Raw genomic sequence first — 230686 nt, forward strand, 5'->3', positions numbered from 1 at the left:
GTCCCGATCGAGCAGGCCCGGCCGGGTGACCTCTACTTCTTCGCCCACGCCGGACAGCCCATCCACCACGTCGGCATCGTCACCGGACCCGGACGCATCCTGCATTCGCCCTCCACCGGTGCGGACGTCGTCGAGGAGGACATGCCCGCCGAGCGCCTGGAGACGCTCACCCAGGTCGGCCGCATCAATCAGCTGCAATGACGCGTGACGCTGTGTGTCGCGCGAGCGCCACGTGATGGAACGCCGACGCGGCGCGGGGCCTGTCCCCGCGCCGCTGCTGGTGCTGGGCGGCATCGTCTCGGTCCAGTTCGGTGGCGCACTGGCGGCGACACTGCTGCCGCTTGTCGGCGTGCCCGGGTCGGTCGCCCTGCGGCTGGCACTCGCCGCCGTCGTCGTGCTCGCCTGGACGCGGCCCTCGCTACGCGGCCGCACCCGCGCGGACTGGCGGGCCGTCGCGTCATACGCGCTCGCGCTCGGCGCCATGAACTGGTGCTTCTACGGGTCGCTGCAACGCCTGCCCATCGGCGTGGCCGTCACCATCGAGTTCATCGGGCCGCTCGTGTTGTCGGCGGTGCTGTCCCGGCACACCCGCGATGCGGCCGCGGTTGCGCTCGCCGGTATCGGCGTGGTGCTCGTCTCGGGCGCTGTCAGCACTCCCCTGCACGACCTGGACGGGGTGGGCATTCTGCTGGCGCTCGCCGCCGGAGCCTGTTGGGCGGGCTACATCGTCACCTCGCGACGGACCGGTCAGCACTTCGCCGGACTGGACGGTTTGGCGATAGCGATGGCGCTGGCTGCCGTGGTGGTGTTGCCGTTCGGTGTTCTCGAGGCCGGAGCCGACCTGATCGGTCCGGAGGCGTTGCTGAAGGGCATCGGGATCGCGGTGCTGTCATCGGTGCTGCCCTACTCCCTGGAGATGATCGCGCTGCGGCGTCTCGCCCCCAACGTCTTCGGGATCCTGCTCTCGCTCGAGCCCGCTGTCGCGGCGCTCGCCGGCCTGCTCGTCCTGGGCCAGCACCTGTCCGCAGTCAAGTTGCTCGGCATGGTCCTCGTGGTGAGCGCGAGTGCTCTCGTGCTCGGCACCCAACACGGCAACTCCGCCGAACCACCGCCGCAGGATGTATGACCTACCATCGGCAAGATGGGAGCGAGCTACACGGTCGATGTCATTCCCGGGGACGGAATCGGTCAGGAGGTCACACCCGCCGCAACGGCCTGCATCGACGTGCTGGCCGAACGTCTCGGGTTCAACATCCAATGGCGTGAACGCGATTGGGGCTCGGACCACTACCGCGCGACCGGTCGGATGCTGCCCGTCGACGGGCTGGAGCAGATGGCCGACGCGGACGCCATACTGCTCGGTGCGGTCGGCGACGTCGACATCCCGGACGACGTCACACTCTGGGGTCTGTTGATCCCGATCCGGCGCGAGTTCGACCAGTACATCAACCTGCGCCCCAGCCGCACGCTGCCCGGCGTGCCCTCCCCGCTGGCCGGCGACAAGAAGCTCGACGTGGTGGTCGTCCGGGAGAATGTCGAGGGTGAGTACTCCGAGATCGGTGGCCGCTTCCGTCGGGGCCAACCGGACGAATTGGCCTTGCAGGAAGCGATTTTCACCCGCAAGGGCGTCTCGCGCGTGACGCGCTTCGCGGCCGAGTTGGCGACGGAGCGCAGCGGCCGTCTGGTGTCGGCGACCAAGTCGAACGGCATCATCCACACCATGCCGTTCTGGGACGAGGTGGCGCGCGAAACGGTCGCGGCCTTCCCGGCGGTCACCCTCGAGAAGGTCCTAGTGGACGCGCTGGCAGCCCGCGTCGTGCTCGCGCCGGACAGCCTGGACGTCATCGTCGCGTCCAACCTGTTCGGCGACATCCTCTCGGATCTGGCTGCGGCCGTTGCAGGTTCGCTGGGTGTCGCCCCGAGCGCGAACCTGAACCCCGAGCGCGAGCACCCCTCACTCTTCGAGCCCGTCCACGGCAGCGCTCCCGACATCGCCGGCAAGGGTCTGGCCAATCCCGTCGCCGCCATCTGGGCGGGCGGGATGATGCTGCGTCACCTCGGCGAGCCCGAGGCGGCCGATGCGATCGAGACGGCGTTCGGCGCGGTGCTCGCCAACGGCACCCGCACACGTGACCTGGGTGGCTCGGCGAGCACGACGGAGTTCACCGACGCCGTGCTCGCCGAGCTCAAGCGAGTCGAGTAGGGCGAGGCACGAGCCCGTATCGAGACCAAGCGACCGAGCACTTGATCTCGATACGCTCGTCCCTCGCTACTCGATCAACTCAGTCGCGCGGGCGGCCGCCCCGGGTCCCGAACTCCTTTGACACGTCACGGATTCCGGACACGTTATGTATGCCGCTCCGGTCCTTGCGTTCCTCTTCCGGCGGATCCTCACCGGGTATCCCGCGGCCACGGATGGAGTGACCTGCAGTCTCCGGCACCTTCACCAGGCCGATCATGCCGATGACCATCGCGAGCATCATGTAGAACGCCGGCATGTAGCGGTTGCCGGTCCAGTCGACCAATCCGTCGTTGACCAATGACGCCGTGCCGCCGAATGCGGCGGTGGAGATGTTGTAGCTGATCGCCATACCCGCGTAACGCACGTGTGCCGGGAACATCGCCGGGAACGTCGCGGACACGGTGCCCAACTGAGGCAGGAAGACGAGTCCGAGGATGGTGAATCCGACGATCGCCCAGCCGATCCCCTGCCCCATCAGCCAGAAGCACGGCACAGACAGGACGAAAATCGCGATCAGCGAGAACCACCACATCGGCTTGCGGCCGATCCGGTCGGAGTTCGCTCCGGCGATCCAGATCAGCACCGTCATGATCAGCTGCCCGATGAGCAGGATCACGTCCGACTGGGTTGCCGAGATGCCGAGTCCGTCCGGCTTGTCGCTGGACATGTACGTCGGCATGTAGGTCAGCAGGGTGTAGTCGGCGATGTTGAGCGCGACCACCAACAGGAAGAGCCGCAGGATCGGCTGCCAGTAGTCCCTGAACAGGTCCTTCAGCGCACTGGTCGCCGCCTCCTCGGCTTCGTCGTTCTCCTGCAGCTCGCGGAAGACCGGGGTGTCCTCCATCTTGGTCCGCAGGTAGAGACCGACCAGGCCGAGCGGCAGACCGATCAGGAACGGAACGCGCCAGCCCCAGGTGTCCATCTGATGCTGGTCGAGCGAGGCCCGCAGGATCAGCGTGACCGCCAGACCGCCACTGAAGCCGAGCAGCGTGCCGCACTCCAGGAAGGACCCCCAGAAGCCGCGTCGTTTGTCCGGCGCGTACTCGGCCATGAAGGTGGCGGCGCCGCCGTACTCACCGCCGGTGGAGAAGCCCTGCACGATGCGCAGCAGGACCAGCAGCACCGGCGCCCAGAAGCCGATCGAGTCGTAGCTGGGTATGACGCCGACCAGGAACGTGCCGGCTGCCATCAGGATGATGGTCATCGCCATCACCTTGTTGCGACCGAGCCGATCGCCGATCGGACCCCAGACGATGCCGCCCAGCGGACGGAGGACGAACGACACCGCGTAGACCAGCAGCGTTGCCGCTGTCCCGGCGTGCGGGAAGAAGTTGCTGGTGATCTCGGCGGTCAGATAGGCGTAGACGCCGTAGTCGTACCACTCCGTCGCGTTGCCGATCATCGACGCGCCGACTGCGCGTCGCAGCGTCGGCTCGTCCACTTCTTGGCCGGAACCACCGGCCTCATCGTGCGTGGTCGTATCCACTGGCATGGGTGCTCCTCCTGCTGGATCGTGCACTTTCAGTCAGTTGTCACGACGTCCGTTCACCGGATGCCGGCAGGGCGTCAGCGTGCGGTGCCCTGCAGAACCAATCCGACCGACTCTGCCCACAACGCCGAGGCTTCGTCAATTTGGGACTCGCTCACGACGAGCGCCGGGATGAAGCGCACCACCTCGCCCCACGGCCCACATGTCAGCAGTAGCAAGCCCTGTCGAGCCGCCTCCTGCTGGACCGCGGCGGCCGTTGCGCCGTCCGGATTGCCGTCCGCATCGCGGAACTCGTTCCCGATCATCAGTCCGAGTCCGCGGACGTCGTGGATCGCGTCATACTTGCCGGCCGTTGTTCGCAGCGCGTCGAGGAGTTGCGCCCCGCGCTCGGCCGAGTTCTCCACCAACCCCTCCTCCTGTATGACGTCGAGCGTCGCGATGGCCGCGGCGCAAGCGACGGCGTTGGCGCCATACGTTCCACCCTGCGAACCGGGCCAGACCTGCTCCATCAATGCGGCGGGTGCCGCGATGCCGGAGAGCGGGAAACCGGAGCCGATGCCCTTGGCCGTCACCAGGATGTCCGGCGTGATCCCGAAGTGCTCCTGTGCCCAGAACTTCCCGGTGCGACCCCACCCGGTCTGCACCTCGTCGAGGATGAGCAGGATCCCGTGCCTGTCGGCGCGCTCGCGCAGGCCCGCGAAGAACTCGGTGTTGCCCGGGACGTAACCGCCCTCCCCGAGCACCGGCTCGACCAGGAATGCGGCGGTCTCGTTCGGCTGTGACAGCGTCTGCAGTGCGTGATCGAGCTCCTTGAGCGCGAATTCCGTTGCCTGCTCTAGGTTCCAGCCGTAGTAGGTCGGGTTCGGGAAGGGTGCGACGTGCACGCCCGACATCAACGGCGAGAAGCCGGCGCTGTATCTCGTGTGGGACGTCGTCAGCGAGGCGGTCGCGACGGTCCGGCCGTGGAAGCCGCCGTGGAAGACCATGATGTTCGGCCGCCCGGTCGCCTGCCGGGCCAGCCGCAGCGCGGCCTCGACCGCCTCCGAACCCGAGTTGGCGAAGAACATCCGGTCGAGCCCGGTCGGCAGCACCTCGCCGAGTCGTTCGGTCAGCGTCAGCAACGGTTGGTGCATGACCGTCGTGTACTGCGCGTGGATCAGTTTCCCGACCTGCTCCTGTGCCGCGGCGACGACCTTCGGGTGACAGTGCCCGGTGCTGGTCACGCCGATTCCCGCGGTGAAGTCCAGGTACCGCCGACCCGACTCGTCATACAGATGCACACCTTCGCCGTGCGTCGCGATGACCGGTGTCGCCTGCTTGAGTGCTGCGGAGAGCTGAGCCATGAGGCCTCCTTCGGGTAGCCGTTTTGCTAGATTGTCGACAATCAGACTAACGCGATGGGAGTGCAGGGATGAGCAACGAGAACGTCGTATCCACCGCCGCCGCACGGGTGCTGGACGCGGTCCCGACCGATCTGCTGATCGACGGGAAGTGGTCTCCCGCGACGGAGGATGCGACGTTCGCGGTGTTCGACCCGGCGACCGGCGACGAGTTGACCCACGTCGCCGACGCCTCCCCCGCCGACGGGCAGCGCGCTCTCGACGCCGCCGTTGCCGCGCAGCGCGACTTCGCCGACACCTCGCCCCGCGAGCGCTCCGACATGCTGCTGAAGGCCTACGACCTGCTCATCGAGCGGATCGAGGACCTCGCCCTGCTGATGACGCTGGAGATGGGCAAGCCGCTGGCCGAGTCCCGCGGCGAGATCACCTATGCCGCCGAATTCTTCCGCCACTTCGCCGGCGAGGCGTTGCGGATCGACGGTGGTTATCAGACGGCGCCGGCGGGTGGCGCGCGCTTCCTGGTGACCAAGCAGCCGGTCGGTCCGTGCCTGCTGATCACGCCCTGGAACTTCCCGATGGCGATGGGCACGCGCAAGATCGGCCCGGCCATCGCGGCGGGGTGCACCAGTGTCATCAAGCCGGCCGCCCAGACGCCGCTGTCGATGCTGGCGCTCGGACAGATCCTGCTCGAGGCGGGCGTCCCCGCCGGAGTAGTCAACATCGTCACCTGCACCCGGGCCGGCGAGGTGATGGAACCACTGATCACGTCGGGCAAGGCACGCAAGCTGTCCTTCACCGGGTCGACCGCCGTCGGGAAGGTGCTGCTCGCGCAATGCGCCGACAACGTGCTGCGGACATCGATGGAGCTCGGCGGCAACGCGCCGTTCCTGGTCTTCGAGGACGCCGACCTCGACGAGGCGGTCACCGGTGCCATGGCGGCGAAGATGCGGAACATGGGCGAGGCGTGCACCGCCGCCAACCGGATCTACGTCCACCGCAGCGTCGCCGAGGATTTCGCGAAGCGGCTCGCGGCGACCATGGGCGATCTGCGGGTCGGTCCCGGGATCGCGGACGGCACGCAGGTGGGGCCGCTCATCGACGACGCCGGCCGGTCGAAGGTCGTCGAGCTCGTGGCGGACGCGACCGCCCGGGGCGCACGTGTCCTCACCGGTGGCGAGACACCCGACGGGGCCGGATTCTTCTATCCCCCAACGGTTCTGCTCGACGTCCCGGGCGACGCCCGGATGGCGAAGGAGGAGATCTTCGGCCCGGTCGCGTCGATCATCCCGTTCGACGACGAGGAGGAAGTGATCGCCGCCGCGAACGACACGCCCTACGGCCTGGTGTCCTACGTGTTCACCAACGACCTGCGGCGCGCGCTGCGCGTGGCGGAGCGGATCGAGTCGGGGATGGTCGGGCTCAACCAGGGTGTCGTGTCCAACCCGGCGGCACCGTTCGGTGGCATCAAGGAGTCCGGCCTCGGCCGGGAGGGCGGCAGCACCGGCATCGACGAGTTCCTCGAGGTGAAGTACATCGGGATCAGCATCTGACGCGGGTGCCCGGGCTCACTCCGGGATCAGCCGCTGGACCGCGTCGGCCATGTGCAGTTGCAGCAGTCGATCGGTAGCGACCGGGTCCCGGTCGAGGAACGACTGGGCGATGGCCCGGTGCTCGGCGACGCGGGTGTCGGCACCCTCGTAGGTCGGGTCGAGTGCGTGGATGCCCATCCGGGTCTCGGTCAGCAGGGTGCGATGCATCCGCGCCAGGCGCGGGCTGCCGGACAGCCGAACGAGCACGTCGTGGAACGCGATGTCGGCCTCTCCGACGCCGCTGCGGTCGTCCGCCTCCGCCGTCGCACTCATGGCATCGGTGATCTGCAGCAGTTCGGCACCGGCGGCCTCCGGCTCGCCGAGGTGGATCTGCTCGGCCGCGGCCCGCTCGACGGCGGAGCGGGCGACATACATGTCACGCACCCGATCCGGGGTCATCTCGATGACGAAGAGCCCACGGTTGCGGATCGACAGCAGCAAGCCCTCCTGGGTGAGTCGCTGTAGGCCCTCGCGCAACGGGCCGCGGCTGACGCCGAGCTGCTTGGCGAGTTCGGCCTCGCCGAGCTGTGCTCCCGGCGCGAGGTCGCCGCGTTCGAGCGCACCGCGGACACTGTCGGCGATCATCGCCGCGGTGGATTTCCGCATCACCGGTTCGAGGGGACGGCGTTCCGTCCCGGCGCTCGTCATACCGTCTCGTCTCCTTGCCTGGCCGAGAGCAGATTAGTCCCTGGTACGGCGAGCAGTCGTGCCGCGACCCGCACATAGGTCCGCGCCGCCGTCAGCAGCTCGGCGATCGACACCGATTCGTCCGGCCGGTGCGCCTGTTCGTTGACCGAGCCGGGGCCGAGCACCACTGTCGGCACACCGAAGTCGCGGCTGACGTATCCGCCGTCGCAGGCGGCGGTCCACCCGCCCGGCGGCAGTCCCGGGCCACCCGAATCGGCGAGGGCGCGATCGACCGCCTCCGCGAAGCCACCCGTCGCCGGCGTCTCGAAACCGGGCATGCTCATCGGCAGGTCCACCTCGACGCGCAGGTCGTCGCGATCCAGGCGGAGTGCGTCGATCCGGTCCTCGACCGCGGCACGGACAGCGACGGGATCCTCGCCCGGCAACAATCGCCGATCGGCCTGCACCCGACAGACGGCCGGCACGATGGCCGTGCCCTGTCCACCGGTGACGATGCCGACGCTCCAGGTGGCCGGCCCGACGAGCGGGTGCGGCTCCGCCGCGAGTTCGTCGTTCCAGCTGCGCAGCGACTCGATGACCCGCGCGGCCCCGTAGATCGCGTTGCGCCCGTCCGAGGGACGGCCGGCGTGCGCGGCCCGCCCGTGCACCGTGATGTCCAGGTAGCAGTCGCCGCGCGCGGCGACGATCGTCTGCAGGTCGGTCGGCTCGGCCGTGATGCAGCCCAGGTATGCCGGCGGCTCATCCGCCATGAACCGCCGGATCCCGACGCCGCCCTCCTCCTCGTCCACCGTGGCGGCCAGTTCGATCCGGCCGATGAGCGGCATGCCGGTCGCGGCCGCCGCGCGTTGCACGGCATCCATCGCGACCACGCTCGCAGCCAGACCGCCGAGCATGTCACTGGCACCGCGGCCGAAGATCCGTCCGTCGCGCACGACGCCTCCGAACGGTTCGACCGTCCAGCCGTCCCCCACCGGGACCACGTCGGTGTGCCCGAGCAGCAACAGCCGGGGGCCGTCACCGCCGGTCGTGGTGGCGGTGACGTTGTCGCGTCTCTCGGCCGCCGACGTCGTGTGCACCGTGAGGTCGCGAGCGCGGCACGCTGCAACCAGCGCATTGACCCGGGCAGCCTCCTCGCCCGGCGGATTCTCACCCGGTTGCCGCACGAACTCCTGGGTCAGCGCCACCACGTCCGCTTCCGTGATGAACTGCAGCGCCGCGGCCTCGAGCTGCGAAACCCGTTGTGCTGTGGCCGATTCGGTCATGAGCCAGACCCCATCCGGTCGACCGCTCGCGCCAACCGTGCGACACCTTCCCGGATCCGCTCCGGCGTGGACGACGCGAAGCACAGGCGCAGCGCGTTCGGGAAGAACTTGCTCGGGGAGAACGCGTTGCCGGGAATGAACGCGACGCCCTCGGCGAGCGCGACCTCGAAGAGTGCCTCGGTGTCGACCGTTCGGTCGAACGTGACCCACAGGAAGAACCCGCCCTCCGGGTCCGTCCAGCGCGCCCGGTCGCCGAAGTGCTCCGCGAGTGCGTTCTGCATGGCCAGCTTGCGGTCGCGGTATGCGGCCCGCTGCGTGGTCAGGTGCTCGCGCAGGTGACCGCCCTCCAGGAATCCTGCGACGACGCGTTGCAACGGCAGATTGGTGCACGTGTCCATCGCCTGCTTGGCGTTGATCAGCAGGTGCTGGAGCGACGGGTCGGCGTCGACCCAGCCGACGCGCAGGCCCGGCCCGATGACCTTGGAGAAGGTCCGGACCGAGAAGACCAACGGATCCCCGTCGGCCAGCTCGCGCAACGACGGCACGTCGTCACCCGCGAACCGCAGCCGGCCGTACGGGTCGTCATCGATGAGCACACTCCCCCAGCGTCGGGTCAGTTCGATCAGTCGCTGGCGCCGTTCGACCGACATCGAGGCTCCCGACGGGTTCTGGAAGGTCGGGATGGCGTAGATCGCCTTCGGTGCGTGGCCGGCGCGCTCGACCATCTCCTCCAACCGGTCCACCTGCATGCCGTCGTCATCGACCGGGACCTCGAGCAGTTGCGCCTGGTAGGACATCGCGGTCGCCGAACCGTTGGTGTATGTCGGTGACTCGACCACGACGAGATCACCCGGGTCGACGAAGAGCTTGAAGGCCAGATCGAGTCCCTGCATGCCGCCTGCCGTGATCAGCAGCCGATCGGACGTCGTCCGGTCGGTCGTGCCGTCGAGCTCGGCGAGCAGCGCGTCGCGCAGTCGTGGATCGCCCTCGCTCGCGCCATAGTCGTAGGCGTCCGGCCGGCCCAGCTCCGCCTGCGCCAGCTCGCCCAGCACCTGCGACGGGACCGCCTCGGGCGCCGGGCTGCCCATCGCGAAGCGCACGATGTCGTGCTGTTGTCTCGCGAGCAGCGACGTGCTCGAGTCGATCACCGACCCCACCAGGTCGGTCGTCCGGGACGCCAGAGGCAGTCGGGTCTGCAGTCGGATCCGATCCGTCATACTCACTCCTTCGCTGTCAGTCCACGCGGCACATCGGTCAGCAGGTCCGGACCGTTCGGTCCGATCAGCATCGACTCCGAGGTCTCATAACCCCAGCCGTCCATCCACATGCCGAGGATGACGTGGAACGCCATGTCCTCCTGGATCACGGTCTCGTCCTCCGGGCGGACGCTCATGGTGCGCTCGCCCCAGTCCGGCGGGTAGCCGATGCCGATCGAGTAGCCGATGCGCGACTCCTTGGTCAAGCCGTACTTGCCGATGGTCTGGGCGAATTCGCGATGGACGTCGCAGGTGCGGTTGCCCGGTCGCATCTTCTCCAGCAGCGCCGCCATACCCTCGTTGGTCGCGTCCGCGCACGCCACGAGCTTCTGCGGCGCCTTGCCGAGGACGACGGTGCGCGCCAGTGGTGCGTGGTAGCGGTGGAACACGCCGGCCAGCTCGATGGTCGTCGCCTCGCCCTTCTGCAGCGGCAGGTCGCTCCAGGTCAGGTGCGGTGTCCCGGCGGTCTCACCGGTCGGCAGCATCGGGACGATCGCCGGGTAGTCGCCGCCGAGCTTGTGCGCGCCGAGTGCCTGCGCGTGCTGAATCTCCGCGACGACGTCACACTGCCGCCGCCCGGGCTCCAGCTCCTGCAACGCCGTCTCCATCACCCGTTGCGCGATCTTGCCTGCGGTGTGGAGCTTTTCGCGCTCCAGCGGTGACTTGCGCACGCGCACCCAGTTGACCAGTTCGTTGCTGTCCACCAGCCACGAGCAGCGCAGTCCGGCCTGGATGGCGAGGTAGCTGCGCACCGAGAAGAAGTGCGCGTCGAGCTCGGCCGCGACATAGGCGCCGACCTCGTCGACGAGCACGCCGACCTCCAGCGCCCGCTCGACCACCCAGTCGAACGGATGCGCATCCGGTCGGTTGACGAGGTAGTCGGGGTACCCGTGGATGCGATCGATCGGGAGGAACGCCGTGTAGTGCGCACCCGCCGCGTCCATCGTCCGGGTGAACAGATGGCAGTCCCCTTCGACCGGGACGATCAGGCACTGCGGCATGTAGAAGGACCACGCGTTGTAGCCCGTCAGGTAGTAGATGTTGGCGGGGTCCGCGACGATCAGCGAACTGATCGAACGTTCCGCCATACGCTCCTGAACGGCGACGAGCCGTGTCAGGTATTCCTGCTCCGGGAACGGCCGGGAGCGCAGGCCACCGAGGGTGGCGTCAGGGGGAGTCTGGGTCACGTGATCATGGTGCATCCAGAAATGATTGTTGACAATCAGACACGGCCACCTTTTTAGTGGCGTGGTGACACCCACTCCTCCCGGACATCCCCCTGTCATCGCCGTCCTCGTCGCGGACCCCGCACAACGCCCGAGCGGATTGACATCGCTCGAGTCCCGCGCGACCTTCAGGTACACCGACGCCGCCGGTCTCGGCGATGCGGTCCGCGGCGCCGATGCGCTGTTGCTCTGGGACTTCTTCTCCTCCGCGCTCGAAGGCGTATGGCGGCACTGCGACCGGCTGCGTTGGATCCATGTCGCTGCCGCCGGCGTGGACAAGCTGCTCTTCCCCGAGCTGCGAGCGTCGGACGTGGTGGTGACCAATGCCCGGGGGACGTTCGATCGGCCGATCGCGGAGTTCGTGCTGGCCTCGGTGCTGGCGCACCTGAAGTTGTTCCGCGAGGGCCACGATCTCCAGCGCGAGCACGTCTGGCGGCACCGCGAGACCCTGCCGCTGCGCGGTCGCAGCGCGCTGGTCGTGGGAGCCGGAAACATCGGTCGGGAGATCGCCCGCCTGCTACGCGCGGTCGACGTCGAGGTCACCGGCGCCGGACGGTCGGCGCGTACCGGTGATCCGGACTTCGGGACCGTCATCGCCAGTTCGGACCTGGCCACCGCGGTGGGCGCGTTTGACATCGTGGTCAACGTGACGCCGTTGACCGAGAGCACGCGAAACCTGTTCGACCGCAAGGTGTTTGCGGCGATGAAGCCCTCGGCATACTTCGTGAACGTCGGGCGCGGAGCAAGTGTGGTCGAGGCGGACCTGCTGGCCGCGTTGCGATCGGATGAGCTGGCCGGTGCAGCTCTCGATGTGTTCGAGACGGAACCGCTGCCGGCCGACTCCCCGTTGTGGGACGAACCGACGCTGACCATCTCGCCGCACCTGTCCGGCGACTCGGCCGGTTGGCTCGACACACTCGCCGCGCAGTTCGTCGAGCTCGCGCGGCTCTGGCTGGACGGCGAGCCGTTGCCCCATCCCGTCGACAAGCAGCTGGGCTTCGTCCGCAGTGCCGGAGGCTGAGGCGATGGCCACCGAACCGCTACCGGGCATCGACGACATTCGTGCCGCTGCGGAACGCATCCGGCCGCACGTCCGGCATACGACGACCGCACGCAGCGCGCACCTCAGCGGCCTGACCGGCGGCGACGTCCATCTGAAGCTGGAGATCGAGCAGCCCACCGGAAGCTTCAAGGTGCGCGGCGCGTGCAACGCGATCCTGGCGGCCGCGGAGCGCGGCGACCTTCCCGGCGTGACGACGGCGTCGACCGGCAATCACGCGCGCGCCGTCGCCTACATGGGCACCCGCTTCGGCGTTCCGGTGAGCGCGTTCGTCGCGTCATCGCTGCCCGCCTATCGGGTTCGCGCACTCGAGGAACTCGGTGCGGCGGTCGATCGGACCAGTCACGACCAGGGGGCCGCGATCGATGCCGCGCGGCGAGAGGCGACCGAGCGCGAATATGCGTTCGTCCCACCGTTCGACCACCCCGACGTCATCAGTGGCCAAGGCACCATCGGGTTGGAGTTGTATGACGACCTCGCCGACCTCGACGCGGTCGTCGTGCCAGTGTCCGGCGGCGGACTGATCAGCGGAATAGGCCTGGCGATCAAAGCGATTCGACCTGAGGCTCTGGTCATCGGTGTGTGCGCCGACCGCGCCGACGCCATGCTCCGATCACTCGACGCGGGTCACCCGGTCCCGGTGCCGGAAGTCGAGACTCTCGCGACATCGTTGCTCGGCGACCTGAGTGCCGACAACCGCTACACGTTCCGGATCGCGCGTCGGGTCGTGGACGAGATCAGCTCGGTCGGTGAGGAGCAGTTGCGGCAGGCGGTCGACATACTTGCGGCCGAGGACGGCCTGCTCGTCGAAGGTGCTGCTGCTGCGTCGGTCGCATACGTCCGCGCGACGGCCGAGCGCTGGCGCGGCAAGCGGATCGTCGCCCTGGTCACCGGCAACGCGGTCGACCCCGGAGCCGCCCAAGCGTGTAACTGACGACAGTCGCCAGGCACCCGGTCCGTGGACTCGTCGGTCGGCGGTGCGTCAGCTCCGCCGGACGAGTGCGCCGCGACGCTCGGCACGGCGCTCGAACCAGACGGTCATCAGCGGCGGGATGCTGCTGAACAGGCCGAGCACCGTCTCCTTCGGCGACCACTTGTGCGCCATCGACACGGCGATCAGGCTGACGACGTAGAGCAGGAAGATCGTGCCGTGGATCGGTCCGAAGATCCGCACCCCGAGATCGCCGGTCTGCAGGATCCACTTGAAGAACATGCCGATCAGCAGGCCGATCCAGGAGACCGCCTCGGCGAACGCTGCGATCTTGAAGGCCAGGGCGGGCTTGCTGGTGGTGACGCTCGCGGCGGCGGCGTTCTCGTCGAGAGTGGTGACCATGGCGCACATGCTACGTGACGTAGTAGATGCTCCCGGCCACCGCGTCGGTCCGGCTCGGGCGTGCTACTTGGTCGCGGCCTGCATCTGCCGCAGCTCCTTCTTCAGGTCGCCCAGCTCGTCCCGCAGCCGTGCCGCGAGCTCGAAGTGCAGGTCCGACGCCGCCTGGTGCATCTGCTCGGTCAGCTCCTGAATCAGGCCGGCCAGGTCGGACGCCGGCAGTCCGGAGATGCGGGCCGCACCGGCCACCTCGGCGTCGGCCGCGACCGCACCGCGCAGGCCGCGTTTCCCGCGACCGTCGGTCTTGCCACGCGACTGTGCCCGACCGCTGCCCATCAGCGAGTCGGTGTCGGCGTCCTCGCGCTGCAGCATGTCGGTGATGTCGGCGATCTTCTTGCGCAACGGAGTCGGGTCGATGCCGGCCTCCTTGTTGTAGGCGATCTGCTTCTCCCGGCGACGGCCGGTCTCGTCGATCGCCTCCTGCATGGAGGGCGTGATCTTGTCGGCATACATGTGCACCTGACCGGACACGTTGCGCGCCGCGCGCCCGATGGTCTGGATCAACGACCTGGCCGACCGCAGGAAGCCCTCCTTGTCGGCGTCCAGGATGCTCACCAAGGACACCTCGGGCAGGTCGAGCCCCTCCCGCAGCAGGTTGATGCCGACCAGCACGTCGAACTCGCCGAGCCGCAGCTCGCGCAGCAGCTCGACACGGCGCAACGTGTCGACCTCGGAGTGCAGGTATCGGACCCGAACACCCTTCTCCAGCAGGTAGTCCGTCAGGTCCTCGGCCATCTTCTTGGTCAGCGTCGTGACCAGCACGCGCTCGTCGCGCTCGGTGCGCTGGTTGATCTCGTGCAGCAGGTCGTCGATCTGCCCCTTGGTCGGCTTCAGCACGATCTCCGGGTCGACCAACCCGGTCGGGCGGATGACCTGCTCGACGTAGTCGCCGCCGGCCTTGGCCAGCTCGTAGTCGCCGGGTGTCGCCGACAGGTAGACCGTCTGACCGATCCGCTCGAGGAACTCCTCCCACTTCAGCGGCCGGTTGTCCATCGCGCTGGGCAGCCGGAAGCCGTGGTCGACGAGCATCCGCTTGCGGGACATGTCGCCTTCGTACATCGCACCGATCTGCGGCACCGTCTGGTGTGACTCGTCGATGACCAGCAGGAAGTCTTCGGGGAAGTAGTCGAGCAGACAGTTGGGTGCGCTGCCCGGGCCGCGACCGTCGATGTGCCGCGAGTAGTTCTCGATCCCCGAGCACGAACCGACCTGCCGCATCATCTCGATGTCGTAGGTGGTGCGCATCCGCAACCGCTGCGCCTCGAGCAGCTTGTTCTGCTTCTCCAGCGTCGTCAGGCGATCCTCGAGCTCGGTCTCGATGGAGGAGATCGCGCGCTCCATGCGCTCCGGCCCGGCGACGTAGTGCGACGCCGGGAAGACGTACATCTCCTGCTCCTCGCGCACGATCTCACCGGTGAGCGGGTGCAGCGTGTAGATGCGCTCGATCTCGTCACCGAAGAACTCGATGCGGATCGCCAGCTCCTCGTAGACCGGGATGATCTCCACCGTGTCGCCGCGCACCCGGAAGGTGCCACGGGTGAACGCCAGGTCATTGCGGGTGTATTGCATCTGCACGAACTTGCGCAGCAGGTCGTCGCGGTCGATCTGCTCCCCGACCTTGAGCGACTGCATCCGGTCGACATACTCCTGCGGCGTGCCGAGGCCGTAGATGCACGAGACCGAGGCGACCACGACGACGTCACGCCGGGTGAGCAGCGAGTTGGTGGCGCTGTGCCGCAGCCGCTCCACCTCGTCGTTGATCGACGAGTCCTTCTCGATGTAGGTGTCGGTCTGCGGGATGTAGGCCTCGGGCTGGTAGTAGTCGTAGTAGGAGACGAAGTACTCGACCGCGTTGTTGGGCAGCAGCTCCCGGAACTCGTTGGCCAACTGCGCGGCCAGCGTCTTGTTGGGCGCCATCACCAACGTGGGCCGCTGCACCTGCTCGATGAGCCACGCGGTCGTCGCGGACTTGCCGGTGCCGGTGGCACCGAGCAGCACGGTGTCCTGGTCCCCCGCCTGCACCCGACGCGCCAGGTCGGCGATCGCCGTCGGCTGGTCACCGCTCGGGGAGTATTCGGAGATGACCTCGAACGGCGCGACGCGGCGCTGCAGGTCAGTCGTGGGACGCATAGTAGAACCGTAAACGCCGGCACCGACAGGTGTTGTTCCCCGACCCGTCATCATGGTCGGTATGACGACCGGCTCGACGCGCGAAGTACTGCTGCGGCTGGGCAGCGCCCTGCTCGCCGGCGGCGCTCCGGTGCCGGATGTCGAACGCCAGGTCACCCTGCTCGGCCGGCGCATGGGTGCGCCCGGCGTGCGGGTGGCCGCGACGCCGACGGGCATCTTCGCGGGTCTCGGCGTCGACGACGCGGTTGGCTTCGAGCCCGTCACCGGATCCCTGCGGCTGGAGCAGGTCACTCGGGTGCAGCACGTCTACGAGCAACTGATGTCCGGCACCATCGGCGACGCCGACGCGCTCCACGAGCTCGACGACATCGAGGTGATGCCGTCGTCCCGTCCGGTCTGGCTCAGCGATCTGGCGCTCATTCCGATCGGCACCGGCATCTGCGCGATCCTGCAACCGACGTGGCGGGACCTCGTCACGGCTGCGGCGAGCTCGCTGGTGGTCATGGTGCTGATGATCGCGAGCCGCCGGTTCGCGCTGGTCCGCACCCTGTTGCCGCTGCTGGCCTCCTTCGGGGTCGCCGTTCTGGTGCTGCTCGTCGCGCAGCACTGGCCGCTGGAGGGGACGCTGCGGACCATGGTCGCGTCGTTCGCGGTGCTGTTGCCCGGGTCGGTCATCGTCACCGGTATGTCGGAGATCGCCTCCGGGGCGGCGGTCGCCGGCAGCTCCCGGCTGGTCTCCGGAGTGATGCAGCTCGTGCTCTTCGCGGTCGGGCTGTTCTCGGCCGTGTCCGTGACCGGCGTGCAACTCGACGCGCTGACCAATGTGCGTGCGCAGGACCTGGGTCCGCTGGCGCCATACATCGGCGTGCTGGTGATCGGCTGCGGCATCGTCATCAACGTCGCCGCGTCACGGGCCGCCATACCGTGGATCCTGTTGGTGCTCGCGCTGACCTTCGCGACCCAGTCCGCCGTCCAGGCACTGTCCGGCCTGGTGCTCGGTGCACTCGCCGGCGCGACCGTCGCCGGGCTGGCAGCCGCCGTCGTGCACCGCCTGTCCGGCCGGCCACTGCGGCTCGTCGTCTTCCTGCCGGCGTTCTGGCTGCTGGTCCCGGGCAGTCTCGGTCTGCTCAGCACGACCGAGATCGCCACCGGGTACGGCGGGCTCGATGCCGTCACCGTCGCGATCGGCGCAGTGGTGGCCGTGGCGGCGGGAACCCTCATCGGCAGCGCCGCCGGCCGCGCGATCGACCGCTATCTCGATCCGGCGGAGTCCCCGGACATCGAGACGATGGACCTCACCGACGTCGATCGGATGTGACCGGAACCCGCCCACTAGCGTGGCCGGCATGACACGACGCATCCTCATCACCGGTGGCGGCACCGGCATCGGCAAGGCCATCGCGCACCGCATGCTCGTCGAGGAGCCCGAACTGATCCTCGTCGGGCGCCGCCCCGAGGTGCTGGCAGCGGCCGCCGACGAACTGCGGGCGGTCGACGAACTCGCCCGCGTAACCACCCACAGCTGCGACCTCACCGATGTGACGGCCGTCCGTTCGCTCGCCGCAGAGGTCGCATCCGGCGGCAACGTGGACGTACTCGTGACCAACGCGGGCGGCAATTACGGCGTCGGCGGCGGTGACGACCTCGACGACGTCGCCGCCTCGTGGCGGGCCGACTTCGACGGAAACGTCCTGTCCACCGTGCTGCTCGCGCACGCCCTGCTGCCACACCTCTCGCGTCCTGGCGGACGCATCGTCGCCATGAGTTCGATTGCAGCGCTCCGCGGATCCGGCTCGTATGGCGCAGCCAAGGCCGCCGTCAACACGTGGGCCCTGGACCTGGCGGGTTCCGTTGCGGCAGAGGGCATCACGGTCAACGCGGTCGCGCCCGGCTTCGTCCCCGACACCGAGTTCTGGGCGGAACGTCTCGCCGCGAATCCCGACCTCGCCGCCGCCCGAACGTCCGGCATACCCGCGGGCCGGCCAGGCACGCCGCATGAGGTCGCCGAGGCCGTTGCCTATCTGGCCTCTCCGGATGCGGGCTGGACCACCGGCCAGATCCTCCAGGTCAACGGCGGAACTCTCCTCGGCCGCGGCTGAGCCGGTGTGGTGGAGCTAGCTCCACCACACCGGGAGGGTTGGCACCATTGGGAATTCGTGCGGCCAGCCCGAGTGTGGAGGCATGAACCCATCACCCGTCACTTCACCCGCCCGGACCGCAGCACCCGTTGCCTCGTCCGAACGCAGCCTGGCCCCGGACCTCGCACGTGGTTTCATGTTGCTGTTCATCGCCCTTGCGAATGCAGGCAATTGGGCCTTCGCAGGTAGTCCAGGCCTCGATCCGCATCCCACCGGCTGGTTCGCCAAGGCGTGGAACTTCCTCGACCTGCTGCTCATCGACGCTCGCGCCTATCCCGTCTTCGCCGTCATGTTCGGCTACGGACTGGTGCAACTCACCCGCCGGCAGCGCAGCCGCGGGACCGACGCCCGCCGAGTCCTCGTCCGTCGCAACGCCGCATTGATCGTGCTGGGCGCCGTCCACGGCACCTTGCTCTACTTCGGCGATTTCCTCGGCGCCTACGGGATCGTCGGGCTGGTCGCGACGTTCCTGCTGGTCCGGCGGACCGAGCGATTCCATCGGATCGTGTTGGCACTCTGGGGTATTCAGCTGGTCAGCGTCGGCTGGTTCGCCGTCCGCGCGCTCACTGGCGACGGCGGATCCGCAGGCTTCGTGAACACGCCGACGGACTCACTCTCCGCGTCGTCGTACGCCTCGTCGCTGGCGCATCGGCTCACCGAGTGGCCGGCGCACACCCTGCAGGTGCTCCCGTTCATCGTCATCGTCTGGCTCGGCATCTGGGCGGCCAACAAGGGGATCCTGGAGCATCCGGAGCGACACGTGAAGCTGTTGCGCCGCACCGCGATCGGCGGCCTCTCGCTCGCTGTAGCGGCCGGACTCCCCTATGCCCTTGCCGGCGCCGGTGCCATCCATGCCTCGGCGGACACCATCGATCGGTTCGCCGCGCTGTCGAACATCGCCGGCGAGTATGCCGGTCCGGGGTATGTCGCGCTCTTCGGCCTGCTCGCCATCCGGCTGCGTCGTTCCCAACCGGTCACCGGCGCCATCGCGGCGCTCGGTCAACGGTCCTTGTCCGGTTACCTGTTCCAATCGGTCTGCTGGATGGCGCTCTTCGCACCCTTCACCCTCGACTGGGGACACTCCGATGCACACGCGGTCATCGCGGCGGTCGCCGTCTGGAGCGTGTCGGTCGTCGCCGCGGCGCTGATGCAGCGGCGAGGCTACGCCGGGCCGGCCGAGCGGCCGTTACGGAGGTTCGTCTACGGCAGCAAGTAGCCGCCGGGTGGTGTCGGGTCGTCGCGCAGCAGGACGCACGTCGCGGAAGGGGCGTCGTCCTGCTCGCGCGAGGAGCCTGCCGGCCCCGACCAACTCGTCGGTCGTCCGTTCGTAGGCCAGCCGCTTGTGAACACCGTGGAGTTGCCACGACTCCGCCATCCTCGCGGCGAGCGATTTCACCTCCGCACGAACCCCAAGTCATCCGCCCTCCCAGCCGAAATCGGTTCCAGCCGAGGGTGTTTCGTCATCGACGAGTTGTCGCTGGATCGCTGCACCACCACCGTCCGAGCATCTCATTCCGATCCTCGCTATGCACCGCGTCACGTCCATCGTCGCCGGATCGGCAGAACGTGCTACCGTCGCGATCGTCCTTCGCGGGAGTCCGGGGTACCGGGCTGAGAGGGGGCTGACACCGCCCCGACCGTCACCAGACTTGATCCGGATCATGCCGGCGCAAGGAGAAGCCATGAGTGCAATTCAGCTGCTGTCCCTTCGGACTCGATACGTCCTTCGGTGACCCGCGTCGCCGTCCTCGGCGGCGGCATCGTGGGCCTCAGCATCGCCTGGTCATTGGTCGGGCGGGGCGTGCAGGTCGTCATCGTCGATGCCGAACTGCCCGGATGCAGCTCCACTGTCGCAGCCGGAATGATCTCGGCGGCCGCCGAGCTCGACCACGGCGAGCCCGACCTGTGGGAGCTGACGTCCCGGTCGCAACGCCGATGGCCGGAGTTCGCTGCTCACCTGGAACGATGCGGCGGCGGCTCCCTCCAGTTGCGCCGAACCGGCACCCTGCTCGCTGCCATGGACCAGGACGAGGAAGCTCGCTTGGAACGCCGACTGAGCTTGCTGGCGGAGGTCGGTGTGACGGCGGACCTGATCGATCGCACAGAGTTGCGGCGTCGGGAGCCCGGCCTCGCCAGCACGGTCCGTAGCGCCGCCTGGCTGCCGAACGATCTTTGCGTTGAACGCAATCGGGCACTGACAGCTCTACGAACCGCCATTCGACGGGCCGGCGCCGAGTTCGTCCAGGGCACCGGCCGCCTGCGGGTCGCCGAGGGACATGTCGTCGGGGTGGACGTTGCCGAACGAGTCGTGACCGCAGATCACGTCGTGCTCTGCGCAGGTTGGCGAAGTGGAGCCTCCGCCGTGCCGGGCGTGCTCCCTGCCGAACTCAGTGGCCCGGACGGTGTCCGGCCGGTGAAGGGCGAACTGATCGATCTCGAGGTCGCTGTCCCGGCTGTGCGTGCGATGATCCGCACTCGCGTCGACCGGGTGCCGGTCTACCTCGTACCCCACGACGATCACCACATCACGGTCGGGGCGACCTCCGAGCAGGTCGGCGCCGACACCACCCCGACGGTGCGCGCCGCCCACGACCTACTGATGGCCGCGACCACCGTCGTGCCCGAATTGCGCGACGCCGCGATCGTCGCGCACCGGGTGGGCCTCCGCCCGGCGACGGCGGACAACCGTCCTGTACTGGGCAGTTCGCCGGTACCGGGACTGACTGTTGCGACCGGGCACTACCGGCACGGCTTCCTGCTCGCGCCACTGACCGCCGAAATCGTCGGCGACCACGTTGTCAACGCACTCTCCCAAGGAGATCTCTCATGACCCAGGCATACCTGTTGAACGGTGAATCCCGACCGTGGCGGGCGGGCATCACGATCCGGCAGACACTCACCATCGAGGGCATGGAGGGGACATGGTTCGCCGTCGCTCTCAACGGTGCGGTGGTACCCGCCTCGCAGTGGGCTGTGACGGCGGTTCCGCTCGAGAGCGAACTCGAGATCATCCAGCCATGCCAAGGAGGCTGAGATGTCAGCCACCACATGGGAACTCGGCGGTCGAGAACTGACCAGCCGACTACTTCTCGGATCCGGGGGTATCTCGACGGCAAAGATTTTCGCCGAGTGCATCGAGGTCACCGGGACACAGGTGGTGACCGTTTCGATGCGCCGGTCCGGCGCCGCGGTCGTCAGCGGACTGTTGCCGACCATCCAGGCCTCCGGCGTGCACGTGCTTCCCAACACCGCCGGGTGTCACACCGCGCGGGAAGCGGTCCTGACGGCCCAGCTGGCCCGCGAGGCACTCCAGACCGACTGGGTCAAGCTCGAGGTGATCGCCGACGACCGCACACTGCTACCCGACTGCGTCGAACTGCTGAACGCGGCAGAACAACTGATCAGGGACGGCTTCCGCGTCCTGCCGTACACGACGGACGATCTTGTCGTCGCCCGCCGCCTCGCCGACCTGGGGTGCTCCGCAGTGATGCCCCTCGGTTCACCGATCGGCAGCGGCCTCGGCATCCGCAACCAGCACGCCATCGAACTCATCTGCGGCGAGGTCGACGTCCCGGTCGTGCTGGACGCAGGCATCGGGACCGCCTCCGACGCAACGCTCGCCATGGAGCTGGGTTGCTCCGCTGTGCTGCTGGCCACTGCCGTGACTCGGGCCGAGCAGCCCGCCCTCATGGCTGCTGCCATGCGAGACGCTGTTGCTGCAGGACGCGCTGCGCGGTGCGCGGGGCGGATCCCGAAAAGCACTCTGGCCCGGGCCTCTTCACCTGCAACCGGGATGGTTGGCCAATGACTGCAGTGCCACGGCTGCTGCTGATCACCGACCGCACGCAGACTGCCGGCCGACCGTTGGAGGCGATCGTCGCAGCGTGTGTCGCAGCCGGGATATCGCATGTGCTGCTGCGGGAGCGCGACCTCTCATCGACCGCGTATGACGACCTGCTGGACCGCATCCGCGCATGCGTCGACGGAAACACCGTGGTCCTCACCCGCGCCCCTCGGTCGGACAGCGTCGGCTGCCACCTTTCGCGAGACGCGCCCTGGCCTGCCAGCAGCAGGGACCTCACCGGCCGATCGGTGCACACCTCGGACGAAGTCCGCCGAGCCCACGCGGAAGGGGCCGATTTCGCGATCGTCGGCCCGTACGCAGCCACGTCCTCCAAACCGGGTTACGGCCCACTACTCGGCAGCCGTGGGATACGGATCCTGGCAGCACACGCCGGCAGCCTCCCGCTGCTGGCGGTCGGCGGGATCCGACCGACCGACCTCGCCCGGCTGGCTGCCGCCGGCGCCTCCGGCGCAGCCGTCATGGGCGCCCTCATGCGCGCCCCCGACCCACACTCACTCGCGCGTGAATACCTCTCCGCAGCAACCCATTTCGAGACATCAGTCAAGGAGCAGCAATGACCCAGGCGCCAGGACGTCGCAAGATCTACCAGGACCTCGGAGCCGACATCCGTGTTCCCTTCACCGAGGTGACTCTCAGCCCCACTCCGAGCACCGGCGAGCCCAACGCGCCGTTCCGGCTGTACGACACCTCCGGCCCCGGGAGCGATCCGCACCACGGGCTGCCGGCGCTACGCGCCGACTGGATCAACGATCGCGGCGACACCGTTCCGTACCAGGCACGGATCCGATCACTCGCCGACGACGGACGATCGGCGCTCCGCCGCGGAGAGTCCTCGCAGGAGTGGCTGGGGGTACGCCGTGAACCGCTCCGGGCCACGGCCGGACGCGCCGTGACCCAACTGCACTACGCACGAGCCGGACAGGTCACCGCTGAGATGCGTTTCGTCGCTGAGCGAGAAGGCTGTGATGTCGAGTTGGTGCGCAGCGAAGTTGCTGCGGGCCGCGCGATCATCCCGGCGAACGTGAACCATCCGGAGAGCGAACCGATGATCATCGGGCGCAGCTTCCTGGTGAAGGTGAACGCCAACATCGGCAACTCCGCCGTCACGAGCTCGATCGACGAGGAAGTCGAGAAGCTCAGCTGGGCCACCCGATGGGGCGCCGACACGGTGATGGACCTGTCGACCGGCGACGACATACACACGACCCGCGAGTGGATCCTGCGCAACTCCCCGGTGCCGATCGGCACGGTCCCGATCTATCAGGCGCTGGAGAAGGTCGACGGTCGCGCGGAAGCCCTCACCTGGGAGATCTTCCGCGACACGGTGATCGAGCAGTGTGAGCAAGGCGTCGACTACATGACCATCCATGCCGGTGTCCTGTTGCGCTACGTCCCGCTGACGGCCGAACGCATCACCGGCATCGTCTCCCGGGGTGGCTCGATCATGGCGGGCTGGTGCCTGGCCGGGCACCGGGAGAACTTCCTCTACACACACTTCGACGACCTCTGCGACATCTTCGCGCAGTACGACGTGGCCTTCAGCCTGGGTGACGGTCTCCGGCCGGGCTGCACCGCCGACGCCAACGACGACGCGCAGCTCAGCGAGTTGCGCACCCTCGCCGAGTTGACTGAACGGGCGTGGGAGCACGACGTCCAGGTCATGGTCGAGGGTCCGGGCCACGTCCCGCTGCATCTGGTCGCCGAAAACGTCCGGCTGCAACAGGATTGGTGCCACGGGGCGCCGTTCTACACCCTTGGTCCGCTCACCACCGACATCGCGCCCGGCTACGACCACATCACTTCTGCGATCGGGGCCGCAACCATCGGGGCCCACGGCACCGCGATGCTCTGCTACGTCACACCGAAGGTACACCTCGGGCTGCCGAATCGCGATGATGTGAAGACCGGGGTCATCACCTACAAGCTCGCCGCCCACGCCGCGGACATCGCCAAGGGACACCCGAACGCGCGGGACTGGGATGATGCCTTGTCCAAGGCACGGTTCGAGTTCCGCTGGGTCGACCAGTTCAACCTCTCCCTCGACCCGGACACCGCACGAGACTTCCACGACGAGTCGCTCCCGGCCGACGCGGCGAAGACCTCGCACTTCTGCTCGATGTGCGGCCCGAAGTTCTGCTCCATGCGCATCAGTCAGGACATCCGCGATCAGCAGGCGGCGCGCGCCGGGATGGAGCAGATGTCGCGCACCTTCGTCGAGCTGGGCTCATCGGTGTATGTCGAGCCGGCAACCCGCGGCTGAGGTCCTGTCAGGGAACGCGGTGCGTCCACTCCGATGTGCCGAACTTCTCGTCCACCAGCCGACTCGCCTCAGCGAGCTCGGCTTCGGTGTATGACGACAGGGCGCTGCGGTAGCGGGCGAGGAAGGAGTTCGTGAAGGTTTCCAGGATCTGCTCGCGCGGCAGACCCGTCTGCGAACGCATCGGATCGACCCGCTTGTTGGCGCTCTTGGTGCCCTTGTCCGACATCTTCTCCCGACCGATGCGCAACACCTCGAGCATCTTGTCGGCGTCGATGTCGTAAGCCATGGTCACGTGGTGCAGCACCGCACCGTCGGCGAAGCGTTTCTGCGCGGCACCGGCGATCTTGCCCTTGTCCGAGGCGATGTCGTTGAGCGGCACGTAGTGAGCGTTGATGCCGACCTCGGCCAAGGCACCCATGACCCATTCGTCGAGGAACGCGTAGGACCGCTCGAAGCTCAGTCCCTCCACCATCGACGCCGGCACCACCAGCGAGTAGGTGATGCAGTTGCCGGGCTCCATGAACATCGCACCGCCGCCGGAAACCCTTCGTACGACGTCGATCCCGTGCTTCGCCGCACCGTCGGCATCGATCTCGTTGCGGTAGCTCTGGAACGAGCCGATCACGACCAGCGGCGAATCCCAGTCCCAGAAACGCAGCGTCGGTGGCCGGGTGCCCGCCGCCACCTCGTGCGCGATCACCTCGTCGAGAGCGACGTGCTCGACGGGCGGCAGCACCGTCGCGGGTATGACGTCGAACGTGTGATCGTCCCACCCGGTCGCCTTGCCCAGCGCCCGCCGCACGGCCACCCCGACCGCATCGGGACCGAAGCCGATGAGACTCACCTGCGGATCCAGCGCACCGTTGATCGCCGCTGCCAGTTGATCGACGGACGCGTCGGCCGGCATACCCGTCAGTGCGGCGTCGATGTCCTCCAGCGCCTCGTCGGGTTCGAGGAAGAAGTCTCCGGAGACGGAAACCCTTGCCAATCGGCCCGATTCGACGTCGACGTCGACCGCGACGAGCTTGCCACCGGGGACCTTGTATTCACCGCGCATGTCTCCACAGTAGAACCCGCTCAGGACGACCCGAGCTCGGCCGCCACCCGGTCACTCGACCGGAGCGCGACTCCCCCGGTGACCGCGAAGGCCAGCAGGATCAGCAGGACGGCACAGCCGAGCATGACACCCCACGCAGGATGTGTCGCAACGGCGAAACTCTGGCGCATCGACCCGTCCAATCGCCCGTAGGCGATCGCCGGGAGGACGGCGACCCCGAGCGACCCACCGACCTGCCGACTCGTGGACGCGATCGCGGCCGCGACGCCGGCCTGCGCCCGAGGCATACCGGACACGGCGGCGTTGGTGATCGGGGCATTGAGCATCCCGAACCCGATCCCGAAGAACAGGTACGCGACGCCGAGGTAGACCAAACTGGTGTCGTTCGCCAGCGCCATCAGGAGTATGGCGCTGAGGCCGATCCCGACGCCCGCGATCGTCATCGGGAGGCGTGCTCCGCGATCCCCCACGACGCGGCCCGACACCGGCGCGAAGACCGCGACCGACAGTGCCATCGGCAGGGTCATCAGCCCGGCCTGCAAGGCGGACAGGCCCCGAACCTCCTGCAGATACAGCGTGTTCAGGAAGAGGAAGCCGGCCATGGCACAGAATCCGACGATAGCCGCGAGCACCGCCCCACTGAACGGGATGCTCCGGAAGAAGCGCGGATCCAGCAACGGTTCCTCCCGCCGCAGCTCCCACCCGACGAGCAGCACCGTCGCGATCGCCGCCGCAGCGAAGCAGCCGAGTACGGCGGCCGACGACCAGCCCAGGGACTCCCCCTCGATGATCGCGTAGGTCACGGTGCCCAGCATCACCACGACGAGCAATTGCGCGACCGGATCCGGCCTGCGCACCTGCGCCGCCCGCGACTCGGGCACGAACAGACCGGCCAGCACGACTGCCGTCGCGACGACCGGAACGTTCAACCAGAAGATGGCCTGCCACCCGATGCCCTCGACGAGGGCGCCGCCGACGACCGGGCCGAGCGCCATGCTCAGGCCGATGACGCCGCCCCACATGCCGATGGCCTGGGCACGCTCTCGCGGATCGCGAAAAGTGTTGGTGATGATGGACATTGCCACCGGATTGAGCATCGAGCCACCGATCGCCTGCAGCACTCGTGCACCGATCAGGACGCCCGGCGCCGGTGCCAGCGAGCAGCAGATCGAGCCGATCCCGAAGGCCACCAGGCCGACCTGGAAGACGCGCTTGCGCCCGAGCCGGTCACCCATCGAGCCGGACAGCATGAGCAGACTTGCCAGCACCAGCGTGTAGGCGTCGACGACCCACTGCAACTGCGAACCGCTCGCGCCCAGGTCCCGGCTGATCGACGGGAGCGCAAGATTGACCCCGGTGGCGTCGATCCCGACGATGAACAGGCTCATGCAGCAGATCGCCAGCACGCCGAGTCGTCGCCCGCGGGTCAGCACGACCTCTCCCGATTCACGCATGGTCACTGGCCGCGCGCATCTTGTCGATCAACCGGCTCAACTCGCGTCGCTCGGCCGCCGTCAGCGACGCCATGGGCGCCGGAACCACGTCGGTGGCGGATCGCATGCCGTCCAGCACCTCTCGACCGCCGTCGGTGATGTCGACCAGCTTGCGACGGCCGTCCGCCGGGTCGGGGGTGCGGCTCACGTAGCCGCGCGACATGAGGTCGGCGATGATGCCCGACACCGCAGGTGCGTCGACGCCCATCAGTTCGGCGATCTCACCTTGCGACCGCGGGCCGTCCTCCACCCGGCGCAGGACCCGATATCCGCTCCACGGCATACCGTCGGTCCGGTCGTGGAGGAGATCCCGGGACAACCACTTGTGATCCATCACCAGGGCGTGCAGGTTCAGCCACACAGCCACCGGTGTCGTTTTAGTTGTCGTCATACAACTATTGTATGACGACAATGGTTGTTTTTCAACAACTAATTGCGAGACTGCCAGATCCGCGCCGTCACCCACGCACCGAACACCGCGATCGCGACCGGCAACCACAGTGACGGCGGCGCCTGGGAGACCTCGAGCATGAACGCGCCGGCCATGATCGGTGCGCCCTGAGTGCTCGCCAGCATCGCGGCAGCGCCGACCATCGCGCAGACGACCATCGTCACGTCCCCGCCGTGCGTGTGACCGAGCCCGACCGCCACCAGCGCGCCCAGGGACCCACCGGTCGCCATCGACGGGGTGATGAGACCACCGACGAGTCCCCCACGCAGGCACAGGGCGGTCACCAGCGGCTTGGCCACCAGCAGCGCCACGAGCACCCCGGCCGACAGGCCGGATCGCCCGATCAGCGCCTCCAGCACGCTCTTGCCGTTCCCGGTCACGCCGGGCAGTGCCATCGACACCGCACCCACGACCGCCATCGCGCCCACGATGTGCCACGGCAGCGCCGTCGTCGGCTGCTGCGGACTGCCGCGGCGGGCCAGATCCATCAGCAGGTTGAACCCGCGCCCGACAACGGCGCAGACCGGCCCGGCCACCACCGCCCAGAGCCAGACGCCGGACGCGGTGCCGTGTGCCCCGAGCTCATAGATGGCGCTGCGTCCAACGACCGGCCAGGCGACGACCACGGCGATGCAGGACATCAGCCCGGTGCTGGCGAGGGCGACGTAATCGACTGTCACCAGGACGATTTCGGCGGTGAACAGGATGCCGGCGACCGGCGCGTTGTAGACCGCGGCCAGGCCGGCGCCCGCGGCCGCGCCGAGCAGTACGCGCCGATGCTGCTGGTCCAGCCCGAGCCGATCCCCGACGACTTCACCGAACGCCGCAGCCAGCTGGCGGGGCGCACCCTCCCGCCCCAAGGACGCACCCGCGCCGACCGCGACGATCTGGGTCACCGCATCCAGCGCGGTCGACCGGAACGGCAGGCGGGCGCCCGGGTCCGTGAGTGCGGACCGCACCCCGACGAGCGTCGTCCGTAGGCGCAGCTGCCACCAGGCGACACCGATCACCGCGCCGGCCAGCGTCATACCGACCACGCGGCGGGCCGGGGACGCGGCCCGAACGTCCTCGGCGAAGGAGCTCCCCGCGTCAGCGAACACCACGTGCTGCGCGGCGTGCAGCAGCACGGTCAGCCCCGCACCGCCGAGACCGGCGAGGATGCCGACGACGACGATCGCCAGCACGAACCGCCCGGTCACCCGGATCGGGCTGTGCAGGCTCAGGGCCGCTTCCCGTCGTGTCGTTCGCGCCAGGCGCGTGCCCGCAGCAGCGCCGCCGCGATCCACGGCTCCTTCGCCTCCGGGTAGTCGCCACGCGTCTGCTCACTGGTGCCCGGGTGCAATGCGGCGAGCCGACGTTTCTCGGTCTCGTAGGCACGAGCCTCCTGGGGATTCGCCCGCAGCCAGTCGCGGAACAACAGAGCGACGTCGGCACCCGGCCCGCCCGCCCGACGTATGTGCAGGTGGTAGGTCACGCACGGATCCGCACCATTGAAGTAGTACTTCGCCCAGTCCCGCTCGTCGGGCGCCCATGGCTGCACGCCGTCCTGCCGTGGCCGCCCGTCGACGAATCCGGCGGCGGCCAGCGCGCGGCGAAAGACTGCCGAGGACGCCGGCTCGAGGTCGTCGAGCCGGAGTTGCAGGTCGATCACGTCCTTGGCGGCCAGACCCGGCACACTCGTCGAGCCGATGTGATCGACACCCACGACCCGGTCACCGAGGCCCGCTGCGTTCAGCTGCCGGGACAGTCGGGCCATCGACCGCGCCGCCACATCGGACCACGACGGGTCGGCGTCGCCGATCGACACCGCTACCGGCCGACGCACGCCGCGGTCGGCCAGCAGGTTGCTGTTGTATGGCGAAAGGCGTTCCCGCCACAGGGTTTCCACCTGATCCAGGAGGCCCTGCCGGGTGCCGTTGTTGTCCAGCAGCACGTCCGCCACGGCATACCGCTGCGCGTCGGTGGCCTGTGCTGCGGTGCGCGCCCGCGCGGCGTCCTGGGTCATACCGCGGTCCCGCACGAGCCGCTCGATCCGGGTCTCCTCGGCGGCGTCGACGATCAGCGTCAGGTGATAGTCGGGGGCCAGATCGCCTTCGACCAACAGGGGCATGTCGTGGACGACGATCGCGTCCGCAGGTGCAGCGGCGTGCCGCTGCGCGGTCAGCGCGCGGATCCGCGGGTGGGTGATGGCCTCCAGGTCACGACGGGCGTCCGCGTCGGCGAAGACGATGGCACCCAGCGCCGGCCGATTCAGCGAACCGTCCGGCAGCAGCACGTCACCACCGAAACGCGTTGCCACCTCCGCCAACCCGTCGCTTCCCGGCTCGACCACCTCGCGGGCCAGTGCGTCGGCATCGATGACCAGCGCACCCAACGCTGCCAGCCGCTCCGAAACGGTCGACTTGCCGGAGCCGATGCCACCGCTGAGTCCGAGATAGAGCACGGCCGAGACTCTAGTTCACGGCGCTGCGGATCCCGTGAGGCCGAGCAGGTGCGCGCGCAATGCGGCGCGGGACCGCCGGACGGACATCCGCGGTTCCAGCGTGCCGTGCAGCGCCAATCCGTCGATCAGTGCCTGCAGCCGGTCGGTCTCGGTCGGTATGTCGAGCGGGCCTACGGCGAGCTCGGCCAACACGAGCACACAGGACTCCATCAGGCCGCGCAGCTGCCGTTGCGTCTCCCGCCATACAGCGGTGAGTTGCGGGTCGGTGCGAGCCGCGATCGCCAGCGCCATCCACATCTCCGACTCGGCCCGACGGGTGGCGTCCAACGGCAGCACCTCCTCGAGCAGCCTGGCCACTCCGTCGACATCGGTCGCCCGCCGGCCTGCGGCGTCGATGCGCGCGCCGGCTCGCTCGGCCAGGCTGGCCATGGCGTGGCCGAGCAGCTCCTGCTGCGTCCCGAAGTAGTGCCGGATGGCGCCGGTCGACCAGCTCGCCTCGGCCGCGACCGCTCGCACCGAAACGCCTGCATAGCCGTCGCGATGCACCACGCGGATCACGGCATCCACGATCTCCGCCCGACGCGCAGCGTGATCGACGACTTTCGGCATGTCGTCTTTTTATCACACAGTCGTGTTACTTTGGATATATCACGATCGTGTGAATTAAGGGGATCTCTGTCGTGCTGATCGGTGTCATCGTCGCGTGTGAAATCGGCTTCTGGTTGTTCCTGCTGGCCGGCCTCGTCTGCCGCTACTTGCTGAAGCGACAACGGCTTTCCACTGTGTTGCTCGCTCTGGCGCCGGCCGTGGACCTCGTCCTCCTCGTCACGTCCGTGCTCGATCTGCGCAGCGGCGGCGCGGCGACCGCGGCGCACGGACTCGCCGCGATCTACATCGGCGTCTCCGTCGGCTTCGGGCATCGCATGCTCCGCTGGGCGGACACCCGTTTCGCCCATCGGTTCGCGGGCGGCCCGCCCCCAACGCCGAAGCCGAAGTACGGCGCACCGCGTGCGGCATACGAACGCTCGGGCTGGTACGCCCACCTTCGGGCATGGTTGGTCGGCTGCGCCCTGTTGGGCCTGGCGATCGTCAGCATCGATGACGCGTCCCGCACCGAGGCCCTGCTGAACACCATGCAGCTGTGGACGCTCGTTCTCGCCCTCGACGCCGTCATCTCGTTCAGCTACACGGTGTTCCCGAAGAAGGCGCCGACCGCTCGCGCCTGACCCGACGTACCGAACCCGACCCTGGGGAGACTCCGGTACACCTGCCGACACATATCGAGAGCCCCTAGAACCAAACGGTTCCAGGGGCTCTCGGTTGCTTCGGCTACCGCCGAGCGTCAGTCACACCGTCAGTTGCCGGTGAGCTTCTCGCGCAGTGCAGCCAGGGCCTCGTCGGAGGCCAAGGTGCCCTCGGCCGGAGCGGCGGCCGGCGATGCGGACGCAGCCGGTGCGGCACTCTCGGACGCGCTCGATTCCGAGGAGTAGGAGGTCGAACCCGCGGTGGCAGCGGTGGCAGCGGCCTCCGCGTCCTCCTTGCGGGCGCGCTCGATCTGCTCCTGGTGCGCCTCGTAGCGGGAGTGCGCCTCGGCGTACTGCTTCTCCCACTTCTCGCGCTGGGTCTCGTAGCCCTCGAGCCACTCGCCCGACTCCGGGTCGAAGCCCTCGGGGTACTTGTAGTTGCCCTGCTCGTCGTACTCCGCGGCCATGCCGTACAGCGTCGGGTCGAACTCGGTCGCGGCGGCGGCCTCGTCGTTGGCCTGCTTGAGGCTCAGCGAGATGCGGCGACGCTCGAGGTCGATGTCGATGACCTTGACGAAGATCTCCTGGCCGACCTGGACGACCTGCTCCGGCAGCTCCACGTGGCGCTCGGCCAGCTCGGAGATGTGGACCAGACCCTCGATGCCGTCCTCGACGCGGACGAACGCACCGAACGGCACCAGCTTGGTGACCTTGCCCGGCACGACCTGGCCGATGGCGTGGGTGCGGGCGAAGTGCTGCCACGGGTCTTCCTGGGTCGCCTTCAGCGACAGCGAGACACGCTCGCGGTCCATGTCGACGTCCAGCACCTCGACGGTGACCTCGTCGCCGACCTCGACGACCTCGGACGGGTGGTCGATGTGCTTCCAGGACAACTCGGAGACGTGCACCAGACCGTCGACGCCACCGAGGTCGACGAACGCACCGAAGTTGACGATGCTGCTGACCACACCGGAGCGGACCTGGCCCTTCTGCAGCTCCTTGAGGAAGGTCGTGCGGACCTCCGACTGGGTCTGCTCGAGCCAGGCGCGACGCGACAGGACCACGTTGTTGCGGTTCTTGTCGAGCTCGATGATCTTGGCCTCTATCTCCTTGCCGACGTACGGCTGGAGGTCGCGGACCCGGCGCATCTCGACCAGCGACGCCGGGAGGAAGCCGCGCAGGCCGATGTCCAGGATCAGGCCGCCCTTGACGACCTCGATGACGGTGCCGGTGACGACGCCGTCGTCTTCCTTGATCTGCTCGATGGTGCCCCAGGCGCGCTCGTACTGGGCGCGCTTCTTGGACAGGATGAGACGACCTTCCTTGTCCTCCTTCTGGAGAACGAGGGCTTCGACCTCATCGCCGACCGCCACGACCTCATTGGGGTCGACGTCGTGCTTGATGGACAGCTCACGCGAGGGGATGACGCCCTCGGTCTTGTAGCCAATGTCGAGCAGGACCTCGTCCCGGTCGACCTTGACGATGACACCGTCGACGATGTCGCCGTCATTGAAGTGCTTGATCGTCGCGTCGATGGCGGCGAGCAGCTCCTCCTCGGACCCGATGTCGTTGATCGCGATCGGGGAGGTGGTGGTGGCAGTCATGTAGTAGGAAACCTTCGGGTGGACAGTAGCGATGGACAGTTGCGACAAACATTGTGTTGGAATGGCGTCGAGCCATCGGCCGGAGCCGGCGACCCGGGCGCCACGCCCGGGGAACTCGTCGTCGAATCCGTCGTCGCCGACGGCACGAGCAAAGAACCCCTGACACGCACATGCGTGCGCGTACTAATCCTATCGGCCCGTCCACAGCTGGGTCAAAAGGGAGTGGAGTCGACCCGATGAGCAGCTCCATGGACACCTTCGGCGTCGGGCGCCGCGAGGCAGGCAGCGCGGAGACGCGGTCCGCGAATCGCACCTGGTGGGACGACGAGGCGGTCGCCTACTACGCCGAGCACGGTGACTTTCTGCGCGACGACGAACTCGTCTGGGGCCCGGAAGGTCTCACCGAGGCCGAGCTGGGTCTGCTCGGACCGTTGAACGGACGCGACGTCCTGGAGATCGGTGCCGGCGCGGCGCAGGGTGGTCGGTATGCCGCGGCGCAGGGCGCCCGGGTCGTGTCGACGGACCTGTCCGGCGGGATGCTGCGGCAGGCCGCCGCGATCGATGCCCGCGCCGGCACCACCCTGCCGCTCGCCCAGTGCGACGCGACCGCACTCCCCTTCGCACCGGCGTGCTTCGACGTCGTCTTCACGGCATACGGTGCCGTGCCGTTCGTCGCCGACAGTGCGGCCCTCATGCGGGAGGCTGCCCGGGTGCTCCGCCCCGGCGGTCGCTTCGTCTTCTCCACCACCCATCCGGTCCGGTGGGCGTTCCCGGACGCGCCGGGGCCCGAGGGTCTGGTGGCCGATCGGTCCTACTTCGACCGCACGCCGTATGTCGAGGAGGACGAGGACGGCGCTGCGACCTACGTCGAACACCACCGGACGCTCGGCGACCGGATCCGGGAACTCGCGGCGTCCGGACTCCGGCTGGTCGACCTCGTCGAGCCGGAATGGCCGGACCGCAACACCCAGGTCTGGGGCGGCTGGTCGCCGACCAGGGGTCGGCTGCTGCCCGGCACCGCGATCTTCGTCGCAGACAAGAACGACTGACGGTCCCCGGATCGAGCGGCGGTGTCGTAGCACCGTCGTCGACCCGGGGACCGCCAGTCGAGGAGGTCGGCCGGTAGCCGGTCAGTCGTTCTTCAGGTGTTGCGGCGCGTCCGTCGCCGTCGAGTCGTCGTCGCCGAGCAAGCCGGCCACGCCGCCCTGGGTCTCGTCGTTGTCGTCGTACTCGTACTCGTCGTCGTCCTCATAGGCGTCGTCACCGTCGTTGGTGCGGCGACCCAGCAGCACGGCCATCGCCGCACCACCGATGAGCAGCAGCACACCCAGGATCCCGAGGATCCACGGCGCGATCTTCAGGGCCTTGAGCTGCGAGGCCTTGCCCTTGTACTCATCGACGTTGGACTTGACCGTGGCGTTGTCGAACACCGAGGTGGTCTGCAGCACCTGCACCGACTTGTTGGTCTTCGGGTCGGTCAGCCACTGCTTCTGCGCCTCGCTGACCTTGATGAAGGCACCGGTCTGCGGCTCCACCCAGATGGTGCGGTCGTTGGCGTAGTCGTACTTCGCCTTGACGCCGGGGCTGCTCTTGGCGCCGCCGAAGAGGAAGCCGGGGGTGTCCTTGGTCGGCTCGGTCGTCAGCGTCTGCCGCGGCACGGTGCCTTCGTACCGGTAGACCTCGAGCCCGTCGATCTTGTCGGTGCCGGCGTACTTCATGTTCATGGTCTTCTCGACCGAGGAGTCCCAGTAGGGGTAGGTCGTCTTCTTGGCACCGAACGGAAACTTGACGGTGTAGCCCTTGTGCTCGACGGCCTTGCCGTTCTCCTCGTCACCGTCCCAGGTGATGACCTTGCCGGTGTGCCGGTCGACGGCGAACTTCTCGGTGAAGCCCTGCTGCGCGGTCTTGGTCTGCGGGATCGAGGAGTACTGCCACTTGCTGAAGATCGCGGAGTTGTGACCGAACTTCTTGCTCTCGTCCTTCTGTGCCACGGCACCGATGGTCGTCGTCAGCGTGGTGTGGTGGAACTTCAGGGTGCCTGCGTCGAATATGTAGGCGTTCTTGTCCACAGCGACCTGCTTGGTGTTCTGGTCTGCCGGAATGACGGCCAACCTGTCAAAGGCATAGAACTTCAGCAGGAGCGCCATGGTCACGAAGAACGCGCCAAATCCGATGACGATCGCGGATTTCCGCACTGGTCTGACCTCCGGTTGTGAGCTGGAACTTACCGGACAGTAGCAGCAACGGTGCGAGTTGTGTCACACCCGGGATGCCTTGTCTCGAATCAATTCCGCCACGACCACCTGCAGAGACGTCCCTGCACCCTCGAGGCGTACTGCGGTAACGCCGGCGGCCGCCGCAGCAACCACATCGCCGGGCTGGTCGCCGACCATGACACAGCGTTCCCTCCTCGCCCACGGAGCACGGCGCAGGGCCTCGCGGACCAGACCACCCCGAGGCTTGCGACAGTCGCACGTGTCCCGCTGGTGAGGGCACACCTGGATGGCGTCCAGGTGCGCGCCTGCGGCGGCCAGTTGCTCCACCAACGACTGCTGCACCCGGAGCAACTGCGGTCGGGTCAGCTCGCCGGTCGCCATACCGCGTTGGTTGGTGACCAGCACGACCGCGCACCCCGCCTGGTTGGCCGTCGCAACCGCTGCGGCGGCGCCCGGCAACAGCACCAGATCGGCGGGGTCGGACACATAGCCCGGCCGGTGCACGTTCAACGTGCCGTCCCGGTCCAGCAGCATCAGGTCGTATGGCGCCTGTTCCGACCCGGCCGGCCGGACGATCGGCGCACGGCACTCGCCGAGCAGCTCGGCATCGCTGAGCGTCACTGGCACACGATCACTGACAGACGACGTCGACCGCTTCGCACCACACGTGTGTCCAGAGCATGTGCGCCTCCTGGATCCGCGGGGTCTCCTCCGACGGCACGACCAGCACGTGGTCGGCCCGACCGGTCAGGCCGCGCCCGTGTTCGCCGGTCAGCACGATGGTCAACATGCGCTGCTCGCGGGCCACGTCGAGCGCCCGCAGGATGTTGCTGCTCGCACCGCTGGTGCTCATCGCCAGGAACACGTCACCGGGGCGGCCGAGGGCGGCGATGCCGCGCGCGAACGTCTCGTCATACGCGTAGTCGTTGGCGACGGCGGTGATCGAGCTGAGCGACTCGGCGAGATTGACCGCGGGCAGCGGCGCGCGGTCCAGGATGCACTTGCCGATGAACTCGGCGGCGACGTGGCTGGCGATCGCCGCGGAGCCGCCGTTGCCGGCGACGAGCAGGGTGCCGCCCTCGACGAGCGCGTCCAGCAACGCGGTGCCCGCGGCATCGACCTGGGCGACGAGCTCCGGTTCGGCGAGCGATCGGGAGAGATCGGCCCACGCGGCGAGCCCCTTCTGCTGGCGTTCGACGACGGCCGGGCCGCGGCGTTCGGGCGCGACGTCGTGCAGCGCGTGTCCGGTCGGCATCAGTGTTGTCCTCTCCAGGTGGTGACGCCCTGCTGGCTGAAGGTGATCTCGGAGATCGTCAGCCCCAGTGCGAGAAGTTCCTGCGCCACGATGTGACGTCGCTCGAATTCGCAGACGAAGACCAGGTGCCCACCGCCGCCGGCGCCGGTGACCTTGCCGCCGAGCGCTCCCGCGTTGAGGGCGGTCGTGACGGCCTGGTCGATGAGCGGGGTCGAGATGCGGTCGGACATCTTCCGCTTTTGCGACCACGCCTCGCCGAGCAACCGGCCGAACGCGTCGACCTCGCCGCGCACCAACGCCACCTTCATCCGCTCGGCCAGCGCTTTCTGCGCCCGCAGACCCTCGAGCGCCTCGGCGTTGCCGGTCTCGTAGCGCGAGCGCTGGTCCTCGATGATGTGGTCGCTCACCCGGGTGTTACCGGTGAACGCCAGGAGCATGTTGTGCTCGAGCTCGTGCACCGTGTCGTCCCGCACCCGCAACGGGTTGACGATGACCTCGTCGGCCCGGAACTCGATGTAGTTGAAGCCGCCGAACGCGGCGGCGTACTGATCCTGGGATCCGCCGGGGATGCCCAGGTCCTCGCGTTCGAGCCGGTAGGCCAGCTCGGCCACGTCGTACGGCGTGAGGTCGAGACCGCAGTGCTGCGCGACCAGCCCGATCACCGAGACCATCACTGCGCTGGACGAACCGAGGCCCGAGCCGGGCGGCGCCTGGGTGTGCAGGAAGAGGTCGAAGCCGCCGGACGGCCGCGCACCCTCGATGCCGCGGATCCGGTCGATGGCAGCCTTGGGCAGATCGAGCTTGCCGTCGTACTCGACCGGCTCGTCGATGTTGAAGCCGATCGAGGTGCCGTAGTCGAGCGACCGGACGGTGACCTGACCGTCGGTGCGCGGGCGCAGCGTGCTGAACGCGAACGAGGAGGTCGTTGCCGAGAGAACGGCGCCGCCCTCGCGCTCCGGGAACGGCGTCACGTCGGTGCCGCCGCCGGCGAACGAGATCCGCAGTGGCGCCCTGGCCCGCAGCACGGGTCGCGAGTGGTCGATCGCATTCTCGCCGGGCAGCATGTCGTCACGTGCTGTCATCGGTGGGTCTAGCCTCCGTCAGGGATCTCGGACGCGGGGTGTGCGCATCCGGCAATGTACTGCACAGTAACCATCGACAGACGGAAGTGGGAGGCAGCGTGACGCGATATCGGCTGATCGACGGTCTGCGCGGTCTGGCCGCCCTCCTCGTGCTGCTGTCACACGTGGGTTTCTGGACCGGCGCGGACGACCTCGACGTGTCCGGTGGGCTGCTGGCGCGGGGCGACAGCGGGGTCGCGGTGTTCTTCGCGATCAGCGCCTTCCTGCTGCTGCGTCCGTGGGTCGCGGCCGGGTCGGGAGCTGCGGCGCCGCAGTCCGTCGGTGGGTATGCCGTGCGGCGTGCTGCGCGGATCGTCCCGGCATACCTGATCGCGCTGGTGGCGGTGCTGCTCGTCGCCGGGACGGCCGGCGCGGTCGGCAGTTCCGACGGCATCGGCGGGATCGGCAAGGTCGTGGCGCATCTGTTGCTGGTGCAGGGGTATGCCGACACCTCCTATCAGTCGTTCAGTCAGACCTGGAGCCTGACGACCGAGGTGACGTTCTACCTGTTGGTGCCGGTCATCGGCACGTGGCTCGGCCGGTCGCTCCAGCGGTCGAGCCGCGCGGTGTATGCCGTGCTGGCCGGCGTCGGGGTGGCCGGGGTCGTCATACAGGCGCTGGTGACGGTGTGGACCCAGCACAGCCCGACGACGCATGCGGGGGTCCTCGGCACCAGCGTGTTGGGGCACGCGGCCTGGTTCGCCGTCGGCGCCGCTGCTGCCGTCGCGGTCGAGACGGGCGCGCTGGACCGGCTGCGCGAGATCAGTGTCGGCACCTGGCTGGGCGCTGCCGCGGTGGTCTACCTGGTGACGTCGAGCGGTATCGCGGGACCGCGTGATCTGCACGTACCGACGGTCGGCCAGGCGGTGTGCAAGGAGGCGCTCTACGCGCTGCTCGCCGGGTTGCTCCTGCTCGCTGCCGTCCGCGGGCCGTCGGATGCCCGGTGGGCCGCGGTGGCGCAGTCCTCGGTAAACCGCCGGCTCGGTGACATCTCCTACGGAGTGTTCCTGTGGCACGTACTGGTGCTGCAGGTGATCTACCTGGCGTCGGGCTGGACGTTGTTCACCGGACCGTTCACCGCGGTGCTCTTCGCGGTGCTGGTCTTCGCCGTCATGGCCGCGGCGGCGTCGGCGGCGTTGGTGGAGCAGCCGGTGCTGCGGTGGGTGCACCGGAGAACACGAACCCCGCGCGTGCCAGCGCGCTCAGCGTGACGGTGCCGAGCAACTGACCCGCGATCGCTCCGAACGACTGCGCGTCGACCACCCCGAAGAAGGCGAGCGCGACCGCTGCGGCGAGCAGCGTGCCGCCGGCCAGGTGCCGCAACCATCGCACCGGTATGGCGGCCGCGACCAACCCGGCGAGCACACCGGCAGGTCCGGCGGCCAGGAAGCCGACGAGGACTGCGGCCACGGCACCCAACGCCGGTCGCGTGCCCCACCAAGCTGGTCGAGTAGGACGAGCCCGCAAGGGCGAGTCCGTATCGAGACCGAGTACCTCAGTAGCGGAGTCTCGATACGCGATTCCTCCGCTTCGCTCCCCCATCGCTACTCGACCAGCTTGTCCGCGGCGGCAGACGTATGCCGCGACGAGGAACGTGAGCAGCAGGGCGAGTGCGACCAGTCCGCCGCCGAGCAGCCCGAGCCGCTGCGGTGTGGTGGCTGCGAAGCGCATGGTGACCGTCGTGGCGCGGCTGTCGGACAGCCGGAAACCCTGTCGCCAGCCGTCGACCTTGACCGGCTGCAGCGACCTCCCGGCACTATCGGTCGCGCGCCAGCCGGAGTTGAATCCCTCGCTCAGCGCCACCACGCCCGGCGCTCCCGAGCCGACCCGCACGACCTGCTCACCGGAGTCGTCGCTGACGGACGTGACCTTCCGGTCGGCACCTGCCGGTGACGGCGTCTTGCCGAAGGTCGCGAGTTCCGGTGTCAGACCGGCCTTTCCGGCGATGGAGATGATGGTGGACAGCGCTTTCGACTCCCCACGTCTCGATACACCTCCTCCGCTGCGCTCCCCCGGCACTCGACCCGCGGTGCTGCACGTGATGGCCTTCACCAATGCACCCTTGGCGACCTGCCCGGCGTCCTTGAGTCGCAACGGGATTCGCGTCGTCGCTCCGTCTGGGAAACGCACCGTCACGACGCCGGCCGCGCCACACCCGGCGGAGACCGCACGACCGGACGCGCGCAGCCACACGGTCGCCGACGTCGGGGCGGCGCCGGTCAGGTGGACCTGCCGAGTGACGGCGGGCCCGTCCTCGGGCAGCCGCTGCAGCAGCAGCGACTGCGATCCGAAGTCGACGGTCTGCGGCACGTCGATCACCGAGCCCAGGGCCGTGCCCGGGATCGTCATACCGACGACGCCGAGTACCGGGTCGACGGAGTCGCCGGCCGCCTGCAACCGCACCTCGACGGCGCCTGCCTTCGTCGCAGGGATCGGGACGGTGATCTCGTTGCGGCCGTGCACAGCGACCGACACCTGCTTGTCCCCGACCCTTACCTGCAGCGTCTCGGGCAGCGTCGCGTGCTGAGCACGATCGGCCAGCTGCAGCCGGACCGCATGGACCGTGCGGCCGGGAAGTTCTCCCCGCAGCCACGCCGTGCGCTCGTGGTCGCCGGTCAGCCACGCGGTCGACGGGTCGTCGTCGAACGCCGCTGCAGGCCCGTCGTGGACGCCGAGATAGTCCTTGGCGAACGGGTCGGCAGCCGAGGACGAGACCTCCACCCGCCGCCAGCCGATCCATTCCCGCGCGGGCTGGGTCGCCGGATCATCAGCGGGCAGAAGGTCTTTCGCGCCGGTATGAGTGGGCGTACGGTCATCACGGGTCAGCACCGGACTGTAGGCGAACGCCGTCGGCACGCCGTTGTTGTAGGACCGCCACGGCATGCTGTCGGTCACCACGTCGGCGCGTTTCGAAGCCGAGTCGTCCAGCTGCATCCACTGGCTCGCGGACAGTTGTCCCGTCGCGTAGAGCGCGAACATCGTCTCCGGTCCCCCGGCGACCGTGATCGGTTTCGCGCCGTAGACGGTCGTGCCCGATGTCGTCGAAGCCGGCACCGCCGTCACGTCATACACGGTGAGCGCGGAGCGGCCGGCGCCGTAGGTCGCCGCAACCCGGAAACCGGGCGAACGGGCCAGGGTGCGCTGAACCTGTTGCCACGGCTGCGCTTTCACCGATGCGGCCAGGTCACGACGCAGCACCACCCGGTGAATGCCGAGCCGTGCGAGCCCCGCCGCCAGACTCGGCTGGGGCTCCCCCGACGCCGCGAGCTGATCGGCCGCGTCCAGGATGCGCGTCGACGCCGGTATGCCGAGCGGCGCCGCAGCACGGGTCACCACGGGCGATGTCGCGAGCGCCGAGAGCGGCTCGTCGGTCGTGCTCCCCCACGTGTATGTCGAGGTCCGCGAATTCGGCAGCAGCATCGTCGATCCGCCGGATTTCGTTGCTGCCCGGTCGATCTCGTGCGCGACCTGCGTCCACTGCGTCGGTATGGCGCCATACGAGTCCGAGGCGCCGACCCGCCCCTGCCAGATCGGCGTCGCGGCGACCGCGACGGCCAGCGCCAGCACAGCGGGCACGAAACGATCACGCGACAGCCGGGACACGCTCACCCGCTGCAGCACCGAGGTGAAGCCGATGACCAGCGGCAGCCGGAGCACCGGGTCGGCCTTGTGGATGTTGCGCAATGGGGCGAGTGACCCGTCCAGCAGCTCACGGACCTGCTCACTGATCGGGCTGCCGACGGTGCCGCCGTGGCCGACCACCATGAAGAGCGTGGCGCCGACCGCGCACAGCAACGTCCAGCGCGCCAGATGCCCGCGCTGCCGGAGCAGCCCCCAACACCCGACGGCGGCGACCAGACCGGTCGCCAGGATCGCGGTCAGCGACTGGGCGAGCACCCAACCGCCTTGCCACACAGGGTGACTCGCGCTGTCCAGGATGTAGGCGATCCAATCGTCGGCACCGCGCAGCACATTCGGGACCGACGTCACCGCCGTGGTGATGGACGCCGTCTCGATGTAGTCCAGGAACGGGTACGCGTAGCGGCCCATCACCAGCAGCGGCAGCAACCACCACAACGCCCCCAGCAGGACGGCCACCAGCCACGGGACCAGCCGGCGACGTCCCACCGGGTGTGTGATCAGGAACGCGAAGGGCAGTGCGAGCACGATTCCCGATGCGGTCGCGTTCACCCCGCCGAGCGCCGCCGTCAGCACGCCCGCGAGCGCGAGGGCGCGGATCAGCTCCGCCCGGCGCAGCTCGCGCCGAATCAGCGGCAGCACTGCGAGGACCAGCCACGGCGCGAGGGCCATCGGCCAGGCCTCGATCGAGATGACCGGCAACACGGTGAGCATCCGAGGTGCGAGGGCGTATGCCGCGCCGCCGACCAGCGCCGGCAGCGGGCCGCCCACGCCGAGCCGGCGCAGCAGCTGTTGCGCGCCGAGGAAGGAGACGACCAGCAGCAGCGTCCACCAGACGCGCTGCGTCGCCCAGGCGGGAATGGCCAGGGACCGGCATACCCCGAAGACCGGACCCATCGGGAACAGGTAGCCGTATGCCTGGTTCTGCAGCTCGCCGAGACCGGCGTGGTTGTTCCACGCGTCCAGCGACCGCCCCAGGTAGCGCCACGGCGTCAGGGTGAGATCGACCTTGGTGTCCGGCTGGGTGCGGCCGGGCGACACGAGCCACGGCAACACCGCCAGCGCGACCAGCAGCAATCCCAGCTGAGCGCGTTCCAGCGCACGAGGGCCGATCGGTCGGGGTCGTTCGGTCATCGCCGGCGCAGGATCAGCAACAGGTTCCAGGTGAGGATCTCGCGCACGCCCGGCACTCGCAGCAGGACACGGGCCGCATCCGGCAGGTAGCGCGGGCGCGCCGCGAGCACCTCCACCTCGGGATGCTGCTCGGCCCACTGCAAGCCCTGCTTCACGCTGACCCTGAACAGGGTCCGGTCCACGGTGTTCTTCGGCGCGTGCCCGTTCTTGCGCGTGTAGCGACGGACGGCGCGTTCACCACCGAGCCAGTGCCACGGCGACGTCTCGTGACCGCCCCATGGGGACAGCCAGTTGGTGTACGACAGGTAGACCAGTCCGCCCGGCCGTACGACGCGGACCATCTCGTCGGCGGCGAGTTCCGGCTCGCGCACGTGCTCCCAGAGGTTGCTGCTGAAGACCACGTCGACGCTCGCGTCGGCGAACGGCAACGCCTCCGCCGAGGCGACCACGCCGCCGTCGTGCACCGAGGACACCGTCGGGTCGTGGTCGATCGGAACATAGGTCGCTCCGGCGGCGCGGAACTCGTGAGCGAATTCCGCGGGTCCGGCACCGACGTCGAGCACCCGGGCGCCGTGCAGGTCGATCATCTCGGCGAGCATCTCGCACGAGTCCCGGGCCAACGTCCCGTAGAAGACCTCGGGCTGGGTCTGTTCCACCAGGAAGGCGCGGAACAGCCGTGCCGAACGCCCGATGCCGCGGTCCATCAGCGGGCCTTCCGCGCGGTCAGATGCAGTGTCGGGCGCAACGTCGGGCGGGCCGCCCGCGCCGCGAGCACCAACGGCGCGGTCGCCAGCCCGGCGACCAGGACCGACCGCTGCGCGAGGACACCGTCCGGTCGCGGCCGCGGCCGGAAGCGTCGGGTCAGGCTCGCAACGTCGGTGACCAGGCTGTCCAGGGCAGGTCGAGTCACGCGCACATCGGTCAACCCTACGGAGGTCGCTGCGCGGCACAGGCTTTCGGCGCTGAAGAACCGTACGTGCGTGGGGTCCTCGAGCATCCACCAGGCCCGGCCGTAGGCGCGCACGCCGTCGCTGTCACCGGCCGGCGTGAGGAACTGCACGGCGCCGCCCGGTGCGAGCAGGTTCGCCGCGTGCTGCAGCGTGCGCATCGGGTCCAGCACGTGCTCGAGCACGTGGATGCCATAGACCAACTCGACCTGGTCGCCGGTCGAGGTCAGTTCCTCGATGGGAGCGGCGTGCAGGTGGCCGCGTTCGCGCACCAACGGATCGACCGCCACTTCTAGCTGGTCCGGATCCGTGCCGGCGACGGTGGCGCCGTCGTCCAGGAACCGCCGCAGCAGTGCGCCGGATCCGTAGCCGATCTCGAAGACCGAGCTCGGCGTCCCCTCACGGGTGAGCAACCGGTGCGTGAGAGCGAGTCGCCACGCGTCGAGCGTGGGCTCCCCGCCATACGCATGATCACGGTGGTCCGCAGGAGCGTCGGCGAGGTCGCGCGTCAGGTGCCCGCAGTCGTCGCAGCGGTGCAGTGCGTCGCCGCCGCGCAAGCGCAGGCGTCGCATCCGGCCCTCGCAGATCTCGCACACCGCACGTGCCACCTCGCCGGACACACCAAACCTCCAGTTACCAACGGGTAGCATTCCGCGTTACTCTACCGGTGCCGGATCGAATGTGTCCGGCGCCACATCACGACCGACCACCTGGAGTGCACGTGAGAGCTCGTTCCGACGAGGCTGGCCCGCCGATGCGGGTGCTCTACCTCTCGTGGCGCGATCGCGACAATCCGGAGGCCGGCGGTGCGGAGACGTTCACCGAGCGCACCGCCGAGGTCCTGACCGAGCTGGGTCATCGGGTCACCATCTTCACCAGCCGCTTCCCCGGCGCCGAGCGCACCACCCGGCACGGTGACGTCGACGTCGTCCGCCAGGGCGGCCGGTTCACCTGTTACCTCGCCGGCCTGCTGTATGCCGCACGCCACCGCGACGACTTCGACATCGTCATCGACGTCCAGAACGGCGTCCCGTTCTGGGCGCCGCTGCTCGCCCGCCGCCCGGTCGTCAACGTGATGCACCACGTGCACCGCGACCAGTGGCATGTCATCTTCGGCCCGAAGCTGGCCCGGCTCGGCTGGTTCCTGGAGTCGAAGGTCGCACCGCGCGTCTATCGCAAGAGCCGCTATGTGACGGTGTCGCAGGCCAGTCGGGATGACCTGATGCAGTTGGGCATCGAGCGCGACCGCATCGACGTCGTCTACTCGGGCAACGACCGGCCCGCGCAACTGGAGCACGGCCCGATGCACCCGCAGCACCGGACGCCGGTACTGACCGTGCTCGGCCGGCTGGTCCCGCACAAGCAGGTCGAGACCGCGATCGACATCCTCGCGGACCTGGCGTCGGTGCACCCCGACCTGCGCCTAGACATCATCGGCGCCGGGTACTGGCACGAGGAACTCGTGCGACACGCGACCGCGCGCGGAGTCCTCGACCGGGTCGACTTCCACGGTTTCGTCGACGACGCCACCAAGCACCGGCTGCTCGGCCGGTCCTGGCTGATGCTGATGCCGTCGCACAAGGAGGGCTGGGGTCTGACGATCGTCGAGGCCGGTCTGCACGAGACGCCGGCACTGGCCTTCGCGCACGCCGGCGGCCCGACCGAGTCGATCCTGCACGGTGAGACCGGTCTGCTCGCGCACACTCCGGAGGAGATGCGTGAGCAGGTCGCGGTCCTGCTGCAGGACGACGAGCTGCGCACCACCTTCGGCCAGGCGGCCCGCCGGCACGCATTGAGCTTCGACTGGCAGAGCAGTGGCAAGGCGCTGGAGCTGACGCTGCAGTCGGTGCTGGGTCACGCACCCCGGCCCGAACAACCGACCGCCCGCGCGCCCCGACTCCGGTCGGTGCACGAGATCCTCGCGGCACGCCGCCATACGACAGCAAACGACGCGGTCGAGGCCGAGGACGAGCCGATCGCCGCCAACTTCTGAGCTGCCCGACACTGCACATGGTGAAAGGGCGGTCATCCTCGGTGAGGATGACCGCCCTTTCGGCGTGTCAGGTGTCGACTGGTCGAGCTACTGGTTGTAGCTGATCGTCGAGGAGAACTTCTGCGGCTGGGTCACAGAACCCTGCTGCGCGATCAGGCCGAAGATCGCAACGGTTGCGAGAACTGCACCGGCGACGACTCCACCCACGTTGTAGAGCAGCTTCTTGTTCGTGTCGGTCATGCTTCCCTCTCGTTGAACTCGGTCACACCCATGTTACCCATGAGTCAGTGAATGTGTGCAATGTCTCGCCGTCGATCTGCCAGGGAATTTCCGGCGACCGCCAGGACGGCGAGCCCGGCGAGGACCCAGCCGGTGTAGCGGACGGGCCCCGTGTGGTTCGGTGTGTCGCTCTGCGCCCGCACTCCTGCGGTGCCGAGGTCGTACAGCCGCAGGTCACCGGCGGACGCGATCGGGGTGCGGTCGGTGATGGCGCGGATGTCGCCGGCGGGCGGCTGGTCGGTCTGGACGAGGGCGTAGCGCACGCCACCGCTGCGCAGGGCCGGCAGCAGACCTGACCCGGACCGCACCGCCGTGGTGACGCGATGTGCCCCCGGGCTCTCCCCCGGCACGACGACGCCACCGGCAAGGGGCAGATCGTCGTTCACCAGCGCGTCGCGATCGACCAGCCGCTGCCACGGGTCGAGCACCACGACGTCGTGGTCGAAGGAGTACTGCCGGTAGAGCGCCCAGGGGAAGACCGCGACACCGCCGGGCGGCAATGCGTCGATGCGTTGCGCCATACCCGTGTATGACGAGGGGTAGTCCACCGCGCGCCACTGACCGCCGGCGCCCCAGGCCAGTCCGGTGAGCGTCACGACCGGCCAGCAGGCGACGACCGCGGCGATCGCGAGGGCCGCCGCGTGTTCGGCGCCGGCCGTCACACCGGCGGCACGCACCCGCTCCACGAGCCGACCGGCGAGCACCGCGACGAGCAGTACCCACAACCCGACGAACTTCTGCGCGTCCCGCAGCAGCCCACCACCCGGCAGGTCGGTGATCACGGCGATCATCAGCTGCTGTCCGCCGGGGACCGCACTGGCGGCCGCCAGCACGAGTCCGACGAGCCCCGCGACAGTGAGGCCGGACAGCGCCGGTCCCTGTCGCCATACCCGTTCCCGTATGCCGTGCACGACGGCGACGATCACGACGATCAGGGCGAGGCCCGAGACGACCGGGGAATCGCGCTCGGAGAACCAGACGCCCTCGTTCCAGATGCCGCCACCGGTCACCAGCGAACCCACCACGCCCCACGGGGTGTCGGCCCTGGTCATGAACGCCTCCACGCCGACCCGAGCAGTCGACTGTGAGGGTGCCAGGAACAGGTAGGCGAACCACCAGGTCGCGTTGGCGAGCACGAAAATCGCCAAAGCCCAACCGAATTCGCCGAAGCGCCGCCGAACCGACGGCGCGGTCTCCGACGGCATCGCCAGCACTGCGAGGACGGCGATCAGGCCCAGCACGGCCCCCGTGGATCCGGTCGCGGCACTGAGCAGCAACCAGACGCCGAGTCGGGTGCGGCTGCGTGGCGCGCCCTCGCGCAGGGCGGCCGCTGCGGTCACCAGGAACGGCACACAGGCGTAGCCGAGCAGGTAGCCCCAGTGCCCGATCGCCAGCCGCTCCGCGACATACGGGTTCCACGCGGCGACCAATGCGGCGGCGGCAGCCCCCAGCCGGCTGCGCATCAACGACCCGACGCCCGCACCCACGAGGACGAAAACCGCCAGCAACAAGGCCTTCTCGACCACCCAGCCCGGGACGACGTGTGACAGGAGGGCCGCCAGAAAGTCGTTCGGTACGGCGCGCGGCACCGAACCGTCCACGCCGAGCGTCCGGTCGCTCAGCGCGAGTCGCGGCACGAACACCAGGTCGTAGTGCAACAGGTAGCCCGGCGCCAGCGACGGGCCGAGCGCGACGAGGCCGCACAGCAGGCCGACGATCGTCCCGACGCTGCGACGCCCGGACCGCCCGGCCTGACCGACCCGCTCAAGCATCAGCTTCCCTGTGCCTCGATGTCGGCGAATGCCGCTCCCATTCGGGCGCATTGGGTGACCAGGTCGTGGTCCGCGACCATGCGCGCGCGGTTCGCGGCACCGATCCGGACCCGCCGGTCGCGGTCAGTCAACTGGGTCACCAGCGCGTCGGCGATCGCCTCGACGTCGTCGTCGACCAGATCGTTCGGCGGCAACACCGCTTCGTCGTTCGTGCCGCACCGGGTCGTCACCACGGGTATGCCGCACGCCTGGGCCTCCAGGTAGGCCAACCCGAGCTGCTCGGTCCACTTCCAGGTCGGCCGAGGCGCCGTGCAGAAGACGGCCGCGTTCGCGAGCAGTTCGGCGACACCGTGGGCGTCGAGTTGCCCGGCCAGTTCGACTCCGCTGCCCGGGTCGGCGGCGGCCTGCTCCACGAGGCCGCGCAGGGGTCCGTTGCCGGCCACCAGCAGACGGGCCTCCGGCACCGTGGCGCGCACCAGCCGCATCGCATCGAGCACGCGATCGATGCCCTTGTTCGGAGCCAGCGGCGAGCAGAAGACGACGACCGGATCGTGGGTCGGTTCAGGGGCCGGCGTGAAGACCGTGGTGTCGACGCCGGGCTTCACCACGCGGATCTTGTGATCCTCGAAACCGTTGTCCAACATATGGTTTCGTGCTGCATCGATCGTGCAGAGGTAGAGGTCCGCGTCGCGTGCCGAGTCGAACGCCTGCTTGTACGGCGGGATCTTGTAGAGCGGCTGGTTCGGCAGGTTCTCCCAGGTGACCACCGCCTGGCGCACCTTGCTGCCACGCCGCCACTTGCTCGCCTGCCCCGTCACCAGCGAGCACAGCTCCAGCGTGGTCACCCAGTCGTATGCCGTGGGGTCCTGCTCCCCCAGGCCGTTCACCCAGGCCAGCGCGCCGGCCTCGACGAACCGCTTGACCGGGCGTCGGTAGGTGCTCGGCACCCAGGTGATGTCACCGACCGGTTCCTGGGCGGCCAACGCCGTCACGTCGGTGCCCGGCATCCGGCTCATCCAGTAGAGCTCGCGCCGCGGACGCTGATCGGGCAGCGAGACCCACAGCATCCGGCGGCGGTCGGCGCCGGTCACGATCCGACCCGCGCGCGATCCCGCCGTCCCCGGCGGGCCCCTGCGGCATACCCGACGAGCTCCAGGCTGCGCAGGACCACCATGCCGGCGGCGTGCATCGGATCCCGGCTGAGCCGCCGCCAGTTGACGGCATACGACTTGAGCACCGCGCGTCCCTGGGCACCGACGGCACCGTCGTGCCGGCCGGCGAAGGCAGGGATGCTGCGTCCGTAGTAGTACCGCTTGCGGAGCACGTCGGGCACGGTCAGCCTGCCCTCGTCGTGGTCCACGACGATCGGGGCGAGCTCGATCCCGCGACCCTCGGCGTGCATCCGCAGCCGCAGGTCGGCGTCCTCCGGGCCGGACATCCCCAGGTGGAAGCCACCCTCGCCCAGCAGGTAGTCACGCTGCACCAACCGCGGGTTGTGCAGCCACGGCTGGTTGAGATAGCACTCGCGTTCCAGCGCGCGGCACGCCGTCCAGAACCCTTCGCCGATCGTGCGCTCGGGCAGGGCGACGCCGGTCGCGCCAGTCCTGGTCGCGGTCCGCACGGCCAGCTCGATGCTGCGCGGCGGCAGCATCATGTCGCTGTCCAGCCAGAGCACCCACTGCCCCTCGGCGTGGGCGATGCCGAGGTTGCGCTGTGCCGACCGCTCCGGGCCGCCCGTCACCGCAACATCGGCGAGTTCGGTTGCTATGTCGAGTGTTTCGTCGGTGCTGTGGTTGTCGACCACGATCAGTTCGACACGCGGGTAGGTCTGGTCGCGCACCGACTGCAGGCAGGCCCGGATGGTGCGCTCGTTGTTGCGGGTCGGCACCACCACGGACACCAAGGGGTGTTCGGTCATCACCGGTCATCCTCTTCTTCACGGCCGCCGTCACGCAGCACTCCCACCAATCCGATGACCAGTCCCGCACCGGCCAGCCAGTGCGGCCACATGCTGCGCGCCACACCGTCGGCGCTCAGTGTGCCGCGTGCGTCGCCGAGCACCAGCAGGTAGACGGCCATCGCGAGGATCATCAGTGCGGCACCGGCCACCTGCAACCACCAGTCCGGAGTATGACGGCGCCAGCGCAGCAGACCCACCACCGCGGCACCGGCGACGAGCCCGGCCCAGCCGACGAAGAACGCGGCGACCAGGACGAGGCCGATCTCGAGAGTCCGCCGGGAGAACCGCAGCGGTGCGAAACCGGTGACCGGCTTCGTCCGGCGGCGCTCCGCCCGGTGCAGGCTGCGCTCCCGGCTGTCGGTCTCCGGCGCGAGGAGGTGCGAGCTCTCGCCGCCGCCGTCCTTGGCGTCGTCCCCGTTGTCCTCCCTGTTGTCCTCGACGCTCGGGTCGTCGGAGTCCTCGTCGTCCTCGTCGTCCTCGTCGTCCTCGGCACGCCGCAGCCGATCGGTTCGCAGCTTTCCGAAGAACGCGAACACGGCGAGCGCCACGGCCAGCAGGACGACGACGATGCTCACGCCCAGGGCGATGTCGGACCGGAGCTGGGGCCGGTAGGTGATGTCGACGGTGTACTTGCCCGCCTTCGGCAGCGTCCACCCGGCGGAGTAGCCGTCCAGGGTCTCCGGTGCGCCCAGGTCCTTGCCGTTGACGGTGGCGTGCCAGCCGGCGTCGACGCTCTGGCCGAGCACGACCGCCGTGGGACCGTCGGTCGTGACGTGCACCTGCTTGTGGGTGCTGGTGTTCTTCGACAACCAGGTCTTGGGCGTGGTGTCCTGGGCCGCGGTCGACACTGCTGCTGCCGCATCGTGCTGGGTGTCGGTCAGGTGCAGGTCGTCCAGGACGAATCCGTCGGCCGGTTCGATCCGATGGCTGCCGCCGTTCAGCTGGACATCGCCGCAGGACACCCAGGTGCTGCCCTGGGTGGTCGAACCCTGCAGCGAGTCGGTCGGCCGCATCCGGAGCGGAGCGCCGTCGACGGTCGCGACGGTGGTGCAGCGGGGGTCGGTGCCGTCGGCGTCCTTGATCGGGCCGAGGCCGTCGAGTTTGCTGACCTGTGCACCGGTGTCGATCGTGGTGAAGCGGGGCGGCACCTCACTCTCGGTGCCGTCGATCGAGTCGATGGTCATCCGAACGTCCTTGCCCTGCAACGGTTTCCCGTTCACAGGGGGTATGGCGATCCGGGTGGTGCCCTGCTTGCGCAGGACCTGTGACGCGACCGGTTCACCGTCCACGCTGATCGTCACCCGGTGGGCGTAGGCGTTGTTGGTGCGGCCCTTGCTGCCGGCCTGTTGGGTGACCGAGACGGAACTGATCGAGCGCCGCGGACCGGACATCTGCCACCAGGCGCCCTTCAGCTTGCCGCCCGGCTGCCAGGCCGTGTCGGTGTCGCCGTCGGCGGCCAGGGATGCACGGGTGCCGGCGAGTCCGAAGTAGAAACCGGACGAGGTCGCCGTGGCCTTCGAGGACAGTCCGGCGGTCCGGTCGTAGACGTCCTCGAAGGACGTGGTGACCCGCACCGCGGCCGTCCCGGTGAACGTCCGGGCGTCCGGCAGGCTGACCACCCGGCGCAGCCCGGTCTCGGAGTCGTCGCCGGCTTCCGACGTGCCCTGCTGACGCGTCAGCAGGACGTCCAGCGGGGTGCGGTCGAACTGTGCCCGTTGCGCCGCGCTGAGCTTCTTGTATGCCGCGTCGAAGGTGAGTGGGGTGCGCGCGGTGCGGATCGCCGGCGTGCCCAGACCCTGGATGTCCCGGATCCCGACCAGGTTGTAGCCCTTGCCGCGGGTGGAGTCCACCGTGATCGTGATCGTCCGCGCCGACACGTTGCCCATCGGGAACTCGGCGTAGCCGCTGGACGGCACCCGTCGGGTGACCGTCTTGCCGCCGGCGCGCACGGTGATCTTGTCCAGGTGCACGCTGCCGATCTGCGACTGCGCGATCCGCAGCGTGCCGACGTCGGTCTTCTGCGGTTCGGTGATCGTCAGCCGGTTGCCGGCGGCACGGTTGAAGTCGCCGAAGAGCCAGGCCGTGGACGGATCGCCGTCGACCGCGTTCTCGGGCACGGCATACGGCAGGTCGAAGAAGGCGCCGCCCTGCGCGGTGGCGGTCACGTGCGCCCCGGAGCGCTGCAGCACGGTCTGGTCGTCCGGGTTGGCGCCGAGGGTCCGGCTCACGCCGAGCGGCTGGTCGGCCGCCAGCAGCGGGCCCTGGTTGTTCGCCAGCCGGTTCGGGATGGCGTCGCGCCGCTGGTTGGTGTCGGTCAGCACCAGGGCGTGATCGCCGCCGAGGTTGTCGGCCAGCTGTTGGGTGGACAGGTCCTGTGCGTAGCGGAAGCTCGGGTTGTCGCGCAGCAGTCCGGCGCTGACCATCGACGGCACCGACCAGCCGTCACCGGCGACGACGAGCGAGCTGTCGGTCGGTTCGACCCGGACACTGTTCCCGGCGCCCTTCACGGCGTACTGCTGCAACGGCGGCAACTGCCGTTCGACCGCCGAGTCGTCGGTGGTGGCGCCCGCGACATACTCCCCCGGGTAGCCGTAATTGGCGACGCCGTACAGCCCTTTGTCCGCATCGGCGATCGACGAGACCTGGGCCGGGCGGACACCGCCCGCGTCCTCCCAGTTGATGTCGTGGCGCATCAGCACCGTGTTGGCACCCAGGTAACGCGCGTAGGTCGAGAGGGTGCCGGCCGGCACCACGCCGTTCTCCAGCGTGGAGTCGAGCGAGGCCAGGAAGTTGCCGCCCGGTGCCGAGGCGTTCGGGCTGGTCTCGGGCAGGATCACCTGCCGGCTGAAGAGCGAGTTCGCCACGTCGTCCGGGCGGTCCACGGTCCAGCGGTATGCCGGGCGCGTCTGACCGGGCAGGAAGAGCACCGCCGAGTCCGCGTCGCCCTTGTCGATCGCGGACGCCGCATGCTTCCAGTACGACGGGATGTCCATCGGCGAGGTGTAGAGCCGGTTCGTCAGTGCGGGCAAGGTCCACGACACCAGCAGCAGGAAGACCGACACGGCGGCGAGCGGCGCCAGTCCGTCGCGGCGCATCAGCTTCGGCAGCACCTTGGCCGCGGCCACGCCCAGCGCGATCGCGAAGGCGAGCGCGAGCAGTGCACCGACCTTGTTGGTGGTCCGGAACGCCGCCATACCGGGCAGGTCGACGAACCAGTGGAAAACGATCCCGAACGGCGACGACGGGTGCCCGGCGGCGGGGAACATCCCGACCATGAGGACGGCCGCGATCGCCGCGGTCGCACCGACGACGACACGGGCCGCGCCGTGCAGCCAGCGCATCGCCAGCAGCGCCAACGCCGGCCACAGCATGGTCAGCACCATGACCGTCGGACTCGTGAGGAACACCGCGTCCTGCGGCACCCACGCGCCGTGGTTGTCCTGGCCGTAGAGCGACCACAGCCCCATCCCGCGCAGCACCTCGGGGTAGGAACCGACCTTCGCGATACCGGTCAGCGATTCCGACTCGTCGACGATCTGGCTGCCTGTCGTGACGGCACTGAATCCCGGCACCAGCCAGTAGATGGAGACACCGACCACGAACGCGGCGCACTTGCCCGTCGCACCGAGGATCGCCGACCAGCGCAGCCGCCATACCCGTCGGGCGACCCAGACGATCGGCAGCAGCGCGAGCAACTGGAAGATCGGCACGATGGCGACGTTCATCCCGCTCATGGCGAAGAAGAGCAGTCCGAAGACCGCCGGCCAGACGAGCCCTTGCGCCTGTCTCCTCGCGGCCCGCGCCCAGCGCACGCTCGCACGCTCGCGTTGCGCTGCGCCCGCGCCGGTCGTCGACACGCGGTCCCCGTCCGGCTCGTCCGCGACCGGTGCCGGATTCCAGAGTGCATTGATGAAGGCGAGCAGCGACCAGGGCAGCAACGCCATCGGCAGCGCGATCGCCAGTGTGCTGCCGGCCTGGATCGTGTAGGGGTTGGCCAGGATCAGCACGCCGGCCGCGAGCCCCGCCCATTGACCGGCGAGGGGCACCAGCCGACGGCTGAGCCGCGCGGTGCCCCATGCCGTGGCCAGCCACATCGCGAAATGCAGGACCTTGAAGGTCCACTCCGGGGAGAGCCCGATGCCCCGCAGGGCGCCGGTGACCAGCAGCACGGGCACCAGGCCGACGTTGAAGTTGGGCGAGCCGAGGTAGGGCGTGTCGGTCCAGGCCGAGAGGTACTGCCGGATCATCCGGCCCGGCGCGAGATACACCTCGGGCTTGATGTCGGTGTAGAAGTGCCCGGGGCCGTTCAGCGTCACGATCGCTGCCAGCAGGAGGGTCAGTCCGAAGACGGTGAGCCGATAGCCCGTCATCAGTCGGCGCACGTGGTCGGCTCCCAGGGTCGTGGTCGGCGGTCCGTCGCAGGCCCGGGGGTCGCTGCGCGGGGAAACCAAATACTAACTCGCGGGTAACCTCTGTGGTCGTGACCACATCCAACGGACGTCGTGCGCCCTCGTCGAGGACCGCGATGGGTGCGTTGCTCGGCGTCGCGATGGGTATGGCGAACGCGCTCGGTTATCTCGTCGTGATGCTGCTTTCGCGACCGCTCGGTCCCGGTGAATTCGGTGGCTACACAGCGCTTTCCACGTATGGCGTGCTGCTCGCCATACCCGCCGGGGTGTTCCAGGTCGTCGTCGCACGACGGCTGTCCGGGGACGATCCGCACGGCCCGACGAGCGCCGTCCGGCCGGCCCTGCTGATCGGGCTGGGTTGCTTCGTGGTCACGGCGGCGCTCTCCCCCGCGCTCGAGCACTGGTTCCACCTGCCGTCGTTCTGGGCCGCGGTGCTGCTCGGCGGGATGCTCGTGCCGATGATGGTCACCGGTTGTTTCCAGGGGATCCTGCTCGGCCGGGGCCGACTGCGAGCGCTCTCCCTGCTCTATCTGGCGAACGCCCTGACCCGGGTCGTCGCGGCCGCCGTGTGCGCGTTGCTGTCGGCCGACGTCACCGGTGTCTTCGCCGCGATGCTGACCGCCGGCGCCCTCACCGCCCTGTATGGCGCGTGGTTGTGCCGTGTCGACCTGGCCGCTCTCCCCCGGACCGCGCGGCTGGCCGGAGAACTGATCCGGTCCAACAGCACGCTGGCGGCATACGTCGCGTTGACCAATGTCGATATGTTGCTGGCCCGCCACTACCTGACCGCGCACGAGTCGGGCGGTTATGCGCTGGCGTCGACGTTCGCGCGCGCCATGTGTTGGGGCACCCAGTTCGTCGCGCTGATCATCGTGCCGCGCATGCAGGGCGCCCGCCCGACGCGGACCCTGCTGCGGGCGAGTGGCGTGGTCGCGGCGATCGGCGTGGTCGGTTTCGCGGTCGTCGCGATCTCACCGCGCGGCTGGATCACCGTCGCGGGCGGTCCCGACTACGGCGAGTTCGGTGGCCTGGCGTTGCTGTGCGTGGTGCTCGGCGTCGCCTGGGCGCTCGCGCAGGTCTGGTTGTTCTCCGAGATGGGCAGTGACACGAGCTGGCTCGGCGCGTTGACCTGGGCGACCATCGTGGCCGAGGTCGTGGCGATCGCCGCGGCCTGGCACGACTCCCCGACCCAGATCGTGTGGGTCTGCCTCATCGGCGCACTCGTCGTCGCGCTGTCCGGCCTGCTGCGCGTCGTGCTCCGGCATCAGGCGACGGCCATTGCGGACGAGTCAGTGATCGTCGCTGCCGATAGCCCGCGAGCGTGAGAGCACCAGCCCGGCCAGCTTCTTGACCGGTCCGGGGAAGCGGTCGGCCGCGCCCCATGCCACCTTGTTGACCCGGTCCTGCACCGTCGTCTGGTAGCGGCGCAGTTGCTCGTCGGTCCGGGACAGTCCACGACGGCGGCCCGGCACCCGGCGGAAGACCAGTGCGTGCAGCCCGTTGGCCCAGCGCGGGTCATCCGCGTGCTGGGCGTCCCAGGTGGCGCTGATCTCCCACCCCGGGCGCCGTTTGAGGAAGAGCTGGTGGGCGCGTTGCACCACCGGCCAGCTGGCGTCGTCGATCAGGACCAGAGCTTCGTCGGCCAGCAGCGGCTCGACCACGGCGAGTGCCAGGTAGTGCGAGAGCAGCGTGTGCTCGCCGTCGTAGAAGTAGACGCCGACCGGGCGGTCGATCACCCCGTTCTGCGCCATCAGGGTGAACGCGTCACCCTCAAGCAGCCGTATGTCGGCTCCACCGCCGAAGCGCTGCAGGTTCTCCTCGAGCTCGGCGCGGGCTTCCTGCCCCGCCATACCGAACTCCAGGAAGTTCTCCATCGCGTAGAACGTCTTGCCCGCGTTGTCCTGCACGGCGGCGACCAGGGACCGGCCCTTGAAGGTGCCGACCTCGAGGTATGCCTCGCCCTCGGGCAATGCAGCGGCCGCCAGGTTGAGCACCGCGAGTTCGTTGGCGCCGGTGTAGCCGGCCACCTCATCAGTCATCGCCTTCCACCGCGGGTCGAGCGGATCGCTCGACTGCGGGTCGCCGGCGAAGGCGTCGGTGATCGCGTCGAACACACGGGATGTCTGCATGGGCGCAGAGACTATCCGGACCTAAAGCTGGTCGAGTAGCAGCGGGGGGAGCGAAGTGGAGGACGCTGCGTATCGAGACCTACTCACCGGTCACTTCATCCGGGCCTGCACGCACGGGCTGCGAGCAGTGCACAGACCCTGGCGCAGGCCAGCAGGTCGGCGACCTCGACGGACTCGTCGACCGCGTGCGCTTCCTCGATCCGACCGGGGCCGTACTGCAGGGTCGGGACGCCGGCGGCGGCATACAGGCGCAGATCCGAGCCGTATGGCGCACCGACGACCCCCGGAGCACTCCCCCGCACGTCCTCGATCGCACCGACGACCCGACCGAGCAACGGATCCCCCTCCGGCAGTCGACCCGACGCGAAGACACCGCCTGGCCAGGTCACCCGCACCGAGTGGTCGCGCAGCCACGGGTCCTGCTCCCCCACTCGCGCCACGGCGTCCTCGAAGGCGCGCCGGGCGTCGTGCACGGACTCGCCGGGGCGAACGCCATACCGGCCTTCTGCGACCAGCAGATCGGGCACCGTGCTGGCCCAGTCGCCGGCGCGGACGACTCCGATCGACAGCGGCCAGGGCAGCGCGAGGTGCGCGAATTCGGTTGGTACTTGTGTGTTTCGGTTCTTCTCCAGGGCGCGTAGCGCGTCGTGTACGACGGCCAGCTTGTCCACGGCGCTCACCCCGGCCAGCCGTTGCGAGCCGTGCGCGGCCCGGCCCGGCACCTCCAGCCGGAAGGTGAGCGACCCGGCGTTGGCGGGTATGACGGTCTCCGCCGTCGGCTCGGTGATGATGCAGGCATCGGCCTCGTGCCCACGGCGCAACGCCGCGAAGGCACCCAGACCGCCGTCCTCCTCGCCGCTCACGCAATGGACGGCGAGCGGCCGGGTCCGGTGGATGCCGGAGCGGCGGACCGCATCGACGGCGGCGAGCATCGCGACGACGCCCGATTTCATGTCACTGGCCCCGCGGCCGTGAGCGCGGCCATCGCGGACCCGCAGTACGAACGGATCCCCGCCCGGCCACCCGTCGAGGTCACCGGGCGGTACGACGTCGGTGTGTCCGCAGAACGCGAGCGCCGGTGTGTCCGTTGCCGATCCGTCCGACGGCGGGAGCACCCCGACGACGCCGACCGCTCCGCTGCGCTCGACCTCCGCGCCCGGGAAGTCAGGGTCGGACATCAGGTCGGGTAGATCGATCTCCCACTCGTCCACTTCGAGCCCGACGGCCCGGAGCCTCTCGGCGCACCACCGTTGCGCCGCTACCTCCCCGGCACTGCCCCCGACCGACGGTATGGCGACCAGCTCGGCAAGGTCGGCCAGCAGGGCGTCCTCGTCCACCAGGTCGAGCACGCGTCGCTCGTCGGTCGTCAGTTCACCCATCCCGCAAGGTTCTCACCACCTGCAACGTGACTACTGCGAGATGGAGTTGACCGGCACGTTCGGTCCGAACCGCTTGCGCAGCTCAGGGGTGAAGTGGCTCCACCACTGCGTCGCCCCGGCCTTGGCGAAGTGCACTCCGTCCGGACGCATCGTGACCCCGTCCACCTGCGGCTGATACTTCCCGTTCGGACACAGGTAGCTGCGCATGTCGAGGACCGTCGTCCTGGGATGTGTCCGTGCCACCTCGGCCAGCACGTCGTTGACGGCGTCCTGCCGCCATACTTCGTTCTGTGTCGCGGCCGCGGCGGCGTCCTCGTTCGGATCCACACCCGGCAGCGCACCCATGCCACTCGCGCCCTGCCGGTCATAGCAGGGGATGTTCGCGATCGTCACCGGGTAGCGACCGCGCTGGCCGGCGACATCCGCCGCTTCGCCGTACGCCTTGAGCAGCGCCGCCCGCCACGGCGCCGTGCCGACTCGGAGCACCGTCCCCCCGACCCGGCGATCGAAGAGCTCAGCGGAGCCGGACACCACGATCGACAACCGCGGCTTGGTCTCCTTCACCAGCGCCGCCCACCGTCGCTGCCACCCTGCGCACTGCGTCGCCGGCGTCGTCTGGAACTTCTCCACCTGCAACTGCTGGGGTATGGCGACACCACAGCCCAACTGGGTGCTCGACCCGACGCTGAGCGAGGACAAGTCGCCAGCCGGGTAGTACTTCCAGAGTGTGAAGGCCACCGAGTCGCCGAAGACGTCCACCCGGTCCTGCCCGGGTCGCATCGGACCGGTGACGGTGGTGATGCTGCCCGGGAGCGCGGTGCCGAAGATCGGGTCCTTGGCGTTCGCAGTCGAGGCGAACGCGCACGTGACGCCGAGTGCCAGGGCGACCCCGGCGGCCACGACGCCGCCGTGCGGCATCAGCCGGCGCAGGGCGCCCTGTCGGATCGGCCGCTCGACGAATTGGTCGAATGCGAACGCCACCACGAAGACGACGAGCATCCGGACCGCGACCAACGCCAGCCCGTCCAGGTGCGTTCGCTGCTCATCGAGGATCAGGAAGAGCGGCCAGTGCCAGATGTAGAGGCCGTAGATGCGCTTGCCCACAGCGGCCAGCGGCCACCAGCTGAGGGCACGCGACAGCCGGCTGTCCCGGCACGTGGCGAGGTGCCAGCACAACCCGACGGCGGCGAGGCCGGAGAGCAGGAACCCGCCGCGGAAGATCCACTCGGTCTGGGCGTCGACCAGCAGCGGGACTGCGAAGAGCCAGATGAGCCCCAGGACACCGGCGACTGTCGACCACGTCGAGGAGCGCATCGGTATGCCGAGCAGCACCGTCGACTGGCGGCGGCGCCGTCCCCGGCGTGCCTGCTGCTCCAGCAGCACCGCCAGCGCGCATCCGACGAGCAGCGCCTGGGCGCGGCTGAAGGTGTTGTAGTAGACGCTCGAGGGGTCACCGGACGGGTGGTAGAGCGTCGCCATCCACGCGGCCGACGAAACAGCCAGCACTGCCAGCACCGTGGGAAGACCACGTAGCCGGCCCCGTCGCCAGGTGAGCCAGCCGAGCAGCACCAACGGCCAGACGACGTAGAACTGTTCCTCGATCGACAGCGACCAGGTGTGCAGTAGTGGCGAGACCGTCGAACCGCCCTGGAAATAGGACTGCTTGTCGTCGATGAAGTGCCAGTTGGACCAGAAGGTCAGTGCCGACACCATGTCGATCCGGAACCGCCCGAGCGTCGTCGGATCGGCGAGGAACTTGGCGTATGCCGCTGCGAGTATGACGACACCGGTCATCGCGGGTAGCAGTCGGCGGGCGCGACCGCACCAGAACGCGAGCAGCGGGACCGTCCCCCAGCGGCCCACCTGGCGCAGCAGGAGCGACGTGATCAGGTAGCCGCTGACCGCGAAGAACATGTCGATCGCGAGGAACGACCCGGTCAACACCGACCAGCCCGCGTGGTAGAGCAGCACGATGAGCACACCAATGCCGCGGAAGCCGTCGATCGACGCCAGGTACTGACCGCCCGCTCGCGACGGGGCCGCGCGACGTGCGGCGGGTAGGTTCACGACCTCTCCCCCACCAGCCGTAGCGCCTCCGGCGCCAGCCATTTCCAGACGACCTTGGCACCCCACGGCGAGAAGTGGACGCCGTCGGCATACAGGCTGTTGCCGCCGGGCCTCTTCGGAGTGTCACCGGACCCGCACACCGCACCGTGCAGGTCGATCACCGGAGCCCCGTGCGCAGTCGCCCACCCGCGGACCAACGCGTTCAACTGCGCCGGGTGGGCGAAGGCGTGCAGCGTCTCGGGTGCACTCTCCCGCATCGTCTTCAGGAACACTCCGGCCGCGGTCTTCGGGTCATAGCACGGCATGGTCACCATCGCGACCCTGGCGCCGGCGCGCTTCGCGCCGGCCGCCACGACATCCAGCTGATGCCGCACGGCCTGGTCGTAGACGTGATCACCCAGGGTGCGCTTCTTGCCGTCGATCACATGCGTCAGCTGCAGCAGTCGGGACGGCATGATCAGCAGCAGCTTGGTCCCGGTACCCTCCAGTTGCTTCGGCCACTCCTTCTTGAACGCAACACAATCCGGCCGCAGAGACTCCGGGTCGTTGTTGCCCGGATTCAGGTAGGGCGTCGTCAGTAGATCGCAGCCCGAGCTCGCGCCGTTGATGACCTTCAGATTCTTGTAGTCGCTCGCCGGGAAGTCCTTCGTCAGCCGGTCCGGTACCGAATCGCCGAACAGCGCAATCGTTTCGGGGGTCTCCGGCGCCCTGTATGTCGGCTGTCGTGGCACCAGGTTCGGCGCCGGCGCCGCTACCGGCGGCCCCTCGGCGGCAGCCGCCGGGTTGCCGTGCAGGCCGAAGGCTCCGACGACGAGGGCCACCGCGACGGCCACTGCCACAGTGCGGGCCCTCAACGCACCGCCGAGCAGCGCCCGCCAGCCGTGATCGTGGATCGGTCTCTCGAGCCGTTGGTAGGACAGGGTGGCAATACCGATCGTCAGCATGAAGCCTGCGACCACCCGCTGCCAGACGGGCGCTCCGGGCAGCGCCTGGCCGAGCCAGAGTCCGATCGGCCAGTGCCACAGGTAGGCGCCGTACGAGATCCGGCCGAGCGCCGCCAACGGCCGCACCGCCAGCACGCGTTGCAGAGGTCCCGTCCGGTCGTCGGCCGCTGCCCACACCCAGGCCGTGGCCGCCAGCGACAGCACGAACATGCCGCCGTTCGCCATCAGCGTCGTCTGCGGATCCGCCACCACGAACCCGACCAACGTGATTGCCAACGCGCCACTGCCGAGGAGCTGAACCTGCTTCACGGAGAACGAATTCGGCCGGGGGCGGGCACCGAACCGAGCCGTCCAGACACCGAGCGCGGCACCCAGCAGTAGCGACTGCGCCCGGGTGTCCGTGCCGTAGTACAGATGCGAACGGGCGTGGTCGGTCCCGACGCCGACGACAGCCATCCAGACCGCGGACAACGTCGCCAGTCCGAGCAGCGCCGAGATCACCGCCCGACGGGTGCGCAGCATTGCCATGAGCGCGAGCACCAGAAGCGGCACGACGAGGTAGAACTGCTCCTCCACGGACAGCGACCAGGTGTGCTGCAGCACGGACGGCTCGGCGAAATGAACGAAGTACTGGTCGCTCTGGGAGATCAGCCGCCAGTTCATGAAGTAGCCCATGGTGGCCAGCACGTCCCACCGCAGTGAGGCCCGCTGGGCGGACGACGCGAACGCGAGGCCATAGATCACGACCGCCATCAGGAGGAGGGCGAGCGCCGGGAACAGTCGTCGCGCACGACGCGCATAGAACGCGACGAACCGGATCCGGCCCGTTCGGGCTCGCTCCTGGACGAGCATCCGGACGATGAGGAACCCGGACAGCACGAAAAACACGTTCAGTGTGAGCCAGGCACCGGAGAGCTGAGTGACGCCGAAGTGGAAGAGCAGCAAAAAGATCACGAGGACACCGCGAATGCCGTCCAGTGCTCCGACTCGGCGGTCCGCTGACGAGCCCGTCACCTATGCGCCCTCGGTGTGCCCGGCACCCAGTGGGCGACCTGCGGCAACAACCACTTCCAGAACGCCTGCGCCCCCGCCTTGGTGTAGTGCACGCCGTCGTCGCGCATCTGCACGCCGTGCACCTTCTCGGTGAATTTGCCCGACGGGCAGACCAATTCACCCGGGTTGACGAGGTGGACGGTCTTCGGGTGCTTCGCCGCGAACGACTGCAGGATCTTGTTCACCGCGGCCGCGCGCTTCGGGTCGTTGCGGTCGGTCGCCATGTTGACACCGCCGACCAGGTATTTGGGCTGGCCCAGGCACGGCACCGTCGGTATGACGATGGGGCCGTGCGGACCCGCCTTGTCCATGGTCTGCAGGCCGAGCTCCAGCCGGGACTGCAGGTAGCTGGAGTAGGCGGCGGAGCCGACCTTGAGCGTCTTGCCGTCGACGTAGTGGTCGAAGACCTCCCACGGGCCGAGCGTCCACACGATCACCTTCGGCTTCGTGCTGCCGACGCCGTCGGCCCAGTGCTGGAAGATGTCCGAGCACTCCGACTCGGTGGGCTGGCGCTTGCCGTCGATCACGATGCTCTGCTCGGCGGTGCCGCACCCAAAGTCCACCGCTGCGGTGGGGTTGATGCCCGGGAACGCCTGCTTCGGGAAGTTGTAGCCCAGCGAGAAGCCGACGGAGTCGCCGATGATCAGCAACGGGTAGCCGCCGGAGCCACCGGAAACAGTCACTCCTTCACCGGCACGCGCCACCGGTGCGAGCCGAATCCCGTTGACGGACACTGCGATCGCGATGGCAGTGGCGGCGACCGCGGCCACCGGCACGAGCGTGCTGACCTTGTGGCCGAGCTTGCGCAGCGCACCCTTGCGGATGGGATTCTCGATCAAGTAGTAGGACGCACTCGCGATGGCGAACGTCAGCCCGAACCGCAGGATCTGCAGCGGTATGCCGGACAGGTGCACGCGGTCCGGGGTGAGCACCACGAACAGCGGGTAATGCCAGAGATACAGCCCGTAGGACAGCATCCCGATCCAGGCCAGCGGCCGCCAGGACAGCAGCCGAGCGACCGAGCTGCCCGGCAGCAGTTCCACCGAGGCGATCAGCACCGCGAACATCGTGTCGAAGACGAGGTAGCCGCCGTAGAAGACCCACCCACTCGCCGGTATCCAGAAGAACCAGTAGCCCGTCAGTGCGACGACCACCCAGCCGACGCCTATCACCCAGGGCCGGTTGCGCTCGGCCCAGGCGACCATCCGTCGGCGGTCGAGCATCGACATACCGACCGCCAGCACGGCGCCGACCAGGATGTCCTGCATCCGGCTGTCGGTGCCGTAGTAGACGCGCGACGGGTCGCTGCCCGGGACGTAGACCTTCGCCATCACCAGCGCCGACAGGACAGCCAGACCGATCATCACCGCGAGGATCTTGCCGCGGCCCCGCCTGCCGAAGGCTCGGAACAGGACGATCATCAGGATCGGGAACAGCAGGTAGTACTGCTCCTCGATGCCGAGGGTCCAGGCGTGCTTGAACGGCGTCTCCGCGGTGGTCCCGAACTGGTCGAAGTAGGACTGTCCGGTGAGGATCATCCGCCAGTTGGCGACGTAGAAGAGCGTCGCCAGACCGTCGCCCCTGATGGTGCTGGGAGTGTCGTCGCCGAGGATGCGCGGCCAGGCCAGGGAGACCACGACCAGCATGAGCAACAACGCGGGCAGCAGCCGGCGTGCACGGCGGGCGTAGAAGCCGACGAGGTCGATCGATCCCCACTTGTCCAGCTCCTTCAGCAGCAACCCGGTGATCAGGTAGCCGGAGACGATGAAGAAGACATTGACCGACCAGTACCCGCCGGTCACCCATTCATAGGGGACGTGGTAGAGCATGATCGTGAGCACCGACACGGCACGCATGCCATCCAGCGCCGGGCGGTAGCCACCGCCGGTGGGTCGTGGGCTCATCAAGTCGCAGAGGTTCTCGGGGGCAGGACGCGCGCAAGCATACTTCGCCGAGATCCAGGTCACACTCGGGGCTACTGATCGGTAAGTTCTCCGTCGAGCACGATGTCGCTCGCGACGGTGCCGGCCGGCACCGTCACGCCTTCGGCCACGACGCACCGCGCCAGCTCCGCGCCGGCGCCCACCCGAGCGCGAGGCAACAACACCACCTCGTCCAGCTCGGCCGCCTCGACCACGACACCGGACTGGACGCTGCAACCACCGGTCAGCCGCGCGGCCGGGTCGACGGACGCGTCCGCAGCGACCCAGGCGTCCGGATCGGCGCTCAGAGCGCCCGGGAGCGCACCGGTCACCGCATCCACACTCGCCATCCGGTATGACGAGGGGCTGCCCACGTCCCGGAAGTATCCGTCGCCGCGCCACGCGCGAACCTCCGTGCCGGAGCCGATCAGCGCGGGCAGCAGGTCCCGCTCCCAGGACGACCGGCCGACGGGCAGCGCACGCAGCAGGCCCGCCGCGACGACGTAGGTGCCGGCGTTCGCCAGGCCGGGACCGGACCCGGACTTCTCGACGAACTCGCGCACCCGCCCGTCCTCGTCGCAGGTCACCTTCCCGTATGCCGAGACGTCCGGCACCGGACGCACGTGCAAGCACGCACCGGCCGATCCCGCCGACTGCAGGTGCGCTGTCAGGTCATGGCTGGACAACAGGTCGCCGTTGAGCACGACCACGCGGTCGACGCCGGGCAGCAGGTCGATCGCCGCACGCAGCGCGCCGCCGGTGCCGAGTGGTTCGGTCTCGACGCAGTACACCAGGCGCAGACCCCAACGCGATCCGTCGCCCAGCGTCGTCGCGAACCGGTCGGCAAGGTACCCGGTCGACACCACGACGTCGCGCACCCCGGCCGCCGCCAGCCGACGCAACTGATAACCGACCAGCGGCTCCGGACCCAGTGGCAGCAACGGTTTCGGGCAGTCGTCCGTGAGCGGTCGCATGCGACTGCCCGCTCCCCCGGCCAACACGATCCCGCCGACATCCACGACCGCATTATGTCCGAACCGACGTGCCATGCTCGTGTCCAAGATCAACGACGCGGGTAACCTGCGGCCAACGCTTCCCGCGACCCCGAGCGATTCCGCAACCCCGAGGTGACCCATGCCGGCGACCGTCCTGCGACGGCTGCGGTATGCCGCACGCCACCCGGCAACCTGGCTGGTGCTGATCGCGCTCATCCCGATCGGCGTCGCTTACGTGCGCGCCGTCTCTCACGGCTGGGCGCCCGAGGGCGACGACGCGGTGATCGCCGACCGGATGCGCGCGGTCTTCAGCGGCCGGCCGCCGGTTATGGGCCAGCGTTCGACAAGCATCCTGACCGAGGGCGCCAACGTCCCGACCCATCACCTCGGCCCGCTGGAGTACTACTTCGCGGCACCGATCGCGGGGCTGCTCGGCTTCTCCGGCGCCGGCATCCTGCTGTCCGTCGCCATCGGAAACGCAATAGCCGCAGGCGGATCCATCATCGTGGCGTTCCGGATGCGGGCGCTGCGGACCGCCATACCGACGACGCTCGCGGTGTTGCTGCTGGAGTGGGCACTCGGTCCGGAGCAACTCGTCCGACCGCTCAACGTCTACGTCGCCACGCTGCCGATGCTCCTGGTGCTGGTCTGCGGCTGGGCGCTGGTGGACGGCGATCTGTCCGTGCTGTGGCTCTATGCGGTCGCCGCGTCGTTCGTGGCCCAGTCGAACCTGGCGTTCGTGCCGTTCGTCGTCGGTCTCACCGTGGCCCTCGCCGCGCTGGCGCTCTGGCGGCGCCTCCGACATGTGCGCATGTCGCGGCATGACGTCGACTGGCTGCGCCGGCGGTGGGTGGTCGCCGCCGTCGTCACGTTCGTCGTCTGGCTGCCGTCCCTGCTGGAGCTGGTGATCTACCAGCCGAACAACCTGCAGCAGCTGATCACGTACCGCAGCCGGTCGTCCGGCACCGGCGCGTCCTGGCCGCACGCCGTCGCCTACACGCTCGACCGGCTCTCACCGGTCGGCTTCGGCCGGTTCCACAACACGTATCGTCCGGACGAGCACGGCATCGCGGTGGTTGCGGGTGCGGTCGGGGCGATGCTGCTGGCGCTCGGTGCCTTCGCGGGATCTCGGCGGCCGCGCACGGCCGGCAGCTTCGCGTGCGGGCTGGCGCTGATCGCCATACCCATCGAGGCATGGGGCCTGACCTACATGGCGGGCTTCACGGTCGGCTACTGGTTGCTGCCGACACTGGTGATCGCCGTCTTCGGTGTCGCCGCCCTGGCCGTGCGTGTCACGGAGTTGGTGCCGCGGGACCGGCTCGTTGCGCAGGCGGCTCGGGTGCCCGCGGTATGGCGCACCGCGGTCGGCGTCGTCGTGGCCGTCGCCCTTGCAGTGGTCGCCGCCAGCACCGCGGCCGCTCCCGCCTGGGCCGGCGAGGAGGCCGCTCGACACGCCAGCTCGGTGGTGACGTCATACCTCGGGAAGCACGCGCAACCCTCGGCGCCGGTGGCGGTCCAGGGCAGCGGCATTCGCTCCCTCAGCATCGACTCGGCGATCGGGTTCCAACTCGGCCGCGCTGGGTACGACGCCTATTACATGCTCGGTTGGCCCGAGCCCGAGGACACCGACCCGTGGCACGTCGACCACGCACCGGCGACGCACATCTCGGTGCTGATCGCGGAGCGCGCACCGGGCGGCAAGTGGTCGCGCGCGCGGCCATCCGGCTCGGCGACGCTCGATCTGGGCCGCGCCGGGTCCACCGAATTGCGTGCCTGGGTGGAGATTCCCTCCGTCATGGCCCGGTGACCCCCGCCGAGACCTGACCGGTGGGTAACATTCGGCTCATGCCCGAAGACCTCGAGACCCGCACGGTGATGACTCCTCGCACCGGCACCAAGATCTGCATCCTCATCGGCCTCGCGTTCATCGTCGCGGCCGTCTACTTCTACTTCGTTCCCGCAACGGGCGTCCGCACCGACAGCGGCTCGGTCTTCGGATGCGGCACCGCCGCGAGTCCGGCGAGCAGCACGTTCGCCAAGGGCACCTGCTACCGGGTGACCGACGTCGAGAAGTACCGCGCCATCGCCTGCGCCGCCATCGGCCTGCTGACGATCGTGCTCGGCGCCGTGATGTTCGGTGTGGATCGTCGCACCGAGTCGCGTCCGGCACGGCACACCGGCGGTTACCCCGATGACCGTCCGCGCTCCGGTGACCGTCGTGGCTGGGACGACGAGCCGCGCGGCCGGTACGCCGACGACCGCGACCCCCGGGATCGGGACGATCGGGATCGGGACGACCGGGATCGGGACGACCGGGAGGACCGGGATCGTGACGATCGCGGACGTGCCGACGGTGCGCAGCAGCAGAACCCCGAACTGCTCCTCGGCGGCCCGCGCGACGACCGGGACGCCGACGACCGGGATGAGCGGCGTTTCGACGCACGGTTGCGTGATCTCGACGAGAACCCCGCGTCCCGCCGCGAACGCCGACGCCCGCGCAGCGACTGGGACGACTGACCTCCGCGCCAGCACGTCAGGTCCGCACCAACTCACTACTGTCGTCGGTTACTCACCGGAATCCGCTGATTTCGGCGAGTAACCGACGACAGTTTCGTGTTGTCGGCGCGAGTTGCTCGCGCCGAACGGATCAGTGCGCTGCCGCGTGCCAGGAGTTGCCGACCCCGATGCTCACGTCGAGCGGCACATCGAGCTCGACGGCATTGCCCATCTCGCGGCGCACGATCTGCTCGACCCGGTCCTGCTCGCCGGGCGCGATCTCGATCACCAGCTCGTCGTGAACCTGCAGCAGCATGCGGGACTTCACGACGGCCGCGGCCAATGCGTCGCGCACGTGCAGCATGGCCAGCTTCATCACGTCGGCGGCCGAACCCTGGATGGGGGCGTTGAGCGCCATCCGTTCCGCGGCCTGCCGGCGCTGCCGGTTGTCGGAGGTGAGGTCCGGCAGGTAGCGCCGGCGGCCGAGCATCGTCTCGGTGTAACCGGTCTTGCGCGCGACGTCGACGATCTCCCGCAGGTAGTCGCGCACTCCCCCGAATCGGGTGAAGTACTCCTCCATCAACGTCGTCGCCTCGGCGGCGCTGATCGCCAATTGCTTCGACAGTCCGTATGCCGACAATCCGTAGGCCAGGCCGTAGGACATCGCCTTGACCTTCGCCCGCATCTCGGCCGTGACGTCCTCCGGCGGCACGGCGAACACCCGCGAGCCGACGAAGCGGTGCAGGTCCTCACCGCTGCGGAACGCCTCGATCAGGCCCTCGTCACCGGACAGGTGCGCCATGATCCGCATCTCGATCTGGCTGTAGTCGGCCGACATCAGCGACTCGAACCCGTCACCGACGACGAACGCCTCGCGGATCCGGCGGCCCGCCTCGGTGCGGATCGGGATGTTCTGCAGGTTGGGGTCGGTCGACGAGAGCCGGCCGGTCGCCGCGATGGTCTGCTGGTAGGTCGTGTGGATGCGACCGTCGTCCGCGATCGACTTGGTCAGGCCTTCGACGGTGACCCGCAGGCGTGCCGAATCCCGGTGGCGCAGCAGGGCTTCCAGGAACGGGTGCTCGGTCTTGGCGTAGAGATCGGTCAGCGCATCGGCGTCCGTGGTGTAGCCGGTCTTGGTCTTCTTCGTCTTGGGCATCCCGAGCTTGTCGAAGAGCAGCACCTGCAGCTGCTTGGGCGAGCCCAGGTTGATCCGCTCCCCGTGGGCCGCCTCGTAGGCGTCCTCGGCGGCGCGCTCGAGGGCGTCGGCGTAGTCGCTCTCCAGCCGGTCGAGCAGCTCCGGGTCGACATGGATGCCGACGCGTTCCATCTGCGCCAACAGGTCGACCAGCGGCAGCTCCATCGTGGCCAGCAGCTCGGTGCCACCGGTCTCGGCAACCTGCTCGTCGAGAGCAACGGACAGGTCGAGCACCGCTCGCGCCTGGACCATCGCCTCCTCACCCTGATGGTCGTGTCCGTCGAGGTCGAGCATGCCCTGCGCCGGGTTGTCCTGCTCCGGCCGCAGTTCGCGGCGCAGGAAGCGCAGCACCAGATCGGCCAGGTCGTAGGCCCGTTGGTCGGGGCGCACGAGGTATGCCGCGAGCGCGGTGTCGCTCACCAGGCCGGCCAGTGGCAGGCCCGCGGCATACAACGCCTGCAGCGGACCCTTGGCGTCGTGCAGCACCTTCGGTCGGTCGGCATCGGCCAGCCAGTCGCGCACGGCCTGCTCCGCGTCCGGCGGCAGCTCCGCCACGTCGAAGTATGCCGCCCGCCCGGCGTCCTCGTCGCCCACGGCCACCGCAAGCGCCCGCACGTCGCCGGTGCCGCGTGCCCAGTCCCCCACGACGTGCACGCCGGCCCGATCCGTCGAGTTGAGGTTGGCACCGACCCAGGCAGCGACCTCGTCGGGCGCGAGCACCGAACCCTCGACCTCGACTGCACCCTCAGCCTCGTCGCCGGCTGCGTCCAGGGTCGCGAAGAGCCGCTCGCGCAGCACCCGGAACTCCAGGCCGTCGAAGACCTGGTGCACCTGGTCGCGGTCCCATACCTGGCGCTCCAACTCCTCGGGCGTCACACCGATCGCGACGTCACGCACCAGCTGGTTGAGCCGCCGGTTGCGCAGCACGCCGTCGAGGTGCTCGCGCAGCGAGTCACCGACCTTGCCCTTGATCTCGCCGACGTGGTCGACGATGCCGGGCAGGTCGCCATACAGCCCGATCCACTTGGCGGCGGTCTTCGCGCCGACGCCGGGCACACCCGGCAGGTTGTCGGACTTCTCGCCCACCAGCGCCGCGAGGTCCGGATAGCGCTCCGGCGACACGAGATAACGCTCCTCGACCTTCGCCGGCGTCATCCGCCACAGGTCGGAGACACCCTTGGCCGGGTAGAGGACGGTGACCTTGTCGGTGACCAGCTGCATCGCGTCGCGGTCCCCGGACACGATCAGCACCTCGTCGAAACCGTCGGCCTCCGCCTGCGTCGACAGGGTCGCGATCAGGTCGTCGGCCTCCCAGCCGGCCATCTCGATGTAGCGGATCTTCAGCGCGTCGAGGATCTCGTGGACCAGCGACACCTGCCCCTTGAACTCGTCCGGCGTTTTGGCCCGACCCGCTTTGTACTCGGCGTACTCCTCCGCGCGGAAGGTCTGCCGGGAGACGTCGAAGCAGACACCGACGTGGGTCGGCTCCTCGTCCCGCAGGACGTTGATCAGCATCGAGGTGAAGCCGTAGACGGCGTTGGTGGGCTGGCCGGTGGTCGTCGAGAAGTTCTCGACGGGCAGCGCGTAGAACGCGCGGTAGGCGAGCGAGTGACCGTCGAGGAGAAGGAGGCGTTTCACACGTGGCAGCCTATTCGTCATGACCGACAACACGACGCAGTCCCCCACCCCTGCCGCGGACGCAGAACTCGTCAAGCTCTTCAACGACATGAACGCCGGAACCCTCGGCGAGAAGATGGGCATCCAGTTCGTCGAGGCGAGCCCGCAGCGCATCGTCGCGACCATGCCGGTCGAGGGCAACAACCAGCCCTACGGCCTGCTGCACGGCGGTGCGAGCGTGGTGCTCGCCGAAACCCTGGGTTCGGTCGGCGCCGCGCTGCACGCGGGCGAGGGACGCATCGCGGTCGGCCTCGACATCAACGCCACGCACCACCGGGGCGCCCGGTCGGGTCTGGTCACCGGGACCGCCACACCGCTGTCGCTGGGGCGGACGCTGGCGTCGTACGAGGTCGTCATCACCGACGATCAGGGCAACCGGCTGTGCACCAGCCGGATCACCTGCCTGCTGCGCGACTCGGCGCCGAAGGCGAGTTAGTCGACCAGCGTCGACGACTGCGCGAGTGCGGGCTCGCAGTTGCGGGCCCGCGCACGCGCGCGCAACGACCGACGCAGCCGGACCGCGTCACTCACGGCCGGCAGCCCGTGCCCGGCAAGGCGCCGGCGCAGCGCCGTGGGCGTGGTGCTGCGCTCGGTCACGACGGAGGCGAAGCCGAGCCGCGCGAAGAAGCGGTTGGCGTCCCGGCTGCTCGACGGCACGCACGACACGATCTCGGGGGCATCGATGCTCTCGGCGTATGACGCCACGACCTTCAGCAGCGCACCGGCAACGCCCCGCTGACGCCGGCCGGGCTTGACCCAGAGCACGTCCACCCAGACCGCAGGGGTGTCCAGCAGCGCGGACATCGGACCCGACATGACGATGGTGTAACCAACGGGGTCGCCGTCGATCGCAGCCAGGTAGACGCGCACGTCCGGGCGGGCGCACGCTCGGGTCAACCGCCCCTCGCGCAGGGCACGGTCGATCTGATCGTCGCTGTGCCCTTCGGCGTTCTTCGCCTGGCGCCACAAGGAGACGAGCTCCTGCTCGTCCCCTGACGTCATACGCGTGACCTGCACCGCTGACCTTGCCACTGTTGAACCTCCGACGGATGACCCCGAGCCACACGTGCAACTCCGCAGAGTACGCCCCTTGCCGGACCGTGCGGTGGCCGGCCGGGGAAACTTCTACCCGGAAGTAGGTCAGGCGCCCAAGTAGGCCGCGCGCACCGCGTCGTCGGAGGCCAGCTCGGCACCGGAACCCTCGCGCGTGATGTGGCCGGTCTCCAGGATGTACGCCCGGTTCGCCAGCTTCAGGGCCTGGTTGGCGTTCTGCTCGACGAGCAGCACCGTGGTGCCCTGCGCGTTGACCTCCTTGATGATCCGGAAGATCTGCCGGATGAACTGCGGTGCCAGCCCCATCGACGGTTCGTCGAGCAGCAGCAGTTTCGGGTGCGCCATCAACGCGCGACCGATCGCAAGCATCTGCTGCTCGCCGCCGGACATCGTTCCGCCGGACTGCTTCTGGCGCTCCTTCAACCGGGGAAAGAGGTCGAAGACCCGGTCGTAGTCGTCGGCCATGCTCGACTTGTCCTTGCGGGCGTAGGCACCCATGTCGAGGTTCTCCATGACCGTCATCGCCGGGAAGATCCCGCGGCCTTCGGGGGTCAGCGAGATCCCCTTGACCACCCGCAGGTGCGCCCTCGTCCGCGAGATGTCGTCGCCGTCGAAGGTGATCGAACCGTGCGACAGGCCGAGTAGGCCGGCCACCGCACGCATCGTCGTCGTCTTGCCGGCGCCGTTCGCGCCGATCAACGAGACGATCTCACCCTCGTCGACCTTGATCGACATGTCGTGGATCGCCTGGATGCGCCCGTAGTGAACGCTCACGTCGTTCAGCTCAAGCAACGCCATCGTCGTCGTCCTCCACGCCCAGGTATGCCGCGATCACAGCAGGGTCCTGCTGGATCTTCTTCGGTATGTCGTCTGCGATCTTGCGGCCGAACTCCAGCACCACGATCCGGTCGGTGACGCCCATGACCAGCTTCATGTCGTGCTCGATGAGCAGCACCGTGTATCCGTCGCCCCGGATCTGCCGGATGAGCTCCATGAGCCCTTCCTTCTCGGCCGGGTTGAAGCCGGCGGCCGGCTCGTCCAGGCAGAGCAACTTCGGATCGGTGGCGAGCGCACGGGCGATCTCCAGCCGCCGCTGGTAGCCGTACGGCAGGCTCCGCGACGGCGACTGCGCCTGCTCGGCGATGCCGACGAACTCCAGCAGCGCCATGCCACGATCGATCGACTCGCGTTCCTCGCGCAGGTGTCTGCGACTGCGGAAGATCGCTCCGGGCACGCTGGTCCCGTGTCGGGCGTCGAGTCCGACAACGACGTTCTCCAGTGCGGTCATCTCGCCGAACAGCCGGATGTTCTGGAAGGTCCGGGCGACGCCCGAACGCGTGATCGCGTGCTTCTTCTTGCCGACCAGCGACTCGCCCTCCATCAGGACGGTGCCGGCAGAAGGCTTGTAGACACCGGTCATCGCGTTGAAGCAGGTCGTCTTGCCGGCGCCATTCGGGCCGATCAGGCCGAGGATCTCCCCTCGCTTGATGTCGAAGGTGACGTGATCAAGCGCGGTCAGACCGCCGAATTGCACTGTCAGGTCGTTGATCTCGACCAACGGTTCGCCGACCGACACCGCGATGTCGCGGTCCGGGGCGACCAGCTCGGCGATCTCCTCATCGGACACCGGCTGGTTGACGTCACTCCCCTCGGGCACTGCCGCGCCGAGGTTCTCGGGGCCGGTCACTGGTCCTCCTCCTTGTGCAGGCTGATCGACGTCGCGCCGGTCGCCGCGGTGCTCGGGGTGCTCGTCGGAGCGTCACCGACCCACTCCCGCAGGCGTCGGATGGCCGCAAGCAGGTGGTTGCGCGCCGCCAGCAGACCCTGCGGCCGGAAGATCATCAGCACCACCAGCGCGATACCGAAGATGAGGTACTTGTAGTCCGCGATGCCCACGAACCGGTCCGGGATGTAGGAGACGATCGCACCGCCGAGCACCGCGCCGAACTTGTTGCCGGAGCCGCCGAGGACGACCGCCGCCAGGAACAACATCGAGGTCGCCACGTCGAACTTCTGGTTGTTGACGAAGCCGACCTGCCCGGCGAAGAGCGCCCCGGAGAGGCCGCCGATCGCGGCGCCGATGGCGAAGGCCCACAGCTTGTACTTGAAGGTCGGGACACCCATGGTCTCGGCGGCGTCCTCGTCCTCGCGGATCGCGATCCAGGCCCGGCCGACCCGGGAACGTTCCAGATTGCCGAGCAGCAGCATCACGATGACGATGATGACGACGGTCATCATGTACCAGGCGGTGCCGTTCTCGAAGATCGGCTTGCCGTTGTGCGTGCCGGGCGGCATACCGACGTCCTGGAAGCCGGTGTTGCCGTTCAACGCCGGCACGATATTGGCCAGCAACCGGATGATCTCGCCGAAGCCCAGGGTCACGATGGCCAGATAGTCACCGCGCAATCGCAGCGTGGGTACGCCGAGCAGGATGCCGAACACCGCCGTGACCACCATGGCCAGCGGCAGGGTGAACAGGTACGGGATGTGCACGTAGCTGCTGTCCGGGCTGGTCCACAACGCGGCCACGTAACAGCCGATCGCGAAGAAGCCGACATACCCGAGGTCCAGCAGCCCGGCCTGACCGACCACGACGTTCAGCCCGAGCGCCGCCAGCGCGAACCGCGCCATGTTGAAGCAGGCGATCGAGAAATCGGTGTCCGGGGTGCTGATGATCGGCGGGTTCAGCACCGGCAGGAACAGCACGACGACCAGCAGGATCGCCAGCACACACCACTGTTGCCACCGCTGCAGGCCGTTCCACCAGCCGCGCACGCCGTCGAACATTCCGGCCTTGCGCGCACCCTCGGTGGCCTGACTGTCGTCTTCCTTCTGCTCTGCTCGCACGCTTCCGAGCGGGTCTTTTCCCATGGCCATCGTCACGCACGCACCTTCGCCAGGTTGGAGCCGAGCACACCCTCGGGCCGGACCATCAGGACCAGCAGCAGCACGATGAAGCAGACGACATCGTTCCATTGCGCGTCGCCGAGGAGGTACTGGCCGTAGTTGCCGATCAGGCCGAGCAGCAGGCCGCCGAGCAACGCCCCGCGGATGTTGCCGATGCCACCGAGCACAGCCGCCGCGAACGCCTTGATGCCGAGCACGAAACCGCCGTTGTAGAGCGCACCGGACGGCACCTGCATGATGTAGAACAGGCCCGCCGCACCGGCGAGCAGACCGCCGATCGCGAAGGTCAGCAGGATGATTCGCTCGGTGCTGACACCCATCAGGGTCGCGGTGTCGGGATCCTGCGCCACCGCGCGGATACCGCGCCCGGCGCGTGTCCTGCGGACGAACTGGTCGACCGCGAGCATCATCACCAGCGCCGCGACGACGATGACGATCTGCTGCAGGAAGATGATCGTGTCGCCGAACTGGAAGATGGGCTTCACCGGCAACATGCGCACCGAGGGTTCGGCGACCGACCCGCGCCACAGGAAGATCAGGTACTGGATCGCGAACGACATACCGATCGCGGTGATCAGGAACGCCAGCCTGGGTGCCCCACGGGCACGCAACGGTTTGTACGCGATCCGCTCGACCAGGACGGCGACGACCGCCGACGTCAGAGCTCCCGCGACCAGCGCGACCAGCAGGTCACCGATCAGCGGGATCGTGCCCAGGTTCGGGGCGTTGCCGTTGAAACCCATGCCGGTGAGCGTGAAGACCACGGCATACGCACCCGAGATGAACACCTCGGAGTGGGCGAAGTTGATGAGATTCAGCACGCCGTAGACGAGGGTGTAGCCGACCGCAACGAGCGCGTAGATGCTCCCGTAGGTCAGGCCGTCACGCGTCGCGGGCAGAAAGTTCGAGAAGAGCGCGTTGAAGTCGAAGCTGATCCAGCTTCCACCCGCCGCGTCGGCCGCAAGTTCGTGCAGCATCGGGGAATCCTTCGGTCCTGTGAGTCCGGCAGTTGTCCGGCGCCCTCGAAGCGCCTCTCGACACAGCGCGACGGTTCGCCCTTCATGTGTGCGAACCGTCGCGCCGTGCGGTGCTTCCTGTCAGCCCTTGCTGATGATGCCGACCGACTTGATGTCGGAACCGTCGGCCTTGTAGCCGTAGACCGGCAGCGAGGACAACTCTCCGATGGAGTTCCACTTGTAGTGCTTGGACAGCCCGTCCGCGTCGTACGACTTGATGAAGCTCTCCATCGCCGGTCGCGTCGTCTTGCCCTTGTCGATGGCGGTCAACATGATCGTCGCGGCGTCATACCCCTCGACCGAGTAGGTTCCGGGTGCGGCCCCGTTGCTGACCTTCTTGTATGCCGAGGCGAAGCTCGGGATCAGGTCACCGGGGATGCAGGGGCAGGTGAAGTAGGCGTTCTTGGCCGCGTCGCCGGCCTGCTTGATGAACTCCGGGTCCTTCACACCGTCCGGGCCGATGAACACGCCCTTGTAGCCGCCGTCCACCAGCTGCTGGTCCAGGGGCGCTCCCTCGGCGTAGTAGCCGGCGTAGAACACCGCGTCGGCCTTGGAGTTGAGGACCTTCTGGACCGTGGCGGAGAAGTCCTTCTGCTTGGTGATGACCTTGTCGGTCCCGGCCAGCTTGCTGCCGAGACCCTTCTTCGCGGTCGCCGCCAGGCCGATGCCGTAGGTCGAGTCGTCCTGGATGACGAAGGTCTTCTTCGCACCGAGCTTGTCGGCCAGCTTGGAGACGGCCGGACCCTGGACGTTGTCGTTGCCCAGGCCACGGAAGAAGGTCTTCCAACCGTTCTTGGCCAGTGCCGGGTCGGTCGCCGACGGCGTGATGTGGGCCAGGCCGGCCTGCTCGAAGATCTTGCCGGTCGCCTTGGACTCACCCGAGAACGGCAGGCCCACGACACCGACGATGTTCTTCTCCGAGACGGCCTTGGTCGCCGGGCCGGTCGCCTTCGTCGGGTCACCCTCGGTGTCGAACTTGCTGAACTTGACCTGGCAGTCCGGGTTGGCCTTGTTGTGCTCGTTGATGGCCAACTGCACACCGTTGTAGATGTTGATGCCGAGCTGGGCGTTGTCGCCGGTCATCGCGCCGACATAACCGATGGTGGTGCCGGCCGCACACTTCGCCTTGCCGTCACCGGCCGGCTTGACCGCATCGGACGGGACATCGATCTTGTCCTGAACGGGCAGGTTCTTGATCTCACTGTCGCCGGAGCCCCCGGTTGCACCGTTGGAGCCCCCGCCACCGCCCGAGCTGCTGTTGGCACAACCGGCAACGGCCATCACTGCCACGATCGCGGGAATGGCGATTTTCTTCGTCGCACGCACGAAGGTTCCTCCTTGACGGGACCGCGCCCGCAGGATGCGCCGCGCGTGACATGAGACCTTAGGTCGGATCCGCTGCCACGGCACCATAATTCGCGCGATTACTTGTTAATTTCTGGTTACGGAGAGGCGCTCCGCGATCAGCCCTCGGATGCGCCGCCGTCGGTCGCACCGGCGATCACCGCGTCGGCCACCTCGCGCATGCCGAGCCGACGGTCCATCGCGGTCTTCTGGATCCACCGGAACGCCTCGGCCTCACCCAGCCCGAGCTGGGTCATCAGGATGCCCTTGGCCCGATCCATCCGCTTGCGGGTCTCGAGCCGGGCGCCGAGATCGGCAACCTCGCCCTCGAGTGCCTTGCGTTCGGCCCACCGGGAGCGGGCGACGGTGATGGCCGGCTCCAGGTCGTCGATGGTGAACGGCTTCAGGACGTAGGCCATGACTCCGGCGTCCGAGGCACGCTCGACGAGTTCCTTGTCGGAGAAGGCGGTCAGCATCACCACGGGCGCGACGCCGTCACGGCCGATCTCGTCGGCCGCGCTGATGCCGTCCAGGACCGGCATCTTGACGTCCATCACCACCAGGTCCGGCGACAGTTCACGCGTCCGGTCCACCGCCTGCCGGCCGTCGCCGACCTCGGCCACCACGTCATAGCCGGCCTCGCGCAGCATCTCCGCCAGGTCGAGTCGGATGATCGCCTCGTCCTCGGCGACCAGCACCCGCACGCCGCCGCTGTCTTCGTTCGTCACGCGCCTTAGCTAAGCACGTGGCGGTCTGCCGATTACCCGGCGGTATCCGCGCAGGGTCAGCCGCGCAGGTGTGCCACGCCGGACCAGCCCGGGTCCGACTCGACACTCACCTTCACCGCGCCGTCCGGCCACCCGGTGACGGCGGCCTTGATCTGGTCGGCCGCCGGGGTGGCGCCATCGGCATACACGTGCACCAGGCAGAGACCGCCGCTGCATTCGTGCGCGACGATCCGGCCCTGCTCCTCCAGCCGATCCGTGACGTGGTTCTTCAGCCGTTCGAGCTCGGCGAGCGTCTGCTCGCTCGGCAGTCCGTCGTCCTCGCGTTCGCTGTAGGGGACGGCGACGACGATGTGCTGGTCGAGTTGCGGCGCCGACGCGGCAGCGAGCGGCACCTGCGCTCCCGCGGTCACCGGGCCACGAGGACCGGTGCCCTGCAACGAGATCCATTGCGGGTTGCCGTTGGCGTCGGTGAATTCCTCCCGCAGGTCACGAACCACGGCGCGCAACCCGGTCAGGCCGAACCCGTCCAACGGTGGTGTGGTGATCGGCTGCAGTTCGCCGATCCAGGTCTCGGTCATCTCCTCGCCGAGTGCGGTGTCCAGCGCGATGAAACAGACACCGAGTCGCTGGTCCTGCGAGACCTCGGACAACTGCGGGTGGTAGACGGTCACGTCGATGCGACTGCCGGAGCGACGTACGCCGACCTGCACCTCGCCCAGGTCGAACTCGTGGCCCTCGAACTTCAGCACCCGACCGCCGATGGTCGTCGCCGGCTGCCTGCTGTCGGCGTAGGCCCAGACGAACTCCGTAGGTGGTGCGGCGGCCAGCCAGCGGCGAGCGACGGACCGCAACTCGGGGTCGCCGTCCGCGGTGACCACCAGCAGGTGTGCCGACTCCGTGCCGGGTGCGATCTCCCACGCGAGGCCGTCGTCGATCGCGTGCACCCGAGGATCGAGCAGCGGAGCCGTTCCCGTCTCCGGGTCCGCCATCGCGACCTCGCCGGAGCCGCCCTCGGACCACCACGTCCAGAACGCCTCGATCGCGTCACCCGTGGTGTCGCGCCGCTTCCCGAAAAGTGCCATGCGGACCATCAAACAACACCGGAGCCCGGCGGTCACAGGGAGGCGCTGCGTGACAGCGGATCACTCAGTGCTCGGGCGGGTGGAGGTGCGTCGCGACGTTCGTCCGGAGTTCCTCGGGCGGCATGTCCGACGTCGCCGCCAGCTGCAGCTTCTCGAACAGCAGGTAGGCGAACGCCCCGATCGGCACCAGGATCAACACGGCGAGCGCCCATTGCCATTTGCGGATCAGCAGCGGGCGCTCCGTGCGCGCGATGTCGACCAGGCAGTAGCCGATGAGCAGCACCCCGAGGACGATCAACGGCAATGCCATGGCCAGCGATACGTCGTACATGTCCAGCCCCCTCCGCTCCGACCGGCGCTTTCAGTATGCACCGGTCCGGGCCCGCCGCTCATGCGTTCGGCGTCGACTCGTCTCCGCGATAGCGGGCCAGTGCCACCTCTCGCTCGGCGGCGTGGTCGACGATTCGTTCGGGATAGCCGTCCCGGTAGCCGTCGGTATGCCGCCACGGCTCGTGCACGGCGGCACCCGCCAGGTGCCGCAGCTCCGGGACCCATCGTCGGACGTAGTCGCCGTCCGGATCGAATTTCTTGCCCTGCGTGATCGGGTTGAACACCCGGAAGTAGGGCGACGCGTCCGTGCCGGTCCCGGCGACCCACTGCCACCCGTGGTTGTTGGACGCGATGTCGCCGTCGATCAGGTGGTCGAGGAAGAAGCGCGCACCGACCGGCCACCAGACGTGCAGGTCCTTGGTCAGGAAGCTGGCGGTGACCATCCGCACCCGGTTGTGCATCCAACCGGTCGCGACAAGCTGCCGCATGCCGGCGTCGACGAACGGATAGCCGGTGCGGCCCTGTTGCCATGCGTCGACCTCTGGGCCGGGGTCGTCATACGGCATGTGGTCCAGCGCGTCGGTGAGGTCATGCCAGGCGCTGCGCGGTGCCCGCCACAGCACGTCCCCGTAGAAGTCGCGCCAGGCGAGTTCGGAGATGAAGATGTCCCGGCCGGAGCCGCGGCGCGGAGCGAGGTCGGCCAACAGGGTTCGGGGATGGATGGCGCCGACCTTCAGATACGGACTCAGCCCACTCGTCCCGCGGTGGTCGGCACGGTCCCGATCGGCGTCGTAATCACCGAGCGCCTCGTCGAGGAAGTCGCGCCAGCGGTCGAGGGCGGCCGACTCCCCCGCCTCCGGCAGATCGATCAGGCCCGGTGCCTCCCGCGCCGCTCGTAACGCGGCAAGCGCGTCCGCGTCGGAATCGACTGCACGCCAGGAGGTTTCGACCGCGCCGGCCGGCGCCGGCGCACCGTGATCGGACCACGCCCGGCGGAACGCGGTGAAGACCTTGAAGCCGGTGCCCGCCTGCGTCGTCAGCGTCCCCGGTCCGATCGCGTATGGCGTGCCGGTCTCGACCCAGTCGATTCCGTTGTCCCGCAACACTTTTGCTATGCCGTCGTCCCGACGGCGACCGAACGGAGTCGTCTCCCGGGAGACATGCACGGAGGTAACAGCGAGACGCCGCACGGTTGCCGGAATGACCTCGCGCGGGTCGCCATACAGCACGGCGAGCTTGCCGTCGTAGGAGTCGACGGCTGCTTGCACGGACGCGGCCAGCCAGGCACGGCGCACGTCACCGGCGGATCCCCAGAGCGCGGGGTCGAGCACGAAGACGACGGCGACATCGTCACGAGTAGCGTCCGCCGCGGCCAGCAGAGCGGGTAGATCGCCCCGGCGCAGGTCGCGACGCAACCACAGGAGACTGGTCATTCAGTGAGTGAACCAGACAAGGGGTCGGTCCGATGGGTGCCGGAGGCGGGATTTGAACCCGCACGCCCTTTCGAGCAAAGCATTTTGAGTGCTCCGTGTCTGCCGTTCCACCACTCCGGCGAGAGTGCTGGCACAGCATACGGGAGGCACTGTGCACGACTCCAATCGGTCGTGCGAGGAGTCGAACTCAGTGATAGGCGGGAGCCACCTTGTTCTGGGCGTCGCCCATGCGGTGCACCCGCAGTGCGTTGGTCGAGCCGGGGATCCCGGGCGGCGAACCGGCGACGATGATCACCAGATCGCCCTCCTGTGCCCGGCCGGAGCTGAGCAGCAGCTCGTCGACCTGCATGGCCATCTGGTCGGTGTGCTTGACCTGCGGCACCAGGAAGGTCTCGACACCCCACACCATCGCCAGCTGCGACCGGGTCGACTGCTCGGGGGTGAAGGCCAGCATCGGGCGCGGGCTGCGGATCCGCGCCATCCGCTTCGCCGAGTCACCGGACTCGGTGAACGTCACGAGATATCGGACGTCGAGCAGATCGCCGACCTCGGCCGCGGCCGCGGTGACCGCGCCGCCCTTGGTGTGCGGGCGGGTGCCGAGCGGGGGCACCCGGTCCAGACCGTGTTCCTCGGTGCTGTCGATGATGCGCGCCATCGTCCGGACGGCTTCGATCGGCCACGCACCGACACTCGTCTCACCGGAGAGCATGATCGCGTCCGCTCCGTCGAGCACCGCGTTGGCGCAGTCGCTGGCCTCCGCACGGGTCGGGCGGGAGTTCTCGATCATCGACTCGAGCACCTGCGTCGCCACGATGACCGGCTTCGCATTGCGCCGGCAGATCTCGATCGCACGCTTCTGGACCAGCGGCACTTCCTCGAGCGGCAGCTCGACGCCGAGGTCGCCGCGAGCGACCATCACACCGTCGAACGCGTCGATGATGGCCGCGAGATTGTCGACCGCCTGCGGCTTCTCGACCTTCGCGATGACCGGGACCCGGCGCCCCTCCTCGTCCATGATCTCGTGCGCGCGACGGATGTCGCTCGCGTCGCGGACGAAGGACAGCGCCACGACGTCGGCGCCCAACTTGAGCGCCCAGCGCAGGTCGGCCTCGTCCTTCTCGGAGAGTGCCGGGACGCTCACGGCGACACCCGGCAGGTTGATGCCCTTGTGGTCGGAGACCTGGCCGCCCTCGACGACCTCGGCGTGCACATCGGTCGAGGTGACCTCCCGAGCGCGCAGGCAGACCTTGCCGTCGTCGATCAGCAGCACATCGCCGGCGTTCACATCGCCGGGCAAACCCTTGTACGTGGTCGAAACTCGGCTCTGATCACCGTCGATGTCGTCGACCGTGATTGTGAAAGGGTCCCCCGGCTTGAGGGCGATCGGGCCGTTGCCGAACGTGCCGGTGCGGATCTTCGGACCCTGCAGATCACACATCACGCACACCGCCCGCCCGGCGTCGTTCGACGCAGCGCGGATCGCGGCATAGACCTGCTCGTGATCGGCGTAGGCACCGTGCGAGAGGTTCAGCCGCGCGACGTCCATCCCGGCGTCGACCAACTCGCGCACCTTGTCCGGTGCTGCAGTGGCGGGTCCGAGGGTGCACACAATCTTGGCTCGACGCATGCCTCAACCCTAGTGAGCCGGAGGCCCGGCCAACGCATGGTGGTGCAGACCGTCCGCCATACGAGTGAGTAACTTGTGGCACCGGGACGAAGAACCGACGACGGTCGTCACGTCATCGCCCGAAAACCGTTCTCCGGGAGCACAATTCACGACTGTCGGCACTTACTCGCCCGATATGGGAGAAACGGGCGAGTAAGTGCCGACAGTATCGAGTTGCAGGCGCGGTTCAGACCGCCAGTGGGCGGTCCGTCGGCGCGATCGGCGCGGGCAGATCGGAATGTCCGCCGGACAGGAAGGCGTCCACGCCGTGCGCCGCGGCGCGTCCCTCGGCGATGGCCCAGACGATCAGGGACTGACCGCGACCGGCGTCACCGGCGACGAAGACGCCGGGCACCGACGACATGAAGTTCTCGTCCCGGCGCACGTTGGACCGCTCGTCGAGTTCCACGCCGAGATCATCGACCAGGCTCTCGGTCAACGGGCCGAGGAAGCCCATCGCGAGCAGCACCAGGTCGGCGTCGATCTCCCGCTCGGTGCCTTCGACCTCTTCGAATCCCTTGTCACCGGAACGAACTTCGACCACCCGCAACGCTCGGACCTTGCCGGTGCCGTCGTCGATCGCCTGCTTCGTGCTCATCGCATAGACACGCTCGCCGCCTTCCTCGTGCGCGCTCGCGATCCGGAAGATCATCGGGTATGTCGGCCACGGGTGCGCCGCGGAACGCTCCTCGCCCGGTCGCGGCATGATCTCCAGCGACGTCACCGACGCGGCGCCCTGCCGCAGCGAGGTGCCGATGCAGTCCGCGCCGGTGTCACCGCCGCCGATCACCACGACGTGCTTGCCCTCTGCCGTCACCTGGTCCGCGACGTGCTCGCCGAGCGCGACCCGGTTGGCCGGCGGCAGGAAGTCCATCGCCTGCACGAAGCCATCGAGCTGGCGGCCTTCGACCGGCAGGTCCCGCGGGACCGTTGAGCCGATCGAGACGACCACGGCGTCATACCGGGAACGCAGCTGTGCCCAGGTGATGCCCTTGCCGATCTCGGTGTTGCACCGGAAGCGGGTGCCCTCGGCGATCATCTGGTCGATGCGCCGGTCCACGACGGACTTCTCCATCTTGAACTCGGGGATCCCGTAACGCAGCAATCCGCCTGGTTTGTCGGCGCGTTCGAAGACGGCGACGGTGTGTCCGGCGCGGGTCAGCTGCTGCGCGGCCGCCAGGCCCGCGGGGCCGGAACCGACGACGGCGACCGTGCGACCGGTCAGCCGCTCCGGCGGCTGGGGCGCCACCGAGCCGTCGGCGAACGCCTGCTCGATGGTGGTCACCTCGATCTGCTTGATGGTGACCGCGGGCTGGCTGATGCCGAGGACGCACGCCGTCTCGCAGGGAGCCGGGCACAGTCGGCCGGTGAACTCCGGGAAGTTGTTGGTCGCGTGCAACCGGTCGATCGCATCCGACCAATCCCCGCGCCAGGCAAGGGTGTTCCACTCCGGAATGAGGTTGCCCAGCGGACAGCCCTGGTGACAGAACGGTATGCCGCAGTCCATGCAACGGCTCGCCTGCTGTTGCAGGTCACCGCGCTGCTGCTCTTCGTAGACCTCTTTCCAGTCCTTGATCCGCACCGGGACCGGACGACGCTCCGGGAGACTGCGCTCCCGCACCTTCAGAAAGCCGCGTGGGTCAGCCACGGGACACCTCCATGATTCGTGCCCAGACGACATCGCCGTCCGGATCGAGTCCTTCCTCGGTTGCCTTCGCACGCACGTCGAGCACCTGCTGGTAGGCGCGGGGCAGCACCAGCGAGAAGCGCTCGGCGCTGACCGGCCACTGTGCCAAAAGCTTTCCGGCGACAGCAGATTCGGTCCACTCGTGGTGCTTCTCCAGCAACTCGTGCACTGCAGCGAGGTCCTCCTCGCGCAACGAGCTCACATCGACCAACTCACGGTTGACCAGTTCCTCGTCGAGGTCGAGCACGTAGCCGACGCCACCCGACATACCGGCGCCCAGGTTGCGGCCGGTCGGTCCGAGGATCAGCACCGTGCCGCCGGTCATGTACTCCAGTCCGTGGTCGCCGACGCCCTCGACGACCGCGGTCGCGCCCGAGTTGCGCACGCAGAACCGCTCCCCCACGACACCGCGCAGGAAGATCTCGCCGGACGTTGCGCCATACCCGATGACGTTGCCGGCGACGACGTTCTGCTCGGCCACGAGCGACGCGTCACGCAACGGACGCACGAGCACGCGGCCGCCCGAAATGCCCTTGCCGACATAGTCGTTCGCCTCACCGAAGAGCCGCAGCGTGATGCCGGACGGCAGGAACGCGCCGAGCGACTGCCCGGCCGAACCGGTGAGCGTGACATCGATCGTCTGGTCCGGCAGCCCCTCCGGGTAGCGCTTGGTGACCTCGTGACCGAGCATCGTGCCGACCGTGCGGTTGACGTTGGCCACCGGCAGGTCGAGACGCACCGGCTCCTTCTCTTCCAGGGCGTCCCGGCTCATCGTGATCAACTGCTGGTCGAGCGCCTTGGCCAGCCCGTGGTCCTGCGGCACGACGTGCCGCAACGGGGTGCCCTCGGGCAGTTCGACTTCGGTCAGGATCGGCGACAGGTCGAGGCCGGCTGCCTTCCAGTGATCGACGGCGCGCTCGGTGTCCAGCAGCCCGACCTGGCCGACGGCTTCATCAAGAGTGCGGAAACCCAACTGTGCCAACAGTTCTCGGACCTCTTCGGCGATGTACTCGAAGAAGGTCTCCACGAATTCGGGCTTGCCCGAGTAGCGGGAGCGCAGTTCCGGGTTCTGGGTCGCGATGCCGACCGGACAGGTGTCGAGGTGGCAGACACGCATCATGATGCAGCCACTGACGACCAGCGGCGCACTGGCGAAGCAGTACTCCTCGGCGCCGAGCAGCGCGGCGATGACCACGTCGCGGCCGGTCTTCAGCTGGCCGTCGGTCTGCACCACGATGCGGTCGCGCAGTCCGTTCAGCAGCAGGGTCTGCTGGGTCTCGGCGAGACCCAACTCCCACGGCCCGCCCGCGTGCTTCAACGACGTCAACGGAGCCGCACCGGTGCCACCGTCGTGACCGGACACCAGCACCACGTCCGCATGCGCCTTCGAGACACCCGCGGCCACCGTGCCGACGCCGACCTCGGAGACCAGCTTGACGTGGATGCGCGCCGACGGGTTGGCGTTCTTCAGATCGTGGATCAGCTGCGCCAGGTCCTCGATCGAGTAGATGTCGTGGTGCGGCGGCGGAGAGATCAGGCCGACGCCTGGCGTCGAATGCCGGGTCGAGGCCACCCAAGGGTAGACCTTGTGCCCGGGCAGTTGGCCGCCCTCCCCCGGCTTGGCGCCCTGCGCCATCTTGATCTGGATGTCGTCGGCACCGGTCAGGTAGACCGAGGTGACGCCGAACCGACCGGATGCCACCTGCTTGATCGACGAGCGGCGCTCCGGGTCGAGCAGCCGATCCAGGTCCTCACCGCCCTCGCCGGTGTTGGACCGGCCGCCGAGGCGGTTCATCGCAATGGCCAGGGTCTCGTGCGCCTCCTTGCTGATCGAGCCGTAGCTCATCGCACCGGTCGAGAAGCGCTTCACGATCTCGCTGACCGGCTCGACCTCCTCGATCGGGATGCTCGGCCGAGTTCCCTTGAAGGAGAACAGTCCTCGCAGGGTCATCAGTCGCTTGGACTGGTCGTCGACCCGCTGGGTGTACTGCTTGAAGATGTCGTAGCGCCGTGACCGGGTCGAGTGCTGCAGTCGGAAGACGGTCTCCGGGTCGAACAGGTGCGGCTCACCCTCGCGACGCCACTGGTATTCGCCGCCGGTGTCCAGCGTCCGGTGCGACTGGTGCAGGCCGTTCTTCGGGTATGCCGTCTGGTGCCGTTGCGCGATCTCCTCCGCGATCTCCTCCAGCCCGATGCCACCGATGCGGGACACGGTGCCGGTGAAGTATTCGTCGATCAGCTCCTGCGACAGACCCAGTGCCTCGAACACCTGAGCACCGCGGTATGACGCGACGGTGGAGATGCCCATCTTGGACATGACCTTCAGCACGCCCTTGCCGAGCGCGTAGATGAGGTTCTTGACGGCCTGCTCCGGAGTGACACCGGTGATGGCGCCGCGACGGACCAGGTCCTCCACGGATTCCATTGCCAGGTAAGGGTTCACGGCGGCTGCGCCATACCCGATCAGCAGGGCGACGTGGTGCACCTCGCGCACGTCGCCGGCCTCGACCAACAGACCGACCTGGGTGCGGGTCTTCTCCCGGACCAGGTGGTGATGGACTGCGGCGGTGAGCAACAGCGACGGGATCGGCGCGAACGCCGCAGTGCTCTCCCGGTCGGACAGCACGACGAAACGGTGTCCGTCCGCGATCGCCTGCGACACCTCGGCGCAGATGCCCTTCAGCCGGGCGCGCAGCGCGCTCGGGCCACCGGCGACACGGTAGGTGCCGCGGATGACGTAGGTCTGATAGCCGGGGAAGTCACCGTCGTTGTTGAGGTTGACCAGCTTCGCCAGCTCGTCGTTGTCGATGACCGGGAAGTCCAGCTCGACCTGCCGCGCGTGCTGCGGCCCGACCTCGAGAGCGTTGTGCTCCGGGCCCATCAGCGTGCCCAGCGAGGTGACCAGCACCTCGCGGATCGCGTCCAGCGGCGGGTTGGTGACCTGCGCGAAGAGTTGGCTGAAGTAGTCGAACAACAACCGCGGGCGGTCCGAGAGGACGGCGACGGGCGTGTCGGTGCCCATCGAGCCGAGCGCCTCGGCGGCCGCCTCGGCCATCGGGGTCAGCAGGAGACGCAGCTCCTCGTGGGTGTAGCCGAAGGTCTGCTGGCGACGGACGACCGATGCGGGCGTGTGCCAGACGTGCTCGCGCTCGGGACGCTCGGACAGCTTGATGATGCCGGCGTGCAACCAGTCCTCGTAGGGGTGCTCGGCCGCGAGATCGCGCTTGATCTCGTCGTCACTGATCAGGCGGCCCTGCGCGGTGTCGACCAGGAACATCCGACCCGGCTGCAGGCGACCCTTGCGGACGACGTGTGCCGGGTCCAGGTCGAGGACGCCCGCCTCCGACGCGAGCACCACGAGCCCGTCGTCCGTCACGGCATACCGACCCGGGCGCAGCCCGTTGCGGTCCAGCACCGCACCGACCAGGGTGCCGTCGGTGAACGCGACGCAGGCCGGTCCGTCCCAGGGCTCCATGATCGCCGAGTGGTACTCGTAGAACGCCCGGCGGGCGGGGTCCATCGTCTCGTGATTCTCCCATGCCTCGGGGATCATCATCAGCACGGCATGCGGCAGGCTGCGACCGCCGAGATGCAACAGCTCCAGGACCTCGTCGAAGCTCGCGGAGTCCGAGCTCGAGTCGGTGCAGATCGGGAAGAGCCGGTCGATGTCACCACCGAAAACGTCACTGTGCAAAGTGGATTCGCGAGCGCGCATCCAGTTGCGGTTGCCGCGGACGGTGTTGATCTCACCGTTGTGCGCGATCATCCGATAGGGGTGCGACAGCGGCCACGACGGGAAGGTGTTGGTCGAGAAACGCGAGTGCACCAGCGCGAGCTCGGTGGTGAAGCGGCGATCCGACAGGTCCGGGTAGAAGGGCTCCAGCTGGCCGGTGGTCAACATGCCCTTGTAGACGATCGTGCGGCAGGACAGCGACGGGAAGTAGACGTCACGCTCGGCCTCGATCCGCTTGCGGAGTGCGTAGGCCCTGCGGTCCAGGTCGATGCCGGACAGTTCGCCCTCGGCGGCAGCCACGAACGCCTGCCGGAAGACCGGCATCACGGCCTGCGCCGACTCGCCGACCAGTGTCGGGTCGGTCGGCACATCGCGCCAGCCGACCACGCGCAGGCCCTCGTCGGCCGCGATCTGCGCGAACCGCTCACCGATGTACCACTGTTGATCGGGGTCGCGCGGCAGGAACGCGATGCCCACGGCATACGTGCCCTTGGCCGGCAGATCGAAGTCGCAGACTGCTCGGAAGAACTCGTCCGGGAGCTGCGTGAGGATGCCGGCTCCGTCACCGACCGCCGGGTCGGCGCCGGTCGCACCGCGGTGTTCGAGATTGCGGAGTGCGGTCAGCGCGTGGTCGACGATGTCGTGCCCGGCCGTACCGCGCATCGTGGCGACCATGGCCACTCCACACGCATCGTGCTCGCGCGCCGGGTCGTAGAGACCCTGCGCTGCGGGAACCGCGGAAAAACTACTCTGCGCCGTCAACGAAACTCACCGTCCAGTCGTCGTGAACGACGCCGAACGCGCGTCGTTCAATGGGATAACCGAACCTTGCGAGGACGACGCTGGCCTCGAAGGCCCGCACAGACTACCGCCCCGACCGGACTGCCCACAACGTGGACCGGTCGTCTCAGTAATTGAGACGATATGTCAGGGGCGCAACTCGCCGATCCGCGTCCGCACCCGACCGGCCGCATGTCGTGCTCTCCGCAGCGCGGCGCGGGCGATCACCGGGGATGCCTCCCGCCATCCGTCGGCGCGGCCGAGTTCGCGAATCCGGGACCATCGTGATCGGGTCGGGTCGACCAGGTGCAGGCTCAGCTTGCGGCGCCCGGTGGTCGCGAAGGCGACGACCGTCCGGTCCTCGAGTTGCGGGCCCGTGGCCGGCAGTCTCACTCCCCCGTCCGCCGGCAGCCGGATCTCCGACCACCAGCCCAGTCCGTTGAGCCGCACGCGCAGGTCGAGCACCGTGTCGACAGGTCGGCTCCGGAACGCCGCTCCCGGGTCGATCAGGACCTCGGACGAGACACCCAACCGGTCGTCCGTCAGGGGCTCACCATGGCCCGATGCGAACTGTACGTCCGAGGTCGACCGGTCGGTCAGCAGGGTGTGCAGACGAATGCCGGCCACCAGGTCCGAGACGTCGACCGGATCCAGCCGCAGGCCGGGCACCCGGGGCGTGATGTCCCAGAACGCGCCGTGGTCGGTGCGGATGACCGTGATCGGATCGCCATCGGCATACACGAAATGCGAGCTGATCGAGAGGGCGAGCCGGCCGTCGTCCGTCCACGACAGCTGCTCCAGCCGAGGCTGCTGGGTGATGCCGCGTTCCGCGGCGGCCAGGCGTCGGATGTCCTCCAGCGAACCGGTCATCAGCAACTGTGCGCGCGCACGCGATCCGGCGCCGAGATACGGGAGCAGGCGCTCGTCGAATCCGAATCGCACACTCACCCGGCGCAGTTCGGCCACCAACCGCTCCTGGTAGTCCTCCGCATGCTCCAGCAGGAATCCGCCGCGCAGTCGCGCGAGCATCTTCGTCTGGTACCAGTGACTGTAGAGCTTGTCGCGGAACGCACCCGGCTCGGTGTTGGCCTCGACCACGGCCAGGACACGCTCGACCGACTCGTAATAGACGACCGGGTCGACCTCGCTGAAGCTGGCGTTCTCCCCGCTCCCCTGACGACGCATCCAGTAGTAGCAGGGCTGCTGTGCGAAGACCGAGATCCGCTGCGCTGCGAAGTAGCAGGACATCATGAAGAAGTGGTCCTCGAGTCGCACCCGCCCCTCGGGGAACCGGATGCCGTGCTCGTGGACCAGCGCCGTACGCACCAACTTGTGCGGGGTCAGCAGCAGCAGGATCGGGTCCCGGCCGAGGGTGGCGTCGGGGATGTCGCGCCGGAACAGGGCGCGAGACACGGAACGGCCGGGGCCGACACCGATCTCCTTCGGTATGACGACATCGCTGTCGTGCGCCCGGGCGAAGTCGTACATCGCGCGCAGCGCATCGGGCGTGAACTTGTCGTCGTTGTCGGCGAAGAAGAGGTACTCACCGCGCGCCGCGTCGATGCCGAGGTTCCGCGGCCGGCCGGGCCATCCCGAGTTCGGGGTGTTGTGCAACACGCTGACGTTGCGCCGATCCTCCGCCCACTCCCGCAACCGCTCCCGCGTTCCGTCCGTCGAGTCGTCGTCGGCGAAGATCACCTCGAACTCCGCGGCCGGCAACGTCTGCGCGTCGATCGACGCCAACAGCTCGTCGATGTCGGGTCCCGGGTTGTAGACCGCCACCACGACCGAAACCTTCAGCATCTGGTCGTTCTCTGCGTGCGCCGCCCCTGAAGTCACCGTTTCTACGCTACGGCGGTTTCGTGTAGACAGCGTGTACGCGGACCGCATCGATCGGCACCGGCCCGCCGCGCCCCGGGCCGGACAGCGCGGCGCTGTAGAGTCTGCGGACCCTTTGCCCGACGAACGACGAGGTGTAGACCCCAGCAATGAAGAACATTCGGTCGAGAGTCCGGAACGGCATACGCACACGGGTGATCGGCCCCGCACGCACGAGGAGCCGACAGGTCCTCAGCGAATCGCCCTCGCAGACCACTCCAGCGCCGGCACCGTCGCCCGCCAAGAAGGGCGGCAAACCGTCGAACAACCCCTGGATCGGCCTGCGCGAGCACGGTCTGCGGATCCAGCCGGGCCTCGGCTTCTTCGGCGCCGGCCCCGGGCACATCAAGGTGCGCTTCGAACCGCCGGCGCAGCTGAACAACACGACCATGCACGTCTACCGCAATATCGCCATCGGGCGGTACAGCTTCCTGCGCGGCGGCCGGTTCCGGTACATCGACACGATCGGGCGCTACACCAGCATCGGTCCGGACGTCACGATCGGAGAGGGCGAGCACCCGGTGACCTGGCTGACCAGCTCGCCCGCGGTGCACGACGCCAAGCGGTACCGCTACTACCCGCCGGAGGCCGACTCCGGGCCACGCACCATCAAGCGGACGCCCGAGAACATCGACCCGAGGACGATGGAGAACGCCAGCATCGGCAACGACGTCTGGATCGGCGCCAACGTCCTGATCCGACGCGGCGTCTCCATCGGTGACGGAGCGATCGTCGCTGCGGGCGCCTTCGTCAACAAGGACGTTGCGCCCTACACGATCGTCGGCGGTCTCCCGGCGAAGGTGATCGGCAAGCGTTTCAGCGACGAGATCATCGAACGCCTGCTGGCGCTGAAGTGGTGGGAGTTCGACGTCAGCGACCTGTCCGGCGTCGCCTTCGACGACATCGAGCAGGCCATCGAGCAGATCACCGAGCGCGAGCGCGCCGGTGAGATCTCCCGCGTCCCCGTCACGTATGACGAGGTCGTGATCAGCCGGAAGGGCTACCGCTCACTCGTCGTCGACCCGCTGAACGCCGAGCGCGCTCGCACTCGGCTCGAGCGGCTCAAGCAGGCGGAGTAGCCCGCTCACTGCCGTGGCCGTCGGACACCCGTTCCGGCGGCCACGTCGCGTGCGGCGGCCAGGGGGCGTGCGCCTCATGGGCGGCGGCCTTCAGGAAGCCCTCCTCGTACGTCGCATCGGGGAAGTCGCCCAGGTAGTAGGTGCGCTTCTCCCGGCGGACGGTGCCCATCGGGTCGTCCGTCGCCGCAGCCGCGAGCGCTGTGCGGACCTGCTCCGGTGAACCGTCGACGACATACGTTGCGGACGCGAGGGGGAACTCCAGCGCGAACTCCGCCGGGTCCTGGTCGGGATTGACCAGCAGGATCGGCTTCTCCGAGTAGAGGTAGTCGGCCACCACGCTCGACACGTCGGCGATCATCAGGTCGGACGCGTTGAAGCACTCCTCCATCGTCATGTCGCTGCCTGCAGCAGGCCCGAAGACGTGCTCACGGCCGGTCGCCCGGGAGTCGGCGGCGAGCAACTCGCAGGCCTCGGCGGCGATACGCGCGAACTCGGGGTCCCGGTTGGTGTACGGGTGTGCCCGGAAGATGACCCGGCAGCCGAGGTCGAGCGCCTCGGCGAGGATCCCGAGCGCGCGCGGGATCGAGCTGTGCGCCGCGTCCTCGTGGAACCCCTTCCAGGTCGGTGCGTACAGCACCGTGCAGTCGGTGAGGTCGAGTGTGTCGGTCGTCCGTCGGTCGATGCCGACCACCTGCGGCCGCCCGACGATCTCGAACTTCTCGTCCGGGATGAACACACCGTGCGCGGCATACCGATCGATACCGGCCTGGCCGGCGACGAACACCTTGTCGAACATCGCGGTGACCGGGCTGTAGCTGGGCGCCTTGTCGCTGTCGCCGTGCAGCAACTGGATGTGGGTCAGTTCCCCGTACCGCACGAAGTGCGAGTTGCGGGCCGCGTTGTTCACGTAGAAGGCCGCACGGAGGCTCTCGGTCCGGGCCCGTTCGACCGACCCCATCGTCGGGCAGTGCAGGACCGGGACGTCCCCGCAGACGCTGACGGCCTGGCCGTAGCTGCGCCGATCACGGACCATCACGAAGAACGGCACACCGACGCGCTGCAGGTGCGGGATCCACATCGCCAGCTGCAACTGCGAGTTGCGCGGCGCGTCCCAGTAGAGGACGAAGGACGGGTTCAGGTCGTGCAGCACGGACGGCAGCAGTGCCTGCGCGCGCCGCGACGCGTTGCGTCGCAAGTACGCATCGCCGGCGATGGCAGCGGCGGACGCTGCGGCGATCAGTGATCCCAGCAGCCACCACAGGCCGTTCAGGTGGAAGTACCCGGCGCACATCAGCGCGAGCGGTAGCAGGAGCATCAGTCGGGCGTAGAGCCGCACCAGTTGCGGCTTCTTCTCCCGGAGGTGAAGTGCGTCGAACCCGGACGCTCGGGTACCGGTGTAGCCGTAGGCCCGGCGTACCAGCTGTTCGCTGCGCACCAGGAGCACCAGCAGCGCGATCGCGGTCCAGGCCGCCCACACGACACCGACGGTGTGGTCGATGATCAGTCCGGCGGGGGCCAACGCGAGCAGAACCCGCGCGATCAGGTGGTGCCCGAGGTTGCGGCCGCCCCACATCTTCCGGCACAGCCAGGTGCACCCCAGGTATGCCACCAGCCAGATGACGACACCGACGTCCGTCGCGCCGGACAGCAGCACGAGGGTTCCGGCGAGCGCCACGAGGACGACCGCCAGGGTGCGAGCTTCACGCTTGAGCAAGAGCACTCCGATTCGAGGTATGCCGACCGGTTCGGAGACCGTCGGCGCTGAAAAAGCCGATCCGCATGTTACCGAGGCGTTCGCCTCTCACTCACCCGGCGGCCGTGCGGACGCCACGTTGTGAGGGATCTCACCGGCTAGGACGACGAACCCGGCCCACACGACGACGCCCGCCCGGAGCCACCGAAGTGACCGCGGGCGGGCGTGTCGGATGCGCGGACGACGTCAGAGACGAACGACGAGGTTCTCGCTGTCGACGTACCGGCCCACCGGGCTGGTGAGCATGCGGATCGCGTCGGCGACGTCCTCCGGCTGCATGATCGTGGTGGGGTCCTCGTCCGGCGCCAGCTTGCGCCGCAGGGCGGTCGCGCAACGACCGGGCGAGATGGTGATGACCCGGGTGCCGTAGATCGCCAGCTCCTCCTTGAGGACCTGGCTCATCGCGATGAGTGCGGCCTTCGAGCTCGAGTAGGTCAGCCAGCCCGAGCGGCCGGTGATGCCGGCGGTCGAGGCGACGTTGACGATGTACTCGAAGGTGTTGCCGAGGTGCAGCAGGTGCTGCACGATCAGGAACGGCGCGTAGAGGTTGACACCGATGGTGCGCTCGAAGTCGGCGAAGTCGATCTCGTGGATCGGGTCGGGCGCGGTGTAACCGGCGTTGTTGACCAGGAACTCGATGTTGCCGTGCTTCTCGATGATCTGCGGCATGAGCGCGGCGATCGCGTCACGGTCGCTCAGGTCGATCTCGTAGCAGAAGACCTTCTTGTCGAACGGGTTGTCCGCCAGCAGTTCCTTCTCGGCCTCGGCGAAGTCGTCCGATTTGCGCGCCAGCAGCACGTAGTTGGTGACGTCGTTGTCCTCGCGGAAGAAGCGCTCCGCGGTCGCCAGTCCGATGCCCTTGGAGGCACCGCTGATCAGAATCGTCTTACTCATCCTCGTCATCACCCGCCAACAGGTAGCCCGCCAGTCGCACGTCCGTCTTGGTCGTGATCTTGAAGTTCCGGTCGTTGCCCGGGATGTAGTAGACGTCGGCGCCGGCAACCGCGCAGAGGGTCGCGTCCTCGGTGAAGACGACGTTCTCCTTCTGGGCGTAGGCGTGCCCCTCCTGCAGGGTCGTCTTGCGGAACTTCTGCGGCAACTGCACGTTGCGCAACCGCGCGCGCTCCAGGGAGCCGGTGACCCGCTGGGTGTCGGGGTCCACCGGTGCCACGGTGAACGGGATCTCCAGCATGAAGCTGACGTTGTCCTTCTCGGCCGCGATGAGCGCCTCGAAGTCGGCCTTGGTGGCCAGCGGGCGGGCGGTCTCGTGCAGGATCACGTGCTCGTTGCCGGCGTGCTCCAGCATCGCCGCGACGGATGCGTGACGGGTGTCGCCCGCCTCGACATACGTGATCGGGGTCTTGATGGCGTAGTCGGCGACCAGCTTGCGCATGGTGTCCTCCCAGCCCGGGGGGAAGTTCAGGATGATCTGGTCGATCTCGGGGATGTCATCAACGGCGATCAATGGGTAGATCATGGCCGGGACGTGGTTGACCCGGATGAGCTGCTTGGGCTGACCCGCAGCAACTCGCGTACCTACACCACCGTTCAGCAGAGCGAGGGTATACATGCCGTGCACCTTAACCTTTCGTTAAGTTCTGGTTCAGTCGTGGGTTCTGTCGTGCTTCGGTAGTCGTTCATCGAGCGATCGACGACGGGCCGTGTATCGCGTCGGCCGCAGCGTCGACGAAGGCGCCCACCTCGTCGGGGTGGTCACCCAGGTAATAGGTCCGGAGTTCCGAACGTGTTGCGGCAAGGGGGTCCTCGTCCAGCATCGTGCGCAACTGGTCGCTCATGGCGCCCGCCACGTCCAGCACGTATGCCGCACGTAGCACCGGGTATTCGGCCCGGTCCACCGGCTGCCCGGCCCCGGTTGTGCCGAGGTCGGCGACCGCGAACGGCTTGCCGGAGTGCAGGTAGTCGGACGCGACGCTGGACACGTCGGTCACCAGGGCGTCGGACGCGTTGAACGACTCCGCGATCGGACCCTGCAGCATCCCGCCACTGGTCACGTGCGGCACCTCGGGCGTCGATGCGGCGGACAGCAGATCGTCGATCCGCGCGATCATCGCGGCCGACAGCTTCTCCTTGAAGGACAGCGGATGCGGCCGGAACATCACGCGCACCCCGAGGTCCAACAAGTCCCGGACGATCGCCTCGCCATACACGAGGGAGCTGAACGACATGTCCTGCACACCGCCGCGCCAGGTGGGCGCGTAGAGCACGGTGCGGCGGCCCGGGAGCGGGTCCGTGTTGTGATCCAGCACGCCGGCGACCTGCGGGCGACCGACGAGCCGGAACTTCTCCGCCGGGACGAGCACGCCGTGGCGGCTGAACCGGTCCACGCCGGCCTGCCCCGCGACGAAGATCTGATCGAACATCCCGATCATCGGGTGATAGCTGGACGGCTTGTCGGAGTCGCCGTGGTTCAGGTGCACGTGGGTGCGATCCAGATAGCGCACGCCGTCGACGCACTGGGCGTGCGTGTTGACGTAGAAAACGGCCCGAACGCTCGGCACCATGACGTCGTCCATGCTGCCCAGCCGCTGGCACGCGATGACCGGCCGGTCGGTGAGGGCGGCGGCCCGCGGGAGCATCTTCGGGTCGCGTGCGAGCACGGCGTAGGGCGCATTCAACTGCTCGAGGTAGGGCAGCCACATGCGCACCTGGTAGTCACCGGTGACCGGCCCGCTGAAATAGATGTAGAACGCGGGCGCGTAGTCGACGAGTGCGTTGGTGACGGTGCGATTGACCGTCTTGGCCCGCCGCGCACGCACCGCCGCCCGCAACTGCAGCGCGCTGCGGCCGAGCACGGCCAGCACGAGGAGCAGGAAGATCGAGTCGGTCCAGTCCGGCAGGTCGACCACCGCCTGCACGAGCAGCAGGCACGCGAACAGCACAATGCCGACCTGTACGACGGAGCCCATCGGGCCGAGGGTCTGCGGCCGGCGATCGTCGGGCAGCCCGGGCAACTGGGCAACGCGTACGCGCGGCACCAGTCTGCTGTCCAACGGCTCACCGATGAGTGCCGTACACACCATCAACGCCGCCGCAGCGGCCAACCACGGCGTGTTGTCCTCGCGTACCGAGGGGACGAAGGTGGCGATCAGTCCGACGAGCGCCATCAGCCGCAGGGCGGGGCCGGGCCGCAGCCGGCCGACCACGACGAGGCCGGCGGTCAGCACCAGGGCGAGGACGGCGACGATCGGGTCCGGGAACTCCAGGGCACTGCAGACCAGCAGGATCGCGGTCAGCAGCGTCAGGCCGACAACTGCCAGCAGGGACTGGCCGAGTCGGCGGATCGTGGTCAACGCGTCGCCTTCACACGCGGGGACGCCATGATCGCGACGAAGTGGCCGAGGACGACGAGCCAGACGACCGGCGCCAGCACCCAGACGGCAACGCGGAAGACGTCGACACCGTCGCCGGTGACCAGACCGATCACCGACAGCACGAGCGCCACGATGCTGAGTTCGACGGAGTGGAAGATGCGGTGGAACGGCAGGAAGCGCGCGGCAGCCCGCAGGATGCCGATCAGTCCGTGTGGTGTCACGGCCTTGGCCTCCGCGGTGTCCGGCAGCCGTTCGATGTTGCTGAACGCCCGGGCCACGTGCACCAGGTCGTTCAATGCCTTGTTCAGCATGATGCCGCACATCAGCACGGCGCCGAGGAAGGCGTATTTCCAGGTGTCCGTCGCGTCGGTCCGACCGCCGAAGATGCCGGCCGCGCGCAGACCGAACGCCAGCCCGACGAAGCTCTCCGTCGTGTAGTGCGCGACACGGTCGAGGAAGACGCCGGCCGGGCTGAAGCGCTGGCGCCAACGAGCGAGTTCGCCGTCCACGCAGTCGAGGTACATCTGCAATTGGGCGAAGATCACCGCGAGGATGGCACCGCCGATGCCCGGCACGAGCAGCGACAATCCGATGCACCAGCCGGACAGGATCATCAGGCCGGTGACGCCGTTGGGTGTCATCCGGGTCGGCGCCAGTTGCCTGGTCAGGTACAGCGAGCCGTGCCGGAGGTACTCCCCCGACCAGTGCTCGGCGTTCTGCCGGCCACGCACGGACGCCGGCTGCGAGCGCTCGCGCAGCTCTTCGATGGTTGGTTTGTTGGATGCCATGTCAGATCCTCAGATGACCGGCCAGCGGCCGTTGCGGGCCATGCGGACGACGGCCGACCACGGCAGTTTGCGATGCGGCTCACCGGGCGCCCAGGGTTCGGACGTCCAGCCCTCGCGCCAGCCGGCGAACCAGGGCCGCAGGCTCTCGCGGACGTGGCGGGAACGCACCAGTTGCACGGCGGTCCACGAGCCGACATACCCCCAACTCACCGGCCAGGGCAGGTTGCGCCGCGCGAGCCAGACCCGGTTGCGGGCGTTCTTGGTGAAGTAGTCGTCGTGCCGGCGCGGGTCGATGACCGGGTGCCCGGCGCGCAGGTGCCCCAGGTAGACGGTCCGGCTGCCTGCGGCCCAGACCCGCCACGCGAGTTCGATGCCCTCGTGCGCGTAGAAGAAGGGCGCCGGCCAGCCGAGGGTCTGCTCGAAGACCTCACGGCGGATCGCGACGGCCATCTCGACGACGGAGAAGACGTTCGACGAGCGGTACGGGCTGCCCTTGCGCAGTCGCGGGATCCACCGGGTCGGCAGGTCACCCACTGCCGGGTCCTCGATCCGCGGCTGGATCATGCCGATCGTCGGGTCGGCGCGGAACTCGGCCGCGCACTTGGCGAGGAAGTCGTCGTCGAGCAGCCAGGCGTCGTCGTCCAGGAAGAAGAGAAGATCACCGGTGACCTGGTCGACGCCGGCGTTCCGGCCGGCGGGTATGCCGACGTTCTCGGGCAGCCGGAGGGACTTGACCCGGTCCGGAAGATCGACCGGGTCCCATCCGTTGCCGACCACGACAATGTCCAGTCGGACGCCGGTCTGGCGCAGCAGCGAATCGAGACCACGGCGCAACTCCGAGGGGCGGGTGCCCTGCGTGAGCACCACGACCGCGAAGGCGGGGGTGTCGGCGTCCGGATGCACCGGCTCGACGGCGAGTTCGATCGTCATACTCCTTCGCTTCACCCGGGGATCCGGGTGCGTTCATCCCCCCGTTGCGCCGATGATCCTATGTCACTCGGGCTGGGCGACGTCCTCGGAGTCGACCGCCGGCTCTGCCTCCGGTTCGGCATCGGGGATCGGCTCGCGCTCTCCGTCGGGGTGCCGGCGGGAGCAGATGATCAGGCCGATCAGTCCGCCGATGAAGACCAGGATGCAGACCCACACGTTGACGCGCTGGCCGAGGATGCGGTTGGCGGGGTCGTCGCGCATCCACTCCATCCAGATCCGGCCGACCGGGTAGAGCATCACGTAGAGCCAGAACGACTTTCCGCGGCCGAGTCGGTAGCGCCGGTCCAGCCACACGATGACCAGCGCGATGACCAGCAGGAACAGCGACTCGTAGAGGAACGTCGGCTGGTAGTAGCCCGCGACGATCGGGTGCCCGGCGGCGTCCTTCAGCGCGTGCCCGGCGCTCTCGTCCCACTCGTAGACCTTCAGCCGCCAGGGCAGGTCGGTGCTGCGGCCGTGGAGTTCATTGTTGAAGTAGTTGCCCCATCGGCCGATCGCCTGCGCCAGCACCACGCCCGGCGCGGCCGAGTCGGCGAAGTCGAGGAAGCGGATGTGATGGCGTCGACAGCCGATGTAGGCGCCGAGCGCACCGAGCGCGATGGCGCCCCAGATGCCGAGGCCACCGTGCCAGATCGCGAACGCGTCCCACGGGTTGCCGTGCTTGCCGAAGTAGGGCTGCGGCGAGGTGATGACGTTGTAGAGACGCCCACCGATGATGCCGAACGGGACCGCCCACCAGGCGACGGTGAGCGCGTCCTCGCGGTGGTAGCCGCGGTCCGCCATCCGGCGACCGGCGACCCAGACCGCGAGGACGATGCCGCTGAGGATGCACAGTGCGTACATCCGGATCGGGAACGGACCCAGCCAGAAGACCCCGACCGTCGGGCTCGGGAAGTATGACGCCTCAGTGATCACCGCGCACGGACCCCGTCGGCCAGGGCTGTCGCCGTGCGGGCGAGCTGCGCGAGCCCGTCCTGCGGATCGTCGGCGTCGACCAGCGTGCTGACCAGTGCGGATCCAACGATGACGCCGTCCGCGAAGCCGGCGACCTCGCGGGCCTGGTCGGCGGTGGAGACGCCGAGCCCGACGCACACCGGGATGTCGCTGACCTCGCGCACCCGCTCGACCAGCACGGCGGCCTCACCGCTGACGGCCGATCGTGCACCGGTGACACCCATCAGGGCTGCGGCGTAGACGAACCCGCGGGATGCGGCGGTTGTCATCGCGAGCCGCTCGGGAGTGGAGCTGGGTGCCACCAGGAAGATGCGGTCCAGACCGTGCGCTTCACTGGCGGCGATCCAGTCGCCGGCCTCATCGGGCACGAGGTCCGGGGTGATGAGTCCGGAGGCACCGGATGCGGCCAGGTTGCGCGCGAACGCGTCCACGCCGTAGCGCAGCACGGGGTTCCAGTAGGTCATCACGACGCAGGCACCGCCGGCGGCGGTGACGGCCTCGGCGGCACGGAACACGTCACGCACGTGGACGCCGGCAGCGAGCGCGCCGGTCGCCGCGGTCTGGATGACCGGACCGTCCATCAATGGGTCGGTGTAGGGCAGACCGATCTCGACGATGTCGACGCCGGAGCGCACCATCGTCACCATCGCCTCGATGGAGGTGTCCACGTCGGGGTAGCCGACCGGCAGATAACCGACGAACGCGGACCGCCCCTCGGCCTTTGCCGCGGCGAGCGCCGCCGACACGCGGCTGGTGTTTTGCGTGGTGGTCATGATCGGGCGTCCCCCTCGTCCAGCAGGCCGAACCACTGGGCCGCGGTGTGCACGTCCTTGTCGCCGCGACCGGAGAGGTTGACCAGCAGCAGCGCGTCCTTGCCCAGCTCGCGACCGAGTTTCATCGCGCCGGCGAGCGCGTGGGCACTCTCGATGGCCGGCAGGATGCCTTCCGAGCGCGACAGCGCACGGAAGGCATCCATCGCCTCCGTGTCGGTGATCGGGAAGTACTCAGCGCGACCGGCGTCACGCAGGAAGGAGTGCTCAGGGCCGACGCTCGGGTAGTCCAAACCCGCTGAGACCGAATGGGATTCGATGGTCTGCCCCTCGTCGTCCTGCAGCACGTAGGTGAACGCACCGTGCAGCACGCCGGGCGTCGCCTCGCCGCTGAACCGCGAGGCGTGTCGGCCCGACGTGGGTCCGTCGCCGCCGCCCTCCAGGCCGATGAGCCGCACGTCCGGGTCGTCGATGAAGCGGTGGAAGATGCCCATCGCGTTGGACCCGCCACCGACACACGCGAGCACCGCGTCGGGCAGTCGGCCGAACTCGTCGAGCATCTGGCCGCGGGCCTCGACACCGATGACGCGGTGGAAGTCGCGGACCATCTCCGGGAACGGGTAGGGGCCGGTGACGGTCCCGAGCACGTAGTGGGTGTGCGCCACGTTGGCGACCCAGTCACGGAACGCCTCGTTGACAGCGTCCTTGAGGGTGCGCGAGCCGTGATCGACCGGCACGACCTCGGCGCCGAGCAACTGCATCCGCGCGACGTTCAGTGCCTGCCGCTCGGTGTCGACGCGACCCATGTAAACGGTGCAGTCGAGTCCCATCAGCGCGGCCGCCGTCGCGGTCGCGACGCCGTGCTGGCCCGCTCCCGTCTCGGCGATGACCCGGGTCTTGCCCATCCGCTTGGTCAGCAACGCCTGGCCCAGCACGTTGTTGATCTTGTGTGATCCGGTGTGGTTCAGATCCTCCCGCTTGAGGACGACCTGCGCGCCGCCGCAGTACTCGTCACCGAAGCGACGGACCGGCGTGATGATGCTCGGGCGGCCGGTGTAGCTGCGCTGCAACTCGGTGAGCTGCCCGAGGAACGCCGGGTCGGCCATCGCCTTGGTGCGGTGCTCGTCGAGCTCCTCGAGCGCGGCGACCAGTGCTTCGGGCACATAGCGCCCGCCATACGCACCGAACCGTCCGAGGGGTGGAGTGGTTTCAGTCATCGGGATCCTTCGATCATGGTGCGGACTGCGGCGCGCGGGTCTCCCCCGGTGACCAGCGCCTCGCCGACGAGTACGGCGTCCGCACCGGCAGCCACGTAATCCGCGACGTCCTGCGGGCCACGGATGCCGGACTCGGCGATCCGGACGCGGTCGGCCGGGACGCGTGGCGCGAGCCGGGCGAAGACGTCCCGGTCGACGTCGAGAGTCTTCAGGTTGCGCGCGTTGACGCCGATCAGCTGGGCGTCGATCGCGAGCGCCCGGTCGATCTCCGCCTCGTCGTGGGTCTCGACCAGTGGCGTCATACCGAGCTCGGCGGCGTGCTGGAAGAGGTCACCCAACTGGGTGTCGTCCAGGGCGGCCACGATGAGCAGAATGATGTCCGCGCCGTGCGCGCGCGCCTCGTCGACCTGGTAGTGGTCGACCATGAAGTCCTTGCGCAGCAACGGGATTCGCACCGCGGCCCGCACGGCGTCGAGATCGGCCAGCGAGCCGCCGAAGCGGCGCTGCTCGGTGAGCACCGAGATGGCGGTCGCGCCGCCCTGTTCGTATGCCGCGGCCAGCTCCGCCGGATCCGGTATGTCGGCAAGGTCACCCTTGCTCGGGCTGCGCCGCTTCACCTCGGAGATGACCTTCACCGGCCCCTCGGCGCGGAAGGCCGCCAGCGCGTCGATGGCCGGCACGGCCGCACTCGCTCGGGCAGCGATGTCGTGCGCCGAGGTGTGGCGCCTCCGGTCCTCGAGGTCCTCGCGAACCCCGAGGATGATGTCGTCGAGGACCGTAACCACCTAGGACGCCTGCTGCGACTCGAGCTGGGCGCGCTCCTCCGCCGTCAGCGGCGGGGCGACGAGCGCGTGGTGGTTGCCGAAGCCCATCTTCGCGAGGGTCTTGCCGACCAGAACACCGACCACGGCCAGTGCGCCGCCGAGGTAGTAGAACGGGTGCAGGCCCCACGCGACGCCGATCGCCACGGACACCGAGGCGAGCAGCAGGAAGCAGACGGTGGTCCACGCCGCGACGCTGTGTCCGTGGTCCTCGTGGAATTCTTCGGCCATCTGGCGTTGCTCCTTCGTGGGCGGTCTGTCCGGTGCGTCGTCCGTGGTCGTGACGACAGGTCAACGTGCGCGCACGTCGATCAGTCCGACGTACGCCGCTCGTTGATTGTGTCAGACCCTGCTGGACGGTCCGTCGGGTCCTCGCCGTCGGTCAGCATGTCCCAGTCCGAACGCTTGGCGGCCTTGGACGTGGTGGGGGCGTCATACCGGCTGGACAGGCCGGACAGGTTGTGGGCGCCGAGGATCGCGAGGACGCCGGTCAGCACCAGCAGGACCGCACCCAGCAGTGCGACCCAGGGCCAGATCGTCAGATCCGCGGCGACGGTGCGATCCCCCGTGTGGCCGGTCATGGTCGTCGCGACATCGGCCAGGATCTTGACCGGGTCACGGACGACGACGATCACCGCGACGATCGCGACGACACCGGCGATCAGCGTCAGCACCGCCGCAATCCAGCGGGCGATGCGGCCGGTCGTGATCGTCGCGAGGACCGCCGCCGCGCCGACCAGGGCCGCGGCCAGCAGTGCGGGTGCCGCCTTGCTGCCGGACGCGGTGGTGTGCGCACCCTGCAGCACCGCGTCGGTCACCGAACCGCTCACCCAGGTGCGGGTGTTGGCGGCGATCATCAGCAGGACAGCGACCGCACCGACCAGCAGGATCGACCGTTTCCCGATCATCCGATGGCTCGCATTCCCGACGCGACCGCCACCGCGCGCAACGCGGCGGCCGCCTTGGTCCGGGTCTCCTGGTATTCGGACTCCGGCACCGAGTCGGCGACGATGCCGGCACCGGCCTGCACGTAGGCGATGTTGTTCTGCAGGACCGCCGTGCGGATGGCGATGGCCATGTCGAGGTCGCCGGCGAAGTCGCAATAGCCGACGACCCCGCCATACACACCGCGGCGGACGCCCTCGAGTCGCTCGATGATCTGCATCGCGCGCGGCTTCGGCGCACCGCTGAGCGTGCCCGCCGGGAAGGTCGCCACGAGCGCGTCGTACGCCGTCCGGTCGGCGCTCAACTCCCCGACCACTGTCGACTCCAGATGCATGATGTGGCTGTAGCGCCGGATCTGCATGAACTCGACCGTGTCGACCGTGCCCGCGTCACAGACCTTCTGCAGGTCGTTGCGGGAGAGGTCGACGAGCATGAGGTGCTCGGCGCGTTCCTTGGGATCGGCGAACAGTTCGTCGGCCAGGTCCTCGTCCTGTTCGGGACTCTTGCCACGCGGTCGCGATCCGGCGATCGGGCGGGTGATGACCCGCTGTCCTGTCACCTTCACCAGCGCCTCCGGGCTGGAGCCCACGACGTCGTATGTCGAACCGTCGGGATGCGGCAGCCGCAGGAGGTACATGTACGGGCTCGGGTTGCCGACCCGCAACGCACGATAGACATCCAGTGCATCAGCGCCGCACGGCACCGAGAACCGTTGTGACACAACGATTTGGAAGGCTTCGCCGGAACGGATGTCTTCCTTCGCCTGCTCCACCATGTCGTGGTACTGCTCACGGGTGTGCGTGCTGGTCGGCTCCAGGGCGACCGGCTCCGGGACCGACACCGTGCTCGGTGCATCCACGGCCAGCGCCTCCTGCATGGCGTCCAACCGGTCGACCGCACCGGACCAGGCCTGCTCGGCGCGCTCGTCGGTGTTGTCGTGGTTGATCGCATTGGCGATCAACAGCACGCTGCCGTCGGCGTGGTCGAGCACCGCCAGGTCGGTCGCGAGCACCATCCCGATCTCGGGGGTGTGCAACTCGTCCGTGCCGGTGTCGGGCAGTCGCTCCCAGTGCCGGACGGCGTCATACGTGACGGCGCCGACGAGTCCGCCGGTCAGCGGAGGCAGTCCGGGAATGCGCGGTGTGGCCAGAACCTGCAGGGTGTCGCGCAGTACGTCGGTCGGGGTGCCGTCGGTCGGAACACCCACCGGCGGCGTGCCGAGCCACAGAGCACGGCCGTCCTGTTCGGTGAGCGTTGCGCGGCTGTCGGCCCCGATGATCGAGTAGCGCGACCACACTCCCCCGTGCTCGGCCGACTCGAGCAGGAACGTCCCGGGACGATCACCCGCGAGCTTCCGGTAGATGCCCAGCGGTGTCTCGCCATCGGCGAGCAGCCTGCGCACGACGGGTATGACGCGCCGGCCGTCGGCCGCGAGTTGCAGGAACTGCGGCAGGCTCGGCCAGGTCACACCCCAGTCGAGCTCCGCGTGGGGGCTGTCCACGGTGGAGCTGGTCGTTGATTCGGCGCTCATGCGATCACCGCGCCCAGGTCGGTGAAGAAGCAGGACCGTTCACCGGTGTGGCACGCCGGCCCGATCTGGTCGACACGGACCAGCAAGGTGTCCCCGTCGCAATCGAGCGCAACCGATTTCACGTGCTGCTCGTGCCCGGAGGTGTCGCCCTTGCGCCAGTACTCGCCACGGCTGCGGGACCAGAACGTCACCCGACCCGAGGTCAGGGTGCGGTGCAGCGCCTCGTCGTCCATCCAGCCGACCATCAACACCTCTCCGGTGTCGTGTTGCTGGATCACAGCGGGGACGAGCCCTGCCTGGTCGTGCTTCAGCAGGGCGGCGATGTCGGGGTCGAGAGCGGAGGAACTCACGGTTGCATTCTGCCGCACCGGCTTTCCGCCTCCGTCACGGCCGCACGCCGTCGAGTCATGTCGGATGGGGCCGTATGCCGTGAGGGCGGTCGTTGTGCGACATGATCGCTGCATGCCGAAATTCGCCCAGTCCGAACGTGCTGCCCTGTGCGACGTGTTCCTCGACGTCGGCCCGGACGCGCCCACGCTCTGCGGAGACTGGACCACACGGGACCTCGCCGCCCATCTGGTCGTCCGGGAGGGCAGGCCCGACGCCGCCGCCGGAATGTTCCTGCCGTTGCTGGCCGGACGACTCGAGTCCATTCAGCGCAAGGTCGCCGAGACGCCCTGGGAGAAACTCGTCGACAAGGTCCGCTCCGGGCCACCGCGGGTCAGCCCCTTCGGCATACCGGGCGTGGACGAGAAGGCGAACCTGTCGGAGTTCTTCATCCACCACGAGGACGTCCTGCGCGCCGGCGATCACCCGGACGCGCGACGTGACGTGTCGGCCGAGGAGCAGGCCGAGCTGTGGAAGATCCTGCCGCGGATCGGCCGCATGACGTTGCGGGGCAGCCGGGTCGGCGTCGTCGCGGACTGCCCGAGTCACGGTCGCCGCAGTCTTCGCGGCCCTCGGGACGATCACGGCAACGTCGTCCTGACCGGGGCACCCGGCGAGGTGCTGCTGTACATCTTCGGTCGTGGCCCCGTCGCCGACGTCGAACTCGACGGCTCGGACGCCGACGTCGCCGCCTTCAGCGCGACGTCGCTCGGCTTCTAGTCAGCCCGAGGGCGGCCTGAGGGACGAGCGGACGTCTCGAGGTCCCGTACCGATCGGCTCATCACCAGTTCCCAGCGCCCGTCGCGGCCGGGTTCCTGATCACCGGTGAGCGCGAATCCGTTGCGTTCGTACGCCCGTATGCCGCGCGCGTTGTCCTGCATCACCAACAGGGAGACCCTGTTCCCGCCGTGGTCACGGACCACCTGCGTGCACGCATCCAGCAGCGCGTCCACGGCTCCCGTGCCACGGGCGTCGGGACGCAGCCACATCCCCATCACGCACCAGCCGGCCTCGAACTCGTAGACACCGGCCGTCCCGACGTCGGTGCCATCCCGCTCGGCGAGGAACGTCGCCGGGCGTTCGGCACGTCGGCGCCACTCTGCTTCGTCGAAGGCCAGTTCGCGAGCATGGGACGACCCGAACATCTCGGGCGACTCCCGTAGTGCAGCAAGTCGGGTATGGCGCAGGCGCTCCCACATATCGGGCACAACGCGGATGACCAGGGTCCGGTCCTCCATCAGCGGACCTCGTGACCGGCGTCGCGCAGCGCGTCCTTCACCTCGCCGATGGTCAGTTCCCCGAAGTGGAACACCGAGGCGGCGAGCACGGCATCGGCGCCGGCTTCGACGGCCTGCACGAAGTGCTCCACGCGACCCGCTCCCCCGCTCGCGATGATCGGGACGTCGACCTCGGCACGAACGGCGCGGATCAACTCGAGGTCGAAGCCCTCCTTGGTGCCGTCGGCGTCCATCGAGTTGAGCAGGATCTCGCCGACGCCCAAAGTTGCTGCCCGAGAACACCATTCGAGTGCATCGAGATCGGTGGACTTCAGCCCACCGTGCGTGGTGACCTCGAAGTTGCCGTGTTGCGAGCGGCGTACATCGGCCGACAGCACCAGCACCTGGGAGCCGAAGCGCTCGGCGATCTCGGCGATGACCTCCGGGCGGGCGATCGCTCCGGTATTGATGCCGACCTTGTCCGCGCCCGCCCGCAGGAGACGGTCGACGTCGTCGACGCTTCGCACCCCACCTCCGACGGTCAGCGGGATGAACACCTGCTCCGCAGTCCGACCGACCACGTCGTAGGTCGTGTCACGCCCGGCCGAACTCGCGGTGACGTCGAGGAAGGTCAGTTCGTCGGCGCCCTGGCCGTCATACCGTTCGGCGAGCTCGACCGGATCGCCGGCATCCCGCAGGTTCTCGAAGTTGACGCCCTTGACCACCCGCCCGGCATCGACGTCCAGGCAGGGAATGACACGCACGGCAACCGTCATGGCACGCAAGGGTAGCCGGGCCGGAACGGCCGCCCCGCGCGGCTCGAACGAGCAGTTCGGCGCCGCAACCGAATGACACAAGTGCAACTCGTCTCACATGGCAAGACTCATTTTCGGGCAGTTGATTTGACATCGAGAGATTTTCACCTGTCCACGGAAAATCGCGGAAAATGCGCTCTCCCAACGTGTTTCGATCCTTCCCCGCTGAGACGATCTTGCCTTGACTTCGCTCGACGAACCCATAGCGTCGACGCCAGTCATGCCGATACCAAGCGAAGTACCGACCCGACCACTTTCCGCCAAGCAGCACACCATGCACTCTGCGCGAGCGCATGCGACCCGGGCACGCGAGACGCACCAACTCGTGATCCGGGAACCGCGCCCGTCCGATGGTGCGCACATGTGGACCGTCGCCAAGGACGGCGGTGAGCTCGACCTGAACTCGTCGTACGCCTACCTGATGATGGCGCGCGACTTCTCGACCACCTGCCGAGTTGCTTTGTGCGACAACGAAGTAGTGGGTTACGTCCTCGGCTATTGCCCGCCGGACCGACCGACCCACCTGTTCGTGTGGCAGGTGGCCGTGCGCGACGACCAGCGCGGTCGAGGCGTCGCGGCCCACATGCTCGAGCACCTGATCACGACCAGCGACATCGACGCGCTCGAGGCCACCGTCGAGGAGACCAACAGCGCTTCGCGTGCGCTCTTCTCCAGCATCGCCCGCAAGCACGGCGCCGAACTGACCTGGTCCGAGGGCATCCCCGCGGAGCACTTCCCCGACGGTCACGCCGGAGAGCCCGCTCTACTCATCCGCCCGCTGCGCTGACCCACTGCGCAGCACAGGTAATCGCATGTCCACATTGCCGATTCGACCGAAGGAATCACCATGACCGTGACAGCCGACCCGACCACGCTCGAATCCGGTGTCCGGAGCTACTCCCGCACCTGGCCGGCAACCTTCCAGCGTGCCACGGGCAGCTTCCTCTACACGCCGGACGACGAGCCCTACCTCGACTTCTTCACCGGTGCCGGGGTCATGAGCTACGGGCACAATAACCCGATCCTGAAGGACGCGCTGCTGCGCTACCTCAGCGAGGACAACATCGTGCACTCGCTGGACATGCTGACCCCCGCCCGGGAGGAGTTCCTCAGCACCTTCACCGAGCAGATCCTGCGTCCGCGCGGCCTGGACCACACGGTCATGTTCCCCGGGCCCGGTGGCGCGAACTCCGTCGAGGCTGCGCTGAAACTCGCCCGCAAGGTCACCGGCCGAGAGTCGATCATCAACTTCACCAACGCTTTCCACGGTATGACGCTCGGGGCGCTCGCGGTCACGGGCAACTCGATGAAGCGCGGCGGTGCCGGCATACCGCTGGTGCACGCCACACCCATGCCGTATGACGACTACTTCGACGGCGACGTGCCGGACTTCGTCTACTTCGAGCGGATGCTGTCCGACAGCGGATCCGGCCTCAACAAGCCCGCAGCCGTGATCGTCGAGACGGTGCAGGGCGAGGGTGGCGTCAACGCCGCGCGCCTGGAGTGGCTGCGTCAGCTGTCCGAGGTCTGCCAGCGGCACGACATCCTGTTGATCGTCGACGACATCCAGGTGGGCTGCGGCCGCACCGGCGGCTTCTTCAGCTTCGAGGAGGCCGGCATCGTGCCGGACATCATCTGCCTGTCCAAGGCGATCAGTGGTTACGGCCTGCCGCTCGCGCTGACCCTCATCCGCCCCGAGCTGGACGTGTGGGAGCCCGGCGAGCACAACGGCACGTTCCGTGGTTTCGCGCCCGCCTTCGTGACCGCGACCGAGACCATCCGCACCTACTGGTCGGACGACACCCTCGAGCAGTCCACCGTCACCAAGGGCGCGTTCGTCGAGGCGACGCTCAACAGCATGGTCGCCAAGCGTCCCGAGGGTGAGCTCACCGCCAAGGGTCGCGGCCTCATCCGCGGGTTGGAGTTCGCCGACCCGGAGAAGGCGGCCCGGACCTGCCGGAACGCGTTCGACGCCGGACTGCTCGTGGAGACCTCCGGCCCGCGCGACGAGGTCATCAAGCTGCTGCCGCCGCTCACCATCAGCGAGGACGAACTCAGCAACGGCCTGACCATGCTGCGCAATGCAACGGAAGCAGCCTTGGACGACTGAACCGCCAATTCCGCACTCCCGCCAACTGATTCGAGAGGAACTCTTCATGCTCGTCCGTACACTCGACGACGTCACCGACACCGACGACGACATCAAGACCGAGAACTGGCGCAGCAAGCGCATCATCCTGGCGCGCGAGGGTCTCGGCTTCTCCGTTCACGAGACCACGCTGTATGCCGGCACGGTGAACGACTTCTGGTACGCCAACCACATCGAAGCCGTCTTCATCGTGGACGGCGAGGGCGAGGTCGTGAACAAGGCGACCGGCGAGCGCCACGAGTTGCGTCCGGGTTCGATCTACGTGTTGAACGACCACGACAAGCACCAGGTGTTGCCACGGACCGAGATGCGCACCGTGTGTGTCTTCAACCCGCCCGTGACCGGCCGTGAGGTGCACGACGAGAACGGCGTCTATCCCCTGGTTCTCGAGGACGCCTGACCGGCCCGAACCCGACAGCACCCTGCGCGTTTCGTGCAGGGTGCTGTCGTCTCTCCTGGTTCCAATGCACCGCCGTCATTCGGCATACAGGTCCTGCGTGGTCGGGCGTGCGTAGATGTCGTGGACCTGCTGACGCGGCTGCCCCTTGCGCCACAGGGCCAGGGCGATGTCGGCCGGTGCCGGCGCACCGTCCGGCTCCCAGGTGGCCGGATCCCACACCGACGCCCGCCGAAATGCCTTCGGGCAGTGGAAGAACACCTCTTCGACCTCCACGACGAGGGCGAGCGCGGGTCGGTGACCACGGACCCGCATGTCGTCCATGAACGGCGCATCCCGGACGAGGGTCGCCCTCCCGTTGAGGCGCATGGTGTCCGGCCGACCGGGCACGACGCAGATCATTCCGACGTGCGGGTTCTGCAGGACGTTGCGATAGCCGTCCATCCGACGGTTGCCGGGACGTTCGGGTATGGCGACGGTGTGCCTGTCGAGCACCTGCACGAGGCCCGCCGGATCGCCCTTCGGGGACACGTCGCACCGGCCGTCGGCGGACGCGGTGCCGAGCAGCACCAACGTCGTCGCAGCCAACCAGGCGATGTGCGGGTCGTGGAGTTCGGTGAGGACCTTGTCCCGCACCATCGGGATCGGCGTGCCGAACTCGTCCAGCTCTGCGGCTGTGGTCACGATCTGCGCGTCGGCTCGCCACCCGCGAGCGCGCGCAGTACTGCTCGACGCATCAGTCATCCTGGTCCCCTTCCGATGTGGGCTATCGACGCGGCGGAACCACGGGGATCAGTGGCCCCAGGTGCTGCAGCTTCGCCGGGTTCAGGATCGAGCGGACCGTCTGGATGCGACCGCCGGCGATGTCCACCGCCCAGACGTTCAGCAATCTGCCGTCCGCGTCGCGCATCAGCGCGCCCGGCTGGCCGTTGACGAGGACGCGCTCGGCGTGCAGTTCGTGGGTGACGTACGCCTTGCTCACCGCCGACAGCACTTGCAGCACGCGCTCCCGACCGTGGAACGGTCGTGGCCACGACGGACCTTCGCCGCCGTCCCCGCTGAGGACGACGTCCTCCGTGAGCAGGTCGATCAACGGCGCGAGATCACCGTTCTCCAGGGCGTGGAAGAAACGGTCGGCGAGTTGCTTGTTGGCGTCGTGATCGACGTCGAATCGCGGTCTGCGGGCGTCGATCTGCAGCCGGGCACGGCGCAGCAGCTGCCGACAGGACGCCTCGGACCTGTGCAGGATGCGGGCGATCTCCGGGTAGTCGAAGACGAACACCTCACGCAGCACGAAGACCGCGCGCTCGGCCGGTGTCAGGCTCTCCAGCAGGACCAGGAACGCCATCGAGAACGCGTCGGCCATCTCCACCCGCTCGAAGTCGGCCGACGGCGAGTCCCCGACGATCGGATCGGGCAGCCAGGTCCCGACGGACACCTCGCGCTGCACGCGCGCCGACCGGAGGTGGTCGATGCTCAGCCGCGTCACGGTGGAGGACAGATAGGCCTTGACCGATCGGATCTGCACGCCACGATCGCCGGCCGTGCGCAGGCGTAGGTAGGCGTCGGAGACGATGTCCTCCGAATCGGCGACGCTCCCGGTCATGTGATAGGCGATCGAGAACAGCAACCCACGTAGCTGCATGAACTCGGACTGGTCGGCTCCCGTCATATCGGACGGCTCCTCTCCTCACCGATCAAGACGGATCGGCAGCGTGATCTGTGACAATCGGCCGCCGCTGGGTTCGTCACACGCGACGACGTCGATCCGTCTGGAGAGACATGGACTCAACAGCGATGAACATTCTGCTCTGGACGATCACCGTCGTGGTGTCGGTGATCTTCGCAGCTTCCGGCGTCATGAAATCGACGCTGTCGCGCGACCGACTGCTCGCCTCGGGACAGACCGGGATCGGTCCCTTCCCGATGCCTCTTGTCCGAGCCGTCGCCGTCTGTGAACTCGCGGCGGTCGTCGGACTGATCGTGCCGTGGCTCACCGACGTCGCGCGGTTCCTGACTCCGATCGCGGCCCTCGGGCTGGTGGCAGTCATGTATGGCGCGGCGGTCTCGCACGCCTCGCTGCGCGAACCCAAGCAGACCGCTGTCGTGCTCGGGATCCTCTGCACGTGCGCGTTCCTGGCTGCCGCCCGGTTCGCACAGTTGTAGGCCGTGTCGACACCGCGTCCGTCCGATCGCGCGCCGGGGGCTAGGTTGCCTGCGTGGGAGATCGACCCTCGCCAGCACAGGTGCGGCGCGTCGCCGCGGCGGCGCGCGCCGTCGACCACGTCCCGGTCGTCATCGCGATCGACGGCCGCAGCGGGTCCGGCAAGACCAGCCTCGCGGAGGCACTGGCCGGCGAACTGTCGGACGCGACGGTCGTCCACCTAGACGACATGTATCCCGGCTGGGACGGTCTGGCAGCGACACCACCGTTGCTCGTTGCACAGGTTCTGGAGCCGACCCGCCGCGGGGAGGCCGCCGCGTTCCGCCGATTCGACTGGGAACACGGCACATTCGCCGACTCCATCGCCATACCGCGCACCCGTTTCCTGGTCGTCGAAGGTGCCGGCAGCAGCGTCGGTATGGCGCGCCGGTATGCCGACGTACGCGTCTGGCTGGAGGCCGACACCGCGGTACGCAAGCAACGCGGGCTGGAACGCGACGGCGAGGCCTACGCGCCGCACTGGCAGCGCTGGGCCGACCAGGAGGACGCCGTCTTCGACGCCGACCGGACCCGGGAGCACGCGCACCTCGTGCTGCGCACCGACACGCCGTCGTAGGCGGCTAGTCCGTCGTGCCGCGCCGGTTGTTGGCCTCGACGAGTGCGGCCAGCCGTCGTGCCTCGGCGGTCGCGAACTCACCGTCCGAGCGCTGGACGGCCATCACTGCCAACGTCTCGGTGTCGCTCAACTCCAGCACCAGCCACGGCGCTCCCCCGCCGAACTGCACGTTGACGATCTCGGCCCACTCGATGTCGCGGGACACGATGAGGTTCTGGACGTGCAGCCCGGCCGGGCTGGGCGTCGCCCGCACCAATGCGTAGCGCAGCAGGAAGCCCGCGACGGCGACACCGAAGACGATCATCGCCACGGAGTCCGGGGTGTTCCACCCGGTGACCCCGCCCTGCGGGATCGTGAACGCCACGATCGCGAAGACCACGACGACGGCAATTGCCATGCTGATGCTGACGATTCGCGACCGTCGCGGACGGAAGGTCGCGTATGCCGCCGCGGACTGTTCGGTCATCTGCGCAGTCACAATCGGCAAGCCGCGATCTCGGTGACCAGGATGGCGCGGGCGCCGATCTCGTAGAGCCCGTCCATCACGGCGTTGGTCGCGGTGCGCGGCACCATCGACCGCACGGCGACATACCCCTCGCGATGCAACGGCGACACGGTCGGCGACTCGAGCCCGGGCGTCAGCGCGCACGCCTGCTCCACCAGCTCCACGCGGATGTCGTAATCCATCATCACGTAGCGGCTCGCGGTCAGCACGCCCTGCAACCGCCGCAGCAGCACGTCAACCGACGGGTTGCTCTCCATGCGGTCCTCGGGCCGGATCAGCACGGCCTCGCTCTGCAGGATCGGGTCACCGAAGACCTCCAGCCCCGCGTTGCGCAACGTCGTGCCGGTCTCGACGACATCGGCGATGACGTCGGCCACCCCGAGCGTGACAGCGGTCTCGACCGCGCCGTCCAGACGAACCACGGACGCGTCGATCCCGTTGTCGGCCAAGTCTTTCCGGACAAGCCCGGGGAAACTCGTCGCGATCCGCTTGCCCTGCAGGTCGGCCACCGAGGTCGCCTGTCCCGGGCGTGCCGCGTAACGGAACGTCGAGGCGCCGAAGCCCAGCTGCATGACCTCCACGGCGGGTGCCTCGGAGTCCAGCAGCAGGTCGCGGCCGGTGATGCCGACCTCGAGGTGACCGCGGCCGACATACACGGCGATGTCCCGCGGACGCAGGTAGAACAGCTCGATGCGCTGCTCGGCGTCGACGACGACGAGCTCCTTGGACTCACGGCGCACGCGGTAGCCGGCCTCGCGCATGAGCCGGGCGCTCTCCTCGGCGAGGGCGCCCTTGTTGGGCATGGCGACGCGCAATGTCTCAGAGGTGGGCATAGACGTCCTCCAGCGAGATGTCCTGGGCGAGCATCAGCACCTGCACGTGGTAGAGCAGCTGGCTGATCTCCTCGGCGGCGCGCTCCACTCCCTCGTGCTCCGCAGCCATCCAGACCTCCGCAGCCTCCTCGACGATCTTCTTGCCGATGAAATGCACGCCGGCATCGAGTTCGCGCACGGTGCCGGAGTCGGCAGGCCGGTCCTTGGCTTTGGCAGTGAGCTCAGCATGCAGCTGCTCGAACGTCTTCACATCGGCCAAGGCTAATTGCACGAGTACGCGCCGTGTGCACCCGGATCACTCTCTGAACGGTATGCCGGACCGGGTCACCGGAACCTCGGCTCGTCCGCTGGCCGCCAGCAGGTCGCGCACCGACTGCTCGGCGGCCCCGCCATGGGCCGACGGCGACACGGTGACCGCACGGATCGGCAGCGGGCACGATCGTGCGCTGAGCAGTGCCTGCGGGTCGTCGCCGGGACCGGTCAGCCGCAGGTACGGCGCGAGGCCGTACCTGCTGGCGCGGTACTCGACGACGTTGCGCAAGGCGTGCATCGTCCGACCTCGATCACCCTGCAACCACAGCACGTAGGAGGCACGGACCTCGTCCTCGTCGACGAATCCGGGATGCTTGATCAGCAGCAGCACGTCCTCGAGGTCACCGAACATGCGCTCCAGGTCGTCGCGTCGGTCCGGCGGCAGCAGCTGCCGCAGGTTGTCGACGTCGCCCGGCCCGGTGACGTCACCGGCGGCCTGCCGCAGCTGCTCGACGGTGTCGGCGCGGTCGTCCAGCACGTGATCGATGAGGCTCAGCTGGGACGGTCGGTCGTAGTGCACCGCGCGCCACGGCTTGCGCCGCAGCCGGCCGCCCGCACCGAGAGCAGCACCGCCGTCCGCCGGCTCACCGAGCACGCGCAGTGGCTGCGCCGGATCCAGTCCGATCGCGTAGGACTCACCGGCACCGCCGTAGTTGCGCCACATCGCCAGGGAGTCCGACGAGCTGGAGGCACTGAGCACGAAGAAGAGCGCCCCGACTCCGTCTCGTTCGGGGCGGGTGCCCTGCTTGTTGTCCTCGCGCAGCAGCGCCCCGAGACGTCCGTAGATGCTGTCGGGCTCCCGCCGGGCGCGTTCCTGCATCCGTTCCTCGGCCAGCTGCTGGCCGAGCTGCACCTCGCCCCTGTCGTTGAGGAACTCCGAGGACGTCGCCCACACCGTGTCGGTACGCAGGATCGACAGTAGGCCGGCCGCGTCCGTGTAGTGCCAGACGAGATCACTCGTCGAGTGCTGCGGCTGGTCGTCCACTCCGCGATCGTATGCCGATCAGGGGACGACACGTCTCAGTGAGAGGCCGTCGTCGACGCGTGCAGCAGGTGCGCGCCCGAGCCGGTGGCCGGCGCGACGACGCCGAGGAACCGCTCGATCCAGTCGGCGGTCGTCAGATCCTCGGCGACGCCGAAACCGCGCTCGCTCAGCATGTCCGCAATCTCCTGCGGGCGGTATGACGACAGCCACGGCTCACCGATCGCGGCAACCCGCGCAGCGCTGGTGGCGCGCGACCGGGCAGCTCGTCCCGACAACCGGTCGGTCGGCTCCGGGTAGTCGAAGACCAGGTCGACCCCGGTGCGCGCCAGACCCGCCAGGTCGGCCACGGTCCGCTCGATCGCCGGACGGGTCAGGTAGACGAGCACCCCGAGCCACACCACCACGACGGGAGACTCCGGGTCGAGGCCGGCAGCGTGCAGCGCGTCGCGGGAGGACTGTGTCTCGAAATCGACACCGACATACGTGACGGGGACGGTGGGTGCGATGCCCTCACGGTGCAGGTGATCGCGCTTCCAGGATCCGGTGTCCGGGTGATCTACCTCGAAAACCCTTGCCACCTGCGACGATTCGACACCATCGCGATAGGCGGTCGTATCCAGTCCGGCGCCGAGCACCACCACCTGGACCGGCCCGCCGTGCCGCTCCGCGGCTGCGGCGACGACCTCGCGCGCGAACTGGTGCCGTGCCGCGATGAAGAACCGCATGCCTCGCCGTTCCGGATGTTCCACGACGTCGTCGGCAATGCGCTGCACGTCCCAGCCGGTCATCGGGATCGCCATCGGGTCGTCGAAAACGCTTGCGCCCTCGACGATCTGGTGAGCTGCGCGATGCATCGCCGCCGACCACGCGGTGCGGCTCGGTTCCCCCTGGATCACCTGGGCAGGCTAATCACTCTTGCTGGATGCGTCGCTCAGTTTTCTTAGCGCCACGGCCGTGGCCACGGCAGCCGTCGACCGAGGAACGGACGTGAGGTGGCCGAGGAGCGAGGCACGAAACGTGAGGTGGCCGAGGAGCGAGGCACGAAACGTGAGGTGGCCGAGGAGCGAGGAACGAGCGTCTCGAGGCCGAACCAGGATCGTGGCCTTTACTAACCAATTCCCCGAAATATGTTCGATGCAGCACTAGTCGTTGTCAGTCCCCTCCGGTAAACTGCATGTAGGCGAAAACGCAATCAGGGGAAGGGGATTCACGCTATGAGCATTGATCATGTGGTGGTCCCTGGCGTCCGGGTGGAGCCGGGTCGTGGACCGGAAGCGCTGGCGATCTTGCAATCCGCCGTGCGGGTGTTGGACGAAGTGCCCGAGGCGGTGCATCAGCTCGGTGACGAGCAGGAGAGCGCGTTGCTGACCGTGTTGCTGGCGTTGCAGGGGCGGTCCGCGCAGGTCGCCACCCTCGTGACGGCCGATGCGGTCGATCGCGGCACGGTGGACACGTCGTACGCGGCGACGACGGCACAGTGGATGTCGCAGCACACAACGCAGACACCTGTGGAGCCGAAGACCGTGCGGGCGATGGCGGCCGTGGCCGATGCGTGCCAGCACCGCAAGAACCTGGTCATCACCCAGGCATTACGAGACGGCGCGTGTTCGATCGAGTCCGCCCGGACCGCACTCACGCAGGCGGACAAGGTCGCACCCGTCATCCCGACGGCGGACCGGAGTGAGGTGCTGGGGTGGTTCCTGCAACTCGACCCCGCCCTCGGCACCGACGGCCTGACCAAGCTCACCCGGCAGATCATCGACCGCTTCGACCCGGACCAACACTCGACGGACGACGAGAAGCTCGAACGCACCGAAACCCTGTCCTGGTCCACCACCCCGACCGGCATGACCCGGCTCGTTGCCGAGCTGTCGCCAGTGAACGCAGCGATCCTCAGGGAAGCGATCACCGCGAAGTCCGCACCGCGTCCGGCGAAACCCACTGACCCGACAGACAAGCCCTCCGGTCCTGGAAAAGGTGGCCGAGGAGCGAGGGACGAGCGTCTCGGGGCCCCGGGCGTCCTCGTCGATGGCTCGGTACGTGATGAACGTTCACCCGGCAAACGCAGGGTCGACGCACTCATGGACCTGGTCGGTGCCGGCGCCCGGGTCGCGGCCGGGGACAGTGTCCAAGCGGGTGCCGCAACGGTGCTGCTCACCATGGGACTCGAGTCTTTGCTGAACGGCCACGGAGCGACCACCACGACCGGTGACATGGTCGATGCGGGTGCCGCCCGCCGGTTCGCCTGCACCGCGGACCTGATCCCTGTCGTCCTCGGCGGACCGAGCCAACCACTGGATGTCGGGCGTCGAGAACGCCTTGCCACCAAAGCCATCCGAGCCGCGACCATCCTGCGCGACCAAGGCTGTTCCTTCCCCGGCTGTGACCGGCCGCCCGGTTTCTGCGAAGTCCACCACATCCGCCCTTGGTGGGCGGGCGGCGAAACCTCCCTTGCCAATTCCGCACTCCTGTGCGGGCGACATCACCAGGCCGTCCACCGACAGGGCTTCACCGCAGATGTACGACCCGACGGCCTCAGCTGGGACCTCACACCCGGCCGGATGCCCGGCCACCAACTCGCGGCCGGCTGATCCCCCGCCGGACAAACATCCCCGGTCTGCAACCAGATCCGACCACGCCGTGAATCGCCTTGCCCCGTAAGAGGATCGGCCATCGGGACGGAGCGTGGCGTCGACCTCCTGGCGGGAGAAATCGGCGTGCAACGGCACCGGAAGTCTGCAACAGTTCAAAAATGACCGATGGAACCTTCACAGGTGCTGGGGCCGTCCAGATCGGATCTTTCGTGCAGACCGACGTGGCCCGCCTGACCGAGAGTTTCGCGCGGCACGGGTGGCACAAGCCGGTTGAGACCTTTGAGAGCTACCTCGATGAGCAACGACGCGGTGTGCGCGCGTGTTACGTCGCAGAGGTCGAAGATGCGGTAGCCGGCTATTGCACGCTGCTGTGGGAGTCTCCGTATCAGCCCTTCAAGGCCGCCGGCATCCCGGAGGTCGCAGACCTAAACGTTTTGCCGCCCTTCCGTGGCCACGGTGTTGGCAGCGCGCTACTCGACACCGTCGAGAGTGCTGCCGGCGAGCGAAGTGCAGTCGTCGGGCTAGGCGTTGGCCTCTATGCCGACTACGGCGCAGCTCAGCGACTGTACGTACGCCGGGGCTATCTGCCTGATGGGCGCGGTGTCATGTACGACTACCGCGCTGTCGAGCCCTGTCGATCCATCCCGATCGATGACAATGCCACTCTGATGATGGCGCGTGCGCTGGAGGTTTGACCGTCGTCGCGGACGTTTCACCGCTCGTGCTCTGTGTATCGATCGGCGATCCGCTTATGGAAGGTCAAACGGGACTCCCGTCGCCTGACGCTGGGTGCGCGTAATCTGAGCCGGTACGTAGCCAGTCGATGCCTAGAGTGGACCGCGTGTATGAGGGTGAGCAGCCGCTCACTGGCGGTAATGCGACTCCCGGTTGGGCCGTCCGTCACGGCGACACCGTTCGCAAACCATGGCGTGCGAATACCGACCTGGTCCGTGGATACATGAGCGTGTTGGCTGACCGTGGAGTGCCGGTGCCTCGACACTTTGGCCGTGATGACCGTGGCCGGCAGGTGATCGCGTTCATTCCCGGCGCGCTTGCTCACGATCAGGGCCCGTTGAATGAAGACCAACTCATCGCCGTCGGACAGCTCATTCGCCGCTTGCACGACGTCAGCGAGTCCGTGCCGGTTGTCGGTGGTGACTGGGACGTATTGATCCCATCTCCGGAACCAGCGGACTTGTTGTGTCACAACGACCTAGCGCCCTGGAACCTCGTGCTGCACGACGGCAGCATGACGTTCATCGACTGGGACGGTGCCGGTCCGAGTACCCGCGAATGGGACTTGGCTTACGCCGCACAGTCGTTCGCTGGCATCGATCCATCCACGCCACCCGAGATCGCTGGCCGTCGGCTGCGTTGTGTCCTTGACGGATACGCGCCCAGCAAGCAGCTCCGACGTGAACTTCCCGTCGTCATCGTCCAGCGAACAAAGGCGATGCACGAGTTGCTTCGAACTTCTGCCCGGGCCGGGCGACAGCCTTGGGCGGCCATGTTTGCCTCCGGCCATGGCGCGTACTGGTCTGCGGCCACTGACTACGCCGCCGAGCACATCTCGGCGTGGTGCGAGGCAAGCAGGGGCGAATAGCTGAACGTGCCTGATCAGCCTGCGTCGACCGACACACGTTTCGGGCGCTGCATGACCGGCGGGATGCGGCTGTATCTATCGTCCTTCGGGTGAGGGGGGCACGTTGGCGTGCGTGCGTGAGGTCATGATGGTCTCTCTCGCGATCTCAGATCAGTTCCAGCACCGGACCATCATGTACGGCCCGGTAGATCCTGTTGCGGATCACGTTGGCCTCCTCCGAGGTGAGGGTGCGGTCGATGGGCCGCAACACGATCCGCAACAGGAGATTGACCTGGCCATGGTGTGTGCCGAGCCGGGAGCGTGCCGCCTCCGGCAGTTCCTCGTGGGGTGTGCGGCTGAGCACTTCGAGGGACTCGATGACGTCGGCGTCGCCGCCGAGGGCGATGCGGATGCGGTCGCCGAGCGTCTCTTCGTCCTCTTCCGCATCTAGGACTACCGAGATGTCGCGTCGGGTTGCGGGCAATGGTGAGACGTGTTGCCACGGGTCCAGGGTGAGCATCTGGCTGGCGATGCGCGGGTCCTCTGCTCGCAGGTAGCGGATGTCTGGGATGCCCTTGCGCAGCATCAGTGCGCGCTCGAGTCCCATGCCGAGAGCGAGTCCTGACCAACGCTCGGGGTCGAGGCCGGACGTGCGGAGCACCTCGGGGTGGATGCGGCCGCACTCGGCCAACTCGAGCCACTCGCCTTCGTGAAGCACGTCGATCTGCCTGCCGCCCACCGTGTAAGGGTGTGTGACATCGATCGTCTTCCACTGCGCACCAGGGAGCACCGCCTCGACCAAACGGCCGATCATCATGACCACGTCCTCGTCTGCGGTGTCCGGGGTGCTGCGGATACGCCACAGGTCCACCTGGTGTGGCTCGCCCACATGGCTGCGATCGACGGCGTCACGCCGGTAGACGAGGCCCGGGGCGACGATCAATTCATCGACCTCGACTCGCCCGGCGTAGTCGTCGAGGACACGCGGGAGCTCGGCGCTCGTGTGGCTGCGCAACATCACCGTGGGGCTGATGTAGCGGGTGTACCTGCGGGCTCGGGTGACATCGCCAGGGTCATAACCGAGGCGGTCGTAGTTCTCTCGCACAGGGACAACCGGCGAGTTGCGCACGTAGCGGGCGATGCAGCCCCATTCGGACTGCAGCGAACCCACGACGGAACCGAGGAGAGTCTGGATGGCGTGCTCGCCCTGTGCGGGATCGGTGAGATCACGCAGCTTCAGCGCGTGGCAGAGCTGGTCAGAAGTTAGATAGTCGGCATGCGACATGAGAAGGTCTCCGAATCGATTGCAGGCGGGTGAAAGAGGAGAAACTTCCCCCGGCCGTACCTGCGGAGACCTACTGCGCTATGACTGCACGTCAACGGCCCCGCGGCCATAACCCGGCCGGGGGTCCTGAAATCGCTGCGACATACGCACGCCACCACTGTACCTACGAAGCGTCCCGCCAACCACAGGCGTCAACAACCTTCTGGCCAGCGACATCGTCGGTCGCCTGCCACAGGCTCACGCAAAGCCCAGCCGGGTAGTGTCGCGCGCCGCGAACGTGTGGTCACGTGCGTGCACGTGCTCCTTATAGTGCTCGTCGCGGCGGGGGATAAATCACAGCTCCGGACGACCGGCTGCTGCGTCACCTGGCATCGTGCGTTGGCATGCTTTGGCGCGATGTCCGGTCGCTGAAGGACCGCACCTGCAACGCGCCGAGGTGAACAGGCGATCTCGCTCAACGATCCTCCGATGAGACTCCTCGCCAGGCGTGCTTCCACACCGTCCGGCGCGGCTGCGTTCGACACCACTCGGGGATCGCGTGATGTCGGTGGGCCCTGGTTGGGTCAACGAATGATCGTCTGCCTGATGGGTCCGTCGGCGTCGGGGAAATCGACCTTGGCCAAGTTCTTGGAAGAACAGCAGCCTGAGCGGTTCGCACGGGTGCCCGTGGACTACTTCTTCGTGCCACGAGCCGACCATCAGACACCGGCCGAATATTTCAGTTCGCCGATCGCTTACGACTGGCCGGCAGTAGACCGTGCTCTCCATGCCGGTATCGGCGAACGCCGGAGTACGCCTGACTGCGACTTTGAGCGGTTCGTGTGGCGATCGGAGGTCGGTGGCCTTCCGATCAGCCAAGCACCGGTGTACCTGTTGGATGGGATGCGTCCGCACCCACGGTGTGACTTCCTGGTGATGTTCGACCTCGACGGCCGTGAACAACATCGTCGCCTGGTCGAGCGGGATGCCCGCTGGGGAACAACCGTTGCTGATCGGAACGCAAACCTTTCTGCAACGTTCGACGCGGGATGCGCCGAGATGTCGAAGCCACCAGATCTGCACCTAGTGGCCACCGACAACATCGAGCAGAACGCAGTCCGCGTCAGCGACGCGCTCACATCTTGCAAAGGCATCTGACCGACGCGCGTCTACGGTGCCGGTCCAGTTGTCGCCGTGCCGATGGTTCGGGCAATAGCGTTGGCACCATGTCCCGATCGCAGTTGCTTCTGATCGGTGGCCGGTCTGGCGTGGGCAAGACCACCGTCGCCGCCGAGGTTCACCGCCAACTCTCTGAGCAGGGTGTGCACCATGCGTGGATCGAAGGCGACAACCTCGACATGGCGTTCCCGGTGCCGTGGAAGCAGGGGTACCGCTTGGCGGAGGACAATCTGGCAGCCATGTGGGCCAACTACAAAGCCCGCGGCTACCGGCGGTTGATCTACGTCAACACGGCCAGCGTGGCCGCACCGGTGATTCACGAACTGACCACGGCGATGGGCGACGACCCGACGGTGACGGGCGTGCTGTTGACATCCAGCGACACGGTCGCCGAGCAGAGACTCGCCCAGCGTGAGATTGGCGGCGGACTTGCGTACGCCGTAGGACGAAGTCGAGAGGCCGCTGTCGGTCTGGAGGCGGATGCACCCGCTGAAGTCGTCCGGATCAGCACCGATGAACCGACGGTGCCTGCTGTCGCGGCCGAGATCATCCAGTTGACTGGTTGGGACGTGAAATGACGCGACACCAGACCAGCTCAGCGTGGCAACTGCCGACCGGGCGTCGCAGCCGCCCGTTGGAAGATTGCTGATCGGCGCTCTGGTGCTACAGCGGTGGATGTCTCAGTGGCTGAACGAGGATGAGTGTCGGTCCTGACCAGTCAAGGTCGTGGTGCTCTTCAAGAGGGACGAACCCTGTACTGCGGTAGAACGCGCGCGTTGCTTCGTACGCTGTGTCTTCGAACGATGGCCCAACTGTGTGAACCGAAAGCAGCCGGCAAGCGTCGTCGGTCAAGTCCTTGATCGCTCGTTCGATCAAGGACCTCCCAACACCTTGACCTCTGTACTCTCTTGCGACTGCGATGAGATGAACCTCGGCTGACTCGGGAAAATGTCGCGAGATGAGAGCTACGCCGACTGTGCGATCACCGTCTCGTGCGACGAGGCTTCGAAACTCAGGCGATTCCGTGTCCCGCACGTAGCCGGTGATCGCCTCCGGAATGCCGAACCACTCGGGCAACCCTTCCAGGATCGTCCTCGTTGCCTGCGGGTCGCGCGCGTCGAGCAGCTCAATGGGCATGTCCGCATGCTCGCAGGATGCAGGGCATGGGCGAAAATGGTTTTCCATCACCGAAGCGGTGGTCCTTCGCCGCGTCCCGTCTGACGATCACGTACCGGGCGGCCGAGGTCATCCTTGGCCTTGATCGAAGATGCGCCATGGTTGCGATCTGTCGTGTCGGACGAGTTCGAAGGACCACGGCTGGTCACGTTCACTGGCGTGGAAGCCTTCGAAATTGTTCAGGGTGGCGGTCGTGTCGACTTCGACGGTCTGGCCCCATGCCGCCAGTTCGGAGTTGGACTGATCTGCGGCCGCCCGGCGGCCGGACACCACCGGCTGGACGCGGTCGATGGTCAGCCGCCGCATGTTCGGAGCGTGCAGGCTCGTCCAGTGTGCTCCGAATCCGTGGCCGTCGCCCAGTTCCATGTGCCCGCACGCACCGAAGTCGCGATCGTTCATCGCCCGCACGTAGGTCTGCACGACCTGCGCCGGTGGTGTGCGGGCCGTGGGCAGAGCGACATGCGCGGGTGGCCTTCCCCACAACCAGAACCCGCCGATCGGCACGACGACCAGCAGAACGATCCCCAGCGCAACCACCCGGGACCATCGCATGCACCAAGTATCACCGGATCCCACACACTACACAGGGCCTAATCGGACACGAGCCCCGGATATCGATGGTGTACGAGGTCGATTACGGATTGTTTCGGCGGCCACGGAGAGAACTGACCAGGCCGAGATTCCAGAGTGAGGCATATAGAACACCGACGACACAGATTACCTCGAACATCATCAGAACCCACCGGTGCCCAATCCCTGCTCTGAGTGCCAGGATTGCGCAGCCAAAGGCTCCGACGAGCAAGAACCACCCGGCAAACCCGTTGCGCTTGCCACCGCCCTCGACTTCACCACCCACCGCAATGATGTTGCCACACGAAATGCCGTTCGTGAGCCGTCCACGCCAAGCGGCGTTGGCTTGCCGCAAAGCTCTGCCGGTCATTGTCGCGATCGTCGTCGTGACCGCCGATCGAACGTCTATCGGGAAGGCGTCCGGGATGTTGCAGCACGTAGCGCTCAGTCCTGCTTGTTGTTCCACCCGCGAGACCGGTCGACTCGCGAGCCCCCGAACGGCAGTCGCCGGTTAGTAGGGAGGCGATGATGCGACAATCAAGCGATGAGCGACGGCACCGCGAGCATCGTTGACGGCACCGCTCCGCCGTATTACGCCGCCATCCTCACGACCGTCCTCTCGGAGGCTCCCGCGGACCTTGTCGGATACGACGAAGCATCTGACCGCATGCTCCAGATCGCGCGAGACATGGACGGCTTCCTCGGTCTCGAGTTCGCACGCACGGACGCCACCGGCATCGCCGTTTCCTACTGGCGAGACTTGAACTGCCTGTGGGCCTGGCGGAATGACGCAGAGCACCTGGGAGTACAACTACTCGGACAGCAGCGCTTCTACCGGGCCTACCGTGCCCGCATTTGCCGGGTAGAACGCGAATACGACTGGCACCGCGGCGACCCCACCGGGCAGACACCGGATTCCCCATGTCGGGACGCTGCCCGGTAGACGATCGTCAATCGGGGCGACGCGGTGATTGGCAGACCCGGGAAGTGCTGTGTGATCGCGCGGTATCGACGTCCGGTAAGGCCTAGACTGAGCTATGCAGTCCGATTGGGAGCGTGAGGGTATGACTGGCCGCGCCGTTTGGTCGGCCGAGGCCTTGGCGGTCGCCGCCGCGGCCGGCGTGCTCGCCGCGATGATGCTGCTGAGTGCGTTACTCGTGCACTGGACGCCCGGTTTGGCATGGCTGGTTCGCCCAGTGTTCGCGGTGATCGCTGTCATTGGGGCTGTGAGGATCTACGCGGTAGTGAAGAAGAAGCGTGGATTCGCGGCGCACGGCGTTGGAACGCAGCTGACGAAACCTAGCGCGGGCAAGCAATAGGCAGTCCCAGCCGGACGCCGACGGACACCATGTCTTATCCACGTCAACGTTGAGCAGATAACACTGCCCACAGCACCCCGCTCCGACTCCCACGTTGAGCACCACGCTTACTCCGAGCAGTGTCTCGTTCGCCGATCCTTCAACGCGCAGCCTCTAACGCAGGGGTCGCCGTCCAAGGTCGGCGCGAATGAGCGCCTTCACCGGTTTGACCAGATCCTCGTCAACGTCCTCGATATCCCAACCGGCCTCCGGATTGATCAGTTTGACCATCGACTCGACGTCACCGGTTTGAAAGACGACCTCGCAGCGGTCACAGAACACAAAGAAGTCAGAAAGACTGTAGTTCTCGCCCCATGCCTCGTGCCAGACCTTGTCCTGATCCAGCATGTGGACCCACGCAACAGCATCAGAGTCGCAGAAACCGCAACGCTGACCCGCACCGGTAGAGGGCGCGTTCGCCCAGGTCTCGCCAGCCCAGCGGATTGGCTCGTCAGCGTTTTCGATACGGACCGACCGCACTCTCCTATTGGACATCCTGTTGTCCCCTCCCACGCGTGCACTCCATCCTTAGGTCATCGTAAGAGGTACAGCCTCAGCGGCGCGGCCGTTCTGAAAGAGGATCGTCACGCGGTGCTGCCACATCGGGACCCCGAGTGAAGCGATCAGAACTCAGCTTGGACGTCCGCGAAGCCCCGAACTTCCTCCTGCAAATCACGAGCAACGCGTCCTCCGTGTCGTTTCCACCGTTTCTGGTTTTCGTGCGTGTCCCAGCCGTCGAACGGGTCGAAGTGCGTCTCCCAGAACCCTTGCCAAGCGGCCAACGTGGCGGCTAACTGTGCCGACAGCCCGTACGTCTCCGGCGTGGTCGTATACCCAACGTCCCAGGTCGGGGTCGAGTCCTCCCAAAGCGGGTAGTCACGGCCGTAGTCAGGGAAGAGCCGGATCGTGCGCCGCGCTGATGCAACCTGCTTCATCCTCCGACTGTAGGCCGACAGCGGTGCGACCCGCCCAGGTGAAATCGGTGTCCCATTGGACGTTCCACGACTGGTGAACCAAAGGGACAAGGCGCTGCTTCGCGCCGATGTCGTGATGAACGTCCCGTAGAACCTGTCCGGCTTGGCGTCCCGGGACGCGGACGTCATCCGAAGACCAGGGCTCGCCGTTTCGTGCTGGGCCGGCGAACGGGGTGCCGAGCAACGACAGCGGCTCACCGGTCAGCCGTGCACTATCACCCGGCGCCTCGCCTACTTACTGGGTCGCCAGCGTCACGGCCGTGGCGACGGCAGCGGTCGATGCTTCGAAACCCTTGTCCTCGCTGGAGCCAACGAGACCTGCCCGGTCGAGTGCCTGCTGGTCGTTGTCACAGGTCAGCACGCCGAAGCCGACTGGGGTGCCGGTGCGCACCGAGACGTCCGTCAGACCGTGCGTCGCCGCGGTGCAGACATAGTCGAAATGCGGTGTGCCACCACGGATCACGACACCAAGCGCGACCAGCGCGTCATACGACGGGGCGAGCCGGGAGCAGGCGACCGGCAACTCGAACGTGCCCGGCACGCGCACCTCGGCCACGTCCGTGACCCCACATGCGGCGAGCCCGCGCCGGGCGCCGTCCAGCAGCCCGTCCATGACCTGCGTGTGCCACGAGGCCGCCACGATCGCGACCCGCAGGCCGCTGCCGTCGACGACCACACTCTCCGGTGCTCCGTGTCCACTCATGCGAGCCTCCTCAGGCTGGTCGAGTAGAACGAGGCGCTAGCCGAGGCCGTATCGAGACCACGCCGCTTCATGCGCTTTCTCCCAACCGGTGGCCGAGGCGGACGCGCTTCGTTTCCAGGTAGCGGCTGTTGTTGACTGTCCGATCGGTGATCAGCGGCACGGTCTCGATGGTGATACCCGAATCGCGCAACTGGGTCTCCTTCTCGGGGTTGTTGGTCAACAGGCGCATCGACGTGATGCCCAGGTCGCGCAGGATCGCGCCGGCGGCGCCGAACTCACGGTCGTCAATCGGCAGGCCAAGGGCCGTCTGGGCATCGACGGTGTCCAGCCCGCCGTCCTGCAACGCATAGGCCCGCAGCTTGTCCAGCAGACCGACACCGCGGCCCTCGTGCCCGCGCAGGTAGACGATGACGCCGCCCTCGGCCGCGACCCGACGCATCGACTCGGCCAATTGCGGGCCGCAGTCGCACCGGGTCGAACCGAAGGTGTCGCCGGTGAGGCATTCGGAATGCACTCGTACCAGCGGGGATTCAGCCGGTATGCCGCGAGGCGAGACAAGCGCGACGTGGTCCGCTCCGGTGAGCAGGTCGGCATACCCGACGATCTCGAACGTCCCCGACGCCGTCGGCAGCGTGGTGCGTGCACGCTGCTCGACACGATCGTGCAGTCGGCGCCAGGCGATCAGGTCCGCGATGGTCACCACGAGCAGCCCCTCGCGCCGCGCGAACTCCTCGGCGTCGGCCAACCGCATCATCGAGCCGTCGTCGTGGACGATCTCGACGATGGCGCCGACCGGCTCGCAGCCGGCCAGCCGGGCCAGATCGACGGCCGCCTCGGTGTGTCCGGCACGCTCCAGCACACCCCGCTCACGGGCACGCAGCGGGAAGACGTGGCCCGGGCGGGTGAACGCTTCCTGGTCGGCCGAGGGATCGGCCAGCAGGGCGATCGTGCGGGCGCGTTCGGCGGCGCTGATCCCGGTCGTCAGGCCGGCGGCGTCCACGGAGACGGTGTATGCCGTGCCCTTCGGATCCTGGTTGTGCCGCGCCATCGGCGGCAGCGCGAGGCGATCGGCGACGGTGTCCGGCATCGGTGTGCAGATGACACCCGAACCGTGCCGGATGGCCCAGCCGATCCAGTGTTCGTCGGCGTGCTGGGCGGCCATGACGAGGTCGACCTCGTTCTCCCGGTCGGCGTCGTCGGCGACGAGCACCGGTCGGCCGGCGGCGATCTCGGACAGTGCGGCGTCGATGGTGCTGATCATGACGACACCAACTCCTCTGCGGGTTGTGCTGGGCGGCCCGACCTACGGGTCACCCGCAGCCAGACGATGAATCCCCAGATGACGAAGGCCGCGTAGATCGCGTACAGCGCCGCCGAGGGGTAGTACTCGAAGTGGATCAACTCCGGCACGCCGACCAGGTCGACGGCGATCCAGGCCAGCCAGAACTCGTTGAGGCCGCGCGCCATGGCGAAGGTGGCCACGATGGATCCGACGAAGATCCAGGCGTCGGCCCAGAAGTACCAGCTGGGCGGAGTCCAGCCGACGCCGATCTGGCGGGTGATCCACTGGACGAAAACGACTGCAACGACCCAGAACCCGAGCAGTGCGACCCGTTCGGTGTTGCTCGCCCAGCGTGGCTGGACGGCTGGGGCGCCGGCGCGCTTGCCGGAGCGGTTGCGTTGCCAGACCCACCAGCCGTAGATCGAGGTGAGGATGAAGAACACCTGCCGACCGGCCTGCCCGAACATCACCTGCCCACCGTGTGCGGTGAAGCCGAGTGCGAAGAAGACCGTGAAGAGCAACGCGTTGCCGATGATGCCGATCGGCCAGGCCCACACCTTGCGACGCATCCCGCCGATCGCGGATGCCAGACCGAAGAGGTTGCCGACGATCTCGCGCCAGGTGATGCCGTGGCCGCCGATGGTGATCGACGCGTCGTAGATCCGCTCGAAGAAGTTCACTTGGCTTCCGCCTCTCCCGTGGAGCGCACGGCGACCATGCGCTCGACATACTTGGCCAGCACATCCACCTCGAGGTTGACCGGCTCGCCGGCCCGCCGAGCACCGAGGGTGGTGAGCGCGAGGGTGGTGGGGATCAGGCACACCGAGAATTCGTCGGTCCCCACGGATGCGACGGTCAGCGAAACCCCGTCCAGCGCAACGGATCCCTTCTCCGCGACGTACGGCGCGAGGGTCTCGGGCAGGGAGAACGTCACCTCGGTCCAGTGCTCGTGCTCCGCCCGCCGCAGCAGCTGTATGACGCCGTCCACGTGCCCCTGCACGATGTGACCGTCGAGCCGCCCGTCGGCCCGGACCGCCCGCTCGAGGTTGACCGGACTCCCGGGCTGCAGCGCACCGAGGCTGCTGCGTTCCAGGGTCTCGGCCATCACGTCCACGGTGAATCCGGTCGCTGAGTGCTCGACGACGGTGAGACACACGCCGTTGACCGCGATCGACGCACCGTGCTGCGCGTCGGCCACGACCTCCTTCGCCGAGATCGACAGGGTCGCTGAATCCCCTTGTCGGACAAACTCTTGCGCGTGGCCGAGCTCTTCGATGATGCCGGTGAACACGTCACTTCCTCCGATAGATGAGTCTGACGTCGTCCGCGAGACGCGTAACGTCGTGCAAGGTCCAGGTGGTGGCGTCGGCCAGCGTGGTCACGCCGAGTGGTCCGACCGCGGCGCTGCCCGCACCGAGGAACAGCGGTGCGACATACGCGACGATCTCGTCGACCAGGCCGGCCGCGCAGAACGCGGCTCCGAGCAGGGGTCCGCCCTCCAGCAGCACCGACCGGATACCCCGGCCGTGCAGCTCCTTCGTCACCGCGGTCAGGTCATGAGTGCGCAACTGCAGGGTCGGTGCCGCGCCGTCGAGCAGTCGTGCGCCCGCCGGCAGGTCGCGCTCACCGACGACCACCCGCACCGGCTGAGTCCCGACGACGGCGCCGTCCGGGGTCCGGGCGGTCAGGTGCGGGTCGTCGGCCAGCGCGGTGCCGGTGCCGACGACGGTCGCACCGACCCGGCGGCGCAGCTCGTGCACGTCGGCGCGGGACAACTCGTTGCTGATCCACTGACTGGTGCCGTCGGCGGCGGCCGACCGACCGTCGACGGTCATCGCGAACTTCCAGATCACCCACGGTTTTTCGTGGGTCACCGCGTAGGTCCAGTGCTGGTTGAGTGCAGCCGCCTCGTCGGCCAGGAGACCGCCGTGGACCTCGACACCCCGGCTCCGCAGCACCTCCGCACCACCGCGGGCCAGCGGATTCGGGTCACTCTGGCCGAAGACCACCCGGGTCACGCCAGCCGCGATGAGGGCTTCGGCACACGGTCCGGTACGGCCGGTGTGCGCGCACGGCTCGAGCGTGACGTAGGCCGTCGCGCCGCGAGCCCGATCGCCGGCATCGGCCAGCGCGCCGACTTCCGCGTGCGGGGTGCCCGCACCGGCGTGCCAGCCGCGACCGACAATCTCGCCGTCCTTCACCAGGACGCACCCGACGCGGGGATTCGGATCGACGAGCGGACCGCGGGCGGCCAACTCGAGGGCAGCGCGCATCGGCTGCTCGAATGCTGGGGTGTCCTGCACTCGCCACTCCTTCCCGGTCCGGTCTCACCGGCTCCGGGGGTGACGAGCGGTCGCGCGAAACGTCCGCAGATGCGGGCGAATGCGTCGCCGCAGGGTGCGCCAATGGCGCAGCCCTCGTGCTGCCTCCCATCCGGACTTTAACCGTCGGTCCTGGAGTTCCACCAGGTCAACCGATCGTCATGGACGACCGGGTCGCGGACTATCACCGCCGGCTCGGAATTTCACCGACCCCGGAGCACGTTCGTTCTCGATTATGGCACAGGCCTCAACACGCACCTATCCGGCGACCGTTGCCGGTTGTGCACGCGCCCCGTTCGCTCAGCCGTGCACGCAGGACGTCGCGAGCTCGCGCAACTCCTTGATGGCCGCCGCCGCGTCGTCGGCGCCGTACACCGCTGAGCCTGCAACGAATACGTCCGCTCCTGCTTCGGCGCACTGCTCGATCGTCGACGACGAGACACCACCGTCGACCTGGATCCGGATCTCTCCCCCGCGCCGCTTGATCGCCTCCCGCACCTCGCGCACCTTCGGCATCTGGTCGGCCATGAAGCTCTGCCCGCCGAAGCCGGGTTCGACGGTCATCACCAGCACCATGTCGACCACCTCGAGCAGTTCCTCGTAGGGCGCGAACGCGGTGCCGGGCTTCAGCGCCATACAGGCTCGGGCGCCGGCGGCGTGCAGGTCCTTGGCGAGAGCCCGGGGGTCCCGCACGGCCTCGATGTGGAAGGTGACGCTGTCGGCGCCCGCTTCCGCGTAGGCAGGAGCCCAGCGGTCGGGGTCGTCGATCATCAGGTGGCAGTCCAACGGGATCGGCGTCACGCGTTGCAACGCCTCGACCACCGGCAGGCCCAGCGTCAGATTGGGGACGAAGTGGTAGTCCATGACATCGACATGGGCCGAGTCGGCGGTCGCGATGCGTTGCAGGTCGCGCTCGAGATTGGCGAAATCCGCCGACAGGATGCTCGGTGCGATCTGCACGCTTCCTCCACGTTCTTGACGTACGAAATTCATTGCGGTTGTTCAGCTCTCGTCCTTGGCCGTCTTGCGCAGCAAAGCGAAGAACATCGCGTCCGTGCCGTGCACGTGCGGCCAGAGCTGCACCATCGGCCGGTCGCCGAGCTGCTCGATCTGGGCACCCGCCGCATCACGGAAGAGCGGGCGCGCGTCCTCGACGGTGACGTCGTCGCGTCCGCTGGTCACCGCGTGGACGACGGCCGTCGTCTCGGCCACATGCGGGCTGCAGGTCACGTACGCAACGACACCGCCGGTGACTGTCGCATCGAGCGCGGAGTTCAACAGCTCGGCCTGTATGGCGGTCAGGTCCGTCACGTCACCGGGTGTGCGACGCCACCGGGCTTCCGGCCGGCGGCGCAGCGCGCCCAGCCCGGTGCACGGTGCATCGACGAGCACCCGCTCGAACGTCTCGGGCTCGTCGGCACCCAGCTCCCGGCCGTCCCCGGTGCCGATCATCACCTCGATCCCGGCGTCCAACGCGGCGCGCAGCGTCCGGCGGACGAGCTCCGTGCGGTGCTCGCTGATCTCGTTGACGAAGAGGGTGACATCCGACTGCTCAGCCGAAAGCGCAGCAAGCAGAGCGGCTTTCCCGCCCGGGCCGGCGCACAGGTCGAGCCAGTCGCGCGGGCCGTCGACCTGCCCCGGTGCGTTCGCCAAGGCCAGCGCGACCAACTGGGAGCCTTCGTCCTGCACGGCGGCCCGCGTCTCGCGCACGGCAGCAATGTCGGCCGGGTCACCGCTGGTCAGGGTGGCCCCGACCGGTGACAACGTCGCCGGCTCCGCACCCGCGTCGACCAGTTCCTGCACGGTCGCGAGTCCGGGGCGTGCCACCAGCGACACGGCGGGCGCCGCGTTGTCGGCCTCCAGCAGCGCGACGAGGGCGGTGTCCAGCTCGGCGTCGTCGGTGATCCCGTCCGAGCGCAGTGCACCGCGCAGCGCGCGCACGATCCATTCCGGGTGCGAGTGCTCCACGGCCAGCGCATCCTCGCGCGGCCGGCCGGCGGTCACCTCCCGGATCCATTCCTCGCGGCTGCGTTCGGTGATCCGGCGCAGCACCGCGTTGACGAATCCCGAGGCGCCCGTGCCGTTCATCTCACGGGCCAGCGCAACGGTCTCCGAGGCCGCCGCGTGCGAGGGCACCCGCATGCCGAGGATCTGATGCGCGCCGAGGCGGAGGGTGTCCAGTACCGGCGGCTCGATCTGCCCGACCGGTCGTCCGGCGGCAAACTCGATGATGGCGTCATACAGACCGCGCATCCGGATGGCGCCATAGGTCAGCTCAGTGGCGAAGGCCGCGTCCCGACCGTGCAGGTCGGCGGCCCGCAGTGCCTTGGGCAGCTCGAGGTTGGCGTAGGCGCCGTCCGCGACGGCGCGGCTGACCTGCCAGGCCACCTTGCGCACCGGGTCGCCGCCGCGACGCCGGTCCGCCGGCCGGGTGGCGGTCTGGTTCTTCCCGCCCACGCGACGGGATGCCGGTCGCTGACGCCCGCGGTCGTCGCGGAAGCCGCCGCTCTGGTGCCCGTCACTCATGTCAGTGTTTCTCCTTCTGCGACGCGTACGCCGCGAGCCCAGTCTGCCGCCGCCATGGCCTTCTTGCCATGCGGCTGCACGGTGTCCAACCGCACCGGCGTGGTGCCGGTGCCGACATACACGGCGCGCTTGGTCGCGACGAGTTCACCGGCGGCCGGGCGTATGTCGTCCGGGACGTCCTGGTCCAGCGTGAGAACCTTCAGCCGGGCATCTCGGAACGTGGTCCACGCGCCCGGTGCCGGCGTGCAGGCGCGCACGCGCCGGCCGATCGCGAATGCCGGCTCCTGCCAAGGGATCTCACCGTCCTCGACGCTGATCTTGGGTGCCATCGACACGCCCTCGTTCGGTTGCGGGACCGGCGTGATCGAGCCGTCGGCGAGCCCGTCGAGAGCGGCCACCAGCAGACCCGCGCCCGCCTCGGCGAGCCGACCGAGAAGATCGCCGCTGGTGTCGGTGCGGCGGATCGTCTCGGTCATCGTGCCCAGCACCGGCCCGGTGTCCATGCCCTCCTCGAGCAGGAAGGCGGTCGCGCCGGTGACCTCGTCACCGTGCAGGATCGCGTGTTGCACCGGCGCAGCCCCTCGCCAGGCCGGCAGCAGCGAGAAGTGCAGGTTGACCCAGCCGTGGCGGGGAACATCGAGCACGGACCGCGGCACCAGGGATCCGTAGGCGACGACCGGGCAGACGTCGGGCTCGAGGGCAGCGAGCTCCTCGGCGAAGCCGGGCTCCTTGGCCGAGCGCGGCTTCAGGACAGGTACGCCGAGCTCCTCGCCCAGCAGGGCGACCGGCGACGGCCGCAGCGACCGACCGCGTCCGGCCCGAGCGTCCGGGCGGGTGACGACACCGACGACCTCATGGGCCGACGCGGCGATCGCGCGCAGGCTCGGCAACGCCACCTCTGGCGTGCCGGCGAAAACCACTCGCATCTCAGGCTCCGTAGGTCGGGTTGGCGTGCGGGCTGTCGCGTATGACGGGGCCGGGCAGGCCGGCCCATTCGGCGTTCCGGATCTCCTTCAGCGCCAGCATGCGCTGCTCCTTGTCGAGCCGGTCGATGAACAGGATCCCGTCCAGGTGGTCGGTTTCATGCTGGATGCAGCGAGCCAGCAGATCGCTGCCCTCCAGAGTGACCGGCTCGCCATACATGTCGAAGCCGCGCGCCACTACCGACAGCGACCGCGGTGTCGGCCAGGAGAACTCCGGGATCGACAGGCAGCCCTCCTCGTCGACCTCGATCTCCCCGGACAGGTCGAGATCCGGGTTGACCAGGTGTCCGAGCTCACCGCCGACGTAGTAGGTGAAGACCCGTAAGCCCACACCCAACTGGGGTGCGGCCAGGCCCGCGCCGGGCGCGTTCATCATCGTGTCGGTCAGGTCCTGCACCAACGTGCGCAGTTCCTTGTCGAAGGTGGTGACCGGCGCCGCCGGTGTTCGCAGGACGGGGTCGCCGTACAAGCGGATCGGAGTGATCGACATACCGCTGCCCTATCGCTGCACCGGCAGGCCGCGCACCAGCAGGTCGGCGCGCAGTTCCTCCGGTGTCGTGAAGGCGATGGCGTCCATGCCGGCCTCGGTGGCGGCCTGCACGTTGGCGAGCTTGTCGTCGATGAAGATGCAGTCGTCGAGGCTGCCCAGGTGGCGGATCCGGTCCTCGAGCTCCTCGAAGATCTCCGGGTCGGGCTTGGCGACGCCCTCCTCGCCGGACACGACGATGTCCTCGAAGAGGTCGAGGAAATCGAAGGTCTCGACCGCGACCGGGAAGGTCTCGGCGGACCAGTTGGTCAGCGCGATCAGCGGGATCTCGGCGGCGTGCAACTGTTTGAGAATCTCCACCGTTCCGTCGATGGCGCCACACATCGACTTCGCGAAATGCTCACGGTAGGAACGGATTTCGTCCGCCAGATGCGGGTATGCCGCAGTGGCCTCCTGCTCGCCGTCGGCGAACGTGCGGCCGGCGTCCTGCTGGTGGTTCCAGGCGCCGAAGTCGAACTCGCCGCTGGTGAGGAACGCGCGGGCACGCTCGTCGCCGACGCCGGCGGCGATCGCCGGATGCGGGTCCCACTCGATGAGCACATTGCCCAGATCGAAGACGACCGCATCGACCGGTGACGGGTTGAGGTCGGGTTCGCCGGAGGTCGTGCCGGTGGTCGCGGTCTGCTGCTGGGTCACCACGCAGAGACTAGCGGCGCCGAGGCCCGCGCCGATTCGTGGGGTGATCAGAGGAGGGCGCCGCTCGGGTCGACCCGGACGGTGACGGTGCCGGGCAGCTTGCGCGCGCTGCGGACGCCCCGTGCCGCGGCGACGGCGCGGGCCACGGCACGCGCGTGCGGCCGTGCCGACCGCAGCAACATGCTGGTGCCGTCGGTGCCGCCCGGAACCGGCATCGGGCCGATGCGCTCGAGCGGCACCGCGTCGTCGAGCAACTGCCGGACGGAGCTGCTGAACGCGTCCAGGTCCGTCACCTCGCCGGTCAACTGCACCATCCAGGAAGCGGGCGGCAGATCCAGCTCCCGACGTGCGGCGAACTCCCGCTCGGCGAAGGTGTCCGGCGCCCAGCGCACGAGCGCCTCGACCGGCGGCAGTGTCACCCCCGACGACACGCCACAGATGACGACCGCACCACCCCGTGACGCCGGACGCGTCAAGGCTGCGGCGGCCGTCCAGCGACGGAACGTCTCCTCCCCGGCGTCCAACGCGGCACGGTCGAGCAACGCCCAGCCGTCGAGCAGCAGCGTTGCGGCATACCCGTCGGCCGCCACCGGTTCGGCTCCCGGCGTCGCGATGACCAACTGCGGCTCGGCACCCACCAAGCCGACGATCTCGCCGGCACCGGACCGCAGCACGGTCGCGCCGGGGAACGCACGACCCAACTCCTCCGCGGTCCGGCGCGCGCCGACCACGGCCGCGTGCAGCCGGGTGCCGTAGCACTCCGGGCAGCGCCAGGGTTCGGCGGCGCGACCGCACCACCGGCATACGGCCGGCGAGGTGGGCGCAGGCAGGCCCATCGGGCCGTGGCAGTGCTCGCAGCGGGCGACCTCCCGGCACTGTCCGCAGCGCAGCGTCGGCAGATAGCCGCGCCGAGGCACCTGGACGAGGACCGGGCCGTCCGCCAACGCCGCACGCGCGGTCGACCAGGCGACGGGCGGCAGATGCGCATGCGCAGCCGCACCCGCGCGCTCCACCTCGCGCTCGTCGCCGGCGACGATCACGCGCGGCACCGAGCCCGGCGCGGTGCGCGCCTGAACCGGCCGGACGACACCGTCCTCCAGCCAGCGCTGCACCGGCACCGACCGGGCGAAGCCGCCGAGCAACAGCGCTGCCCTCTCACGAATCGCTCGCAGGCGCAACACTTCTCGCGTCTGCGGGTATGGCGAGCGCGGCTCCGCGAGCAGGTCGTCGCCGTCGTCCCAGCAGGCGAGCAGGCCGAGGTCCCGGACCGGCGCCCAGGCGGCCGCCCGCGTGCCGATCACGCACCGGACGTGTCCGCGCAGGACCTTCAGCCACGCCGTGTAGCGAGCCTGCGGTCCCTGTTCGGCGGTGAGGCGCACATGGTGCCCCTCCCCCAGTTCCGCGGTCAGCGCGGCGTCGAGCCGATCGAGGTCGCGATGATCCGGGACCACCACCAGCGCACCGCGGCCACCGTGCAGCGTGGCCCGGACGGCCTGAGCCAACGCGGCCGGCCAGTCGGCCGCCGGGTCCACGGTCGGTGCGGCGAGCCAGGACGCCGCCGGGTCGTCGCCGTCGGAGACACGACGGAGGAACGCCTCCCCGGCGGGATACCGCTGCCACGCGGTGGCGGCCGGCGGTTCCGGCTTCTCGAAGTCAGGGGTCGGCTTGGCGTCGAGTGCCTTCTCGGCGGCCGCGTGCCGGGGCGGCACCGCGAGGCGCAGCACGTCGGCCAGCGGTCCGGCGTAGTGATCGGCGACCGCACGGCACGCATCGACCACCGCCGGGGTCAGGACCGGCTCTGGGCTGACGACCCGGCGCAGCGGCGCCAGCTTGCCGGTGTGCTCGGCCTCGGCGACGCGAGCGACGACGAATCCGGAGACGTCCTTGCCGGCGAACCGTGCCTTGATCCGGACACCCGGTTGCGCGTCCGCGGCGAGCTTCTCCGGGACGGTGTATTCGAACGGCCGGTCGAGGTGGGCCAGCCCGACATCGAGCACCACTCGTGCCACCGGCAATGCAACGGTGGATTTCTCCGGCTCGGCCTGCACCCGCTCCTTCGTCACTCGTGGCGCGGCGGCGTGCAACAGGTGCAACTGTTCCGGCGTCGCCGGGCGGGGCGCGCTGTCGTCGGTTTCGGGTGCGTCCGCCGACGGTTCGGTGGGCCGGTCGGACGAACGCATGCCCTTGTTATACGCGATCGCCCGGACAGCGCGGTCGCCCTACCTACGACATACGAAAGCGGCCGGCCATGAAATGAGTTCATGACCGGCCGCCGACGTGTAATCAGAAGGGTCGAATCAACCAATCGCGCGCTTGAGGTCCTCGACCTTGTCGGTGCGCTCCCAGGTGAAGGCGTTCTCGACGCCGTCGGCCTTGGTGCGGCCGAAGTGGCCGTAGGCCGCGGTCGGCTGGTAGATCGGTCGCAGCAGGTCGAGCTCCTCGACGATCGCGGCGGGCCGCAGGTCGAACACGGTGCTGATGGCCTGCTGGATCTTGTCCAGCGGCTTCTTCTCGGTGCCGAAGGTCTCGACGTACAGACCGACCGGCTGCGCCTTGCCGATGGCGTAGGCGACCTGCACCTCGCAGCGCTCCGCGAGTCCGGCCGCGACGACGTTCTTGGCCACCCAGCGCATGGCGTATGCCGCCGAGCGGTCGACCTTCGACGGGTCCTTGCCGGAGAAGGCGCCGCCGCCGTGGCGGGCCATGCCGCCGTAGGTGTCGACGATGATCTTGCGGCCGGTCAGTCCGGCGTCGCCCATCGGGCCACCGATGACGAACTTGCCGGTCGGGTTGATCAGCTTGCGGTAGGAAGAGGTGTCCAGCGTGTTCCCGGTGGCGGCGAGCTCCTCCAGGACCGGCTTGATCACGTGCGTGTCGATGTCCGGCTCGAGCATCCCCTCGAGCGAGATGTTGTCGGCGTGCTGCGTCGACAGGACGACGGTGTCCAGGCTCACGGCCTTCTCACCGTCATACGCGATGGTGACCTGGGTCTTGCCGTCCGGGCGCAGGTAGGCCAGCTCGCCGCTCTTGCGGACGCTGGTCAGTCGCTCGGAGAGCCGGTGTGCCAGGAAGATCGGCAGCGGCATCAGCTCGGCGGTGTCGGAGCACGCGTAGCCGAACATCAGGCCCTGGTCGCCGGCGCCCTGGCTGTCCTTGGCGTCGGTGCCGCCCTCGGCACGGTGCTCGTGCGCGGTGTCGACGCCCTGGGCGATGTCCTGGGACTGCTCACCGATGGAGATCGAGACGCCGCAGGAGGTGCCGTCGAAACCCTTGAGCGAGGAGTCGTAGCCGATGTTCTTGATGGTGTCCCGGACCAGCTTCGCGATCGGGACATAACTGTTCGTCGTCACCTCACCCGCTACGTGCACGAGTCCGGTGGTCACCATCGTCTCGACGGCGACCCGAGACTTCGGGTCGTCCGCGAGCATGGCGTCCAGGATCGCGTCACTGATCTGGTCGCAGATCTTGTCCGGGTGTCCCTCGGTAACCGATTCCGAGGTGAAGAGACGGGCCACAGGTTGCTCCTTATTGGTGTGCAGCGGCTGCTGGCTGGCCCGACCGTTCGGCGGGCCATCCGGAGTCTAAACGGTGTCCAGGTGTTCTTGGACGGCATCCCACACAGCGTGTGCGAGCGTGACCTTGTCGGCCGGCCCGACCTGGGTCTCTGCCGGAATGTCACCGCCGTCGCGCGTCAGGATGTGTATGACGGCCTCGTCCTGGCCGAACGTGACGCCCGGCCCGACCTCGTTGACGACCTGGATGTCGCTGCCCTTGCGGGCGAACTTCGCGCGGGCGAGGTCCATGACGGAGCTGCCTGCGTCACCGGTCTCCGCCGCGAAGCTGACGATGACCGGCCGCGGTGACTCGCCGCGTTCGGCGACCAGCCCCTTGACGATGTCGGGATTCTCGACCAACTGCAGCACCAGATCATCGCCGCCGCCGGTCTTCTTGATCTTGTGATCGGTGTAGGTCGCCGCCCGGTAGTCCGCGGGGGCCGCGGCCATCACGATGGCGTCGGCGTCCTGGCCGGCCTTCATGACGGCTTGCTGCAACTCCAGCGTGGTCTCGACAGGGACCAGGTCCACTCCGGGGGGCACCGGCAGCGCGGCGTTGGCGCTGACCAGGGTGACCTCGGCGCCGCGCTCGGCCGCCACCGCGGCGAGGGCGTAACCCTGCTTGCCGCTGGACCGGTTGCCGATGAAGCGCACCGGGTCGATGGGTTCGTGGGTGCCGCCGGCGGAGACCACCACGCGGCGACCGGCGAGCGGGCCTGCGGTCGCGGCCCGGTCACCCGGCACGAGATCGAGGGCGTATGCCGCGATCTCCTCGGGCTCGCGCAACCGGCCCGGGCCGGTGTCGGCACCGGTGAGTCGACCCGAGTCGGGCTCCATGACGTGTATGCCGCGCTCCCGCAGTGTTGCCACGTTCGCGACGGTCGCGGGGTGCTGCCACATCTCGGTGTGCATGGCCGGGGCCATGACGATCGGGCAGCGTGCGGTCAGCAGGGTGTTGGTGAGCAGATCGTCGGCCAGCCCGTGGGCGGCCTTCGCCAGCAGGTCCGTGGTCGCCGGCGCGACGACGACGAGCTCGGCGGACTTGCCGATCCGCACGTGCGGGACGTCCTCGACATGCGTCCAGACGTCATCGGCGACCGATTTGCCGGACAGCGCCGCCCAGGTCGGAGCGCCGACGAACCGCAGCGCGGCGGCCGTCGGGATCACGGTGACGTCGTGACCTGCTTCGGTGAACCGGCGCAGCAGCAGGCACGCCTTGTAGGCGGCGATGCCCCCGCTGACGCCGAGCACGATGCGCATGGAGGGTTCTTAGGCCTCGACCTTTTCGATGGACAGCAGGCCCTCGTTGATCTCGCGCAGCGACACCGACAGCGGCTTGTCGTTGACCTGGCTCTCGACCAGCGGGCCGACATACTCCAGCAGGCCCTCGGACAGCTGCGAGTAGTAGGCGTTGATCTGCCGCGCACGCTTGGCCGAGTAGATGACCAGCGCGTACTTGGAGTCGGCGACCTTCAGCAGGTCGTCGATCGGCGGGTTGGTGATGCCCTCGGGGGCAGCCTTGGTGCCAGACACGAAGAAAATCTCACTTCTTGTTGGTGGGTGTTTCTGAGGTGTTACCGGGTTGCGCACGGGCGCCATCAGGACGTGGCGCAGATGTGCTGCTGCATCAAGTGTACGAGTTCTTCGGCGGCCCGCTGCACATCGTCGTTCACGATGGTGGTGTCGAACTCCGGTTTCGCGGCGAGTTCGCGCCGCGCGGTCGCCAGCCGGACCTCCCGCTCAGCCTCCCCCTCGGTGCCCCGGCCGACCAGCCGGCGGACGAGCTCGTCCCAGCTGGGTGGCTCCAGGAAGACGAAGTAGGCCTCGGGCAACTGCTCCCGCACCTGGCGCGCGCCCTGCAGGTCGATCTCCAGCAGCGGCAGCTTGCCCTCCTGCGCGGCCCGGGTGACCGGCCCGCGCGGGGTGCCGTAACTGGCGCGCCCGTGCACGACCGCGTGCTCGAGGAACTCGCCCTCGGCCACCATCGCGTCGAAACGCTCCTGGCTGATGAAGTGGTAGTGCTTGCCGTCGATCTCCCCCGGACGCGGGGCACGGGTGGTCGCCGACACCGACAACCAGACCTCCGGGTAGTGCTCTCGAATGTATGCCGACACCGTGCCCTTGCCCACCGCGGTCGGCCCGGCGAGCACGACCAGCGGGGCGCAGTTCTTCGAGCGGCCGTCCGCAGCGTCGGACGTCACGAGTCCCCCGCCTGCTCGAAATGCTGCAGCAGTCGGTGCACCTGGTTGGCACCCAGCCCGCGGACCCGTCGGGTCTCGGCGATGCCGATGTCGGTCATGATCTGCCGGGCGCGCACGCGGCCGACCCCGGGCAGCGACTCCAGCAGCGCGGACACCTTCATCTTGCCGATGACCTCGTTGTCCTTGCCCGCCTCGATGACCTCGCGGAGCGAACCCTGCGCGTACTTCAGCCGGTTCTTCACCTCCGCGCGTTCTCGCCGCGCGGCCGCAGCCTTGGCGAGTGCCTCAGCGCGCTGCTCCGGCGTCAATTGCGGTAGGGCCACGTGTCTTACTCCTGGCGTGTTCAGTGATGAAGAAGTCTCTGCGACGTGCGGAACCCTGATCTACCGCACCCAGCGAACCTAGCGACTCCGCGCGCGGTTCGGCAACGAGGGGTCGCCTCCTCGATCCGATCGTCGGGACCGTATGTCGACGGCGCTGCCCGCCATACGCTGGACCGATGAGCACCGAGACGATCGACACGCGTCCCACCGGCCGGCTCAAGCAGAAGTGGCACGCCCTGAGCCCGACCCAGCAGAGGCTGCTGGTGGTCGCTGCCGCACTCGACACCGCTGCCAAGACTGCGGCGCTCGTCGACCTCTCGCGGCGCCCCGCCGACGGAGTCCGCGGCCCGAAATGGTTGTGGGCCGGCGCACTTCCGCTGGTCAACTCGGCCGGGGTGCTGCCCGCGGCATACTTCCTGTTCGCGCGTCGCTGACTGCGGTGGCCGAGTCGCGCGCCGGGGCACACCTGGTCGGTCGCATCCGCGCCGACCTCACGAACGCGAGCGATCCGGCGCGGGCGCCCGGCATGCAGGCGTACATGAAATCGACGTTGCCGTTCTTCGGCGTGCCGGTGCCGCAGGTGCGCAGGATCACCCGGTCCGTCGCACGAGCTGAACCCGACCTGGACCTCGATGCTCTGGTCGGTGCCGCGCGGGATCTGTTCGACACGGCGACGCACCGCGAGGAGCGGTATGCCGCCCTTGCCCTGCTCGCATTGCCCCGCGCTCGCGGGAGACTCGAACTCGTTCCGTTGCACGAGCACTTCGCCACCACAGGCGCCTGGTGGGACATCGTCGACGAGACGGCGCACCGCATCGCGGACCTGCACGACGAGCACCCTCGCCATACGGCCGAGGTCGTCCGCCGCTGGAGCCGACATGACGACCTGTGGCTGCGACGACTAGCGATCATCAGTCAGCTCGGCCGGCGGGACCGGGTCGACCCGACACTGCTCGCCGACGTCATCGAACCGAACCTCACCGACCGGGACTTCTTCATTCGCAAGGCGATCGGCTGGGCGCTGCGCGATTACGCGCGCACCCGGCCGGACTGGGTGCGGGCGTTCGTCTCCGACCATGACCAGCTCAGCCCGCTGTCCCGCCGCGAGGCCCTGAAGCACCTGTCCGGCTGAGCGTCATACCTGTTGCAGGTTCGCCGCTTCCTGCTGCACCGTGCGTACTGCGGAACGCAGCGCCTCGACGTCGGGCCCCGCGCTCAGGACCGCACGTGACGTCGACGGCAGCACCAGCGGCGACGCAGCGCCGAACCCGCGGCCGATGTCGCCGATGGTCGCACCCTGGGCGCCGAAGCCGGGGGCAAGCAGCGGTGCCCGTGACTCGGCGAGTCGTTCGGCGAGGCCGAGGTCGGCGATGTCCTTGCCGACGGTCGCACCGACGACCATGCCGACGTCACCGAACGTCCCGGCGGCAGCGACAGCGTTCGCGTCGGCGACGTCGTCGATGATCGTGCCGGAGACGGTCTCCTGCTCCCAGACCGCGTGCTGGACCTCGACGCCCTCCGGGTTGGAGGTCATGGCGAGCACGAACACGCCGCGTCCGGCGCGTCGGGCCAGATCGAATGCGGGTGTGAGAGAACCGAATCCGAGGAACGGGCTCACGGTGATCGCGTCCGCACGCAACGGTGAGTCATCACTGAGGTAGGCCTGCGCGTAGGCCGCCATCGTCGACCCGATGTCACCGCGCTTCACGTCGAGCAGGCTCAGCGTCCCTGTCTCCCTCAGTCCGGCGAGCACGTCCTCGAGGACCTCGACACCGGCCGCCCCGAACCGCTCGAAGAACGCACTCTGCGGCTTCACCAGCGAGACGGATCCCCCGAACGCCTCCACCGCGATCTCGGCGAACTCGCGCAGCCCACGCACGGACGTGGGCAGTCCCCACTCCTCCAGCAACGAGTCGTGCGGATCGATGCCGACACAGATCGGCCCGTGCCGATCGACGGCTTCACCCAGTCGAATGCCGAACGGATCCAACTCTGTTCGTTCCTGTCGCTCTCCCACCAGGTCTCCTTCCGGTCAGCCGCGACCGCGGCCGTAGAGGTCGAGCTCTCGTGCATGTGTCTGCAACGGCTTCACCCGGAACGGCCCGGCGAGCTGTGCCTCGATGCCCTGGACAGCCGCAGCCAGTTGTTGGACTGTCGTGATGATCGGCCGGTCCATGCTCGTGGTCGCCGCACGGATGGCGTATCCGTCGGCGCGGGCGCCCTGTCCGGACGGGGTGTTGACCACCATCGCCACGTCCCCCGCCTCGATCCGGTCGACGATCGTGGGTTCGCCGTTCACGCCGGGTCCCTCACTGTGCTTGCGCACCACGTCGGCCTGAATTCCGTTGCGTCGCAACACATCCGCCGTACCCGCGGTGGCCAGGATGCCGAAGCCGAGGTCGGCGAGTCGCTTGACCGGGAAGATCATCGCCCGCTTGTCGCGGTTGGCCACCGAGACGAAGATCGATCCTTCCCGCGGGAGACCGGTCACCGAGCCGAGTTGGCTCTTGGCGAATGCCGAGCCGAAGTCGTCGTCGAAGCCCATGACCTCGCCCGTCGAGCGCATCTCCGGGCCGAGCAGGCTGTCGACGACCTCGCCCTCCTTGGTGCGGAACCGCTTGAACGGCAACACCGCCTCCTTGACCGCGACCGACGACTCGGCGGGCAACATGCCGCCGTCGCCCACGGGCGGCAGCAGTCCGTCCTCACGCAACTGCTGGATCGACTCCCCCAGCATCACCCGGGCCGCCGCCTTGGCCAACGGGACACCGGTCGCCTTGGCGACGAACGGCACCGTCCGGCTCGCCCGCGGGTTGGCCTCGAGTACGTAGAGCGTGTCGTGCGCCAGGGCGTACTGCACGTTGATCAGCCCGCGCACGCCGACACCCTCGGCCAACGCCCGGGTGGACGCGCGGACGCGCTCGATCTCCTCGGCTCCCAATGTCACCGGCGGCAGCGCACAGGCGGAGTCACCGGAGTGGATCCCGGCTTCCTCGATGTGCTCCATGATGCCGCCGAGATACATGTCGGTGCCGTCGAACACCGCGTCGACGTCGATCTCGATCGCGTCGTCCAGGAAGCGGTCGACCAGCACCGGGTGGTCGCTCGAGGCATGGGTGGCGCGGGTGACGTAGTCGTTCAGGGTGGCGTCGTCGTACACGATCTCCATGCCGCGGCCGCCCAGCACGTAGGACGGACGGACCAGCACCGGATAGCCGATCTCGTGTGCGACGGCGAGTGCCTCGTCGACGCTGTATGCCGTGCCGTGCTTCGGCGAGGGCAGGTCCGCCTCCGCCAGCACACGGCCGAACGCGCCACGGTCCTCGGCCAGGTCGATCGCCTCGGGCGAGGTGCCGACGATCGGCACACCCGCATCCTTGAGCGCCTGCGCAAGACCCAGCGGCGTCTGACCACCGAGCTGCACGATGACGCCGGCGACCGGACCGGCTTGCTGCTCGGCGTGCACGACCTCGAGGACGTCCTCCAGTGTCAGCGGCTCGAAGTAGAGCCTGCTGGACGTGTCGTAGTCGGTCGACACCGTCTCCGGGTTGCAGTTGACCATGACCGTGTCGAATCCCTTGTCCTGCAAGGCGAACGACGCGTGGACGCACGAGTAGTCGAACTCGACACCCTGGCCGATCCGGTTCGGGCCGGAGCCGAGGATGAGCACCGCGGGCCGTTCCCGCGGCAGCACTTCGGACTCCTGGTCGTAGCTGGAGTAGTAGTACGGCGTCTGCGCGGCGAACTCCGCAGCGCAGGTGTCGACGGTCTTGTAGACCGGTCGCACACCGAGCGCATAGCGCAGCCCGCGCACGACTGCCTCGGGCATCTCGGCCAGCTGGGCGATCTGCTGGTCCGAGAACCCGTGTCGCTTCGCGAGCTTCAACAGCTCGGGGGTCAGCTGGTCCGCGTCGGCGAGAACGCCGGCCATGGTGTTGATCAGCTGGATCTGGTCGAGGAACCAGGGGTCGATCTTGGTGATGTCGAAGACCTCCTCGACGCTCAGCCCGGCACGAAGCGCCTGCTGCACCAACACGATTCGACCGTCGGTCGGGGTCGCGGCCTGCTCCAGCAGGGCCAGCCCCATCTCACGACTCGGTGCATTGTCCGGGTCCCAGTGGAACACCGAGCCGCTGCGCTCCAAGGAGCGCAGCGCCTTCTGCAGTGCCTCGGTGAAGTTGCGACCGATGGCCATCGCCTCACCCACCGACTTCATGGTCGTCGTGAGAGTCGGGTCCGCCGCCGGGAACTTCTCGAAGGCGAAGCGCGGCACCTTGACCACGACATAGTCGAGCGTCGGCTCGAAGCTGGCCGGCGTCTCCCGAGTGATGTCGTTGGGCACCTCGTCGAGGGTGTAACCGATCGCCATCTTCGCGGCGATCTTCGCGATCGGGAATCCCGTTGCCTTGGAGGCCAATGCGGACGACCGGGACACACGCGGGTTCATCTCGATGACGATGATGCGGCCCGTCTCCGGATCGATCGCGAACTGGATGTTGCAGCCGCCGGTCTCGACCCCGACCTCACGGATGACCGCGATGCCGATGTCGCGCATCTTCTGGTACTCACGGTCCGTGAGCGTCAGCGCGGGAGCCACCGTGATCGAGTCACCGGTGTGCACACCGACCGGGTCGACGTTCTCGATCGAGCAGACGACCACGACGTTGTCGGCGTGGTCGCGCATGACCTCCAGCTCGTACTCCTTCCAGCCCAGGATCGACTCCTCGAGGAGCACCTCGGTGGTCGGGCTGGCGTGCAGTCCGGCGCCGGCGATCCGCCGCAGATCCCGCTCGTCATACGCGAAGCCGGAGCCGAGTCCGCCCATGGTGAACGACGGGCGCACGACCATCGGGTAGCCGAGTTCGCTTGCGGCAGAGATGCATTCGTCCATGGTGTGGCAGATGATCGACTTGGCCGACTCTGCACCACAGCGCTCGACGACGCCCTTGAACCGCTCGCGGTCCTCGCCCAGCTGGATGGCCTCGACACTCGCGCCGATCAGCGGGCAGTTGTACTTCTCGAGCACACCTGCGTCGTGCAACGCGATCGCCGTGTTGAGTGCCGTCTGACCGCCCAGTGTCGCCAGCACGGCGTCCGGGCGTTCCTTGGCGATGATCGTCTCGACGACCTCGGGGGTGATCGGCTCGACGTAGGTCGCGTCCGCGAACTCCGGGTCGGTCATGATCGTCGCCGGGTTCGAGTTGACCAGCACGACGCGCAGGCCCTCTTCGCGCAGCACCCGGCACGCCTGGGTACCCGAGTAGTCGAACTCGCACGCCTGGCCGATGACGATCGGGCCGGACCCGATGACCAGCACGCTCTTGATGTCGTCCCGCTTCGGCATCAGTTGTTCTCCTTCTTCATGCTGGTCGAGTAGGGCGAGCCGGTATCGAGACCACGTTTCGGATCGGTCGCACCCGGTCTCGATACACCTCCCCCGCTGCGCTCCTCCGGCACTCGACCAGCATGCTCCAGCAACTCCGTGAATCGGTCGAAGAGGTATGCCGCATCGTGTGGACCGGCCGCCGCCTCGGGGTGGTATTGGACCGAGAAGGCAGGAATGTCAAGGCATTCCAGGCCTTCGACGACATCGTCGTTCAGGCAGATGTGCGAGACACGCACCCGACCGAACTGCTCGCCTGCCGGCGCCTGCACCGGCTCACCACCGCGCGGCGCGTCGACCGCGAATCCGTGGTTGTGCGCGGTCACCTCGACCTTGCCAGTGGTGCGGTCGAGCACCGGCTGGTTGATGCCACGGTGGCCGTACTTCAGCTTGTAGGTGCCGAATCCGAGTGCGCGGCCGAGCAACTGGTTGCCGAAGCAGATCCCGAAGAACGGGATCTCGGCCGCCAGCACCTGCTGCAGGACCTCGACCTGTGGTGCGGTCGCCGGGTCACCCGGGCCGTTGGAGAAGAACACGCCGTCCGGCTGCACCGCCCGGATCTGCTCGAAGGTGCTGTCTGCGGGCAGCACGTGCACCTCGATGCCACGTTCGGCGAGCAGTTGCGGCGTCATCGCCTTGATGCCGAGGTCAAGGGCAGCAACGGTGAAGCGCCGCTCCCCTTGCGCCGGAACGACATACGGCTCGTCGGTGCTGACCTCGGAGGCCAACTCGGCGCCGGCCATCTGCGGTTGCTCGCGCACCCGCTGGGTCAGTGCCTCGACGGAGTCGGCGGCCCCGGAGAAGATGCCGACCCGCATGGCACCCGCCTCGCGCAGGTGCCGCGTGAGCGCCCGGGTGTCGATGTCGCAGATGCCGACGACACCCTGCTCGGCGAGCTCGTCCTCCAGCGTGCGCTGCGAACGCCAGTTGGACGGTCGCGGGGAGGGGTCGCGCACCACATAGCCGCTCACCCAGATGCGCCGGGACTCCGGATCCTCATCGTTCACACCGGTGTTGCCGATGTGCGGTGCGGTCATCACCACCACCTGCCGGTGGTAGCTGGGGTCGGTCAGCGTCTCCTGGTAGCCGGTCATCCCGGTCGAGAACACCGCTTCGCCGAAGGTCTCACCGATGGCGCCGTACGCCTGGCCGGTGAAGACGGTGCCGTCCTCGAGGACGAGGGTGGCGCGGCCGCGGCCGGTCAACGGGTCGGTGTGAGTTGTCGGGGTCGTCATGCGGATACCTCCTGGTCGAGCAGGGTCGGTCGACCACGCAGCAGCGTGGACTGCACCCGGCCGGTGAGTGTCATGGCGTGCCATGGGTTGTTCCGCGAGAGCGAGCGCGAGGCGGCGCGGTCGACCTCGACCGTTGCCGTCGGGTCGATCAGCGTGAGGTTGGCGGGCTCACCCACGGCGAGCGGACGTCCGTGATCGGTGAGTCCGGCGATGCGCGCCGGAGTGATCGACATCGCAGCCGCGACCTGCTTCCAGCTCATCAGCCCGGTCTGCACCATCGTCGTGTTGACGACCTGGACGGCCTGCTCCAGACCGAGCATGCCGAACGCCGCCTCGGCGAACGCGTGCTCCTTGTCATGCCGGGCGTGCGGCGCATGGTCGGTCGCGACGGCATCGATCGTCCCGTCCGCCAAGGCTTTTCGCAGTTCTGCGATGTCCTCGGCAGGTCGCAACGGCGGGTTGACCTTGTAGGTCGGGTCGTAGCCGGACAGCAACTCGGTCTCCAGCATCAGGTGGTGCGGCGTGACCTCCGCGGTGACCGCGATGCCCTGTGACTTCGCCCAGCGCAACACCTCGACCGAGCCCGCGGTGGAGACGTGGGCAATGTGCACCCGGGAGCCGGTATGCCGGGCCAGCATCACGTCACGGGCGACGATGACCTCTTCGGCAACCCCGGGCCAGCCGGGCAGACCGAGCCGGCCGGACAGCTCGCCCTCGTGGCAGCACGCGCCCGCGTCGGCCAGCCGGGGTTCCTGAGCGTGCTGGGACACGACGCCACCGAAGGTCTTCACGTATTCCAACGCGCGGCGCATCAGTCGCGCGTCGTGCACGCACTTGCCGTCGTCGGAGAAGACCCGCACCGCCGCGCGGCTGCGCGCCATGAGACCCAGCTCGGCGAGTTCCTCACCGGCCAGTCCCTTCGACACGGCCCCGACCGGCTGCACGTCGACCAGCCCGCAGGCGCGGCCGAGCTCGAGCACCCGCTCCGCCGCTTCGGCGGTGTCCGTCACGGGGTTGGTGTTGGCCATCGCGAGCACGGCGGTGAATCCACCGGCGGCCGCGGCGGCCGAACCGGTGGCGACCGTCTCGGCGTCCTCCCGGCCCGGCTCGCGCAGGTGCGTGTGCAGGTCGACGAGTCCGGGCAGGGCGACCAGCCCGTCCGCGTCGATCACCGTGGCGTCGCCCGCGGAGATCGTGCCGACCTCGGCGATCACGCCGTTCTCGACCAGCACGTCCTGCCGCCCGGTGCCGAGCAGGTCGGCGCCCTTGACGAGGTAGCTCTTCAGATCGTTGTCACTCATGCTTGTTCCGCCCCTCCGAGCAGGTGGTAGAGCACGCTCATCCGCACCGCGACACCGGCCGACACCTGGTCGAGGATGAGCGAGCGGGCCTCGTCCGCCGCGTCGGCGGTGATCTCCAGCCCGCGGTTCATCGGCCCCGGGTGGCAGATCACCGCGTGTTCGGGCAGCGCGCGCAGCCGGTCGCGGGTCAGGCCGTAGCCGACCGTGTATTCGCGTGGCGTCGGGAAGAAGCCTCCCGTCATACGCTCCTTCTGAACGCGCAGCATCATCGCGGCGTCCAGTTTCGGGAGGACCTCGTCGAAGTCGTAGCTGTACGAAAAACCTTCCGCCGCAGCCCAGTTCGCGATACCGCTGGGCATCAGCGTCGGCGGCGCAACCAGGGTGACCTCGGCGCCGAGAGTGCGCAGCAGGATCAGGTTGCTGCGCACGACCCGCGAGTGGGTGAGGTCGCCGATAATGCCGATCCGCTTGCCCGCGAGATCGCCGAGACGGGCCTGCATCGTGTAGGCGTCGAGCAGCGCCTGCGTGGGGTGCTCGTGCGTGCCGTCGCCTGCGTTGATGACCGCGGCGTCCACCCAGTCGGTCACCTGCAGTGGTGCACCGCTCGCGTGGTGGCGTATGACGAGAGCGTCCACGCCCATGGCGGCGACGGTCATCGCGGTGTCGCGCAACGACTCGCCCTTGCTCACCGACGAACCCTTCGCCGACACGTTGATGACATCGGCGGACAGCCACTTGCCGGCGATCTCGAAGGACGACCGGGTCCGGGTGGAGTCCTCGAAGAAGAGGTTGACGACCGTGCGGCCGCGCAGCACCGGCAGCTTCTTGACCTCGCGCCGCTGCACGTCATGCATCTGTGCGGCAGTGGTCAGGATCTGCTGGGCGTCGTCGCAGCTGAGGTCCGCCGCGGACAGCAGGTGCTTCATGATGCTCCCCCGTCGGATGTCGCGATGCGAACTTCCTCGACACCGTCCGGGTCGGCCAGTCGCACCCTGACCCGCTCGGACCGGGCGGTGGGGAGGTTCTTGCCGACGTGATCGGCGCGGATCGGCAGCTCGCGGTGGCCCCGGTCGACCAGGACCGCCAGGCGCACGGCGCGCGGTCGGCCGAGGTCGCCCAGGGCGTCGAGTGCGGCGCGGACCGTGCGGCCGGAGTAGAGCACGTCGTCGACGAGGACGACGATCTTTCCGTCGACCCCACCCTCGGGCACGGAGGTCGCGCCGACCGCACGGGTCGGCTGGGTGCGCAGGTCGTCGCGGTACATCGTCGTGTCGAGCGACCCGACGGGCACGTCGGCACCCTCGATCTCGCGCAGCAACGCGACGATCCGGTGTGCCAGTGCCTCGCCGCGGGTCGGGATGCCGAGGACCACCAGATCCTGCACGCCCTTGTTGTGCTCGACGATCTCGTGCGCGATGCGGCGCAGCGCGCGGGCGATGTCGGAAGAATTGAGAACGGTGCGGCCCGGGGCGGAAGCCTCGTCGGGTCCGGGTACAGCAAAGTCAGGACGCTCCATGCGTCGTAGACCTCCTTCGCCGCCTCACGGGACGGAATCGTTAAAGGATGTCGAACGCCGACAAGACTACCGCTGCCGCCGGTGTGGCCCGCACCACGTCCACCTGCCGGTCACGACAGGAGCGAGAGCGCGCCATACAGCAGCGGCTGGTGCAGCACGTAGATCGCGAGCGTATGACGACCCGACGTCGCCAACCAGGACAGTGGTCCCGGCGCGGGTGTCCAAGCCTGCAATCTCGCTACTGTCGTCACTTCCTCGCCGGCAGCCAGGACCCAGCGCATCACGCCGATCCCCAGGAAGGTCAACGCGATCCACGGCAGGACGGGCTGCCAGTCCAGCGACGGCCGGCTGCCGTCCGCGAGACCGGTCCACGAGATCCAGGGTGATCGGCCGGTCAGGTGCACCAGCCACGGCAGCACCAGCGCGATGATCGCGAGCGACCACGGGACCCACCGCGGCGCGCGCACCGTGGGCACGGCGATCACCGACACCAGCGCGATCGCGTGCAGGATGCCGAAGGTGACGACTTCACGGGGTTGGTAGATGGCACTGAACGCGGTGATGACGAGTGCCAGGGCGACGAGTTGCACCTCGCGTCGGCAGAAGGACCGCCACCGGATCCCCCGCCGGTGCGCGAGCACGAGGGAGACGCCGACGAGGAACAGGAAGGATCCGGCGATGACGTGCGCGATGACCTTTCCCGACGGGTGCGCGCTGATCCGCCAGGAGATGAACCCGAGATCGCCCAGGTCCCAGGTGAGGTGGAACGCGACGACCGCCACGATGGCGAGGCCGCGCGCCAGGTCGACGACCGCCCACCGTGTGCTGTGCACGGTCGGGGCGGTCGTCACCAACCCAGTGCGGGGAAGTTCGGTCGTCACGCGACTACGACCCGCCGAGCACCGGATCGGCTCCGTCAGACGAGTGACTGCTTGACGGCGGCGATCTTGTCGAGCAGGCCGTTGACGAACTTCGGCGAGCTGTCGGTCGACAGTTCCTGCGCCAGCTTCACGGCCTCGGAGATCACGACCGGGCTGTCGACACCGTCGGCCCAGACCAGCTCCCAGGTCGCCGCCCGCAGCAACGAGCGGTCGACCGCGGGCATCCGCTCCGGCGGCCAGTCGCTCGTGCTGTAGGTCTGCAGGGCGTCGTTGATCGCGGCCCAGTGATCGACGACACCACGCACGATCTGCACTGTGTAGTCCGGCAGCGGCGTCTGTGTGGTGGGCACGTCGACCCGCTGGTCGACGAGCTCGCGCGCGTTGATCCCGCGCTGCTCGGCCTCGAAGAGCAGGTCGAGCGCCTTCTTGCGTGCCTTGCTGCGGGAGCCGCGGCGGGCGGGTGTGTCGCGGGGGGTTTCCGGCATCGTCAGCTGACGCGGCCCAGGTAGGACCCGTCGCGGGTGTCGACCTTGACCTTGGTGCCCTGCTCGAGGAACAGCGGCACCTGGATCTCGGCACCGGTCTCCAGCGTGGCGGGCTTGGTGCCGCCGGACGAGCGGTCGCCCTGCAGGCCCGGCTCGGTGTGGGTGATCTCGAGGACGACCGAGGCCGGGAGCTCGACATACAGGACCGAACCGTCGTGCTGCGCGACGATGGCTTCCTGGTTCTCCAGCAAGTAGTCGGCGGCCTTGCCCACGGTGGCGGCCGAGATCGGCAGCTGGTCGTAAGTCTTGGTGTCCATGAAGATGTAGTCGGTGCCGTCGTTGTAGAGGTACTGCATGTCGGAACGGTCGACGCTGGCGGTCTCCACCTTGACACCCGCGTTGAAGGTCTTGTCGACGGTCTTGCCGGACAGGACGTTCTTCAGCTTGGTGCGCACGAAGGCCGGGCCCTTGCCGGGCTTCACGTGCTGGAACTCGACCACGGACCACAGCTGGTTGTCGATCTTGAGGACCAGACCGTTCTTCAGGTCGTTGGTGGATGCCACGTTTCGCTCTTCTCTTTCGGATCGACGGACGCCTTCGGCGCTCGAACTACGTATGACGCGCCGCGCCACGGGCTACCTGCATCAGGGCGTGCGGCAGCCGCGTCAGGCGGCGGGAGGACACAAGTCTAGCGGTTCGTCGGTCGCCGCTGGATCACCCGTCCGCCAGCGCGGCCTCGAACGCGGCCAGTGCGTCGACCGAGAAGAGCGCGAAGACGACCTCCTGTACGGCCGCGGTGCTCGTCCGGACCGTGTGTACGGCGATCCGCGCCGCGTCGTCCATCGGCCAGCCGAAGATGCCGGCGGAGACGGCCGGGAACGCCACCGTTCGGGCACCGAGCTCGTCCGCGACCCGCAGCGAGTTGCGATAGCAGTCGGCCAGCAGCGTCGACCGGTCCTCCCGCGTGGTGAAGACGGGCCCGACCGTGTGGATCACCCAGGTAGCGGGCAGTTTCCCGGCGGTCGAGGCCACCGCCTGCCCGGTCGGCATGCCGTTCGGGTAGCGCGACGCCCGCAACTCCCGGCATTCCCGCAGGATCTCCGGTCCGCCCGCACCGTGGATCGCGCCGTCCACGCCCCCGCCACCCAGAAGCGACGAATTTGCAGCATTGACAACGGCATCCACCGCCAATGTGGTGATGTCGGCACGGACCGCGCTCAGCTGCATGTCCCGAACTGTACGCCGGCACCGTCCGAGACCGACCCGCTCGGGCGAATGCTCCGGCATACTCCCTGAACGTGAGCAATGACACCCGGTCCGGCAGCCGTCCCGTCCGACGGGACCTGGGCCTGGATGCCGCCCGCGGCGTCGCGATCGTCGCCATGGTCATCGCCCACGCGCACCCCTGGTTCGTCGCGCCCGGTCCGGTGAACCGGTTGCTCGGCGAGATCAACGACCTGGCCTCACCGCTCTTCGCGCTGGTCATGGGCGTCTCGGCCGGGCTGGTCGCCCGCAGGGTGCTGTCCCGGAGTCAGCCGCGGTGGCCGACGGCCGCACACTTCGCGGTGCGAGCCGTGCTGCTGATCGTGCTGGGCGAGCTGCTGCTGCAGTTCCACGTCTGGATCGCGCTCGTGCTGCAACCGCTCGGCCTGACCGCGCTGATCGGGGCCCTCCTGATGTTCCTGCGGCCCCGCCTGCTCGCTGCTCTCGCTGCCGCAACCTGGCTGCTGCAGTTGCTCAACACCCAGCCGGGCGGCACCGACACGGCGTCCTGGCACGACCCCGGTGCCTGGCTGCACCTCTACGTACTCAGCGACCCGCATTACCGGGTCACCGCCCTGCTGCCGCTCTTCCTGCTCGGCGTCGTCCTCGGTCGGGTCGGCCACACCAGACCGTCCACGCTGCGCGCCACCGCGGCTATCGGTGCAGTGGGAATGGCCGGCTGGGTTGCCGGGAAGGCACTGCACCTGTCGACCGAACCCGGGCGATGGATCGACAACACCCACGATCTGGCACTCAGCACGCTCGTGTTCGCGGGGGTGTGTGCCGTCGTCGGGTCGGCGCACGGATGGCGCCGGGCCGCACACATCGTGCTGCGCCCGGTCGCCGCGATCGGCACGGTCGCGCTGTCGGCATACGCCCTGCAGTTCGTGATGCTGCGGCTGCTCGTGCAGCACCCGCCGCCGGGAATGTCGATCGGCTGGAGGCCGGCGGCCGTGTTCGTGATCGGCTGTCTGGCCATCAGCTGGCTGTGGGCCAGGTTCGTCGGTAAGGGTCCGTTGGAGTGGTTGACGGCCGAACTCAGCGGGCGGTCGCTTGTCCGGCGACGGGCCGCCGCCACGGGTATGGCGGGTCAGGAATCCTGACGCACCGCGTCGAACGTCTCGCGCAGCAGGCTCTCCTCCGGCCCGACGAGCCGCGTCGGCGCACCCACTGCGGTCAGGGCCACGAACCGCAACGTCGAGCCACGAGTCTTCTTGTCGCGTCCCATCGCGGCACGCAGCGCAGTCCAGCGCTGGTCGACGTCGCCGGTGACGGGGTATGACGTGGGCAATCCCAACGCCTGCAACACTTCTCGGTGCCGCCGGACGAGTGCGTCGTCCATCAGTCCGGACCGTCGGGCCAGCTCCGCGGCATAGACCATGCCGACCGCGACGGCGTCGCCGTGCCGCCAGCTGAACCCGGACACCTGCTCGATGGCGTGCGCGAAGGTGTGGCCGTAGTTCAGGATCTCCCGCAGGCCCGCCTCACGCAGGTCCGACGCGACCACGTCGGCCTTCACCTGGACGGCGCGTGCGACGAGCTCCGGCAGGACGACACCGTCGACGTCGGTCGCCGCCTCCGGGTCCGCCGCGAGCCGCAGAATCTGCGAGTCGGAGATGAACCCGCACTTGACGACCTCGGCCAGGCCGGCGACCACGTCGGCGTGCGGCAGCGTCCGCAGCAGCTCCAGGTCACAGACGACGGCGGCCGGCGGATGGAAGGAACCGACCAGGTTCTTCCCCTCGGGAATGTTGATGCCGGTCTTGCCGCCCACCGCCGCGTCGACCATGCCGAGCACCGTCGACGGCACCTGCACCACCGGGACACCGCGCAGCCAGGTCGCGGCCACGAAACCGCCGAGGTCGGTCGTAGCTCCCCCGCCGAGGGCGATCACGGCATCGGTGCGGGTGAATCCCGCCTCCGCCAACACCGACCAGAGCCGGGCGGCGACGTCGACCGTCTTGGCCGCTTCCGCGTCCGGCAACTCCACACTGGTGGGCCGCATCCCGTGCTCGCGGGCCTGCTCGGCGAGGCGCGTGGCGGCATCCGTCAGCACCGGAGCGTGGACGATCAGCACCCGCTGGGCACCGTCCGGAACACGCGACACGACCTCCGCGAGCACCCCGCGCCCGATGACTACGTCGTAGTCGTCGCCGACGCGAATGACCTTGGTATCACTCATGATCCGCGTACGCTCGCAACCACGTCAGCTGCCACGTCGGCCGCGCTCCGCCCACCGGTCTCGACCACCCAGGTGGCCAGCCGCTCGTAGGTCGGTCGGCGGTCCGCCATCATCCGGGTCCAGGTCGCGCGAGGGTTGACCGCGAGGAGCGGTCGTGCCCCGGACAGCCCGATCCGGCCGGCGGCGTCCGAGATCGTGACATCGAGAAAGGCGACCGGCAGGGTGTCCAGCAGCTCCGCGGTCTCCGGCGTCATCGGTGCGCCGCCGCCGACCGCGACGACGCCGCCGGCGGCCACGGCGCGGGCGACCGCGTCGGTCTCCAGCGCCCGGAAGAGCGCTTCCCCCTGCTCGACGAAGATGTCCGAGATCGAGGTCTGCTGCTCGGTCTCCACGAGCTCGTCCGTGTCGGTGAAACCGACGGCCAACTGCTCGGCGACCAGGCGTCCCACGGTTGTCTTGCCCGCTCCGGGCGGGCCGATCAGGACAACCGCTGGGCCGGTCACTTGAGAAACTCCGGGATCGATGCGAGGTAGGCCTCGTGGTTGCGCGCCACCTCGGCCACGCTGTCACCGCCGAACTTCTCGGAGACGGCCTGAGCCAACACGAGAGCGACCATCGCTTCCGCGACGACACCCGCTGCCGGCACGGCGCACACATCGGATCGCTGATGTATGGCGGTGGCTTCCTCCCCGGTCGCGACATCCACGGTCTTCAACGCCCGTGGCACGGTGGAGATCGGTTTCATCGCGGCGCGCACACGCAGCACCTCGCCGGTCGACATACCGCCCTCGGTGCCACCGGCCCGGTTCGTCTCCCGGCGGATCCGGCCGTCCTCGCGCACGATCTCGTCGTGCGCTGCGGACCCGCGCCGCGCGGCGGTCCGGAAACCGTCGCCGACCTCGACCCCCTTGATCGCCTGGATGCCCATCAACGCCCCCGCCAGCTGTGCGTCGAGCCGGCGATCGCCGTGCACGTGCGACCCGAGACCCGGCGGCACGCCATACGCCAGCACCTCGACGACGCCGCCGAGTGTGTCGCCGTCCTTCTTCGCCGCGTCGATGACAGCGACCATCCGCGCCGAGCCGTCGGCGTCCAGACTGCGCACCGGGTCCGCGTCCAGCGCTGCCACGTCGTCCGGTCCGGGCAGCGGGGCGTCGTCGGAGACCTCTTCCCCGCCGATGGCGACCGTGTGCGACACCAGCCGGATGCCGAACGCCTGCTCCAGGTAGGCGGCGGCGACCCGGCCGAGTGCGACCCGGGCAGCTGTCTCGCGGGCGGAGGCACGCTCGAGCACCGGACGGGCCTCGTCGAAGCCGTACTTCTGCATGCCGACGAGGTCGGCGTGGCCGGGTCGTGGCCGGGTCAGCGGCCGGTTGCGCGCGAGTTCGCCGGACGCGCCGACGTCGGCTGCTGCCGCGAGCGCCTCCGGGTCGACCGGCTCCGGGTTCATCACGGCCTGCCACTTGGGCCACTCGGTGTTCTCGATGGTGATCGCGATCGGGGATCCGAGGGTGCTGCCGTGGCGCACTCCACCGGTGAACGAGACCTTGTCCTGCTCGAACTTCATCCGCGCACCCCGCCCGTGACCGAGCCGGCGTCGGGCCAGCGCGTCCGCGAGGTCACCGGCGCTGATGCCGATACCGGCGGGAAGGCCGTCGATCACGGCGGTGAGCTCAGGCCCGTGGGATTCGCCTGCAGTCAACCAACGAAGCATGTCGTGATCTTTTCATGCGACACGGCCGGGCCGTCCCGCGCCACCGCATGCCGAGAATCCGCTCTCCTCGGGACCCAGCGAACGACTGCCTACTGTCGTTGGTTGCTCGCCCGAACTCGCTGATATCGGCGAGTAGCCGACGACAGTATCGACCTACTCGCCCAGCGCGGCCGCGCGACCGGCGCGTTGCATCACCGCCAGCGGAGCCGGACTGCCGGTCATCAACTCGAACTGTGCGGCGCCCTGGTGGATCAGCATCTCGATGCCCGGCACGATCCGGGCACCGTATGCCGCGGCAGTCGCCGCGAGCACGGTCGGCCAGCCGGCATACACGACGTCGAGCAGCACCCGGTCCGCGCCGGCGGCGTCGGCGCCGACGCCCACCTCGGCCATCGTTTCCGCGAGCGAGTCGGCGGCACCCGCCGGAATGGTGCTGACCGTCACGGGTGCCTCCAGCACCGCCGCGGCACCCTCGGTCTCGTCCAGGACGGTCACCCGGAAGCCGTGGTCACGAGCCTGCGCCAGCGTCGAGGCACGCACGTTCTTGCGCACCACGAAGACGACCTCGGGAACGTCGAGGTCGGCCAGCGCGGCCAGGGCCGATCGGGCGGTGGCGCCGGAACCGACCACCACCGCGCGCGGGACGGCACCGGCGACGACACCCGTGCCGCGCAGCGCTTCGCGGACGCCGATGACATCGGTGTTCTCGCCGTGCCAGCCGCGGCCGACGCGGATCAACGTGTTGACGGCGCCGGTCCGCAACGCCACGTCGCTCGCGGTGTCGGCGATCAGCAACGCCTCCTCCTTGAGCGGCATCGTCAGCGACAGGCCGCGCCAGGTAGGACCGAGACCGGCGATCAGGTCACGCAGCGACGCCGCATCGCACTCCCGGACGTCGTACGACCAGTCCGCCATACCGCGCGCCTCGTATGCCGCCCGGTGCAGCACCGGGGACATCGAGTGCGCGATGGGCTTGCCGAGCACCGCCGCCCGGTGTCGGGTCAGCACTTGCCGGGATGCTGCTTGCACCATGTGTGGAACACCTGCTCGTTCTTCTGCTGCTCCGGGTAGGTGTCGGCGAAGAGTGTCTTGCCGGTCTGCGGATCGACGGTGACGAAGTAGAGCCAGCCGCCGTTGGCCGGGTGCAGCGCCGCCTTGATCGCGGCCAACCCCGGGTTGTTGATCGGTGTCGGCGGCAACCCGGTGTTGAGGTAGGAGTTGTACGGCCCCTTCTTGGCCCGTTCCTCGTCCGTCGTGGTGATGGTGCCGCGCTTCTTCTCCGCGTAGTGGATCGTCGAGTCCAGCTGCAACGGCATGCCCTGCGACACGCGGTTCTTCAGCACGCGCGCGACCTTCGGCCCGTCCGCGGGCAGCCGGGACTCGGCCTCCACCAGCGACGCCTCGACCATCACCTCGTGCAGCTGACCGTCCGGGATCTGCAGCGGCGCCACCTTCTTGCGCCATTCCGCGACCATGCTGCGCAACTGCTGCAGGGCCGTGTCGCCCTTGCCGAAGTTGTATGTCGACGGGAACAGGTATCCCTCCAAGTGCCCGTCCGCGGCAGGCGGCAGGCCGAGGGATCCGGCGGTGACCTTCTGGTAGTCGGCCACCGGCACCCCGGTCGCCTTCGACAGCACGCTGAAGATCTGCGACGCCCACAGTCCCTCGGGGATAGTGATGCCGGTGCTCGCGAAACTCTTGGGGTCCAGCATCATCGCCAGTGCCGCGTCCGCGCTCATCTTCTGGCGCAGCGTGTAACGCCCCGGCTGGATCGAGCCGAAGTGGTTGCTCGCACCGGCGGCTGTGAGGAACGCACCGGTGGACTTGACCACGCCCGCCTTCAGCAGGCTCTGGGCGATGGCGGTGCCGGAGTCACCCTCCTTGACCACGATGGTCGCGGTGCCGGTGCCCTTGCCGGCGTAGTCGGGATCGCTCTGGCTCATGCCGGGCAGGCTGATCCGCCCGACCTTGCTGACCGCGTAGCCCGCCCCGCCGAGCACCAGGACCATGACCAGCATGAGCAACAGACAGGAACGCCCGGCCTTGCGGCGTCGGTGCCGCTGCAACTCCTCGTACGACGTGTGACTGCCGTGCCGCCCGTCGTCCTCGCTCTGCCAGTCGTGGAAGCCGGTCCATTCGCCCTGTTCCGGTGCAGCGGTGTCGGGACGCACCGAGGCGGCGACGAACTCCCGGGTCTCGTCGTCGTCCGCGTGGCCGGTGCGCGGTGCCGCGGCCGGGGTGCGTGGTGTCGAGGGTGCCGTGCGCCGGCCTCGGCCCGTTCCGGCAGAACGCGGTTCGGCCCCGGCGGAACGCGATGTGGCGGACGCCGCAGCCGCAGCCCGGCGCGCCCGGTCGCGTGCTTCGCGACGAGTGCGCGGGGCGGACTCGTCCGTGGAGGACCGGTCTGGAGGAGTGCTCATACGTTCGGCCGCGCCTGCACCGTCACCTGGGGGTCTCGGACCCTCGGTTCGGTCGGCACTCGGCATCACCTTTCCGTGTCAGCCCTGGACCCGTGACGTGGCTTGCGTCCCCCAACGATCACACCGGCAGGTTGTCCGGAAACACGCTCCGCGTCAAGCGCGGCTTGCAGGATCAGCACAGCTGCCTGTTGATCGACGACGTCGCGACGCTCCCGCTCGGTCAACCCGCTCGCGCGCATCGCCCGGTGTGCGTCGACCGTCGTCATACGCTCGTCGACCAGCCGGACCACGAGCTGCGGGGCGCGGCGGCGCAGTGCGTTCGCCCAGCCGCGGGCCGCCTCGGCCGCCGCGCGCTCGGTGCCGTCGAGGGACAACGGCAGGCCGACGATCACCTCGAGTGCGTCGCGTTCGCCGGCCAGGTCGGCGAGCTCCTGTATGTCGGACTCGTCCCCCGCGCGCCGCAGCGTGCCGTGCGGCGTCGCGAGGACGCCGTCCGGGTCGCACACGGCGACGCCGACGCGGACACTGCCCACGTCGACGCCGATCCGTATGCCGGGCCTCACTGGACCCCGGTGAGAGTTCGCAGCTGGCTCTCGACCGCTTCGAGAGCCGCGCCGACCGCGGACGCGTCGGTGCCGCCGCCCTGTGCGAGGTCCGGCTTGCCGCCGCCTCCGCCACCGAGGACGCCCGCTGCGGTACGCACCAGGTCGCCGGCCTTGATGCCACGATCCCGCGCACGTGCGTTGGTCGCGACGACGATCAGTGGCCGGCCCTTGGCCGAGCCCGTCACGGCGACCACGCTCGGCGTCTCGTCGCCGAGCCGGCCGCGCAGGCCGGTGACCAGCGAGCGCACCTCGTCGGCACCGAGCTCGCCGCCGTCGTGGGTGAGCACGCGCACTCCCCCGATGTCACTCGCACCGGCGAGCAGCTCACCCGCCTGCGCCTGCAGCTGCTGCTGACGCAGGGTCGCGATCTCCCGCTCCGCCGACTTGACCCGAGTGAGCAGTTCCTCGACACGCTCCCGCAGTTCGCCGGGCTGTGCCTTCACCAGGCGACCGAGCTCGGCGACGATGGCGCGCTCCTTGGCGAGGTACCGCAGAGCGTCCATCCCGACGAACGCCTCGACCCGACGCACGCCGGACCCGACCGACGACTCACCGGTGAGGGTCAGCGCACCGACCTGGGACGAGTGCGCCACGTGCGTGCCACCACAGAGTTCACGCGACCAGGGGCCGCCGATCTCGATGACCCGCACCTGCTCGTCATACGTCTCACCGAAGAGCGCCAGGGCGCCCCACTCGCGGGCCTCGGGCAGCGTCATGTACTGCGAGGAGACGGGCAGGTCTTGCCGGACGGCGAGGTTCGCGACCTCCTCGATCTCCGAACGGGTCTCCGCCGACAGCGCGGAGTTCCAGGCGAAGTCGAGCCGCAGGTAGCCGGGCTTGTTGTACGACCCGCTCTGCAACGCCGACGGGCCGAGCACCTGCCGCAACGCCGCGTGCACGACGTGCGTTCCGGAGTGCGCCTGGCACGCCGAGATGCGCCAGTCCGGATCGACCTGGGCCTCGACCTGCTCGCCGACCTTCACTTCACCGGATGCGACTTCGACGGTGTGCACCACCAGTCCCTTGACCGGTCGCTGGACGTCGAGCACCCGCAGCTGGCCGTTCGGCGTGCTGATGATTCCTTCGTCCGCGATCTGTCCACCGGACTCGGCGTAGAACGTCGTGCGGTCGAGCACGACCTGGCCGGTCGCACCCTGCTCGAGGCCTTCGACGCGCTGACCGTCAGAGACCAGGCCGACGACCTTGCCCTCGGTCGAAAGTGCTTGGTACGCCTGCCAATCGGTCGCGCCGAGCTCGCGGAGTTCTTTCCAGATCGCGGTGTCGGCGTGCCCGGACTTCTTGGACTTGGCGTCTGCCTTGGCCCGCTCACGCTGCTGTGTCATCAGCCGCCGGAAACCGTCGCGGTCCACCTCGACGCCCTGCTCCGCTGCCATCTCCAGCGTCAGGTCGATCGGGAAACCGTAGGTGTCGTGCAGCGCGAAAGCCTCCGAACCGGGCAGCGTCGGCGTGCTGCTGCCACCGAGCGCCGCGGACGACTGCTTGGCCTTGGTCACCGCGGTGTCCAGGATCGTGGTGCCCTGATCGAGGGTGCGGCGGAACGCATCTTCCTCGCCATACGCGATCTGGCTGATCCGGCCGAAGTCGGCCGCCAGCTCCGGGTATGACGCCTTCATCCGGTCCAGGCTGACCGGCAGCAGCTCCGGCAACGTCTTGTCGCGGTAGCCGAGCAGTCGCATGGCGCGGACGGCACGTCGCAACATCCGGCGCAGCACGTAGCCGCGACCCTCATTGCCCGGGGTGACACCGTCACCGATGAGCATCAGCGAGGACCGCACGTGGTCGGCGACGACCCGCAGGTGCACGTCGTCCGGGTGGCTCGAGGTCGCCGAGTGACCGGAGTGCGCGCCGTAGACCTTGCCGGTCATCTCGGCCGCCTTGGCCAGCACCGGGAACACCTCGTCGATCTCGTAGAGGTTGTCCTTGCCCTGCAGCACGGTGGCGATGCGCTCCAGGCCCATGCCGGTGTCGATGTTGCGGGTCGGCAGCGGCCCGACGACGTCGAAGTCGGCCTTGCTGCGCACCGCGGACAGCTCCGACTGCATGAAGACCAGGTTCCAGATCTCCATGAAGCGGTCCTCGTCGACCGCCGGGCCGCCGTCCGCGCCGTACTCCGGCCCGCGGTCGATGAAGATCTCCGAGCTCGGGCCGCCCGGACCCGGAACGCCCATGTGCCAGTAGTTGTCGTTCTCGTCCCGCCGGGTGATCCGCTCGGCGGGTATGCCGATCTGCTCGTGCCAGATCGCGAAGGCCTCGTCATCGTCCTGGAAGACGGTCGGCCACAGCTTCTCCGGATCCAGCCCGTAACCGCCGTCGGCCTGCGCCGACGTCAGCAGATTCCAGGCGAACTCGATGGCGCCTTCCTTGAAGTAGTCGCCGAAGCTGAAGTTGCCGTTCATCTGGAAGAACGTGCCGTGGCGGGAGGTCTTGCCGACCTCCTCGATGTCACCCGTGCGCACGCACTTCTGCACGCTCGTGGCGCGCTGCCACGGCGGTGTCTGCTGGCCCAGCATGTAGGGCTTCATCGGGACCATGCCGGCGTTCACGAACAGCAGGTTGGGGTCGTCGTAGATCAGTGGTGCGGACGGGACCACGGTGTGGCCGTTGCGTTCGAAGTAGTCCAGCCAGCGGCGGCGGATCTCTGCGGTTTCCATCATCAATTCCTTTGCTTCGCGCGCCGAGGTGGTCGAGTAGCCCACTCAAGCCGGTCGAGTGGGGCCGGCCGCCAGGCGAGCCCGTGTCGAGACCAGGAGCTCTCGGCGCGATGCTTTGTCAGTTCAAGGGTCGGAGGCGGGGCGCTACCGGCCCTCGATAGCTCGCGCGTCGTCGGCCAAGCGTTCGCCGGGCAACGTCAGGTGGGTGTCCATCGCCAGCACCTCGCGCAGCTGCGTCTCGCGCGCGCCCATGCCCTGGCGTACGTCGTCGCGGAATCGGGCGACCTGCTCGCGCGTGCCGCGGCGGCTCACCAGCGCAACCCCGGTGGCGGCCAGCGCAGCGGGCACCAGCCACTTCACGACCGACCACCGACCTTGTTCAGCGGCTTCGTGCGCCGCGAGTCGACCGCCGAGCGCACCCCGTAGGAGAATGCCGCGATCTTGATCAGCGGCCGCCCGACCGTCGCCGTGGCGACGGACGTCAGCGCGCTGACATTGGTCGACATGGTCGCGACGTTCGACGAGATCGTGTCGAGTCTGGCGAGCTGCTGACCGGTCGCGGCGACCGTGTCGGTGACCTCGCGCAGCAGCGGCACGGTCTCGTCGGTGATCTCGCGCACGCCCGCGCGTGTCTCGTCCAGCACCTTGCCCGCCTTGCCCACGACGGACCCCATGCGCAGCACAAGGACGACGAACGCCAACGCGGCGATCATCCCGGCCAGGTCCCCGAGGGACACACTCATGACAGATCTCGTTCCATGGTTGCCGCCCAGCCTAGCGAAACCGGCGGTATGACGACGCCGGGCCCATGACACCTCGCGGTGTCATGGGCCCGGCGATCACGGCACAGGGTCGTCAGGAGGCGTCGGCCTCGGCGACGAGGTCGGTCTTCACCTCCGGGAAGTGGCACGCGATCGTGTGCTCCGGCTTGTCTGCTGCCGGCTCCAGCGGCGGCTCCTCGGCAGCACAGATCTCCTGCGCCTTCCAGCAGCGCGTGCGGAAACGGCACCCGCTCGGCGGATCGATCGGGCTCGGCACGTCACCGATCAGTCGAATCCGCTCATTGGGTACCGCACCACGCACGACGTTCAGGTCGGGCGCGGCGGACAGCAGCGCCTGCGTGTACGGGTGCTGCGGCTTCTCGTAGATGTCCTCGCGGTCGCCGACCTCGACCATCTTGCCGAGGTACATCACCGCGATCCGGTCACAGAAGTGCCGCACGATGCCGAGGTCGTGGGCGATGAACACGAACGCGATGCCCAGGTCACGCCGCAGCTGGCTCATGAGGTTCATCACCTGCGCCTGGATGGAGACATCCAGTGCAGAGACCGGCTCGTCGGCCACGACGACCTTCGGCTCCACCGCCAGCGCGCGGGCGATACCGATGCGCTGCCGCTGTCCACCGGAGAACTCGTTCGGGTAGCGGTTGACGTGCTCCGGGTTCAGACCGACGGTCTCCAGGAGTTCCTGCACCCGCGCCTTGATCTTGTTCTTCGGCACCAGTCCGTGGATCTCCAGCGGCGCACCGATGATCTTCATGACGGTGAATCGTGGGTTCAGCGATCCGTAGGGGTCCTGGAAGATCATCTGGATGTCGCGCCGCATCGGACGCAGGTCCTTCTCCTTCAGGTGCGCGATCTCGCGACCCTGGAAGTCGATGGAGCCGCTGGTCGGGTCCAACAGCCGGGTGACCAGGCGTCCGGTCGTGGTCTTGCCACAGCCGGACTCGCCGACCAGGCCGAGGGTCTCCCCCTTGGCCAGGTCGAAGCTCACGCCGTCGACCGCCCGCGTCTGCAGCGTCTTCGGGAAGAGCCCGGAGTACTCCTTGACCGGGAAGTGCTTGACGAGGTCCTTGACGGTCAGCAGCACCTCACGGTCCCGCTTCGATTCGTGCACGATCGTCTCGGCCGGTTGCGCGTCGCCATCTGTCTTGCGGATGTCGACGGAGCCTGCGCCCTCTGCGGCGTCAGTGGTGTTGTCAGTCATCGATCACTCCAGCGTGGGGGCGACTTCGTCGGCGAAGATCGCGGCAGGGTCGGCCAAGTGGCAACGGGCGAGTCGTCCAGGCTCACCCGGCACTTCGAGGAACTCCGGCATCTCGGTCGCGCACCGGTTGTCCGGAACACGGTCCGAGTAGGGGCAGCGCGGTCGGAAGGAGCAGCCGTCGGGCAGGTTCAGCAGGCTCGGCGGGTTGCCGGGGATCGGCCGCAGGTCCGAGCCGACGTCCGCCGTCAGCGACGGCACCGAGCTCAGCAGGCCCCAGGTGTAGGGCATCCGCGGGTTGGCCAGGATCTCCTGCGCCGTGCCGTGCTCGACGCTGCGGCCGGCATACATCACGAGGACGTGGTCGGCGACCTCCGCAACAACGGCCAGGTCGTGGGTGATCATGATGATCGCCGAACCGAACTCACGCTGCAGGTCGTTCATCAGATCCAGGATCTGGGCCTGCACGGTCACGTCCAGCGCCGTCGTCGGCTCGTCCGCGATGAGCAGCTTCGGGTCGTTGACCAGGCCGAGCGCGATCATCGCGCGCTGGCGCATACCACCGGAGAACTCGAACGGGTACTGCTTGGCGCGCCGGTCCGGGTTGGGCACACCCACCCGGTCCAGCATCTCGACGGCCCGCTTCGCGGCGACCGACTTGGACACCTTGTGGTGCGCGAGGTACGCCTCGGCGATCTGCGCCCCGACCTTCTTGAACGGGTGCAGAGAGGACTGCGGGTCCTGGAAGATCATCGCCACGGTCTCGCTGCGCAGCTTGCGGAACTCCGCCTGCGACGCTCCCACGAGCTCCTGACCGTCCAGCTTGATCGAGCCGCTGATGCGGCTGCGCTTCGGGTCGTGCAGACCCATGACGGCCATCGAGGAGACGCTCTTGCCGGAGCCGGACTCGCCGACGATCGCCAGGGTCTGGCCGGCTTTCACTTCGTAGGAGACGCCGTTGACCGCGCTGATCAGGCCTTCCTCGGTCGGGAACTGCACCTTCAGGTCCTCGACGGTGAGGACGACGGGTGCGTTCGGGTCCAGGGGTGGGCGGCGCTGCGTGCCCGGCTCGCCTGCGGCCGGTGAGGTTGTTGTCTGGGTCATGTCAGCTTCACTGTCGGGTCGACGGCAACGTACAAGAGGTCGACGAGGAGGTTTCCGAGCACGATGAACGTCGCGGCCACCAGCACCGTGCCGGCGATCACCGGGAGGTCGTTGGTGTTGATCGCGTCGAGCGACAGTCGACCGATCCCCCGGACATTGAACACCTGCTCGGTGAAGATCGAACCGGACAACTGGACGGCGACATCCACACCGATCAACGTCAGGTATGGCGCGACGGTCGCGCGCAGCGCATGTCGCCAGACGACCCGTCGCTCGGAGATTCCCTTGGACCTCGCGGTACGCACGAAGTCGCTGGACAGTGTGTTGATCATGAACGCTCGGACGTACCGCACGTAGGTCATCGCGGCGAACAGACCGAAGATCACCCAGATCGCGATGAATCCCTTGAACCACGTCCCCGGGCTCTCGGTCAGCGGGGTGTAACCGGTGGCCGGCAACACCTTCCAGGTGAAGATGAGATAGAGGTTGAGGAGCAACGCGATCGCGTAGTAGGGCATGGCGCTGATGACCTGCGAGACGCCCACCAGGATCCGGTCCAGGGTCGAGCCGCGGTTGCGGCCGCAGACCACGCCGAGCAACAGTCCCAGCGGCACGTAGACCAGCAATCCGCCGAAGACGATGGCGAAGGTCACCGGCATGACCTGTTTGACCTGGTCGGTCACGGACTGGCTCTGCACGTAGGACCAACCCAGGCACGGGGCCGAGCAGTGCCCGGTCACTTCGCCGTCATTGGTGATGTCGCGCCCGGCGACCAATCCCTTGACGTACGTGCCGAACTGGTTGACAACCGGCTTGTCCAACCCGAGACCGTGGTTGATGTCCTGCACCTTCTGAGTGGTGCACTTGGTCCCGCAGATCTGGTACGCGACGCCGTCCTTGGCCGGCCCGGTGAAGAACAGGCCGAAGGTCAGCACGATTGTCGCGAACAGCACCGAGATTGCGAGCAGCAACCGCCGGGCGATGTAGACGATCACGTAGAGGCTCCTAGAAAGATGGTGACCCGTTGGTGACCGGAGCGGTGGAAGCGATGCTCCCCACTCCGGTCACCAACGGATGTGACGACCTGCGTCAGTTCTTGACCCAGAGCTGGGCCAGGCTCGGCATGCTGATGATCGGGTTCAACTCGACGTTGCCGACGTTCTTACCGAACGTCGCGGTGTTCATCGAGTAGTAGTCCGGCAGACCGGGCAGGTACTTCGTCATGATCTCCTGGTCCAGCTTCGCCCACTCGGGCGCCGCCTTCGTCGGGTCCATGGCACCGATCTTGTCCATCTTGGCGTTGACCGTCGCGTCCTTCAACTGACCCACGGTCGTGCCATCGGCAATGCCCTCGCCGCTGAACAGCACCGGGTAGACCGAGTCACCGGTCGGCCAGTCGTAGCACCAGCCCGGCGTACCGTTGCTCATGTTGACCGGCGCGTTCGGGTCGGCGATCTTCTTGGTGCGCTCCGCCTTGGGAACCGGGATGTCCTTGACCTTGAAGCCGGCCTTCTCCAGACCGGCCTTCTTGGCGGTGTTCGCCGCGACGGCCTGCGGGTCGTCACCGGTGTAGTAGTAGGACAACTGGAAGCCCAGCTTGTTGGCCTTCTTCAGGATGGCCTTGGCCTTGGCCGGGTCACCCGCACCCTGACCGGTGGCGTAGGGCAGCGGGGTGTACTTCTTGTAACCCTGCAGGCTCGGCGCCGCGTAGGTGGTGGCCGGCTGGTAGTTCAGCTTGGACAGGCCACCGGCCTTGCGGATCTGGTCGAACGGGTAGGCGTAACCAACCGCCTTACGGACCTCGAGCGGGATCTTGTTGACGTTGAGGTTGATGTAGTACTCACACGACGACGGGCCGATCGCGAACTGGTTCTTCTGTGCACCGGTCACCTTCGACGCCAGCGAGGAGTCGATCGGGCCGATGTTGACGGTGTTCGAGCCGGCACCACTGTTGGCCAGGACGCGCTGCTGCGACGCCAGGTCGGTGACGGCCAGGTTGATCTGCACCTTGTCCGGGTAGGCGTTGCGCACCGGGTCGCTGTTCGCGTCCCAGTTGGTGTTGCGCGACAGCACCAGCTTGGAGCCGATGTTGTAGGTGTCGACCTTGTACGGACCGGTGGACAGCGGGTGCTTCTGGTAGTCGGTCTTGGTGTCCTTGGCCTTCGGGACCGGGGTGAACTCCGGGAACGAGGCGAAGTAGTTGAACGACGGGACCTTCTTGGTCAGGTGGAAGACCAGCGTGTCGGTGCCCTTGGTGGTGACGCCACCGAACTTGGCGTTCGGCTGCTTGTAGGGACCCTTGTAGGTCTTGCCGTCGACGAGGTACTGGCGCTGGTAGTCGGTGCCGTTGAGCGCGACGCTCTCCTTGGCGAAGGAGCGTTCCATGCCGTAGACGAAGTCCTGGATCTTGACCGGGGAACCGTCGGAGTACTTCAGGCCCGGCTTGATCTTGAACGTCCAGGTCAGGCCGTCGGCCGAGGGGGTGCCGACGTTGGTCGCCATGTCCGGCACCAGGACCGGCTTGCCCTTGACGATCTTGTACTGCGTCAGGGTGCGGTACAGGTACTGCGACGCGAACGCGTTCGAGTCGACGTAGTAGATGCCGGCCGGGTCCATGGTGGGCGGGTTCGACGAGTCGTCGATGTAGATCGTGCCGCCCTTCTTGGCACCCTTGACCGCCGGAGCGGGACCCTTCAGGTTCGGGTTCGTCGCCGCGACGGCGGCGTCGGTCTGCTGGGCCGCGGCGGTGTTGTCGCCGCCGCTGCCGGAGCCGCTGCCATTGCCCGACGGGCCGCCGCTGCTGCACGCAGCCAACGAGACCGCGGTGACTCCCGCAGCCGACAGCGCGACCAATTTAGTCCAGCGCATTTGTGTTTCTCCCTTTGTGTAACTTCCCGGCACAGCCCGGGAAGAGTCTGTGTTGTGTTCTGTTGCCGAGGAACAGGCGTCAGCGGCGCGTGTTCGGGTTGAAGGCGTCGGAGACGGCGTCGCCGAGCAGGCTCAGACAGAGCACGAGGATGAGCAGACCGACCAACGGCACGAGCATCGGCAACGGGAAGGCCTGCATCTGCTGCTGCCCCTGCGAGATGTCCAGACCCCAGTCCGCCGTCGGCAGGCTGATGCCGACACCGAGGTAGGACAGACCGGCTTCCGCGCCGATCCACGCGGGCAGTGCGGTGGTGAACGCCACCAGGATCACGCTGGTCAGGTTGGGCAGCATCTCCTTGAACAGGATGCGTTTGGTCGGGGAACCGAGGGACCGTGCGGCCTGCACGAACTCCCGTTCCCGCAGCGCCAGAACTTCACCGCGGATCAGGCGGCACAGGCCGGCCCAACCGAAGGCGATCAGCGCGATGAAGAGCGCGACGATGCGGATCTTCTGTGCTTCACCGGAGGTGGGTTCCCCGCCGGGCACGATGTACGAGGTCATGATCGGCACGAGCGCGATCGCGAAGAGCAGGAACGGCAGCGACAGGGTGAAGTCGACGAACCAGCCGATGACCCGGTCGATCCAGCCACCGAAGAAACCGGCCGCGAGGCCGAGCACCACGCCGATGATGGTCGTGACGATCGTGACGATCAGTGCGATGAGGAACGACGGCCGGATGCCGTAGACGAACCGTGCGAACACGTCGTACCCGGTGTTGGAGGTGACGCCGAACCAGTGCGAGCTGTTCGAGTAGAACGTGGGGAGGTTGTCGTCACCGATGAGGTCGTAGTGGGCGGCAGTCGGCGACTGGCCCTCGATCCCGGCGATCAACGGGGCGAAGATGCCCATCAACAGGAAGAGGGCGATGACGATCGCACATCCGACGGCCACCCGGTCCTTGCGCAACCGCGCGAACGCGATCTGCGCCGGAGACTTGCTCTGCTGCCCCCCACCGCTGTGGTCGGTCTTGCCCAGGACTGCGGTCGTGCCGTCGGTCCCGTGGACTTGACCGACCTCCGTCAGCGTCTCATTGACGCCGCCTGGCCCAGCGGTCATCGATCCTCCATAGAGTTCTTGGATGCCGGCAAGCGAGATCTCTACCGACTCTTTCAGTGGTCACCCGCCGTGCCCCCGCCCGCTGTGACGCGTTAACGATGCCACAGCAAGCGGAAGCCACAACCGAGTCGGACTGAAGGTCACCCAATCGTTACATTGGGTGACCTGGATCTCAGTTGACCCAGACCTGCGCGAAGTCCGGCAGTCCCTTGTTCGCGTCGTTGACGATGTTGTGGACCTTGTTGCCGAAGACATAGCTGCTCTTCGAGTAGGACAACGGGATCCCCATGACCTGCGCGGTCATCTGCTTGTCGAGCTTGAGCCATTCCGGTGCGGCTGCGGTCGGATCCATCGAACTGATACGGGTCAACTCCTTGTCGACCGCGGGGTCCCGCAGGTTGGCGGCCGAACGGCCGTCCTTCGCGGTTGTCGAGCTGAACAGCTGCGGGTAGATGGAGTCACCCGACGGCCAGTCGTAGCACCACGAACTGATGCCCTGGCCGACGTTCTGCGACGCCTTCGGGTCGTTGATCTTGCTGGAGATCTCTTCCTGACTGACCGGGACGTCCTTGACCTTGAACCCGGCCTCCTGCATCCCGGTCTTCAGCGCGGTGTTCGCAGCGACATCCTGGCCCTTGCCGCCGACGTAGTACCAGGACAGCTCGAAGCCCAGTTTGTTGGCCTTCTTCAGCATGGCCTTGGCCTTGGCGGGGTCACCGCTGCCCTGACCGGTGAGACCGTTCACCGGCGGGTACTGCTTGATGCCGGGCACCTGCGGCGGCGCGTACGTCGTCGCCGGGTCGAAGGTCAGGTTGCTTTCGCCGCCCGCTTTGCGGGTCTGCTCGTACGGGTAGGCCACCGCGATCGCCTTGCGCACGGCAAGCGGAATCTTCGTGGAGTCGAGAGGCAGGTAGGACTCGCACGGCGACTGACCGAACAGCACCTGCTTCGACTGCGACTTGGCCTTGGTCTCCAGACCCGCGTCAAGACCGGAGATGTCCAACGTCGACGCGCCGTCACCCGAGTTCGCGAAGATTCGCTGTTGCTCGGTGGGGGCGGTGACGCCCAGCTTGACGTCGACGGTGTTCGGGTACTGATGCCGGATCGGGTCGGACTTGGCGTCCCACTGCGGGTTCTTCTCCAGCACGATCTCGGTGCCCTTGGTGAACTTCTTCACCTGGTACGGGCCGGTGGCGAGCGGGTTCTGCTCGTAGGTCGCCTTCTTCTCCGCCGACTGAGGCACCGGCGAGGCCGCCGGGAACGCCAGGTAATAGGGCAGCGTCGGCCACTTGCGCGTCAGGTGGAACACGACGGTGTCGTCGCCCTGGGCGGTGACGCCCTTGAAGTCCGTGCTCGCATCCTTGAACGGACCTTGGTACTTGTCACCGCCGACGAGGTAGGTCTGCAGGTACGGGACCGGGCCCTGGCCGCCGAGGGTGGGGTCGAAGGACCGCTTGATCGCGTAGACGAAGTCGGCCGCCTTCACCGTCTCGCCGTTGCTGTACTTCATCCCGGGTTTGATCTTGAAGGTCCACGTCTTGCCGTCGGCCGACTCCTTGCCGAGGTCGGCACCAAGGTCGGGCACCAAGGTCGAAACGCCGTCCTTGTTGATCTGGTAGCCGGTCAGGCCACGCGTCACCAAGCCGGACAGGATGCCCATCGAGAACTCGTAGTAGGCACCGGCCGGGTCCCACGTCGGCGGAGCACCGGAGTCCGTGATCGTCAGCGTCCCGCCCGTCTTGGCGCCGGCCACTGCCGGCGCCGGGCCCTTGACCGAGGCGTCCATGGCGGAAGACTTCACCTTGGCCCTGGGTGTCGACGACCCCTTGGCCGAGGTGTTCGAGTTGCTGGGCCCACTGCTGCTGCACGCGGCCAGTGGCATGGCCATCAGTACGACGGCGGCAGCGATCTTGCTCGACCTACGCATTGTTTACTCCGATTCGGTGAAGCGACGGGACGATCCCCTCACGCTGTCACGAAACCTATTGTGGCGTGTGGTGTTTACAGCCGTGAAACGAGATCGTTACTTGTTTACCACCGCGCACCGGCGCCCGGGCCGATTTCAGTCCGGCACGTCCAGCCCTCGGATCACCGAACGCAAGGATCGCCACCGCGGACCGAGGTTCTGCTCCCACCCACGATCGGTCGGCTGGTAGTAGTCGGCCTCGACCAGGTCGTCCGGAAGGAACTGCTGCGGGCCGACCCCGCCGGGCTCGTCGTGCGTGTAGCGATAGCCGTCACCGTGCCCCAGGGCCGCCGCTCCCGCGTAGCTCGAACCACGCAGATGCGGCGGGACCGCTCCCCCGTGCCCGGCACGCACGTCCTCGATCGCCGCGTTGATGCCGCGGTATGCCGCGTTCGACTTCGGCGCGAGGGCGTTGTGCACCACGGCCTGACCCAGGATGATGCGTGCCTCCGGCATACCGATCTGTGCGACCGCGTGCATCGCTGCGACGGCCGTCTGCAGAGCCGTCGGGTCCGCCATACCGACGTCCTCACTGGCGCTGATGACGATGCGGCGCGCGATGAACCGCGGGTCCTCCCCCGCTTCGAGCATGCGCGCGAGGTAGTGCAGCGCCGCATCGACGTCACTCCCCCGCATCGACTTGATCAGCGCGCTGGCGACGTCGTAGTGCTGGTCACCGGCGCGGTCGTAGCGAACCGCGGCGGTGGCCATCGCCTGCTCGACGTGCGGCAGCTCGATGGGAACCGGATGCGTGCCCGCGCCGGCAGCGTCCTGCGCGACACCTGCCGCCGCCTCGAGCGCCGTCAGCGATCGCCGGGCGTCGCCTCCCGCCATCCGCACCAGGTGCGCGCGTGCGTCGTCGGACAGCTCGAAATCGCCTGCCAGTCCTCGCGATTCGACCACGGCGTCATCGAGCAGCCCGGCAATGTCCTGATCATCGAGCGACTCCAGGCGGACCAGCATCGACCGCGACAGCAACGGTGCGATCACGCTGAAACTCGGGTTCTCGGTGGTCGCCGCGACCAGCACCACCAGGCGGTTCTCGACGCCCGGGAGCAGTGCGTCCTGCTGGGCCTTGCTGAACCGGTGGATCTCGTCCAGGAAGAGCACGGTCTGCCGCCCGTAGAGACTTCGCTCGCGTGTTGCCTGCTCCATGACGGCCCGCACGTCCTTGACACCGGCGTTGATCGCGGACAGCTCGACGAACCGACGATCGGAGGCGTTGGCGACCAGGTGCGCGAGCGTGGTCTTACCGGTGCCGGGCGGTCCCCACAGGATCGCCGACACCGGTCCGGCGGCACCCTTGGCACCCTCGATGAGCCGGCGCAGCGGGCTCCCTTGCTTCAGTGCGTCACGTTGCCCCCGGACCTCGTCCACGGAGCGGGGTCGCATCCGCACCGCCAGCGGTGCCGTCGTCGCATCGCCCGGCTCGCGATCGTCGGTGGCGCTGAAGAGATCATCGGACACGCGTGCAACGCTAGCCCGCGTGTCGGACACGATGACCCGCTACCTCCCCGGCAGCGAACTGCACGAGCTGTTCCCCGACGACCCGTTCCTGCGGTGGGATCTCGCTCGGCCGCACCTCAGCAACATCTGGACGTATGGCGATGCCGTTGCCTTCCAACGACATTCGCACTCCCGGCACATACACGGTGTCTCGCTGCTCGGCGGCGACGACGTGCCGCAGCTGCTCGACGCGGTGCTCGCGGACCTGCCGCCGGAGATCAACGGACTGGCCGTGGAGCGACGCTTCCTCCCCGTCCTGCATGACCGGCTCGGCATACGCCTGGGCGCCGGAGGCGACTGGGACTGGATGTGGACCGAGCAGGCTCCGCCGCCGGTCCCTGCCGAGGACGTCCTCGTCGAGTTGGACGACACGTCGGATGCGGCCGACATCCACGCACTCAACGAGATCGGCAACCCGGCCGCCGAGTCGGAGCCCGGCACCGGGCGCACCACCCTCTGGCTCGGCATACGCGAAACCGGCGCACTCGTCGCGGCCGGCGCCATACATCTGACCCCGGGCGGTGCACCGCACCTGGCCGGCATCGTGGTCGATCCGCGGATGCGCGGTCGCGGCCTCGGCGTCGCCGTGACCGCGGGACTGACCCGTCGGGCGATCGCCGAGCACGGTGTCTGCACGCTCGGCATGTATGCCGACAACGATCGCGCACGGGCCATCTACGCGGGACTCGGTTTCCGGGTCGCCCGAGCCTGGGCAAGTCGGCGGCTGCTCCCGGACGATACCGACCGGAGGGCTCGGTCATGATGGCCGTATGAGCGAACTCGAGGACGCGCTACAACTCCAGCAGTCCGGATCCGGCTGGGCAGGGCAGCTCAGCGACGACTGGGCGATCGGCGAGGCCGTCAACGGCGGGCTGTTGATGACGCTCGCGACGACAGCGACCGCGCGCTCGAGCGCCGCGGCCGGAGGGCATCAAGACCCACTGACTTTCTCGGGTGTGTTCCTGTCGCCCGGCACCGCGGGACCGGTGCAGCTCGAGCCGCAGATCCTGCGTTCCGGCCGGTCGATGACCACGGCGCAGGTAGTCGTCTCACAGCAGGTCGACGGTCGGAGTGCCGAGCGGTTCCGGGCGCTGGTCACGCTGGGCGACCTGAAGAAGTATGCCGACCCGGTGCTGAAAACCGTTGCACCACCGGACATTCCGCCGCCGGAGGAGTGTGTCGCAGCGAGCGACGCGCCACCGTCTGCGCTCACCAAGTCCGGTTTCCTCAAGCGCTTCGATGCCCGTATGGATCCGAACACCATCGGTTGGGCCGTCGGCGAACCGAGTGGCCAGGGTGAGATGCGCGGTTGGCTCCGGCTGGCCGACGGTGCGCCGATCGACGCAGCCGCGCTACTGCTCGCACTCGACGCGTTCCCACCCGTGTCGTTCGACCTCGGCTCGATCGGCTGGGTGCCGACGGTGGAGTTCACCGGTTTCGTGCGCGGCGTACCCGCACCGGGTTGGCTACAGGTCCGGTTGCACACCGCACACGTCGCGGGTGGCCTGCTGGACGAAGCGTGCGATATCTGGGATTCGACCGGCACGCTCGTCGCCCACTCGAGGCAGCTCGCGTCCGCGCGATTCCCCGCAAACACCGACTGACGCTGCAAATGCCGAGTGACGCAGTTGCAACTGCGTCACTCGGCATTGAGTGCGTCACTCGGTGGGAGCGTTCTTCGCTTCCTTCTTCTCCGGCTTGGCGTCGACGCCGGCCTCCTTGCGCTGCGCAGCGGTGATCGGCGCGGGCGCTGCGGTCAGCGGGTCGTAGCCGCCGCCGGACTTCGGGAACGCGATGACCTCACGGATCGAGTCGGTCCCTGCCAGCAGGGCGCAGATCCGGTCCCATCCGAAGGCGATGCCGCCGTGCGGCGGTGCGCCGAAGGCGAAGGCGTCGAGCAGGAAGCCGAACTTCTCCTGCGCCTCCTCCTCGGACAGCCCCATCACCTTGAACACCCGCTCCTGAATGTCCTTGCGGTGAATACGGATCGAGCCGCCGCCGATCTCGTTGCCGTTGCAGACCATGTCGTAGGCGTAGGCGAGCGCCGAGCCCGGGTCGGTGTCGAACGTGTCGACATACTCCTTCTTCGGCATGGTGAACGCGTGGTGCACCGCGGTCCACGCACCCGCACCGACGGCGACGTCACCGGAGGCGACCGCGTCCGCGGCCGGCTCGAACAGCGGAGCGTCCAGCACCCAGAGGAACGACCACTTCGACTCGTCGATCAACTCGCACCGGCGGCCGATCTCCAGGCGTGCAGCACCCAGCAGAGCACGCGACGACTTGGTGTCACCCGCGGCGAAGAAGATGCAGTCACCCGGCTTCGCGCCGACATGCGCTGGCAATGCAGCGATCTCGGCCTCGGTGAGGTTCTTGGCGACCGGACCGGTGAGCGTGCCGTCCTCCTGGACCAGGATGTACGCCAGGCCCTTCGCGCCACGCTGCTTGGCCCACTCCTGCCATGCGTCGAGCTGGCGACGCGGCTGCGATGCACCACCGGGCATGACGACCGCGCCGACATACTCCTGCTGGAAGACGCGGAACGTCGTGTCCTTGAAAAGGTCCGCGCACTCGGCGATCTCGAGGTCGAAACGCAGGTCGGGCTTGTCCGAACCGTAGCGTCGCATGGCCTCGGCATACGTCATCTGCGGGAACGGCGTCGGGATGTCGACCCCGATGACCTTCCACAGCGCCTTGGCGATCGACTCGCCGAGCTCGATGATGTCGGCCTGCTCGACGAAGCTCATCTCGATGTCGAGCTGGGTGAACTCCGGCTGCCGGTCGGCGCGGAAGTCCTCGTCCCGGTAGCAGCGCGCGATCTGGTAGTAGCGCTCCATGCCGGCGACCATGAGCAGTTGCTTGAACAGCTGCGGGCTCTGCGGCAGGGCGTACCAGCTGCCCGGTGCCAGGCGAGCCGGCACCAGGAAGTCGCGGGCACCCTCCGGGGTCGAACGCGTGAGCGTCGGCGTCTCGATCTCGACGAAGTCGCGCTCGGCCAGCACGGTGCGCGCGGCGGCGTTGACCTTGGACCGCAGGCGGATCGCACCGCCCTGCTCCGGGCGGCGCAGGTCGAGGTAACGGTGCTTCAGCCGGGCTTCCTCGCCGACGTTGATCCGCTCGTCGATCTGGAACGGCAGGGGCGCGGACTCGCTGAGGACCTCGATCGTGTCGGCGACGACGTCGATCTCACCGGTCGGCAGCTCGCTGTTGACGTCCTTGGCGTCGCGCGGCTGCACGGTGCCGGTGACGGTGACGCAGTATTCGTTGCGCAGGCCGTGGGCGGCGCCGGTCAGCACCTCGTCGCGGGCGACGACCTGGACGACACCGCTGGCGTCGCGCAGGTCGAGGAAGGCCACGCCGCCGTGGTCGCGTCGTCGCGCGACCCACCCGGCAAGGGTGATGGTCCGGCCTGCGTCGGCAGCACGCAGCGTGCCGGCGTCATGGGTTCGAAGCATGATTGCGGTTCCTTTCGGGTTGGTTCCCGTCAAGGTCGCGTGATCGGCCACCTTGTCGAGAAGGCAGCCCTGGAGGTGTGGGCGGGGGCCAGATCGCGGTGCCACCACACCTTCGCCGAGGAGACCTCGGCCTCTCGTCGGTGTCGCCGAACGCGCGTCCCCCGGCCGGCGCCCGGTGTATGGCGACAGCTGCCGCGTCATACACCCCGAACGCCCGGTGGGTCGTCACTCCACCACCACGGGCACGCAGCAGTCTACGGTGCCGAGTGCCGTTCGCCGAAACGCATTTGGCCGGTTCCGGTCGACCCGCCGGCCGAGGTCGTTCCTCGCACCTAAGCTGGAGTCCATGCCCACCCGTGATCATCCCGGCTTCCTGCTGGCGACGGGTGCGACGGCCTTGGTCTACGAACTCGATGATCAGCGGGTGCTGCGTCGTTACCGGGACTCGAATCAGCCCGCCGACAGGCCGGCTGCAGCGACCGAAATCGCATGGGGCGCAGGCGTTCCGACGCCGCGCGTGCTCTCCGTCGACGGTCCGGACCTGGTGCTCGAACGTGTCGACGGTCCAACCATGCTCGCCGAGATGACCGCCGGGCGACTGACCATGGAGGCGGCGATGCGGATGCTCGCCGACCTGCACCGCGTCACCCACGCGGTGCGACGCCCGGACGGCGCATCGCCGCTGGCCGACCGGCCGGGTGGCGATCGGCTACTCCATCTCGATCTGCACCCCAACAACGTGCTGATGGCGGCGAGTGGCCCCGTGCTCATCGACTGGGAGAACTCCTGCTGGGGACCGCCGGGGCTGGACATCGCGGTGACCGCGGTCATCCTCGCCTGCTACGCGCTGGCCTACCAGGCCGAGGACGACTCCTTGGATGCGACGGACCTGCTCGACGCGTTCCTCCGCACGGCCGAGCCGCTGACCCACCTCGCGGACGCGGTGGAGTTCCGGCGGGAGCGCACCGACTTCATGCCGGCCGCCGAGGCCGAGCAACTCGACAACGCAGCCGGACTGGTGCGATACCTCGCCGATCAGCCGCGTCAGTAGTCGTCGTCGAGCGCACGTTCGTCGATGATCACTTCGGCTTCGCGGCCGTACTCGGTGACGATGTCCAGCAGGTCCATCACCACGGTGCACAACTTCTCGCCGGTGAGCTCCTGCATGTCGCGGATGGTCGCCACCTGTTGGCCGGCGAGGAGTGACCTCAGTTGCCGACCGTCGGCCGGCGTCGTCCCGTAGTCGTCGCGAACGACTGTGAGCACACGACGAAAGTCGGCCATGGCCAACGGTGTCCACGTCGTCGTCGTGTCGCGAAGAATCTCGGCGGCATCGATCCACAACCCGTCACCCGATTCGAAGACGTCCAGCACCGACTGGAGCGCGTGCAGGTGAGCAGCCAGCGCCAGCGGTGAGGCGGCGCCGTCGTCGTCATACGGCAGACGCCCGGCCCTGCGGACGTAGCCCAACGCCTTGTCCGTCTGTCCGATGTCGAGTGCGGCGACAGCCTTGCGCAACAGGTTCTTCGCGGCGGCATTCATGGCGACGCGGCCCTGCGCTGCAGCGCCGCCCTGGCCGGCACCGCCCTTCGGGATGCCGAACGCGTCGGTCACGGCGCTTCTTCGTCGAGATAGAACCACCGGCCGCCGCGCTTGGCGAACCGGCTGCGCTCGTGCTGCTGCCCCATTTGCCAACTGTCTCCGTCCCCGCCGCCGTATGACGCGACGAACTCCACGACGCCCGTGTCATCGTCGGGGCCGCCATCGCGAACATCGAGGATCTGCAGGCCTTTCCATGTCGTCGATGTGTCGAGCGTCACCTGCTCCGGACGGGTCCGCGGATGCCAGGTGCGCCACAGGTGCTCACGATTGCCGTAGAAGTACGCGGTGTACCGCGACCGCATCAGCTGCTCGGCGGTGTCGGCCAGCCGCTCGGTGGCGAGAAGTGGTCCGCAGCAGTCGTCATACGCCGCTCCGGAACCGCACGGGCAGAGGTCTTCGGTGCTCACCGTCCACACGGTAGACCGCCCGACCACGACCGCGCTGGTGCCCTTAGGCTGTTGAGCCGTGTCGAAAGTGTTGAACTCCATCCCCGTCGGCGAGCGCGTCGGCATCGCCTTCTCCGGTGGCCTGGACACCTCGGTGGCAGTCGCCTGGATGCGCGACAAGGGCGCCGTCCCATGCACCTACACCGCGGACCTCGGCCAGTATGACGAGCCGGACATCGACTCGGTGCCCGGTCGTGCCGGCCAGTACGGCGCCGAGCTGTCGCGCCTGGTCGATTGCAAGCGCCAACTGGTCGAGGAGGGCCTGGCCGCGATCGCGTGCGGCGCCTTCCACATCCGATCCGGTGGCCGTGTCTACTTCAACACCACCCCGCTGGGCCGCGCCGTCACCGGCACGCTGCTCGTGCGCGCGATGCAGGAGGACAACGTCTCGATCTGGGGCGACGGGTCCACCTACAAGGGCAACGACATCGAGCGCTTCTACCGCTACGGCCTGCTGGCCAACCCGGACCTGCGTATCTACAAGCCCTGGCTGGACGCACAGTTCGTCGACGAGCTCGGCGGCCGGCACGAGATGTCCGAGTGGCTGAAGGCCAAGGAACTCCCCTACCGGGACTCCACCGAGAAGGCCTACTCGACCGACGCCAACATCCTCGGCGCCACGCATGAGGCCAAGACGCTCGAGCATCTCGACACTTCCCTGGAGATCGTCGAGCCGATCATGGGTGTCCGCTTCTGGGACCCCGAAGTCACGATCGAAACCGAAGACGTGACAGTGCGATTCGAGCGCGGTCGGCCGGTCTCGATCAACGGCCGGACGTCCGACGATGTGGTCGACCTGTTCAAGCTGGCCAACGAGATCGGCGGCCGGCACGGCCTGGGTATGTCGGACCAGATCGAGAACCGCATCATCGAGGCGAAGTCCCGCGGCATCTACGAAGCCCCGGGTCTGGCGTTGCTCTTCGCGGCATACGAACGACTGGTCAACGCGATCCACAACGAGGACACCGTCGCGCAGTACCACAACGAGGGTCGCCGGCTGGGTCGCCTTCTCTACGAAGGCCGTTGGTTCGATCCGCAGTCGTTGATGATCCGCGAGGGCCTGCTGCGCTGGGTCGCCTCGGCGGTCACCGGCGAGGTCGTGCTGCGGCTGCGTCGCGGCGAGGACTACTCGATCGTCGACACGCGCGGCGACTCGTTCAGCTACCACCCCGACAAGCTGTCGATGGAGCGCACCGAGGACGCCGCGTTCGGTCCGACCGACCGCATCGGCCAGTTGACGATGCGCAACCTGGACATCGCGGACACCCGCTCCAAGCTCGAGCTGTATGCCGGTCTGGGCGCACTCCCGGAACGCGACACCGAACTCGTCGGCGAACTGAAACCTGGTGGCGCTGCTGCCATTTCAGCGAATCCGTCGGTGGAGTCCGATGAGGACGACGCACTCGACCGCGCTGCCATCGACTTCGGCGTCGACTGAGTTTGTCCACCGAGCCTGGGGTCACGGACACCGCCCTCATCATCGAGGGCGGTGCCATGCGTGGCGCACATTCCGCCGGGCTGGTCGTCGCCCTGATCGAGGCCGGCATCCGACTGCCCTGGGTGGCCGGTATCTCAGCCGGCGCAACCAACGCGTCCAACTACGTCACCCGGGACGTATGGCGCGCGCACGCCTCGTTCACGACGTTCGCGCAGGAGCCGGAGTTCGGCGGGTGGCGGACCTTCGTCCGTCGCAAGGGAATCTTCAACTCCCAGTTCATCTACCAGGAGTCCGGGCTGCCGGACAACGTGCTGCCGTTCGACTGGCAGGCGTATGTCGAGTCGCCGACCGAGTGGAAGATCGGCGCATTCGACGCGACGACGGGACAGACCGTCTACTGGGGTCGGGACGACATGAAGACGCTGCCCGATCTGCTGGTCCGGGTGCAGGCATCGGCGTCCATGCCGGTGCTGATGCCGCCGGTCAAGCTCGACGGTCATCTGTATGTCGACGGCGCGCTGGGCACGTCGGGTGGCATTGCGCTGGACGCGGCACAGGCTGACGGCTACGAGAAGTTTCTCGTCATACTCACCCAGCAGCGGTCGTACGTGAAGCAGCCGGAAGGCAAGGACTGGTTCTTCAAGACGTACTACCGCCGTCACCCCGCGGTCGCGGAGGCCATGCGCACCCGCTACGAGCGCTACAACAGCACGCGCGAGGAGCTGTTCGAGCTCGAAAAGGCTGGGAAGGCATACGTTTTCGCACCCCAGGTCGATCCGGTCAGCAACGGTGAGCGGCGACTGCCGATCCTCGAGGCCATGTATCGCGAAGGCTACGACCAGGCGCAGCGCGAGCTGCCCGCCATCCGGGAGTTCCTGGGGCCGGCCTGACGGGCACGAGAATCCGGTCGGATCAGACGACCGCGACGAGCCGATCGAGGGCTTCGTCCAGGGCGTCCGTGGCGCCGCAGAAACTGAGCCGCACGAAGTGATTCCCGCGGACCGGGTCGAAGTCGATACCCGGAGCGATGGCGACTCCGGTGCGCTCCAACACTTCGGCGCACCAGCGCGTGCTGTCATCGGTCAGGTGCGAGACGTCGCAGTAGGCGTAGAACGCACCGTCCGGCGGTGCGAACGAGTCGATCCCGAGCTCGGGAAGGCGGCGTAGCAGCAGGTCACGGTTCACGGCATACCGCTCGACGTGCCGGGTAAGCTCCGCAGTCGCCTCGGGCGAGAACGCAGCAACCGCAGCATGTTGCGACACCGCCGGCGCGCAGATGGCGAGGTTCGTCTGCAGCACGTCGACCGGACGCCGCAACGTGTCGGGCAGCAGGTTCCAGCCCACTCGCCATCCCGTCATCGACCAGAACTTGCTCATCGAACCGAGCACGACGGCATCCCGGCTGAAGTGACGCGCGGTCTGCGCGGGCCGACCGTACGCGATGCCGTGGTAGATCTCGTCGGAGATCAGCAACACGCCGTGTTCGTCGCACCAGTGGGCGATCGCGGCCAGTTCGTCCGGTTCGATGATCGTGCCCGTGGGGTTCGCCGGGCTGGCGACGATCACGCCGTCCAGCGGCGCGACGGCGTGCGCACCCTCCAAGTGGTCGACGGTGAGCTGGAACCTGGTGTTCGGGCCGCAGTCCATCTCGACCGGCTGGATCCCCAACGCCTGCAGACCGTTTCGGTATGCCGGATAGCCAGGTCTGGCCATCGCGACACGGCTGCCCGGATCGAACGCCGCGAGCAGCACGGTGCTGAAGCCACCCGACGACCCGGTGCTGACCAGGACTTCGTCCGGCGACACCTGCACGTCGTACGCCGTGCGGTAGTGCGTCGCGATCGCCTCTCGCAGCTGCGGGATCCCGTCGCCCTCGGTATAGCCCAGGCTCTCCGTCTCCAACACGGCATGCACTGCGTCGAGCGCGGCCCGCGGCGCCGGCGTCGAAGGCTGGCCGACACACAGCAGGATCATGTCCCCGTGGGTACGTTGCCGCGCTGCAGCTGCGCGGACCACCTCCATCACATGGAAGGGTTCGACAGCGCTCCGCTGCGACGGTTGCCTCGTCATCGGTAGGCCGGGTGCTCCGGCCACGGCGCATCAGCCGGTCGCAATGTTTGCCAATTGCGCTGGCGTGCAACGGAAGCAGCGAGTATGGCGGAGACCGCCACACCGTTGTGCACTCTGCCGCTCAGCGCCGCGTCGACGGCCTCGTCCAGCGCCACCCACCCGGTGGGCATGTTGTGCTCCTCGCCCTCACGGACGAAACCCTCGGCAACGGCGGGGTGCACATCACGTGCGAGGAACACCCGCAGGTTCTCCGACAGCGCTCCGGGCGAGGTGAAGATGTCGACGAGCACGTGCCAGGTCCCGGCGTCCAGGTCCGCTTCCTCGCGCAGCTCGCGCGAGGCGGCGTCCCGCGGGTCCTCCCCCGGTTTGTCGAGCAGCCCGGCCGGGACCTCCCAGTCGAACGTGCCGACCGGGTGGCGGTACTGCTGGATCATCAGCACCTCTTCGGCACCCGGCACACCGCGCAACGGCACCACCGCGACTGCGCCCGTATGACGCACGAAATCCCGCGTCACATGGCCGCCCGCACCGAGTTGAACATCCTCGGTGACGACGTCCCAGACGCGGCCGCGGTAGACGACGGTGGACGCCGTCACCGATTGCGGATCGAGTCGATCCGCGATCGGCGTCGGAAGGCGGTCGTGCCCTGCGCTCATCGGCATCCTCTCGCGAACGCTACTGCGCCACAGTGGATTCGGCGGCCTTCGGTCGTTCGACCTCGACCAATCGGCTCGCACGCTGCTGGTCGATCGCAGCACCGACCAGTCCGGCGAAGAGCGGATGCGCGCGGTTGGGCCGGGACAGGAACTCCGGGTGCGCCTGCGTCGACACGTAGTAGGGATGCGTCTCGCGGGGCAGCTCGACGAACTCGACGAGCTGACCGTCGGGCGACAATCCGCTGAACGACAGACCGGCCTTCTCCAACTGCGAACGGTAGGAGTTGTTGACCTCGTAGCGGTGCCGGTGGCGTTCGGACACCTCGGTCGCGCCATACGCCTCGGCGATGACGCTGTCCTTGGCGAGCTTCGCCGGGTAGGCACCCAGCCGCATGGTGCCGCCGAGATCGCCGGCGCCCTCGACGAACGCCTTCTGCTCCTCCATCGTCGCGATGACCGGCGCGGTCGTCTGCGGGTCGAACTCGCTGGACGATGCACCGTCGATCCCTGCGACGTTGCGCGCGTATTCGATGACCATGCACTGCAGGCCGAGGCAGATCCCGAGCGTCGGCACCTGGTTCTCGCGAGCCCAACGCAGCGCACCGAGCTTGCCCTCGATGCCTCGCACACCGAAACCACCGGGCACCAGGATCGCGTCGACGCCACCCAATGCCTTGGCAGCTCCTGCCTGCGTGGTGCAGTCGTCGCTCGGCACCCAGCGGATGACGACCTTGGCGTCGTGATGGAAGCCACCGGAGCGCATCGCCTCGGTGACCGAGAGGTAGGCGTCGGGGAGGTCGATGTACTTGCCGACCAAGGCGATCTCGACCTTGTGCTCCGGCTCGTGGACCCGCTCGAGCAGGCGGTCCCAGTCGTGCCAGTCGACATCGCGGAACGGCAGCCCCAGTCGGCGGACGACATACGCGTCGATGCCCTCCGCGTGCAGCACCTTGGGTATGTCGTAGATGCTCGGCGCATCGACACAGGCCGCGACGGCTTCCTGGTCGACGTCGCACATCCGCGCGATCTTGTCCTTGATCCCGTCCGGCAGGTTGCGGTCGGCCCGCAGCACCAGCGCGTCCGGCTGGATGCCGACCTGTCGCAACGCGGCGACCGAGTGCTGGGTGGGCTTGGTCTTCAGTTCACCACTGGGGGCGAGGTAGGGCACCAGCGACACGTGCAGGAAGAAGACGTTGTCACGGCCGACGTCCTGACGAACCTGTCGGGCGGCCTCGAGGAACGGCAACGACTCGATGTCGCCGACCGTGCCACCGATCTCGGTGATGATGATGTCGACGTCGGACGCCGCCTGGGCGCGCATCTGCGCCTTGATCTCGTTGGTGATGTGCGGGATGACCTGCACCGTGTCCCCGAGGTATTCGCCCCGGCGCTCCTTGGCGATGACCTCGCTGTAGACCTTGCCCGTCGTGACGTTGGCGTCACCGGCGAGGTTGACGTCCAGGAACCGCTCGTAGTGCCCGATGTCGAGGTCGGTCTCGGCGCCGTCCTCGGTGACGAAGACCTCGCCGTGCTGGAACGGGTTCATGGTGCCTGGATCGACGTTGATGTACGGATCCAGCTTCTGCATCGTCACCCGCAGACCGCGAGCACGGAGTAGATGTCCGAGGCTTGAGGCCGTGAGCCCCTTGCCGAGCGAAGAGGCAACGCCTCCGGTCACGAAGATATGTTTCGTCTGCTCCACCACGGGCTCTCAGTCTACGTTACGAATTCGGCCTGTCGAACCACCTGGGCCCGCGTTCGCCAAGAGACTCTCACACAGCAGCGAAAATGCAACGCACCCAAGGGTTTTCGGGCGATTGCCCGGCAGTGTCCGGCGTGTTGGCGGGTCATCCCGGCGGAGTGGCTCGCTCAGCGCTGGTCGCGGGCGCCGTCGAGCAGTTCCTGTGCGTGCTCACGGGCTGCGGCACTGTCACTGACACCGCCGAGCATCCGCGCCAGCTCGGCCAGCCGGTCGTCGCCCTCGACAACGCTCACCCCGCTGGCGGTGATGTGCCCGTCACTGGACTTGTGGACCACCAGCTGCCGATCGGCGTATGCCGCCACCTGCGCCAGGTGGGTGACCACGATGACCTGAGCATGCTGAGCGAGCTGAGCCAGTCGGGCGCCGATGTCGAGCGCCGCGGACCCGCCCACCCCGGCATCGACCTCGTCGAAGACGAAGGTCGGCACGCTGCCGGTCGCCGTGACCACCTCGAGGGCGAGCATGACGCGCGAGAGCTCACCACCGGATGCCGCCTTGGCGACGCTGCGGGGCGCCGCTCCGGCGTTGGCCGCGAGCAGGATCTCGACGTCGTCGATGCCGTGCGGTCCGTGATGTGCCGGATCGCTGGTCACCTCGACGGTCAGCTTCGCCGAGCCCATCGCCAAGTGCGCCAGCTCTGTGGTCACGGCCTTCTGCAGCTTGCCGGCCGCGCTGGTCCGAGCCTTGCTGAGCTTCTGCGCCGCGGCATCGAGATTCGGCTCCAGCTCGGCCAGCCGGCCGCGCAGTTCCTCGATGCGGTCGTCGGACCCGGCCAGCTCCGCGGCCTCGGCCGCCGCACCCTTGCTCCACACCAGGACGTCGTCGATGCTCTCGCCATACTTGCGCAGCAGCGCGGTCAGTTCGGCCCGTCGCTGTTGCACCTGCTCCAGTCGTGCCGGGTCGACCTCCAGATCGGCGAGGTATGACGCGAGGTCGGCAGCGATGTCCGCCGCCAGCACACCGAGCTCCCGCATCCGGCCCTCGAGCGCAGCGAGCTCGGTGTCGTGCGCCACGAGACCACTCAGCGAATGCCGTGCGCGCGCCACCAGATCGATGACGTGCGGCACGTCATCGTTCGACTCGTCGCCGGCCAATAGGTCATGGGCCGCCCCGGCGCCCTCGCGCAATCCGTCGGCGTGCGTCAGCCGCTCGGACTCCGTCTCCAGCTCGACGTCCTCGCCGGGCACCGGCTCGACGCGCTCGATGTCCTCCAGCGCCGCGGTGAGCAGATCGAGCCGTTGTGCGCGCTCCCGGGCGCGGTCGGTCAGCTCGGCGAGTTCGGCACGGGTGTCCTGCCACTCCTGGTGCAACCGGCGGTATGCCGCGAGCGCCGACGCGACCGGCTTGCCACCGAAATCGTCGAGCATGACCCGGTGCTGCTCCGGGCGCTGCAGCCGCCACTGATCGGCCTGACCGTGCACGGCCACGAGCAACTCCCCCAGCTCGCCGAGCACGCCGACCGGTGCGCTGCGGCCGCCGATGTGTGCGCGGGACCGGCCTTGTCCCGAGACGGTGCGGGCAAGGATCAGCTCACCGTCCGCTTCGGCACCGGCCTCTTGCGCGCGCACGACGGCCGGATGCTCGGGGCCGAGTTCGACGATGCCTTCGACGAACGCCTTGTCCGCGCCGCCGCGCACCAGACCCGCATCGCTGCGTCCACCGAGCAACAGGCCCAACCCCTGCACGACCATCGTCTTGCCCGCGCCGGTCTCACCCGTGACGACATTCAGCCCGGGCGACAGGTCGAGCAGGGCGTCATCGATGACGCCGAGCCCCTGGATCCGCAATTCGCGCAGCACGTTCGGCAGCCTAACCGCAACCAGGGACGGCGCCGGCCCGACCGGCGGTCACTGCCGCGTTCGTGGGCCGGTCCCGCGCCAGCCGGAGACCGACAGGTCGAACTTGGCGACGAGCCGGTCGGTGAACGGGCCGGTGCCCAACCGCGCGAGTCGCACCGGCCGATCGCTGCGGCGCACCTCGATCCGCGCGCCCTGCGGCACGTCGAACGACCGGCGCCCGTCACACCACAGCACGGCCTGGGCGTCGGTCGTGTCACGCAGGTCGATCGCGATGTGCACGTCGTGGCTGAGCACGAGCGGCCGTGCGAAGAGCGCGTGCGCGGAGATCGGCACGACAAGTGTCGCCGGCACGCCGGGCCAGACGATCGGGCCGCCGGCCGAGAACGCGTAGGCCGTCGAACCGGTCGGCGTCGCCATCACGACGCCATCGCACCCCCAGGTGGAGAGCGGTCGCCCGTCGATCGCCAGGGTCACCTCGAGCATGCGCTCCCGCGCCGCCTTCTCGACGGACGCCTCGTTGAGCGCCCAGTTGGTCCACAGCGACCGGCCCGCGAGCGAGGCCTCGACCTCAAGCGTTTCGCGCTCCTCGACGGTCCAGTCGCGGTCGACGATCTTGCGGACGGTGTGTTGTATGTCGTCGCGCTCGGCTTCGGCGAGGAAGCCGACGTGGCCGAGGTTGATGCCGAGCAACGGGACACCACTCTCGCGAACGATCTCCGCGCCGCGCAGGATCGTGCCGTCGCCGCCGAGGACCACGGCGATCTCCGCACCGTCCTGGTGCGGTTCGTCGTATCCGGTCACGCCCTGCTCACCGAGTACGCCGAACGCCCGCAGCTCGTCGGTCTGGCCGATGACCTCGATGTCGTTGGCGGTCAGTCCGTGCACCAGCTCCGCGGCCACGTCGAGTGCTTCGGGCCGCCCGGGGTGCCCGACCAGTAGGACACGACGCGTCATACCTGCGTGTCCTTCAACTCGTCGGCCAGCAGTTGCTCCAGCGCCGTCTGCACATCCACCTCAGTCATCCTGCCCTCCTGCGTATGACGTGCCCACAGCAGGTACTCCCGGTTTCCGGTGCCACCGGCGATCGGGCTGGTCGCCAGCCCGTGCGGGTACAGCCCGACCCGCGGTACCAACTCCAGCACGTCGCGCAGCACCCGGTGTCGTTCCCTGGGCGAGGACACGACACCGGTCCTGGCCAGTCTTTCCCTACCGACCTCGAACTGTGGTTTCACCAGGGTGATCAGGTTGCCGTCGGCGGAGGTGAGGGCGGCCAGCCGGTCGAGGACCAGCCGCAGCGAGATGAAGCTGAGATCGGCGACGACGATGTCGGCGGGTCCGCCGACATCGTCGGGTCGGGTGTCCCGCACGTTGATCCCGGAGCGCTCGATGACCCGCGCATCGCTGCGAACGGGCTCAGCCAGCTGACCGTGTCCGACATCGAGCGCGACGACCTCACGTGCCCCGTGCTCCAGCAGCACCTGGGTGAAGCCGCCGGTCGAGGCACCCACATCGATGCAGCGCGTGCCCTCCACAGGCACAGCGAACTTTTCGAGGGCACCGATCAGCTTGTATGCCGCGCGGCCGACCCACTGCTGCACGTCGCCGGCCACCGCCACTTCGGCAGGATCGACCGGGGCGGCCGGTTTGGTCACGGGACGGCCGGCCGCGGTCACCTGGCCGGCCTGGATGAGTTCGCGGGCCACGGCGCGCGAACGCGCCAGGCCGCGTTCGACCAGGGCTGCGTCGGCTCGCACGAATCAGCCCGACAGGTCCGACAGGCGCTGCTGCAGCTGGCGGTGCACGGAGGTGACGTCGGCGAGATGCGCGTCGAGCAGGCCAGGGTCGGGCAGGTCGATGCCGGATCCTGTGTCGTCGTCCTCGTCCTCGGGTGCCTCACCGGCCGCGCCGGCCGGTGTGTCGCCGGCCGGCGAAGCGCTCCCGACCTGCTGCTGCTCGGCAGCGCGGTGGTGCTCCTCCGGGTCTGGCAGTTGGGCGATCGCGCGGTCCACCCGCGGGTCACCTGTACTCGCGAACCGTGCGGAAGCCGCTTGATCGCCAGGCTCACCGGCTTCCTCATCAGCAGCCTCGTCCTGCACAGGTTCGTCACGCGCAGGTTCGGTCGCGCCGTGCGACGCGGCATTCGGCGCAGCTGGTCGCGCGAACATCTGCGGAGAGGGAGCCGCCGTCATCGGCGTGGGAGGTTTCGGGGTCTGCTCCGCGTCGTCACTCACACCGGTCATTATTGCGCGCGTGGTGCGGACTTCTTGGTCGCGGCCGCGCCGGCTCGCTTGGCAGCCTTCTTCGCGCCGGTACTCCTGGCCACCGACTTCGCAGCACCCGACTTCGCAGCACCCGACTTCGCAGCACCCGACTTCGCAGCACCCGACTTCGCAGCACCCGACTTCGCAGCACCCGACTTCGCGCCAGCAGGCCTGGCACCGGACCGCTTCGTGCCTGCGGGTTTCGCGGGCGCTTTCGCCGCCCTGGCGCCCGGGGCCTTGGCCACGGCCTTCTTCGCGGGCGTCGTCTTCTTCGCTGCGGCCTTCTTGGCCGCGCTTTTCTTGGCCGCGCTCTTCGTGGCCGCGCTCTTCGTGGTCGCCGTCTTCGTGGTCGCCGTCTTCGTGGCACCGGCCGCGGTTGCCTTCACCGCTGACCGGCTCACGCGTGGTCGGGGCAGAGAGGACGCGTCTGCGCCGCTCGACAGCGCCGCGGTCGCTCCGGCACGCAACGCCGCCACCTCGGCCTCCAGCGTCTCGATCTTGCGCTGTGCGGCCTCCAGGTCGCTCCCCCGGGCCAACCCGAGGACGACCAGGCGACGATCCAACTCGGTGCGGACCAGGTCGGTGATCATTGCCTGGTTGGCGGTCGCCGCCTCGAGCAGTTCCTCCGCGAGCTGGCCGGCTCGCGCCGAGGTCTCACCGACGCCGGGCAACTCCAACAACGTGCCCGCCGCCTCGAGCGCTTTCGCGCGTGTCACCTCGCCGGCACCGGTCAGCAACTGCAAGGCAGTACGCACACTGTTGATCGCCATGTCGCCGTCTCCTCTGGAATCGGGTCATCCAAACCACCGGGTGCGGTGGGCGACGTGATCCACACGCCTCCCGGCAGGCTACTGCTGCTCAGGCAGTGCGGCTACGGCCTCCGACTCGGTGAGCAGTCGCTGATCGAGCGCCTGCCACAACAGCGGAAGGGCCAGGCGTAGCTTGCCGATCCACGGAAGTTCCGGCCTGTCGGACCCGCTGGCGTCGTAGGCCACCCGTGCCGAATCCCCCTGCCCGACAAGCGTTCCGGTCCACTCGGCCGCCGTCCACCGCCCGTCCCCGGCACGCACCGGTTCGACATAGTGCTCATGCAGCACGCGCAGGTCCGCACCGATGAATCGTGGTCGCATCCCGCGTGGCGCCCGGACGAGGTCGGCCGGACCGTGCACGCCGGTGAGCACGTGGAGCGCATCCATACCGGCAGCATGCGCACCCGCGGTGTCGGTCTCCAGCCGATCGCCGATGCCCAGTGTCGAGTCGGGTCCGGTGCCGAGCGCCTCGGCCGCCAGCTCATAGAGCATCGGACCGGGTTTGCCCACCACGACCGGTTCGACGCCGACGGCTGCCCGAACCGCTGCGACCAGCGAGCCGTTGCCGGGAGCCACGCCCCGGTCGGTCGGCAGTGTCAGGTCGTCGTTCGTCGCCACCCAGAGTGCACCGCCCTGGATCGCATAGGCCGCCTCGCCGAGCTCGGCTGCTGTCACGTCGGCGCCATATCCCTGCAGGACGGCCGACACCGATGCCGTCGTGGCCGCCTCGGCGGCGAACACCGAGCGCAGCCCCACCGCGTCCAGGGCGTCGACCACGCCCGGCCCGCCGACCGCCAACACAGGAGCACCATCAGGTAGCTGAGCGGCGAGATGACAAGCACCGGCCATGGAACTGGTCAGCACATCCTCGTCGTCCAGCTCGACACCGAAACCACGCAACGATGTCGCGACCACCGCGGGCGGGCGGGACGCGTTGTTGGTGGCAAAGACGATGCGCGAGCCGTTGGCCCGGGCACCGCCGAGTTCTTCCACGGCAAACGGCACCGGCTGAGCTCCGCGGTAGACGACACCGTCCAAGTCGCAGACGAGACCTGGATATACGTCAGCCAACGTGGGTCGGGCGCCGGTCGGTCGGTCCGGACCACCGCGCGGCTTGTCCTGCTCGCCGGTCGGTCGGCCCTGTGCTCCTGATGTCTGGTCCACAGAACCATCTTGCCCGCGCCGCCGCCCCGTGCTTCGACCGGCACTGCTCAGGCTGCTCGCTTGATCACCCGCAACGTGCCGACCTCCACTTCGTAACGGCTGGCCACCCCGGCCGGGCCGCGCCAGAAACGGCGACGCAGCGCCCCGGACACGTCGACCACCTCGACCCCGGTGCAGGACAGGGCTCGGCGTCGTGACTCCGGTGTCCAACACGCGATGTCGATCGTGTCGACGGTCGGCGACCGGTTTTCACCGCCGGCGACCTTCGGGCGCCTCGGCGCTGCCGGTCGGTCGATCACAACCCGAAGTTGCACGACCTCGGCTCCGCTCGGGAGGTGTTTGACGACCGGCGGTGCGCTCAGCCGACCCACCAGGTGGACTTCGTTGACGGGACCGGTGGCCTGGTCAGCACGCTTGGTCGCACCGGCCGATGCGGTAGTTCCGGATCGTTCTGGCTTCGTGGTCCGAGTTGGCATCGCTTCTCCTTCGTGAATGCGAACGTTTGTTCCCATTCAGGATGCGACACATCCGCTACGTGCTCCGACTCGATCCGCTCAACTGTGCACGGAGGACGTTGGTCCCCCGGGATGTGGACGACCGTCAGGTTCGGTCGGACTCACCGGCACCGGTGTTCTCACTGCCGTCGCTGAAACTCAGCGCACCAGTGACATCGGTGGGGTTGTCGGCCTCGTCGGAGCCGCCGTCGGTCAGCGTGGGAGACGAAGCGGCCGACGTCGACGTCTCGTCGTCGACCTGATCTGCGGCCGGCGCGCTCTGCCGATCGGCCTCAACCGACATCTCATGGTCATCAGCGGACTCGCCCTCATCAAGCGCGTCGATGAAGACCAAGCCGTCCAGATCGTCGACGCGCTCGGCGGCGTCGGTCTGTCCCTCGACATCGGCGTCGATCGCCTTCGCGAACCAGCCACGAGCTTCGTCGGTGGCCCCGCCGGCCAGCAACGCCTCGGCGTACGCGTAGAACAGCCGAGCTGCCCATGGCTGTTTCGAGGCCCGTTCCAGCGCCGGGATGCGCAGCACCATCTGCGCAGCCTCCGGCTGCTTCAGATCGCGCCGAACGCCGGAGACGACGATCGCCAACTCGATGTTGTCCGCCTCGCCCAACGACCGAGCCTCAGGCGACGCCGCAAGGTCGAGTGCGCGTTCGTACCGGCCGAGGCCACGCTCGCAGTCAACCAGGTACGGCAACAGATGGTTGGAGCCGGAAAGCCGCTTGGCAGTGCGGAATTCGCGTATTGCGTCATTGAACTCGCCGCGCCGGTAATGCACCAGACCCAGCGCCTCGCGCACGGCCGCGACCCGACCCGCACGCCGTGCGGCGTGCTCAGCGTGCGCCAGTGCAAGATCGGAATCCTCCTCGAGCAACGTCGCCGCCGCCACCAGGTGCTTGGCGACTCCTTGAGCGTTCTCCTTGGTCAGCGTGCGCATCTCTCGCCAGACAGACCGATCGAGTTCCTTGCCGGTGATGTCCTCGGGCAGCGGTGGTTCGACCCGGGTGTCCCGGGTGGACCGCTGCGAGGGTGAAGTCCGATCCCAGGATCGCGGTCCGCGCTGCTCGCGGTCCCGCCCCTGCGCCTGCGCCTGGTCATTGCGCTGGTCACTTCGGCGATCGTCGCGGCGACCACTGCCACCGCGCCGGTCGTCACGTCCACCACCGCGCGTGTCGGCGGGCCGACCGCGTCCACACTCAGCGAAGGCCCCGCCGGACCGCCCGTCACTGCGCCGATCCTCGCGAGGTCCGCGACCGTACGCCGGTCGATCATCGCCCCGGCCGGATCCGGTACGCGCCTGCCGCCCGTCGTCGCGGCCACGCGACTCGAACGGTCGTCCGCCGTCACGTCGGGGACGATCCGTTCGCCCTCCATCACGACGCTTCTCGGCATCCGGGCGGCGTCCGGCCGAACGCCGCTCGCCCGAAGTCCGATCAGCCGAGCGCTGGAACCTGTCCTCACGACCGCGCGAATCGCCCCGGTCCCCACCCTTGGACCCGGAGTCCGGGTGTGCGCGTTCACGCTCGGATCGTTCCTCCGACGCCGGTGCCGGCAGATCCGAACTGCGACCTGTCTGGGCGGACGACGGCTGGCCGGCTGCACGCGACCAACGGCCCGAACGGTGGCTGCCGCCATCCTTCTTCGGCGCAGTCTCATCGTCATTCGTCACCGCAACGCACCAACTCTCCAAGATTCCGAGCGCGCCGCATGTCGTCGACCTCATCGCCGCGCAAAACTCACCGTACGCCGCCCGGGCAACGATCTGCACGCGACGGACCTCGAACGTGACAAAGGGCCGGCCACAAACACTTTCAAGTGCTCGTGACCGACCCTCTGTATGAATGATTGTTCGGCGGTGTCCTACTCTCCCACACCCTACCGAGTGCAGTACCATCGGCGCTGAAGGGCTTAGCTTCCGGGTTCGGGATGTTACCGGGCGTTTCCCACTTCGCTATAACCGCCGTAACCCTGTGAAACAAGGTCACACATATTCACTTCACAAACCCACCAACCAGAGGCTGGGGGTTGTGCTGTCACTGTGTGGGTGTTGTTTCAGAATCGTATAGTGGACGCGTATCCTTGCAAGTCTAAGAATAAGTTGTGAGGTAAGTTATCGGCTTATTAGTACCGGTCAGCTCCACACATTACTGTGCTTCCACATCCGGCCTATCAACCCAGTAGTCTAGCTGGGAGCCTCACCAGGTTAAAACCTGTTGGAAACCTCATCTTGAAGCGTGCTTCCCGCTTAGATGCTTTCAGCGGTTATCACTTCCGAACGTAGCTAATCAGCGGTGCACTTGGCAGTACAACTGACACACCAGTGGTTCGTCCATCCCGGTCCTCTCGTACTAGGGACAGGTCTTCTCAAGTTTCCTACGCGCGCAGCGGATAGGGACCGAACTGTCTCACGACGTTCTAAACCCAGCTCGCGTACCGCTTTAATGGGCGAACAGCCCAACCCTTGGGACCTACTCCAGCCCCAGGATGCGACGAGCCGACATCGAGGTGCCAAACCATGCCGTCGATATGAGCTCTTGGGCAAGATCAGCCTGTTATCCCCGGGGTACCTTTTATCCGTTGAGCGACGGCGCTTCCACAAGCCACCGTCGGGTCACTAGTCCCGACTTTCGTCTCTGCTCGACATGTCTGTCTCACAGTCAAGCTCCCTTGTGCACTTACACTCGAAACCTGATTACCAACCAGGCTGAGGGAACCTTTGGGCGCCTCCGTTACCCTTTGGGAGGCAACCGCCCCAGTTAAACTACCCACCAGGCACTGTCCCTGAACCAGATCATGGTCCGAAGTTAGGAGCCCAGAACGACCAGAGTGGTATTTCAACAATGACTCCACACACGCTGGCGCGTGCGCTTCACAGTCTCCCACCTATCCTACACAAGCCGCACCGAACACCAATACCAAGCTGTAGTAAAGGTCCCGGGGTCTTTCCGTCCTGCTGCGCGTAACGAGCATCTTTACTCGTAATGCAATTTCGCCGAGTTCATGGTTGAGACAGTGGAGAAGTCGTTACGCCATTCGTGCAGGTCGGAACTTACCCGACAAGGAATTTCGCTACCTTAGGATGGTTATAGTTACCACCGCCGTTTACTGGCGCTTAAGTTCTCAGCTTCACACCCGAAAGTGTTAACCGGTCCCCTTAACGTTCCAGCACCGGGCAGGCGTCAGTCCGTATACATCGAATTACTTCTTCGCACGGACCTGTGTTTTTAGTAAACAGTCGCTTCTCCCTGGTCTCTGCGGCCCCCACCCCTAGAGAGCAAGTCTCTTCAGGGCAGTGGGCCCCCCTTCTCCCGAAGTTACGGGGGCATTTTGCCGAATTCCTTAACCATGATTCACTCGATCGCCTTAGTATTCTCTACCTAACCACCTGAGTCGGTTTGGGGTACGGGCGGCTCAGACCTCGCTAGAAGTTTTTCTCGGCAGCATAGGATCACCCTACTTCCCACATTACGTGGTCACCATCACGCCTCAGCCTCATGACCAGCGGATTTACCTACCAGTCGGCTCGCACGCTTGGACGGGGACAACCATCGCCCCGCGGAGGCTACCTTCCTGCGTCACTCCATCGCTTACCTACTACAAGATCGGGTCCCACGCTCCCCACACACGCATCACCCCGAAGGGATCAGTCACGGCGGTTCGGGTGGTTAGCATCCCTTGATTCGATATGGGCGGTCTTTCGCCGGTTCCGGAATATCAACCGGATGTCCATCGACTACGCCTGTCGGCCTCGCCTTAGGTCCCGACTTACCCAGGGAAGATTAGCTTGACCCTGGAACCCTTGGTTATTCGGCGGACGGGTTTCTCACCCGTCATTCGCTACTCATGCCTGCATTCTCACTCGTGTCACCTCCACCCCTGGTTCACACCGGGACTTCACTGGTGACACGACGCTCCCCTACCCAATCACACCCCTGAACAACACCCCGAAAGGTGAAGCTAGGAAAATGTGCGATTGCCACAGCTTCGGTGGTGTGCTTGAGCCCCGCTACATTGTCGGCGCGGAATCACTTGACCAGTGAGCTATTACGCACTCTTTAAAGGGTGGCTGCTTCTAAGCCAACCTCCTGGTTGTCACAGCAACTCCACATCCTTTTCCACTTAGCACACGCTTAGGGACCTTAGCTGGTGATCTGGGCTGTTTCCCTCTCGACTACGAAGCTTATCCCCCGCAGTCTCACTGCCACGCTTACACTTACCGGCATTCGGAGTTTGGCTGACGTCAGTAACCTGGTGAGGCCCATCAGCCATCCAGTAGCTCTACCTCCGGCAAGAAACACGCAACGCTGCACCTAAATGCATTTCGGGGAGAACCAGCTATCACGGAGTTTGATTGGCCTTTCACCCCTACCCACAGCTCATCCCCTCCATTTTCAACTGAAGTGGGTTCGGTCCTCCACGACGTCTTACCGTCGCTTCAACCTGGCCATGGGTAGATCACTCCGCTTCGGGTCTAGACCCAGCGACTCAAACGCCCTCTTCGGACTCGCTTTCGCTACGGCTTCCCCACACGGGTTAACCTCGCCACCGAGCACTAACTCGCAGGCTCATTCTTCAAAAGGCACGCCATCACCAGCCCACGGGCCGGCCCTGACGGATTGTAAGCGCATGGTTTCAGGTACTATTTCACTCCCCTCCCGGGGTACTTTTCACCTTTCCCTCACGGTACTAGTCCGCTATCGGTCATCAGGGAATATTTAGGCTTACCAGGTGGTCCTGGCAGATTCACACGAGATTCCTCGAGCCCCGTGCTACTTGGGAATAACATCAAACGCCGTGTTACGCATTTCGCCTACGGGACTCCCACCCTCTACGGTTCAGCACTCACCACTGATTCGACTACACGCACACCATCACGCCACCGCACTGTCAGACACGGTAACGACACCATCCCACAACCCCATGACTGCAACCCCTGACAGGTATCACACAACCATGGTTTAGCCTGATCCGCTTTCGCTCGCCACTACTCACGGAATCACTGTTGTTTTCTCTTCCTGTGGGTACTGAGATGTTTCACTTCCCCACGTTCCCTCCACGTACCCTATGTATTCAGATACGGGTCACACCACATAACTGGTGCGGGGTTCCCCCATTCGGAAACCCTCGGATCACAGCCCGTTTATCGGCTCCCCGAGGCTTATCGCAGATTACTACGTCCTTCATCGGTTCCTGATGCCAAGGCATCCACCATGCGCTCTTAAAAACTTACACAAAAACCAGTAAAATTCTTAAAAACTACAAAGATGCTCGCGTCCACTATACAATTCTCAAACAACACACCAACACCACCACCAAACAATCCAATCGGATCACCCGGTGACGGGCAGCACCAAGAAAACACCACCCCACCCAACCCCGTAAGGCCGGCCAGGCAGTCGTTTCCTCAAAACCCAACAACGTGCCGACACCCCACACACCCACACCGAACCAACATTTCCACAACACCACCAACCCCCCACAAGGGAAACCAGTGAACTGTTCGTACTCCGCCGGCCCAACACGAAATGTGTCAAGCATTCTGATTGATGATTCCACCCATGAGCCACCCCACTACACATTCGGCAATGAAAGGTGTTAATGCTCCTTAGAAAGGAGGTGATCCAGCCGCACCTTCCGGTACGGCTACCTTGTTACGACTTAGTCCCAATCGCCAATCCCACCTTCGACGGCTCCCCCCACAAGGGTTGGGCCACCGGCTTCGGGTGTTACCGACTTTCGTGACTTGACGGGCGGTGTGTACAAGGCCCGGGAACGTATTCACCGCAGCGTTGCTGATCTGCGATTACTAGCGACTCCAACTTCATGGGGTCGAGTTGCAGACCCCAATCCGAACTGAGACCAGTTTTAAGGGATTCGCTCCACCTCACGGTATCGCAACCCTCTGTACCAGCCATTGTAGCATGCGTGAAGCCCAAGACATAAGGGGCATGATGATTTGACGTCATCCCCACCTTCCTCCGAGTTGACCCCGGCAGTCTCCCATGAGTCCCCACCATTACGTGCTGGCAACATGGAACGAGGGTTGCGCTCGTTGCGGGACTTAACCCAACATCTCACGACACGAGCTGACGACAACCATGCACCACCTGTACACCAGCCCGAAGGCTGCACCATCTCTGGCACATTCCGGTGTATGTCAAGCCTTGGTAAGGTTCTTCGCGTTGCATCGAATTAATCCGCATGCTCCGCCGCTTGTGCGGGCCCCCGTCAATTCCTTTGAGTTTTAGCCTTGCGGCCGTACTCCCCAGGCGGGGAACTTAATGCGTTAGCTACGGCACGGACCTCGTGGAATGAGGCCCACACCTAGTTCCCAACGTTTACGGCATGGACTACCAGGGTATCTAATCCTGTTTGCTCCCCATGCTTTCGCTTCTCAGCGTCAGTAGTGGCCCAGAGACCTGCCTTCGCCATCGGTGTTCCTCCTGATATCTGCGCATTTCACCGCTACACCAGGAATTCCAGTCTCCCCTACCACACTCTAGTCTGCCCGTACCCACCGCAGACCCAGGGTTAAGCCCTGGGCTTTCACGGCAGACGCGACAAACCGCCTACAAGCTCTTTACGCCCAATAATTCCGGACAACGCTCGCACCCTACGTATTACCGCGGCTGCTGGCACGTAGTTAGCCGGTGCTTCTTCTGCAGGTACCGTCACAAAAGCTTCGTCCCTGCTGAAAGGAGTTTACGACCCGAAAGCCTTCATCCCCCACGCGGCGTCGCTGCATCAGGCTTCCGCCCATTGTGCAATATTCCCCACTGCTGCCTCCCGTAGGAGTCTGGGCCGTGTCTCAGTCCCAGTGTGGCCGGTCACCCTCTCAGGCCGGCTACCCGTCAAAGCCATGGTAGGCCACTACCCCACCATCAAGCTGATAGGCCGCGAGTCCATCCCTCACCACAAAAGCTTTCCACACCCCACCATGCGGCAAAATGTGAATACTCGGTATTAGACCCCGTTTCCAAGGCTTATCCCAAAGTGAAGGGCAGGTTACTCACGTGTTACTCACCCGTTCGCCACTAATCCAAACCAGCAAGCTGGTCCATCATCGTTCGACTTGCATGTGTTAAGCACGCCGCCAGCGTTCGTCCTGAGCCAGGATCAAACTCTCCAAAAAAGAATCCAAAACTGGCAAAAATCGATCAAGAGCAAAAAATGCTACAAAAACGATCAAACCAACAAACAATTGGCATCAATCATTCGACACGCTGTTGAGTTCTCAAAAAACGACTGCACCCTTTTGCTCCGCGTTTTTCTTGCTTCGCTCTTGGGGCTTTTAAAACTTAACACTCTCTTCGGTGTCTTTCCAAATCGATGTTTTCGGGCGAACCGAAGTAATTCGAATCGATCAGAAGGAGTGTTTTTGTTGCTCCGGGACCGGCCGCCGCGGCTCTCGCCGTCGGTGTCCGTGCCTCCCTGGCAACGAGGATCTACCTTACCCGAGCCGGCCGGAGCCGGCAACTTGAGGGTGGACCCTGCGCTCGTGATCTCGTGCACATCGACCTGCGTCGCTGTGCGCTCGTTCCCGAGGCGCGAGGAGAGACATTACCCAGCACCTGCCCGCGCATGCAAATCGGCTCCATCCCGCCGATTTCGACGGGATGGAGCCGCGCGGTCAGGCCCCGAGACGAGCCGCCGCGAGGTGCTTCCGGCCGCGCTTGAGCAGCGCCACCCGACCGTGCAGGTACGCGCCCCCGTCGAGGACCGCATCCGGGTCTGTCACCTTGACGTTGTTCACCGAGATGCCGCCGTCCCCGATCAGCCGGCGAGCCGCGTTGCGGGAATCGGCGATGCCGACTGCGATCAGTGCGTCCACGATCGACGCACCGGGCGCAACCTCACCGCCGGGCAGTTCCGCGGTCGCGTCCTGCAAGGTCCGCTCGTCCAGACCGGACACATCACCCTTGCCGAACAATGCCTCGGACGCCGCCTGCACGGCAGCGGTCGCATCGGCGCCGTGCACCAGGGTCGTCATCTCCTGTGCCAGGGCCTTCTGCGCGGCGCGACGGAACGGCTCCTCGGCCACCAGTCGTTCGAACTCGGCGATCGACGCCTGGTCCTGGTCGGTGAAGACCCGCATCTTGTCGATGACGTCGGCATCATCCAAATTGATCCAGAACTGGTAGAAGGCGTACGGCGACATACGGTCGGGGTTGAGCCAGAGTGCGTTCCCCTCCGACTTGCCGTACTTGCGCCCGTTCGCGTCGGTGATCAACGGCGTCGTCATGGCGTGCACCGAAGTGCCCTCCGCGGAGCGGATCAGATCCACGCCCGCGAGCAGGTTGCCCCACTGGTCACTACCGCCGAGCTGCAGCGTGCAACGCTCCGCACGGTAGAGGTGCAGGAAGTCCAGTCCCTGCAGGATCTGGTAGCTGAACTCGGTGTAGCTGATCCCCTGTTCGCTGTGCAGCCGCCGGGACACCGCGTCCTTCTTGATCATCGCGTTGACCCGGAAGTGCTTGCCGTAGTCACGCAGGAAGTCCAGCGCGGAGATCGGCTCGGTCCAGTCGAGGTTGTTGACCATGGTCGCCGGGTTGTCGCCGTCGAAGTCGAGCAGTGCCTCGGCCTGCTGCCGGATCAGCGCCACCGCTGCGGCGACCTCGTCCTTGCTGCGCATGACGCGTTCGGAGTCGGGCTTCGGATCGCCGATCAGACCCGTGGAACCACCGACCAGACAGAGGACCCGATGCCCGGCACGTTGCATCTTCCGCGCGACGATCAGTTGCACGAGATTGCCGATGTGCAAGGAGTCGGCGGACGGGTCGAACCCGACATACATCGTCAACGGCCCGTCGGCGAGTGCCTCTCGCAACGCGGCCTCGTCGGTGGTCTGTGCCACCAAGCCACGCCACTGCAGCTCGTCGAAGATGTTGCTCACGATGTCGTCCGTCCTCTCGGTTGTGCGGTTCCGGCGGATGCCGGTTCGGGACAAGCCTGCCGTATCAGCTCTGCGGCCGACGACGCGGTTTCGCCGCGCGATACGGCGAGACCGTCGGATCGCCGTCGATCCAGAAGCGCCAGGGGTATGACGTCCCGTCCCCTCCCGGGCCGCTCACGCCCACCCTCGGGCCGGATTGGATCGCCGACACCGGCAGTGGTTCCGACCACCGGACCTGCACCGGCGAGTGGTCGTCGTGCAGCGTGATTCCGTTGTCGCCCAGGCTGATTCCGGCTGCCTTCGTCAGGCGGGCCGGCCCTCGTGCCAGGTCGCGGTCCGCCGCCCCATTCCGACGCGCACGTGCCAGCTCAACGCCCTCGACCACCTCGCCGGCTCGCAGCAACACCGCGGCCGCCCGGCCCTCCTCACCGCACACGTAGTTGCAACATGTGTGCATTCCGTAGGTGAAGTAGCAGTAGAGGAACCCTGGCGGTCCGAACATGATCTCGTTGCGCGGGGTGCGCCCGCGGAAGGCATGGGAGCCCGGATCGTTCGCTCCGTCATACGCCTCCACCTCGGTAATCCGGAGGGTGACGTCCCGACCGATCAGCTGCGCACCCAGCAGACGGTGCGCGGTGGCAATGGGTTCAGTGGTGCGCATCGATCCAGGCCAGCACCTGTGTCGCGGCGTCCTCTGCGCGCAGGCCCGTGGTGTCGAGGAGCAGAGCGTCGTCGGGCGCCGGCGTGATGCCCTGGGCCAGCATGCCGTCGACGCGGGAGGGGTCGCGCAACTTGTTGCGAACGGCCCGGTCCGGCAACGTCATTCGATGCCGCAACTGGTCGGCGTCACAGCTGAGCCACACCGGATAGAAATCGGCTGCGCGTGCGACCGCGAGGTCGCGGATCTGCTGGGTCGCCCGGGCGTCCTCCGGGGTGTCGACCAACCAATTGGTGAAGATGTGTGACGTCTCGGGCGGTGCCGCGAGCACCGCCTCGTGCACGATCCGCCGTACCCGTCCGGCCATCGGGATCGCCTGCGGATGCAGGCTGCCCATGCCGTTCACGCCGAGTGCGGTGAACACCGGATCGTTGATGAGGTGGTTGTCGACCAGCGCGGCACCGGTGCGCCGCGCGACGATCGCACCGATCGTGCGCTTGCCACTCGCCGGTGGACCGACCAACTGCAGGATCATTGCCACGGCGGCAGTGTCGCAGACCTCATCGCACGCGTTGCGGGAAGGCAAGTTCCGCACTCGCCCAGGACCGAGTCGACGCCGATGCGTCGCGCGCCTGCTGCAACTGCTCGGCCACCCGGGCCGGTGCCGTTCCTCCTACGCCGTTGCGTGAGGAGAGCGAGCCCTCGACGCTGAGCACGGAACGGACGTCCGGCGTCAGCGCCGGGTTGATTCCAGCGAGGTCCTCATCGGACAGATCCCACAGCTCGATGTCACGGGACTCGCAGACCCGAACGCACTCCCCCGCGACTTCGTGCGCGACCCGGAACGGGACGCCCTGCTTGACGAGCCACTCGGCGATGTCGGTCGCGAGCGCAAATCCTTGTGGTGCCAGGGAATTCAGCCGATCCGGGTGGAACGTGAGCGTCGCGACCATCCCGGAGAAAGCCGGCAGCAGAACCTCGAGGGTGTCCACCGCATCGAACACCGGCTCCTTGTCCTCCTGCAGGTCACGGTTGTAGGCGAGGGGCAACGCCTTGAGCGTCGTCATCAACCCGGCCAGGTCGCCGACCAGACGGCCTGCCTTCCCCCGCGCCAACTCGGCGACGTCGGGGTTCTTCTTCTGCGGCATGATGCTCGACCCGGTGGAGAACGCGTCGTCCAGCGTGACGAAGGAGAACTCCTTGGTCGCCCACAGGACGACCTCCTCGGCGATACGAGAGATGTCCACGGCCGACATCGCCGACACGAAGGAGAACTCCGCGACGAAGTCGCGTCCTGCGGTGCCGTCGATCGAGTTGCGGGTCGACGTGCTGAAGCCGAGATCCTTCGCCACCGCCAACGGATCGAGGCCGAGTGAGGAACCGGCGAGCGCCCCTGAACCGTATGGCGATTCGTCAGTTCGGCGGTCCCAGTCGCGGAACCGCTCGACGTCCCGGATCAGGGCCCACGCGTGCGCCAGCAGGTGATGGGCCAGCAGGACCGGCTGGGCGTGTTGCAGGTGCGTCCGACCCGGCATCGCGACGTCGAGGTGCTGGTCGGCCTGTGCGATCAGTGCGTCGACGACATCGAGCAACAGGCCGGCGACCAGCCGGGAATGGTCGCGCAGGTACATCCGGAACAACGTCGCTACCTGGTCGTTGCGTGAGCGACCGGCGCGCAATCGGCCACCGACGTCGGCTCCGGCCCGCTCGATCAGTCCGCGCTCCAGGGCGGTGTGCACGTCCTCGTCGTCATCCGCCGGGACGAAGTTGCCGTTCTTGACGTCCGCGGCGAGCCGGTCGAGCGCGTCGAGCATCGCCACGGCCGTCACGTCGTCCAGCAGCCCGGCCGTGTGCAGCACTCGCGCGTGGGCCTTCGAGCCGGCGATGTCGTATGGCGCGAGACGCCAATCGAAGTGGGTTGATTTCGACAGGGCGGCCAGTGCGTCGGCCGGCCCTCCGGCGAATCGGCCACCCCACAGGCTGAGTCGTTGTTCGGCGTCGCTCACGAAGTGCTCACTCTCATCGGTCGTGCTCATCGGTCGTGCTCATCGGTCGTGTGTCGGTCGTGCTGTGTAGGGCGTGGTGTGTCAGGGGCTCGGCGCAGCGTCAGCCGACGCCCGCCAGCTCCAGCAGGTGGTTGCTCACCGGGCCGGCCTTCCCGTCAGCGGTGATCAACAGGATCGTGTCATCACCGGCGATCGTGCCGAGGACGTGCTGCAGGTCGGCGTGGTCGATCGCGGACGCGAGAAAGTTCGCCGCGCCGGGAGGTGTCCTCACCACCACCAGATTGCCCGAGATGGTTGCCGTGACGAGGAGTTCGGCACAGATACGACGCAACCGGGCGTCCGTCTCCGCGCTGTCACCGTCCACGCCGCTGACGAGCGTCCGGTCACCGCCCTCGCCGGGCACGGCATACACGAGTTGTCGCCCGTGCCGCACCTTCACCGCACCCAGCTCGAGCAGGTCGCGCGACAGCGTCGCCTGGGTGACCTGGATACCGTCCGCCTTCAGCCGTTGGGCGAGCGACGCCTGCGACCCGACGGATTCGCGGGTGAGGATCTCGATGATGCGTTGCTGGCGAGCAGTGCGATTCGCCGCCAGCGGACTCTCGTTGCTCATCTGGAGTCTCCGATCAGCCTGTCCCGCATCATGATTCGAGCAGGAAGGAGAGGACGGCCTTCTGCGCATGCAGCCTGTTCTCGGCCTCGTCCCACACCACGGACTGCGGCCCGTCGATGACGTCGCCGCTGATCTCGAACCCGCGGTAGGCCGGCAGGCAGTGCATGACGATCGCGTCGTCAGCGGCGTGGGCAACCAGCGTTTCGTCGACGGCGAACTTGCTGAACGGGCTCTCCACACCCTTCCTGTCACCGGCTTCCGCCTCCTGGCCCATCGAGACCCAGGTGTCGGTGATGACGACGTCGGCGCCGAGCACCGCAGCCACCGGGTCATCGGTGACCTGCACCGATCCTCCGGTCTCACGGGCGATCTCATCCGCCCGTTGCAGGATGTCGGCGCGCGGTTGATGGGTGCCCGGTGCACCGATGCGCACGTGCATGCCCGCAGTGGCTCCACCCAGCAGGTAGGAGTGCGCCATGTTGTTCGCACCGTCGCCGACATAGGTCATGGTGAGACCGGCGAGCTCACCCTTGTGCTCGGTAATGGTCAGCAGGTCAGCGAGGATCTGGCACGGGTGGAAGTCATCGGTCAATGCATTCACCACGGGCACAGTCGAATTCGTGGCCATCTCCTCGATGCGATCCTGCCCGTAGGTGCGCCATACGATCGCGGCGACCTGTCGCTCGACCACGCGGGTGACATCGGCGATCGACTCGCGGGTGCCGATCTGCGCGAGGTTGCCGTCGACGACCATCGGGTGGCCGCCGAGCTCGGCAACGCCCACGGTGAAGGACAGCTGCGTCCGCAGGGTCGGCTTGTCGAAGATCAGCGCGACCACTCGCGGTCCGGCGAGGGGCCGCAGGCTGAATCGGTCCTTCTTGAGCTCGGCGGCTCGTGCGAGGACGGTCGCTTGCTCGGCGGGTGTCAGGTCGTCGTCGCGCAGGAAGTGGCGGGTCATGACGTCGCGTCCTCGATGATGTCGGGGAGCGCGGACTCGAGCGTGTCCAGTTGCTCCGGTTGTATGACGAGTGGGGGTGCCAGCCGGAGTGCGTCCGGTGCCACCGGATTGACGATGAAACCGGCCGCGCGGGCCGCTGTCGCGATAGCTGCGCTGATCGGTTCGTCGAGTGTGATCGCCCGCAACAGGCCCTCACCACGGACGCCGGTCACGTGCGGGATCCTTGCTGCTGCAACAGCGTTCGCGAGATGCTCGCCCATCAGGCGGGCGTGCTCGAGTAGACCCTCCTGCTCGATCGTGTCCAGGACGGCCAGACCTGCGGCAGCCGCGAGCGGGTTCCCGCCGAAGGTCGTGCCGTGCTGGCCCGCGGTCAGCAGGCTCGACACATCGGCGCCGAAGGTGATCAGGGCGCCGATCGGCACGCCGCCACCCAGCCCCTTCGCGATCGTGATCGCGTCCGGGACGATGCCTGCGTGCTGGAAGCCGAACCACCGTCCGGTCCGACCGATGCCGGTCTGGATCTCGTCGACGATCAGCAAGGCCCCTGCGGCCGTGGTGATCTCGCGGGCTTCGCGCAGGAAGTCGACCGCTGGTGCGACCACTCCGGCCTCACCCTGCACCGGCTCCAGAACGACGGCGCTGGTGGTCTCGTCGACCGCCGCGCGCAATGCCTCGACATCGTCATACGGGACGTGCCGGACGCCCGGCAGCAACGGCTCGAAGGGTTCGCGATAGGCGGCCTTGTGGGTCAGCGCGAGCGCCCCGGTCGTGCGACCGTGGAACGCCTGCTCCGCGGCAACGATCCCGGTGCGGCCGGTGCGGCGTGCGAGTTTTATTGCGGCTTCGATGGATTCGGCGCCGGAATTGGCGAAGAAGACCCGCGAGCCCGCCGGTGCACCGGACACCTCCAGCAGCCTTTCGGCCAGGCTGATCTGACCCATCGAGGTGAACAGGTTGGAGATGTGCACGGCTTCGCCGGCCTGCTTGGAGATCGCCGACACCAGTGCGGGGTGCCCGTGCCCGAGTGCATTCACTGCGATGCCACCGACCAGGTCGAGGTACCGACGGCCGTCGACGTCCCAGACGTAGCACCCGTCACCATGGTCGAGGACCAGCGGTGGAGTTCCGAAGACTCCGAGCATGCTGTCCGAATACCGTTGCAGCCATTCGCTGTTGGAGGTCATGAGTTCTCTTCCGTGGTCTCGATACGGGCTCCGCTGGCGCTCCGCCCTACTCGACCAGCTTGGTTACCGGTCTCGATACGCGGCTCGTCGCTCGCCGCGACTCGACCGGCTTCGTGGTCGTCGGGGAGGACCATCGTGCCGATGCCCTCGTCGGTGAAGATCTCCAGCAGGATCGAGTGCGGCGACCGGCCGTCGACGACGTGCGTCTGCGGCACTCCCCCGCGTATGGCGCGCACGCACGCCTCGAGTTTCGGCACCATCCCCGCATCGACGCGACCCATGAGTTCCTCGGCCTGACTCACCGGCAGCGAACTGAGCAGGCTGTCGCGGTCGGGCCATTCGGCATACACGCCCTCGACGTCGGTCAGCACCACAAGCTTGTGCGCTTGCAGCGACACGGCGAGGGCGGCGGCCGCTGTGTCGGCGTTGACGTTGAGCACCTCTCCGTCGACGTCGAGGTCCGGCGCGACGGAGGACACCACAGGAATACGACCTGCATCCAGGAGGTCCTGGACCGCCGCGGGGTTCACGGTGACGACATCGCCGACGTGACCGATGTCCACCGTCTCGCCGTCGACGACCGCGCCACGACGTCGCGCTCCGAAGAGCGCGCCGTCCTCGCCGGACATACCGACCGCCAGCGGACCGTGCTGGTTGATCAGGCCGACGAGTTCGCGAGAAACCTGACCGGTCAACACCATTCGCACGACATCCATGGCCTCGGACGACGTGACCCGCAGCCCACCCTTGAACTCCGACGCGATGTCGAGTCGGTCGAGCATCCGCTGGATCTGCGGTCCGCCGCCGTGGACGACGACAGGGCGCAGGCCGGCGTACCGCAGGAACGCGACGTCCTGCGCAAAGGCTGCCTTGAGCTCGTCGTCGATCATGGCGTTGCCGCCGTACTTGATCACGACGAGGGCGCCACGGAATCGCTCGAGCCAGGGCAGCGCCTGCACGAGCGTGGTCGCCTTGGCCGCAGCGGTGGCGAGGTCGGTGGGTATGCGTTTCATGTCGAGTATGCCGAGTTCTCGTGGACGTAATCGTGCGTGAGGTCGTTGGTCCAGATCGTCGCGGACTGCTCCCCCGCGGCGAGATCCACCACGATGTGCACCGCTCGGCCGGCGAGGTCGACGAGGGAGCGATCCTCACCGACGCCACCGTCGCGGCATACCTGAATCCCGTTGATGGACACCGCAAGACGTGCTGGCTCGAACTGGGCGCGGGTGGTTCCCACGGCCGCCAGGATGCGCCCCCAGTTCGGGTCCTGGCCGAAGATCGCGCACTTGAAGAGGTTGTTGCGGGCGATCGATCGGCCCACCTCCAGTGCATCGTCGAGATCCGCTGCGTGCACGACCTCGATCTCGATGTCGTGCGCTGCACCCTCGGCGTCGCCGATCAGTTGCTGTGCCAGATCGCCGCACACGTCGGTCAACGCCGCGTCGAATGACTCCCGCTCCGGCCGAACGCCAGACGCCCCGGAAGCCATCAGCAGCACGGTGTCGTTGGTCGATTGACAGCCATCGGAGTCGATCCGGTCGAAGGTCGTCGCCGTCGCGGCTCGCAGTGCCGCAGCCGCCTCGTCCGGCTCCAGGACCGCGTCGGTCGTGATGACCACCAGCATGGTGGCGAGGGCCGGCGCGAGCATGCCCGCGCCCTTCGCCATACCGCCGACGGTCCAGCCGTCCCCCGCCGCGACAGACTGCTTGGCAACCGTGTCGGTCGTCATGATGGCCTCGGCTGCAGCCGAACCGCCTTCTGCCGACAGTGTGTTGATGGCATCGTCGGCGCCGGCCAGCAGCTTCTGCATCGGCAGCAATTCGCCGATCAGGCCCGTCGAGCAGACGATGACATCGCCGGCGGAGACGCCGAGGGCGTCGGCGACGTGCTCGGCGGTGGCATGTGTGTCGGCGAAGCCCTGCGCACCGGTGATCGCGTTGGCCCCGCCGGAGTTGAGTATCACCGCATCGGCTCGTCCGTCACTCACGGCCTGCCGGGACCACGTGACCGGAGCGGCCTCGACCCGGTTGCTGGTGAAGACGGCAGCCGCCGCGTGCGACGGGCCGTCGTTGACCACGACCGCCACGTCCGGCTTGCCGCTCGGCTTCAGGCCGGCGACGACACCGGAGGCCCGAAACCCTTGTGCTGCAGTCACACTCATACGTTGGCTCCTTGGGTCACGAAATTGTGTGGGGCCTCGTACCTCGGCCCTACTCGACCCGCTCGCCCGGCCTCGTACCTCGGCCCTACTCGACCCGCTCGCCCGGCCTCGTGCCTCGGCCCTACTCGACCCACAAGCTGCCGGGTCACGGTGCCATACCGGTGGTCGGCAGGCCGAGAGTCTCGTCGAACCCGCTCGCCAGGTTGAGGCACTGAACAGCCCCGCCGCCGGTGCCCTTGGTCAGGTTGTCTATCGCCGCAACCACGATGAGCCGGCTGACCCGCTCGTCGACCGTGACCTGGAGCTGGACGTTGTTGGAGCCGAGAACCGCTGCGGTTGTCGGCCATACGCCCTCGGGCAGCAGGTGCACGAATGGCTCGGCGTCATACGCGTCGGTATACGCTGCCCGCGCCTGCGCCGTCGTGGTCCCTGGCGAGACCTTGACCGAGCACGTCGCGAGAATGCCGCGCGGCATCGGTGCAAGTGTGGGGGTGAAGGACACCCCGACCTGCTGCCCACTCGCCCGAGACAGGTTCTGCTCGATCTCGGGGGTATGGCGATGCGTGCCGCCCACGCCATACGGACTCATCGAACCCATGGCTTCGGCCGCGAGCAGGTGCGGCTTCAGGGCCTTCCCGGCACCGGAGGTGCCGCTGGCCGCAACGATGACCACGTCACCGGTTGCCAGGCCGGCCGCGAACGCGGGAGCCAGCGCGAGCGAGGAAGCGGTCGGGTAGCAACCCGGCACCGCGACGTGCGTCGCACCCACCAGCGCTGCGCGCTGCTTGTCGCCACCTTCGACCACGAGTTCGGGCAGGCCGTAGGCCCAGCTGCCGGCATGCTCCGAGCCGTAGAACTCCTGCCAGGCCGCCGCGTCGGTGAGTCGGAAGTCGGCGCCGCAGTCGATGACAGTCACCTCGTCCGGGAGCTGGCGTGCCAGCTCCGCAGACGCGCCGTGCGGCAGCGCGAGGAACACGACGTCGTGGCCGGCGAGTATCTCGGCGGTGGTTGCCTGCAGCACCCGATCCGCGAGCGGGGCGAGGTGCGGGTGATGCTGCCCCAACCGGTCACCTGCGGACGAGGCCGCCGTGACAGCACCGATCGTCACCTCGGGATGCCCGATCAACAAACGAAGGATCTCTCCACCGGCGTAGCCACTGGCCCCGGCGACTGCTACTGACACCACGTGCATGACTATACATGATCATGCATAGTCATGTGAGTTCGATGCGGCCCTTCGTCGCTACCTTTCGATACGCCCTCGGCCAGCGCCTCGGCCTACTCAGGACGACGCCCGACCAGCGTGGCGCTCAGGTGCGCTGTGTCGCCCCGGTCGCCTTGCTTGCCGCGGCAACGGCGGCGTCCCGCGCGGCGTTGACCTCTTCGGTCTTCAGCGTGCGGTCGGCAGCCCGGAAGCCCATCCGATACGCCAGCGACTTCTTGCCCTCGCCGGCCTGATCGCCCTGGTAGGCGTCGAACAACTGGATCGTCTCGAGCAGCGGCCCGGCACCCTCACGCAGTGCCACCTCCACGGCCGCCGCCGTGACATCGCGGTCGACCACGAGCGCCACATCACTGCTGGCATGGGGCATCACGCTGATCGGCGCCGATCGCACCGGCTCGTCGCTCGCACGGATCAGCACGTCGAGGTCGATCTCGGCGCCGACCGTGCGCTCCGGCAGACCAAGCCGCTGCACGACCTTCGGATGCAACTCGCCCGCGTGCCCCACCAACGTGCCGTCGGCCAGGGTGAATCGGGCGCAACGCCCCGGGTGGTACGGCGCCGGGTCGTCGGCAGCCACCTGAACCGGCACGGCCAACGTTTCGGCGATACCGCGCACCGCGGCGATCGCGTCGCTCCAGTCGGCGTGCCGGCCGCCGCCCCACCATCCGCTGCGAGCGACCTCACCGGTCATCAGCAGGCCGAGATGGCGCGGCTGTGGCGGCACGGCTGTGCGGATCCGGTCGAGCAACTCCGGCTCCGGCCGAACACCGACCGGCGATGACGGGGCGGACTGCTGCGGCTCCTCGAGCGCGATGACCAGGCCCTGCTCGAAGAGTGCGACGTCCTTGGTGCCGCGAGCGACATTGCGCTTCAACGCGTCGACCATCGTCGACAGCACCGAGATCCGCATCAACGGCTGTTCCTCGGACAACGGATTTGCGATCCGCACCGTGCGCGCACGCGCGGCGTCGGCCGGGTAACCCAGTGCCTCGTGCCGTTCGTCGCTGGTGAAGGGCGCCGACCACACCTCGCTGAACCCTTGCGCCGCAAGCACATTGGCGACCGTGCGCCGCGCCTGCTGCGCGTGGGTCAGGCCGCGGCCACCCGGCGGCGTCGGCAGGATGGACGGGATCTGGTCGTAACCGACGACGCGTGCGACCTCCTCCACCAGGTCGGGTCCGGTGCGCAGGTCCGGACGCCACGACGGCGGGGTCACCGACCAGGGCGGCGCCGTTGCGCCGCGATCGACCGTGCAGCCCACGTCCTGCAGAACTCGTGCCACCTGCTCGTCGTCATACGACATCCCGACCAGCTTGGTGGCGAGCGAGGGGTCGAACTCGATCGCCGGAGCCGGGGCGACGTTGTTCAGATCCGTGACCCCGACGTCGGCCGTGCCGCCGCCGAACTCCACGAGCAACTGGACCGCGAGTTCGACCGCGGCCGGCGCCAGCGCCGCGTCGACGCCGCGCTCGAACCGCTTCGACGCCTCCGACGGCAGCTTGTGCCGACGCGCGGAGCGGGCGACCGTGATCTGGTCGAAGTGCGCACCTTCGATCAGCACGTCCGTCGTGCTGTCACTGACCTCGGAGTCGAAGCCGCCCATCACACCGGCGATGCCGAGTCCGCGCTCACCGCCATCGGTGATCAGAAGATCTTCGGGGAAGAGCGAACGGTCCGATCCGTCAAGGGTTTTCAGCTTCTCGCCGGACCGCGCACGGCGTACGACGATCGGGCCGTCGATGGTCGCCAGATCGTAGGCGTGCAGCGGTTGCCCGAGCCCGAGCATCACGTAGTTGGTGACGTCGACCGGTAGGGAGAGCGGCCGCATGCCGGCCTCGGTGAGCCGGGTCGCCATCCAGGCAGGAGTCGGCGCCGAGACGTCGACGCCGCGTACGGCACGCGCGACGAACCGGTCGCATCCGACCACGCCACGCAGCGGAGCATCGTCCTGCACACGCACCTCGTGACCCTCGCCGTTGGCGGCGGGCGCGGCGGCCGTGAGCGCAGCCGCCGGGTCGGTGAAGTCGATGCCCTCCGACAAGGCGAACTCCCGCGCCACACCTCGTATGGCGAAACAGTAGCCGCGGTCCGGTGTCACATTGATCTCGATGGTCTCGCGATCCAGCCCCAGCAGCGGTATGGCGTCCTGCCCCGGCTCCAGCTGCGCCCCCGGAAGCCGGTCGGCGAGACGGATGATCCCGTCCGAACCGTCGTCCGGCAGACCCAGCTCGTCGGCGGCGCAGATCATCCCGGCGGACACGTGCCCGTAGGTTTTGCGCGCCGAAATCGCAAAGCCACCAGGCAGTTCCGCGCCCGGCAGCACCACCACGACCAGATCGTCGACGTCGAAGTTGTGCGCACCACAGACGATGTCCTGCGGCTCGCCGGTGCCGTTCGCGTCCGCGACGTCGACGGAGCACCAGTTGATGGTCCTGCCGTTCTTCTGCGGCTCGGGCTGCTTACTCAGCACCTTGCCGACCACGAGCGGCCCGGTGACCTCGCCGCCGTGCAGGCCCTCCTCCTCGAGGCCAACCCGCACCAGCGCAGCAGCGACCTCGGCGCCGCCGGTCCCGGCGGGCAGCTTGACGTACTCCCCCAACCAATCCAACGGAATTCGCATCAGATCTCCATCCCGAACTGCGCGTCGAAGCGCACGTCTCCCTCGATCAGCTCCCGCATGTCGGACTGCCCGGTGCGGAACTGCAGTGCGCGGTCGATGCCCATGCCGAAGGCGAAGCCCGAGTAGACGTCGGGGTCGATCCCGCACGCCAGCAGCACGTTGCGGTTGACCATGCCGCAGCCGCCCCACTCGATCCAGCCGGTGCCGCTGCACGAGCGGCAGTCGGGGTCCTCCCCGCGGCATACGAAACAACGCAGGTCCATCTCGGCCGACGGCTCGGTGAACGGGAAGAACGAGGGGCGCAGCCGGGTGGTGATGCCCTCCCCGAACAGCTCACTCGCCATCCGGTCCAGGGTGCCCTTCAGGTGCGCCATGGTGATGCCCTTGTCAACGGCGATGCCCTCGATCTGGTGGAACGCGGGCATGTGCGTCGCGTCCAGGTCGTCGGTGCGGTAGACACGGCCGATGCAACCGACATACAGCGGCACACCGCGCTCGAGCAGCGAGCGCGCCTGAACCGGCGAGGTGTGCGTGCGCAGCACGAGTCCGCTGTCCTCGGGCGCGATGTAGAACGTGTCCTGCATCTGCCGCGCCGGGTGGTCGACGTCGAAGTTGAGCGCGTCGAAGTTGAACCACTCCGCCTCGACCTCGGGCCCCTCGGCGATCTCCCAGCCCATCCCGACCAGCAGGTCCGCGATCCGCTCGCCCATCAGATCGACCGGGTGACGGCGACCGAGCGGCCGTCGCCCCGGCACCATCGTCACGTCGACGGCCTCCTCGACCAGGATGCGCTCGTCGCGTTCGGCTTCCAACTCGGCCTGCCGGTGCTTGAGTGCGGCACCGACCTGACCGCGCGCCTGACCGACACGCTTGCCCGCCTCGGCCTTCGCCGACGGGGGCAGCGCACCGATCTCACGATTGGCCAGCGCGAGCGGGCTCTTGTCGCCCTGATGCGCGGTGCGGGCAGCCTTCAACTCGTCCAGGGTTGCGGCGCCGGCAAAGGCACCCAACGCATCCTGGACGTTCTGCTCGATGACTGCGGGGTCGAGAGCGGCCACCTCGACGGGATCGTATGACGTGTTCGGACCAGACACAGTGCCAAAGTCTAGGTGGTGGCCGCGAACCCGCGTCAGTCGCCGTGCTCGGGCGTATGCCGCGGCAGGGTCAGCCGGAACGTGGCGCCGCCGGGTTGGTCGGGCACCTCGATCCGGCCACCGTGTGCAGCGACCAGGCCGTGCACGACATACAGGCCCAGGCCGTTGCCGCCGCGACCGCTCGCCTGCCAGAAGCGGGTGAACACCAGCGACCGCTGCTCGGGCGGTATGCCGGGCCCTTCGTCCGACACGTCGAGCTGTAGCTCGCGCCGACGGAGCTCGACCGTGACGGTGACGGTTCCGCGGCCGTGCCGCACGGCGTTCTCCAGCAGGTTCGACAGCACCTGGGTCAGCCGGTCCGGATCGGCCGACACCTCGACCTCGGCGAATTCGCTGACCACCCGGAACCGTTCGGCGTCGACTCCGGTCGACACGACCCGCGCGATGCCGTTGCGGATCAGGGACAGCAGGTCGACCTCCCGCGGTCGAAGGACCAGCCGGCCGGCGTCGAGCCGGGAGACGTCGAGCAGCTCGTCGACCTGCCGCTGCAGACGCGCTGCGTCGGTGTCGATGGCGTCCAGCATCCACAGCTTCTGGTCGTCCCGCAGCTGGTCCCACCTGTTGCGCAGCGTGCGCGAGAAGCCACGCACCGCACCCAACGGGGCACGCAACTCATGGGCGACCGTGGTCACCAGGGCGGACGTCTCGGACTCGATGCGGTCGCGTGCGGTCGTGCTGCGCATCGTCATCACCAGCCACTGCAGCGTGCGCTCTGGCCCTGCACGCAGATGTCGGGTGGCCGCCAGCACGCTGCGTCCGTCGGCGAGCATCAGGCGTTGCTCGGGAGAGCCGCTACGGGTCCGCAGGCCACCCCACGGATTGTCGGTGGCCCAGAAGGACCGCCCGTCGGTGCACAGCAACGGCAACACGTCCCGGATGTCCGCACCGATCTGCTCGGTGAGCGGTATGCCGGTGAGCCGTCCGGCCCGCTGGTTCGCCAGCACGAGCCGGCGGTCGGCGTCGATCACCACGACGCCCTCGGGCAATTGTTCCAGCAGCGCCGCGTAGACAGCAGGAGCCAGGGCCGGCTCCACGGGCTGCCATTCACCCCACGAAGTTCTCCACTCGTTCCTCGCTCCGACACTTCGCGGGGACCCCGAATCCTCACTCCGGCTCTGGCGGGTCATATCACGAGCCTACGAGGTGGGATCCATCGCCCTGCGGTCCGCACTGGCGTACATGCAGACTGTGGCGGCGAGCGCGAGGTTGAGCGACTCGGCGTGGCCGTGGATGGGAACGCGGACGACCTCGTTGGCCAGGTCGCGTGTCGCCTCGTCCAGGCCCCACGCCTCGTTGCCCATCAGCCACGCGTGTGCGCCGGTCAGGTCGGCGTCGGGAAGCAGGGTGGTGCCGGCGCCGTCGGCGGCCAGCACCCGCCGGCCACGGTCCCGGCAGGCGGCGATCAACCCGGGGACGTCCCCGCCGAGTGCGATCGGCAGGTGCCACAGCGAGCCGGCCGTGGACCGGACCACCTTGGGGTTGTAGAGGTCGACGCTCGCGTCGGACAGGATCACCGCGCGGGCACCTGCGGCGTCGGCCGAACGGATGACGGTGCCGGCATTGCCGGGGTCGCGCACATGGGCGAGCACGACGACGAATCCGTCGTCCGCGGCCAGGGCCTCGTCGACAGGAACGTCGACCGGCCGGCACACGGCGACGATGCCCTGCGGGTGTTGGGTGTCCACCAGCGCGGTCATCACGGCCGAGGAACATTGATGCACATGGATGTTCGCGTCCCGGGCGAGCTGGACCAGCTCAGCGTGGCGCTCGAATGCGGCGTCGTCGACATACAGGTCGACGACGGTGGCCGGGGCGAAGCGCAGCACCTCACGGACACCCTGCGGTCCGTCGACGACGAACCGTTCTGCTCGTTGACGCGCCGAACGCCGGCCCAGTGCTCGGACCGCCTTCACCCGCTCCGCGCGGGGATTGGTGAGGACGGACACGAGCAGTGGACCGGCGTTCGTATGTCTGCGGTGAGCCGCGTCAGGCGACGGAGTCGGCCTTGGCGTCGGTCGTCGCCGGCACGTTGGCCTTGGCGATCTCGACGAGCGCGGTGAAGGCAGCGGCGTCGTTGACGGCGAGCTCGGCGAGCATGCGACGGTCAACCTCGACCTCAGCGGCCTTGAGGCCCTGGATGAAGCGGTTGTACGTCATGCCGTTGGCGCGGGCGCCGGCGTTGATGCGCTGGATCCAGAGGCGACGGAAGTCACCCTTCCGGGCGCGACGGTCCCGGTAGCTGTAACCCATGCTGTGGGTGACCTGCTCCTTGGCCTTGCGGTAGAGCCGCGAACGCTGTCCGCGGTAGCCGCTGGCCTGCTCCAGAACGGTCCGACGCTTCTTCTGGGCGTTGACCGCCCGCTTCACGCGTGCCACGTGAATCTCCTTCTAATTGCTAGTGGTTCGTCAATGTGCCCGCGATAGCGGCGGTGACACCGACGAGTTCGGTGAAGTGGACTTACTTGCCCAGCAGCTTCTTGATCTTCTTGCTGTCAGCAGCCGACGCCTCGACGTCGGGGACCAGGCGACGCGCCTGGCTGCTGGTGCGCTCCTGGAACTTGTGCACGTGACGTGCACGCTGCCGGATGACCTTGCCGGACCCGCTGATCTTGAAGCGCTTCTTGGCGCCACTGTGGGTCTTCATCTTCGGCATAGCCGATCTCCTTCGTTACATGGTGTGCCAGCCCATCGGGGCATGGCTCGTTACGGACTCGCGCGTGGTGGTGCGGCGCGATGAACTTCAGGCGTCGGCGTTCGCAGCCTCTGCTGCTTGCGCCTGCTCGCGGCGGCGACGGCCCTCGGCCCGTGCCTCCGCCTTCTTCTTGGTCGGTCCCAGGACCATGACCATGTTGCGGCCGTCCTGCTTCGGCGCGCTCTCGACGAAGCCGAGCTCCGCGATGTCCTCCGCGAGCCGCTGCAGCAGCCGGAAGCCGAGCTCCGGGCGCGACTGCTCACGTCCGCGGAACATGATCGTCACCTTGACCTTGTCGCCCGCCGACAGGAAGCGCTCGACGTGGCCCTTCTTGGTGCCGTAGTCGTGCGGGTCGATCTTCGGGCGGAGCTTGATCTCCTTGATGACGGTGTTGACCTGGTTCTTGCGCGACTCGCGGGCCTTCATGGCGGCTTCGTATTTGAACTTGCCGTAGTCCATGAGCTTTGCCACGGGCGGCTTGGCCATGGGTGCGACCTCGACCAGGTCGAGGTCCGCTTCAGCGGCCAGTCGCAGCGCGTCTTCAACGCGCACGATGCCGACCTGCTCTCCGTTCGGCCCAACCAACCGCACTTCCGGAACCCGGATGCGGTCGTTGATACGGGTCTCAGCGCTGATGTGATGCTCCTTCGTCGTTGTTCGTCCTGCCGGGCAACGAAAAGAGGCTCCTCGTCACCCATCATGGTGCGCGAGAAGCCTCTGGCAGCACAGTCGACGTCCGGTATGTCGAACAGATCCGTCAACGGATCTGCGACGAACCTGCTCGTCACTGGACCGAACCTGGCGACCTGTCGGTCGCACGAGGTGGAAGCGTCAGCTTCTCTTGCACACTGATCCGGCTCACGTCGGACCAGTCGGTGAGACAACAGTAGCAGTGCCACCGCCCTCGACCGAAATCGAGCGCCCGGCCCGGCCGGCATACGGCACGGGTCGGACGCTCGACGTGGTCAGCCCGCCGGACTCATCGCGCCGGTGCGATCACGTTCGGTCGGTCGTTCGGGTATGGCGTCCTCCTCCGTCGCGCCACCACCCTCGAGCATGCTCTCGTCGAAGGGGGCGGCACCGTTGAGCACCGCATCGAGTTGCCGGCGATCCAGCCCGCCGGTCCAATGACCGACCAGCACCGTGGCGATCGCGTTGCCGGCGAAGTTCGTCAGGGCACGCGCCTCGCTCATCATCCGGTCGATGCCGACGATCAGGCCGACCCCTTCGACCAGGTCGGGTCGGTGCGACTGCAGTCCGCCCGCCAGTGTTGCCAGTCCGGCACCGGTGACACCCGCGGCTCCCTTGGAGGCGATCACCATGAAGACGAGCAACGAGATCTGCTGGCCGAGGCTGAACGGCTTGTCCAACGCATCGGCGATGAAGAGCGAACCCATCGTCAGGTAGATGGCCGTCCCGTCCAGGTTGAACGAGTACCCGGTCGGGACGGTGATGCCCACGACGGGACGAGCGACGCCGAGGTGCTCCATCTTGGCGATCAGGCGAGGCAGGGCCGACTCGGAGGACGACGTCGACAGGATCAGCAGGAACTCACGCGCGAGGTAGCGCAACAGCACGAACACGTTCACCCGAGCAACGACCCACAGGATGGCGCCGAGCACGCCGAAGACGAAGAGGAAGCAGGTGAGGTAGAAGGCGATCATCACCACGGCCAGGCCCTGCAACGCCTTCCAGCCGGTCGCACCCACGACCGCCGCCATCGCACCGAACGCTCCGACGGGTGCGACGTACATGATCATCTGCATCAGCCGGAAGACGAGCCGCTCACAGTGCTTGATGCCCTTCAGGATCGGTTCGCCGGCGGGCCCGAGCTTCTGCAGGGCGAAGCCGACGAGGAGTGCGACCAACAACGTCTGCAGCACGGAGCCGGACGTCAGCGCCGACACCAGCGTGTCCGGGACCAGGCCGAGGATGAAGTCGACCGTCCCGCCCGCCTCGGAGTCGACCTGGCTGTGTCCGGTCGCCGCCAGTTCCTTCGTCAGGTGCAGACCGGATCCGGGGTGGATGAGGTTGCCGACGAGCAGACCGATCGCGAGGGCCACGGTCGACATCGTCAGGAAGTAGCCGAGGGCGAGACCGCCGATGCGGCCGACCGCAGCCGCCTTGCGGACCGATCCGATACCGAGAACGATCGTGCAGAAGATGATCGGTGAGATCATCATCTTGATGAGGTTCACGAATGCCGTGCCCAACCACTTCAGTTGCACGCCGAAGTCGGGCCAGATGATGCCGACGGCGATGCCGGCCACCATGGCGATCACGACGGCGGCATACAAGTAGTGCGTGCGGTCCTTCGTGCGGGCCGGCGGGGTCCCGCCAGTTCCCGGGTCCTTCACGTGAGTCATGACTCTCTCCAACGGGTCGTCGTCCCCGTCCTGGTCTCGGGGAACCTGTCCGACCATGTCGGCGCGAGTGATGCAGGTCACGTTTGTGTTCATTGTGTTCATCAACAAGCAGAGTGAGCTTGGAGTGGGCGGACCCGGAAGCAGCTTTGCTGCGGCCGGGCCGGCCCAGAACAAGCCTCATGGTGTTCATCGATGAGTGACCGGACCGCGGACGGTCGCAGACCGCTGCGGCCACGCTCGCCGAGAAAGTGGAGCGTCGCGGCGCAGACGTTCGCGCTCGAGGTCGTCGTGGCGTTGTTCGTGGTCATGGCCGGAGTTGCGGGCGCGTATGTGCAGGCCCGGCACTTCAGTACCCAGCGGGCGACCGACCAGGTGCTCGCCGTCGCGGAGTCGGTCGCGGCCCAGCCACAGGTGATCGACGGTCTGCACGCCAAGGATCCGTCGGCCACCCTGCAGCCCCTCGCCGAAGGCGTCCGGAAGCGGACCCACACCGACTTCGTGGTCATCATGAGCCCGCAGGGGGTCCGGTACAGCCACCCGAATCCGGCGCAGATCGGGCAGACGTTCGTCGGCCACATCCGCCCGGCTGCCATGGGTCAACGCGTCGTGGAGGACTACACCGGCACGCTCGGACCGTCCCGCCGTTGCGTGGTTCCGGTGACCGACCGCGGCCGCGTGATCGGGTTGGTGTCGGTGGGAATCCGCAAGGAGGAGGTCAAGCAGCAGGTCAGCGACCAGCTGCCCACGGTGCTCGGCGCCGGGCTGGTGGCCGCCCTGCTGGTCGGCCTCGGCACCGCTCTCGTCTCCCGTCGGGTACGGCGGCAGACGCACGGCCTCGGCTCCCGGCAACTGCAGGAGATGTACGACTACTACGACGCAGTGCTGCATGCCGTGACCGAGGGCCTGTTGCTCATCGACCTGACCGGCCGCGTGCGCATCGCCAACGATGAGGCGATGCGGCTGTTGGACCTACCGCCGGACTTCGCCGACCGCACGGCGGACGACCTCGGCCTTCCTGCGCCGATGGTCGCCACACTGACCGACGACAGTGCACGGCACGACGAACTGCAGATCGCCGGTGGGCGCACGCTCGTGGTCGGCAAGGCGCGAGTCGCTCCGGGCGGCAGGCCGGTCGGGTATGTCGTCACCATGCGCGACCGCACCGAGCTGGTGGCGCTGACCGGTGAACTGGACTCGGCCCGCAGCCTCGCCGAAGCACTGCGGTCACAGACGCACGAGGCCTCCAACCGATTGCACACCATCGTCTCGCTGATCGAACTCGGGCACACCGACCGCGCGCTGAACTTCGCGACCGAGGAGTTGGACCAGGCGCAGGGCCTCACGGACCGGGTCGTCGGAGCGGTCGACGGCGAACCCGCACTCACCGCCCTGCTGCTCGGCAAGGCGGCGCAGGCCCGCGAGCGCGGCATCGCGCTGCTGATCGAGGACTCCACCGTTCCTGAGAACGCCGCGCCCACGGCCGATCTGATCACCATCGTCGGTAACCTCGTCGACAATGCCTTCGACGCGGTGTCCGATCTCGAGTCCGACCGGATCGTCCGGTTCCGCGCGGAGGTGCAGGACGGATGGACGACGATGCGGGTCACCGACAACGGGCCGGGTCTCAGTGGCGACGTCGAGCAGGCGTTCCGGCGTGGCTACTCGACGAAAGAGGCCGGGCAAGCCGGCCGCCGCGGAGTGGGACTGGCGCTGGTCGCGCAGTCGGTCGCCCGCCTGCACGGCACCGTCGAAGTTGTCGGTCCCCCAACACAATTCGTCGTCCGGCTGCCGATCCTGCAGGATCGGGATGAGTGACCTCAGGGTCCTCGTCGTCGAGGACGAACCGGTGGCGGCGGAGGCGCACACGGCATACGTCGGGCGGGTGGACGGCTTCACCGTGGTGGCCACCGTCGGCACCTGCCAGGACGCCATCCAGGCGCTGCAGGATCAGCCGGTCGACGTCGTCCTGCTGGACATGCACCTGCCGGATCGACACGGTCTGGAGATCCTGCGCGCATTGCGGTCGGCGCGGCACCGCGCCGACGTCATCGCCGTCACGTCCGCCAGAGAGCTCGACGTGGTGCGGTCGGCGGTGTCGCTCGGAGTCGTCCAGTACGTCCTCAAACCCTTCACGTTCGCCACGTTGCGGGACCGGCTGGAGGCCTACCGCGCGTACGTGGATCGAGCCGACCGAGGATCGGCCGTCGCGAGCCAGTCAGAGGTGGACGAGATGCTCGGTTCGCTGCGTCCGACCGGCCGGACCCAGCTGCCGAAGGGGCTGTCCGAAGAGATGCTGGCCCGGGTGAGCGAGGTGCTGCGGGAGTCGGATGCGGCGTTGTCGGCGCGCGACCTGGCCGACCGGTTGCCGGTCAGCCGGGTGACGGTGCGCCGCTACGCGGAGTACCTGTGCGACACCGGCCTCGCGGTGCGCCGATCACGGTATGCCGGGGCCGGACGTCCGGAGGTGGAGTACCGCTGGGTGTGAACCGGCTCGACCGGGTCCCACCTGCGACCCCGCCTCATCCCCGGGACGACACCTCGGCCACCAACGCCGGTGCCAGGTCACCCCGACCCGCCACGTGGGTGTCGGTGAGGTCGAGCCAGGCCGCGAGCTCGTCCAGCGACTGCGCCAGTGCCGCGGCCGTGTGCGCGGGGGCACCGGGCTCGGCATACGCACCGAGAACGTGCAGTGCACTCCCCCGCCGGTCGGCCTTCAGGTCGACCCGCGCGACGATGCGGTCGCCCAGTAGGAACGGCAGCACGTAATAGCCGTGCACCCGCTTCGCCTCGGGCACGTAGATCTCGATGCGGTAGAAGAAATCGAAGAGCGACTCGGTGCGCTCGCGTTGCCAGACCAGCGGGTCGAACGGGCTCAACAACGCCTGCGCGCGGACCGTGCGCGGCACCGTCACGTCGCGGTGCAGATAGGCCGGTCGGCGCCACCCCTCGACCGTCACCGGCAGCAGCTCGCCGTCCTCGACGAGGGATTGCAGCGCCAGCCCGACCTGTGGCAGATGAACGCGCGACTCCTGCATGCGGAAGTAGTCCCGCAGGTCGAATTCTGTTGCCACGCCATACGATCGGGCGGCTCGACGCAGCAACTCGCGCGATGCCTCGAGCAGCGTCGGCTCGGGCCGGGCGAGCACGTCCGCCGGGATCACGCGCTCGGGCAGGTCGTAGACACGCTCGAACGCGCTGTTGCGGCGGGCGACGCTGAGCTCACCGGCGAAGAAGAGGAACTCCAGAGCCTTCTTGGTCTTCGACCAGTTCCAGCCCCAGTTGTCCCGCGTTCGCGGCAGTCCGTCGTCGAGATCCCGCGCGGTCGCCGGGCCGCCCGTCTCGATCTCGCGCAGCAACGCCGTCGGCAACCGCTGGTCCTCCGGTATGCCGAACCACGCGTGCCCACGCGAGGCGTGATCGCGCATCCGGTGGATCATCACCGGCCACAGCTCGACCGGCATGTATGCCGCGCAGTGCGCCCAGTACTCGACCAGCCTGCGCGGCGCCCGCCCGGACGCCCGATCCAGCAGGCCGACGTCGTAGGCACCCATCCGGGAGAACAACGGCATGAAGTGCGCCCGTTGCAGCACGTTGACCGAGTCGATCTGCAGCACGCCGGTGCGCTCGATCGTGCGGCTCAGCGTGCGCATGGTCGGCGGACTGTGCCGAGGATCGCGAAACCCCTGCGCCACCAGCGCGATCCGGCGTGCCTGTGCTGCGGACAACGAGTCGATGCGGTGGGCGACACTCACCTGCGCGACCCTAGACGGCGACACCGACATGCCGCGCGAACGCCGTGCCTGCCTCGTCACCGTCGAGCCCGGAGGCCAGGAGCGCCAGCAGGAGCAGCCGCGCCTTGTAGGGATCCAGCCCGCCCGCCGGCAGCAGGCCGCCCGCCACCAGGTCACTCTCGCTGCCCGGTCCGCCGTAGGTCGCCGTGTGCACCGTGCCCGCGCCGGTGCGCGACGCCAGCACGACCGGACGGGTGCCGGCCAGCCGCATCGCCCGAGCGGCGACCTCCGGGCGCAGGTGACCGACACCGAAGGCGGCGACCACCAACCCGTCACAGTCGTCGACCGCGTCGAACAGCACGCCGTCGTCGTCGAGCACGGTGACGATCAGCGGCACCCGCACGACACGCGTCGGTACGTCCACCGGCGTATGCCGCACCACCCTCGTCGCGAATCGCACCGTGCCCTCCTCGACCCGGCCGATCGGGCCGGCACCAGGGGATACGAACGCACCGACACTGCTCGTATGCCGCTTGGCCACGAATCGCGCCGCGTGGATCTCGTCGTTCAGCACCACGAGCGCACCCAGGGCAACGCTCGCGGGGCTGGCCGAAACGCGCAATGCAGCAACAAGATTCGCCGGACCGTCCGGTCCGGGCAGACCCGGATTGCGCATCGCGCCGGTCACCACGAGCGGTGCGTTGTGCGGCCACCACAGATCCAGCAGGAACGCAGTCTCCTCGAGGGTGTCGGTCCCCTGAACGACGACGACCGCGTCGGCACCGGCTGCCACGGATCGCGCAGCGGCGGCGTGCAACTCGGCCAGGTCCGCAACCGAGATGCGGGAGCTGCCGACAGCCCGGAAGTCGACGACCTCGGCGTCGATGCCGAGTTCTTGCACCTCCGGTGTCTGCAGCAGGTCCGCGCCGGTCAGCCGCACCACGGCCCCCGTGCCGTCCGTGCCGGTCATGCTGATCGTGCCGCCGAGGAAGAACACCGCTACCCGAGTCACCGGATCACCCTAGTGAGGAGGTGCGCCCCTCATGCGGCGAGTGCGTGCATCGTGACGCGACGGCGGTGCAGATGCAGTGCGCCATACCCACCGAGCGCGACGGCGACGCCGATCGCCGACACCACCAGGAACCCGCCGCCGAAGCCCCACGCGTCGATCGCCGCGCCGCCCAGCGGCGCACCGAGCGCACCGCCGGCGGTCATGAATGATCCGTGCCAACCCATGGCCTCGCCACGAGCGGCGGAGGGCACGACCCGGCTCACCGCATCCACCGTGGCCGTGATCGTCGGCGCGCAGAAGAGACCCGCGATCAGCGAGATCGCCGCCAACGACCAGGTGCCGCCCGCGAGTGCCATCGGTGCCGTGGCCGCAGCCAATCCGAAGAGCAGGACGAACGGTTGCACCGGCCGGGAGATCGCGCCGTAGATCAGGCCGCCGAACAACGACCCGGCTGCCCACGGCACGAGCACGACACTCATCTGGCCGACGGCGTCGAAGTGGCGCATCGCGGCGACGATCGCGACATCGCTGCCGCCCAGCACGATGGTCGACGCGGCTGCCGCACCACAGATCCCGAGGAAGCCTGCCCGGAACCATGCCTTGCGCGGCACGACCTGACCGGCGACGTCGGTCTCGGGCTCGGCCGGGCGCAGCGTCGGGTTGATGACGAACAAGGCGATGCCGACGAGCACCCCGACCATCTGCAGCCCGAACAGCACGAACCGGGTGTCGAACGCGGTCGCCAGCCAGACGGCCAGGACCGGGCCGACCATGAACGCCATCTCGACACTCATACCGTCGAGCGACAGTGCTGTGCGACGGTCGTCGTCCGGAACGACCGCGATGACGCCCTGCCGGATGATCGAGAAGGTCGGAACCACGAAAAGCCCTGCCGTCGTTGCGAGTACGAGCAGCGCCCAGTAGCCGGCGAACGGCGCGACCGCCCAGCAGATCGCGTTGACGATCAACGAGGGAAGCACGACGCGACGCAGTCCCATCCGGTCCAGCAGCTTGCCGCGCCACGGGCCGGAAACCGCGATCGCGAGCGTCGCACCGGCGGCGACCAGTCCGGCCTCCGAGTAGGACCGCCCGAGCGACTGCACCACGTGCAGCGTCAGCACGACGGCCGCGGAAGCGATCGGGATGCGCAACAACAGACCGAGGAGCAGAACTCGCCGAACGTCGGCACTGCGCAACACACGCTGGTAGGGGCTGAACGACATGGGGAGTCACTCCTTCGAGGGTCTTGGGGATCGAGATGTGTGCGGCACGACGCCGAGTTCAATACTTCCATATCGAAATGTTCGACGCGACGGATTTATTGCCGGGTGAGAGCAAGATCTCACCGAGTTCTCCCAGTCGGCCCTCGGCTCCGGCGAAGGCCGGCCGGAAAGACTGTCGGTGCCGGGAATTATTCGGAGGGGCCCTCCGTTACACCTCCTGTCCGCCGGAGCCAGCTATCGAAAGGGACCTGGGATGGCACCACACACGTCAACCGTCGTGCGCAGCACGACGTCGAAACTGCTCGACCAACTGCACCTCGACAACGTCACCCGCACGCACGACACGTCAACGGATGTACGCACGGACACGCAGACCGTTCATCGCATGCGCCCGTATGCCGAGCAGCTCGCGTTCGAGCGCGGCGAGATCTGACCCTCGCAGCTCCGCGTCCACACCGAATACCTGACAAGCCGACCGGCTCGAGCCCTTCACAGCAGGGCAGGAGCGGTCGGCTTCGTCATGCCCGGGCCACTCAGCGGACGACCGCCCCCGGGTGCGTCGCATCGACCAGGTCCCGGTACCGCCCGGCAGCCACCGCCCCGGCGTCGGGGTCCGACGGTTCGACGGTCGCCGCAACCGGAACGTCCCACTCCGGCGGCGCCGCATCGCCGGAAAGCGCCCACGCGGCCTGCCGCGCGGCACCCAGCGCGACATACTCCCCCGGGTGCGGCACCAGCACCGGTACGCCGAAGATGTCCGCGGCCGCCGCTCGAACCGTGCCGGCTGCGGCCGCACCTCCGATGAGCAACACCCGACGGGCCCGGATGTCATTGCGCGCGAGCGCGTCGATGCAGCCCTTCAGATTGCACAGCATTCCCTCGACATACGCCCGGGCCAGGTGCGCAGGGGTCGAGTTCGCGCGGGTGATGCCGGCCAGGGTGCCCTGCGCCGTCGGCAGGTTCGGGGTGCGTTCGCCGTCGAGGTAGGGCAGCAACGTCAGCCCGTCGGCACCGATCGGCGCCCGCGCCGCGAGCGCGTCCAGGCCGGCCAGATCGACATCGAGCGTGCTCGCGGCCGCCACGAGGACGCGGGCCGCATTGAGCGTCGCCAACAGCGGCAGGTGCCGCCCGGTCGCGTCCGCGAACCCGGCCACCGCCCCACTGACGTCACCGACCGGCCGGTCGTGCACCGTGAAGACCGCTCCACTGGTGCCGAGTGAGACCACCACGTCACCGGGTTCGATGGCCAGACCGAGCGCCGCCGCGGCATTGTCTCCCGTGCCGGCTGCGACGAGCATGCCGTCCGCCGTACGACCGGCAGCTTCGGAGGGGCCGACGACACGCGGCACTCGCACCTCTCGTCCGAAGGCCCGCTCGAGCAGGTCGTGCCGGTATTCGCCGGACACCGGGGACCAGTAGGCCGTCCCCGAGGCATCCCCGCGATCCGTTGTCCACTCCTGAAAACCGTTACCGTCCTTGAGGATCCGGCCGGTGAGCCAATCGTGCGGCAGCACCACGGTGCTGGTCCGTGCAGCGTTCTCGGGTTCGCGCTCGGCGAGCCAGCGCAACTTGGTGCCGGTGAAACTGGCGACCGGGACCAGGTCGACAGCGTCGACCCAGGCAGGGGCACCACCGAACTCGTCGACCAGGCGTGCCGCCTGCGGTGCCGAGCTGGTGTCGTTCCAGAGCATCGCGTCGCGCACGAGTTCGTCCGACTCGTCGAGAGTGACCATGCCGTGCTGCTGGCCACCGACGGCGATGGCGCGGACGTCGTCCAGCAGGCCCCCGGCGCGGGCTTCCTGGAATGCCGTCCACCAGGCAGCCGCGCTCACCTGGGTCCCGTCCGGATGACTCGCTCTCGCCTCGCGAACGATGCGGCCGGTCGCCGCATCGCACACCACGATCTTGCAGGACTGTGTCGAACTGTCGACTCCGGCAACCAACATGACGCGAGGCTATCCGGTCCGACCCCCGCAAGGATGGCCGGATTTGCCGTATCGGACGCAGCGTCTATGCTCGACCTGCTTAGTTAAGGCTTGCCTAATCCTCAGAGAGGTCCCCGGTGCTCGCGACATTCGTGATCGGCCTGCGCGAAGGTCTCGAAGCAGCCCTGATCGTCGGCATCATCGCCGCGTTCCTGAAGAAGAACGGTCACCGGCTCACCGCCATGTGGCTCGGCGTGGGCGCCGGCGTGGCGATCAGCATCGCCGTCGGCATCGCGCTCAAGGTCATCGAGTCCGCCCTGCCACAACGGCAGCAGGAGATGATGGAGACGATCATCGGCGGGGTCGCCGTCGTCTTCGTCACCGGGATGATCATCTGGATGAGCAAGCACTCCCGCGGCCTCAAGCGGGAGATCGAGTCCGCGGCACAGAGCGCGCTCGGCGAGGGCACCGCGCGGGCGATGGTGATCATGGCCTTCCTGGCCGTCCTCAAGGAGGGCTTCGAGTCGGCGGTCTTCATGCTGGCGACCTTCCAGGCGGCAACCAACACCGGCAGTGCGATCGCCGGTGCCGTGCTCGGAATCGGCGCCGCGGTGCTGCTCGGTGTCGGCCTCTACACCGGCGGCGTCTCGATCAACCTCGGCAAGTTCTTCAAGGGCACCAGTGTCTTCCTCATCCTCATCGCTGCCGGCCTGGTCGTCACCGCACTGCGCACCGCGCACGAAGCGGGCTGGCTGAACGCCGGCCAGGGGCGGACCGTCGACCTGCACTGGCTGGCGCCCGTCGGCTCGATCCGCAGTGCCGTCTTCACCGGAGTCCTCGGCATACCGGCCGACCCGCGGGTGGTCGAGGTGCTCGGGTGGTTCCTGTTCGTCATACCGATGGCGCTGATCGCGTTCTGGCCGGCCGCCCATCGTCCCGACGCCATACAGAGTGCACGGTTGAAGTACGGCCTTGCCGCCGCATGCGTCGTCGGCGCGATCGTCGCCTTCCTCGCGACCCCGTCGGCCGGCCTGTCCACTGCCCGCAAGGTGCCGGTGGTCGACAGCACCGGCTCCCCCGCGGGCAGCATCGAACTCAGCGGCCACACCCTGCGCACCTCCACCGGCGCGGACGTCGACCTGCAGTCGAAGGGATCCACCATCGTCTCCGGGGTGCGCACCCGGCACCTGACCGGCGCGCCAGCGCGCGGCACGGGCGGCACGGGCGGCAGCGCACCGACGACGCTCACCCTCGCGCAGGTCAGTGCGCTCAACGGCGGTCGCGTCCCGGTCGGCGTGGACCCCAACGTCAACCCCGGCCCCTACCAGGCGGCCTGGAACATGACCGACACACTCGACGTCTGGACCAGCCACGGTCGCGTGTATGACGCCAACCGCACCTCCCGCACCAGCGTCACGCTCACCGGCGGCGGTCTCACGACCGCACGCACGATGACCGTTGCGCCCGGCGCGAAGGTCCCCGCCGGCGTCACCGCCCCCGCCGGGTCCTGGTCGGTCGCCCCGTCATACGTCGATGACTTCTCGGCGAAGCTGAATCACTTTGCCGGCGAACGCGATTCGGCGAACTTCTGGGGACGGTTCGTCCCCCTCGCGCTGCTCTTCGCAGCCGCAGCACTCGTTGTCGTCGCGCTCCGCTCGCGACGTCGTGCCCACGCCACCGGCAAGCCTGCCAGTGGCCCAGCCCCGCATCCGTCAAGGAGCTCAGCACATGCATAGCCACCGCAGGTCCACCATCCGTCACGTCGCTGGATCGGGCGCCGCCGTTGCTCTCGCGCTCACCCTCGCCGCGTGCGGGTCGTCCTCCTCGAGTGGCGGCGGAAAGAGCGCAGCCGGCGACAAGTCCGAGGGTTCGGCCAAGGGCGCCGCAGCACCGGTGTCGGGCGGCGCGGCCCAGGTGAAGGTCAATCTCACGTCCGCAGGTGGCTGCGAGGTCGACCACACGTCGGCACCCGCCGGCCCCGTGACGTTCACGGTGACCAACAAGGACGCCACCGCGATCAACGAGATCGAGTTGCAGAGCGACCAGCGGATCCTCGGCGAGAAGGAGAATCTCGCCCCCGGGCTGGCGCCGGTGAAGTTCACCGCGACGCTGTCCGGCGGGAAGTACCAGCTCTACTGCCCCGGCGCCGACAAGGAGAACGTTCCCTTCACGGTCACCGGCAAGGCTGCGGCCGTCGGCAACGGTTCGACGTCGGCACTGCTGAAGACCGGCACCCAGGGTTACGCGAAGTTCGTCGACCAGAACGCGACCGACATGGTCACGGCGGTCAAGACCCTGCAGACCGAGGTCGACAAGGGTGACCTCGCGGGTGCGAAGAAGGCGTATGCCGGTGCGCGTCCGTTCTACGAGAAGATCGAGTCCGACGTCGGTGGTTTCGTGCTTCCGGGCTTCAAGCCGGGCGACAACGCCGGCAACCTCGATTACCTGATCGACATGCGCGAGTCGAACCTCGATCCGAAGGTCGGCTGGCACGGGTTCCACGCCGTCGAGCGCGACCTTTGGAAGAACGGCAAGATCACCCCGCAGACCAAGAAGTACGCCAAGGAACTGCACACGAACGTCGCCAAACTGGCCGGCCTGGTCAAGGGCGTCACGTACAAACCGGAGGACCTGGCCAACGGTGCGGCGAGTCTGCTGGAGGAAGTGCAGACCAACAAGATCAAGGGCGAGGAGGAGAAGTACAGCCACACCGACCTGTCCGACTTCGCCTCGAACGTCGAGGGCGCCCAGCAGGCCTTCGCCTTCCTCAAGCCCGGCCTGCAGAAGATCGACCCCGCGCTCACCAAGAACGTCAGCAAGCAGTTCACCATCGTGACCGACTCGCTGACCCCGTACCGCGACGGCAAGGCACTCGGCGGCTTCGCCGCCTGGACGCCGCAGCTGCGCAAGACCGACGCCGCGAAGCTGAGCAAGAAGGTCCAGGCGCTGCAGGACCCGTTGTCCCGCATCGCACAGAAGGTGGCGACCGCAGGTTGAACAGCGAACAGCAGAACACCGCAGCGCACGCCGGACTCCCCCGCCGTCGCCTCTTCCAGGGTGCGGTCGGCGGGGCGGCCGTCGGTGCGCTCGCGGTCGGCGGTTCCTGGGGCCTGGACGCTTCCCGCGCCAATCCCGCGGAAGCCGCCGACAAGGACGCCATCGACCTGACGACGCAGTACCCGTACTACGACCAGGCCGAACCGGTCGGCATCCGGACGCCGCCGCAGCGCTACTCGATCTTCATGACGTTCGACATGAGCGACGGCGCGCTGAAGACCGACCTGCAGTCGCTGTTGGCACGGTGGACGGCAGCGAGCGCACAGCTGATGCGCGCTCAGCCGATCGGCCAGGTCCAGCCGCAGTCCGCTGCCGGAGTCGGCGGCGACACCGGTGAGGCTCTCGGCCTGGACGCCGCGAGTCTCACCGTGACGATCGGGCTCGGGCCCTCGCTCTTCGACGAGCGCTTCGACCTGGCCGCCAAGCGTCCGCGCCTGCTGCACAAGTTGCCGACGCTGCCGAGCGACAACCTGACGGCGGCGACCAGCGACGGCGATCTCTCCGTGCAGGTCTGCGCCGATGACCCGCAGGTCTGCTACCACGCCATCCGCAACATGGCCCGTATGGCGCGAGACGTCGTCCAAACCCGTTGGTCCGTCATGGGATTCGGCCGAGCGTCAGCCGGCAAGGGCCAGCAGACCCCGCGAAACCTCTTCGGCTTCAAGGACGGCACGCGCAATATCACCACGGCAGCCGACTTCGACAAGTTCGTCTGGTTGAAGGACGCCGACTGGATGACCGGTGGCAGCTATCAAGTGGTCCGCAAGATCGAGATGAACATCGAGGTCTGGGACGCGGACCAGGTCAGCGACCAGGAGCACATCTTCGGCCGCGGGAAGATGCAGGGCGAGCCGTTGACCGGCAAGACCGAGCACGACACCCCGCACTTCGGTGCCAAGGGCAAAGACGGCGCCCCGGTCATCGCCTCGACCTCGCACATCGCGCTGGCCGCACATGAGAACAATGGCGGCATCAAGATCCTGCGGCGGGGCTACAACTACACCGACGGCATCAACGAGTTCGGCCAGCTCAACGCCGGCTTGCTCTTCGTCTCGTATCAGAACGACCCGGCGCACTTCGTGCAGCTGCAGCGCAAGCTCGGCGCCGCCGACCTGCTCAACGAATATGTCAAGCACGTCGGGTCGGGCCTGTTCGCCATACCCCCGTCGCCGAAGTCCGGCCACTACATCGGCGAGGAGCTCTTCAAGTAGGTCAGTCGCCGAGGCGAGCGATCGTCTCCCGGAGGGTGGCCGCAGCGCCGTTGTCGTGCAACGACTTCAGCGCAGCGAGGTAGGGCGTCGTGAACGAGGTCTGCTCGGCCAGATCACCGAACAGGCTGGGGTCGCGGATGAAGGCGAGCGGGTCCTCGTCCTGCTTCGCGGCGGCCGCCATCACCTGCTCCTTGCGGTGGTCGACGATGTCGATCGGCTCGCCCTGCTCGTCGGCGCCCTCGGCATACCGCGCCCAGGACGCGACGACGAGCGCCGCACGTTCGACCGGCCGACCTGCTGCCAGGTCCTCGCGGATCACCGGCACCAACCACTTCGGGATGCGATCGCTGCTCTCGGCGCACAACCGCGCGAGCGTGTCGCGGATCTCCGGGTTGGCGAACCTCGCGACCAACTCCTGCTCGTATGCCGTCAGGTCCACGCCGGGCACCTCGGGCAGCGTCGGCTCACCCTCGTGCTTCATGTAGCCGAGCAGGAACCGCGCGAACTCCTCGTCCTGCGCGACCTCGTGCGCGTAGCGGTAGCCGGCGAGGTACCCGAGGTAGCACAGCGCCTGGTGACTGGCGTTGAGCAATCGCAGTTTCATCAACTCGTAGGGCATCACGTCCGGGACGACCTGCACCCCGGCATCGTCCAACGGCGGTCGGCCCGTGGGGAATTCGTCCTCGAGCACCCACTGGGTGAACGGCTCGGTGACCACCGGCCAACCGTCCTGTATGCCGAACTCGTCCGCCAGCCGTTCGATGTCCTCCGGCGTCGTCACCGGTGTGATCCGATCGACCATGCAGTTGGGGAAGGACACGTTCTGCGCGATCCACTCCCCCAGGTCGGCGTCCTTCAGCTTCGCGAACGCGGTGATCGTGCCCCGCGCGACGTCACCGTTCCCGGGCAGGTTGTCACACGTCATCACCGTGAATGGTGCGACACCGGCCGCACGGCGGCGGCGCAACGCCTCGACGATGAAGCCGAATGCCGTTGTCGGGACGGCGTTCTCGACCAGATCCGGCTGGATCGACGGATGGTGCGGGTCGAACTCACCCGTCACCTGATCGACCAGGTAGCTGCCCTCGGTGATCGTCAGCGACACGATCCGGATCGCCGGGTCACTCATCACCTCCAGTACCGCGTCGGGCTGCGTCGGTGCGTGCAGCAACTCGCGGATCGACCCGATCACCCGTGGTTCCAAGCGCCCGTCGGGGTGCTTGATGACCAGCGTGTAGAGCCCGTCCTGTGCGTTGAGGGTCTCCACGATCCGGTCGTCCTTGGGCAGCACGCCGACCCCGGTGAAGGCCCAGTCGCGGGCCTCGCCGTCGGACAGCAGCGCGTCGACATACATCGCCTGGTGTGCGCGATGGAAGCCGCCGACGCCCAGATGGACGATGCCGGTGCTGAGTGCCGATCGGTCGTATGACGGCACCACCACTCGCGGGTCGAGCGAATCAACAGTGGCTGCAGACAATTTGGTAGCCATCCGGGTCACCGTACCGCGCCCATGGAGAGGCCCTGGACGAGCTTGTCCTGCGCGGCGAAGCCGGCCGCGAGCACGGGCAGCGAGACGACGAACGACGCCGCGCACACCTGCGCCAGGAACAAACCCTGACTGGTCACGAACCCGGTCAGGAACACCGGCGCCGTCTCCGCCCGGGTGCCGGTCAGCACACGCGCGAAGAGCAATTCGTTCCAGCTGAAGATGAAGCAGATCAACGCCGCCGACGCGATGCCGGGCATGATGACCGGTGCGATGATCTCGCGCAGTGTCCGCAGCAGGCCGGCGCCGTCGACCTGGGCGGCCTCCAGCATCTCCGCCGGGATCTCGGCGAGGAAGGATCGCAACATCCACACCGCGATCGGCAGGTTCATCGAGGTGTAGAGGATGACCAGCAACCAGATGTTGTCCAGGAAGTGGATCTTCTCGGCGAACAGATAGACCGGCAGCAGCGCCGCGACGACCGGCATGAACTTGGTGGACAGGAAGAAGAAGAGCACGTCGCTCCACTTCTTCACCGGCCGGATCGACAGGGCGTATGCCGCGGGCAGTGCCAGACACAGCACCAGGATCGTGCTGATGATGCTGGCGGTGAGAGAGTTGAGGATCGGCGGCCAGGGGTTACTGCCGAAGAACGACTTGTAGCCCTGAACACTGAACGATGACAACACTTTCGGCGGGTTGGTCGCGGCGTCGGTCTCCGAGTGGAACGACGTCCAGATCATCCAGACGACGGGGAAGACGAACAACACGGAGATGATCCACGTCGCCCCGGTCAGCAGCACTCCGGTGCGCTTCTTCTTCCCGCCTGCGACCTGCATCTGCGGCCCGGCCTGGGCCTCCTTGACGGTAGTCATTAGCGAGTCTCCTCCCGGAACAGGCTCAGCACGGTGCGCAGCGCGAAGGTCGCGATGATGATCGTGCCGATGACCACGATGACGCCCGCGGCGGACGCGGTGCCGTAATCGTGTGCGGAATAGAAGGTTTGGTAGATGTAGTACGGCAGGTTCGCCGTGCCGAGACCACCCGAGGTGATGGTGAAGACGGAGTCGAAGTTCTGGACGATGTAGATCGCCCCGAGCAGACCGGACAACTCGATGTACTGCCGCAGGTGCGGCAACGTCATGTTCGTGAAGATCTGCCAGCTCGACGCGCCGTCGATCCGCGCGGCTTCCACCACGTCCATCGGCCGGCTCTGCAGTCCGGCGAGCAGGATGAGCATCATGAAGGGCGTCCACTGCCAGACCAGTGAGACGACGATCGCGATCAATGGATGGTCGCTGATCCAGTCCGGCTGGGGTGCGTTGTCGCCGAGGATCCACTTCAGCACACCGTTGAAGAGGCCGTACTGCGCGTTGTAGAGCGCGTGCTTCCACAACAGCGCGGCCGCGACCGGCACGATGAGGAACGGCGTGATCATCAGGGTGCGTGCGACGCTGCGCCCACGGAACTTGCGATCCAACAGCAGCGCGATCGCCAGGCCCAGGACCAGACTGATCAGCACCACTCCGACGGTCAGGCCGATGGTGACCAGGATCGCCGAGCGTGCGTCGACGTCGGTCAGGACCGCCTTGAAGTTGTC

206 protein-coding genes, 1 tRNA gene, 3 rRNA genes, 1 pseudogene and 2 riboswitches (2 of these 213 cut by a window edge) are annotated in these 230686 nt (G+C 67.9%); of the genes and pseudogenes, 50 read left to right on the forward strand and 161 right to left on the reverse strand.

The window, feature by feature from the left end:
• The 3 genes in view from ACZ50J_RS12935 to ACZ50J_RS12945 are tightly spaced (at most 34 nt apart) and all read left to right on the forward strand, a layout consistent with a single transcriptional unit that may run on beyond the window.
• Nucleotides 1-201, forward strand: partial view of a C40 family peptidase gene (locus ACZ50J_RS12935; protein WP_464297563.1) — the final stretch only. Its footprint begins 558 nt before the window's first position; only the last 201 of its 759 coding nucleotides appear in the window; its start codon lies off the left edge, out of view; its stop codon occupies nt 199-201.
• 34 nt (nt 202-235) lie between these two features.
• Entirely contained in the window at nt 236-1126 is an 891-nt protein-coding gene (locus ACZ50J_RS12940; RefSeq protein ID WP_464297564.1) for an EamA family transporter, read from the forward strand.
• Between the two features lie 15 nt (nt 1127-1141).
• Nucleotides 1142-2203 (forward strand): tartrate dehydrogenase, encoded by a 1062-nt coding sequence (locus ACZ50J_RS12945; RefSeq protein ID WP_464297565.1) that lies wholly within the window; start codon nt 1142-1144, stop codon nt 2201-2203.
• Nucleotides 2204-2282: 79 nt separating this feature from the next.
• Here ACZ50J_RS12945 and ACZ50J_RS12950 read toward each other — a convergent pair whose 3' ends face one another.
• Entirely contained in the window at nt 2283-3734 is a 1452-nt protein-coding gene (locus ACZ50J_RS12950; protein ID WP_464297566.1) for an MFS transporter, read from the reverse strand.
• A 74-nt stretch (nt 3735-3808) separates the two neighbouring features.
• Nucleotides 3809-5074, reverse strand: a complete 1266-nt coding sequence (locus tag ACZ50J_RS12955) for an aspartate aminotransferase family protein (protein ID WP_464297567.1) — start codon at nt 5072-5074, stop codon at nt 3809-3811.
• Nucleotides 5075-5142: 68 nt separating this feature from the next.
• On the opposite strand from ACZ50J_RS12955, the gene ACZ50J_RS12960 reads away from it, so the two are divergent.
• On the forward strand, nt 5143-6621 hold the full coding sequence (locus ACZ50J_RS12960) for an NAD-dependent succinate-semialdehyde dehydrogenase (RefSeq protein ID WP_464297568.1): 1479 nt from the start codon (nt 5143-5145) through the stop codon (nt 6619-6621).
• Nucleotides 6622-6636: 15 nt separating this feature from the next.
• On the opposite strand, the gene ACZ50J_RS12965 is transcribed toward ACZ50J_RS12960, so the two are convergent.
• Genes ACZ50J_RS12965 through ACZ50J_RS12980 form a run of 4 tightly spaced genes read right to left on the reverse strand, consistent with a single transcriptional unit; the run spans nt 6637 to nt 11013 of the window.
• Nucleotides 6637-7308 carry a GntR family transcriptional regulator gene (locus tag ACZ50J_RS12965; RefSeq protein ID WP_464297569.1) on the reverse strand — a complete coding sequence of 224 codons (672 nt, stop codon included), beginning with the start codon at nt 7306-7308 and terminating at the stop codon, nt 6637-6639.
• Nucleotides 7305-8570 carry a M20 family metallopeptidase gene (locus tag ACZ50J_RS12970; RefSeq protein WP_464297570.1) on the reverse strand — a complete coding sequence of 422 codons (1266 nt, stop codon included), beginning with the start codon at nt 8568-8570 and terminating at the stop codon, nt 7305-7307. Before ACZ50J_RS12970 ends, ACZ50J_RS12965 begins: the two co-directional genes overlap by 4 nt.
• Nucleotides 8567-9787 carry an aminotransferase-like domain-containing protein gene (locus ACZ50J_RS12975; protein ID WP_464297571.1) on the reverse strand — a complete coding sequence of 407 codons (1221 nt, stop codon included), beginning with the start codon at nt 9785-9787 and terminating at the stop codon, nt 8567-8569. The genes ACZ50J_RS12970 and ACZ50J_RS12975 overlap by 4 nt, the downstream gene beginning before the upstream one ends.
• A 2-nt stretch (nt 9788-9789) precedes the next feature.
• On the reverse strand, nt 9790-11013 hold the full coding sequence (locus ACZ50J_RS12980) for a M24 family metallopeptidase (RefSeq protein ID WP_464297572.1): 1224 nt from the start codon (nt 11011-11013) through the stop codon (nt 9790-9792).
• Nucleotides 11014-11077: 64 nt separating this feature from the next.
• On the opposite strand from ACZ50J_RS12980, the gene ACZ50J_RS12985 reads away from it, so the two are divergent.
• On the forward strand, nt 11078-12073 hold the full coding sequence (locus ACZ50J_RS12985) for a D-2-hydroxyacid dehydrogenase (protein WP_464297573.1): 996 nt from the start codon (nt 11078-11080) through the stop codon (nt 12071-12073).
• Between the two features lie 4 nt (nt 12074-12077).
• Nucleotides 12078-13046 (forward strand): threonine ammonia-lyase, encoded by a 969-nt coding sequence (locus ACZ50J_RS12990; RefSeq protein WP_464297574.1) that lies wholly within the window; start codon nt 12078-12080, stop codon nt 13044-13046.
• A gap of 48 nt (nt 13047-13094) precedes the next feature.
• Here the strand turns inward: ACZ50J_RS12990 and ACZ50J_RS12995 are convergent, their stop codons facing one another.
• Together ACZ50J_RS12995 and uvrB are read right to left on the reverse strand one after the other, a co-directional pair.
• Complete coding sequence (locus ACZ50J_RS12995) at nt 13095-13445, reverse strand: DUF3817 domain-containing protein (protein ID WP_464297575.1); 351 nt, start codon at nt 13443-13445, stop codon at nt 13095-13097.
• Nucleotides 13446-13508: 63 nt separating this feature from the next.
• Nucleotides 13509-15632 carry an excinuclease ABC subunit UvrB gene (uvrB, locus tag ACZ50J_RS13000; protein ID WP_464297576.1) on the reverse strand — a complete coding sequence of 708 codons (2124 nt, stop codon included), beginning with the start codon at nt 15630-15632 and terminating at the stop codon, nt 13509-13511.
• 61 nt (nt 15633-15693) lie between these two features.
• Here uvrB and ACZ50J_RS13005 point away from each other — a divergent pair, with 61 nt between their 5' ends.
• From ACZ50J_RS13005 to thiC, 8 genes are all read left to right on the forward strand, one after another.
• Nucleotides 15694-16950, forward strand: a complete 1257-nt coding sequence (locus ACZ50J_RS13005; RefSeq protein WP_464297577.1) for a threonine/serine exporter family protein — start codon at nt 15694-15696, stop codon at nt 16948-16950.
• A gap of 28 nt (nt 16951-16978) precedes the next feature.
• Complete coding sequence (locus ACZ50J_RS13010; RefSeq protein WP_464297578.1) at nt 16979-17731, forward strand: SDR family NAD(P)-dependent oxidoreductase; 753 nt, start codon at nt 16979-16981, stop codon at nt 17729-17731.
• 82 nt (nt 17732-17813) lie between these two features.
• Complete coding sequence (locus ACZ50J_RS13015; protein ID WP_464297579.1) at nt 17814-18986, forward strand: DUF418 domain-containing protein; 1173 nt, start codon at nt 17814-17816, stop codon at nt 18984-18986.
• 364 nt (nt 18987-19350) lie between these two features.
• Nucleotides 19351-19463, forward strand: a riboswitch (TPP riboswitch).
• Between the two features lie 36 nt (nt 19464-19499).
• Nucleotides 19500-20600, forward strand: coding sequence for a glycine oxidase ThiO (gene thiO / locus ACZ50J_RS13020; protein WP_464297580.1), 1101 nt, complete (start codon nt 19500-19502; stop codon nt 20598-20600).
• Nucleotides 20597-20803: a sulfur carrier protein ThiS gene (gene thiS / locus ACZ50J_RS13025; RefSeq protein WP_464297581.1), complete on the forward strand. Its 207-nt coding sequence runs from the start codon at nt 20597-20599 to the stop codon at nt 20801-20803. Before thiO ends, thiS begins: the two co-directional genes overlap by 4 nt.
• Before the next feature lies 1 nt (nt 20804).
• Nucleotides 20805-21578, forward strand: coding sequence for a thiazole synthase (thiG, locus tag ACZ50J_RS13030; protein WP_464297582.1), 774 nt, complete (start codon nt 20805-20807; stop codon nt 21576-21578).
• On the forward strand, nt 21575-22192 hold the full coding sequence (locus tag ACZ50J_RS13035) for a thiamine phosphate synthase (RefSeq protein ID WP_464297583.1): 618 nt from the start codon (nt 21575-21577) through the stop codon (nt 22190-22192). The genes thiG and ACZ50J_RS13035 overlap by 4 nt, the downstream gene beginning before the upstream one ends.
• A complete protein-coding gene (thiC, locus tag ACZ50J_RS13040; protein ID WP_464297584.1) occupies nt 22189-23895 on the forward strand; it encodes a phosphomethylpyrimidine synthase ThiC in 1707 nt (568 codons plus the stop codon). Before ACZ50J_RS13035 ends, thiC begins: the two co-directional genes overlap by 4 nt.
• Before the next feature lie 7 nt (nt 23896-23902).
• Here the strand turns inward: thiC and ACZ50J_RS13045 are convergent, their stop codons facing one another.
• From ACZ50J_RS13045 to ACZ50J_RS13070, 6 genes are read right to left on the reverse strand one after another with little or no spacing between them, the layout of a single operon-like run.
• Nucleotides 23903-24952, reverse strand: coding sequence for a lipoate--protein ligase family protein (locus tag ACZ50J_RS13045; RefSeq protein WP_464297585.1), 1050 nt, complete (start codon nt 24950-24952; stop codon nt 23903-23905).
• A 20-nt stretch (nt 24953-24972) separates the two neighbouring features.
• Nucleotides 24973-26406, reverse strand: a complete 1434-nt coding sequence (locus tag ACZ50J_RS13050; protein ID WP_464301349.1) for an MFS transporter — start codon at nt 26404-26406, stop codon at nt 24973-24975.
• Entirely contained in the window at nt 26399-26836 is a 438-nt protein-coding gene (locus tag ACZ50J_RS13055) for a MarR family winged helix-turn-helix transcriptional regulator (protein WP_464297586.1), read from the reverse strand. The genes ACZ50J_RS13050 and ACZ50J_RS13055 overlap by 8 nt, the downstream gene beginning before the upstream one ends.
• Nucleotides 26837-26874: 38 nt before the next feature.
• Nucleotides 26875-28182, reverse strand: coding sequence for a chloride channel protein (locus ACZ50J_RS13060; RefSeq protein ID WP_464297587.1), 1308 nt, complete (start codon nt 28180-28182; stop codon nt 26875-26877).
• Complete coding sequence (gene coaE, locus ACZ50J_RS13065) at nt 28116-29339, reverse strand: dephospho-CoA kinase (protein WP_464297588.1); 1224 nt, start codon at nt 29337-29339, stop codon at nt 28116-28118. The genes ACZ50J_RS13060 and coaE overlap by 67 nt, the downstream gene beginning before the upstream one ends.
• Nucleotides 29340-29354: 15 nt before the next feature.
• Complete coding sequence (locus tag ACZ50J_RS13070; protein ID WP_464297589.1) at nt 29355-29948, reverse strand: TetR/AcrR family transcriptional regulator; 594 nt, start codon at nt 29946-29948, stop codon at nt 29355-29357.
• Between the two features lie 71 nt (nt 29949-30019).
• Between ACZ50J_RS13070 and ACZ50J_RS13075 the strand changes: the two genes are divergently transcribed.
• Nucleotides 30020-30565: a hypothetical protein gene (locus ACZ50J_RS13075; RefSeq protein WP_464297590.1), complete on the forward strand. Its 546-nt coding sequence runs from the start codon at nt 30020-30022 to the stop codon at nt 30563-30565.
• A gap of 128 nt (nt 30566-30693) precedes the next feature.
• Here the strand turns inward: ACZ50J_RS13075 and rpsA are convergent, their stop codons facing one another.
• Nucleotides 30694-32187 (reverse strand): 30S ribosomal protein S1, encoded by a 1494-nt coding sequence (gene rpsA / locus ACZ50J_RS13080; RefSeq protein WP_464297591.1) that lies wholly within the window; start codon nt 32185-32187, stop codon nt 30694-30696.
• A 236-nt stretch (nt 32188-32423) separates the two neighbouring features.
• On the opposite strand from rpsA, the gene ACZ50J_RS13085 reads away from it, so the two are divergent.
• Nucleotides 32424-33236, forward strand: coding sequence for a class I SAM-dependent methyltransferase (locus ACZ50J_RS13085; RefSeq protein ID WP_464297592.1), 813 nt, complete (start codon nt 32424-32426; stop codon nt 33234-33236).
• A gap of 81 nt (nt 33237-33317) precedes the next feature.
• On the opposite strand, the gene pgfA is transcribed toward ACZ50J_RS13085, so the two are convergent.
• The 4 genes from pgfA to ACZ50J_RS13105 all read right to left on the reverse strand — a co-directional run bounded on the left by pgfA (nt 33318) and on the right by ACZ50J_RS13105 (nt 36740).
• A complete protein-coding gene (gene pgfA, locus ACZ50J_RS13090; RefSeq protein ID WP_464297593.1) occupies nt 33318-34382 on the reverse strand; it encodes a cell envelope lipid trafficking protein PgfA in 1065 nt (354 codons plus the stop codon).
• Between the two features lie 63 nt (nt 34383-34445).
• The gene (locus tag ACZ50J_RS13095; protein ID WP_464297594.1) at nt 34446-35024 is read right to left on the reverse strand and encodes an HAD-IIIA family hydrolase; all 579 of its coding nucleotides are present in this window, start codon (nt 35022-35024) and stop codon (nt 34446-34448) included.
• Nucleotides 35025-35034: 10 nt separating this feature from the next.
• On the reverse strand, nt 35035-35658 hold the full coding sequence (locus tag ACZ50J_RS13100; RefSeq protein WP_464297595.1) for a D-sedoheptulose-7-phosphate isomerase: 624 nt from the start codon (nt 35656-35658) through the stop codon (nt 35035-35037).
• Complete coding sequence (locus tag ACZ50J_RS13105) at nt 35658-36740, reverse strand: GHMP family kinase ATP-binding protein (RefSeq protein ID WP_464297596.1); 1083 nt, start codon at nt 36738-36740, stop codon at nt 35658-35660. Before ACZ50J_RS13105 ends, ACZ50J_RS13100 begins: the two co-directional genes overlap by 1 nt.
• A 98-nt stretch (nt 36741-36838) precedes the next feature.
• Here ACZ50J_RS13105 and ACZ50J_RS13110 point away from each other — a divergent pair, with 98 nt between their 5' ends.
• On the forward strand, nt 36839-37990 hold the full coding sequence (locus tag ACZ50J_RS13110; RefSeq protein ID WP_464297597.1) for an acyltransferase family protein: 1152 nt from the start codon (nt 36839-36841) through the stop codon (nt 37988-37990).
• Here ACZ50J_RS13110 and ACZ50J_RS13115 read toward each other — a convergent pair.
• The 3 genes from ACZ50J_RS13115 to ACZ50J_RS13125 are packed head-to-tail and all read right to left on the reverse strand — an operon-like array spanning nt 37890 to nt 43119.
• Nucleotides 37890-41552: an alpha-(1->3)-arabinofuranosyltransferase domain-containing protein gene (locus ACZ50J_RS13115; protein ID WP_464297598.1), complete on the reverse strand. Its 3663-nt coding sequence runs from the start codon at nt 41550-41552 to the stop codon at nt 37890-37892. The two genes, ACZ50J_RS13110 and ACZ50J_RS13115, sit on opposite strands and share 101 nt — an antisense overlap.
• On the reverse strand, nt 41549-42256 hold the full coding sequence (locus tag ACZ50J_RS13120; RefSeq protein WP_464297599.1) for a class I SAM-dependent methyltransferase: 708 nt from the start codon (nt 42254-42256) through the stop codon (nt 41549-41551). Before ACZ50J_RS13120 ends, ACZ50J_RS13115 begins: the two co-directional genes overlap by 4 nt.
• Nucleotides 42256-43119, reverse strand: coding sequence for a class I SAM-dependent methyltransferase (locus ACZ50J_RS13125; RefSeq protein WP_464297600.1), 864 nt, complete (start codon nt 43117-43119; stop codon nt 42256-42258). Before ACZ50J_RS13125 ends, ACZ50J_RS13120 begins: the two co-directional genes overlap by 1 nt.
• A gap of 101 nt (nt 43120-43220) precedes the next feature.
• On the opposite strand from ACZ50J_RS13125, the gene ACZ50J_RS13130 reads away from it, so the two are divergent.
• Nucleotides 43221-44492: a glycosyltransferase family 4 protein gene (locus ACZ50J_RS13130; protein WP_464297601.1), complete on the forward strand. Its 1272-nt coding sequence runs from the start codon at nt 43221-43223 to the stop codon at nt 44490-44492.
• Between the two features lie 87 nt (nt 44493-44579).
• Here ACZ50J_RS13130 and ACZ50J_RS13135 read toward each other — a convergent pair whose 3' ends face one another.
• The 5 genes from ACZ50J_RS13135 to ACZ50J_RS13155 are packed head-to-tail and all read right to left on the reverse strand — an operon-like array spanning nt 44580 to nt 52885.
• Nucleotides 44580-44732, reverse strand: a complete 153-nt coding sequence (locus tag ACZ50J_RS13135) for a hypothetical protein (protein ID WP_325549221.1) — start codon at nt 44730-44732, stop codon at nt 44580-44582.
• A gap of 44 nt (nt 44733-44776) precedes the next feature.
• Nucleotides 44777-46543: an MmpA family trehalose lipid delivery protein gene (locus tag ACZ50J_RS13140; protein WP_464297602.1), complete on the reverse strand. Its 1767-nt coding sequence runs from the start codon at nt 46541-46543 to the stop codon at nt 44777-44779.
• Nucleotides 46543-47634 (reverse strand): glycosyltransferase family 4 protein, encoded by a 1092-nt coding sequence (locus tag ACZ50J_RS13145; protein WP_464297603.1) that lies wholly within the window; start codon nt 47632-47634, stop codon nt 46543-46545. Before ACZ50J_RS13145 ends, ACZ50J_RS13140 begins: the two co-directional genes overlap by 1 nt.
• A complete protein-coding gene (locus ACZ50J_RS13150; protein ID WP_464297604.1) occupies nt 47631-48461 on the reverse strand; it encodes a glycosyltransferase family 2 protein in 831 nt (276 codons plus the stop codon). Before ACZ50J_RS13150 ends, ACZ50J_RS13145 begins: the two co-directional genes overlap by 4 nt.
• Nucleotides 48461-52885: an alpha-(1->3)-arabinofuranosyltransferase domain-containing protein gene (locus tag ACZ50J_RS13155; RefSeq protein ID WP_464297605.1), complete on the reverse strand. Its 4425-nt coding sequence runs from the start codon at nt 52883-52885 to the stop codon at nt 48461-48463. Before ACZ50J_RS13155 ends, ACZ50J_RS13150 begins: the two co-directional genes overlap by 1 nt.
• A gap of 98 nt (nt 52886-52983) precedes the next feature.
• On the opposite strand from ACZ50J_RS13155, the gene ACZ50J_RS13160 reads away from it, so the two are divergent.
• On the forward strand, nt 52984-54237 hold the full coding sequence (locus tag ACZ50J_RS13160) for an oligosaccharide flippase family protein (protein ID WP_464297606.1): 1254 nt from the start codon (nt 52984-52986) through the stop codon (nt 54235-54237).
• Here ACZ50J_RS13160 and ACZ50J_RS13165 read toward each other — a convergent pair.
• From ACZ50J_RS13165 to ACZ50J_RS13190, 6 genes are all read right to left on the reverse strand, one after another.
• Entirely contained in the window at nt 54202-55041 is an 840-nt protein-coding gene (locus tag ACZ50J_RS13165) for a class I SAM-dependent methyltransferase (protein ID WP_464297607.1), read from the reverse strand. The genes ACZ50J_RS13160 and ACZ50J_RS13165 overlap by 36 nt on opposite strands.
• Nucleotides 55042-55136: 95 nt before the next feature.
• Complete coding sequence (locus ACZ50J_RS13170) at nt 55137-56420, reverse strand: ArgE/DapE family deacylase (protein WP_464297608.1); 1284 nt, start codon at nt 56418-56420, stop codon at nt 55137-55139.
• A gap of 30 nt (nt 56421-56450) precedes the next feature.
• Nucleotides 56451-58487, reverse strand: a complete 2037-nt coding sequence (locus ACZ50J_RS13175; protein WP_464297609.1) for an acyltransferase family protein — start codon at nt 58485-58487, stop codon at nt 56451-56453.
• Entirely contained in the window at nt 58484-60445 is a 1962-nt protein-coding gene (locus ACZ50J_RS13180; protein WP_464297610.1) for an acyltransferase family protein, read from the reverse strand. The genes ACZ50J_RS13175 and ACZ50J_RS13180 overlap by 4 nt, the downstream gene beginning before the upstream one ends.
• On the reverse strand, nt 60442-62388 hold the full coding sequence (locus ACZ50J_RS13185) for an acyltransferase family protein (protein ID WP_464297611.1): 1947 nt from the start codon (nt 62386-62388) through the stop codon (nt 60442-60444). The genes ACZ50J_RS13180 and ACZ50J_RS13185 overlap by 4 nt, the downstream gene beginning before the upstream one ends.
• Before the next feature lie 71 nt (nt 62389-62459).
• Nucleotides 62460-63455, reverse strand: a complete 996-nt coding sequence (locus ACZ50J_RS13190; RefSeq protein WP_464297612.1) for a sugar phosphate nucleotidyltransferase — start codon at nt 63453-63455, stop codon at nt 62460-62462.
• 85 nt (nt 63456-63540) lie between these two features.
• Here ACZ50J_RS13190 and ACZ50J_RS13195 point away from each other — a divergent pair, with 85 nt between their 5' ends.
• Nucleotides 63541-65208, forward strand: coding sequence for a hypothetical protein (locus ACZ50J_RS13195; protein ID WP_464297613.1), 1668 nt, complete (start codon nt 63541-63543; stop codon nt 65206-65208).
• A gap of 38 nt (nt 65209-65246) precedes the next feature.
• Nucleotides 65247-65918: a hypothetical protein gene (locus ACZ50J_RS13200; RefSeq protein ID WP_464297614.1), complete on the forward strand. Its 672-nt coding sequence runs from the start codon at nt 65247-65249 to the stop codon at nt 65916-65918.
• A gap of 130 nt (nt 65919-66048) precedes the next feature.
• Here the strand turns inward: ACZ50J_RS13200 and polA are convergent, their stop codons facing one another.
• A complete protein-coding gene (gene polA, locus ACZ50J_RS13205) occupies nt 66049-68730 on the reverse strand; it encodes a DNA polymerase I (protein ID WP_464297615.1) in 2682 nt (893 codons plus the stop codon).
• 19 nt (nt 68731-68749) lie between these two features.
• Between polA and ACZ50J_RS13210 the strand changes: the two genes are divergently transcribed.
• A complete protein-coding gene (locus ACZ50J_RS13210; protein ID WP_464297616.1) occupies nt 68750-69205 on the forward strand; it encodes a PaaI family thioesterase in 456 nt (151 codons plus the stop codon).
• Here ACZ50J_RS13210 and ACZ50J_RS13215 read toward each other — a convergent pair.
• From ACZ50J_RS13215 to ACZ50J_RS13285, 15 genes are all read right to left on the reverse strand, one after another.
• A complete protein-coding gene (locus ACZ50J_RS13215; RefSeq protein WP_464297617.1) occupies nt 69202-69771 on the reverse strand; it encodes an N-acetyltransferase family protein in 570 nt (189 codons plus the stop codon). The genes ACZ50J_RS13210 and ACZ50J_RS13215 overlap by 4 nt on opposite strands.
• 138 nt (nt 69772-69909) lie before the next feature.
• A complete protein-coding gene (locus ACZ50J_RS13220) occupies nt 69910-70620 on the reverse strand; it encodes an ABC transporter ATP-binding protein (protein ID WP_464297618.1) in 711 nt (236 codons plus the stop codon).
• Complete coding sequence (locus ACZ50J_RS13225) at nt 70607-71449, reverse strand: ABC transporter ATP-binding protein (RefSeq protein WP_464301350.1); 843 nt, start codon at nt 71447-71449, stop codon at nt 70607-70609. The genes ACZ50J_RS13220 and ACZ50J_RS13225 overlap by 14 nt, the downstream gene beginning before the upstream one ends.
• 56 nt (nt 71450-71505) lie before the next feature.
• The gene (locus ACZ50J_RS13230; protein ID WP_464301351.1) at nt 71506-72699 is read right to left on the reverse strand and encodes a branched-chain amino acid ABC transporter permease; all 1194 of its coding nucleotides are present in this window, start codon (nt 72697-72699) and stop codon (nt 71506-71508) included.
• 2 nt (nt 72700-72701) lie between these two features.
• On the reverse strand, nt 72702-73706 hold the full coding sequence (locus ACZ50J_RS13235; protein ID WP_464297619.1) for a branched-chain amino acid ABC transporter permease: 1005 nt from the start codon (nt 73704-73706) through the stop codon (nt 72702-72704).
• A 120-nt stretch (nt 73707-73826) separates the two neighbouring features.
• A complete protein-coding gene (locus ACZ50J_RS13240) occupies nt 73827-75071 on the reverse strand; it encodes a branched-chain amino acid ABC transporter substrate-binding protein (RefSeq protein ID WP_464297620.1) in 1245 nt (414 codons plus the stop codon).
• A 137-nt stretch (nt 75072-75208) separates the two neighbouring features.
• A complete protein-coding gene (locus tag ACZ50J_RS13245; protein WP_464297621.1) occupies nt 75209-75817 on the reverse strand; it encodes an ANTAR domain-containing response regulator in 609 nt (202 codons plus the stop codon).
• Between the two features lie 56 nt (nt 75818-75873).
• The gene (locus ACZ50J_RS13250) at nt 75874-76899 is read right to left on the reverse strand and encodes a DUF695 domain-containing protein (protein ID WP_464297622.1); all 1026 of its coding nucleotides are present in this window, start codon (nt 76897-76899) and stop codon (nt 75874-75876) included.
• A gap of 64 nt (nt 76900-76963) precedes the next feature.
• On the reverse strand, nt 76964-77230 hold the full coding sequence (locus ACZ50J_RS13255; RefSeq protein ID WP_464297623.1) for a PLDc N-terminal domain-containing protein: 267 nt from the start codon (nt 77228-77230) through the stop codon (nt 76964-76966).
• Nucleotides 77231-77288: 58 nt separating this feature from the next.
• Nucleotides 77289-78662 (reverse strand): cryptochrome/photolyase family protein, encoded by a 1374-nt coding sequence (locus ACZ50J_RS13260; RefSeq protein WP_464297624.1) that lies wholly within the window; start codon nt 78660-78662, stop codon nt 77289-77291.
• 37 nt (nt 78663-78699) lie between these two features.
• Nucleotides 78700-78782: transfer RNA gene (locus ACZ50J_RS13265), tRNA-Leu, on the reverse strand.
• A gap of 67 nt (nt 78783-78849) precedes the next feature.
• A complete protein-coding gene (gene pyk, locus ACZ50J_RS13270) occupies nt 78850-80289 on the reverse strand; it encodes a pyruvate kinase (RefSeq protein WP_464297625.1) in 1440 nt (479 codons plus the stop codon).
• Nucleotides 80290-80515: 226 nt separating this feature from the next.
• The gene (locus tag ACZ50J_RS13275) at nt 80516-81976 is read right to left on the reverse strand and encodes a glutamate synthase subunit beta (protein WP_464297626.1); all 1461 of its coding nucleotides are present in this window, start codon (nt 81974-81976) and stop codon (nt 80516-80518) included.
• Nucleotides 81969-86510 (reverse strand): glutamate synthase large subunit, encoded by a 4542-nt coding sequence (gltB, locus tag ACZ50J_RS13280; protein ID WP_464297627.1) that lies wholly within the window; start codon nt 86508-86510, stop codon nt 81969-81971. Before gltB ends, ACZ50J_RS13275 begins: the two co-directional genes overlap by 8 nt.
• 165 nt (nt 86511-86675) lie before the next feature.
• A complete protein-coding gene (locus ACZ50J_RS13285; RefSeq protein WP_464297628.1) occupies nt 86676-88367 on the reverse strand; it encodes a glycosyltransferase family 2 protein in 1692 nt (563 codons plus the stop codon).
• A gap of 695 nt (nt 88368-89062) precedes the next feature.
• Here ACZ50J_RS13285 and ACZ50J_RS13290 point away from each other — a divergent pair.
• Nucleotides 89063-89278 (forward strand): annotated as a pseudogene (locus tag ACZ50J_RS13290) (CatB-related O-acetyltransferase); the annotation flags it as partial.
• A 190-nt stretch (nt 89279-89468) separates the two neighbouring features.
• Here the strand turns inward: ACZ50J_RS13290 and ACZ50J_RS13295 are convergent.
• The 14 genes from ACZ50J_RS13295 to hisI form a co-directional block, all read right to left on the reverse strand.
• Entirely contained in the window at nt 89469-91199 is a 1731-nt protein-coding gene (locus tag ACZ50J_RS13295) for a CDP-glycerol glycerophosphotransferase family protein (protein ID WP_464297629.1), read from the reverse strand.
• Between the two features lie 225 nt (nt 91200-91424).
• Nucleotides 91425-92132 (reverse strand): SDR family NAD(P)-dependent oxidoreductase, encoded by a 708-nt coding sequence (locus tag ACZ50J_RS13300; protein WP_464297630.1) that lies wholly within the window; start codon nt 92130-92132, stop codon nt 91425-91427.
• Entirely contained in the window at nt 92125-92808 is a 684-nt protein-coding gene (locus tag ACZ50J_RS13305) for an IspD/TarI family cytidylyltransferase (RefSeq protein ID WP_464297631.1), read from the reverse strand. Before ACZ50J_RS13305 ends, ACZ50J_RS13300 begins: the two co-directional genes overlap by 8 nt.
• A 67-nt stretch (nt 92809-92875) precedes the next feature.
• Nucleotides 92876-94549, reverse strand: a complete 1674-nt coding sequence (locus ACZ50J_RS13310) for a CDP-glycerol glycerophosphotransferase family protein (protein ID WP_464297632.1) — start codon at nt 94547-94549, stop codon at nt 92876-92878.
• Nucleotides 94546-95358, reverse strand: coding sequence for a CDP-alcohol phosphatidyltransferase family protein (locus tag ACZ50J_RS13315; RefSeq protein ID WP_464297633.1), 813 nt, complete (start codon nt 95356-95358; stop codon nt 94546-94548). Before ACZ50J_RS13315 ends, ACZ50J_RS13310 begins: the two co-directional genes overlap by 4 nt.
• A 9-nt stretch (nt 95359-95367) precedes the next feature.
• A complete protein-coding gene (locus ACZ50J_RS13320; RefSeq protein WP_464297634.1) occupies nt 95368-96288 on the reverse strand; it encodes a glycosyltransferase family 2 protein in 921 nt (306 codons plus the stop codon).
• 63 nt (nt 96289-96351) lie between these two features.
• Complete coding sequence (lgt, locus tag ACZ50J_RS13325) at nt 96352-97263, reverse strand: prolipoprotein diacylglyceryl transferase (protein WP_464297635.1); 912 nt, start codon at nt 97261-97263, stop codon at nt 96352-96354.
• Nucleotides 97260-98075 carry a tryptophan synthase subunit alpha gene (gene trpA, locus ACZ50J_RS13330; protein ID WP_464297636.1) on the reverse strand — a complete coding sequence of 272 codons (816 nt, stop codon included), beginning with the start codon at nt 98073-98075 and terminating at the stop codon, nt 97260-97262. The genes lgt and trpA overlap by 4 nt, the downstream gene beginning before the upstream one ends.
• Nucleotides 98072-99289, reverse strand: a complete 1218-nt coding sequence (trpB, locus tag ACZ50J_RS13335; RefSeq protein WP_464297637.1) for a tryptophan synthase subunit beta — start codon at nt 99287-99289, stop codon at nt 98072-98074. The genes trpA and trpB overlap by 4 nt, the downstream gene beginning before the upstream one ends.
• Nucleotides 99286-100074, reverse strand: a complete 789-nt coding sequence (gene trpC / locus ACZ50J_RS13340) for an indole-3-glycerol phosphate synthase TrpC (RefSeq protein ID WP_464297638.1) — start codon at nt 100072-100074, stop codon at nt 99286-99288. The genes trpB and trpC overlap by 4 nt, the downstream gene beginning before the upstream one ends.
• Nucleotides 100075-100341 carry an HGxxPAAW family protein gene (locus tag ACZ50J_RS13345; RefSeq protein ID WP_464297639.1) on the reverse strand — a complete coding sequence of 89 codons (267 nt, stop codon included), beginning with the start codon at nt 100339-100341 and terminating at the stop codon, nt 100075-100077.
• 80 nt (nt 100342-100421) lie between these two features.
• Nucleotides 100422-101018, reverse strand: coding sequence for a Trp biosynthesis-associated membrane protein (locus ACZ50J_RS13350; RefSeq protein ID WP_464297640.1), 597 nt, complete (start codon nt 101016-101018; stop codon nt 100422-100424).
• Nucleotides 101015-102586: an anthranilate synthase component I gene (locus ACZ50J_RS13355; RefSeq protein ID WP_464297641.1), complete on the reverse strand. Its 1572-nt coding sequence runs from the start codon at nt 102584-102586 to the stop codon at nt 101015-101017. The genes ACZ50J_RS13350 and ACZ50J_RS13355 overlap by 4 nt, the downstream gene beginning before the upstream one ends.
• Entirely contained in the window at nt 102583-102936 is a 354-nt protein-coding gene (hisI, locus tag ACZ50J_RS13360; RefSeq protein ID WP_464297642.1) for a phosphoribosyl-AMP cyclohydrolase, read from the reverse strand. The genes ACZ50J_RS13355 and hisI overlap by 4 nt, the downstream gene beginning before the upstream one ends.
• Nucleotides 102937-103048: 112 nt before the next feature.
• On the opposite strand from hisI, the gene ACZ50J_RS13365 reads away from it, so the two are divergent.
• On the forward strand, nt 103049-103693 hold the full coding sequence (locus ACZ50J_RS13365; RefSeq protein ID WP_464297643.1) for a TIGR03085 family metal-binding protein: 645 nt from the start codon (nt 103049-103051) through the stop codon (nt 103691-103693).
• Here the strand turns inward: ACZ50J_RS13365 and ACZ50J_RS13370 are convergent.
• Both ACZ50J_RS13370 and hisF read right to left on the reverse strand, forming a co-directional pair.
• On the reverse strand, nt 103690-104211 hold the full coding sequence (locus ACZ50J_RS13370) for a GNAT family N-acetyltransferase (RefSeq protein ID WP_464297644.1): 522 nt from the start codon (nt 104209-104211) through the stop codon (nt 103690-103692). The two genes, ACZ50J_RS13365 and ACZ50J_RS13370, sit on opposite strands and share 4 nt — an antisense overlap.
• A complete protein-coding gene (hisF, locus tag ACZ50J_RS13375; protein WP_464297645.1) occupies nt 104211-104966 on the reverse strand; it encodes an imidazole glycerol phosphate synthase subunit HisF in 756 nt (251 codons plus the stop codon). Before hisF ends, ACZ50J_RS13370 begins: the two co-directional genes overlap by 1 nt.
• Nucleotides 104967-105279: 313 nt before the next feature.
• Between hisF and ectA the strand changes: the two genes are divergently transcribed.
• Genes ectA through ACZ50J_RS13390 form a run of 3 tightly spaced genes read left to right on the forward strand, consistent with a single transcriptional unit; the run spans nt 105280 to nt 107554 of the window.
• Nucleotides 105280-105792, forward strand: coding sequence for a diaminobutyrate acetyltransferase (gene ectA / locus ACZ50J_RS13380; protein WP_464297646.1), 513 nt, complete (start codon nt 105280-105282; stop codon nt 105790-105792).
• A gap of 60 nt (nt 105793-105852) precedes the next feature.
• Nucleotides 105853-107115, forward strand: coding sequence for a diaminobutyrate--2-oxoglutarate transaminase (gene ectB / locus ACZ50J_RS13385; protein WP_464297647.1), 1263 nt, complete (start codon nt 105853-105855; stop codon nt 107113-107115).
• A 46-nt stretch (nt 107116-107161) separates the two neighbouring features.
• Nucleotides 107162-107554, forward strand: coding sequence for an ectoine synthase (locus ACZ50J_RS13390; protein WP_464297648.1), 393 nt, complete (start codon nt 107162-107164; stop codon nt 107552-107554).
• Nucleotides 107555-107629: 75 nt separating this feature from the next.
• On the opposite strand, the gene ACZ50J_RS13395 is transcribed toward ACZ50J_RS13390, so the two are convergent.
• Together ACZ50J_RS13395 and sigJ are read right to left on the reverse strand one after the other, a co-directional pair.
• Nucleotides 107630-108295, reverse strand: coding sequence for an MSMEG_1061 family FMN-dependent PPOX-type flavoprotein (locus ACZ50J_RS13395; protein ID WP_464297649.1), 666 nt, complete (start codon nt 108293-108295; stop codon nt 107630-107632).
• A gap of 22 nt (nt 108296-108317) precedes the next feature.
• Nucleotides 108318-109223 (reverse strand): RNA polymerase sigma factor SigJ, encoded by a 906-nt coding sequence (sigJ, locus tag ACZ50J_RS13400; RefSeq protein ID WP_464297650.1) that lies wholly within the window; start codon nt 109221-109223, stop codon nt 108318-108320.
• A gap of 125 nt (nt 109224-109348) precedes the next feature.
• On the opposite strand from sigJ, the gene ACZ50J_RS13405 reads away from it, so the two are divergent.
• Nucleotides 109349-109717 (forward strand): DoxX family protein, encoded by a 369-nt coding sequence (locus ACZ50J_RS13405; protein WP_464297651.1) that lies wholly within the window; start codon nt 109349-109351, stop codon nt 109715-109717.
• Nucleotides 109718-109770: 53 nt separating this feature from the next.
• Complete coding sequence (locus ACZ50J_RS13410) at nt 109771-110331, forward strand: nucleoside/nucleotide kinase family protein (RefSeq protein ID WP_464297652.1); 561 nt, start codon at nt 109771-109773, stop codon at nt 110329-110331.
• Between the two features lie 4 nt (nt 110332-110335).
• On the opposite strand, the gene ACZ50J_RS13415 is transcribed toward ACZ50J_RS13410, so the two are convergent.
• Genes ACZ50J_RS13415 through ACZ50J_RS13435 form a run of 5 tightly spaced genes read right to left on the reverse strand, consistent with a single transcriptional unit; the run spans nt 110336 to nt 113862 of the window.
• Nucleotides 110336-110797 carry a PH domain-containing protein gene (locus ACZ50J_RS13415; protein WP_464297653.1) on the reverse strand — a complete coding sequence of 154 codons (462 nt, stop codon included), beginning with the start codon at nt 110795-110797 and terminating at the stop codon, nt 110336-110338.
• Nucleotides 110798-110805: 8 nt separating this feature from the next.
• Nucleotides 110806-111669, reverse strand: a complete 864-nt coding sequence (hisG, locus tag ACZ50J_RS13420; RefSeq protein WP_464297654.1) for an ATP phosphoribosyltransferase — start codon at nt 111667-111669, stop codon at nt 110806-110808.
• Nucleotides 111656-111919 carry a phosphoribosyl-ATP diphosphatase gene (locus tag ACZ50J_RS13425; RefSeq protein WP_464297655.1) on the reverse strand — a complete coding sequence of 88 codons (264 nt, stop codon included), beginning with the start codon at nt 111917-111919 and terminating at the stop codon, nt 111656-111658. Before ACZ50J_RS13425 ends, hisG begins: the two co-directional genes overlap by 14 nt.
• A gap of 45 nt (nt 111920-111964) precedes the next feature.
• Nucleotides 111965-112966, reverse strand: coding sequence for a hypothetical protein (locus tag ACZ50J_RS13430; RefSeq protein WP_464297656.1), 1002 nt, complete (start codon nt 112964-112966; stop codon nt 111965-111967).
• A 35-nt stretch (nt 112967-113001) separates the two neighbouring features.
• Nucleotides 113002-113862 (reverse strand): class I SAM-dependent methyltransferase, encoded by an 861-nt coding sequence (locus tag ACZ50J_RS13435; RefSeq protein WP_464297657.1) that lies wholly within the window; start codon nt 113860-113862, stop codon nt 113002-113004.
• 318 nt (nt 113863-114180) lie between these two features.
• Here ACZ50J_RS13435 and ACZ50J_RS13440 point away from each other — a divergent pair, with 318 nt between their 5' ends.
• The 3 genes from ACZ50J_RS13440 to ACZ50J_RS13450 all read left to right on the forward strand — a co-directional run bounded on the left by ACZ50J_RS13440 (nt 114181) and on the right by ACZ50J_RS13450 (nt 117163).
• Entirely contained in the window at nt 114181-115557 is a 1377-nt protein-coding gene (locus ACZ50J_RS13440) for an HNH endonuclease signature motif containing protein (RefSeq protein ID WP_464297658.1), read from the forward strand.
• Nucleotides 115558-115718: 161 nt separating this feature from the next.
• Nucleotides 115719-116255, forward strand: a complete 537-nt coding sequence (locus ACZ50J_RS13445) for a GNAT family N-acetyltransferase (protein ID WP_464297659.1) — start codon at nt 115719-115721, stop codon at nt 116253-116255.
• Between the two features lie 146 nt (nt 116256-116401).
• A complete protein-coding gene (locus ACZ50J_RS13450; RefSeq protein ID WP_464297660.1) occupies nt 116402-117163 on the forward strand; it encodes a phosphotransferase in 762 nt (253 codons plus the stop codon).
• Between the two features lie 145 nt (nt 117164-117308).
• Here ACZ50J_RS13450 and srmL read toward each other — a convergent pair whose 3' ends face one another.
• Nucleotides 117309-118427 carry a PheS-related mystery ligase SrmL gene (gene srmL / locus ACZ50J_RS13455; RefSeq protein ID WP_464297661.1) on the reverse strand — a complete coding sequence of 373 codons (1119 nt, stop codon included), beginning with the start codon at nt 118425-118427 and terminating at the stop codon, nt 117309-117311.
• 570 nt (nt 118428-118997) lie between these two features.
• Between srmL and ACZ50J_RS13460 the strand changes: the two genes are divergently transcribed.
• The gene (locus tag ACZ50J_RS13460) at nt 118998-119564 is read left to right on the forward strand and encodes a phosphotransferase-like protein (RefSeq protein WP_464297662.1); all 567 of its coding nucleotides are present in this window, start codon (nt 118998-119000) and stop codon (nt 119562-119564) included.
• 68 nt (nt 119565-119632) lie between these two features.
• A complete protein-coding gene (locus ACZ50J_RS13465) occupies nt 119633-120163 on the forward strand; it encodes an adenylyl-sulfate kinase (protein WP_464297663.1) in 531 nt (176 codons plus the stop codon).
• An 85-nt stretch (nt 120164-120248) separates the two neighbouring features.
• Here the strand turns inward: ACZ50J_RS13465 and ACZ50J_RS13470 are convergent, their stop codons facing one another.
• Together ACZ50J_RS13470 and ACZ50J_RS13475 are read right to left on the reverse strand one after the other, a co-directional pair.
• Nucleotides 120249-120722 carry a GNAT family N-acetyltransferase gene (locus ACZ50J_RS13470; protein ID WP_464297664.1) on the reverse strand — a complete coding sequence of 158 codons (474 nt, stop codon included), beginning with the start codon at nt 120720-120722 and terminating at the stop codon, nt 120249-120251.
• Nucleotides 120723-120830: 108 nt separating this feature from the next.
• Nucleotides 120831-121313, reverse strand: a complete 483-nt coding sequence (locus tag ACZ50J_RS13475; protein WP_464297665.1) for a hypothetical protein — start codon at nt 121311-121313, stop codon at nt 120831-120833.
• A 562-nt stretch (nt 121314-121875) separates the two neighbouring features.
• On the opposite strand from ACZ50J_RS13475, the gene ACZ50J_RS13480 reads away from it, so the two are divergent.
• Both ACZ50J_RS13480 and ACZ50J_RS13485 read left to right on the forward strand, forming a co-directional pair.
• Nucleotides 121876-122274, forward strand: a complete 399-nt coding sequence (locus ACZ50J_RS13480) for an antibiotic biosynthesis monooxygenase family protein (protein WP_464297666.1) — start codon at nt 121876-121878, stop codon at nt 122272-122274.
• A 121-nt stretch (nt 122275-122395) separates the two neighbouring features.
• Nucleotides 122396-122650 (forward strand): hypothetical protein, encoded by a 255-nt coding sequence (locus tag ACZ50J_RS13485; RefSeq protein ID WP_464297667.1) that lies wholly within the window; start codon nt 122396-122398, stop codon nt 122648-122650.
• 153 nt (nt 122651-122803) lie between these two features.
• Here ACZ50J_RS13485 and ACZ50J_RS13490 read toward each other — a convergent pair whose 3' ends face one another.
• The 18 genes from ACZ50J_RS13490 to mihF form a co-directional block, all read right to left on the reverse strand.
• Nucleotides 122804-123037: a hypothetical protein gene (locus ACZ50J_RS13490; RefSeq protein ID WP_464297668.1), complete on the reverse strand. Its 234-nt coding sequence runs from the start codon at nt 123035-123037 to the stop codon at nt 122804-122806.
• A gap of 275 nt (nt 123038-123312) precedes the next feature.
• The gene (locus ACZ50J_RS13495) at nt 123313-123624 is read right to left on the reverse strand and encodes a hypothetical protein (RefSeq protein WP_464297669.1); all 312 of its coding nucleotides are present in this window, start codon (nt 123622-123624) and stop codon (nt 123313-123315) included.
• A gap of 274 nt (nt 123625-123898) precedes the next feature.
• Nucleotides 123899-124366, reverse strand: a complete 468-nt coding sequence (gene ribH, locus ACZ50J_RS13500) for a 6,7-dimethyl-8-ribityllumazine synthase (RefSeq protein WP_464297670.1) — start codon at nt 124364-124366, stop codon at nt 123899-123901.
• A 67-nt stretch (nt 124367-124433) separates the two neighbouring features.
• Nucleotides 124434-125627, reverse strand: a complete 1194-nt coding sequence (ribB, locus tag ACZ50J_RS13505) for a 3,4-dihydroxy-2-butanone-4-phosphate synthase (protein ID WP_464297671.1) — start codon at nt 125625-125627, stop codon at nt 124434-124436.
• Nucleotides 125624-126328, reverse strand: coding sequence for a nicotinamide riboside transporter PnuC (gene pnuC, locus ACZ50J_RS13510; RefSeq protein ID WP_464297672.1), 705 nt, complete (start codon nt 126326-126328; stop codon nt 125624-125626). The genes ribB and pnuC overlap by 4 nt, the downstream gene beginning before the upstream one ends.
• Nucleotides 126325-126939, reverse strand: a complete 615-nt coding sequence (locus tag ACZ50J_RS13515; RefSeq protein WP_464297673.1) for a riboflavin synthase — start codon at nt 126937-126939, stop codon at nt 126325-126327. The genes pnuC and ACZ50J_RS13515 overlap by 4 nt, the downstream gene beginning before the upstream one ends.
• 1 nt (nt 126940) lies before the next feature.
• On the reverse strand, nt 126941-127951 hold the full coding sequence (gene ribD / locus ACZ50J_RS13520; protein ID WP_464297674.1) for a bifunctional diaminohydroxyphosphoribosylaminopyrimidine deaminase/5-amino-6-(5-phosphoribosylamino)uracil reductase RibD: 1011 nt from the start codon (nt 127949-127951) through the stop codon (nt 126941-126943).
• A gap of 113 nt (nt 127952-128064) precedes the next feature.
• Nucleotides 128065-128193: riboswitch (FMN riboswitch) on the reverse strand.
• A 76-nt stretch (nt 128194-128269) separates the two neighbouring features.
• Complete coding sequence (rpe, locus tag ACZ50J_RS13525; RefSeq protein ID WP_464297675.1) at nt 128270-128929, reverse strand: ribulose-phosphate 3-epimerase; 660 nt, start codon at nt 128927-128929, stop codon at nt 128270-128272.
• 42 nt (nt 128930-128971) lie between these two features.
• Complete coding sequence (locus ACZ50J_RS13530) at nt 128972-130495, reverse strand: RsmB/NOP family class I SAM-dependent RNA methyltransferase (RefSeq protein WP_464297676.1); 1524 nt, start codon at nt 130493-130495, stop codon at nt 128972-128974.
• The gene (fmt, locus tag ACZ50J_RS13535; RefSeq protein WP_464297677.1) at nt 130492-131421 is read right to left on the reverse strand and encodes a methionyl-tRNA formyltransferase; all 930 of its coding nucleotides are present in this window, start codon (nt 131419-131421) and stop codon (nt 130492-130494) included. The genes ACZ50J_RS13530 and fmt overlap by 4 nt, the downstream gene beginning before the upstream one ends.
• A 1-nt stretch (nt 131422) precedes the next feature.
• Complete coding sequence (gene def, locus ACZ50J_RS13540; protein ID WP_464297678.1) at nt 131423-131968, reverse strand: peptide deformylase; 546 nt, start codon at nt 131966-131968, stop codon at nt 131423-131425.
• 9 nt (nt 131969-131977) lie between these two features.
• A complete protein-coding gene (locus tag ACZ50J_RS13545; protein WP_464297679.1) occupies nt 131978-132661 on the reverse strand; it encodes an HAD family hydrolase in 684 nt (227 codons plus the stop codon).
• Nucleotides 132662-132708: 47 nt separating this feature from the next.
• Nucleotides 132709-134841, reverse strand: a complete 2133-nt coding sequence (locus ACZ50J_RS13550) for a primosomal protein N' (RefSeq protein WP_464297680.1) — start codon at nt 134839-134841, stop codon at nt 132709-132711.
• A 117-nt stretch (nt 134842-134958) separates the two neighbouring features.
• Nucleotides 134959-136176 (reverse strand): methionine adenosyltransferase, encoded by a 1218-nt coding sequence (gene metK, locus ACZ50J_RS13555; RefSeq protein ID WP_464297681.1) that lies wholly within the window; start codon nt 136174-136176, stop codon nt 134959-134961.
• A gap of 66 nt (nt 136177-136242) precedes the next feature.
• The gene (gene coaBC, locus ACZ50J_RS13560; protein WP_464297682.1) at nt 136243-137475 is read right to left on the reverse strand and encodes a bifunctional phosphopantothenoylcysteine decarboxylase/phosphopantothenate--cysteine ligase CoaBC; all 1233 of its coding nucleotides are present in this window, start codon (nt 137473-137475) and stop codon (nt 136243-136245) included.
• A gap of 9 nt (nt 137476-137484) precedes the next feature.
• Nucleotides 137485-137748, reverse strand: coding sequence for a DNA-directed RNA polymerase subunit omega (gene rpoZ, locus ACZ50J_RS13565; protein ID WP_382404021.1), 264 nt, complete (start codon nt 137746-137748; stop codon nt 137485-137487).
• 65 nt (nt 137749-137813) lie between these two features.
• A complete protein-coding gene (gene gmk, locus ACZ50J_RS13570; RefSeq protein ID WP_464297683.1) occupies nt 137814-138416 on the reverse strand; it encodes a guanylate kinase in 603 nt (200 codons plus the stop codon).
• The gene (gene mihF / locus ACZ50J_RS13575) at nt 138413-138739 is read right to left on the reverse strand and encodes an integration host factor, actinobacterial type (protein WP_464297684.1); all 327 of its coding nucleotides are present in this window, start codon (nt 138737-138739) and stop codon (nt 138413-138415) included. Before mihF ends, gmk begins: the two co-directional genes overlap by 4 nt.
• A gap of 176 nt (nt 138740-138915) precedes the next feature.
• Here mihF and ACZ50J_RS13580 point away from each other — a divergent pair, with 176 nt between their 5' ends.
• Entirely contained in the window at nt 138916-139173 is a 258-nt protein-coding gene (locus ACZ50J_RS13580; protein ID WP_464297685.1) for a hypothetical protein, read from the forward strand.
• 5 nt (nt 139174-139178) lie between these two features.
• A complete protein-coding gene (locus ACZ50J_RS13585) occupies nt 139179-139871 on the forward strand; it encodes a DNA alkylation repair protein (protein WP_464297686.1) in 693 nt (230 codons plus the stop codon).
• Nucleotides 139872-139874: 3 nt separating this feature from the next.
• Here ACZ50J_RS13585 and pyrF read toward each other — a convergent pair whose 3' ends face one another.
• The 10 genes from pyrF to ACZ50J_RS13635 form a co-directional block, all read right to left on the reverse strand.
• Complete coding sequence (gene pyrF, locus ACZ50J_RS13590) at nt 139875-140756, reverse strand: orotidine-5'-phosphate decarboxylase (RefSeq protein ID WP_464297687.1); 882 nt, start codon at nt 140754-140756, stop codon at nt 139875-139877.
• 15 nt (nt 140757-140771) lie between these two features.
• Nucleotides 140772-144083: a carbamoyl-phosphate synthase large subunit gene (carB, locus tag ACZ50J_RS13595; protein ID WP_464297688.1), complete on the reverse strand. Its 3312-nt coding sequence runs from the start codon at nt 144081-144083 to the stop codon at nt 140772-140774.
• A complete protein-coding gene (gene carA / locus ACZ50J_RS13600; protein WP_464297689.1) occupies nt 144083-145357 on the reverse strand; it encodes a glutamine-hydrolyzing carbamoyl-phosphate synthase small subunit in 1275 nt (424 codons plus the stop codon). The genes carB and carA overlap by 1 nt, the downstream gene beginning before the upstream one ends.
• Nucleotides 145354-146658, reverse strand: coding sequence for a dihydroorotase (locus ACZ50J_RS13605; protein WP_464297690.1), 1305 nt, complete (start codon nt 146656-146658; stop codon nt 145354-145356). Before ACZ50J_RS13605 ends, carA begins: the two co-directional genes overlap by 4 nt.
• Nucleotides 146655-147584, reverse strand: a complete 930-nt coding sequence (locus ACZ50J_RS13610) for an aspartate carbamoyltransferase catalytic subunit (protein ID WP_464297691.1) — start codon at nt 147582-147584, stop codon at nt 146655-146657. The genes ACZ50J_RS13605 and ACZ50J_RS13610 overlap by 4 nt, the downstream gene beginning before the upstream one ends.
• Nucleotides 147581-148174: a bifunctional pyr operon transcriptional regulator/uracil phosphoribosyltransferase PyrR gene (gene pyrR / locus ACZ50J_RS13615; protein ID WP_464297692.1), complete on the reverse strand. Its 594-nt coding sequence runs from the start codon at nt 148172-148174 to the stop codon at nt 147581-147583. The genes ACZ50J_RS13610 and pyrR overlap by 4 nt, the downstream gene beginning before the upstream one ends.
• Nucleotides 148175-148284: 110 nt before the next feature.
• A complete protein-coding gene (locus tag ACZ50J_RS13620) occupies nt 148285-149025 on the reverse strand; it encodes an acetyltransferase domain-containing protein (protein WP_464297693.1) in 741 nt (246 codons plus the stop codon).
• Nucleotides 149026-149090: 65 nt separating this feature from the next.
• A complete protein-coding gene (gene nusB, locus ACZ50J_RS13625) occupies nt 149091-149540 on the reverse strand; it encodes a transcription antitermination factor NusB (protein ID WP_464297694.1) in 450 nt (149 codons plus the stop codon).
• 2 nt (nt 149541-149542) lie between these two features.
• A complete protein-coding gene (efp, locus tag ACZ50J_RS13630) occupies nt 149543-150103 on the reverse strand; it encodes an elongation factor P (protein ID WP_464297695.1) in 561 nt (186 codons plus the stop codon).
• A 151-nt stretch (nt 150104-150254) separates the two neighbouring features.
• Complete coding sequence (locus ACZ50J_RS13635; RefSeq protein ID WP_464297696.1) at nt 150255-150767, reverse strand: O-acetyl-ADP-ribose deacetylase; 513 nt, start codon at nt 150765-150767, stop codon at nt 150255-150257.
• A gap of 71 nt (nt 150768-150838) precedes the next feature.
• Here ACZ50J_RS13635 and ACZ50J_RS13640 point away from each other — a divergent pair, with 71 nt between their 5' ends.
• Nucleotides 150839-151906 (forward strand): DUF418 domain-containing protein, encoded by a 1068-nt coding sequence (locus tag ACZ50J_RS13640; RefSeq protein WP_464297697.1) that lies wholly within the window; start codon nt 150839-150841, stop codon nt 151904-151906.
• Here the strand turns inward: ACZ50J_RS13640 and aroB are convergent.
• The 16 genes from aroB to ACZ50J_RS13720 all read right to left on the reverse strand — a co-directional run bounded on the left by aroB (nt 151894) and on the right by ACZ50J_RS13720 (nt 170901).
• On the reverse strand, nt 151894-152985 hold the full coding sequence (aroB, locus tag ACZ50J_RS13645) for a 3-dehydroquinate synthase (protein WP_464297698.1): 1092 nt from the start codon (nt 152983-152985) through the stop codon (nt 151894-151896). The two genes, ACZ50J_RS13640 and aroB, sit on opposite strands and share 13 nt — an antisense overlap.
• Nucleotides 152982-153488, reverse strand: coding sequence for a shikimate kinase (locus tag ACZ50J_RS13650; RefSeq protein WP_464297699.1), 507 nt, complete (start codon nt 153486-153488; stop codon nt 152982-152984). The genes aroB and ACZ50J_RS13650 overlap by 4 nt, the downstream gene beginning before the upstream one ends.
• Nucleotides 153485-154699 carry a chorismate synthase gene (gene aroC / locus ACZ50J_RS13655; RefSeq protein ID WP_464297700.1) on the reverse strand — a complete coding sequence of 405 codons (1215 nt, stop codon included), beginning with the start codon at nt 154697-154699 and terminating at the stop codon, nt 153485-153487. The genes ACZ50J_RS13650 and aroC overlap by 4 nt, the downstream gene beginning before the upstream one ends.
• Before the next feature lie 153 nt (nt 154700-154852).
• Nucleotides 154853-155731, reverse strand: coding sequence for a shikimate dehydrogenase (locus ACZ50J_RS13660; protein ID WP_464297701.1), 879 nt, complete (start codon nt 155729-155731; stop codon nt 154853-154855).
• Entirely contained in the window at nt 155701-157119 is a 1419-nt protein-coding gene (mltG, locus tag ACZ50J_RS13665; protein WP_464297702.1) for an endolytic transglycosylase MltG, read from the reverse strand. Before mltG ends, ACZ50J_RS13660 begins: the two co-directional genes overlap by 31 nt.
• A gap of 65 nt (nt 157120-157184) precedes the next feature.
• Entirely contained in the window at nt 157185-157652 is a 468-nt protein-coding gene (gene ruvX, locus ACZ50J_RS13670) for a Holliday junction resolvase RuvX (RefSeq protein WP_464297703.1), read from the reverse strand.
• Nucleotides 157653-157678: 26 nt separating this feature from the next.
• Nucleotides 157679-160396 carry an alanine--tRNA ligase gene (alaS, locus tag ACZ50J_RS13675; protein WP_464297704.1) on the reverse strand — a complete coding sequence of 906 codons (2718 nt, stop codon included), beginning with the start codon at nt 160394-160396 and terminating at the stop codon, nt 157679-157681.
• 144 nt (nt 160397-160540) lie between these two features.
• Nucleotides 160541-160756, reverse strand: a complete 216-nt coding sequence (locus tag ACZ50J_RS13680) for a hypothetical protein (RefSeq protein ID WP_464297705.1) — start codon at nt 160754-160756, stop codon at nt 160541-160543.
• Nucleotides 160753-161133, reverse strand: a complete 381-nt coding sequence (locus ACZ50J_RS13685) for a DUF948 domain-containing protein (RefSeq protein WP_464301352.1) — start codon at nt 161131-161133, stop codon at nt 160753-160755. The genes ACZ50J_RS13680 and ACZ50J_RS13685 overlap by 4 nt, the downstream gene beginning before the upstream one ends.
• Before the next feature lie 118 nt (nt 161134-161251).
• Nucleotides 161252-162382 carry an ABC transporter ATP-binding protein gene (locus ACZ50J_RS13690; protein WP_464297706.1) on the reverse strand — a complete coding sequence of 377 codons (1131 nt, stop codon included), beginning with the start codon at nt 162380-162382 and terminating at the stop codon, nt 161252-161254.
• Between the two features lie 3 nt (nt 162383-162385).
• The gene (locus ACZ50J_RS13695; RefSeq protein ID WP_464297707.1) at nt 162386-163483 is read right to left on the reverse strand and encodes an ABC transporter ATP-binding protein; all 1098 of its coding nucleotides are present in this window, start codon (nt 163481-163483) and stop codon (nt 162386-162388) included.
• Nucleotides 163480-164478, reverse strand: a complete 999-nt coding sequence (locus ACZ50J_RS13700; protein ID WP_464297708.1) for an ABC transporter permease — start codon at nt 164476-164478, stop codon at nt 163480-163482. The genes ACZ50J_RS13695 and ACZ50J_RS13700 overlap by 4 nt, the downstream gene beginning before the upstream one ends.
• Before the next feature lie 94 nt (nt 164479-164572).
• Nucleotides 164573-166351, reverse strand: a complete 1779-nt coding sequence (locus ACZ50J_RS13705; protein WP_464297709.1) for an ABC transporter substrate-binding protein — start codon at nt 166349-166351, stop codon at nt 164573-164575.
• A 79-nt stretch (nt 166352-166430) separates the two neighbouring features.
• Entirely contained in the window at nt 166431-167468 is a 1038-nt protein-coding gene (locus ACZ50J_RS13710) for an ABC transporter permease (RefSeq protein ID WP_464297710.1), read from the reverse strand.
• Between the two features lie 172 nt (nt 167469-167640).
• A complete protein-coding gene (locus ACZ50J_RS13715) occupies nt 167641-169395 on the reverse strand; it encodes an ABC transporter substrate-binding protein (RefSeq protein ID WP_464297711.1) in 1755 nt (584 codons plus the stop codon).
• Between the two features lie 135 nt (nt 169396-169530).
• On the reverse strand, nt 169531-170901 hold the full coding sequence (locus ACZ50J_RS13720) for a replication-associated recombination protein A (RefSeq protein ID WP_464297712.1): 1371 nt from the start codon (nt 170899-170901) through the stop codon (nt 169531-169533).
• 19 nt (nt 170902-170920) lie between these two features.
• On the opposite strand from ACZ50J_RS13720, the gene ACZ50J_RS13725 reads away from it, so the two are divergent.
• Together ACZ50J_RS13725 and ACZ50J_RS13730 are read left to right on the forward strand one after the other, a co-directional pair.
• Nucleotides 170921-171703, forward strand: coding sequence for a GNAT family N-acetyltransferase (locus ACZ50J_RS13725; RefSeq protein ID WP_464297713.1), 783 nt, complete (start codon nt 170921-170923; stop codon nt 171701-171703).
• 7 nt (nt 171704-171710) lie between these two features.
• Nucleotides 171711-172544, forward strand: coding sequence for a thioesterase family protein (locus ACZ50J_RS13730; RefSeq protein WP_464297714.1), 834 nt, complete (start codon nt 171711-171713; stop codon nt 172542-172544).
• 54 nt (nt 172545-172598) lie between these two features.
• Here ACZ50J_RS13730 and aspS read toward each other — a convergent pair whose 3' ends face one another.
• The gene (gene aspS, locus ACZ50J_RS13735; protein WP_464297715.1) at nt 172599-174395 is read right to left on the reverse strand and encodes an aspartate--tRNA ligase; all 1797 of its coding nucleotides are present in this window, start codon (nt 174393-174395) and stop codon (nt 172599-172601) included.
• Nucleotides 174396-174741: 346 nt separating this feature from the next.
• Here aspS and ACZ50J_RS13740 point away from each other — a divergent pair, with 346 nt between their 5' ends.
• Entirely contained in the window at nt 174742-175446 is a 705-nt protein-coding gene (locus tag ACZ50J_RS13740) for a phosphotransferase (RefSeq protein ID WP_464297716.1), read from the forward strand.
• Here ACZ50J_RS13740 and ACZ50J_RS13745 read toward each other — a convergent pair.
• Both ACZ50J_RS13745 and ACZ50J_RS13750 read right to left on the reverse strand, forming a co-directional pair.
• Nucleotides 175440-176009 (reverse strand): hypothetical protein, encoded by a 570-nt coding sequence (locus tag ACZ50J_RS13745; RefSeq protein WP_464297717.1) that lies wholly within the window; start codon nt 176007-176009, stop codon nt 175440-175442. The genes ACZ50J_RS13740 and ACZ50J_RS13745 overlap by 7 nt on opposite strands.
• Nucleotides 176006-176404 (reverse strand): YchJ family protein, encoded by a 399-nt coding sequence (locus tag ACZ50J_RS13750; protein WP_464297718.1) that lies wholly within the window; start codon nt 176402-176404, stop codon nt 176006-176008. Before ACZ50J_RS13750 ends, ACZ50J_RS13745 begins: the two co-directional genes overlap by 4 nt.
• Nucleotides 176405-176462: 58 nt before the next feature.
• On the opposite strand from ACZ50J_RS13750, the gene argG reads away from it, so the two are divergent.
• Both argG and ACZ50J_RS13760 read left to right on the forward strand, forming a co-directional pair.
• Nucleotides 176463-177881 carry an argininosuccinate synthase gene (gene argG / locus ACZ50J_RS13755; RefSeq protein WP_464297719.1) on the forward strand — a complete coding sequence of 473 codons (1419 nt, stop codon included), beginning with the start codon at nt 176463-176465 and terminating at the stop codon, nt 177879-177881.
• A gap of 2 nt (nt 177882-177883) precedes the next feature.
• The gene (locus tag ACZ50J_RS13760; protein ID WP_464297720.1) at nt 177884-178771 is read left to right on the forward strand and encodes a patatin-like phospholipase family protein; all 888 of its coding nucleotides are present in this window, start codon (nt 177884-177886) and stop codon (nt 178769-178771) included.
• A 22-nt stretch (nt 178772-178793) separates the two neighbouring features.
• On the opposite strand, the gene ACZ50J_RS13765 is transcribed toward ACZ50J_RS13760, so the two are convergent.
• The 32 genes from ACZ50J_RS13765 to ACZ50J_RS13920 form a co-directional block, all read right to left on the reverse strand.
• The gene (locus ACZ50J_RS13765; RefSeq protein WP_464297721.1) at nt 178794-179903 is read right to left on the reverse strand and encodes an aminotransferase class I/II-fold pyridoxal phosphate-dependent enzyme; all 1110 of its coding nucleotides are present in this window, start codon (nt 179901-179903) and stop codon (nt 178794-178796) included.
• Nucleotides 179904-179947: 44 nt separating this feature from the next.
• Nucleotides 179948-180607 carry an NUDIX domain-containing protein gene (locus ACZ50J_RS13770; protein ID WP_464297722.1) on the reverse strand — a complete coding sequence of 220 codons (660 nt, stop codon included), beginning with the start codon at nt 180605-180607 and terminating at the stop codon, nt 179948-179950.
• A 19-nt stretch (nt 180608-180626) separates the two neighbouring features.
• Nucleotides 180627-182312: a CTP synthase gene (locus ACZ50J_RS13775; RefSeq protein WP_464297723.1), complete on the reverse strand. Its 1686-nt coding sequence runs from the start codon at nt 182310-182312 to the stop codon at nt 180627-180629.
• Between the two features lie 164 nt (nt 182313-182476).
• Complete coding sequence (recN, locus tag ACZ50J_RS13780) at nt 182477-184168, reverse strand: DNA repair protein RecN (RefSeq protein ID WP_464297724.1); 1692 nt, start codon at nt 184166-184168, stop codon at nt 182477-182479.
• A gap of 48 nt (nt 184169-184216) precedes the next feature.
• Nucleotides 184217-185122, reverse strand: coding sequence for an NAD kinase (locus tag ACZ50J_RS13785; protein ID WP_464297725.1), 906 nt, complete (start codon nt 185120-185122; stop codon nt 184217-184219).
• On the reverse strand, nt 185119-185922 hold the full coding sequence (locus ACZ50J_RS13790) for a TlyA family RNA methyltransferase (protein ID WP_464297726.1): 804 nt from the start codon (nt 185920-185922) through the stop codon (nt 185119-185121). The genes ACZ50J_RS13785 and ACZ50J_RS13790 overlap by 4 nt, the downstream gene beginning before the upstream one ends.
• A 3-nt stretch (nt 185923-185925) precedes the next feature.
• Nucleotides 185926-186399 (reverse strand): hypothetical protein, encoded by a 474-nt coding sequence (locus ACZ50J_RS13795; protein ID WP_464297727.1) that lies wholly within the window; start codon nt 186397-186399, stop codon nt 185926-185928.
• Nucleotides 186400-186407: 8 nt separating this feature from the next.
• Complete coding sequence (locus tag ACZ50J_RS13800) at nt 186408-187199, reverse strand: hypothetical protein (protein ID WP_464297728.1); 792 nt, start codon at nt 187197-187199, stop codon at nt 186408-186410.
• Nucleotides 187200-187277: 78 nt separating this feature from the next.
• Entirely contained in the window at nt 187278-188402 is a 1125-nt protein-coding gene (locus tag ACZ50J_RS13805) for an HAD-IIA family hydrolase (protein ID WP_464297729.1), read from the reverse strand.
• A gap of 47 nt (nt 188403-188449) precedes the next feature.
• Nucleotides 188450-188878, reverse strand: coding sequence for a single-stranded DNA-binding protein (locus ACZ50J_RS13810; protein WP_464297730.1), 429 nt, complete (start codon nt 188876-188878; stop codon nt 188450-188452).
• Between the two features lie 124 nt (nt 188879-189002).
• On the reverse strand, nt 189003-189848 hold the full coding sequence (locus tag ACZ50J_RS13815) for a tetratricopeptide repeat protein (RefSeq protein WP_464297731.1): 846 nt from the start codon (nt 189846-189848) through the stop codon (nt 189003-189005).
• A 910-nt stretch (nt 189849-190758) separates the two neighbouring features.
• Nucleotides 190759-190876: ribosomal RNA gene (gene rrf, locus ACZ50J_RS13820) — 5S ribosomal RNA — on the reverse strand.
• Nucleotides 190877-191012: 136 nt separating this feature from the next.
• A 23S ribosomal RNA gene (locus tag ACZ50J_RS13825) occupies nt 191013-194143 on the reverse strand.
• Between the two features lie 377 nt (nt 194144-194520).
• A 16S ribosomal RNA gene (locus ACZ50J_RS13830) occupies nt 194521-196043 on the reverse strand.
• The 16S, 23S and 5S rRNA genes sit together here, the layout of an rRNA operon.
• Nucleotides 196044-196541: 498 nt before the next feature.
• Nucleotides 196542-197804 (reverse strand): tyrosine--tRNA ligase, encoded by a 1263-nt coding sequence (tyrS, locus tag ACZ50J_RS13835; protein WP_464297732.1) that lies wholly within the window; start codon nt 197802-197804, stop codon nt 196542-196544.
• Between the two features lie 64 nt (nt 197805-197868).
• Nucleotides 197869-198465, reverse strand: a complete 597-nt coding sequence (locus ACZ50J_RS13840; RefSeq protein WP_464297733.1) for a DNA-3-methyladenine glycosylase — start codon at nt 198463-198465, stop codon at nt 197869-197871.
• Nucleotides 198452-199003, reverse strand: coding sequence for a P-loop nucleotide/nucleoside kinase family protein (locus ACZ50J_RS13845; protein ID WP_464297734.1), 552 nt, complete (start codon nt 199001-199003; stop codon nt 198452-198454). The genes ACZ50J_RS13840 and ACZ50J_RS13845 overlap by 14 nt, the downstream gene beginning before the upstream one ends.
• 19 nt (nt 199004-199022) lie before the next feature.
• Nucleotides 199023-200498 (reverse strand): argininosuccinate lyase, encoded by a 1476-nt coding sequence (gene argH, locus ACZ50J_RS13850; protein WP_464297735.1) that lies wholly within the window; start codon nt 200496-200498, stop codon nt 199023-199025.
• 70 nt (nt 200499-200568) lie between these two features.
• Nucleotides 200569-201081, reverse strand: coding sequence for an arginine repressor (locus tag ACZ50J_RS13855; protein ID WP_464297736.1), 513 nt, complete (start codon nt 201079-201081; stop codon nt 200569-200571).
• Nucleotides 201082-201109: 28 nt separating this feature from the next.
• The gene (gene argF / locus ACZ50J_RS13860; protein WP_464297737.1) at nt 201110-202039 is read right to left on the reverse strand and encodes an ornithine carbamoyltransferase; all 930 of its coding nucleotides are present in this window, start codon (nt 202037-202039) and stop codon (nt 201110-201112) included.
• Nucleotides 202036-203223 carry an acetylornithine transaminase gene (locus ACZ50J_RS13865; protein WP_464297738.1) on the reverse strand — a complete coding sequence of 396 codons (1188 nt, stop codon included), beginning with the start codon at nt 203221-203223 and terminating at the stop codon, nt 202036-202038. Before ACZ50J_RS13865 ends, argF begins: the two co-directional genes overlap by 4 nt.
• Nucleotides 203220-204236, reverse strand: a complete 1017-nt coding sequence (argB, locus tag ACZ50J_RS13870) for an acetylglutamate kinase (protein WP_464297739.1) — start codon at nt 204234-204236, stop codon at nt 203220-203222. The genes ACZ50J_RS13865 and argB overlap by 4 nt, the downstream gene beginning before the upstream one ends.
• Entirely contained in the window at nt 204233-205384 is a 1152-nt protein-coding gene (argJ, locus tag ACZ50J_RS13875) for a bifunctional glutamate N-acetyltransferase/amino-acid acetyltransferase ArgJ (RefSeq protein WP_464297740.1), read from the reverse strand. Before argJ ends, argB begins: the two co-directional genes overlap by 4 nt.
• A 145-nt stretch (nt 205385-205529) precedes the next feature.
• A complete protein-coding gene (argC, locus tag ACZ50J_RS13880) occupies nt 205530-206576 on the reverse strand; it encodes an N-acetyl-gamma-glutamyl-phosphate reductase (RefSeq protein ID WP_464297741.1) in 1047 nt (348 codons plus the stop codon).
• A 118-nt stretch (nt 206577-206694) separates the two neighbouring features.
• Complete coding sequence (gene pheT / locus ACZ50J_RS13885; RefSeq protein WP_464297742.1) at nt 206695-209229, reverse strand: phenylalanine--tRNA ligase subunit beta; 2535 nt, start codon at nt 209227-209229, stop codon at nt 206695-206697.
• Nucleotides 209229-210323, reverse strand: a complete 1095-nt coding sequence (gene pheS / locus ACZ50J_RS13890) for a phenylalanine--tRNA ligase subunit alpha (protein ID WP_464297743.1) — start codon at nt 210321-210323, stop codon at nt 209229-209231. Before pheS ends, pheT begins: the two co-directional genes overlap by 1 nt.
• 35 nt (nt 210324-210358) lie before the next feature.
• Nucleotides 210359-211417 (reverse strand): sensor histidine kinase, encoded by a 1059-nt coding sequence (locus ACZ50J_RS13895; RefSeq protein WP_464297744.1) that lies wholly within the window; start codon nt 211415-211417, stop codon nt 210359-210361.
• Nucleotides 211418-211519: 102 nt separating this feature from the next.
• Nucleotides 211520-212329 carry a TrmH family RNA methyltransferase gene (locus tag ACZ50J_RS13900; RefSeq protein WP_464297745.1) on the reverse strand — a complete coding sequence of 270 codons (810 nt, stop codon included), beginning with the start codon at nt 212327-212329 and terminating at the stop codon, nt 211520-211522.
• Nucleotides 212330-212369: 40 nt separating this feature from the next.
• On the reverse strand, nt 212370-212759 hold the full coding sequence (gene rplT / locus ACZ50J_RS13905) for a 50S ribosomal protein L20 (protein WP_464297746.1): 390 nt from the start codon (nt 212757-212759) through the stop codon (nt 212370-212372).
• A gap of 82 nt (nt 212760-212841) precedes the next feature.
• Nucleotides 212842-213036: a 50S ribosomal protein L35 gene (rpmI, locus tag ACZ50J_RS13910; RefSeq protein ID WP_325551201.1), complete on the reverse strand. Its 195-nt coding sequence runs from the start codon at nt 213034-213036 to the stop codon at nt 212842-212844.
• Between the two features lie 87 nt (nt 213037-213123).
• Entirely contained in the window at nt 213124-213666 is a 543-nt protein-coding gene (gene infC, locus ACZ50J_RS13915; RefSeq protein WP_464297747.1) for a translation initiation factor IF-3, read from the reverse strand.
• Nucleotides 213667-214040: 374 nt separating this feature from the next.
• Nucleotides 214041-215441, reverse strand: coding sequence for a cation:dicarboxylate symporter family transporter (locus tag ACZ50J_RS13920; RefSeq protein WP_464297748.1), 1401 nt, complete (start codon nt 215439-215441; stop codon nt 214041-214043).
• Nucleotides 215442-215633: 192 nt separating this feature from the next.
• Here ACZ50J_RS13920 and ACZ50J_RS13925 point away from each other — a divergent pair, with 192 nt between their 5' ends.
• Together ACZ50J_RS13925 and ACZ50J_RS13930 are read left to right on the forward strand one after the other, a co-directional pair.
• Complete coding sequence (locus tag ACZ50J_RS13925; RefSeq protein ID WP_464297749.1) at nt 215634-217256, forward strand: ATP-binding protein; 1623 nt, start codon at nt 215634-215636, stop codon at nt 217254-217256.
• Complete coding sequence (locus ACZ50J_RS13930) at nt 217249-217926, forward strand: response regulator (protein WP_464297750.1); 678 nt, start codon at nt 217249-217251, stop codon at nt 217924-217926. Before ACZ50J_RS13925 ends, ACZ50J_RS13930 begins: the two co-directional genes overlap by 8 nt.
• 34 nt (nt 217927-217960) lie before the next feature.
• Here ACZ50J_RS13930 and ACZ50J_RS13935 read toward each other — a convergent pair whose 3' ends face one another.
• The 3 genes from ACZ50J_RS13935 to ACZ50J_RS13945 are packed head-to-tail and all read right to left on the reverse strand — an operon-like array spanning nt 217961 to nt 221407.
• Nucleotides 217961-219193, reverse strand: a complete 1233-nt coding sequence (locus ACZ50J_RS13935) for a winged helix-turn-helix domain-containing protein (RefSeq protein WP_464297751.1) — start codon at nt 219191-219193, stop codon at nt 217961-217963.
• Between the two features lie 10 nt (nt 219194-219203).
• Nucleotides 219204-220184: an asparaginase gene (locus tag ACZ50J_RS13940; protein WP_464297752.1), complete on the reverse strand. Its 981-nt coding sequence runs from the start codon at nt 220182-220184 to the stop codon at nt 219204-219206.
• A gap of 29 nt (nt 220185-220213) precedes the next feature.
• On the reverse strand, nt 220214-221407 hold the full coding sequence (locus ACZ50J_RS13945) for an MFS transporter (protein WP_464297753.1): 1194 nt from the start codon (nt 221405-221407) through the stop codon (nt 220214-220216).
• A 253-nt stretch (nt 221408-221660) separates the two neighbouring features.
• Between ACZ50J_RS13945 and ACZ50J_RS13950 the strand changes: the two genes are divergently transcribed.
• The gene (locus ACZ50J_RS13950) at nt 221661-221840 is read left to right on the forward strand and encodes a hypothetical protein (protein ID WP_464297754.1); all 180 of its coding nucleotides are present in this window, start codon (nt 221661-221663) and stop codon (nt 221838-221840) included.
• A gap of 100 nt (nt 221841-221940) precedes the next feature.
• Here ACZ50J_RS13950 and ACZ50J_RS13955 read toward each other — a convergent pair whose 3' ends face one another.
• Nucleotides 221941-223353, reverse strand: a complete 1413-nt coding sequence (locus ACZ50J_RS13955; RefSeq protein WP_464297755.1) for a xylulokinase — start codon at nt 223351-223353, stop codon at nt 221941-221943.
• A 116-nt stretch (nt 223354-223469) separates the two neighbouring features.
• On the opposite strand from ACZ50J_RS13955, the gene efeU reads away from it, so the two are divergent.
• Genes efeU through ACZ50J_RS13970 form a run of 3 tightly spaced genes read left to right on the forward strand, consistent with a single transcriptional unit; the run spans nt 223470 to nt 227600 of the window.
• Entirely contained in the window at nt 223470-225068 is a 1599-nt protein-coding gene (efeU, locus tag ACZ50J_RS13960) for an iron uptake transporter permease EfeU (protein ID WP_464297756.1), read from the forward strand.
• Nucleotides 225061-226329 carry an iron uptake system protein EfeO gene (gene efeO, locus ACZ50J_RS13965; RefSeq protein WP_464297757.1) on the forward strand — a complete coding sequence of 423 codons (1269 nt, stop codon included), beginning with the start codon at nt 225061-225063 and terminating at the stop codon, nt 226327-226329. Before efeU ends, efeO begins: the two co-directional genes overlap by 8 nt.
• On the forward strand, nt 226326-227600 hold the full coding sequence (locus ACZ50J_RS13970; RefSeq protein WP_464297758.1) for a Dyp-type peroxidase: 1275 nt from the start codon (nt 226326-226328) through the stop codon (nt 227598-227600). Before efeO ends, ACZ50J_RS13970 begins: the two co-directional genes overlap by 4 nt.
• A 1-nt stretch (nt 227601) precedes the next feature.
• Here ACZ50J_RS13970 and ACZ50J_RS13975 read toward each other — a convergent pair whose 3' ends face one another.
• The 3 genes in view from ACZ50J_RS13975 to ACZ50J_RS13985 are tightly spaced (at most 5 nt apart) and all read right to left on the reverse strand, a layout consistent with a single transcriptional unit that may run on beyond the window.
• Nucleotides 227602-229089 carry a mannitol dehydrogenase family protein gene (locus ACZ50J_RS13975; protein ID WP_464297759.1) on the reverse strand — a complete coding sequence of 496 codons (1488 nt, stop codon included), beginning with the start codon at nt 229087-229089 and terminating at the stop codon, nt 227602-227604.
• Between the two features lie 5 nt (nt 229090-229094).
• Nucleotides 229095-229961, reverse strand: coding sequence for a carbohydrate ABC transporter permease (locus tag ACZ50J_RS13980; RefSeq protein WP_464297760.1), 867 nt, complete (start codon nt 229959-229961; stop codon nt 229095-229097).
• Nucleotides 229961-230686, reverse strand: partial view of a carbohydrate ABC transporter permease gene (locus ACZ50J_RS13985; protein WP_464301353.1) — the 3' portion only. The gene runs 198 nt beyond the window's last position; the window shows 726 of its 924 coding nt (coding positions 199-924); the start codon falls outside the window, past its right edge; the stop codon is at nt 229961-229963. Before ACZ50J_RS13985 ends, ACZ50J_RS13980 begins: the two co-directional genes overlap by 1 nt.

The organism is Flexivirga sp. G2, assembly GCF_055397625.1.

Coding starts and splice junctions, on each gene's coding strand:
- ACZ50J_RS13660 (WP_464297701.1), bottom strand. CDS start 155,731: ATGGTGCAAGCAGCATCCCGGCAAGTGCTGACCCGACACCGGGCGGCG.
- ACZ50J_RS13765 (WP_464297721.1), bottom strand. CDS start 179,903: ATGGAGGTGGTCCGCGCAGCTGCAGCGCGGCAACGTACCCACGGGGAC.
- ACZ50J_RS13260 (WP_464297624.1), bottom strand. CDS start 78,662: ATGACCAGTCTCCTGTGGTTGCGTCGCGACCTGCGCCGGGGCGATCTA.
- aroB (WP_464297698.1), bottom strand. CDS start 152,985: ATGAGTGATACCAAGGTCATTCGCGTCGGCGACGACTACGACGTAGTC.
- ACZ50J_RS13980 (WP_464297760.1), bottom strand. CDS start 229,961: ATGACTACCGTCAAGGAGGCCCAGGCCGGGCCGCAGATGCAGGTCGCA.
- ACZ50J_RS12940 (WP_464297564.1), top strand. CDS start 236: ATGGAACGCCGACGCGGCGCGGGGCCTGTCCCCGCGCCGCTGCTGGTG.
- ACZ50J_RS12950 (WP_464297566.1), bottom strand. CDS start 3,734: ATGCCAGTGGATACGACCACGCACGATGAGGCCGGTGGTTCCGGCCAA.
- ACZ50J_RS13695 (WP_464297707.1), bottom strand. CDS start 163,483: ATGACCCAGACAACAACCTCACCGGCCGCAGGCGAGCCGGGCACGCAG.
- ACZ50J_RS13480 (WP_464297666.1), top strand. CDS start 121,876: ATGAGCGACGGCACCGCGAGCATCGTTGACGGCACCGCTCCGCCGTAT.
- ACZ50J_RS13610 (WP_464297691.1), bottom strand. CDS start 147,584: ATGAAGCACCTGCTGTCCGCGGCGGACCTCAGCTGCGACGACGCCCAG.
- ACZ50J_RS13550 (WP_464297680.1), bottom strand. CDS start 134,841: ATGCGTTCGTCCGACCGGCCCACCGAACCGTCGGCGGACGCACCCGAA.
- ACZ50J_RS13250 (WP_464297622.1), bottom strand. CDS start 76,899: ATGGCACTTTTCGGGAAGCGGCGCGACACCACGGGTGACGCGATCGAG.
- ectB (WP_464297647.1), top strand. CDS start 105,853: ATGACCGTGACAGCCGACCCGACCACGCTCGAATCCGGTGTCCGGAGC.
- thiS (WP_464297581.1), top strand. CDS start 20,597: ATGACCCAGGCATACCTGTTGAACGGTGAATCCCGACCGTGGCGGGCG.
- ACZ50J_RS13055 (WP_464297586.1), bottom strand. CDS start 26,836: ATGACGACAACTAAAACGACACCGGTGGCTGTGTGGCTGAACCTGCAC.
- aroC (WP_464297700.1), bottom strand. CDS start 154,699: ATGCTTCGTTGGTTGACTGCAGGCGAATCCCACGGGCCTGAGCTCACC.
- ACZ50J_RS13120 (WP_464297599.1), bottom strand. CDS start 42,256: ATGGACCGCGGCATCGGGCGTTCGGCACGGCTGTTCCGCGCCTTCCTG.
- ACZ50J_RS13185 (WP_464297611.1), bottom strand. CDS start 62,388: ATGAGCCCACGACCCACCGGCGGTGGCTACCGCCCGGCGCTGGATGGC.
- ACZ50J_RS13955 (WP_464297755.1), bottom strand. CDS start 223,353: ATGTTGGTTGCCGGAGTCGACAGTTCGACACAGTCCTGCAAGATCGTG.
- ACZ50J_RS13170 (WP_464297608.1), bottom strand. CDS start 56,420: ATGGGTGAACTGACGACCGACGAGCGACGCGTGCTCGACCTGGTGGAC.
- ACZ50J_RS13350 (WP_464297640.1), bottom strand. CDS start 101,018: ATGATCGGGAAACGGTCGATCCTGCTGGTCGGTGCGGTCGCTGTCCTG.
- ACZ50J_RS13920 (WP_464297748.1), bottom strand. CDS start 215,441: ATGACTCACGTGAAGGACCCGGGAACTGGCGGGACCCCGCCGGCCCGC.
- ACZ50J_RS13190 (WP_464297612.1), bottom strand. CDS start 63,455: ATGGCACGTCGGTTCGGACATAATGCGGTCGTGGATGTCGGCGGGATC.
- ACZ50J_RS13715 (WP_464297711.1), bottom strand. CDS start 169,395: ATGCGTAGGTCGAGCAAGATCGCTGCCGCCGTCGTACTGATGGCCATG.
- ACZ50J_RS13135 (WP_325549221.1), bottom strand. CDS start 44,732: ATGACCGACACGAACAAGAAGCTGCTCTACAACGTGGGTGGAGTCGTC.
- argJ (WP_464297740.1), bottom strand. CDS start 205,384: ATGAGTGTGACTGCAGCACAAGGGTTTCGGGCCTCCGGTGTCGTCGCC.
- ACZ50J_RS13010 (WP_464297578.1), top strand. CDS start 16,979: ATGACACGACGCATCCTCATCACCGGTGGCGGCACCGGCATCGGCAAG.
- mltG (WP_464297702.1), bottom strand. CDS start 157,119: ATGAGCACTCCTCCAGACCGGTCCTCCACGGACGAGTCCGCCCCGCGC.
- def (WP_464297678.1), bottom strand. CDS start 131,968: ATGTCGATCACTCCGATCCGCTTGTACGGCGACCCCGTCCTGCGAACA.
- ACZ50J_RS13465 (WP_464297663.1), top strand. CDS start 119,633: ATGTCCCGATCGCAGTTGCTTCTGATCGGTGGCCGGTCTGGCGTGGGC.
- ACZ50J_RS13390 (WP_464297648.1), top strand. CDS start 107,162: ATGCTCGTCCGTACACTCGACGACGTCACCGACACCGACGACGACATC.
- ACZ50J_RS13690 (WP_464297706.1), bottom strand. CDS start 162,382: ATGACTGACAACACCACTGACGCCGCAGAGGGCGCAGGCTCCGTCGAC.
- rpsA (WP_464297591.1), bottom strand. CDS start 32,187: ATGACTGCCACCACCACCTCCCCGATCGCGATCAACGACATCGGGTCC.
- ACZ50J_RS13220 (WP_464297618.1), bottom strand. CDS start 70,620: ATGGCGTTGCTTGAGCTGAACGACGTGAGCGTTCACTACGGGCGCATC.
- ACZ50J_RS13210 (WP_464297616.1), top strand. CDS start 68,750: ATGACCGACAACACGACGCAGTCCCCCACCCCTGCCGCGGACGCAGAA.
- ACZ50J_RS13865 (WP_464297738.1), bottom strand. CDS start 203,223: ATGACCTCCAACAGCGAATGGCTGCAACGGTATTCGGACAGCATGCTC.
- ACZ50J_RS13300 (WP_464297630.1), bottom strand. CDS start 92,132: ATGAGTAAGACGATTCTGATCAGCGGTGCCTCCAAGGGCATCGGACTG.
- ACZ50J_RS13035 (WP_464297583.1), top strand. CDS start 21,575: ATGACTGCAGTGCCACGGCTGCTGCTGATCACCGACCGCACGCAGACT.
- ACZ50J_RS13115 (WP_464297598.1), bottom strand. CDS start 41,552: ATGACCGAACGACCCCGACCGATCGGCCCTCGTGCGCTGGAACGCGCT.
- trpA (WP_464297636.1), bottom strand. CDS start 98,075: ATGACCACCACGCAAAACACCAGCCGCGTGTCGGCGGCGCTCGCCGCG.
- ectA (WP_464297646.1), top strand. CDS start 105,280: ATGCACTCTGCGCGAGCGCATGCGACCCGGGCACGCGAGACGCACCAA.
- ACZ50J_RS13810 (WP_464297730.1), bottom strand. CDS start 188,878: ATGCCAACTCGGACCACGAAGCCAGAACGATCCGGAACTACCGCATCG.
- ACZ50J_RS13195 (WP_464297613.1), top strand. CDS start 63,541: ATGCCGGCGACCGTCCTGCGACGGCTGCGGTATGCCGCACGCCACCCG.
- coaBC (WP_464297682.1), bottom strand. CDS start 137,475: ATGCGCATCGTGCTCGGCGTCAGCGGGGGCATCGCCGCCTACAAGGCG.
- argF (WP_464297737.1), bottom strand. CDS start 202,039: ATGACCCGCCACTTCCTGCGCGACGACGACCTGACACCCGCCGAGCAA.
- ACZ50J_RS13005 (WP_464297577.1), top strand. CDS start 15,694: ATGACGACCGGCTCGACGCGCGAAGTACTGCTGCGGCTGGGCAGCGCC.
- trpB (WP_464297637.1), bottom strand. CDS start 99,289: ATGACTGAAACCACTCCACCCCTCGGACGGTTCGGTGCGTATGGCGGG.
- ACZ50J_RS13770 (WP_464297722.1), bottom strand. CDS start 180,607: ATGAGCGCAGGGCACGACCGCCTTCCGACGCCGATCGCGGATCGACTC.
- ACZ50J_RS13200 (WP_464297614.1), top strand. CDS start 65,247: ATGCCCGAAGACCTCGAGACCCGCACGGTGATGACTCCTCGCACCGGC.
- ACZ50J_RS13105 (WP_464297596.1), bottom strand. CDS start 36,740: ATGACAGCACGTGACGACATGCTGCCCGGCGAGAATGCGATCGACCAC.
- ACZ50J_RS13855 (WP_464297736.1), bottom strand. CDS start 201,081: ATGAGCAACGAGAGTCCGCTGGCGGCGAATCGCACTGCTCGCCAGCAA.
- ACZ50J_RS13255 (WP_464297623.1), bottom strand. CDS start 77,230: ATGTACGACGTATCGCTGGCCATGGCATTGCCGTTGATCGTCCTCGGG.
- hisF (WP_464297645.1), bottom strand. CDS start 104,966: ATGACGGTTGCCGTGCGTGTCATTCCCTGCCTGGACGTCGATGCCGGG.
- nusB (WP_464297694.1), bottom strand. CDS start 149,540: ATGCCGGAAACCCCCCGCGACACACCCGCCCGCCGCGGCTCCCGCAGC.
- ACZ50J_RS13050 (WP_464301349.1), bottom strand. CDS start 26,406: ATGCGTGAATCGGGAGAGGTCGTGCTGACCCGCGGGCGACGACTCGGC.
- ACZ50J_RS13975 (WP_464297759.1), bottom strand. CDS start 229,089: ATGGCTACCAAATTGTCTGCAGCCACTGTTGATTCGCTCGACCCGCGA.
- ACZ50J_RS13305 (WP_464297631.1), bottom strand. CDS start 92,808: ATGTATACCCTCGCTCTGCTGAACGGTGGTGTAGGTACGCGAGTTGCT.
- ACZ50J_RS12970 (WP_464297570.1), bottom strand. CDS start 8,570: ATGACCGAATCGGCCACAGCACAACGGGTTTCGCAGCTCGAGGCCGCG.
- ACZ50J_RS13490 (WP_464297668.1), bottom strand. CDS start 123,037: ATGCTGGATCAGGACAAGGTCTGGCACGAGGCATGGGGCGAGAACTAC.
- ACZ50J_RS13710 (WP_464297710.1), bottom strand. CDS start 167,468: ATGACCGCTGGGCCAGGCGGCGTCAATGAGACGCTGACGGAGGTCGGT.
- ACZ50J_RS13395 (WP_464297649.1), bottom strand. CDS start 108,295: ATGACTGATGCGTCGAGCAGTACTGCGCGCGCTCGCGGGTGGCGAGCC.
- aspS (WP_464297715.1), bottom strand. CDS start 174,395: ATGCTTCGAACCCATGACGCCGGCACGCTGCGTGCTGCCGACGCAGGC.
- carA (WP_464297689.1), bottom strand. CDS start 145,357: ATGACGACCCCGACAACTCACACCGACCCGTTGACCGGCCGCGGCCGC.
- ACZ50J_RS13605 (WP_464297690.1), bottom strand. CDS start 146,658: ATGAGTGACAACGATCTGAAGAGCTACCTCGTCAAGGGCGCCGACCTG.
- ACZ50J_RS13635 (WP_464297696.1), bottom strand. CDS start 150,767: ATGCAGCTGAGCGCGGTCCGTGCCGACATCACCACATTGGCGGTGGAT.
- efeO (WP_464297757.1), top strand. CDS start 225,061: ATGCATAGCCACCGCAGGTCCACCATCCGTCACGTCGCTGGATCGGGC.
- ACZ50J_RS13950 (WP_464297754.1), top strand. CDS start 221,661: ATGGCACCACACACGTCAACCGTCGTGCGCAGCACGACGTCGAAACTG.
- carB (WP_464297688.1), bottom strand. CDS start 144,083: ATGCCGAAGCGGGACGACATCAAGAGCGTGCTGGTCATCGGGTCCGGC.
- ACZ50J_RS13445 (WP_464297659.1), top strand. CDS start 115,719: ATGACCGATGGAACCTTCACAGGTGCTGGGGCCGTCCAGATCGGATCT.
- ACZ50J_RS12945 (WP_464297565.1), top strand. CDS start 1,142: ATGGGAGCGAGCTACACGGTCGATGTCATTCCCGGGGACGGAATCGGT.
- thiC (WP_464297584.1), top strand. CDS start 22,189: ATGACCCAGGCGCCAGGACGTCGCAAGATCTACCAGGACCTCGGAGCC.
- ACZ50J_RS13475 (WP_464297665.1), bottom strand. CDS start 121,313: ATGCGATGGTCCCGGGTGGTTGCGCTGGGGATCGTTCTGCTGGTCGTC.
- ACZ50J_RS13150 (WP_464297604.1), bottom strand. CDS start 48,461: ATGACCGAACACCCCTTGGTGTCCGTGGTGGTGCCGACCCGCAACAAC.
- ACZ50J_RS13315 (WP_464297633.1), bottom strand. CDS start 95,358: ATGGCATCCAACAAACCAACCATCGAAGAGCTGCGCGAGCGCTCGCAG.
- alaS (WP_464297704.1), bottom strand. CDS start 160,396: ATGGAAACCGCAGAGATCCGCCGCCGCTGGCTGGACTACTTCGAACGC.
- argH (WP_464297735.1), bottom strand. CDS start 200,498: ATGAGCACGACCGATGAGAGTGAGCACTTCGTGAGCGACGCCGAACAA.
- ACZ50J_RS13230 (WP_464301351.1), bottom strand. CDS start 72,699: ATGGCCATGGGAAAAGACCCGCTCGGAAGCGTGCGAGCAGAGCAGAAG.
- ACZ50J_RS13405 (WP_464297651.1), top strand. CDS start 109,349: ATGAACATTCTGCTCTGGACGATCACCGTCGTGGTGTCGGTGATCTTC.
- ACZ50J_RS13070 (WP_464297589.1), bottom strand. CDS start 29,948: ATGCCGAAAGTCGTCGATCACGCTGCGCGTCGGGCGGAGATCGTGGAT.
- ACZ50J_RS12975 (WP_464297571.1), bottom strand. CDS start 9,787: ATGACGGATCGGATCCGACTGCAGACCCGACTGCCTCTGGCGTCCCGG.
- thiG (WP_464297582.1), top strand. CDS start 20,805: ATGTCAGCCACCACATGGGAACTCGGCGGTCGAGAACTGACCAGCCGA.
- ACZ50J_RS13370 (WP_464297644.1), bottom strand. CDS start 104,211: ATGGAGGACCGGACCCTGGTCATCCGCGTTGTGCCCGATATGTGGGAG.
- uvrB (WP_464297576.1), bottom strand. CDS start 15,632: ATGCGTCCCACGACTGACCTGCAGCGCCGCGTCGCGCCGTTCGAGGTC.
- pyk (WP_464297625.1), bottom strand. CDS start 80,289: ATGCGTCGAGCCAAGATTGTGTGCACCCTCGGACCCGCCACTGCAGCA.
- ACZ50J_RS13740 (WP_464297716.1), top strand. CDS start 174,742: ATGCCCACCCGTGATCATCCCGGCTTCCTGCTGGCGACGGGTGCGACG.
- ACZ50J_RS13015 (WP_464297579.1), top strand. CDS start 17,814: ATGAACCCATCACCCGTCACTTCACCCGCCCGGACCGCAGCACCCGTT.
- ACZ50J_RS13235 (WP_464297619.1), bottom strand. CDS start 73,706: ATGCTGCACGAACTTGCGGCCGACGCGGCGGGTGGAAGCTGGATCAGC.
- ACZ50J_RS13140 (WP_464297602.1), bottom strand. CDS start 46,543: ATGCTTGAGCGGGTCGGTCAGGCCGGGCGGTCCGGGCGTCGCAGCGTC.
- ACZ50J_RS13785 (WP_464297725.1), bottom strand. CDS start 185,122: ATGACGCGTCGTGTCCTACTGGTCGGGCACCCCGGGCGGCCCGAAGCA.
- ACZ50J_RS13485 (WP_464297667.1), top strand. CDS start 122,396: ATGACTGGCCGCGCCGTTTGGTCGGCCGAGGCCTTGGCGGTCGCCGCC.
- argC (WP_464297741.1), bottom strand. CDS start 206,576: ATGCACGTGGTGTCAGTAGCAGTCGCCGGGGCCAGTGGCTACGCCGGT.
- ACZ50J_RS13705 (WP_464297709.1), bottom strand. CDS start 166,351: ATGCGCTGGACTAAATTGGTCGCGCTGTCGGCTGCGGGAGTCACCGCG.
- ribB (WP_464297671.1), bottom strand. CDS start 125,627: ATGATCAGCACCATCGACGCCGCACTGTCCGAGATCGCCGCCGGCCGA.
- pyrR (WP_464297692.1), bottom strand. CDS start 148,174: ATGGAGCGTCCTGACTTTGCTGTACCCGGACCCGACGAGGCTTCCGCC.
- ACZ50J_RS13925 (WP_464297749.1), top strand. CDS start 215,634: ATGAGTGACCGGACCGCGGACGGTCGCAGACCGCTGCGGCCACGCTCG.
- ACZ50J_RS12960 (WP_464297568.1), top strand. CDS start 5,143: ATGAGCAACGAGAACGTCGTATCCACCGCCGCCGCACGGGTGCTGGAC.
- ACZ50J_RS13495 (WP_464297669.1), bottom strand. CDS start 123,624: ATGAAGCAGGTTGCATCAGCGCGGCGCACGATCCGGCTCTTCCCTGAC.
- sigJ (WP_464297650.1), bottom strand. CDS start 109,223: ATGACGGGAGCCGACCAGTCCGAGTTCATGCAGCTACGTGGGTTGCTG.
- ACZ50J_RS12995 (WP_464297575.1), bottom strand. CDS start 13,445: ATGGTCACCACTCTCGACGAGAACGCCGCCGCCGCGAGCGTCACCACC.
- ACZ50J_RS13470 (WP_464297664.1), bottom strand. CDS start 120,722: ATGCCCATTGAGCTGCTCGACGCGCGCGACCCGCAGGCAACGAGGACG.
- fmt (WP_464297677.1), bottom strand. CDS start 131,421: ATGCGAGTGGTTTTCGCCGGCACGCCAGAGGTGGCGTTGCCGAGCCTG.
- ACZ50J_RS13530 (WP_464297676.1), bottom strand. CDS start 130,495: ATGAGTGACGGGCACCAGAGCGGCGGCTTCCGCGACGACCGCGGGCGT.
- ACZ50J_RS13100 (WP_464297595.1), bottom strand. CDS start 35,658: ATGCCGACCGGACACGCGCTGCACGACGTCGCGCCCGAACGCCGCGGC.
- ACZ50J_RS13930 (WP_464297750.1), top strand. CDS start 217,249: ATGAGTGACCTCAGGGTCCTCGTCGTCGAGGACGAACCGGTGGCGGCG.
- srmL (WP_464297661.1), bottom strand. CDS start 118,427: ATGTCGCATGCCGACTATCTAACTTCTGACCAGCTCTGCCACGCGCTG.
- ACZ50J_RS13840 (WP_464297733.1), bottom strand. CDS start 198,465: ATGCGCACCACTGAACCCATTGCCACCGCGCACCGTCTGCTGGGTGCG.
- ACZ50J_RS13365 (WP_464297643.1), top strand. CDS start 103,049: ATGCCGAAATTCGCCCAGTCCGAACGTGCTGCCCTGTGCGACGTGTTC.
- ribH (WP_464297670.1), bottom strand. CDS start 124,366: ATGAGTGGACACGGAGCACCGGAGAGTGTGGTCGTCGACGGCAGCGGC.
- ACZ50J_RS13415 (WP_464297653.1), bottom strand. CDS start 110,797: ATGACCGAACAGTCCGCGGCGGCATACGCGACCTTCCGTCCGCGACGG.
- hisG (WP_464297654.1), bottom strand. CDS start 111,669: ATGCCCACCTCTGAGACATTGCGCGTCGCCATGCCCAACAAGGGCGCC.
- ACZ50J_RS13215 (WP_464297617.1), bottom strand. CDS start 69,771: ATGACGTCAGGGGACGAGCAGGAGCTCGTCTCCTTGTGGCGCCAGGCG.
- ACZ50J_RS13815 (WP_464297731.1), bottom strand. CDS start 189,848: ATGCGCACGCTGACCAAGGAGAACGCTCAAGGAGTCGCCAAGCACCTG.
- argB (WP_464297739.1), bottom strand. CDS start 204,236: ATGAAACGCATACCCACCGACCTCGCCACCGCTGCGGCCAAGGCGACC.
- ACZ50J_RS13945 (WP_464297753.1), bottom strand. CDS start 221,407: ATGTCGTTCAGCCCCTACCAGCGTGTGTTGCGCAGTGCCGACGTTCGG.
- ACZ50J_RS12965 (WP_464297569.1), bottom strand. CDS start 7,308: ATGACGAGCGCCGGGACGGAACGCCGTCCCCTCGAACCGGTGATGCGG.
- ACZ50J_RS13085 (WP_464297592.1), top strand. CDS start 32,424: ATGAGCAGCTCCATGGACACCTTCGGCGTCGGGCGCCGCGAGGCAGGC.
- pheT (WP_464297742.1), bottom strand. CDS start 209,229: ATGCGAATTCCGTTGGATTGGTTGGGGGAGTACGTCAAGCTGCCCGCC.
- ACZ50J_RS13440 (WP_464297658.1), top strand. CDS start 114,181: ATGAGCATTGATCATGTGGTGGTCCCTGGCGTCCGGGTGGAGCCGGGT.
- ACZ50J_RS13165 (WP_464297607.1), bottom strand. CDS start 55,041: ATGCAGACATCCCGTGTGTTCGACGCGATCACCGACGCCTTCGCCGGC.
- ACZ50J_RS13345 (WP_464297639.1), bottom strand. CDS start 100,341: ATGGCCGAAGAATTCCACGAGGACCACGGACACAGCGTCGCGGCGTGG.
- ACZ50J_RS13460 (WP_464297662.1), top strand. CDS start 118,998: ATGATCGTCTGCCTGATGGGTCCGTCGGCGTCGGGGAAATCGACCTTG.
- ACZ50J_RS13320 (WP_464297634.1), bottom strand. CDS start 96,288: ATGACGATCGAACTCGCCGTCGAGCCGGTGCATCCGGACGCCGACACC.
- ACZ50J_RS13355 (WP_464297641.1), bottom strand. CDS start 102,586: ATGAGCGCCGAATCAACGACCAGCTCCACCGTGGACAGCCCCCACGCG.
- ACZ50J_RS12955 (WP_464297567.1), bottom strand. CDS start 5,074: ATGGCTCAGCTCTCCGCAGCACTCAAGCAGGCGACACCGGTCATCGCG.
- rpmI (WP_325551201.1), bottom strand. CDS start 213,036: ATGCCGAAGATGAAGACCCACAGTGGCGCCAAGAAGCGCTTCAAGATC.
- ACZ50J_RS13800 (WP_464297728.1), bottom strand. CDS start 187,199: ATGGCGATCAACAGTGTGCGTACTGCCTTGCAGTTGCTGACCGGTGCC.
- ACZ50J_RS13580 (WP_464297685.1), top strand. CDS start 138,916: ATGAGCACCGAGACGATCGACACGCGTCCCACCGGCCGGCTCAAGCAG.
- ACZ50J_RS13730 (WP_464297714.1), top strand. CDS start 171,711: ATGAGCGAACTCGAGGACGCGCTACAACTCCAGCAGTCCGGATCCGGC.
- ACZ50J_RS13045 (WP_464297585.1), bottom strand. CDS start 24,952: ATGCGCGGTGAATACAAGGTCCCCGGTGGCAAGCTCGTCGCGGTCGAC.
- ACZ50J_RS12990 (WP_464297574.1), top strand. CDS start 12,078: ATGGCCACCGAACCGCTACCGGGCATCGACGACATTCGTGCCGCTGCG.